Source organism: Exiguobacterium sp. s138 (genome assembly GCF_018618775.1).
Lineage (GTDB): Bacteria > Bacillota > Bacilli > Exiguobacteriales > Exiguobacteriaceae > Exiguobacterium_A > Exiguobacterium_A artemiae.
This window is the reverse complement of record NZ_JACSMW010000001.1, coordinates 489,200-711,982: the sequence shown is the minus strand read 5'-3', so window position 1 is coordinate 711,982 and position 222,783 is coordinate 489,200. Positions and strand designations below refer to the sequence as shown.

Here is a 222,783-nt window from a genome sequence, read left to right as displayed (position 1 = left end):
GAGCCAGGCGTAATAACCACTGCGGCTCACTTCAGCGAGCGTACATAGATCCGTCACGAACCGCCTAGATGATTGTTTCCGTAAGACAATATTGATTGCCTGATAGCGCTCAGATGCGGTTAGTTTCGGTGCTTCGCCTCTCTTTCGAGAGCATCGAGCTTTTTTAGTAATTCGTTCTCCGCTGTGAGGTACTTAATTCGTGCTTCAGCTTTCGCAAGGCGTCGTTCGACGGAATCGTCTTTTTTCGGTCGACCTCCAAGATTTGATTTTCCACGTCGCTCATTCAAGAGTCCTTCTTCTCCATAAATGCGATAGGTCTTCCTCCATCGTTTCAACGCTTCGTTCGTTGTTCGCTTACCAATCATGTCCAGGTCAAAGCCGCTTTCCTCAAAGATTTGAATCGGCCGCTTACCAGCTAAATTCTCACGTACAGCGTGAATCTTAAATTCTCCTTTGTATTGAATCGTACGATCTGATACCGAGGCTACGTGAAGATTCGCTTCAAGTTGCCTGATTTGATCTGGATTGAAGGTGCGTCTGTTCATGAATAGTTCTCCCGTCTAAATTGAATAGGTACAGTATATCGATTTCTTTAAACACAAAAAACCCCGAATGGGGTCTTTTATCAAGTGTCCACCATTCAGGGTTCAGTTCACCGTCGAGAAGCCGGCAACGACCATTTTCGGTAAAATTTCATCTTCAATGATCTGGACCTCATCTTCCGTCTCTCCAATATTTTTTGCTGCTTGCTGACTGAGAATCAATGTACCGGGAAAACCATATAGTGACGTCAAATCGATTGCAATCGCCATCGGGTACGAGTAACCGAGGAACTTCCCGGCAAGCATCGAAAATAGGACAATCCCGAGCACACCGAGAATGAAGGCAATCAACAGTGGCACAAACAGTTCGACGAGGTCCGCAAATGAGGTCGTAGCGAGCGGTCCGAAGATGATCAACAAAATCACGAGCATCATCAAACCGTACGCGTCAATTCCGTTTAAGACGTTTGGTTTCAAGACACCGGTCGCCCGTAAGGCAATCCCGAGTAATAAGGCAATGACAAACGTATTCAGCCATCCGTTCGTTAAACCGCTGAGAAACGACGAGACGATGACGACGACACCGACGACGAACAACGTGCCGGCCGTCGTCTGGAACGGCTCCGGCGAAATCGTCTGTTTCTCGGATGTTTCGGCCTGGTCGATGGCTGCTTTTCGTGTAATGCTGCCATCACGGACTCCGTCGCGGATCCGCAACGCTTCCTTGCGCAGAATGACCGACGTCAGTGGAAAACCGATCAACCCTTGCAAGGCGGCAATCAAGACCGGAAAGACGGCGACCGAGATCAATCCGGCATTCAACGCTTGTTCCTGAACGATGATGACGAAAATCGTTCCGCCCCTTTACTATTTGTCGCAATGACGGTCGGACATTTGATGACAAAATGAGAATTTTAACGATGAATTATATAAGGAGAGTTTTATTATCCTTTCTAGTGTAAAAAATGATCGTCATCACCTTTACAATTTGGGAAATTGGCAAAGAGGAAAATAGAGGTACCCGGTCTAATTTCAAAACCGGACATACAAGAGTTACCCAATTATTCTGACGATTAAAACAATGTTAAATTTTTACATCATTATTCTATTTTTTAAAAGTTAGTCATGAGTAAGTAAAGTGCTGTTTAAATAAAAGGAGATATACTTCAAAAATTTGAAGTATATCTCCTAAGTAGAACCATTATTAATATTTAGACAGATGACTTCTCTTGTGTACCTCTTTCATCTGACGGTTTTTTAATAACCATTCATGGAAAAAGTATTCGACTACTGCTGTAACTAGACCAGTATACAGACCAGCAAGAGCAATGGATTTGGTATATTCCCCTTGTACTGTCCCTGTAAAAAACCACGTTAGTAGAAAAACAAGCCCAAAATCCGCACTTGTAGCTATAAGATTTCCAGCTTTTCGTAAAATGACATAATCATCAAGTAGATAGGCAATAATTCCAATTGCGAGTGCCATCCAAACAGAGTGATACCATTCTATATCAAAACCTACCGTTAAAATGAGCAAAAATATAATTAACAGTGCCGGCAACTTAACCATCAATGCCTTGCCATGACTCCAATTCATATTGCCACCCCCATTTCAATCAAATCATCATATAATGCGAATGAGCCGGTTTTTTTTCCGGCTCATTTCTTTTAGTTATAAAAATCTCCGTTACCTCTCAATATTTCATATGCCACAAAAAACTTAATAATTAATTGTTGGATTGATTTTTCTGACCGCCTTTTTGTCCGATCTCTTCAAAGTGTTCTCGATCATGATTTTCAGCGTTTGCTTGACCACCTTTTTGTCCGATCTCTTCAAAGTGTTCTCGATCATGATTTTCAGCGTTTGCTTGACCACCTTTTTGTCCTGCTTCTTCACGACTCATTTTGTTATTGTCCGCCATGATTGAATTCCTCCTTTAAATTTTTAATGATCGTACATGTTCTATGTACCCCATACATATACTTTCAATACATGTTTAAGTGTTACAGATTTTTTACAATTTTATAAATACCCTCTTTCACGAAAATCTCTTTAAACATTTTTCCTGATTTTTATCTTTTTAAACAATTTCCCCACCGTAAAAAAGAAAAAAATTAATCGTTCAAGAATTTAGCTAAAAAACTTTTTTTATATTTTAAGTAATTAGATTTTGATTACTTACGCGTTAACAAAATCCTATTACTCTCTTTCTTTTTTCGCGAATTAATAATTAATATCTGAAAGGAATCAGATTTCGTACAAATTTTTAATAACATGTGTAAAATAAGTATGTTTTCTGATACGATATTATAAATTGTTTCAATTTATTTACTAGTCACTAATTTAATTTTTAGGAAGAGGTAATCATGAAGTCGATTTCAAAAAGTTTAAATCGGAAGTTTTTAGGTTTGATGCTGTTAAACTTTTTAATATTTTTAACTGTTACTACAATCACTTCTTTTTTATCGATTAAACAGATTGAAAAAAATCATGCGGTGTTATCAGAATATACCGAACAAAAAGTAGAAGCCCGACACTTGTGGACCCAATTACAACAAATGAACATAAATATTCAAGCTTCAATGTTAGATAAAAAAATCGACACTCAGAAGTTAAATCAAAAATTAGATAAAATCAACCATCAACTAGAACTATTTTCTCGTAAAAACACTTCTCAACGTTCGCAATCGTTTATTGATTCTGCACGACAGCTTTCGTCCCATTATGCCCTAGTACTGATTCCTCTCGCGAAGCTCTATACAGAAGAAAATAACGATACCGAAGGGCTAGAAACTATTTTACAGGATAGAAATATCCCTTATACGGTTCGGAATATCGGAAATGACCAATCGACGTTTGCAATCGATACTCGTTTTTTTTTAGAAAATACGAACAAATCGGTTGAATCTTATTTTCAAAGCATACACAACCAGGAAAAGCAGGACCAAAAACGTTTAGAAACCAAAACACGCATGGCATTATGGGGCTCCTTTGCTTTATTAGTCGTTATTTTTGCTATTTTAAATGGTTGGACGTTTAAATTGATTGATCGTTTAAGAACAGATCTCGTACGTCTCATCCGTCAAACTAAAAATCCATATACACTCACTTCGGTTCCCTTATTGAATAGACAGGATGAACTTGGTTCACTTGGAAATGCATTGCAACAAATGATGGCGATGTTATCTTTTCAGCAATCCCAAACGAATCAAATAAATGACAGGCTCATTGCTAGTAATCAAGAACTTCAGCAAATTTTAGCTGATAAAAACCGATCACAAGAACAATTACAGTTTCAAAATGAATTTGCTCGAAGATTATTAAAATATGATGCACCGAACTGCATTCATGGACTTGTTGAGGATATCGCGCATCACCTCCAAATAGAGGAAGTTGCCTTAACATTGTTGATGCCGCAACACGAACTTATCGCATTTCGGTCGACTGCCGAACGGCTTATTCCCGAAAAAATCCGGATTGATTTAGAGAAGCAAGCAGAACAGTTTCAATCACCTCAAGTCTGGATGCATCAGCAGCGAAAAATTTGGGCAATTCCTCTGCTAGATTCTAAAGAAACTGTTCCATTTGCTGTTTTCACGTATATTGAACCGCTTAGTATGGATGCTCAGACGATTTTTGCACTCTCAAATATCTTGTCACTTGGTGTCTTACGTGTACAGAATATGCGGAAATTAAATGAAGATAAGTTGAAGACGCAACGCATTTTAAATAGTTTACGTGAGGCAATTATCTATGTGGACTTATCGGCCGGGCAGCTCATTCACAACAGGGCACTTTCCAACCTTTTTCCGGAACTCTCTGATTTACCAGAAGATACTCAAGAATTAGCATCCATTACGAAAGTGATGGAACGTCTCATTGTAGACCATCAAGCTCTTTCACTGTATATGGATGAGGTAAGGCGTCACCTTGAAGTCGGGCTTCCGATTGCCACACAAGATTTTGAAATCAGACAGAATCGATACGTTCGGCTTTATACGGAGATACTAGACGACCAACGAGGTCTCATTTTTGTATTCCGAGAACGCACAGCGGAAGTTGAGACCATTCAAAAGGAGAAATCGTTCATTTCGATGATTTCACATGAATTACGGACTCCTTTAGCTTCAATCGAAGGATTCAGTGAATTGATGATTCACCGAAAACTGCCTCCTGATAAACAATTAAAATATTTAAAAACTGTCAAAACCGAAGCCCAACGGTTGGGACATCTTGTATCTGAATTTCTTGATTACCAACGAATGAGTCATCAGAAAGAAAAATATCATTTTGAGCCATTTGATCTTTCAAACTTAGTGGTGGAAATTGTTGATTGGATGAACATTTCTGTTCCTTCTCACCAAATTATATTTGATACGAAACATACGAAGTGTAAAATCCTCGCCGACGAAGACAAAATCCGTCGGCTGTTGATCAATCTAATAAATAATGCAGTCAAGTATTCTCCCGACAATCCGCGGATTGACGTTTTGCTGGATTGTAGTCCGGAAGAAGTTGTTGTAACAATCAGTGATAATGGTCTAGGCATTCCCAAAAAAGATATTCCGCACCTGTTTGATTCGTATTACCGGGTGGATCATCAGGAGCATAAAAAAATACAAGGTACAGGACTTGGTCTGCTGATTTGTAAGGAAATTGTTGATGCTCATGGTGGTCAGATTTCTGTTTCCTCAGAAGTAAACAAAGGAAGCGATTTTTTAATTCGCTTACCTTTGAAACACACTCAATAAAAGCGCCATTTCTGGATCAATCAATTTATTTTCGAAGAACATAATCAATTAGGAAGTGAAAATGAATGGAAAAAGAGTTGGATCGTATCGTCAGTTGTATGAATCAAGATTATCAATATCAGCGGATTTCATTTTCCGGGTTAGTTTTAAAAAAAACAAGTCCGAGCATCCTGTTGATACAAGATCATATCAAGCGAGAGATCAATGAGCCGTTGTATCAATATCCGGATTTTGTCTCTGAAATCGAAAATGTGTTGCGGCGGTGTTTCATTGATGTTCGGGGTAAGATGGAATCGGAAGAGCCAACTGAAATTTTTATTTCAAAGGCACAACTGTATTCCCCTTATCACTATTTAGTGACATTTCTTTAAAATCGTCGAACTGGAGTTTGAAAACAGACGTGAACGTCAAATTATATATTATTTATCACTTTAAATAATCGAAGGAGAGTTTTCTGATGCTACAGTATTTTTCTGGTACTTTTGAATGTGCAAGAAGCCGTTTTATCGAAGATTCTCATTATTTTTTGAAATCAAGTTACCCTGAAATAGATCATTCCATTTTCCGTCAAACGGCAGACACTCAGTCAGATTTGATTCATGCAAAACGAGAAGGCAATCAAACTTTGCTAGTATTGAGTAGTGGCTTACATGGAATCGAAGGGTATACAGGTAGCGCCATGCAACTACGTTTTCTTGAATATTATTTGTCACATCTTGATACAGGTACAGTTGATCTGTTGCTGCTTCATGGCATCAATGCATATGGCATGAAGCACCATCGGAAAGAATCAGACAAAAACATTAATTTTAATCGAAATGCCATAGAAGACTGGACAGACGCCGATTTATCGAATCCTGAATTCAAAAAAAGTTCTGATCTATTTGTTCCAAGAAGCGTCACAGGTAGCAAATTAGAGTATTTTCCGTTTCTGTTTAAGACAATTAAACACCTTGTACAGTTAGGTCCTAAGCGGTTTATGAAAGGTGCCACATTAGGCCAGTTTGAATTTCCGGCAGGCTTTTATTACGGAGGACCAGCACCGGATCCTTATTTCCATCAAATTCTTACCCAACTGACAAATCGATTTTCAGCCTATACGCACATCTTGTTTCTAGATTGTCATACCGGATTTGGTCATCAAGCTGAAGTACAGTTGGTCATGTCGTCTGAAGATCCGATGCACTCAAAAGATGTAAAAAAAATATTCCACTACCCGATTGTAGAAAACCCGAGAGAACAACAATTTTACAAAATTGAAGGAGAATGGCTCAATTGGATGTATCGTTACACAAAACAACAGAACCTTGGATTCATGGGGTTTACTGTAGAATGTGGAACCGTCGGAAAAGGACCGATCGGGCTTTTACGCTCCTTAAAAGCAACGATCGATGAAAGTCGTCTCTTTGCCGGGCGAGCCGAGTGTGCACCTGCCATCCGAAAACGATTTGATGAACTCTATATTCCTTCAAGTAAACAATGGCGAAAACAAGTTTTAAAAGAAGCTGATCTTATCTTTGAACAGATGGTACAATTTATTAATGATCCTTCAAATCACACTTTGATGAAGTAAAATCTTAGCTCTGATTAAAATATGAAAAAAAATAGAGACGATTATCTTTCAATGATCGTCCCTATTTCACCCTTAAAATTACTTTTATATAGTAATGCTATCTTATAAATCAAGTAAATCAAGTAAATCAAGTAAACAAGCGTTATAATCAGTTTCCCTTTGAAGGTTCGAATGTTTTTGCTTCGTTCTCGATATACGTTTTTATGAAAAAACCTTCTGTTTCTGACCACTCCGCATATAAAATTTTTGATGTATCTTCGTAGCCCTCTTTTTTCAGCTCCTCATATAACCAGGCAATGGATTTTCCAACATGATAAAGAATATTCTTATTAATTTTCCCTTCATCTATAAATAAATAGTTGAGAGTTGAATCTTTTACGCTAATATCAATCATGTCGGCAGTAACAGTATCAGTCCTGGCATACTTTTTTAAACTAATTGCTCCCCCTGGCTCCAAATATAAATCTTTTACATCACGTAATGAGAAAGCTCCCTTTTGACGCAACATAATTCGAAGTTGCTCCATTTCAATATGATTTCGATTTAGTTCATCCAAATTCAACTTTCCATCTTTCATTAAAATCGAAGCTTCACCTTTAAAAAAAATTCGGACTTTATCGTATTTACGGGAAAAGAACTCTATTAAAAATAACATAACGCTCCATATAGAGATTGCAAATAAAAGTTCTAATGGTGAAATCGTCTCATCATAAATACTTTCTTCCAGGATTCCGCCCAACACAACCGAATGGATAAAATCGAACGGAGTAAGTTGCGAAATTGTTTTCTTACCCATAATTCGGGTCACTAATAATAATGCAAACAAACCACAGATTAACTTACTTCCAATCTCTATATAAGTCATTTTCCGCTCTCCTTTAATCTTTTTAAGGGATCTTTTCACTCTATTACTTTTGGATTTGCTTAAGTCTTCCTAAATTTAAATGCTACCTTTTGAACTACTCGGCACTAAAGTACCGAGATTCCTGAGTTATCCGACCTAACGGTCGAAAATTGATCAGGCTAACCCCGTCGTCACGCCGATTGAAGAAGCTAAGATGCGTTTTGCTTCTTGTTTGAGATTCAGTCCTGCCTTCACATCATGGTCGTGGTGTGAACGCAACTCGGGCATGTCCATTCACGCAAATCAAGATGTTTCAAGTCTTTGTGTTGATGTCTGCAACTGGAGGAAAGTTTGACTGGGAGCAAAGGTTTTGCCGACTTTCACGACGGTCTTCCCGTACCATTCTGCCTTGTACTCCACCATGCGGAAGAACGCAGACCAACTGACTTCAGAGATGGACTTTCTTTGGAACAAGAGACATAAGATAAGCCTTTCCTTGTCGCCTTGTAGCTTTCCTCCCGCTTCGCCAAAAAGTGGTTGAAGATGAATCGTGAACACCCGATTGTCTTTGCGATCAGGATTTCCTGCTCTTTATTTGGGTAGATGCGAAATTTGTACGCTTTATGTTTTTTCACCTTGATTTCCACCTCCTTTCGATATGTAGGTAGTCTATACAAAAAAACAAAAAAAGATGTCAAAATGTAGCGTATACCCAAACGGATTAATTTTTCGAAAGATCGAGTGAAAGCGATTGAGTCGTATCAGAAAGAAACATAAATTTCATCCTTTGCTGGAGCAGTTTATGAGTTGATCCGCAAGAGATTGGAGATGTCGAACAGTAGGGACGACTAAAGCAGCCATCCCTTTCTCGAAGCCGATTCATCTCACGACTGAAGTCATAAGTGTTCTCGGCTATTTCATAAATTCTTTTTTAGTATAAGAAGAGGTTTTTTATAGGTATTGAAGATACTTATCGGATCGTGTAAATAACGATGATTGATAGCTCATAAAGATGGGTATTTTATTCATGTATAAAAATTATACCTTTATAAAAATTATACCTTATTCATTATTAAAGGAGGAGTTACTTATGAAAAAAGTGCTTTTAATCGTCTTACTCGTATTGCTTGTATCAGGTCTTGCTGCTGGTGTTTTGTACATGCAAGACAAAGCCAATTCTGACCAAAATCAGGACGGGCGCAAAGTCGTTGAATTCTGGTCGTTTTGGGGATCCGAAACACGTCGTCCCATTATCGAGAAGATGATTGATGATTACAACGCATCCCAAAATGAAGTGCGGGTCAAGCATACGTTCATCCCCTTTGGGGATATTTGGACGAAAGAATTAGCAGCCGTCGCTTCTAAAAATAAAAATGCAATTCCTGATGTCGTCGTAGGTGATATTAACGCCATTCAATTACGGGCGAAGAAACAACAAATTGAACCACTCAATCCATTGTTAGATGTCAAAAAACTTAAAAGTACAACTCATCAAGAGGCTTGGAAAGCCGTGACTACTGAAGATACGTTATATGCAGCTCCATTCACGCTTGATACCCGAATCTTGTTTTATAACAAAAAGATGCTCCGTGCAGCAGGTTTCATGACACCGCCTAAAACGTGGTCAGACTTAGAGAAGATGAATGAAAAAATCACTAAAACTAGTGGTTCGTCCTTTGAACAAGTAGGTTTCCACCCTCTGTTCGGTGTAGGAGCTGATGTTTGGCTAATCAATACAGATGGTCGTAATTATTTAGACAATGGAAAAGTGACCATCAATACACCAGAAGATCAAGCGGCCTTAGAATGGATCAATCGATTTAATCAAAAAATGGGACGAAAAAAAATTGATGTTTTTAAAGCGGAATTCGGAGAACAACAAGCTAATCCCTTCCTCTCACAAAAAGTGGCTATGTATGCAGATGTGCCCACATTTTATACTCAGATTCGGGATTATGCGCCATCACTGGACTTTGGAGTAGTTCCCTTACCGGAAAGAAAAAAAGGAAGTGGTCACTATAGTTGGAGCGGAGGATTTGCGCTCGAAATCCCAAAAGGTGCTAAACATCCAAAAGAAGCGGCGAAATTCATCGCTTATATGACGAGTAAGGAAGCTCAAATGTACTGGGCAGAAAAAAATTATGATCAAGTGGCAAACACCGTAGCAGCACATGCAGTCGTGAACCGACTAGAAGGTGATGCGCAGGATGTCTATCAAGTAGCTGAGACTGCCATGAAGACGACGCTTCTGACTCCGACACCTGTTGAGGTCCCTGATCTTGTGAATTTAGTTAATCCAGAAATCGAAAAAGCAGTCTTAGGAAAATCTTCACCTAAACAAGCTTTACAAAATGCTCAAGAGAAAGTAGAGCAGTCAATGGCAGGTAAAAAAGAATGAAATCCACTTCCTCTTTAAAAAAACAAGATGCCTGGCAAGGATACCTGTTTATCCTGCCATGGCTTGCTGGATTTTTACTATTAACTGCGGGTCCTTTACTTTTCTCCTTGTATGCCAGTTTTACGAATTACGACATGACGTCTCAAATGAGCTTTGTCGGGCTATTCAACTTCAAGCAAATGTTTTTCCAGGATAGTTTATTTTGGGTTTCGTTATTCAATACATTATTTTTCGTTGCCTTCAGTGTTCCCTTGACGACAATAGGAGCGATGTTGCTTGCCATCCTGTTGAACCAAGGAATTCCGGGTCAGCGGGTATTCCGGACAATTTTTTACTTACCTGCTGTTCTCTCCGGGGTAGGTGTCTATTTATTATGGATGCAACTCCTTTCTCCTGCTTCTGGTCTTGTGAATACTTTACTTGGTTACGTAGGAATTGCCGGTCCTGCTTGGTTATCCGATCCTGAATGGACGAAGCCGGCCTTAGTTTTAATGAAAATGTGGTCTGTTGGTGGTAGTATGCTTTTCTATCTGGCCGCCTTACAAAATGTACCCCGGACATTGTATGAAGTTGGTTCCTTGGAAGGGGCGAATGCCTGGCATCGTTTTCGCTACATCACTTTCCCGCTGATCACACCCGTCGTCTTTTTTGACTTAATTACCAGCTTTATCGGAGCATTCCAAATCTTTTCCGAAGCGTATGTGATGAGCGAAGGAGGTAAAGGAGGACCCGTGAACTCGTTACTCTTTTATAATCTGCGCATTTGGCAACAGGCTTTTGAGTCTTATAATATGGGGTATGCGATGGCGATGTCGTGGTTCTTGTTTATCATTATTTTGCTGTTGACTCTCTTTAATTTCAAATGGGCACGTCGATGGGTGCATTATGAAGGTGAACAGCGATGAACAAACAAACCATACGAGGTGGAATCGTGTTTGTCTTTTTATGTATCGTTAGTCTCATCATCTTACTTCCTTTAGGATGGATGGTTTCAACCGCTCTGAAACCAATGGAAGAAATTTTAAGATATCCTCCTACCTTCTTTCCGGAAAATTGGAGATTTGATAATATTCTGGCGACTTGGAAGGCGGCTCCATTCGGTCTCTATTTAGTCAATACGTTATTTTTAACGGTTGTTTCTGTTCTGGCAAGTGTTTTGATTAATGCTTTTGTTGCGTACGGATTTGCCAAGATAAACTTTCCAGGTCGATCATTTTGGTTCATTGCTTTACTCGCTACGATGATGATTCCAGGGTTCGTCACGCTCATCCCGCAATATATTTTATTTTCCAAATTAGGTTGGCTCAATACGTATTATCCACTTATTGTTCCTTATTTTTTAGGAAGTGCATTCTTCATATTTCTTTTGCGCCAATTCTATTTACGAATTCCAAATGAAATGATTGAAGCGGCAAGAATCGATGGGGCAGGACATTTTTACATCTGGTGGCACATCATGCTACCCTTATCAAAACCGGCTTTAGCGACAGTGGCTATTTTTTCTTTTAATGGAGCATGGAATGATTTTTTAGGACCACTTTTATACTTGAATGACGAGACACGCTATACACTTCAGTTAGGGCTTCAAGTTTTTAAAAGTGAAGCGTCTACTCAATGGAATCTATTGATGACAGGATCTTTGTTTGCCCTTCTGCCCGTCATTCTGCTGTTCTTCTTTTTTCAACGCTATTTCATTCAAGGAATGGATTTATCGAGTGGTGACAAAGGATAACAAAAACAACCAAAAAACCACTTTCCTGCCTTCAAAAATCAGGGAAGTGGCTTTTTGTGATTCTCCTAAAAGTATGCTCCGCACGATAACCTACTCTCTCCACTTTTAATCCAACATCAGGATAAATAATTTGGTTTTCGGGGAAAGAACACATATGTCATCCATTAGTAGGAGGAGATTACCTTGTCCGGATTGATTTCCAATCGTTCCTTTCGTATCGGTCTGTTCATCCTGCTTGTACTTGGCATCATCTATATGGCACGACAGGTCGACTTTCTCTTTTATCCGTTACTCGTCCTGTTTACGACCATCTTCACCCCGTTCATCATCGCCGGAATTTTATTTTACCTCTCCGTTGGTTTCGTCGATTCACTCGAACGTCATCTCCGGTCGCGCAAACTGGCGATTTTTATCGTCCTGCTTTTGTTGTTTGCCTTTGTCATTTTGTTTCTCTTGACCTTATTCCCGCTGATCACGAAACAGCTTTTTGCCTTCATCAGTGCCGTCCCCGGTTTTGCTGAACGTCTGTACACACAATCCCTGTCGCTTTATGCCAAATACGGGACGTCGATTCCGTCACTCGAGAGCCAGTTTTCATCGGTCGAAAGTTCGATGAAAAGCGCGACTGCACTCCTCGGGAACGTCTTTTCCTCGATTGCCGGTTCCGTACTTTGGCTGATTCAGTTGATTGCCTCGACCGTTTTCACGTTGTTCATCGCCCTTTTTTTATATGTCTTCATGTTGGTCGACGGAAAAAAATTACCGAACGCGCTCGTCCAGTTCATCCCGATCAGTTACCGCAAGGAAGCCCTGCTGATTTTAAAAGACATGAACGGGACGATCCGCTCCTATGTCCGGGCGCAATTGATCGTCTGTACATTCGTCGGAAGTCTCGCGACACTTGTCCTGTGGTGGCTCGATGTCCCGTATTTCTTACCGCTTGGTCTGTTCATCTTCGCGACGAATATCATCCCGTACCTCGGACCGTTCCTCGGTGCTGCGCCGGCTGTCTTGATCGGCTTCTTGGATGAACCGATCAAAGGATTGTATGTCATCATCGGCATCACGATCGTCCAGCAACTGGATGCCAATGTCATCTCCCCGGCTCGTTCAGGGAAAATCCTTGAAGGTGCATCCGATTACGATTACGGTCGTCCTGCTCGTCGCCGGGCAACTGGCGGGAATTCTCGGTATGTTGCTGGCCGTCCCGTTTTATGCCGTCGCGAAGGTGACGGTGCTCAACATCATTAAGCTCGCGCAACTCCGGAAAATGGCGTTACGGACGGACAAACCAGTTCCGGATCGTGTCCCGGAAGATCCAACCTAACAAGCAAGACAGGATCAGTAGTCCCGGTAACAAGATGACACCGCCATGAGTTGCCCACCATGTCGAAAAGCGGCTCAACAGGCCGTAGGTGCCGAGCCGGTTGACGAGAATCGTCCACAGCAACGCATAGACGCCGGTTCCGGCTAACGTCACGAGCACGTAGGGGCGAAACGGATAGGCGAGCAGTCCTGCCATATAATGAATCGGACGCCGGACACCCGGCAGGAAAAACGACATAGCAATGGCGACCGTTCCTTTCTCCTGCAGAATCACTTCGGCTTTCGCGAGATGTTTATTGGTCAATAACTTTCGAAAGAAGGGAAGTTCGCGAAAAATACGGGGAATGCCGTAAAACAGATTAAAACACACGAAACAGGCGGACCAGACGGATAAAAAAATCAGGATAAGTGCTTGATCCTGGCGTAACCAGCTGCTGATTTGGCGGATGACCAACAAATCATCCGAAATCGGGATGAACAAGATACTCGAGATGAACCGGATCCATTCCGAAAACATGCTGTCTCCCCTCCCCTCCCATCGAAGTCATTCTTTCTGAAAACGAGGTGTTCGTATTGATGGACTATACCCTAATCTTGCCGGTTTTGCTCTATGTTGTCCTGTTTGCCAACGTCGCTGCGGCAATCGCCATCCTGTTTTTCGAACGGCGTGACGTCAGTGCAACCTGGGCCTGGCTGATGATTCTCTTTTTCTTACCCATCATCGGCTTTTTGATTTACTTATTGTTTGGCCGGTCATTGAAACAAGAAACGTTTTATCATGTCCCGGAAGCACGCCGGTTGGCGCGCGAAGAAGAGCTTGTGGCGCAAGCAAACGACGAAGTTCCCCGCGAAGCAACGCTTTACCCGTACCGTAAGTTGATTCAAGCGAACCGTACGTCAGGAGCCCTATTGACAGAAGCAAGCGATGTCCGGACGCTGTTCGACGGTCATCAAAAATTCGATACGTTACTCGCTGACATACAGAGTGCCCAAGTCGAAATCAATATTCAATACTTCATTTTAAAGCGCGATCTGCTCGGCGACCGGTTGTTAAATACTCTCTTCGAACAGGCCAAACGCGGCGTCAAAGTCCGGATTCTTTACGACGCGGTCGGTTCCTGGAAACTAAAAGCGAAGGACTTCGCGGCGTTCAAACAAGACGGCGGTGAAGTCCGCTCCTTCTTCTCTTCGCCGCTCGGCATCTTCAACTTGCGGATCAACAACCGGAATCACCGGAAACTTTGTACGATTGACCGGCAAATCGGTTACATCGGCGGTTTTAACGTCGGCTCGGAATATCTTGGAGAAGACGAACAGTTCGGCTACTGGCGTGATACCCATCTCCGGGTCCTCGGCCCTGTCGTCGAGGAACTCGAATTTCATTTTGAACAGGACTGGGACGCGGCAAGCAACGAACGGACCGATTGGTCGACGGCCCCGATTCCACCGATTGAAGTGACGACGGAACGGGTACAGGTTCAAATCGTGACGTCCGGACCGACCTCGGAAACGGAATACTTGAAAAACATGCTAATTCAGATGATCCATTCAGCAGAAAAATCGATTTATATCCAGTCTCCCTACTTTATTCCCGATGCCAGTTTCATGGATGCCTGCCGGATTTCCTTAGCGTCCGGTGTCTCCCTCAAAATCATGATTCCTAACCAGCCGGATCATCCGTTTGTTTACTGGGCGACATATGCGGCAGTCGGCGAATTGATTCAACACGGGGCTGAAGTCTATACGTATGAGATCGGCTTCATGCATGCGAAGACGATTGTCGTCGACGGGAAAATCGCATCGGTCGGGACGACGAACATCGACGCCCGGAGTTTCCGGTTGAACTTCGAAATGAATGCGATTTTGTACGATACGACGATTGCGGAAGAGCTGGAGTTGCTCTTTTTGTCCGACGTTGCCGACAGTGCCTTGCTGACCCGGGAAAAATACGCTGCCCGTCCGCGGATGATCCACTTTAAGGAAAGTATTTCGCGTCTGTTGTCACCGATTTTGTGACGTTACGAGTAGCTGCAATCGTTTAAATCATAAATTAGCTCATTTTCATGTAAACATGTTCATTTTAATTGTTTTTGACTATGTTTAACTGTTTTAAATCCATATTAATTAGTTCATTTTTGAATAAACATACTCATTTCATCCTAAAATGAGTATGTTTATTCTTTTTGAACACGTTTAAATACGTTATAGTTTAATTAAACATATTCATTTCTTTAATAAATGAATATGTTTAGCTATTAATGAGTCTATTAATGAAAGAGGCGCTACATGTGAGAAACTATACGTATCGTTATTTAAATACCATTGCACTACCGATGGAAACAGTCCGCTTGATCAGCCGGATCAATGAATATAAAGGAAAACAAGATTTATATAAACAACAGGCTCCTCAAATTCTCGATACGTTACGAGACGTAGCTGTCATTCAGTCGACAAAAGCATCGAACGCGATTGAGGGAATTGTCGTTACAGAAAGCCGCCTCCATACCATCATGTCGAAATCAGCCGATCCCGCCGACCGTTCTGAGGCGGAAATTGCCGGTTACCGAGATGTTTTGAATTTAATTCATGCTTCAGCACGAGATATCCCGATCAATGCGAACGTATTATTACAACTTCACAAGGAGCTTTATAAATTCGTTCCCGTCGAGGGTGGACGATGGAAGAATGTCGATAACGAAATCAGTGAATCCTTTCCTGACGGGACACGACGAACACGTTTCGTTCCGGTGCCGGCATTCGAGACTCCTGCCTCAGTCCAGGCATTATGCGATAGTTTGCGTGAGCGACGACAACAAGAAGATGTCGATCCACTTATCTTGACGAGCCTCTTTGTACTCGATTTCTTGTCGATTCATCCATTCAATGATGGAAATGGTCGGATATCACGCTTATTAACACTATTACTACTTTACCAGGAAGGTTTCGAGGTTGGACGGTACATTAGTCTGGAAAAGATCGTCGAGTCGCGTAAAGAAGATTATTATGAATCGCTTCGACTATCCTCTATCCACTGGCATCAGAATCAGCAAGATCCTTTCCCGTGGGTAAACTACCTGTTGAGCACAATCCTTGCCGCGTATAAGGAACTCGAGGATCGGGTCGGACTGATTACGACCGGCAATCAAAATAAGGCGGGACGAATTCGTCAATTTGTCGAAAGCCGAATCACACCGTTTACGAAAGCGGATGTCCGTAATGCCTGTCCGGATGTCAGCGAAGCCACCATCAATCGGCTTCTGCGTGAACTTCGGGATGAGGGACTCATAAAACCGTCAGGACGTGGACGAGGAGCAAAATGGATCAAAAGATAACCTTGATCTTACCACTCGTCCTAGGATTCTAAAAATGAAAAAGCATCGAGTACACGTGACAATCCCGAATACCTGATGCTTTTCATTTTTTTAGGTATTAGATTCAGAGGTGTTCTTCCTTATACTATAACCCTCCCCTGACTGCCCACGCCTGATGTGTATGAAACAATTCATTCACTGATTGAAGTGGCTGCCAGACTAGACGATGATCCAGTTCACGGGAAACTTGAATCTGCTTTAGCAATCGTATCTCAAAAAAGGATGCATCATTCAGGATCGCTTCTCCGCTTGGTGCCATTAGATACTGTTCGGCACGGCCGATCAACGCATCAATTTGAATCGTAAACCTGGTCTCTTCGAGTAGCTCTCTGTGGAGTGCTTGCTCCGGTGTTTCTCCTCGCTCGACTCCCCCACCCGGCAACAAAAGATTGTTCCATTTAGTCTCGACGGTTAAAAATGTCTGCTGTCGTTGATCGTATGCGATGCCATAGACACTTTGCTTATACTGGTAGTGTCGTCCCTTCAGTTTCACACCAAAAGTCGGTTTCTCCTGTTCAGAATCCATCATCAGTCATCTCCTTTATAGTCTCCCGTCAATTTCCCTCCGTCGTCATAGCGACCAAACAGTCGCCGTTGCGCCGTATAGTTCAAAAACTTGGTCAGACGTTTTTCATACTCCGCGCTGTCTCGCTTGCAGTCCTGGATATAACTGATCCTGACACGGATGTAGAGCTCCGGCAACGTCCGGAAAAATTGATAGGTGTCCGGATCTTTTTTCAGTTCCATGATGATGATGTGATCAATTTCAAACGGTACTGTCAAGTCAGGTGTCACCTTTATCCCTTGTTCTCGCATCTTTCCGAGTGCCATCAGTCGACGAACCCGTTCTTTATTCAGTTCGGTCCAGTGACTGTTTGTCCGACGCGGTGTAAATCGCTGAAGCAGACGGTCCCCGTCCTTCTTTTTAATCCCGTCAACCCAACCAAAACAAAGTGCTTCTTCGACGGTTTCGATATAATCCAACTGATATTTTTCTGCATCTTTTTTATCAAATACGAGCCAAACTTCGGTCTCTGTCAGATGATGGTTTTCCAGCCAACTCCGCCATTGCCCGATATGTTCGACGTACAATTGTGTCGTGATCTCCACTGGTCTCACCTCAGTTCAATCAAATCGTTTCCAGTGACCTTCTGAGATCACTTTCACTACGCCATCAACAACCTGAATCGCCGTTTGATCATCAATTGCATAGGACGGTCCTCTGAGATCAGCCGCCCATTTGACGGCTTCGTCCAATGTATTTTCCGGTAACAGTTCGTGATCCAGATGGGGGGAAATCGAAAAATCAACCAATCCAAGGGTTTCATCCGACGTTGTATGAGGCGGTGTCCACTCCACGAACGCTTGACCAATCCTTGGTGTCAGCACCATACTGCCGGCACTCAATCCGACGTAGACTGCTTTTAGCGAAGGCAATCGGTCGGCAAGTCCCGACTTTTTCATCCAGTAGTTTAAAAATAAGGGATCACCGCCATTTACCAACAAAACATCGGCCTGTTCGACAAGCGGCACCCAGAGTGATTCATCCAGACTCGGTAGTGCCGTCAATTCGAGAACACCCACCGACTGAAATCCTAATTCACACATCGGAGTGGAACCCGTTCCTGTGATGAACGAGTATGCGTGGTACGGTCCTTCTTTCATTCCGTAGAATGCTGTAGGAATGCAGAGGGCATGTGCTTCCTCAATCGGTTTTCCGAGTAAGTCGACGAGTGCACGACGTTGACTGTCATTTTGAATGCCGCCTGAAGTCAGCAATAATTTCATAAGAACCCTTCTTTCTGCTTAAAATATCGAACCATGCTGTGATTTTGTATATATCTCCATTTTCAAAAGATTTCCCTGCCGGTCATCCAGCCCCTTTCAGCCGTGCGGGTCATGTGTGCAAGAACTTTGGCAGCCGTTACCTACATTATGCTCCTCTTGATTCGCGTACGACAAACAACTTAAGTTTTTAAAAGTATTTGCTTTTTAAACCTCTGCTTGCTACACTCAATCCGAGTACTTATTAAAATATTTTAAGAAGTAAACAGGAGGTGCCTCATGGCCGGTATGAACACGGACTTATTAACCCAGTTGCGGCAAGCCCTCTTATTCGAGCGGCTTCAGACGATTCCGGAACTGAGCCGGACGCTCTCGACGAGTTTCCCGACAGTCAAAAAACATTTGGATATTCTAATCGAGAACGGTGAGGTCGCCGAAGAGGATTCGGATGTATCGAGCGGCGGACGTCCGGCTAAACGCTATCGTTCCCGGGCCGATCACACTCACGGATTGGCGCTGTATCTCGAACTCGATGCCATCGGTTACCGGATCTTCGACGCTGTCGGCACATTACTGACGAACGGAACGGAATCCGTTCCCCGTCAGCAACCGCACGTTCAAGCTCTCGTCCGCCTGATTCACCGGTTGCTTGCGCAAGATCCACGCATCACTTGTTTAAGTATCGGGGTGGCGGCGTCGGTCGAAAACGGGCAAGTCTTTTTCGCACCGGATTATCCGTCTTTGCAACAGGTCGATCTGAAACAGACGCTTGAATCCGAGTTCCATTTGCCGGTCGTCGTCGAAAACGATATGAATGCCGCCGTCATCGGCTTTCACGAAACCTATCAGCAGCGGCAACAGTCCCTGATTTATTTGTACTTAGGAAAAAACGGACCCGGTTCCGGGATTTTGATCAACGGACAACTCGTCCGCGGCAGCAGTCACTTTGCCGGTGAGATTTCCCTTGTCCCGCAGTATGACAAGGCGACGTTCGGACAACGGATCGCCGAACGAAGCGACGTCCTGAACGCAGATACGATCGATGGGATCAGCCGGTTGACGACGACATTCGCCGCGACACTGAATCCGCACCAGTTGATTTTTAACAATACGGAAGTGACTGCGTCGGATTTGGAACAAATCCGGACAACGACAGCCCGGTATATGCCGGAAGCCCATATTCCCCGGCTCGTCCGGAGTAATTGGGAAACCGATTATCTGAACGGCTTGACACGTCTCGGATTACAACTTCAGACAGAACAACCAATAAAGGGGACATCAACATGAGTGGAGTCTGGTTACTCAGCATCATCTATCTTGCCTTCATCAGTTTAGGATTACCGGACTCCTTACTCGGCGTCGCCTGGCCCGTCATGCGGACAGAGTTCGGGGCGAATCTCGAAGTCGCCGGCTGGCTGTTCATGACGATTGCCGGCGGAACGATCATCTCGAGTCTTTTCAGCGGCAAAATTCTCAACCGGTTTGAGACGAGTCATGTCACCGCCTTTTGTGCCGCAGTCACGGCTGGCAGCCTGCTCGGATTTTATTTTGCCCCTTCGTTACTGTGGCTGTTTCTGCTTGCGGTTCCCCTTGGTCTCGGTGCCGGCGTCGTCGACGCGGCACTCAATCATTTTGTCGCGACCCGTTACAAAGCACACCATATGAACTGGCTTCACTGCTTTTGGGGCGTTGGCGCTACGGCCGGACCGTTGATTATGGCAGCGATGATGAGCGAATCGGGCGACTGGCGCAGCGGATATCTGACTGTCGCACTGGTCCAGTTCGGTCTTGCCTTGCTGCTCGTCTTAAGCGTTCCGCTTTGGAAACAGGCACCGGTCGCAATTGCAGCACCGCCTGAAGAACTGTCCTTACACGGAACACAGGCGAAGCGTTTGACCGGTCTCCCGTTCGCGCTCGCCTCGTTTGTCCTCTATTGCGGTGCTGAAGCATTGATCGGTTTATGGGGCAGCAGTTATCTCGTCCAGGTCAAATCTTTTTCCGTCGAAACAGCGGCCACCTGGATTTCCGTCTATTACGGCAGCATCACCGTCGGCCGGTTTTTGAGCGGCTTTTTATCGCTCCGGATGACGAACCGCCAGTTGATTCGGTTGGGGCAAGGGACGGCTCTGCTCGGCAGTCTGCTGTTCTTCCTGCCTCTCGACGGTTTGATGCTGACCGGATTTATCCTGATCGGACTCGGACTCGCGCCGATTTATCCGGCCATGTTACATGAGACGCCGGTCCGGTTCGGCCAGGACGCGGCGAAACGGCTGATGGGGGTTCAGATGGCCTTCGCCTACAGCGGCAGTACGTTTTTGCCGCCGTTGTTCGGTGTTCTCGCCTCGTTCCTGACGTTACAGCTGTTCCCGGTGACAGGTTTCCTGATGATTCTGTTCCTGTTGCTCTGTTCCGAACGGCTGAACCGTGTCCTTGCGAAACGGGCATTGTCCCGCGCTTCCTAAATCATTCAAAAAGGAGTCTGCTCTCATGAAGATTGAACATATCGCCGTTTGGGTCAAGGATCTCGAACGGATGAAACACTTTTACGAAACGTATCTCGAGGCGCAGGCCAATGCGTTGTACCATAATCCGCTCAAAGGATTTTCGTCCTACTTTCTCCACTTTAAGTCAGGCGCCCGGCTTGAGTTGATGCACCGGACGGATATCGATCACGATGCGCCGCGCGACCGGTTCGGTTACGCCCACATTGCCTTTTCGCTCGGCAGCCGGTTCGCTGTCGATCAGCTGACGGCACGGCTCGAGGAGGACGGCTATAACCGAATCGACGGTCCGCGTCTGACAGGCGACGGCTACTATGAAAGCGTCTTTCTTGATCCGGAAGGACTGACGATCGAACTGACCGTCTGACACTAATTCAAAAACACCATGCTGTTTCGTACGCTTCCGGTCAAGGAGACGTCGAACTTCATGGTGTTTTCTTTTGCATGTGTCCGGCCAATCATTCTGTAAACAGTTTGTACCTGTTTTTTCCTGATGATTTTGCTTCGTATAACGCGATATCCGCTTGGCGGAGCAGCGTTTTCAGACTGCTGTCAGCGTCTTTGTAGGCGACGATTCCGATGCTGGTCGACAGTTCATATGTGTCCCACGTACTCAACCGGACAAGAATTTCATCTGCTTGATCGATCAATGCTTGCTGAGAATCAAAGTGCGTAAACCGAATGACAAATTCGTCTCCGCCCAAGCGGACGGCATAGGCTTCTTTTTGTCCTGCAATCAGTGACTTCAATCGTCTTGCGACCTCCTGCAGAACAGCGTCCCCGGCATCGTGTCCGTACACATCGTTGACGTTTTTGAAACCGTCCAAATCAAGGAAGAACAAGGCCCCTTCCGTCTGCGGATGCTGGTCAAATTGATGCGTCAAATACCGTCGATTGTACAGATCCGTCAACATGTCACGCCAGGCAAACCGCTCGAGTTCCAGATAATACGAAAACAGACGGACGATCCGTTGCAGTAACTCGATACTCTTGCTCTCGAACAAACTGACTTCATCATTGATGGCGCACAATGTACCGAACTTTTCTCCGTTCGCAAGCGAAATCGGAATCCCTAAATAGGACTGAACATTCGCCCCTTCCAGTACTTCCCTCATGCCGTCGAGACTGCGGTCTTTTGTGACATCTTCGTATATAAGCGGTTGTTTCGTTTGAAAATCGATTCGTTGGCAGAGCGAGTAATTCAAATCAATGACCATTCCTTCTGTGACCGGCATCCGGGTCTGCTCTTCGGACAGTTTAATGATCAATTGCTCGGTTTCATTGATAGCTGATAAATAAAACAGCTGTTCCGGCAGAATCTCTTTTGCAAGATCCAGTAAATCATCTGCCAAATCATCAAATTTCGTGTACATTTTCAGTTCTTCAAAGTGTATGTTCATTCAGCACCTCGACACGTCATAGTTTTTAAACACTTCGTCTGAGTTTTTTTATAGACAGCATCTGCTAATCTATTTCATTTTACCATATATCGGATATTGATTTGCCGTTCAACTCAAAAAACACCGCCTTGTCGCACAGTCTCTCAACAGAGAGCCGGGTACAAGGCAGTGTGTTTGGTCGCATTCACGCGCGGTTTTTCCGCAGCAGATACAAGAAGTACGGTACACCGATGATCGCTGTGATCAATCCGGCCGGAATTTCAAGCGGCGGATGAATCCCGCGCCCGATCGCATCGGCGACGACCAACAGTCCGCCGCCGACGAGGACGGCCATCGGAATCAACAGGTGGTGCCGGTGACCGATCAAACGTCGGGCCATATGCGGGGCAACGAGTCCGAGGAACCCGATTGATCCGACCATCGCGACGGCGACACCAGCGAGAGCAACAGCAAGCGCGAGAAAGACATACCGGGTTCGTTTCATCCGTAACCCGAGACCGATCGCCGCGTCTTCACTGAGTGACAGAATATCGAGTTGCCGGTGTCCGGACCAGATGGCGAGTCCGAGAATCAGAAAGACCGGCGCCAGGACATACACTTCAGTCCAGCCTTTGCCGAACAGACTGCCGGCAAGCCAAACGAGTGAATCATTCGTCTGGAGCGGAAACTTGATCAACAGATATTCCGTTCCCGACGCACAAATCGCACTGACGGCGATGCCGAGCAAAGCAAAGGAACTGTGTTGCAGCTTGCCGTGATCGGCAAGTAACATCAGGGCAATCATCACGAGTGCCGCTCCGCCCATCGCTGCAAGCGGCGTCAAAACGAGCGGACCGTCTGGAAGTAACGCAATTGTCAAAACGGCAAACAAGGCCGCTCCGTTCGTCACGCCGATGACGTCCGGGGAGACGAGCGGATTCCGGATGATCGCTTGCAACAAAACACCAGATAGGGCAAAACAACCGCCGGCGAGTAACGCGAGAAGTGTCCGCGGCAACCGGTAGTTCCAGACGATGAAGGCACTTCCATCTCCTTGCAAGGCTGCGACGATTTCACCCGGTTTCAAGTAGACGGAACCGACGCCGAGCAACAGAAAACTGAGCACAGTGACAAGGAGCGACATGAGGACGAGACCAAGCCATGGTTGTTGACGGAGTCTGTTCATTTACGCCACCCATTTCGTCTGACGTTTCGCTAAATACAAGAAGAACGGCGCCCCGAGTAATGCCGTCACGATCCCGACCGGTGATTCATAGGGATAAGCGATGAACCGGGCGAGGACATCGGCAGACGTCAGCAACAGTCCGCCGCATAACGCGGACACCGGCAGGACATACCGGTAATCCTCCCCGACCAGGCGCCGGACGATGTGCGGGACCATCAGACCGATGAAGCCGATGGCTCCGGCGACGGCAACCGTCACACCGGCCAGCAAGACAACAGCGACGGCTGCCAGCATCCGGATCCGGGTGATGTTTTGCCCCAGTCCGACGGCGACGTCCTGACCGAGTTGGAAAATCGCCAGCGATTTGGCCAGGCTGAAGGCTAAGATCAAGCCGATGATCGACCACGGCACAATCAACCGGACTTCAAGCCAGCCGCTGTCACTGATCGATCCGGATAACCAGTACAAGACATTCGTGATCCGGTCATTGAACAAAATCAACCCTTTCGTCAAAGACGTCAGCAACAAGTGGATCGCCATCCCGACGAGGGCCAGTTTCAGACTCGTCATACCGCGGACGGACGCAAACGAAAAGACGAGCACCCCGCCGATCATTGCACCGAGAAAGGCGAAGTAGACGAGATTGGCCGTCCCGAGCGCCGGGAACAGCAGTAACGCGAGAACCACGAACAGCGAGGCTCCGGCGTTAACACCAAACACCTGCGGCGAGGCGAGCGGATTCCGGGTGACTGCCTGCATCAATGCTCCGGCGACGGCTAGGTTTGCCCCGAGTATCAGTCCCAGTACTAATCGTGGTAATCGAAGTGTCGTCAGGACCAGTGTTTCTTTTGACAGATTGCCGGATGTCCATTCCCGGATGGCTTCGAGCGGCCGGATCGTCGTCACGCCGAGAAACAGACTGAGATAGGAGCCGAGTCCAATCAGCACAATAAGTAGAACGAGCAAACGGATCAATCGTGTTTTCCGAATCATCAACGGCTTCCCCTTTCATCAACAAAAGCCAGATTGCTCTGGCTCGTGTCGTCGTTTATGATTTTTTCGGATACAGCAGTTGAATCGCTTCGTCGACGATTTGTTCCGCTGCGTCCAGTCCGCGGTAACGGGTCCACAAGTCACGATTGACTTCGTAGACTTCACCTTTTTTCACAGCCGTGATCTGATTCCAGAGCGGATTCTTTTTCCACTCGTTGAGCAGTTTCGGGTCGGCTTCCGCCATGAAGATGACGTCCGGATCCCATTTGACAATCTGCTCCAGCGTAATCGTCACGGTTGGTTCTACTGTTTTCGTGATGGCATTATCGATGCCGAGTTTTTCAAGCAGTTCCCCGTCAAACGATGTCTCTCCGTGTGCCGTCAATGAATCGGACCGGAAGACACCGACCATGATTTTGCGTTGATCGTCCGGATCGACTTTTTGTTTGGCAACTGCGAGCCGCTTGTCATGCAGTTTCAGACGTTGCTCCATCTTATCGGTCTGTCCGACGGCTTCCGCGATGCTCTTGAACGATGCGATGTTTTCCTGATAGGTCGCGTTCCGGCTTTTTAAGATGATCGTCGGTGCGATTTGTTGCAGTTGTTTGTAAATGCCTTTATGCCGGTTGAAATCTCCGATGATCAAGTCCGGTTTCAGTGAACTGATGACTTCGAGATTCGGTTGCTGGCGTGTCCCGACTTCCGTAAAGGAAATCTTCTTACCGAGCAGCCCCGATACATCATCCTTGTTTTCCTGTGCGATGCCGACCGGTTCAATGCCCAGTTCGTCGAGGGCATCGACGAACGAGAACTCAAGAGCCACGATCCGTTTCGGATGGTCCGGTACGTTCGTTGTTCCTGCTTCATGCGTGACAGCGTGCGTCTTTTTCGTCGTCTCTTCTTTCGCTTGTCCGGCACATGCCGCAAGCATCAGACAACTCATTACAATAAGCGCTAATGCGCCGGTCATTCGTTTTCGTAACATGAGGAGCCTCCTTCTTCATCCGGAATGAGAATCATTCTTAATTAATCCTGTTTCAGCATAACAAAGTTCATCACGAAACAAAAGACCAAATCTTATTTTCAGATAACATGTATCCTGTCATGAACGGGAATATGCGATAATGGAATCATCGATTAAAGGAGGAATTGTCTTGTCTACATTTATTAAAGACGTAGCCGGCCGGATCCATTATCCGCTCGGTCATGCGTTAACGTTTGCCGATTTACCGGCGCTGCTTGAAGCCTTTGCCTATCACCTGCCGTTTGATAATGCAGCGGTTCTTGAAAAAGAGTCGGTTCCGTTTGACCAGAACCGACTACGACAGACCTTCATCGAACGTCAGGCGGGCGGTGTCTGTTATGATCTCAACCATTTGCTGTACGAAGTGTTACGAATCAAAGGGTTTGACGTTTCACTTCTCAAGGCGACCGTCTTCGATCAGGAAAATGACGTCTGGTCCGCGACCGGTCCGACCCACGTCGCCGTCCTGCTGTCGCACCAGGAGCAGACGTATCTCGTCGATACGGGATTCGGTGTCAATCTCGCCCTACGCCCGATTCCTCTGACCGGAGAAACAATCACATCACCGAGCGGCAACTACCGGATTGCCCCGAACGGCGCCGGTTATCAGCTGGAGATGTTACGGACCGGTCAGGATGACGAGTTTGTCATCGGGTACCATTTCTACACGCAACAGACGATCGAACCGGCTGCTCTATCCGACATGGAACAGATCATCCAGGAGCATCAGGCTTCCCCCTTCAACAAACGTAGTCTGCTCGCCATCCGTAAGGCCGATGGACACCGTATTCTGACACGACAGGCGTTGACGACCTGGACCGATGGCAAGAAAACGATTCAACCGGTCACATCCGACGACCAGTACGCGGCCTTTAAACACGACTTCTTTTAAGGAGATGAGGAGACTTGTATCGTTATACCCTCTGTTTGATTCGCAAGAACGATCAGTGGTTGCTGCTGAACCGGCAAAAACAACCGGCAATGGGGATGTGGAACGGGGTCGGCGGTAAAATCGAACCCGGCGAGTCCCCGGCAGAATCCGTCATCCGGGAAACGTTTGAAGAAACCGGTCTTACTCTGACCGCTGTCCAGTTTTCGGGCACGATTCTCCTGCAGGCGGACGAGACGGTCGGAATTTATTTGTTCCTTGCCGAACTGCCGTCTGATCAGTTCCTCGTGACACCGCTCGCGACCCAGGAAGGTATTCTCGACTGGAAACAGCTTGACTGGATTCTTCATCCGGACAATACCGGCGTCATCAGTAATCTGAAGGCTTACCTGCCGCACGTCTTGAAACAGACGACACCACAGCTCCATACGTTGCACTATGACGGGCACCGGCTGCTTGAGCACCATATTTCTGAACTGGAACAAATCATCCACTAAAAAAAGACATCCGTTTGCCTGCTGCTGACCGAAATCAACAGTGCAAACGGATGTCTTTTAAGTTTCAGTTAAAACCAAGCAGTTCCAAACCGGTCACGATCAATCCGACCATTACGATTCCGGGTAACAAGTTCGCGACCCGGATTTTGGTGATGCCGGCTAGATTCAAGCCGATGGCTAAAATCATCACACCGCCGGTCGCCGTCATCTCAACGATGAACTGCTGGAGGATGGCGTCCGGAACAAATTGCGTAATCGCCACTGCGCTGAGAGCAATTGCCCCTTGATAAACGAGGACCGGAATCGCCGAAAAGATGACGCCGATCCCGAGAGTCGAGCTGAGGACAAGTGCCGTGAAGCCGTCAATCAGTCCTTTTGTATAGAGGACGTCATGGTCCTGACGTAAACCGCCGTCGAGCGCCCCGAGTACTCCCATTGCTCCGATGACGAAAATCAACGTGGCTGTGACGAAACCTTCTGCGATATTCGATGGATGACCCCGTCCGATTTTTAGTTCAAGCCATTCGCCGACTCGGTTCAGCTTTTCATCAATTCGTAACCATTCACCGATTGCCCCGCCTAAGACGAGACTGCCGATGACGATCAGGAAGTTCTCACTCTTCAGCCCCATCTGAACACCAAGCACGACGACAGCGAGTCCGATTGCCTGGACAACTGTTTCCTTCGTCCGTTCGGGAATTTTATGAAACAGCAGACCGAGTAATGTACCGATGACGATTAATCCTGTATTGACAAGCGTGCCGGTTAAGACCATCCTGTATCCTCTTCTCTAAGTAATCATATTTACATGTGGTATTTGAAATAATTATATATCCGGTACTTCTTTTGACTGGGCTTGCTTTAAACTGTGAATCGTCATTCCGAGCATGACAAGCAGCATCCCGAACAAGGCAAGACCGGTCGGAAAGACAGCGTGTAAAAACAGCATCTCCCCGAGGACGGTGAACAGGATTTCAAACGACTGTGTCGCTTCGACGGCTGCGAGACGGACCGGTTCCGTCCGGACGAGTGTCGTCGCGTAAAAGAACAGTGATGTCGCGATGACGCCGGAGAACAAGGCGACCAGTCCCGACTGACCGACTTGTCCCGCGGACGGTAAGCCGACTTGCCTGTAGGCAATCGCGGATAACACGAGCCAAAACGGCAGACTGGCCACCGTCATTCCGAGAATCCGGTCAAAGACATCAAGTTCGTCCCCGTACCGTTCCATCATCTTCCGGTTGCCGAGCGGATACGCGATCGCGGCACAGATGACCGGAAGGACACCGAGCAGCAGCGCCGAAACAGATACCCCTTCCGCGACCGATAATTGCATCAGGCAGACACCAGCGACGATTAACAGCGAATAACGGAGCGACGCCCACGGAATCGTCTGTTTGAACAGCGGCGCGAGCAACGGTCCGGCAAGAATCGTCACCTGCCAGGTCCCTGCAATCAGCCAGCCCGGTGAATAGTCGGCGGCAAGACAAATCCCGCTGTAAAAAATCCCAAAGCCGATCGTCCCGTATGTCAGCCAAAAGTACGGTGCTTCCCGAAGTGCCGACCAGACACGACCGAGCCGGCGCCGGTAGGCGACAATCACGACGAGCAGCGGCAACATCAGATAAAACCGTAAGGCGGCGCTGTAGATCCAGTGTCCCCCGCTCCCTTGCATCGATTGATTCAGGATGAAGGTGACGGCAAAAAACATCGCCGCCAAAATCCCGATTATGATGGGTCGCATGGCGTGTCCTCCTCTAAAGAAGCAATCAGATGGCGCCCGAGACCGTTCCAGTTGTGTTCCGTCGCACGGACAAGGTCTTCAATCCTGCCGTTTTGACAGGCTTCGATGATCGTTCGATGATCCGTGACCGAGTCATGCCCGTGACGGCTGAACTGGGCATACTCGAGCCGGCGGATCAGCGGTGTCAAGCGGTTTAACGTGTCCGCTAGTTGCCCGTTTTGACTCCGTTCGAGAAACAGCCCGTGGAAAGCGTCATCGAGTTGCAACGCTGACGCGGCGTCCCCGCGGTTGATTGCTTCCTGAAACATTTGATTGAGTTCGATTAAACAGGTGATATCCGCTTCCGATAAAGGAAACGCGAGACGTGCCGCGAGCGCATGCAGTGTCGCGACGATCGGAAACGTCTGTCTTGCCTGCGTCACGTCAAGCATCGTCACATTCGTCCGTGATCCCCGTTTCGCGACGACAAGTCCCTCCTCCTCCAGTTTTTTCAACGCTTCTCGAACCGGTGTCCGGCTGACGCCGAATGCTTCCGCTAGCTCCTGGTCGTTCAGTTTTTGACCCGGAGCAAGCGCTAAGGTGATGATTTGCTGTTGCAGTCGTTGATACACTTCTTCACTTAAGGAAGTTCGTTGAATCGGTTGAGTTTTCATACAACTAATATATTACATATCAATTAAGAATGTACAGATTTTTCCTGTTGATGTGAGGAAAGATTGTTTGAAGTGCTGTTACAGGAATTAAACCACCTTGAAGTCATCGCTTATTTAATTTACAATTATTTGGTAGATCATCTTGATAAATGGAGGGTTACTCGATGTCCAGTCTCGGATTATTTCTAATCATTATCTTCTCAATCGCCATCTGGATGACCGTTTCCAAAGAAACCACAAAGGATTCTGAGGAAATCAGTCGTCCGAAAATGTTGACGTTGCTGACTGCAGGATCGATTTCGACCATCATCCTCGTCATGACACTCGTTCAGTCTCTCAATATCTTCTGACCTTTAAACAGTTGATCACGCTTTAAGAAACGGGGCATATCCTATGAATATGAAATCCTTTCTTGTCGGCTTCATCCTGATTTACCTGTTGCTCAGTCTTCCCGCCTTTTTCGGAATCGGGTATGTCATCGACTGGGTACCGGAAGCGACGCTCGGTCAGAAGTTTAACGGGTATGTCATGGAAGGACTGAAAAACCAGTTTCTGCTGAAAAGCTTATGTGCCGTGATTGCAAGTATCGTCCTGAGTCTTCTGCTGTCTAACCGTAAAGTAGGAACACGTATGTAATGCCACAAAAAGACGTCCCGCTCAAACAGAGCAGGACGTTTTTTTGCTGTATCTCTTCATCAGGACCCGTGTCGCTCAAGAAGCCTGTTGTTTCTCGACTGTCGTCTCTTTCCGGAACAAGCCGAGGTAGACCAGTCCGAGGCCGAGACAAACGATCAGTCCGATGTAGACACTCATCATAAACGGCGCGAGGATTGCTCCGAGAATGATCGTCGAGCGGGACAACAGATCGGCACCGGCATGTGACGTTCCGGCAAAGGCCGAGTAGGCGCCGCGTTGGTCGGCCGGCATCATGTTGGCTTTTTCCGCGTTCAGCGTCGGGGAATAGAGCAGCTCCCCGATCGTCGCGATGAAGATGAATGTCAATAACAGTGTCAGCGAGTTGGCACTCGTCACCGTCGCGTAACCGATGATGTAAAGGGCCAGTCCGCCGACGAGCGCCTGTTTATTCGTAAAGCGGTTTGAGAACCGTTGAATGAAGAACGTCAGACAGACGACAAGAATCGTATTTTCGATATTAATCAGACTGAGCATCCGGACCCCGTTGACGGTCAGATCACCAATCGTGACTGTATCGAATTCGTCCGCCAAGCGGACGGCAACATAACTCCCCATCGAAAACTCGGCCGCAAGAATACACATTGAGCCGAAGACGACTTTAACGAACGGCCGGTCACGCCAGGCAATCTGATAACTTTTTCCGAGATCCAAAAATACATTCCGGAGCGGTTGTTTCTGCCAGACGTGTTTCGACTCGTCGAGCAAAAAATGATAAGCGACCGGTAACAGCAAGGACGTACACGTCAGGAGACTGAATAAGAACAACCGGTTGCTGACGTAAAGCCAACCGCCAAGCGCCGTCCCGAGGGCGATCGACAGATTGATCAGCCAGTAATCAATCGCATAGACCGCCCGCCGGTTTTCCGGCGTCGTCGCATCGATGATGATTGCACTCATCGCCGGCCGACCGATATTGCTTGTCACCGTGAAGACGGCATATGCAATCGTGAACAGTAACATCTGATCCATGGCGAGACAAATCGTCATGACTAAAAACATCAAGCCGGTTGCCGTCGTCGCCAGGACGAGCAACCGTTTCCGCGGGAAGCGGTCGGCGAGATAACCGCCGATCAAGCCGATCAGGAAGCTGATAACCACTGTCCCGATCAAAAAGATGCCGGCAAATACTTTGTTGTAGGCTTGGACGAACAGCAATGCCATGAACGGCATGATGGCGAACGAAATCGTCCGGTTGATGAATGATGTAACCAGTCTGACTTTAATTGGTTGAGGCATTTCTTTCCATTCCATGTTGTCACCTTCCATTCTCTACCTGTATGATAAACAAGACAAGTACATAAAAAAATGGACATCGTCAGAAAAAGATGTCCCCTTTTAGAACGGAGGAATGAGATGGACGCCTATCTGTTCACGTTATGGAAAACCTGCCGGGAAGGTTCATATTCGATTGCCGAACTGGCCGACAACATCCATTTAAGCCCCAAACAAACGAAACGGTATTTAACGCGCTGGCAGGAAGACGGTTGGCTTGCGTATACGAGCGGCCGGGGCCGCGGCCATTTGACACGGCTCGTCTGGCTCCGTCATGTCGAACGCGAATATGCGAAACAGATGCTCGAACGGATTGAACACGAGTCGGTCGACGCGGTGACGGAAGAACTGAGCTGGGACTGGTCACCGGCACAAACGGGACGGTTCATGCGAAAGCTTGAGCAAAAGTTCGGCTATACACAGGAATCGTCCGATGCGCTGCTGATTCCCCGCCGACGTCCTTTTTTGACGACCGATCCGCTCGAAGCGGCCGATATTCACAGTGCCCATCTCGTCCAAAACGTTTTCAGCCGATTGTTTGCGATTGACGCAGACGGCAAACTGCAAGGTGAATTGGCGCACCATTATGCCTGGAACGGTCCCGTCCTGTCGCTCTATTTACGAAAAGATGTCCGCTTCCATGACGGATCGCTGCTGACGAGCAAGGATGTCACGAAAAGTCTCCGGAAACTGGTCGCTTATCCGGCGTATGCCCGGTCGTACCGGCATGTCGAGCATATTCAATCCAACGGACCGTACCAGGTCGATATCACACTCGATCAGCGCCGCCATTCGCTGCTGCCGAAACTGGCGACGATCCATACGAGCATCGGCAAGGACAACGTCGGGACAGGACCGTTCCAGCTGACGCAAAACGACCCGAAAAAGACGATTTTGTCCGCTTTTCCGAACTTTTACGGTATCCGCGCCCTGCTTGACCGGATTGAGTTCATTCAAATGCCGGACGCCTATGACCCGGTCTACCGGACATCACGGTCGGATTCCGGTCAAACGGATACGATCTCGACTCAATCCGGGTTCGGACTCGTCTTTTTGAATCCGCGTCCCGGCGGCCCGTTCGAGCGACCGGAAGCACGGCACTATATTCACCGGTTGATTGCGGCGATCCGTCCGGCGATCCAGTCACTCAATGAACGGGGTTTTCCGAACGACCGCGGGTTTCTCGAACAGTTCAGTTTCGTCCATCCGCTTCCGGAGGGTCCAACCGTTTTGTTTACGCAACCGCTCCGGATCAAGCTGACCGACTTCACGGACAAGGTGACCCGCTGGTTATGCGAGACGTTTGACGCGCACGGGATTCCTTATGAGTTCGTACCGATCGGTTTTAAAGCAAGCATCACCGATTTCCATGCCTTTGAGACGATTGATCTCGCCGTTCACGCGGAAGTCTTTGAACGGAACTTACCAGTCGCCTTTCATCAGTTTTTAACGAATGATTTTTCCCCGCCGGCGAAGATGTTCCGGCAGATGCCGGAGATGAACAAATGGATTGACCGGTACGACGAGACGCCTTTTGAAGACTGGATGAGACTGCACCAGACGGTCGAACGATATTTGATCGACTCGTCTTACTTCATCCCGCTCTATGATGACACCCGGATCATCCCGTTTCCGATTGAATTACAAAATATCACGATTGATTCGTTCGGCTACTTCGATTTCTCAAAACTGTGGATTTCTTCTTAACCTCCGGTATTCTCCGGAGGTTTTTTGTCGGTTGCTTGACAAAATGATGGCAGTCTTGTGACGAATATCACGTACTGTTTTAAATCTAGTATTTTATTTATTGCATTAAAAACAGATGTGACGGATACTGAAATCGAACCTGATCCGATCACCCATTATCCAAAAAGGAAGTGTACTTATGTTAACTCCATCTGCGATCACCATCATCAAATCAACCGTCCCGGTGCTTGCCGAACATGGTCACAGCATCACACGTGTCTTCTATCAGCGCCTGTTTGAAAATCATCCGGAAATGAAACATATCTTTAATCAATCGAACCAAAAAAATGACCGTCAGTCGCAGGCGCTTGCGACAGCCGTCTATGCTGCCGCCGCTTACATCGATCAGCTTGAGACGTTGAAACCGACGTTACTGCCGGTCCTTCACAAACACCGCAGCCTGCAGATCAAACCGTACATGTACGACATCGTCGGAACGGAACTGATCGGTGCGATTCAAGATGTCCTCAAAGACGCAGCGACACCGGACATCATCGACGCCTGGACAGCCGGCTACGGGGAAATCGCCAAGCTGTTCATCTCGCTCGAAGCGGAACTGTATCAACAGGATGAACAGGCAACGGACTTTGAAGGGTATCAACCGTTCGTTATCGAAACGATGACGACTGAATCAAGCGACATCAAAGCGTTTACGTTACGTCCGGCAGACGGACGACCACTTGCTCCGTACCAAACCGGTCAATACGTCACAGTCCGCCTGCAGGCACCAGACGGCTTATGGCAAAATCGCCAATACAGTCTGACGACAGTCGCCAACGGCACATCGTACACGATCGGTGTCAAACAGGACGGGTCTGTCTCACGTCAGCTGCACGGTCTGTCCGTCGGTGAAAAGGTCCTGCTCAGTGCACCGGCCGGTTCGTTTACATTAACGGACGCTTCGACGCCATTTGTCGGTCTCGCCGGCGGAATCGGTTTGACTCCCCTCCTCGCGATGACCGAAGCGGCCCTTGCGGTTGGTCGTAAAACGACGTTATACGTCGCCGTCCAGGACGATCTCGACCGCCCGTTCGCCGAACAATTGGCCCGGTTTGAAGAACAGGGAGCAACGATCATCCTCTATGCGGAACGTAATGCATTGCCGGGTACAACACCGGGACGCTTGTCGGTGGATGATGTAACGAACATTGACCGGGCGGCCGACACGTATGTGTGCGGACCGGAAGCGATGATTCAGTTCGTCCGCCGCTACTTTAGCGGTCAGGCGGACAAATTGCACTTTGAAGTGTTCGGACCAAGTCTGGCACTCGAAGCACCGACCGCCGTTTCTTAATGCCTCTCTATTGTTGACGACAAAAAAACGGACGAGACTGAACCCTTGAGAAAAGGGTAGTCTCGTCCGTTTTTTCATCATAACAATCGACTCTACGGTAATATGTACGTTGTTATTTTTCAAGCTCCGGTGTCATCCGTCGCCATAAGACATTCAACATGACCGTCATTCCACCGATCGGAATCAAAAACATCAACGCAAGCATCGCCATTCCATCCATCTTTTGCATTCTCCTCTGTAAGCGTTTTTTTAAGTATAACCCCCCCCGTTTCTCCTGCCCTCCGCCTGAAGGCCGATTTGTCATCCGACCTCGTCCCGTCGCACTTCCGTCGCCGGTGATTTACGCTGAAGTCGTAGGATCAGCAGGATCAACAGACCGCTTCCGGAAAAGAACAGAAACACGGTATCGATCGCAAACACGGTCGTCAAATAGGCCGACAATCCGAAGAACAACGCCGAACTGAAGGTTGAAGCAGCGACCATCGCCGAACGGATCCGTCCGAGCAAGGCATCCGGTGTCGTCTGTTGCAACAGCGTCGAAAATGGAATTCCGAACAGACTGAGCGCCATCCCAAGCAACAACATCCCGCTGAAGGCAAACGGCAGAGATGTCGTCAGTCCGATCAGCAGGGTAAAACCGCCCTGCAAGACCATCGACAGATAAAACATCTGCATCAGATCAATCCGGTTCGCAAGTCGCGCATACAACAGCGACATGCCGATCCCGCCGATGACGAGGGCCAGTTCGAGCAGCGAAAACGTATTCGCTCCACCCCGGATGACGTCTTTTGCAAACGGCGCGAGTAACGCGTTGACCGGTGTAATCATCCAGTTGGCGAGGATACCGAAGACGAGAATCCGGATCAAGCGGCTGTCCCGCGTTAAATAAGTAAATCCTTCCCGTAAGTCTGTCCAATAGGTCATTTCCGGCTTGGCTGCCGCTTCCGGCTCGGACCGTAACGGGAACAACAGGAACCAGGCGATCAGGTGGACGACGGCTTCCATTCCTAAAATCACCGTAATCGAAAATCCACTGATTAATAAACCACCCGCCAATAGTCCGGCCAACGTCCCGACCCGGTCGAGCGTACTCAAATAGGCATTGGCAACCGGCAACTGCTCGGACGCGACGATCCGGGTGACGACTTTAAACGCCGTATTGCCACCGATGACCTGCAACAGCGTCTGAGCCGCAAGCAGACTCAGCAACGGCAGAAGGACTGCCTCCGTTTGCGTCAGGAGATACCAGACGGCACCAAGCAGTAAAAACCGGATCAACACGGTCGCTTTCAGCAGACGGACCGGCTCGATCCGGTCAATCCACGGTCCGACCAGACTCGAACTGATGAAACGGATGACAAACACGGCACCGATGACTAACGAGACGGCTGCCGGCGACAGCAGTCCGGCACACGTCCAGTAGATCGCGATATAGGAGATGCTCGCTCCGACAGTTGCAATCAGGTCAGAGACATAAAAATAACGAAACAGGCGGTTCATTCCAACTTCTCCTCTCACAAGCGGGTTCTCTCCCCCGACATTTTCTCTTTCATCAGTTTACACTTTTTTACATAACCGAGATAGAAGCATTTCCATTTTTTACAGAACGTGTTTTTTCCGACATCTGTTCGTCATATTCGGCGGATCTTGTTATCGACTTCTCATCGGACTGTAACGCAGAAGTCGTCCGAAGTCCTCTATACTGAACACAGAAGGAAGTGAAGAGCCAATGAGAATGCATACACGTACAGTCACCCATCATGAATCGACGGATCATCCATCGGAAACACGGCTCGGCTATTACTTTTTATTAATCGTCTTGCCGCTTGGTTTGGCGCATCTTGCGCAGTCGCTGATTCCATCAGTCGATTCCCATCAATCGTTTTTATTATCCCTATTAACGGTCGGCGCAATCAGTCTGTTTTCGATTCTCGGACGCCGGACCGACGGCAGTGCTAAAACTACCTTTTTCAGCTACGCGCTGTTTTTAGTCGTCAGTTTAACGTCGACCTTTGTCATGCCGCTGATTTAAGATGAACTACATACCGTTTCATCTGCTCAGACACAAAAAAAGCCAGTTTCCGCAATGCGGAAGCTGGCTTTTGATCTTTTACTTATTCGCACCGACATACGTAAAGAGTGGTCCGCGCAGTTCAAACGAATAATCTTCCGCGTTGACGATACCAACGATTTGATCGCTGTCGAGCAGTTGATCGAGGAACGTCGCCATCTCTGCCGCCGTATGGTACTTGGCGACGTTTTTGCTGTAATCAAATCCAGCTTCCCCGCGTGACCGGTCGGCGAATTCCGTTTCCGTTGCCGCCGGTGCGAGAACTTTCGCCTGCAGTTTCGCCCCGGAATTTTTCAATTCTTGCGCGAGTCCTTCCGTATAGGCGCTGACATAAAACTTCGTCGCGCAGTACGTGACCGCGTTCGGGACGATCCGATAGCCGCCGCCGGATGAGACGTTCAGGACCGTCGTGCCTTCGACGTCATGATAATCGTGGACATAGCGGCTCGTTAAGACCGTCAAAGCTTCGATGTTCAGCCGGAGCATCTTCTCGACTTTCGGGACTGACACATCTTTGACATTGTCGAAATCACCGAATCCGGCATTGTTGATCCATGTCTCGATATCGAGATCTTTCAACGAGTCATACAGTTCGTGGACGTTGGCCGATTCCGTTAAATCAACGGACCGCAGAATGACATCACTGTCCGGTGCCAGGGCTTTGACTTCATCGCGTAATTTTTCCAGTTCATCCGTCCGGCGGGCGACGAGAACCAGTGATTTTCCTTTTTTCGCAAGCACTTTCGCTGTTTCGTAACCGATACCGGAGCTGGCTCCTGTAATGACCGTGTATTTCATGAACAATTCCCCATTTCTGTTTGGTATAGTGAAAGTCTACAAGTTAGAGTCAACTCTAAGTCAAGCAGGAGAGGTGCGATTAAGATGTATACGATTTCAGAAATCAGCCGATTAACCGAAACAACGGCCCATACGATTCGCTATTACGAAAAAGAAGGACTGTTATTCCCGACCCGCACAAAAAGCGGCGTCCGGCGTTATGATGAAACCCAACTGACGTGGCTCCGCTTCGTCCTTCGGCTCCGGGCGACGCATATGCCGATCGACCAGATCCGGGAATATGTCGAACTGTTCCTCGCATCGTCCGAGACGCACGACACGTCGCTTGAGCGGCTCCGTCTCCTCGAAGCACACCAGCAAAACGTGCGTGCTCAGCTCGCGGAACTCATCCGGACGGAACAGATGATTACGGACAAAATTTCCGTTTACCAACAGCTTCATCCGGCGGTCAGAGAAACGTTTTAAGAAAAGGCTTGCCGGAGCCGGTCAAATCCGGCATCGCGTGTTTGCGGATCCAGCTCTCCGTAAGCATCACCGACACTGATTTCTGTTGAACAATACCCGTCTTTGTCGACGAGATAACCTACGAACCCGAGCCCCGTCTCTTCCTGGACCTGCTCGAGTTTCGGGGAAACGTCCGCCGCCAGTCCGTCAAAATGGAGGTGGAACATGTTCGAGACCGGAATTTCTGGTGTCGTACGGACGCCCGGTAAGGCATTGAACTGCTCGGCCAGTTGTTTTGCCTGCTCATAGTACTGCCCCATCCGGTCCTTTCGCAGTTCGTAATAATAATCGGCCGAAACGATGTATGGATACAAACTGATTAGGTCGCCGCCGTACCGCCGCTTCCAAATCCGCGCCGTCTGACAGAACGCTGCCGGACCTGCGAGAATCGCGCCGGCAATCCCGCCGAGTCCTTTATAAAACGAGATATAGACACTGTCGAATAAGCCGGCAATCTCAGCTGCTGTCTTTTCATAATACGGTAACATCTCAAACAGCCGTGCGCCGTCGAGGTGCAGCCGGATTCCCCGTTCGCGGCAATACCGGCTGATTGTTTCGAGTTCACTGAAAGCCGGAGCGACTCCGCCGATTTCCCGTTGCGGCAACTCAAGCAACAGACAGGCGATGTCCGGTAACGCCTTAATTTCGTCGAGCGTCATCAGACGGTCTGCTGCGCCGACCAGAATCGTTTCGATCGGGTGCAACTCCTTCAGTCCGTCCTGCTCATGGATTTCAAGATGACAAAGCGGATGGTAAGCGACGGTCCGGTTGTCCTTCTCGTCCGACCAGATCCGTAACGCCACCTGTTGCGCCATCGTACCGCTCGGGAAAAAGACAGCATCGTCCATGCCCAGTATATCCGCAAATTTTTGTTCGAACGGTTCGATGATTGAACCCGTCCCGTATTGATCACTCGCCGTCTCGTCTGCCACTTCTAAAAAAGCGGTTTTTAAGATCCCGACATTCCGTTTTCCGTGCCCGCTGATCTGACCGGTTGTTTGTTGAAAACTTGTGCGTAAGCGATTCATCTCGTAACCTCCATTTTTTTAGGAAATAATGACTATTTTTTGAAAAAAAATAAAACGATGCCGTACCGTATTTGCTATACTCAGTTCAGACTCATGCAACCGCCGTTTTGACGGTATGAAAGAGGTGATCCCGTGCAGACTTCGTTCCGATTGAAAATCGGTTTGTTTCTTTCCAGTGTTTTATTGATTCTGTTTGTACTCCAATCGTTCATCCCCCGTTTTCTGACATCGTTCGTTTCTCTTTTCGACAGTCGGACGACAGGCTCCTGTACGACACGTTGTGGTGACACATCTAATATGTCGCTTCCATCGGATTCGCTTGTCATTGACTTCGAGCCGCTTGCCGAGACCGTCGCGCCGGAACCGGACCCGCTGTTACTGCGGACCGGATTTGATTCCGCCGTCGTCGCGCCTCCATATCCGTTCATCTTTATTTTCCTTGTGATCGTGTCGATCGGATTACTTATTTATTACATAAAAATCGTTCGTAAGACCCGCTTCAAGCCGCTTCTCTTCACACCAAGCCGCGTCGAAGTAATCCGCTACGAACACCATGAACTGCCGGCTGAAGACATTCGCCAACATATGCTGCTGTTTAACCGCCGCCTTCCGCAACCGATGCAACGGCGGGAACAGGAGACGATGACCGAATGGTTCGAACGGATCCATTTTCCGTCGCCAGTCAATCCGCATTACTTAGAAGTCCGTTACGGCGGGCACGTTTCGATTCCGGTCCACCAACTGACGTTTTTCAAACAGACGACGGAAGACTTTTTACGCCGTGCCGGCTCGATGATCATTTGATCCAGCAGTGCCTGATTCCAGATCAGACACTCCTGAATCAAGTGATTTTTTTAATGTTCGTAAAAGTATTCCCTATTCCGCCAGTATTCGGTCCTTTTTCAGGCAGAAACTGATATTTCTCAAGAAAATTGGGTAATAAAGACTATATAGCTAACTAACATCTTATAATTTTTTGAACTGTTTCTGAAAGAGAGCGAGGCGAAACGAGATGATTACAGCACAAGAAGCGTACTTCATAAAAAATGGTCTAAATGAACAGTTTGAAGACCCTCGAATCGACTGCGACTTTTCCATTTTCTCGCTCGAACCGTTTCAACTCTTGTTACATGTACATGATGAAGAGCTTGATGAATTGAGTACGGAAACCCGGTATGTCCTGAGCCGAAAGATTAGGTCCCAACTGCATCAACTGGACGCGAAAGTCGGCGGTACGCCGGTCAAGACGGTTTTTGTCATTTCTGCACCGTTGATTTCCGAACGGTCCTATTGCGTGATTTTGCAATGATTCGAACGCCCATTTATGAATTAAAAAAGCTCTGATCCCATCTCGAAATGGAATCAGAGCTTTTTTTGGAAAATCAACTGGCTTCATGGCTTGAAATTCGATTGCGTCCACTCGATTTTGCCCGATACAGGGCCTGATCAGCGAGGACGATCAAATCACCTTCCGTCAACGTTGTGCTCGGCCGGACAACGGCCAGTCCGATGCTGACACTGAGCTGGCAAAGCGGTTCGTACGCTTTATGTTCAATCTTCATCCGAAGAATTTCACTGCGGATCCGTTCCGCGACATGTGTGATCTGTTCGACGTGTTCCGTCAAGATGACCGCAAATTCTTCCCCGCCGTACCGGGAGACATGCCCGAACTCGCCCGCTTGTTTCTTTAATGTCCCGGCGACTTTCTGCAGACACCAGTCACCTTTCAAGTGACCGTACGTATCGTTGTACAGCTTAAATTCATCGACATCGATCAAAATCAACCCAACGTCCGTCTGCTGTTCACGGGCAGCCGTGAAGGAGGCTTCCAAATGTTCGTCGAACGCCCGCCGGTTCGGAATCGCGGTCAAGGCATCATGCAACGAGCGGTGAATCAATGCCTGCTGGCTGCGTTCAAGCCGGAAGGTCTGCAGGAATGCCATCAGCAGCAAGACGGCCACGCTGACAACAATGACGATGACCCACTTGGCAGACGCCGACGCCTGTTTGGAACGATCGGTTGCTTCCTGGATGATTTTGTCGATGTCTTGATTGATTTTTGCATTGATCGGTCGGAACTGATTGACGTAGTCCATGCCGCTGTAGCGTTTCAGTGTTGCCCGTTCGATTTGATTACTCTGGATCCATTGAATCTGCTGTTCATAAAAGCCATCCGTCCGCAAAATTAACGGAATTGCTTCTTCTGCCAGCAACTGTTTGAGAATCGGATGGCGTTGATCGAGCATCTTCAATGTGGCGATCGTCTCTTTCAGTTCGGCATTCGTATTTTTGAATTGTTGGAACGTCTGATCATTTTGATCGAGTAAGTAACTGCGGACCGTCAACTCTTGATCCAGCAATAATGGGAACAGTTGCGAAGCGGCATTTGAAATCGGAATCGCTTCCGTCATGATCCGGTCGTTCTCTTGTTCAATTTTCAGGAATGCATTGTAACTCCAGATACTGGTAAACATCAATGAAAACAATGCAAGTAACAGGTAAAATTGCAACGTCGATAATTTCAAGTTCAGTCTGACCTCTTTCTTTTCCGTCGACAGTGGTCATACCATGCTGACGATACGGGACGCTACCTTATTATCGGTATCTTGGGATCAAACCATTAGCGCTCTACTCAAAATATTGCCCGTTGTTTACACATTTCAAACAAATTACCAATTGACATGGCACATTCATCCTGATTTTTCCTGTCCGTTTCGTTGAACCGAAAGTTTCCTTTCCGTTAAGACGCGTTGCGCGTGTTGCGCCGCCTCGGTCAGATTGTTATTTTTCCACCAGGCATAGATCAGACTTCCTGCACCTAAAAGTGCCGTCAAAGCGGTTTCGATCTGATTCGTCTCAAACGGTAACGGTGTATAACCGGAGGCGAGTAATGTTAAATTCACGAAACTGTAGAGCGGGACGAGCAGTCGGATCAAGGCAATCGACCGTTCCTTCATCGGCGGACTCCAAACAGTTGACGCCACGTGACCGGACCAACGACACCGTCTTCTGCTAACCGGTGCTGCCGTTGAAACTGTTCGATGAATTGTGTCAACTTCCAATCAAACTGACCGGTCAACGGCAAGCGGAGCCTTTTTTGGATCAGCCGGATCAGCGTCCGGTCCATCCGCTTCGCCCCGGCGTAAAGGGGTTGCCCGGGATACCGGGGACCGAGCAACGGCTTTGCTTGTCCGTTGACGGCATCATAGAGTTGAAAATGCGGATAATCCGGAAAGCTGTTCCAGTCCCCGCCCCACTGCATCTGGTAACGTTTCATCGCAGCGACGATCCGGTTCAACCGTGGATCGGGCGGTGCCGGAAATTCAGCCCGTTTGCCGCCGTCCGCATAGACAAACAGATCGACGGCCACCCCGAAGTTATGGTTCGATTTCCCTCCTTTGGCATAGGTGACGATTTTCCCGGGACGGGTCCGGCCGATCGCATACAAGTCGTCCTGTTCCTGTTTTGTCCGAAAGCCTTGCGCGATGCCGATCGGCAATCCTTCTGCCGCCAGTTCCGTAATGACCGCACGTGTAATCGCAGCGACGTCCGGATCCATCTCCTTCGTCAGTTTCCGGTCGGCCCGTGTGAGTAACCAGTCAAGTGATGGTGTCATGATATCCTCCTTCATCCGATTAGTTCCGCCAACAAGGCTGCGAGTTCGCCTTGATCGGGAACAGTTTCTTCAAAACGTTTTTTTTGATCCGCCTCTGCCTGTTGCTGTTGTTTGCGTTCCCGTTCGACCCAGTCCGGTAATGGACCGTGTCCTTTTCGGCGGGATGAACGCGCAACAGCGGTCCGGCGGCGTCTTTCATGCCTGTCGATTTGTTCCTGTGTCAACAGATTCCGCTGTTTTAGGCTCTCGATAATGACGGTGACATAATTAAAGTTTCGGACGTTCGCCGCTGATGCTTGCTCGATGGCATGATGCAGGACGGCGGGACTCGTCTCCTGTAATAACGCAGCGAGTCGCCGGCGGATCGATGGTGTGACCCGGCCGATTTCTGTCTCAAAATGGGTGATGATCTCCGTGACTCCGTCTTGCGGTGGTGGTTCTTTTTTTAAAGACGGTTTCTTAACCCCTTTTTCTTCGGAGGCGACAGGCGCCTGCCCGGTGTTCGTCTCTTGACCGGGGACCTGTCGGGAAGCGTCCGGCGACACGGCCCGGATCCGGTAGCCGTTTGACGTTTGTCCCCCGTGCCGGTCGAACCGCTCGACCTTTTCAATCCATCCTTTTTCAACAAGGGCCTGAAGACAGTTTTTGACTGTCGTCTTGCCGCACGGAACAGCGTCCGCGAGCGTCTGATGCGACGGAAACGCGAGCCCGTCCCGCCCGGCATAACTTTGCAGCAGCAGGTAGACCATTTTTTCATGGACGGAAGAAAAAACGGCTCCGTCGCGTAACAGTTGATGTTCGACACGTAAGTAAGGTTGCATGCATCTGTCCTCCTTTAAGTTCAGGAGGAATTTCCTCCTTTCTATCCAGAAATAACAGGAAGACGGACCCGGTTGTTCGGAAATTTTTAGACGACAAACAGACCCGATGCACGCGGAATCGACGGTTCCGGATACATCGGGTCTGAAATTCAGAGAAAACGGAGATACACATACGGCAGCACACCGGCAAGCAGGATGCTGAACACCGTCATACCGGTTGTAATGAGAATTGCCTTTGCCATCGACAGCTGTTGTTTTCGATAAGCGGTCAGGACGGCTTTGACAATCGTCCCGAGCATTAAGCCACTTAAGAGAAATGAACCGATCAGGAGAATCAGTATTTCCATACCGGTCACCCTTTCCTTTTTTTAGTCATTCGATAATCTTTCCTTGACGCCCCGCTCAAGCTTGCTAGACTGGACAAGAGAACGCTTACACCACAAAAAAGGAGTTTTTATGATGTCACGCCAACACGCCCTGCTTGAACGCCTCGACCGAATCGGCCAACAATTGGAACAAACAAACGATGCCTGGTTATTGCTCGGACTCGGTTCCGCCGGTCGGGAACTCGAACGGCTCGATCGTTATTCCGATCTCGATTTTTTTGTCATTACGAAACCGGGGCAAAAACAGCGGTTCCTCGACCGTCTCGACTGGCTCGAATCCGTTCATCCGCTCAGCTTTGTCTTTCAAAATACCGTCGACGGGTTTAAGTTGTTGTTCGCGGACGGGATTTACGGCGAGTGTGCGATTTTCGAACTCGATGAGATGCCGGACATCGCCTTTTCCCCCGGACGGATTGTCTGGCAGGATCCGACATTCCCTGGCGTCGACTTGACGGTTTCAAAACAAACACCTCCACCGATCCGGCGCGATACACTCGACTTCGCACTGAACGAAGCCTTGACGAATCTTTACGTCGGTTTGTGCCGCTATGCCCGCGGGGAACGGTTGTCCGGTCTTCAGCTTGTCGAACAGCATGCGTTTTCAAACTTGTTGTCGATTCTGCATTTAATCGAGCCGGAAGTCGTCTACTATCCCGATGCCTACGGCAATGAACGCCGGGCCGAGCAACGGTTCCCGGAAGCCGAACAACGATTTGCCGCTGTCCTGCAAGGCTATGCCCGGGTGCCTGAATCGGCGCTTGCACTGCTTGACTGGCTCGAGCAGATTCAGCCGGTCAATCCGGCGATGGCGGCTGAAATTCGGAAGCTGGCTGCAGAATGTCAGAGGAAAAACGACTGACGTTGCAGAGCAGCACTCGTTTCATGACAATCGGTTTGCTCGACTGTGTTGTGGCAATCGGTCAAGCCAGCATGTCAAAAATCCATCAAACGGAAACGCCTGTCGTTGAATCTTGTCCTGCAGACGATGAAGTATCCGTTCCGCTCCTTCGATGATATCTTCCGGATACTGGTATACCCGCTGGTTTTCCAAAAATTCATCCTCGTCGACAACCGTCCATTCACAGGCTTTATTCCGGATGAGATCCAGATCGAGGTCAACGAACCGGAGACCGATTGCTGTCCGTTCTGCCGGCAGACAGATGTTGCAGTAATACCGCTCACCATCCGGTTCGAGATCGAGATTGACGGTATACCCGTCCAGCAAAACGTAGTATTCAAGCGACGGTGTCTCACAGATAAACGTCTGTCTCCGCGTGTGATGGACTAAGGAGCGTCCTAGTTGTCCGTAGACGAGTACATACCGGTCGGTTTCCGCCAACAAAGTCGTTTCCCAATCACAGTGAAGCGATCCGTCATATTTAACAGCTTGAATCAAGAGTACCAATTTCCCCACCTCTTCATGTCTCCAGTTCAATCCAAAATGACATTTTTTCCTTCCTTCGTTAACTGAGCCAAGGAATCCTTCATTTGTTGAATCATTTCGTCCGAATGCCGCTCCCAAACGCCGAGCTCGGCGACGACGAGAAGCGGATCCTTCGACCGGTAAGAACGGGTCGGATTGCCGGGAAAACGCTGATCTGTCAAATTTGGATCATTTTCGAACGCCCCGAGCGGTTCGACGAGATAAATCCGTTCCTGGCCATCGCCTTTGGCAAGCTCGGCTCCCCATTTCGCAGCTTCAAGCGTTGCCGTAAAATAGATATAATTCGACCGTTTCTCCTGATAGTTGGACAGGTGATTGCTCTGTAACTGTCCACCGACTTGCAAGACGGCCTTTGTTCCGTGCAGAAACGGTCCCCGGTCGAGTACTTCGTTTTGTTCCGTCATGTCGATCGCCTTCCTTCTCTTTGTGATTATCTGTAGTATAAGCGGACAGCTGTCGCAAAAACAGACTGTTTCGATCGACCGAAGCACGGTATAATTCTAGTAGAGAAGACTGCTATTTCAATTGCAACGGACAGTTCAACTTTCTTCCGGATTGACAACTTTTGTCAAAATGGTATCGTAAAAGTATCACGTTCAAGGATGTGGAAAATCATATTCATCGTCGAGCTGCTCATCAACGCCTGCATCGCGTTTACCGGGTTTTACATCGTTTCAAAAATCATCCACTCCAACCGATTTTCATCCTATATCGCGAAGTCGCTGATCATTGGTCTTGCGACCGGATTGCTCGGGGTAATCCTGATGTTCAAAGGCATCCAGGTCAATGAGTCGTTACGGATGGATTTACGTCATTTACCGCTTGTCCTGCTCGCTTTTTACGGCAGCCGCTTCCCGCTTGTCATCGCCACGTTGATCATCGCCGGTTCCCGGTTTTTGTTTGGCGTGACCCCGCAAGCGTTTATTGCGTTCATCGCCATCATTGCCATCAGTACCGGGATGATTTGGATTCATCGCCAACTCCTGAATCGACCGTTTCGTCAGAATCTCGCCCTCAACGTCTGGGCGCTGTTGATGATTACGTTCGCCGTTCTGATTAATTTAGGTTTTAACGATGCCTCACTTCGTTTGTTACTTGCGACCTGGACGATTGGTCTTGCCGTCGGTGTTCTTTCAAGTCTGTTGACACTTGATTTCCAGACACTGAACCGCCAAGTCGAACTGTATAAGCAGTCGGCGGAGCGTGATCATCTGACCGGATTATACAACCGGCGGGTCTGGGACAGCCGGACAGCCGGGCTGGAACAGGAAGGACGTGTCTACAATGTGCTCGCGCTCGACATCGACCACTTTAAGCGTGTCAACGATACATACGGTCACGGGAACGGGGATCTCGTGTTGCAACAGTTCGCGAATATCCTGATGGAGGAAACGCGTCCCCACGATATCACGGCGCGGATCGGCGGAGAGGAGTTCATGATTCTGGTCTATGACCTGACTCCGTCCAAAGTCATCAAAGTCGCGAACCGGATTCGGGAACGAATTGCGAATGAACGGTTCCAACTGGACGGATTTCCTGTCATCACCGTCACGGCCTCGATCGGAATCGCACACGGGAAACATGTTCACATCCAGCACATGAATGGACTGGCGGACGAAGCCTTATATACGGCGAAACAGCAAGGAAGAAATCGGGCGATCCTGTTTAATCAGCTCGATCAGCAGGACGTTGCCGTATCGCACACTTCAACGGAAACAACTACTTAATGACATATCATCGGAGGTTTTACTTATGTATGAACCGAAACGGGAATTCATCACGACTTCGGAAACAATTCTTTTTGTCAGCAGCCTATTCATGTGGTTGTATATCGTTCGCTTTTTCGGGACGATCGATTCCGCATGGTGGATTTTGCCACTACTGTGCTTCCTGCTCTTTTTACATTCCTTCATCGGCAGACGAGTCGATTTGAGTTTTAACTGGGCAGAGGAAGAAGAAGCACGAAAGTCTGAACAAAAATAAAACGAATCCAATAACAAACAGCCCGGCTTCTCCGCTTGTTTAGGAGGAAGACCGGGCTGTTGTTCGTTCTGTGCTCTAAATGACGTTCTCTAGTTAAGGGCATTTCACTTCTCACAACAATCGAATCCTGGGAACCTTTCCCTTTTTCAGGACGTAAAAAAGGATATCGCACTTTCAGGGGGAGATCATATGTATGAATATCAATATATCCAAATTGACTTTAAACGATTGTCCGGAAATCCAATAGAAGATTCCGGGAAGTCATCAATCAACAGGCGGCAAAAGGTTGACGGTTCGTTCAGCTTGTCGCTCCGGATTTCGTGAAGTCCGGCGTCGTTATCGGAACGTATTATGAACTCATTTTTGAACGTCCGTCTTCTTCCAGCCGTAACAGATGAGTACTTGTCCTGTCCAGTATACAAGACACGCGGGATGAAAATGACACTTCCTTACAATTTTGTACGTTTTATTTACAATTTCAATCTTCTATACTGAATGTATGCTTAACGTATTTAGAAGGAGTAATGTTCCCTATGAAATTTCCCAAATGGCTCCTTTACCTCGGCGCACTCCCGACGTTCGTTTTTGCCTTTTACGCCATTACGAACCCAGCCTTCCGGACTCAAATCGCAGAGTCGTTTCCGCTTGCGGCACCTGTCCTCGCTGTCATTTTCACCGTGTTTGTCGCCTTCTGGACCTTGTTCTTTATCTTAACGAACGGGCTTCGCCGGCATCTCGACTTAATCCTACTATCTGCGCTGTTGCTGATTTGTTTTCTGTTAACGAGTTTGTTTGCGACACTCGATTACTTCCTCACCTAATGGATTGATCCCAGCCATCTTCCGGATGGCTTTTTCCATTTTCTTCTTGATTTTCATTCAGCTGTCCCTTAACATCAATTGTAATCATTTTCTATATATTCAAAAAACATTCAGAAGGAGTGATGGCGTATGCGCGGAACATGGAAACATCCTGCCCTCTTGTTATCAAGCGTCGGCATCTCCAATCTCGGAGCGTGGGTGTACTTCATTGCCCTGAATTTGATTGTCCTCGCCCGGACGAATTCAGCATTCGCCGTTTCGATTCTCTACATGCTCGTCCCGATCGCCGCCCTGTTATCAAGTTTTTGGTCCGGCACGGTCATCGACCGCGTCGATAAGCGGAATCTGATGGTGGCGCTTGACTTGGCACGGGCTGTCTTAATTGCCGTCCTGCCATGGATTGACTCGTTATTGCTTTTGTACACGCTGGTCTTTTTCATCAATATCGGCAGTTCACTGTTCGAATCGGCTTCCTTGATTTATATGACGAAACTCGTTTCAAAAACCAACCGTCAACGGTTTAATGCCTTAAAAAATTTTATCCAATCGTGTGGCTTCATTCTCGGACCGACGATTGCCGGTCTGTTGTTCCTCGTCGGATCGCCGACACTTGCCATCTATCTGAATGCAGGTGCGCTGGCCGTTTCGGCAATGATTCTGTTTTCCCTGCCGGACATCGAACAAAAGGCAACGATTACCGGTTCCGAACGGCTCAGTTTCCGGATGATCGTCTCGGACTGGAAAGAAACGTTGCATTATGCGCACAAACACCGCTATATCACGCTCGTGTATACCCTGTTCTGCGTCATGACGATTTTCATGTCCGGTCTCGATTCACTGGAAGCGACGTTCGCGACACGCGTTCTTGATTTTTCGGAGAGTATGTACGGTTTCCTCGTCAGTATCGCCGGACTCGGCATCATTGCCGGCTCCATCATTAATGCAACGTGCACGAAATGGCTCAGCCTGCCGTTCCTGATTGGTTTCGGCTCGGTTGCGACACCGGTCGGCTACTTAATTTTTGCGACGGCGACGGATTTCAGTCTCGCCGCAGTCGGTTTTTTCCTGCTGACGTTTGCCTTGTCGTTTGCAAACACCGGTTTTCTGTCGTTTCATCAAAACAACGTTCCGGTCTCGATCATGGGGCGGTTCTCCGGTGTCATCAACGTCGCCGAGTCGATTCTCATTATCGGACTGACGTTATCGATTGGTCTGCTTGCCGAAACATTGTCGATCCGCTCGACCTATATCGTCTTTTCGCTTGGTTTCCTGGCGCTTGGTTTGATGACGTTACCAATCGTCTTTCAACGTTCCAAACAGGATTTGTATACAATGACGGTCGAGGACGAATCAAAGGTTTCTTAATAAAGCAGCAGGGACAACTTGGATTCTACTCCTTGTCGTCCCTGTTTTCAGGTTTCGAACGTGCTAGTATTAAGAAAAATGGATGATCCGCTAAAGGAGGGGTTCCGATGACAGAAATCGATTGTCTGCTGTATCTGCATGATGAACTGGACCGGTATACCGAAGACGAGTTGCATCATATCTCGCAACCGGGCGTCTGGTCGCTCGGTCAAATGTATGATCATATTTTACTTGTCGCCCATGAATATATCGATGAAGTTGAAATCTGCGCTTCGCTGACGACCGATACGGCGGACGGTAAAACACCGTTCGGCGAAGAATTATTCCGTCAACAGGCATTCCCACCGATCAAAATCAGACTGCCGGACGAGATGAACGCTCCGCCGGACAATACCGACAGCCGTGACCGCCTGAAACAGCGTTTGCTTGAGCTCGTTCAACGGCTGGACGACTGGTCAGTCCGCCTGGAGCAGATTAATCCGGCAGCCAAAACAAAACACGGCGGTTTCGGTTATCTGAATGCACAGGAATGGATTCAACTAGTCGGCATGCATACACGGCATCATTTCCGGCAGAAAACAGAATTGGAACAACTCCTTTTATATTGAGGTTGGATTTCTCGGTTTCGAAGAACGGCAAAATTTCGACCGCATAACACTTTGACATATTGATTTATTTACAGCGTCTTCGTCATGATCCAATCCACCTGTTCATCTTCTCCCATAAAGAAAGAGTGTGCTCCTGTCTTTACAAAACCAAAACGTTGATAAAAGCGAATCGCATGATGATTTTCTTCCCACACCCCTAACCAGACTTGCTCCATCCCCTGTGCTTGAGCAACCTCGAATGTTTTCTCCAGCAACTGCTTTCCAAGACCTGTCCCCTGATATGCTGAACGAATGTAAATTCGTTCAAGTTCCAAGGTTTTGCCTTCCATCAGCTCCGTTTGAGCGTCTCCGATGTTCAGCTTTAAATAACCGGCAATTTCCTCATTACTTTTGATGAAAAAGAAAAATGAATTCGGATGTTCAAGCTCACGTGTCAATTTTTTAAGATTATAGGATTCGTTGAGATAATCCTCTAGATGCTGCGGATCATTTTGGGAACCAAACGTCTCCGAAAAAGTTTCTATGCTAACCGCTTGTAATGTTCTGACATCCTTGACGTCGCAGCGGACAAACTCAATTGTTTCTTTCATCCTGTTCACTCCTTCAGATAATGTCGAGTTCCACCTTTTTTGACAAAGTCCCATTCCCGCTCGATATTTTCACGGACGCGCTCCGTCAACTGGTGTAACTGCGTCTGTTCCTCTTCGCTCAGACCAGCTAAAGCAACCCCTTTAGAATAAGCGTGTTCCTGCAGAATCACCGGACACGTTGCCTGCCCTTTTGCAGTTGCATACAGTTTTTTGATTTTTTTGTTCACGATATCTGGTCGTTTTTCGATGAATCCGGCTTTTTCTAATTTTTGAATCGATCGGGCGGCTGTCGTCCGGTCCACGAGAATCAGTTCCGCCAGTTTTTCTTGAATGATTCCTGGATTTTCACAAATCCGGACAAGATAAATGTATTGTCCTTTTGTCAGTTCCAGCTCTTTGAATTCAACATTACTGATGGAATCAAGTGCCCGCGCAATCATTCCGATTTCACGTAATAGTTCTCCCATGGCGCCTCCTTTTTATGTTCACTCATAACATGCTATGAACTTATTATATTATTTTTTGTTGCAAATACAACAAAAATTCTTTACGTTTGTATGTTTTTGTTAAAACACCCTGTTATCCAATTGACAAAAAGTGTATATTTAAACCATCTATTCGTTTAAAGGAGGATTTACTTCGCCCGTGAAATTCTTTAGATCCCCCCGGACGCCTGAATTATCATGGATTCCGGAGCCAAACTGGCAAACCGTCTGTAATGAACGCTCCATCGACATTCAACAGCATCCGAACGAACAGATCGTCGGACTGGCTTACAATAATCAACAGCAGGTCGTTCAAGTAACACGTAACATCCATGCACCGCTGTTCAGTTATTACGTGACGTTACTGGAAAATCGCCGCACCAACAAAACCGTTTTATCCAAACGGTCGCATATGACGATTCAACATCTGTCGACACGACTGCATGGCTCAAGTAAATTTGCCGAGTTCAGCTTGCTCGACATCCATGTCCGCGAAGAAGGACTTGGCGAACGTGGTTTACTGCTCGAATCGTTAATTCATGATATTCAACATAAATATACCCATTACCGCGTCAGTGGAGACTTTACCGCCATTTCTTACGGTGGACGCGTCTCTGCCGAATGCTTTACCCGTTACGGCTTTACGATTGAACAGGATCGGTTGATTTTGAAAAATTTTCATGACCGACTGTTCGTCAGCTAATCAGTGCTCAGGAGGTACTTCGTTTGAAATTAAACACTCGGAAATGGTTGACCAATATCGTCCACCTGCTTGGATTCTGTTTGATGATCACAGCTTATCTCGATTTATGGAAACGCCCGAAGACACGCGGACCGAAATGGATCTGGGCTACCTTGATTTTCCTCGTCAACTATCTCGGTCCAACTGGTTATCTTGTTTGGGGACGCCATGTTCCGCCGGCAAAAATCACTTCAACCACTCACTAAAAAGCTTCGTCCGTCCACCTGCTTATCAGGTCAGACGAACGAAGCTTTTTTGTCAGGCACAAGTGATAGGAGATCACCCGATTCTGTGTTAATTTGAATATATGAAACCGCTTGATTTAAAACCGGCGTTTCTTATTATTTTACCGTACACACGGTGACAGAAAAGAGGGATCTGATGACTTCACACCTGTCTACTCCATCCTACCGTCATTGGCAGGCCATTCAAAAACTGCATCACCGCTATATGAAGGAAGTCAACGCTGTCCTGAAGGATTGGGGCTTATCGAAATCGCAGTTCGATATGCTGGATACATTATACCGGGAACAAAGCGCGACACAAAAATCACTCGAGACGACACTTGAACTGTCGAGCGGAGCCATCTCCCAAACCTTAAAAAAATTGTTTGACCTTCATCTCATCACCCGTAAACGGATCGACCGGGAAAAACGGCTGGTCCTGACACCGTCAGGCGAGACGATCGTCGAGGAATCCGCTCCTGTCGTCGAAGTCATTCACGAACAGTACTTCAAACAGTTTACAATGGACGAGCATGAATCATTCGACCGTCTGCTCCATAAGATGCAAAACAATCACATCTAATCAGGAAGGAGCTGTTCTGATGATTCTCAGACATTTTACACACCGCCGCTTTTTACCGGCCATCGTCGCCCGCGGCGGACTTTCCGTCCAGGATACAGGCGGAGATTACTTACAATTCGAATTCGATCCTCCAAGTGACCGGCTGTTACAGACGATACATAACAGCCGTTCCTCGAATGAACTACCATGGGACGAGACCGATACTGTTGCGCTTGACTTCGATTTCGTCAAGATGCAGGCAGCTGACATCGAAGTCCTCGAGCAGGTAAAAGATACTACGTGGAACGTCAAACCCGATTCGAATGTCGGTCCTTCACGATTCGTCAAAAGCTTTTTATCGCTCGGTTACTTGACGGAAGAATCAAGAGAACAGCTGTCCGAATATTACTAAAGAACAGGTCGCTTGACCTGTTCTTTTTTTGTCGTCAACTGCGCCGATTGTAAATAAACAGCATCACCGGGAACGTCATTACCTGAATGAACAGCACACACAACAAAGCTGACATGATGTCGTCTACGACTTTCCACTGCACGAGTGTCAGCATTACAAAAACGTAAACGATACTCAGGACATACGACAGTTGACCGCTTTTCATTTTAATTTTTTCCTGCCGTTCGTCATACGTCTCAGCAGGCGGGAAAACCAAATCGACCGCCAGTTGACTGATTCCGACCAACATAAGAATGATACTGTACGGACTGGGTCCGTCGAACAGCGTCAGATAACCGCCGTATATCAGTAGAACGGAGAACAGTAAACGATTGATCATCGGCATATGTTTCATCAGGCATCATCTCCTTTTTCTTTCGCATCGGGTATAAAAATCGCTTCAATCGAACAATCAAACAACGCAGCGATTGAAAAAGCCAGTTCGAGTGATGGATTATAACGCTCTTTTTCAATTGAAATGACGGTCTGTCTTGATACACCAAGTGCTTCTGCAAGTTGCCCCTGCGACCACTGACGGGCTTCCCGTACCGCCTTCATTTTGTTTTTCATCCCAGTCACCTCTCAATTCCAATAGTAGGTAATTCACATCCAGGTGTCAAGTTTCCTTTACAATCAGAATAAAAAAAACCTCCTGCCGAATGGAAGGAGAGTTTATTTTCGAATCGTCCGGTGCCGCGGATGGATGGCGAGAACGGCCTGACGGATTGCCTGAACGTGCTCGTCCGTCGCTTCCGAAAACGACCAGAGCGTCGGGTATTCACCGACCAGCTGACCTTGATCGAGAATCACGAACCGGTCACTCAGCGTCTGCGCCGCCTGGACATCGTGTGTGATGAAGACATAGGCGAGACCGAGCGTCGCTTTTAACTCCCGTAACAAGTCGAGAATCAGCGCTTTATTGACCATGTCGAGACTGCTGACGGCTTCATCGAGGATAATCAGCTTCGGATTCGTCGCGATCGCCCGGGCGATACAGATCCGTTGCAACTGACCGCCGCTGAACTGATGAGGGTACTTCGTTAAATCCGTTGCGGATAAACCGACCTGTGTCATCAGTCCGCCTAACCGTTCGTCTAATGCATCGGGTGACAACCCGAGGAAATTCGTCAACGGTTCGGCGATGATCTGTCCCGCCGTCAGCTTCGGATTGACGGCCGCAAACGAATCCTGAAAGACGACCTGGATGTCTTTCCGGAAATCCTTTGACGCCGCGTCGTAAATGTCTTGTCCGTTAAACAGTACCCGTCCTGCTTTCGGACGCTCGAGTCCGAGTAAAATCCGTCCGAGAGTACTTTTTCCGGCACCGCTGCGACCGAGTAAACCAAGACACGTTCCGGCTTCAAGCGTCAGTGAAACGTCCTGCAAGACCGTCTGCTCCGCCTGGCGCGCCAAAAACCGTTGATTGCCGTAGCGGTGGGAGACGTGCTCCAGCTGCAACAGGCTCATGCCTTCATCCCTCCTGCCTGAATTCCGTGTTGTGTCAACAGTTGCCGGGTATACGGGTGACTCGGCTGGTCGAACAGGTCAAAGACATCCGCCTGTTCGACGATTTCGCCGTCCCGCATGACGAGGACATGATCCGCCATCTCAGCGATAACACTTAAGTCGTGCGAAATTAAGAGAATCGCCGTGTCATAGGTAGCACGGACTTTCTCGAGATAATACAGGACGAGCTTTTGATTGTAGACGTCAAGCGCCGTCGTCGGTTCGTCGGCAATCAGGACATGCGGCCGCAGACAGACCGCGAGTGCAATCATGACCCGTTGCAGCATGCCGCCACTCAGTTCAAACGGATAGGCTTTTAAAATCCGGTCCGGCTGTTCAAGATTGACTTCAAGCAGCGCTTCAATCGCCCGCTCTTTCGCTTCACGTTTACTGCACCGGTCGTGCGTCCGGATCGTCTCCATTAATTGATGACCAATTGTATAGACCGGTGTGAAGGCACTCATCGGATTTTGCATGATGAAGGCAATCTGCCCGCCGCGGACACGCCGGAGCGCGCGGTCGGACAATGTCATCACGTCCGTCCCTTCCAGTACAATCCGTCCAGACTGACGGATGACCTTTTCGTCGAGCAGACGCAGGAGAGCCAGACTCGTCACTGTCTTACCGCAACCGCTCTCCCCGACCAGACCGACAATTTGTCCGGCTGCCAGTGAAAAAGAAATATCACGGACGAGCGGCTGACCGTTCGTCGTTTCGATCGTCAAGTGTTCGACGGATAATACAGGTTTCATCCGAGTCTCTCCTTTCATTTCGTTTGTTTGGTCACTCCGAACCGTTCCGATAACGATTCCCCGAGCAGATTAAAGCTCGCAATGACGAGCATGATCAGCAGACCGGGATAAATCATCAGTTCCGGATTCGTCCGGATATATGATTTACCTTCGTGAATCATCGCTCCCCATTCGGCTCCCGGCGATTGAACACCGAGACCGAGGAACGACATCGCCGAGATATCCATGATCGCCCAGCCCATCTCAAGTGTCCCGATGACAAGCAGCGGGGGCAGAATGTTCGGCAACAGATGCGTCCGGAAGATTTTCCAGTGCGAGGAGCCGTTGACACGCGCCGCGGCAATGAAGTTTTTTTCCTTCAGCGTCATGATCAACCCCCGGAACATCCGGGCGTAGTAAACCCATTGGACGAGCATCAAAGCGACGATGACCTGTTTCAGTCCCGGTCCGAAAATTCCGACGAGACCAAGAACAAGAATCAGACTCGGGAATGCCATCACGCCGTCACAAAACCGCATCAGCAGTTGGTCGACCCAGCCGCCGATGTAGCCGGCCAGCGTCCCGACCAATAAACCGATCAACAGTGACGAGGCAAAAATCAGGACGGCAAATCCGAGCGACACCCGGGCACCGTACAACAGACGCGACAACGTACAGCGTCCGAGATGATCGGTTCCGAACGGATACGTCCAGGACGGCTCCTGCAATTTGACCGCCAGATTGACGAGATACGGATCATGAGGGGCAAGCCACGGTGCAGCCAGAGCCGCGAGAAACAACAGCCCTAAAAATACGGAACAGCCGATCAAAATCAGCCGTTGATTCGACAGGCGGTCAAGCAGACTCGGTCGTCCAAGCGGAACATTCATCGTCTGTTCCCTCCTTTCCGGGCAATCCGTGGATCGATTGCCAGTTGCAATAAATCAACGAGCAGACTGCTACCGATAAACAGCAAGGCCGCGAGGAAGACGTAGCCTTGAATGATCGGCATGTCGCGGTCAAAGATGGCTTCAATAAAATAACGGCCGAATCCCGGCCACGAGAATACCGTCTCGACGATGATCGTCCCCGTCAACAGCTTCCCGAGGTTCATCCCGAGTCCGGTCAACATCGGCGGAATCGCGACCCGCAAGACGTGTTTTCCTAAAATGATCGTTTCCCGGATGCCGCGTGTCCGGGCAAACAGGACGTACGGTTCGCGCATCGTCTCGATGACGCTCGTCCGTAACAGCCGCGTATACAGCGCAATCAGCGGCAACGCGAGCGTAATCGCCGGCAAGATGACGTGACTCGGACTGCCGATCCCGCCGACCGGTAATAAATCAAGCTGGACGGAAAAAAAGAAAATCAGCAGGTAGCCGAGCCAAAATGACGGAATCGACGCCCCGATGAAGGCGATCCCCCGGCTCAAATGGTCAAAAAAACCATTCTTTCGAACTCCCGCGAGAAAGCCGAGCGGGATACTGACGAAAATTGCGAGCAACAGACTCGACAGCGCCAGCTGGACGGTCGCCGGCAAACGGAGCAACACTTCGTCGAGGACCGGTTTCCCGGAAACGTACGATGTTCCGAAATCAAAACTGGCCAGCCGGACGACGGTCGTCACGTACTGGGTCAAAAACGACTGATCGAGTCCGAACTCTGCCCGCTTTTGTGCGAGCACCTCTTCCGTCGGTTGGATGTGGGCGGCAGACAGATACGCTTCCGCCGGATCAACCGGTGACAAATGAATCATCACCGTCAGTAATAAAATAGCGAGGAGCAGGATCGGAATGACCGACCCGACCCGTTTCAGAATATAGACGCCCATTCCGTACACCTCCTGTTACTTGATGCCGATTTGGGCGAACGGACTTTCATCCCGGTTCGCGGCAAATTTAAAGTTCGTGACACCGTTTTGATAAATCGCCATCTTTTTCAAATACGAGATTGGAACGAGTGCACCTTGATCCTGGAGCGACGGCAGAATGTCAGCATACATCTTCTGACGTTTCGTTTCATCCGTCGTTTTAAGGACATCTTTCATTTCCTGTAACAGTTGATCCTTGTTCGGATAAGCGGAAATCGCTTCTTTGAACCCAAATCCGTCCGTCCCGATGATGTTGACGAATGTATGCGGATCGTACGGTGCCCCGAAGTTACTGTACATGTTGATATCGAATTTATTGTCTTTGAAGCGCTGGACTTGATCCGGCAGCTCGACACCAACAATTTTCAAGTCGACGCCGATAGTCGCCCACTCTGACTGTAACGTCTCCGCCATCGCTTTTTGAACAAGTTCCGCGGCATCATACATCATTTCAATCTGTAACGGTTGTCCGTCTTTTTCACGGATCTTTTTGCCCTTCGGCAGTTTCCAGCCGGCTTCGTCCAGCAACGACTTCGCTTTTGCGACATCAAAGTCCCGTTTCTCGACGTTCAGGTTCGATGTGTACGGCAGGTTCGGCGGCAGGATGAAGTCAGCCGGTGCCTCAAGACCGGACGTGATGCCTTCTACGAGTGTCTTCTTATCAAAGCCGTATTGCAGTGCCTGACGGACGCGTTCGTCCGCAAGCTGTTTTTTCTTCGTGTTCATGATCAGAAGGCGCGTCGCAACCGGTTCTGACATCGTCGTCTTGTAGGATTTCGTTTCTTTCAGTTGATTGTAGGCGTCGACACTGATTGCCCCTTCGCCGAAAATCAAATCGATGTCGCCTTTTTCAAAAGCGAGTACGCGGCTTTCAGCATCCGGAATGATGTCGACCTTGATTTTCTTCACTTTCGGCTTCGGTCCCCAGTAGTTTTTGTTGACCTTAAACGTCGCGTATTGATCCGCTTTGTACTCGTCGAGCACCCAAGGGCCGGTTCCGACTTCTTGTTCGACGCCTTTTGACGTATCGCCGTTTTTCGGGAAACCGGCTTCGCCGAGGAAGCGGACCGGGCGGACGACCGCCAATTCCTGAATCGTCGGATAGTACGCTTCCGACAACGTCATCCGGAACGTCTGCTTGTCGACCGCTTCCGTTTTGTCGATTTTCGAGATAAAGCCAAGCCAGCTATGTAAGGCTTTGTTTTTGAGGACGGCGTCAAAGTTCTTTTTGACGATCGTCGCATCAAACATCGAGCCGTCCGAGAACTTGACATCGTCACGCAATTTAAAGGTATATGTTTTTCCGTCTTTAGAGATGTCCCATGATTTCGCGAGGAACGGCTCGAGCTTTCCGCCTTCTGCGTAATGGACAAGCGGCTCATAGACCATCGACTGAGCGAACAGTTGCGACGGGTTGTAGACATGCGGATTCATCTCGCCGATGTCACGCGGCCATGCCATCGTTAACGTATCTTGATTTGATTTATTGTCAGCACCTTCGTTCGGATTCGAACAACCGAACAGCAGTGTCGTAATCGAGAGGATGGAAACAGCTTGAATGATGTATTTCTTACGGCGTGAAACGTTCATAGTGGACAGGACTCCCATTCTTATTGATAATCATTTTCAATTGTAAGAGTCGGTACTAAGAATTGTCAATGGATAATCGGTGAAAGTGTTGATTTTGCTGTGTTTTAAGACGTTTTAATCTGATCATTCATAAAAGAAAGCACTCATCAAATGGAATGAGTGCTGAACGGTTCGGATTCTTTTCATTTGGTCCGGTAATCAAACGCCAATACTTCGACGTCACACCCTTGCCCTTCAAGATTCGGACTGCAGGCGTACGGTCCGACTTTCCAGTCTCCTTGCGCATGCAGATGAGCAATTCGTAACTGCTCCTTCGTCTCACCATCGACGAAGTAAAGTTCAACGTCCTGTTGGTTGCAGACGAGTTCAAATATCAACGGCTGATTAAAGACCGTATTATCGATATCACGCGATGACCAATCGGAATAACCGAATGAGGTGACGACGGCTCCGAGATGCGATTTCCCGTCCGGAATGAATTCCGCTGAAACTTTTAGCCAGTTGTCCTCGTTTAAATAAAGTAGGATGCCTGCCTGATCATATGTTTTTTGCGGATACAGCTTCACTTCGATTCGGCAGGAAAAAGCCGGTGCTGGAATCGGTTTTAACAAGGCATGCCCCGTCATCCGGTTGAATCCGTAATACGTGTTGCGCCAGAAATCGGTATCGCCATTTGTTGTAAATTTTAATTGTTGTTGGTTGTCAATTTCAGTTGGTTGGTTGAGCCATTGATAATCTTGCCACATGTGGATTCCTCCTGATTTTTATATTGTTTAATTATCACTCTATTTAAATAGAATGATACATATTAAAAGAGATCATCGAAACAATGTTCTGTTTCGATGATCTCTTTTCTATAAAAAACTGCTAGATGTTCTTATTAACTAAATATCGATACAACCCAACTAATCAGGATTCCAACTAATGCAAAGTCTGAATCACCAAATGTCGTACCTTCAAATCCTAGATTTCCTAGTAACGGTAATAAGAATGCCGGTAAGAAGCTTATTAAAATACCATTAGCAAACGAACCAAGGATCGCTCCTCTTCTTCCGCCTGTAGCATTTCCAAATACACCGGCAGCTGCACCTGTGAAGAAATGTGGTACTAGACCAGGTACAATGATCGCTAATCCCATGAGTGGCAGGAAGAACATAGAGATCAGTCCTGCTACGAAACTCGCTAAGAACCCGATAATGACGGCGTTTGGAGCAAACGGAAAGACCGTAGGACAGTCTAGCGCCGGCTTGGCGTTAGGAACAAGCTTATCAGCAATTCCTTTGAAGGCAGGAACAATTTCAGAAATCAACATCCGTACACCCGCCAGTACTATGTATACACCCGCGGCAAAAGTAATGGCCTGAATAATGGAGAACACGATATAGTTCGAACCGTTTGATAATTCTTTTTCAATAAACGATGGTCCTGCAAATAAAGCGACTACGATGAAAAGTAAAGTCATCGTTAGAGAAACCGCCACTGAAGTATCTCGCAAAAATCCAAGTTGTTTCGGCACTTTAATCTGTTCCGTAGAATGTTCTTTGTTTCCTGCATATTTTCCAATAGTTCCCGAAATGAAGTAACCGAGTGAACCGAAGTGACCTACTGCAAAATCATCCGTACCGGTAATTTGACGAACATACGGTTGAATAAGTGCAGGGAATAAAACCATACATAGCCCTAACAAGATTGAACCTATGAGAACCAACATAAATCCTGATAAGCCCGATACAGAGAGTATGGCAGCAAGCAAACTTGCCATAAATAAAGTATGATGACCGGTTAAAAAAATATACTTAAATGGTGTAAATCGAGCAAGTACGATATTCATGACCATACCAAATACCATGATCATGGCTGTCTCTACACCGAATGCATCTTGCGCTACCGCAACAATGGCTTCGTTATTTGGAATAATCCCACGAATACTGAAGGCTTGATCAAACATTTTACTGAAGATTTCAAGTGCAGCAATGATTACGCCGGCGCCTGCTCCAATGATGATGAACCCCATGATTGTTTTTAATGTTCCTGAGACCACAGTAGCAACATCTTTTTTCTGAAGCAACAATCCAATCAGGGCAAAAATACCAAGTAAGATTGCCGGCGTCCCTAAAATGTCACGCATGATTAAATCAAGCAATGTCAGTCCTCCTTTCTGATTAACCTTGTTACAGACGTGTACTTAATTGATTCTTAATGTCTTCAATATTCATTACATTTTCAAGTGCCACAATATCTCTTGTTCCATTATCTAATGTAATAATGATATCTTTTGCTCCTAAATAAATATCAGCTGGTTCCGATTGAGCTGTAGACAAATCCGTATGGGAAACATCTGCTTCTTTACCCATCTGTTCCAATGCTTTTTTAACGTTTAATTCCATGATAAAACTTGATCCTAACCCATTTCCGCAAACTACTAAAATTTTCTTCATCATTTATTCCTCCTCTGAGTATGTAGCAATTATTGTTAATATTTCCTCGACCGATGTCGCATCTAATAAACGTGATACATCAGTTGAATTTCCTAATAAATTCGTCAGCTGACTTAATGCCTTGAGATGTGTCGTTTGATCTATCGCTGCTAGTACGAAAAAGAGCCTAACTTCTTTTTCTTTAGGAAATTCAACAGCCTTTTCTAACTTCAACACACTCATACCCAGCTCGATGACACCATCTTCCGGTCGCGCATGCGGTATCGCAACATCTGGCATCAAAACGATATACGGACCATGTTCTTCCACATTTCTTATCATGGTTTCAATATAAGTGTTTTTGATCGATCCATCTTCCAGCAATGGTTTTGCCGCTAATTCAATTGCTGCTTCCCATGATTCAATCCCTTGTTGTAATTGAATCTTATTTTCGGTAATCAATTCATTTAACACGGGTTGTCCCCCTTGTAACGGTTTCTCTTGTTTTGGAAACAATAGATTCCCCAACTGCTGACGAAGCACCGTTTCACTTTGAATCGTCGCATGCTGCTTGATAAGTGCAATTAAATCTTCTACTTGAACAGTTGGATCTTGTTTATGGCTCAAGTAACGTTGTTCAACAGTTCGCTTCAATGTAATCTGCTCTAATCGAGTTGGTAAAGTTGGAACAAGCATTACATCTGTCCTTTGATGAACTACAGGATCTAGCGGAACCGTTGTAAAAATCAAATCCACCAGTTCCGAATAGTTCTCCACTTCACTCTGAGAAATCGGTGGAAGAAATATGATTTCCGGAAATTGATTTTTTAAAATGTAGTCCAACATATGCGATACGCTGATACCACTTGGACAAACAACAATTGCTTTTAACTTCTGATCCAAATGCTCCCCTTGTTGATTAAGATGAGTCGCAAAGTGCAAGGTGTAGTACATGACTTCAATATCCGGTATCGGTTGATTCATCCACTTCCGGAATGGTTCTAACGCCCGCGATACCAAGACGTTTAATACCTGGTGTTCTTGTGTGACATAGCGTTTAAGCTCCGAAGAAGATTCAAGACCGGAATACAGTCGTTGAATTGTCGCTTTCGAGTGCAGGACGAGTTTTTCGCATAGAGCCTCTTTTTCAATAATGAATGTGCAGGAAATCGTTTCAAAGTAGTGAATGACTTCCCGCATTACAGATGACAAGTGTGCATGAATGTCTTGCCTGATTTCCTCTTCGACTTTCGGACCACTTTGAATCAGTAGATCAAGTGTATCCACAAAAACATCATCCGTATCTTCATCAAAATAAGCATGTAAAATCGGATCCACTTCTTTTTTAAACAATGGCTCCGAGTCTGGAAGAACTTCTTTCATCGTAAGTTTTCTGCCAATCATTAAAAAATAGGCAAGTTTCTCCCGATGTTCCTCCACAAATCTAATTTGTTGGTACGATTCATATTCTTCGATTTGTTTTCTAGCTGATTTCAGCTCCTCAAACCATTCATCTAAAATCGTATTCATCAAATTATTCTTCGTAGATAATTTAACCAATCTCTCAATTGCCCGATACAAATAAAGATAAATGGTCTGCATATGACCGTAAAAATGATAACCTTCTTTACGCGAATAATTGAGGGTGACACCAAATTTTGCGGCGTCTTTCCTTACGGCATTCAGACTCTCTTGTACGGTAAATTTCGAGACTTCTAATAATTGCTGATAATGAACAGCAGATAAAAATTCCTTTTCAACCATCGTATAAAAAATAATGAGTAGCTCACGTTCTTCTTCTGACAAAATCATCTCAGTTTGTTCTAGTCGTTCTAAAACACCTTGAGTCGAAGACAACTTTAAATTCGATCCAGAGATTTGAATCGGCGGGAACTGATGATATATCAGCCATTCTTGAATTCGATCAATTTCGTATTCGAGTGTTCGTTTTGAGTACGGAAGTATTGTTTGTAAAAATTGATGATGAACTTCTACTTCATGAATCATTATGTGAAGTATTCTTTTGCTTTTTTCATTCAATAACATAAGTAGTGACCTCCTACACACCTAGTATAAAACGAGTTCAACACTTTTTTGTAAGCGTTTACGATTGATATTTGTAAGACATCTTCACAAAAAACTGTTTTTACTCTTCCAATACAAAAAACACTCAATCATTGAATGAGTGTTTTTTGTACGATGAATCTTATTTTTCATTAGTTTACGGTTCGTCCGTAAACTGTTCAAACTCCATGTGTTCAGGTGCACGAAAATCATTGTCGTCATAACGTGGTTCCTTTAAGGCATAACCTACGTAGAAGGCCGTATACTCTCCATTTTTTTCTCGGACATTAAAAGCATACGATGCCCGGCGATCATCGTGGAACGTCACATCGTAGCCGTACCCATACTTCGAGAAATGACTTTGTATCTGATACTCGTCTTTTTTCAGCCCGTATTGCTGTTCTAATCTGTCTTCCAAGTACAACTGACGCAGGATTTTCTGATGATAGGTATACAAAAAAAATGAAATCAACACCAACAATATCGCAAGTAAGACAATCCGCCCGATCCGCCACTTGCCGTTCACTTTCCAAAAATGTGTCATCCGTGCTCCTTCCCTCTTATCTTCACGTATGATACGGTACGGATAAGGAAGATATTGTTAATGAAAGTTCCTACTCTTACGAAAGAAGTGATTCACTTGAAAAAACATCTTTTGAGCCTCTGCTTCCCGGTCGTCTTTTTAATCGTTCCGTTCTGGACCGATCAACTGTCGCCCCTCCTGCAGGCACTCTTTTTCCTGATGTTGTTCATCTCGATTTGTCTGTCATTACATACGGCTTGGACGTTACTCAGCCCACGCATTCCGAACTGGACGGCGCGTGTCAACCGGCTTCATCCGGCGCTCGGGATCCTGCTTGGTCTCATCCTCCTGGCAGGATTCGGTTATCTGTTCTTTACCGTGTTTTCCCTCGTCACGTTCGGCATTATCCAAAGTATCCTGACGATTGTCCTGATGTATATCGGCCTGGCGATCTTCGTCTTCCTCCTCAGCTGTTTCGTCGAAGGGATTACCCGTCAATCCAAAGACTCGCTCTTTCAGCCCGTCTTGATTTTTGTCTCGGTCTCTTATGTCGTCTTGACGACGTTCGGGATTTTACAACTCATCGCCTGACCCTTAACCCGTCACAGGACGGGTTTATTTTTCGTGATGCAACATCCCGTCTGCATCAAGCCGGACGTGCAAATTCCCGTCCAGTTCAAGCACAAGCGGGCTGGTAATGGCCGGTTTCGGTGAGAACAACCACGTCCGGTCTTCTCGTCCGAGCAACAGATGGGTGCCGTCTTCCGACGCGCCGAGGAAATTCAGGAAGTCGACGTTGATCGGCTGATGGTACCGGTGAAAGACACCAAGTTCGGCGAATTGTGCACCGACACTGGCGACATCCGGTGTCGTGACGTTCATTTCACCAATATCGAGAATATCTCTCACGGTAAACTTTTCAAGCGACTTGTCCGGATTGACATCATGGCGGGCAATCAATTCGACGACATTTTCGTCCGTATCATAAAAATAGACGGAATGGGCATTAATGTTCTCAAAAAAGATTTCGTCTTCGCCGTCCTCGTTCAGTAACGGGACACGATGCCGCAACCAGTCCTTCGCTAGTCTGAAGGCATCTCCGGGCACGTTAAACGCAAAGTGATATTGTTTCGGTTGCTGTGTCGTGTCGAGCTCAAACCGAAGCTGACTCGTCCCGATTTGCACCGTAAATGCGGTCGCTGTCTCCTCGACGAGCGGAAAACCGAGTGTCTCCGTGTAAAAGTCCTGCATCGGTTTGACATCATTCGTCCAAAGTGTCGCTGCTGTAATTCTCATCGTCTATTTCCTCCATTTCATTTCAATCCATTTGCTAGTTTTAGTATACAATAATTGATGTATAATACTGGTTAAAAAGTAAGTACATACCTATTTTGAAATGGAGGCAGAAAAATGAAACGATATACCATTGCATGCGGCGGCATTTCAACACAAATTACCGAATGGGGTGAACCGGACCGACCGGTCATTTTTTGCCTGCACGGCCTCGGCGGAACAAGCCTCAGCTTCATCGAACTGGCGGACGCCTTACAAGATACGTACCGGATTGTCTCGATTGATGCCCCGGGTCACGGAAAAACCGACCCGTTTCCGGACGAACGCGACTATCAATTTGCCCGTTTTTCCAATTGGCTGAACCAGCTGTTTGACCAGATCGATGTCCAGGACTTTTATTTCCTGTCCCATTCCTGGGGCAGCTTCATCGCTCTTTATTATCAAAAAGAACAGCCGGACCGGGTCCGCGGCTCGATTTTGATTGACGGCGGATATCAGAGCAAACGGTTACGCGGCACCCCGCTCGAGCAGGAATCCGCCTTTTACGACACCGGTTTCGAAGAATCTGTTGCAACGTGGGAAGAGTTCCGCGACGTCGCCGTCTACGGTCCTAAAATGCGCCGGTCGCCACTGCTTGATCTGGCCGGTAAGGATTTTGTCCGGATGCAGGACGGCCGGTACTACTGGCATACGCGCGCGAAGACGGCACGGTCGATTCTAACAGCGATGTATCAGGATGAGATTCTCGATTTCCTCGATGACGTTCCGGGTGACAACCTCGTGTTGCTCCGGGCGACGTTACCCGTTTCCGATGAACCGTTCCGTCAAGAAGCGATCGCCTTGTGGCAGGAGAAAACCGGCGGTACCGTCATCTCTGTTCCATCGACTTCCCACATCACGCATTGGGACGATCCGGCATTTGTACTGCAGGTGATTCAGAAACACTGGACCAGAACGCTTGCCGTTGACGAAAGACAGCAGATTTAATTACGTAAAGGAATGAAGTCATTTGAAAAAAAAATCTTTGTTTTGGCTGATCAGTTGTTTCCTGACGATCGGTGTCGCTGTTTGGTTTAATCCCAACACCGTTTCGGTCGATACAGCATCTCAAAAACTGCCGAAGCCGCGTTATTCGTCCATCGGCGATTACCTGGCCGCTCTAAACGGTGATCAGTTTAAGCGGACACCGCTGCATATTCATGTCCAAGACGACCAGACCATCGACCTGCAGATGAAACTGAAACTGTCGAAGGCATTGCTGGAAAGATTCAAACAGACGGCCCATCCGCCGACGTTCAGTTTTGCCGCCAATTTAAATCAGGACGTTCTCAGTCCGTATGTGAAACGTAAACAGCCCGCACACGTGACGGTCGATTTTACTTCTATTTCAAACAGGACGATTGTAATTAAGCAACGGTTGTCTTTAAAGTCAGCGTTGACGCCCTATCAGAAAAAACAGTTTCTTGATGCCGGAAACTATCAATTTTTATTTTTAAATGAACACGATGCCGCTGCCGGCATTGTGCTTGATTTGGATCTGTCGACATGGGACTCCAGATGATCTCTACTATTAAAAACGACTCCCGGACGTCCGGGAGTCGTTTGCTTTGTCTATTCCTTGATTAAGCGATATTGTCGATGAACCGCCGGACTTCTTTCCGTGATTTTAACACGACAATTGTCTTCGTCGCTGTCACTTGTGCGAGTCTTGCTTGAATGCCCGGCCGCTGTTCAACCGGATAACGCCACACCCACTTCAAAAAAGCAACATCGATTTTTTCCGGACGCCCGGCTGCCATATCCGGTCGTGCCTGATGCCGGTACCGGATTGACCGTTTCAGAATCCGGTAGACACAGGTCGTTCGCGGCAAATCAAGAAAGATGATCGTATCCGCTGCGTTGAGCCGAATATCCATCGTCCCGCCGTAATTTCCGTCGATGATCCAGTCATCCCGGCTGATCAAGTCCGTTTGAATCTGTTGTTGTTCTGCGCGCGGTACTGCCTGCCAGTCCGCCCGCCACAATAAGCTGTCGAGGTGGTGGACACGGATTCCGAGCCGTTGACCGAGTTGTCTCGCAAGCGTCGACTTACCCGATCCGCCGGAGCCGATCAACATAATCTTTTTCATTCTGTTTCCGCCCTTTCTTTCCTTACACGTCATTTACCGGCTCGTCTTCTTGCGCGTATCGTTCCATATAAACAGAAAGCAATTCGTTTATTTGAAACGCCAGTACGTTACCACCGTTAACGGAAAGTCTGAAAAATGGTGTCGTATAATGCTCAGCCGTCTGATGATGTTCTAAAAATCCATCAATTGCTTCCATGAACATATTTAAATCAGCAAAAGCGTCCACCGAATAGGTGTCTCCATTTTTCAATTTCAAAAAGAGCTGTTTCTTCACACTATCTCTCCTTCTCTATGTAAATCATTTTTTTATTATTTATGATTCAATTACTGAGAATTGATAGCGACTTCCGCATTGATGCACTCCAGTCGAAACCGTCCGCCGGGACCAATTTGTTGTAGCAACGGTCGGTCAACTTCAATCACGCGTCCGATGACATTGACCCGTTCGTCGGCCGTAAGATCCCGTTTTGTGATTTGCAGCTCCCCGGCATACCGGCCGTAACGCAGATTATCGATCGTAATCGATCCAACAGGTCGGTCGGCTAAAGCCGCGGGTTCAAGGAGTCCGTTGCCCGGTCGACTGTAAGTCCGTGACTCGACCGAGCGGATGACATCGCGTGCCGGATCCATCCGGTTTGTCTGGACGCTTTCTAACAGCGGATTGTCTTGTCCCGTTGCCCGGAGAACAATGATCCCCTCCTGATAGACCGCAAATTGACGCATCGAGCTGTCCGACAAGCCGGGGTCCCCGACCAGTATCCGGTCGACGGATACTTCAAGCTCCAGATAACAGGCAAATGGTGATTGTCCACGATGATCTTCGAGCGTCGGTAACGTCTCGTAAAGCGGACCGCGCAGTTGTCCGTCACCCGGGATGAAGGCCTGAACACGGATTCCTTGTCCGTGAAGCCACCGGTTTTTATCGTTGAACCAGTCACGATCCAGTCCTGTTTCCGGTCGCGGATAAAAGTTGTGCCACGCCTCGACCTGCTCAAGCACAAGTCCCTCCGCTTTCATCGCGTCGAGTTCTTCTGCCGTCAGCGTACTGGCGTTTAAGGCGACCATCATCTGTTTTGATAAATCCGCGACCTGTTTCGGTGTCATGCCGTAGTCGACCCGCAGTCCGGTCACTCCCCATTCGGTTAAGGTATCGGCATCCTCCCACGTCTTGCCGAGCGCGGCAAGGGAAGTCGGGGCGATATCCGCGACGAGTTCCATCTCGAGTTCTCGTGCCAATTGTCCTAAAGTTCTCAATCGCTCTGTATATAACGCCGGATCATCTTCCGGGATATGTAATGAAGTAAAGATCGAGGTAAAGCCGATTGCCCGCATCTGTCGGATGCTGTCTTTCGCCTCATCTGTCAGTGGTTCACTCAAATAAACGGCAAGTCCTTTCATCTGTTTCACTCCTTCTTGTCAGCGTAGTGTTCAAAAACCGTCAATTGTTACTAAAATTCCAATATAAGAAATTTTTAGGAGTCTATTCCTGAACTATGATACCATTAAAGCACGTTACATAAGGGGGAAATGAAATGAAACGCATCTTAATCCCGTTCCTGTCGGTCGCCTGTCTCGTGCTGATGTGGAACGGCTACAGCCAACATGCCGATTCGAAGACGGACCTGTTCCACTATAAGCATTCCGTTGTCGGCAATAACAGTGCCGTCACAAATATCGTCAAGGAACTGGCCCATCACCAGGAATTACGGCAGATTGCCCTGCAAACGAAACAAACACCGTATGGCATGCATTTGACTTACAAGGACATCGAGACAGAAAACATCGAACAGGAAATCAAAGAAACGGTTCTGTTTAATGCCACCTACCTGTTTGTCCTCGTCGATAATGTCGAGCGGATCACCTTTACGTTTCCGGACTACAAGTATACCGTGACACGGGATCAACTCGACCACTGGTACGGTCAACCTCTCAGTACGATCAAACAAGAACAGGAAGTAAAACAGCTGCTCCAACACCAGTTGAAGTCGGAAACCAAGATCAACCAGTTTTTTGCCGACTGATCCTGAACATGATTTGATTCGAAAAAAGATGGAACATCACTGCGACGTGATGTTCCATCTTTTTGTTGTGTGCGGTTCTTGTGCCGACGTTAAATTCCGTCTGCCATTTCTTCCTTGAATCCAAACCAGAAGGTAAACAGGAAGCCGAAGACGTACGAGATGACAAGCCCGCCGATATACGTCAGGTACATCCCGTTATCGATCAACGGTGTCAACGACAGACCGGACACACCGACCCCAAGCGCCGCTGTCTTCATCGTCGCCTGGAAGGCCCCGCCGACTGCCGCTCCCATACAGGCTGTCAGGAAGGGACGACCGAGCGGTAACGTGACCCCGTACAACAACGGTTCGCCGATTCCGAGGAAACCGACCGGAATCGCACCCTTGATGATGTTGCGCAATCGTTGATTGCGTGTCTTGACGAAAATCGCCAGTGCGGCACCGACTTGTCCGGCTCCCGCCATCGCAAGGATCGGCAAGAGGGCCGTATTGCCGACGGTGTTGAGCAGTTCGAGATGAATCGGTGTCAAACCGTGATGCAGTCCGACCATGACGAGCGGCAGGAAGAATCCGGCGAGGACGGCACCGGCGAGTGGTCCGCCGACTTCGAGAATCACGTTGATTGCTTTCATGATCCCGTCAGACAGGACACCGGCGACCGGCATGATGGCATAAAGTGCTGTAAATCCGACGATCAGGACCGTCAAGAGTGGGGTAAAGATGATATCAATCGAGACCGGCATGAACCGGCGGATGTGTTTTTCGAGATATGTCATCAACCAGGCAGCAAAGATAACCCCAAACAACCCTCCCCGACCGACGACAAGCGGTTCGCCGTAAATAATTATATCGACAAGTAACGGATTAAATAAAATCCCCCCGGCAATCGCCCCGAGGACCGGCGTGCCGCCGAATTCCTTCGCCGTATTCCAACCGACGAGAATCGCTAAGTAGGCAAAGACGGTGCTGCCGATCAGTAATAAAATCTGCATCCACGTTTCCGTCGCATCGACTCCGGCGTTTTTCGCAAAGTTCGCTGCTCCGTTAATGATTCCCGACGCGACCAGTCCCGGAATGAGCGGGATGAAGATATTTCCTAAGCGCCGTAAAAAGCGTTTGAACGGTGATTTTTGTTTGTCCTTCACTTTTTGCCGTTCGATGGCGGCCCGTTCCTCAAACGTCAGGTTCTCATCGACCGACTCTTCCCCGATGGCAAGCCCCGTTTTCCGGCTCAAATGATCCGCGACCCGGTTGACCGTTCCCGGCCCAACGACGATTTGCAGTGTCTCGTCATCGATGACACCCATGACGCCGTCCAGTTGTTTGAGTGCTTGGATATCCGCTTTTGTCGGATCCTTCAGCGCCAACCGGACGCGTGTCATACAGTGGGCCAGCTGGCGGAGATTATCTTTTCCGCCGACGTGTTCCAGTATCCCTTCCGCCAACACTTCTTCCTTCTTCATCTGAATCCCCCTTAGAGCGCGTCGCGGACGAATCCGTGCGCACGTTGTAATCGTTCGACTGCCTCAGGATACGAAACGTCCGCTAAAATCATGACGATCGCCGTCTTAACGTGACCATTCGCTGATGTGAAATAACGCGCGGCCGTCTCAAGATCGACCCCTGTCGCTTCCACGATCATCCGTTTGGCCCGGACTTCAAGCTTTTCATTCGTCGATTGGACATCGACCATCAGGTTTTGATAAACTTTCCCGACGCCGATCATCGCTGCCGTCGAAATCATGTTCAGGACGAGCTTTTGTGCCGTTCCGGCTTTGAGCCGGGTCGAACCGGTCAAGACTTCCGGACCGGTCTCGACTTCAATCCGGAGATCGGCGTGCTGGCTGATGATAGCTTCTTTGTTGCAGGACAATGCTGCTGTCGCCGCGCCGATTTCACGGGCGTAATCGAGACCGCCAATGACGTAAGGGGTCCGGCCGCTCGCCGCGATGCCGATGACGGTATCGTTTGCGTTTACTTTGAGCGCCCGTAAATCTTCAATGGCCAATGTCTTGCTGTCTTCCGCCCCTTCAACGGCCTTGATGAGCGCCCGCTCGCCTCCGGCAATCAAACCGACGACCATCTTTGGCGAGACACCAAACGTCGGCACACATTCTGCCGCGTCGAGCACACCGAGGCGACCGCTCGTTCCGGCTCCGATGTAAATCAGCCGTCCGCCCGCTTGAAATGATTGAATGACTTGTGCGACGACCTGTTTGATGACCGGGATTTCCTGTCGAATCACACCGGCAACCGACTGATCCTCCTCGTTCATCACTGTCAAGATCTCCTCGACCGTCATATCGTCAAGCTCCATCGTTCGTTGATTCCGGCGTTCTGTCGCCAATTTCTCTAACATGATTTTCATCCTCTCTCCACAGCTCCTTTTTATCCTGAGCACAACGAAACATTAATTCATAAATAAATTTATTAAATAGAAATAAAATTGCAAAAGAAGTCAATAGGGAAAGCCCAACCGCGTCGATTGGACTCCCTCAAACGAGCCTGTTACTTATTCCAATTGCGGAATCCGTCCCCGAACTCCCGGTACAAATCGGTTTGGAACGTACCGTCCTTAAACTTCGGCACATCGACCGGCAATTTCCCTTGTGGTACGAATTCACCAAAAATGGCGCGGATTCCTGCCGGTAAATTCGGTCCGGCTGATTTTGTGTTTCCTGCTTCCGAATCCGGTCCGTTCGGATCGCCTTTGAAGCCGTAAACGAGTAATTGGGCGTCAGCATCCGGTTGGACGGCGACGTCATACGGATTCCGCAGACTGAGCAGGACGGATTTTTTACCCGTTCGGTTTGCCTGACGGAAGACTTCAGCCGGCACATAATGATCCGCGGAGGAGGCTCCGAGCTTCGCACTATTATTGACGTTTGAGCCGACAATCAGATAGTCTGCTTGATTTATTTTCTCCTGAAGCGCCGGATTTTGATCGAGATGCGGCGTCGATGCTGAATATTGTTCCGTCAGCACGTTCACCTGTTTCAGATTACCGGCATTTTTCTCAAGCGACCGGATCGTCTTGACCATGCTGTCCGTCTGATCTTTTGTCGGTGACAGGACAAGGACCGTCTCCCCTTTTTTCGGTTTGAACGGTAATGTCTTCCGGTCATTTTTGACGAGCGTGACTGCCGCTTCCGTCATCTGCCGCTCAAGCGCCTTGTGCTCGGGACTGCCGACGACCGACTTCGCCTCGACCAGTTTTTCCTCAAGCGTCACATTCGAAGTTGCTTCACTCCAAATACCGCGTTTCGCTTTGAGTGTCAGAATCCGTTCAACCGAACGATTGATGTCCGCTTCCGAAAGTTGCCCGCTTTCAACCGCTTCGATCACGTCGTCAAAAATCGACTCCAGTTTCGTCACGTCGTTCGCAGATCTTAAAATCGTCGGCATCAACGCGATATCGACACCGGCTTTAAACGTTTTGATGACGGCTTCCGACTCCGTAAAGTTGTCGGCAATCGCCTGCATGTTCAACGCATCGGTGACGACAAGTCCCTGATAGCCGAGCTCTTCCCGTAAGACACCGGTAATGACGTCATCCGACAACGTCGCCGGTAGCGGGAATGTTCCTTGTGTGGACTCGACGACCTCATCCTCGATCTGCGGCATCCCGATATGTCCTGTCATCACCATATCGATGCCTTCCGCCACTGCCCGCTTGAACGGAATCAGTTCGAGCTGTTTCAGTTCGGCCAGTGATTTATCGACGACCGGTAAGCCGTAATGCGAGTCGACTGCCGTATCGCCGTGTCCCGGGAAGTGTTTCGCTGTCGCAACGACCCCTTGTTCCTGGATACCGCGCGTCATCGCCGAGCCCAGTTCCCCAACCAGGTTCGGATCACTTGAAAACGAACGGACCCCGATGACGGGATTGCCCGGATTGTTGTTGACGTCCAGGACCGGACCAAAGTTGACGTTGATGCCGAGTGCATGCAGTTCGGAGCCGATAATTCCGCCTGCCGCTTCCGCATAAGCCGGACTGCGGGTCGCCCCGAGTGCCATGTTGCCCGGTAAGTTCGTTCCCGTACCGAGTCGTGTGACGATTCCGCCTTCCTGGTCAATCGTGACGAACAATGGAATGTCGTTGCTTGGATCCTGCTCGACGACTTCCTGCAAATCATGGACCAGTTTCGTCGTCTGTTCTGTCTCGCTAACATTTTCCGCAAACAGGATGACTCCGCCTAAATCAAACCGGTCGATAACCCGTCCGACTTCCGGTGCCAGTTGCGTATGATTGACCCCGTCCCATAACCGGAAATCCGGCATGATCATTTGTCCTATCTTCTGCTCAAGTGTCATCTGATCCAGTTGCGCGTCGACCCGTTCCGTAACGGATGGTGTCGTTTCCGCCGCGACCGGTTGCATTGGCAGCGACGCGGCGAGTAGCGCCGTCGTCAATCCGAGTGTTGCCGTCCAGTTGAGTTTCTGTCCCATATGCTCAGCTCCCCTTTTGTTTTGACCCTGCATGATTGCTACTTCCCCGTGTTCCCCGTTAGTATAACAAGCCCGACATTCAGAAACAATGTTTTATTTGAAAGCGTAAACATTTTGAAATAAAATTTCTTTATTATTTTTATTTATTTTGTGTGATGATGACTCCTGTATAATGAATAGAACATCATTCCCTGCAAGGAGACACCTATCCCATGAAAAAATTCCGTGGCAAACGCCGCTACTTTCGACAACTTCATGCCGAACAACACTTATCGGCCCATGCCTTAGATTTCAGTTCCGACAGCTGGTTTGATTTTTGGCACATTCATCTTGATTTTCATGGCCGCGGAAATGGTCACCTCAAAATTCGAAAAGCACATGTCCGGGCACTGTTTCAGCTGATGGATGAGCTCGATGCCGCACTCAAAGAGTGGGCACAACCGTATCAGCTTTGGATCGAACTGTCCCGGCTGGATGCAGGATTGGACGCCGTTTTTATCCATACAAACAATCCAAACGACAATAATTTTCCGTTTACCAATCCAACTTTAACGGAACCGATGGGAAGGTTACCGGACTATTTGCAAACCATCGATGGTTTGGAACAATATCAAATCCGGTTGTCTAAACGAATCACTTATGATGCGTTCGACGACGATCCGGAAGAAATCATGGATCACATCCTTGTCATCGAACGAGGGGACCGAAAGCATCCGCTTTGATTACGTCAAAACGGACGGTCCGAGAGGGACCGCCCGTTGCTGATTATTACTTTCTCAGACGACTAAAAGACCGCATCACCCGGATGCGGCCTTTTAGTTCATCGCGATTCAGGAAGATACGGCTTCCCGTCTCGTCACTTCACTTCATATAATCAAAAATCTTCTTCGGACCGCCGAGGCGTAAATCGGCGATGATATGCTGGGCATCCAAAATCTTTCCGACCGGGAAATCGGCCAGCGGTGCCATGACATGCTGGAACAATTCCAAACGGGCCGGTCCGCGGTAGGCTTCCTTGACCTGAATATCCGTGATTTGACTGCGCGTCAATTCAGAGATGATCAGTTCCCCTTCGTAGCCGCGGTGTTGCTTCAGCATGAATTGCGGTGTCCCGATGATCGCTTTCGCCTCTTCTTCCTTGACCGGATAGTATTTGTAGCCCATCGTCGCCTGGGCGACACGAAGCGAATGATAATCGAGGGTTCCGACTAAGACATCGTTATCCAAATAGAGTTTGGGCGAACCGTATTTTTTCGGGAACGAGGCAACTTCACGCCCGGAAGCGATGGCCGCTTGGTTATTGACGTACATCGACAGGTAGAACTCCCCGACTTCCCCGTTGTACCGGACCGGGATGACATGACCGCATTCCAGATACGATCCGAGTCCCGTACTGTCCGGCATATTGATGACTTCGAACTTGATTTGATTGCCGATCAACTCAAGCGGTTCCGGTACAACGGCTCGCAGTTGTTCGAGATCCGTTTCATAAACGATATTCAAATATTCACGGTTCCGGAAGAAAATATCGACCGCCGGAAAGACCGGCGCGTTGACCGGTGTCGCGACGATATTCTGGACATCCTCTTTTTTCATCTGATCATCTCCCTTATTTGACTGCGAGAAGTGCCTTGAACTGCTCGACACTCTGTTCAAAATCGGTCACTTCCTGTTTGTCCTGTGCATTTCGGACGAGTGCTTGAATCATTGAATTGACCGGTGTCTGAATGCCATACGTTTCCCCATACATCGTGACAACACCGTTAATGTAATCAATTTCCGTCGGCTGATGTTTCCGTAAGTCCTGCAACATGCTCGCTTCAAGATTCCGCGAGCTGTTCATCAGTTGCGGCAGTTCAATCATCTTTTGTTCGATGTCATCAAGTTCGCTGTAGACCGTCAAATCCGCTTCTCCCATCCGGGCAAATTCAATCCCGTGCGCATGACCGACATCAAGGACTTCCTTCATCGCATAAATCGCGGCCCGCAACAGGACCGGATGGTCAAGCACGTCGCCATACGTCCCGTTACACGCAGCAGACAATCCGCTGAACGCACTGTTAATGATCAGTTTCGACCATTTCGTGCCGGGCAGGTTATCGGAAATCTCCGTTCCGCCGATCATATCCAGGACTTCTTTTAACTGAACAATCCGGTCTGTCGTCGCCCCGTCAAGTTCACCGATTTGTAAGGCATATTTTTTAAAGAACGAGTAGTCTGTTGTCAGGCGGGATTGTCCCGGTCCGACATACGTCGCCCCGAACTCCACGGATCCGGCGATAATCTGGTCGCTCGGAATATGCTGACGGATGATTTCCTCCGGCACTCCGTTTTGCAAGGAAACGAGGATGCCGTCTTCTTTTAAAATGGCTTTGACGGCCGGTAAGACTTGCGGATTGTAGAGCTGTTTCGTCAGCAATAACACGATATCATACGTTTTAGTAATCTCTTCCGGCAGAAATGCCGTGACGCGTTGCGTGATATCGGGTCCGACGACGTGTGCCCCTTTCGTGTTCAGTGCCGTTACATGTTCTTTGTTCGTATCAATCAAGTCAACGACAGGATATGTTTCACTCAAATACGCACCCATGATGGTACCGAGTGATCCTGCTCCATAAATTGCGATATTCATTTCCATCACCTCTGCACTCAGCATATACCGGTTTCCGCATAAACAAAAATATATAATGATGTATACTACTATAAACGATTACTTATAGGAGGTGTAAGAGGTGGAATTGCTTCATTTACATTATTTCAGAACCGTCACAGAAGAACTGAATTTTACTCATGCCGCGAAACGTCTGTTCATCAGTCAGCCGGCACTCAGCATGACGATCAAAAAACTCGAACGGGAATTGGATACCGAATTATTTAACCGGAACGGTCGGACGATCACCTTGACGAATCAGGGACGGATCCTGTTGCAGTCCGTCGAAAAAATCGAAAATGAACTCGAACTCGTCAAAGAACGGCTGTCGCATTCGGAACAGGACGTGACGATCAGCCTCGCCAGTTCACACGGCCGCTTCATTCAGATCCTACTGGCGGAATTTTTGGTTAACCCGTCAGCGACGCTGTTCAATACAGAGATTTTGTCGAACCGTGAAATCCTGTCGCAACTTTTGACCGATGAAATCCATTTCTCGATCAGCTTTATGGAAATCAAACATCCCGAAGTCACGAGTGAACCGGTCATCGAAGAAGAGATTGTGCTGACCTATCCCGGTCATTACACGGAGCAGGACGTTATGCGTGTGCTCTATGACAACGAAACGGCAAAATCGTTCCTGTTCCCGTCACATAATAAGGATTACAACAGTTTCATCAAATTAAAGATGACGGAATTCAGTTTATACGCGGATTCGATTCGTTACATTGATGACGTTTCCCTGCAGGTCGCCCTGCGTCAGCAACGGCATTTCAGCTTCGTTCCCGTTTCCGTCTGCCGTGAACTGAAGCTTCCGTTCGTCGCCAAGGATAACCTGACAATCGTCTCAAACATCTATTTATCACGCTTAAGCCGTGGCCTGACCGAAGAACAGCAGACGGTTTATGATGCCATCAAACAGTTCTTCCTCCGCGAAGCCGCTTCCTTCGTTAAATAACGGATCCCAGAAAAAAACGACCGTCCTGACGGCAGGCGGTCGTTTTGCTGTGCAGTATGATAGTTCGCTTTAAGAAGATACAACTTCCTCACCGGTTAAATCGATGTGCCCTTCACCCCAGGCACACATCGCATCTAAAATCGGGCGCAACGACCAACCGTAATCCGATAACGAATAGATGACTTTCGGCGGAACCTGTTCGTAGACCGTCCGGATGATGACACCGTCCTGTTCGAGTTCACGCAGTTGTTGCGTCAACATTTTTTGCGTGATGTTCGGCATCAGCTTTTTCAATTCGCTTGTCCGGCGTTCGCCTTTAATGAGATGACACATGATGACGACTTTCCATTTGCCTCCGATGACTTGTAGCGTCGCTTCGACCGGAATATTGTAGGCCATGCTGATTCTTCCTTTCGTTACGAAGTACGGTGGGACAGGTACTTTTTAGTGCCTATCGCACTTGAAAGTGCGTACTTCTCAAGTAGATTTGATGGGTTTATGATAACAACTGTCAACGGAAAGTACAAGCCACCTTCGTCCATTGCTTTAATTGGTGATGGTAGGGTACTTTTTAGTGCCTATCGCACTTAAAAGTACGTACTTCCATAAAAAACAATGCCGCTCTATGATGGGATCACGCAGAAGTGTCCCTGTTTGAAAAACGATCCGGGCCCGGTCGTTCGGAGCATGGTTGCACTATCTCCCTTTAGCTCATTTATCCAGGAGGAATTATCATGAATCAATTAAACCCGCGTGCTGAACAGGAACAGGTCCCGCAAAACGGCCGCTTCGCCCTGCTCGCACTTGCTATCAGCGCCTTTGGTATCGGAACAACGGAATTTGTCCCGGTCGGTCTGCTTGCTGCGATCGCCGGTGACTTAAATATCGGCATCACTCTGGCCGGACTGATCATTTCCGGTTACGCAATCGGTGTCGCCATCGGTGCACCGATCTTGACTGCCCTGACGAACCGGATGAACCGGAAAACATTACTGATGGCGTTGATGGTCGTCTTTATCGCCGGAAATCTCGTATCAGCCATCGCACCCACTTTCGAACTGTTGATCGTCGCCCGGTTCATCACCGCGTTTTCGCACGGTGTCTTCTTCTCGATTGGCGCAACGATCGCCGTTCAGCTCGTACCGGAACATAAAAAAGCCAGTGCCATCGCTTTGATGTTCACCGGTCTGACGGTTGCGACCGTAACCGGCGTCCCGCTCGGCACATTCATCGGTCAATCATTCGGCTGGCGTGCGACGTTCTTTGCTGTCGCCGCACTCGGTGTCATCGCCATCATCGCAAGTTTTTTCCTGATTCCAAAAGACTTGAAACAATCACTGCCGGCGAAGTTTTCCGATATGTTTAAACTGTTGACGAACGGACGCCTGATGCTCGGTTTCCTGATTACCGCCCTCGGGTACGGTGGAACGTTCGTCGCCTTCACCTACTTGACGCCGATCATGCAGGAGCTCACTCACATCAGCCCGAGCCTGATCAGTATCATCCTGCTTGTCTACGGCATTGCTGTCGCCATTGGCAACACCGTCGGCGGAAAACTCGCCAACGGAAATCCGATCAAAGCGTTGTTTTACATGTTCATTTTGCACGCGATCGTCATGATTGCCCTGTCGTTCATGATTCCGTTTAAAGTCGCCGGGATCATCGGGATTATCTTGATGGGACTGCTTGCTTTCATGAATGTTCCGGGTCTGCAACTGTATATCGTCCAGTTGGCAGAAAAATACGTCCCGGCAGCGGTCGATGTTGCGTCCGCGTTGAACATCTCCGCCTTTAATATCGGGATTGCACTTGGAGCAACAATCGGCGGACTCGTCGCCGATACGATCGGTCTTGTCCACACACCGTGGGTCGGTGGCATCATGGTCATTCTGGCCGTCATCTTGACTGCCGTCTCCCGTCGTCTGGAACGTCTGTAATATGACGTCTGATTAACTAGGAGCCATCGAAAGATCAAAACATTTTCCGAGCACCTTCTCGAAAACATGCCGGTGATTTGAACTGATCTCCCTTCAGCCCTCTAACGGATTGCCCTGTCTTTTTACGGAAACTTTTTCCGATAGAAGACAGGGCATTTTTGTGCACCCGCTTGCCTTAGCCCCGCCACTTCTTTCGAATCCACAAATCGATCGATCGCACATCCAAATAAAAAAGCAGCACACTTATCTCTTTACTTTGAGTTCTTATGAACTTATAATCAAAATATGAAAAGCACACCACTTAAAAGGAGGAAGCGCTGTTGACACTATTGATTGTATTTTTAGCGATCGTCTTCATCATGCTCGCACTGGACCTTGGCGTATTTCACAGGAAAGCTCATGAGGTCTCGCTCCGCGAAGCCTGGACGTGGACGTTCGTCTGGATCGGACTCGCCGTCGCCTTTGGCGGTTGGTTGTTCTACGCGCAAGGCAGCGACGCTGCAATTGAATACACGAGCGTTTATTTCATCGAAAAGGCACTTGCGATTGATAACGTCTTCGTCTTCTCACTCGTCTTTGCGTACTTTGCGATTCCGTTGAAGTACCAGCACAAAGTCTTGTTCTGGGGAATTCTCGGTGCCATTCTCTTCCGCGTCATCTTCATCGTCGCCGGAGTATCGCTTCTTGAGAACTTCGCATGGGTGTACTACATCTTCGGGGCATTCCTTGTCTACACGGGTTACATGATGTTTAAGAACATCGGTCAGGAAACGTCGCTTGAAGAAAACAAAACGATCCGTTGGCTGGAGAAACGCTTGCCAATCACACAAGACATCTCGTCCGGTAAATTTACACAGCGAATCAACGGTAAATTGTTCTTTACACCACTGTTAATCGCGTTGATCTTCATCGAAGTCTCGGATATCGTCTTCGCCGTCGACTCGGTCGCAGCAAGCTTCGCCTACTCGCGTGATCCGTTCATCATCTTCTACGCGAACATCATGGCAATCCTTGGACTCCGCAGTCTCTACTTCGTCCTCGCGAACCTGATTGACCGCTTCTACTACCTGAAACACGGTCTCAGCTTCATGCTTGTCTTTATCGGAGCGAAGATGATTTTCAGCGATGTCTACAAAATGCCGATTTGGATGTCGCTCGGGACAATCGTCCTTGTCATCCTGATCAGTGTCATTTACAGCTTTAAAAAGACAAAAACACAAAAGTAACTTCAGTTAACCGCAGACAAGGAGGGAATCACATGATTCTCTCCTTGTTTTCCGTTCAATCCATGACGGCAAAAAAAGATGAAAGACATCTCTTCTTACGGGATGCCTTTCATCTTTTTCATGATCTCATCAACGCAAATCAGCTGTTGACGACTTGTTCAGTTGGTTCTTCCGCCATGATTGGCCGATTGATTGACAGTTGTTCGCCGTCTTTTAACCGTTTTTTAAATTCAGCTGTCGCTGTAAACAGTACATCCGTTGAAGAGTTGAGTCCTGTTTCAAACGAGTCTTGTAAGACACTGATGATAAATCCGACAGCGATGACTTGCATCGCGATCTCATTCGGAATTCCGAATAGGCTGCAGGCAAGCGGGATCAACAGGAGTGATCCACCGGCGACACCGGAAGCACCACAGGCACAGACAGCAGCCAGGACACTTAAGATGATGGCAGTCGGAAGATCGACCGGGATGTTAAGCGTATTGACCGCAGCAAGCGTTAAGACCGAAATCGTAACGGCTGCTCCCGCCATGTTGACGGTCGCGCCAAGCGGAATCGAAATCGCATACGTCTCTTTATCGAGACCAAGTTTTTTACACAGTTCCATGTTAACCGGAATATTGGCAGCCGAACTCCGTGTGAAGAAGGCTGTAATTCCGCTCTCACGGATACATTTAAAGACGAGCGGATACGGATTTTGACGAACGTTGATGAAAACGATCAGTGGATTGACGACAAGCGCTACAAATAGCATCGTCCCGATCAACAGCACAAGCAGTTGACCATAGTTGAGCAGCGATCCGAGACCGTTTTTTGTAATCGACTCAATGACAATCCCCATGATTCCGAGTGGTGCGAGTTTAATGATCCAACCGACCATCTTCGCGATCGCATCCGAGAAATTAGAAATGAACGTTTTCGTTGAATCGGAAGCATTTTTCAATGCTAATCCAAGCACGATGGCCCACGTTAAGATCCCAATGTAATTGCCTTGGACTAACGCATTGACCGGATTGTCCACCATATTCAAGACGAGTGTCCGGATGACTTCAATCGCATTCCCCGGCGCAGCTAATTTCTCCGTACTCTCCGTCAGCGCGATGTTGACAGGGAACAGGAAACTGAATACGACAGCAACGGCTCCCGCCAAGAACGTCCCGAGGAGATACAGGAAGACAATCGACTTCATGTTCGTCTGTTGTCCCTTTTTATGCTGGACGATTGCTGCCATGACCAGGAAGAATACTAAAACCGGCGCAACGGCCTTCAGCGCGGAAACAAACAGTGTTCCAAAGATGGTGATGGACTGGGCAGCTTCAGGAATCGATACAGCTAAAATAATACCAATAATCAAACCGACTGCAATTTGCTTCACTAAACTGATTTGGTTCCACATCTTCAAAACTTTCATACGTTCCCCTCCAGGTTCAAAACGAATAAGTTATTTAGAATTTGAAAAATAACGATTCTCTCTCCTATCCAAAAGACAGATAGTTTACTCGTTTACTTTTCTAAAAATTCTCTCAGTTTGTTGTGTTCTATTTTTACATAAATCCGGTGAAATAAAAACTAGTTTTTTGCAAGAAATAGGATTCATTCAAGACTAAGTGTTAAAAGAATAGGTATGCAATCGATTGCATCATTAAGAACAAGAAGTACGTTTCAAGGAACTTTCTCTTACGAAATAGAATCAAAAAAGAATTATTCTAGGTACAATCAAAACTGATCGATTTTAACGAAATACAAAAAGACGATTCCTCATTCAATACAGGAATCGTCTTCTTTAATTATGACAAATTGTACTTACTTTTCTTTTCGATTTAACGCATCTCTATAGACGCGTTCCCTCGTACGCTCTCCAATTGCTAAAATACTAACAATCCCTTCGATCTCTTGCTGAATTTCCTGATCATCCGATATTTTTATAATCGTTAATTGCTCGTCACGAATCGTGTAAACGAGACGAAGATTCAATGATTTGTACTTTAGCTTATAACAACCAGTCAATGGAGCACGTAGCGGCTCACCGTGTTTTTTTGGATCAACTGCTAATTTCTCCTGTACATCCCGCTGAATAATTCGAATGATTTGTCGATCAAGCTTTTTAAGTTCTTTAACAGCTTTAGGATGAAAATTAACTTTATACACAAGCATTCCACACTTTCAACATTGATTTTTAGTCAATGCTCAGAGAAGCAAATACGTCGTCAGCATCAATGAATGTTTCCGGCGAATTTTCCGCATCTCGTAGACGAGAAAGAAGCTCAAATTCTTCAATTAAAGCTGCTTGTTTGATAATCATCTCGCTCATTTCTTCGAATTGATGAAAACCTACAACGACCGTATCAATTTCTCCTTGCGCATTAGTGACGAAGAGTGGCACCTCTTGTGCTTTTTCTCTTGTCTGTTTGAAAGAACGTGAGACAGCAGTCGTTGAGATAATTTGATCCGCAGTAAGCGTCACAACCGACCGTTCTTTTGATTTCGAAATCATATAAAACTCCTCCTCAATCCCACTCTGCTCTTCACCTTGTTACAGTAATCTCAGTTTTCATAGATAGGCACCATGCCATTGAAACGTTTAGATGGATGAGTGAAAAGCACGTGGATAGTTTTAAATATGATATAGTAGACAATTTCTTTGCTTTAATAACTATATACATCGTATCACACGTTTTAAAAAACGTATAGGTAAACGTTTTAAAAGACGTATCAAAATACGTTTATAGATTTAACTTTTATCAACAACCACATTTCCTTCTTTGTCTAATAAGGGCGTCATCCCACTGAGACCAAGACCGCTTGTCATTATATAATTCACACCGGTCTCTGTATCGACGATGATTTTAATGATTCCTCCGCTCAGATGTTGTTTGGACTTTACGGTAAACCGTTTTTTCATTCCGCGTACACTCCTTGCTTCATTTTTTAATCAAGACATCTATTTTCCCGGGAACTTCGAGCTTATCAATGTTCAAACGTTGTATCTCTAACGTCATCTTTAAATCCTTCTCTTCTCCGACCCAACAAAATAGCGCTTAAAGTAAAACAATAACAGCATCCGAAAAGGATGCTGCGCATTGTAAACCAATTCTGTTATTACTTCTTCGTCATGTAGACTTCAATGATCTTTGTGTATAACGCATCCAATCGGGCATTCTCTTGTACCAGGATCGTTTCTTTTGTATTCACAAACAGTTGATTCGCTTCTTCAAATTTACTGGCGTAAACCAGCAATCTGATTGCACCTCGTTTGTCTCCGACAATTTCCGATGAGTCTTCACGAGCATACAGAAGCCGATCATATACTTGATCCATGATTTCGATTTTCTCGTCTGCACTAAAGTTATTGGCATCCAGATAAGCTTTCAAACGATTGGCGTAGTCCTTATAGTCGAGAACCATTAAGCCTTTTGTAATCGATCCGTACTGACCTTCAAATAACTTGATCTGCTTATTTTCATAGTCAACAATCACTTTATAGAGAGCCTGTCCTTCTTTGGTCAACACCTTTTCCGCCTTCGTCAAACGAATGGTTTCTTTTTTCAAAGCATCAATCCGCTTGTCCGCAGCCTTTCTTTCCTTCTGCGTGTTCACTTCTTTAATCAGCTTTTTCAAGGCTTCCGCTTCTTTTCGTGCCTTCTTACGGTCCGTCATATACTGTTTTGATTTTTTGTTATACGCTTCCACTTTGGCGCGGTACACAGAATCCGTGATGTAATCCGGTACTTTGATTCCGCCCAGATTCCCCAAATGGAAGAGTGTGCTGCCGTACGATGCTACGACTTTCGTTTGTTTGGCGCGATACTTTTTGTAGTCGAATTTTTTCTTCGCGACTTGAGTCGTCTTGGTCGAAGCGTCCGCTATATTGCTGTTTACTCCGACTCCCGTCAATACAAGAGCCGTTACAAGCGTACTCGCCATTGCTTTACGAACTGTTACCTTTTTCATACATTCACGTCCTTTTTTTATGTGGATTGTACTTTAGTCATTTTCAATTCCAAGGAAATAAGTAAATATATTCCATACCTTCAGTTTATCATGTCCGGATGCCGTTGTTGAACAAAATTCATGTAGATTACCGCTTTATTTTCTCTTCCGGTATGAGAAGAAAAATACCTAAGCAAATCAAGATTCCGAACAGGACATAATCCGTTGTCGGTAGTCCTCCTCCCCAGGCAAGATCCCCGTCTTTCGTAACAATCATTGATCCCACAGCCGCAATCGTCTCCGTCATTTTATTGAGCTGGATGATCAGCAGACTAAACAAAACCGTCTGGACGATAATCAAGACCCCAATCCATTTCTTCACGTCGATTTCCTCCTGCTCAAGTTTGTAATAAGGCTACGATTTCCGGATAACGATGTTTGACGGCAAAGTCGAGTGCCGTTCTCCCTTCCGTGTCTGGATGCTGTCGGTCTGCACCATGCTCCAATAATAATTTGGTGATTTCGGTCAAACCGTACTGACTCGCAAGCATCAACGGGGTATTGTTCTCATTGAACGGATTTTCGATTTCAATATCGGCTCCTGCTGCCAGTAATGCCTGTACCGCTTTGATATGCCCTTCCCCGGTGGCCAGATGGAGTGGTGCAAAGCCGTTCATTTCCATCCGATTGACATCGGCTCCCGCTTCCACCAGCATACGAATTTTCTTTGTCTTTCCTTCTTGAGCCGCATAATGCAGCGGCGTATGCCCTTCTCCACTATCTGTCTGCCAATCCACACGTGTCCGGTCTTCCAGTAATCGTCGAAGAACCCGTTTGTTCCCGGAACGGACAGCGATAAAATGCAGTGCCGTATAGCCGTCCCCGTCAAAATCAAGGGCAGCACCGCGGTCAATCAGCTGAATCGCGATTTCACCCTGCTTTTCATACAAGGCGAGATGCAACGGTGTCAGACCATCCTTATCGCGTTGGTTGATATCCGCCCCATGATCAAGCAACAGCGTGACGATTTCGTCATATCCTTCCTCGACTGCCCAGTGCAGTGCGGAAGATCCTTCTTCATCGAGCGCATTCAAATCATCTCCGCGCGCGATACATGTCTTCACCTTTTTGATATTTCCGAAAAAAGCATAATCTTGAATTGATTTTTTAGCCATGTCGTCTCTCCTTTTTTCAACTATGGTCAAGTCAAATGATGTCGTGACGTATAGAAAAAGAAGAAAACGATTTTACTCGTTTTCTTCTTTTCGATTAGTCGGATCATTAAGCGTTCTAATCTGACTTCGAGCCTCTTGACTGTACCGACAAGATACAACATACCGACATGGAGCAACATACTCGATTTTGCTCTCGGTTCTCTCAGACGCACGATGTGTTTCACTAATAATTAAATCGCCCGTCGTCTCATATCGAGAGCATGGACAGTTGTGTAGCAGTATGGGTGACCCAGGTGTATTGATTCACGCTTAACTCCTTTACGTGTTAAAAGTTCGTTTGTTTTTTACGTTTAACCAGCAAGAGAACAATCAGAAGAAGAGCCTCAAGAATCAGAAAGATACCACCAAAGAAATAAACGACCAGAACCTGACTGACTCCATCAATCGCGACTTCAAAAAACCACATTAGGGAGATGACGAGTGTATAGATGAAGTTGACAAGTGTTCCTCTGAACAGACTTTCTTTTAAGCTTTTCGTGTTCCGAGCTTGACTAGTGATGACAACGATCGCTCCTATTGCCCAGATGATCAACAAAAGCTCAAAGACAAAATCAGAATTCCGTTGTACGTCCATGACATCGCTCCCTTTTTCGATAGACTGATTCAGTTCATGAATCGTGCCGATTAATGTGCTACATATAATTCACAGGATTGTTACACCCACCAGTCTTCCGAAAGTTGAATGCATGGGATTTTCAGTTTCACTCTTCGAAATCCGGATATTCTGTTATTTTCCGTCTACTGACACGTTTACCTTGTCCGATTTGATCCGTTTTTTTCAAATGGTGCTGCACGACAAGTAACACCAACATGACTGCTGATAAAACAGATAAAGTGGCGTAATATGGCTGTACTTCCCGCTCCAGTTCAAAAGCGGACAAAACCTGCAAGACCATCAACGCACCAAACATTCCGTGAAAGTATCGCCGGAAAATTTTGGGCAGACCGGCTTGACGAAAAGTTTCATACCAGACGTACAGTCCTAAACCGAATGCAAAATTATTAAGCCTCTCGTAAGGAAGGACGAACAGGAGCACCCCGAGTCCAAGGAACAGCCATGCCAAACGAATAGCCGGATCAAAAAAGGCCGGATCAAGCGATGATTCTTCCGATGCTTCGATGACGTGCACTGCCTGTTCTGCCTCTGTCAGCGGTCGAAAGCCGAGTGCTTCTTTTTCTTCGGCCAACTGACGCATCCGCTGTTTCATACCGACATAAAACGGAAATCGTTCTGTCGTGATCTCTCCTTCGTTCGTTTGGCCATTCGCCTGCTCTTGGATGGAGACCTGATAAAGCGTCCGCCCCACCCGGTAACAGACCCAGTAATCGACGGTTTGACTAATCTCTCGTTTTAACTGAATCAGTGATTCTTGTTTATCCTTCATGCGGCGTGATCTCCTTCGTCGTCAGTTCCTTCAATTGTTGCGTCGTGTACAGTAAGAGGATGAATCCTGCGATGAGGCAGACGGTTCCGTTGGCAGAAAGATTAAATGGTTTTAAATAATCTTTTGATGAACCGGCCAATATGAAAAAGAATATGCCTCCTGACCAACGATAAAAGCGGGCACGGGCTGTTTTTCCTTCGACATAGATCGGATAAAAGAAAGATAAGAACACAAGCGGAATATATCCCGGGATTGGTAACAGACCGGTTAATGTCGATACTCCGCACAGCATGAGCAAGAGAGCACTCAGGAGACGCAGTTTGATGTTGCGCCGATCTGCGCGGTAGTCCATCGCCTCAGATTGAGAAAAAGGTGCTTTCAAGTACCCCTCCTCCATCTTTTGACGCATCCATTCTTTTTTCTGACGATAGGCGGCAAATGTATTTTTAAAAGGCATTCGAACAGTCGCCGTCTCTTCGTTAACTTCAATCATGTCGTCACTATCCGGGGCCGGTTCTTTCCGGGCAACGCCTTCCCTGACGAATAACGTGCGTCCTTCTTGGTGATAGACGACATGATAGACTTCATCGTCAATTTGCTTTAATAATTGCACCATGCTGGTAGCTCCCTTTACATCGCTGTATATATAATTTTTTTAAGACTGCATCCCACACCTTCAGTCGTGTGTGATGAATGATGCCCGCCTCCTATTTCTTCTCTTTTCCTTACCAAACTGCGTTGACACCATACAGTAAAAGCACCCCTCCTGCTAAGCAGAAATAACCGTATTGTCTGACGGATAATGAACTAAAGAGGATGACACCAATCGATAAGAGAAGACTGAGCAAAAATGAATCGACATGATCGACCCCGTCTCCATGCCCGGATAACGGCGTTTTGTTTGCATGCTTACATCGGATGAAGTACGTTCCTAACATCAACAAAAAGAGTCCGGCAGCAAGACCGATGAATGGTAAGATCACGAACGGTTCCTCCAAGATATGTATTCATTTTCATTAGATAGTAAATTTTTTATAAAAATATTATACTACTTATAAATACGATATTTCCCTTTATTAAGTTTCAAAAATGAAAAAAATCCCAAATCGAATGTTTAGAGATCGTAATCAAGAAACGTAATTCTCCCAATCGGATATCGACAAGATGTTTAGAAATACCACATACAGAAAAAGCCGACATCGCTGATTGGATGTGGGCTTCGTTTGATTATCGTGAGTTTTAATGGATTGACCGTATTTTTCTTGATCGCAACAATTAATTATGAAGTTTTAAAACCTCTTATACGAAAGGCTTACAATTGAAGTCTACTAATTTATTCGTGTCGAATAATAGATTTTCGAATTGATCCGCTCGATGCTGTTCGATATATTTTTTTCGAATTTAAATATTTTCACGGGAATACGACTATAAGTACAGAAAAACAAACAATGGTGATTAAAATCATCCCAAAGGTCATAGCTAGGTTAAACGTCCAATAGGGTATTGATTGATTCTTATAAACATCCAGTCTCTTGATCGGCAAGATAAATATTAACCAAATGGTAATCATAAAAAAAGCAGTTGAACTACCTCCACCTACACTTCGCTTAGAGGTGAAGGATTCCTGAGTTATCCGACCTAACGGTCGGAACCTGATCAGGCTAACCCCGTCGTCCCGACGGTTGAAGAAGCTAAGATACGTTCAGCTTCTCGTTTGAGATTCAATCCTGCGTTCACATCCCGGTCGTGGTGGATCCCGCAACTCGGGCATGTCCATTCACGCAAGCCTAGATGTTTCACATCCTTGTGTTGATGACCGCAACTCGAGCAGAGTTGACTTGATGCGAAGGTCTTGCCGACCTTCACGACGGTTTTCCCATACCAGCCCGCCTTGTATTCGAGCATACGGAAGAACTCCGACCAGCTGACGTCCGAGATGGCCTTACTCAATTTGCGGTTCTTCTGCATGTTCTTCACCTGCAAGTTCTCGATGCCGATAACGTCGTGGTTTTGGACGATCTCGGTCGATACCTTGTGCAGAAAGTCAGTGCGCTTGTTGGCAATCTTCTCGTGGATGCGGGCGACCTTCTGCTTCTGGTAGTTCTTCGACTCGGAAAGCTTCACTTTCTTGGCCAGGGCGATGCGTTGACGGCGGGAGAGCTTACGCTGTTCGCGCACCAGTTTCTTTTCAAGCGAACGGAAGTAACGGTCGTTTTGGTAGACCGTGCCGTCCGACAGGATGGCGAAGTTCTTGAGTCCGACGTCGACGCCGACGGATGAACCGGTCTTCGGCAGTTCATGGATCTCCTGTTCGACGAGCAGGGAGACAAAGTATTTTCCTGAAGCGTTTCGTCGGATAGTGGCGTTCAATATACGGCCTGTGACCTGTTTCGAATGGGCGAAACGAACCCATTTCAGCTTGGGAAGTTTGATCTTCTTGCACACAATCGAGACTTCAGGAAGTTGATTTTCGCCTTGGATATTGGTCTTGTACGATTGGACGGGATGGCGCTTGGACTTGAAACGAGGGCGTTCATTCTGTTTCTTGAAGAAGCGATCAAACGCATCGGCAAGATGTTTGACGCTGATCTGAACAGATGTACTATCGACTTCTTTCAACCAGTCGAATTTCTGCTTCAACGAAGGAATTTCTTTGGAACAAGAGCCGTAGGACAGTCCTTTTCCAGTGGTCTTGTACGTTTCCTCCCACTTCGCCAAGAAGTGGTTAAAGATGAAACGCGAACATCCAATCGTCTTCGCAATCAGGGTTTCCTGCTCTTTTGTGGGGTAGATTCTGAATTTGTAGGACTTGTGCTTCAACACCATGTTTCACCTCCTTCAAAGGGAATATACCCGAAAGGCAGGCTGGCGATAAGATACGTTTATCCGAAACTAACTCATCGATTGAAAATCTTATGATAATCCACATTCCTATGTTAATCACAAATGCTGCGATGAAAAATCTCATTAATATTGATTGATTCATATTGTCTCCTTAGTTGTATTGATCGTTGATTAATCACCCCAAAAACAAATCAACGCGTTCTGGTATACAGTCGCGATACACATTCGCTTAAGCAATTCTAAAAATTGATGTAGTTCCATTATTAACTCATTTGATTGATGAATCATCCAAGGTTCATTTGGATAATAATGTGCCTGATTCACTAACCATGCTTCCTTCGGCGTACAATACCGTTGAATGAGTAGTTCACAAATTCCGATCAGCTCGTTCACTTCCCTTGCTAAAAACAATCGATCCGCATAGGAATCTAGGTGAATCAGCAAATCACAACGATCAGAAACGCTGGAGAAGTCTTGAATCAAAAAAATGTGGACACGAATCGGGTAACGGAGAATATCTTTTTCTTCTGGAACTTCTTTTAAGCTCGTACTGATACCAAACATATTTTCGTCTCTCCTTTCTTTAAGGTTTGCCTGTTTTACTTTTCCTTACTCATAGTAATCGATGCCGTCACCTTCAGGCAGTAACGCTTTCACCTTGTCCTCTGTATCAAAACAGGCTTCATTCGAAAACAGATAATAGCCCATGAAATCGTGTTCGATCGTGATGAAAGACATTTCTACTGTTGTATGAACAACAGGAATGATACGTTCTTTTTTGAAAAACCATCCTTTAACCATTCTCAGCTCAAACGTCAGGAGATTCGTAAACGAGAGGAAGTAAAAATCGTTTGCAGCAGCATACCAGTACGTTTCGTCCAACAGAAGTTCTAGTTCGCTGGCATCGTTCACTTGAACACTGTAATAAGGTCTGCGCTTATCCGGTGAAAACTTCGTGTAAGACAATTTTTCCCGCTGAAAAAACAACTCTATATCCTCATCTGTAAACCCGCCACCAAACGTCACGAAGATTGGGAATCGATTCAGACGTATCAAAAAATGCTTTAATACATCGTTCGAATCAGCTTGGTAGTCTCTTTTCTCATCATTCGGGATGCACCCCATCGAGTAGATTGATTTGATGTGTTCTGGTTCATCGGTGTCTAGATAGCGTTCCTTGATCACTTTTTTATGATCGGTATGCTCCTCGAGATAGATATATAGCATAAGTCTTCCTCCATGTATCCTGCTTGTTCCATTCACTAAACGAAACTTCCCTATGCATCGTGGTCCAGTTATTTACGCATGTTGAATATCGTCTATATTTCCAAAGTGCGCGATCTTTCCATTGGTACAGAAATGATCGAGCATACCAAACCGTCCATTTACATCACGTGTCATAATAAAGTTATACGGCATGCACAACATGAACTCTGTCATGAAGTTCTCGAGCGTTCGTCGAGAGGGCTTTGAGTAATTCGTTTGCAGGAATCCAGAAGTAATTTCTTTTCGGTTCAGCAAATGCAACAAACGATCTTCGAAGACGCCTTGCCAATTCGTATCGGTTAATGTCATCGCATGAATCGAGTCCTCATCATTTAAAACGCCACGGCCGCAAAAAACGACCTCAACCGGGAACGTCGCATACGGTAAGACAGCATCAAAAAAGTTTTCGTACTCCGTACCCGACTCGCTTAGTTCCTCATAGAAGACACCATACATCGAGACACTATTGTTAGTAACGCAAACGATTTCCTGCCCGTGTTTCCGAATGCTTAGAATCGTCTTCGACTCGACTGACATCCCTATCTGTTCGATTTCAAGTTGATTTAGAAATGTCTTAAGTTGCGAAGTATCTGTCATAATGACATGCGACAAGGCCGTCCAGTCCGACAAATCGTAGGTATTGCGGTTTTGTTTCACCGGACGTTCCAGCAATTTGACTTCAAAAGGATAGTTATGCTGAGTCACTTGAATTCGGACGAGCTCTTGCCAATCGTCATGCGGTAACAGTTCCCGGTAGACATCAATCCATTCACCACTCTGAAATTCCACTTTTGCTCCTCCTAAAACTTGGCTTACCTCATTCCTTAGTACGTTGCAAACCCAAAACCCCGTTCACCAATTGCAGCGTTCGTGGATTATCTTTGTGATTTTTCTATCAAATCAATCCCACCGACAGGTCACGCTTTCGTCTACTTCAAGCCGTAGATGAATCAAAGTATTTGCGTTCAGACCTGAGAGAGTTAGAGAGCGAGTCCCTCCACCGGCATAGGACAATTCGAAAACGACACCTGTCCTCTCTTTTAGTAAAAAGAATGTCCAGTGAAGGTCGTATTCACGCTCATACAAAAGATCCCACAATGGTTCATTAAAAGCCGTTTCGTTTACCGCATACAATTTCATGAAATCATTTTCGCCCAACAGTTGAAGCGCAGCGAACACTTTCTCGTTTGGAATTCGCGGTTTTTGAATGATCAAGGAATAACCTTCCGCCAGCTTCTCGAGCAGTTTCGTTTTACTGTCCGGGATATCCTCTTCCACCACGGTTGAGGGCAGGTCATTGATTTTCAACGGGAGACCAAATTCATATTCAAACGGGTCTTCAAATTTCAAAAGTTCTGCATGGGAATACGTCGTCTTCATCGATATAGTCCTCTCTAACATCCGTTGTGCTTAAGATTTCTCGTAGGCATATTAAAAAATCTCACCTTCTACTTAAATGGTTACTTCAATAAGCTTAGGCCAGACGCTTTCAATCGCTGATATTCAATTATTCGAAGTCCGCTTCAAAATCCTATTTCCTCAGTTTCCCTTCTCCGTTAGACTAGACGATACTTTTTGACAGAGGTATCCGACGATATGATCATGAGTCGTCCGTTCCTCCAAGTCATCGTTTTCAACCAATTCGTCAATCGCTTCCGAAATGACGTTCCACAGTTCCGTATTCTTGTATGGATCGTAAGGAGTTTTCATTGCTTATTCTCTCCCTGCTTTTCTTGTCGTTCCCGCCACTCCATGAACCCTTCCGTCTCCTCTTTTAAAAAGCGCAACCAAAGTTCATACGTCCGGGCGTGTTCCCGCCATTCCTCCATGAACTCGGTCTTTTGAACCGAATCATCGAGTTGATCCATCAATAAACGGGTTTCCTGCAGCGTCTCCGCATCGTCCTCCGTCTCACTTAAATACAAATCTTCATTGAGATGATGGAAGGCGTACCACAGCCAATTCAACAGATGACGAATCATCGTCTCGATTGCCAGTTGTTCCTGCCGACCACCGCGGTCAATCGCCGTCTGTAGATACTCAAGACGGTTGTCTTCTTCAAAAGAGAAGATCCCAAACCACCGATACGGTCGTACGTCTTCCGGCAAATCATTCATCCATTGTTTCAGGACAGGTTTTAATAACCGCTCATTCAAAGGATGAATCAGCAGTTCATGCACATCTTCTTCTCGTTCACATGCGGTCAGCAACCAGTCCGCGAACTGCCGTTGCCGCTGAATGTCCCATCCAAGTGCTTCCGCTATGAATTTTTTCATCTGCTGTAAAAACACGTTTCACAATCCCTGTTGTTTCGCAAGATAAGCGGAACGTAATGATGAGAAGTCTGAACTCTCTTTTTCTTGCAACAACTGCTTTAAAAATGTTGTCGGCATGCCTGACCCTCCCGTTCTTGTCAGCTTACGTGTTAAAACGTTTTTTGCTTTTATTCATGTAGGCCCATAGGAACATGCCCGTTACGAGTAACAGACCGGCGTCCAGATATTTTATGTCCGGTGCCTGTCTGTAACTGATGTTAATCAGGAAATAACTGATAAAGCACATCGTTTTGACCCAAAACGGCAGCATTTTTCCGCTCGTCGACATGATGAGGAAGGGTACTGCAAGGATGACCATCACGTACGGAGATAAAGTCCAGGGTGTTACGAGCGGAATCAATCCCACTCCGAAAAGTACATACGCAAACCATGTCGCCCTCTTGTGAAACGTCAACTGTTCTTCTTGACTCGGCACGGGATCCGGTGTGATTTCCTGTTGATACCCGTCTGCCTGCTTCTCGGCAATCAGTTCCTTCACGCGACGTCGGGCTTGAAAACGAAACGTAAACCGTTCTTCCGTTTTTTCATCGATATCTTCATCAAGCATCCATGGTTCATTGACTCCAAAAAATGCCTGAACCGTCCGGCCGTCGCGATAAATAGTCCAGAAATATATCAAGTTGCCGATTTGCTTTCTAAGTATGATCATCAGGATATTTCATCTTCCCTTCACGAACTCTATTTTGCTGGATAAATCGGTTGATCCAATCTGAAATCATACACCTCGGTCCAGATGTTTAAGCGGGTGTCATTAATAATGACAACGTCCCGTCGCCATTTCACACTTACCTCTCTACACGGATATTCCCAGTAAACACGCCGCTGTTCTTTTGTTTTTTGATCTTCCATGATGCCGAGCATCGCAAATCCCGTCGTCGCCCCGCCGCTCGAACAGTAAAACCGTAACGTATACCGCTCGTCCGGAGAAGTGACCGTCTTGTATAGATCGCCTCGCGGTACGTATTTGATATCTACGGCGAATAATAAAATGTAGATTTGCCAGGCCAAATATCCCGCCAGCAGTATGCCAAGTAGACTGGCGATGATTCTAAATTTTTTCCACACATTAATTTCCTCTTTCCTTGCTTATTACCATGACGCACTGATCCCGTATAGCAGAAGAAAGCCGCCTACCATCAACAGAATGGAGATGATCAACATTTTTTTCTTCAATATGAACAGCTCCTATTTAATGTCTATGTATGACTTCTATCATATGTCATCCTAAAACTGTTCCGAACAACACCACAACCAAGGCCATCGTCAGCGACCAGACGATTGTTTTCCTATTGCTTCCTTCAATTCGTACATACCAGAGCGGAAAGATATTCATGACTAACAAGCCAAAGGACCGGTATAGCTTTTCCTCTGCAGCATCCCACCCAAGCAATGCGGTTACACCTACTAAAACTAGCAATAAAACGTTTAGACTGATACTGATCGTCCGAATACGACTTCCCGGTTGCAACCGATCAAACAGAAAGGCCGCGACCGTTCCGATACAGGTAGCTATACACAGATAATACAAAACGTGCTCCACTCTCATTCCTCCATTTTCAGTTTCAACCTTCTTTTACGTGTACCAGGATTAATCGGTTTCGTCATCTAGTAACCAGTCATCATTAATTTGCGAAATGACGGTCCCTTTCGGAAACCGGGTCATCAGGTGTTCGATTGGTATATAGCTTTCATCGTTTGACAGCAGGTAAAAACCGTTGCAATCGTGGGCAATCTTAAAACAGGTCATGTTTGGATGCATGGTCAGCACACCAATCGGGCGAATCAGTTTCAATCGCCACCATTTTGTCTCCCCCAACTTAAATGACAGGTTATCTGAGTACGAGACGGTATATAACAGATTTTCCGATGCCAGCCAGTAGGTTTTGTTCAGGACAAGACGCAGTTCTTCCGCATTTTGAACAGTAATCGTATAACAGGGATGGTATTCCTTATAACGGACTTTCACCTCTCCGCCTCGAAACTGTGTATCTAAATCCAACACGACATACGAAAGCTTATTTTGCTTGAAGAACGCGTAATGTTCTTCATGTAACCCGTACTCATCCACAATACTGACATAGAGTGGAAACACCTGTTGATGGATTAAGAATTCGAGTATAAACTCTTTGTTTTCATCTTTGTTCTCCTCACCCCATCATCGTATCGTTCTATTCTTTTCAGCATAACGAATCTGGCTTAGGCTTTCCATTTTTTCTAGTATCCAGTATGCATTTTGATATACTAAAAGAAGAACTGACATATGAAAGGATGAATTATATGTGGAAACCACTGTTGTTTTTTTCTGTTTGGCTCAGCCTCAGCGTACCATTACAGTTGATTGCAGTCTTTACCATCTTCCAACCGCTTCTCGCTGTTGATAAGAGTGGCATCATCATGCTCGGTCTCCTCTTGCTTAGTACGATTGCAAATGTGTATCTTGTCACACGTGTCTGGAAATGGATCGAAGACAAACTGTACAAACGAAAGACTTTCATGTGAAAAACGCAGAGCCTCTTGTTCACGGAAGAACAAAGTATCTGCGTTTTTTCGTTCTCATCACATAAGGGATCTGACGGGATATTTGACACGTGTCGTTGCACCGCTCGCCATGTCTTTGATGTCAAAGAACCCGTTTTGAAGCTCGCTTTCGCCGAGGACGATGACTTCCGGAATCTGTTCCCGGTTGGCCCGCTCCATCGCTTTATTGACCTTTTTCCCGGATAGTTCCACTTCGACGCGGCGCCCTGATTTTCTTAAACGGACGGCCAGTTTCATTGCTTCCGGAATCGTGCCGACCGGAATGATATACAGATCTGTCGTCGCACGTTTCCCGACGCGCCCCGACTGTTCAAAAGCATACAAGATGACGTCCAAACCAAACGAGATGCCGACGGTCGAAAACGTCTGTCCGGATTTCAGTAATCCTCCGATTGCATTGTCATAACGGCCTCCGCTGCCGATGCTCGAGCGTATGGTCTCGTCCTCCAAGAAAATTTCGTAAATCGTCCCCGTGTAGATTTCAAGACCACGTGCAAGGAACGGATTAAACCGGCACGTGTCTACGATGTCCAGCCGCACCAGATAAGATGACAACTCTTCGAGTTCCGCCAAGCCCTGTTGCAAATCGGGATTTTCCTGCTCGAGTCCTTTAAAGTACTCAATCGTCCATTCTGATTTTGATTCAATAAACGACCGGATGTCTACAAGACAATTCTCGGCCAAATCCAGTTCAACCAACTCACGCATCATCGCTTCAACAGAAACTTTCTCCATCTTATCGAGCACGAGCAGCACACGATTCATCTTCTCTTCCGGCACTCCAAACTGTTGCAACAATCCGTATAGCAGTTTTCGGTTGTTGAACTGGATCTCGACCGGAAGTTCGAGTTTCCGGAATGCTTCGATTGCCATCATCATCAGTTCCGCCTCTACCGCCTGTGATTCCACACCGACGATGTCGACGTCACACTGGGTAAATTCCCGGTACCGCCCGGCTTTGATCGGCCCGTCCCGAAAGACTTTCCCGATTTCATAGCGTTTGAACGGCATTGTTAGCGACGGATTCATGGCGACGACTTTCGCGAACGGAATCGTTAAATCGTAGCACAACGCCAGGTCCCGCTCCCCGCGGTCCGTCAACCGGTACATTTCCTGCAAAATTTCCGCTCCACCGGCATATTTGGATGCAATCAATTCCGTGTAATTCAAAATCGGAGTTTCGAGCGGACGACATCCGTAAGCTGTGAATGTATCCTCGAGCGTCCGTCGGATGGTCCGTTTCGCATCTTCCTGATCCGGCAGGTAATCCTGTGTTCCCTTTACATTTTGATAGTCCATTTTCCGCATGACATTCTCTCCTTTTTTTGAAAAATAAAAAACCGCATAAAACTAAGCTGCCTGTCCGCTTAGTTATACGATTCACGATGAATAGCCTTCCTATTTAGATATTCAAAATATCCATAGCAAGACTACTCGGTATGATGATGTACATGTGTGACGACCGTTGACGGCATTCGCATATGATCCCCTCCTGTGTATTGGGCTAATCATACGAATACAATGGATAATTGTCAATTAATTACTTTTTATAAATGAGATTTACGTTTCTCGCTTCACATACACTGTCAGATAGACGTTATCGTGCTCTTCAAATAAATCGACCTTAAACGGGATGTCGGGATAGCGGGCATTCAGACTCATTTGCCATTGGGCCTGCAAGCCTTCTGAAAAATGATCAAAGACGGACTCCCACTCATCGTCATCAAACTGATCAAGTTGCATGTCACGGGTGCTGAAAAAGTCGTACGGTTCGTACAAATTAATCAGCTTTTCAATCGACGTTAAATCGTCTCCGAGTTCTTCTTTCCATGTTTTATAGGAACTATGCGAAGCCCCATCCTTTAAAAAATAACAGCCGTCCTTTTCAATCATCTCAGGATTAAAAAAACGTAAAAAGGCCAGCGCATCGAGCGAACTGAAACTGAAGTTCATGTAGCTCCACCAATCAAATGTCGGATTCGTTTCTTTGATTTTCATATATTCTTTATTTAATTCTTCCGGGAACATTGTCTCCTCCTTGAGGTTATGTCGTTTTGGTTAGTATGGTTTCTCTGGCATGTTTCTTTATGTTTATAAAAAACGAATGTTGCAAGTTTTAATGCCAGGCTGATGATTGTATTCATCGAGACAACTCAGCAACGACTCCGCTTCTTTCGGCAGCTTTCGTTGGAGCGCTGAAAAGCCGATCCAAATGATTTCGTCCGGTAAACCGGCGCCTTCCGGGTCGGTGATGAGATCCCAAAATGCATCCCAGTTTTCCCCATGATGTGAAGGGAAGTTTAGTTTCTGTTTTAACAGCCGGTGCAGCTCGCTTGCTGACTGAACCGTGGTGACGTCTATTTCAATGCTCTTCATGAGCTCTCTCCTTCCGGCTACTTTCTTTACAGAGACAGAACTTGTGAACGTGTCTCGTATCGCGTTGCCGCTTTATAATTGATACGTTGCAATGAACTCGAGCAAAATCGGATGTTCCGGCGGATTGATTTTGTCCGATAAGTCGTCTAAACGGAAGAACCGTAAGTCCGCGACTTCTTTATCGTCCTGTACCAATGTCCCCTGATAGTCGCGGCAGATATAGGCCGAGATGACATTGTAGACCTCATCCCCGTGCGGATATTTATAGTAAAAGTCGTTGCCGGAGTAGACGTTGAATAACTCAAGCCGATTTGCCGTCAGTCCGGTTTCTTCAAACAGTTCACGGGCCGCTGCCTGCTCCAGCGTTTCACCCGGATCGAGTGCTCCGCCGGCAAGTCCCCAACAGTGATTATCGCGGCGCAGTTGTAATAACACTTCCTTTTGTTCATTCAGGACGATGACACAAGCGCCGGGTACGACGAGCGGACGTGTGCCGACCAATTTTCGGAGTTCCATGATATAGTTCATTATTTTGTTCCTGCTTTCTATTTTATATCGTACAAATTCCATGTAGAGACGGTGCTATAACAACCTTGAAGCTTCTGAACGAATGCCAACTTTCTCCTTCTATTTTACCATCATCTGGTTTTACAATAATCCAAATGTTAAAATGATGGAAATACATTTCGAACGTCGTTATCTCCATTTTTTAAGGACAGGAGTCGAAGGATGTGATTGACCACGATACACAAATCAGAGTTCTCCTGTACGGCAATCCGTATCAGTTTGCCTGCGACACACTGAATGTCTCTGACATGCGGAATCATTCCTACGCGGATGTGTTTACGGTCACGGAAACCGACGTCCTCGCTTATACCAAAAAATACGGGTTCCCCGACTCACCGGCCATCAACCGGCTGACGGACGGATTTTATTACTATGAGGAGCAAGGGACCTGGTATACCTTTTTCCGTGAACGCGGGAACACGTTTGATGCGCAACAGTTTTCGGATACACAAACGGCAAAAAACTACATCGTCTCGATGCTGTTGAAGCTAACGATGACCGGCTTGTATTAAATAGTTAGAAAGAAGGGATTACTTTGACGACACTTGCATTTCCTGTACTGACGACAACCAGGCTGACCTTACGCGAAGTCACGCCGCTTGATGCTCCAAGTCTGCTGACGTATCTTGCTGACGAACGCGTCGTCACACAAATGGGACTCGATCCGTTCCAAACGGAAGCCGATGCGTTGGATGAAATCAACTGGTATCACTCCATCCGAACAGAACAGACCGGTCTCCGTTGGGGCATCACCGAACATGCGACTTCTGACATCATCGGCAGTTGCGGTTTCCTGAACCGTTCTTCCCGGCATCAGCGGGCGGAACTCGGCTTTGAACTGAGTCCTGCTCACTGGGGCAAAGGACTGGCACAAGAAGCCGTTCGGGCCGTACTCGCTCACGGTTTTAATGAATGGGACCTAAACCGGATCGAAGCGCTTGTTCTGCCGGACAATACAGCCTCTCAACGGTTGCTCGAACGGCTTGGTTTTCAGCGGGAAGGACTGTTGCGTCAATACGAGAAGACACGCGGTCAGTTCGATGATCTATATATGTATTCCTTGTTGAAGCCAGAATGGCAGGACGGCTCAGTCCATAATAAAAACACCCTATAAAAGTTGGATTTTTATGTCCAACTTTTATAGGGCAGTTCATATAATGGCGATGTATTTTTGCGTTTATCCGCGCGGCGGGAACGGATCATTGCCGTATGAATCTTTATCGCGAATCTGACCTTCCTTATTATGAATGATCAGCTCAACCTGTTGATCCTTCGCAATCTTCCGTCCTGCTGCGATGGCTTCTTTTTGTGTCGGAAACCGTTCCGTTGCTTTTGATGCCCCTTCCGCAATGACCTGATAGCCGCCATCCGGATGAGGTGTTACATGCTGATTCGCCATGCGTTCACTTCCTTTTTGAGTGGATCGTTTTAGTTTGCTTCTATATTCGATACCCTTAACCTGAAATCTTCATTCATCCGGAGACGTTCTTGAACGCATTAGGAAAGTACATAATAATCACCAAGACAGGAGCACTTTATGAAACTAAACGATTATTTCCACACTCACTTTGACAATTCAGATATTTTGGAAGAGTCTTTTGCGGAGCGTCCATTGACACTCAGTCTCGATTTGCAAAAGGAACTGTATCAGATTCAACCGGATTCCGACGAACTGAATATGGAATATTTCGATAAGGTCTATCAAAAATCACTCACTTTATTTGAAGATCTGTTTCATGAAAACGACCGTTTGTACCTCATTGTACGTGTCCGAAAAGAACTACATTCTCCTCCGGCGAAAAGTACAGAGATCTTTGAGCGCTATCTCAAAAATAACAAGAATCGATACGCGCTTGAGTTTGAAAAAAAGGAGGTTCGTGATGAGGAGGAAGTCATTTACCAATACGCCCGCTTGTTGCCGAGCAGAAAGTCCCTTCGTTATAAAAAATTGCTTCAAGCAATCTGTAATCAGGACTTTCCCGAGTTGTATCCCCGCTTCAAATCGAGACAGACATACTATCCTGAGATTTTTTTCGTGAACCCAGACAAAGACATCATTCTGTATATTTTTGACGATCGGGGCTGCTTTATTGTAATAAAGGATGAAACTTCATTTGAGTTTTTGAAAGAAAAGTACACATCTGATTTATCTGAAGGATATGTATTTTTAAATGAAAAGTCAGACTAACCGATTGAGACAGTATGCTTGTTGGAATATAAAACAACCAGTTTTCATAATTGACTATCAACAGAATTATTTAATATCGCTAAACGAAAAAATCCGGTGTCCCCCTTTTAAAGGGGACCACCGGACATAACACACTTATCTTACATTTGTTTGTTTCTTCGCTCATATCCCATGACCCAGCCGTGTAACATCATTCCGATGATGCCCGATAATATCATGACGAGTCCGACAAGCGTCAAAGCAATTTTTAAAAATGGTTCCATTTCCGTATCCGATAAGAAGCGCATCAATGCGATACCTGCTATCGTCAGCATCAGTAAACCCGAAAAGTTTTTAACCATTGACTTCACTCCTACAAAATCACATTTACTCAGCTGATTTTTCAGCTTCTAGTGCTGCTCGTTTTTGCGCTTCCTGTTTAAAATCCTCATTCCACCAACCGCCAATCAGGAACGTACATCCCACAATCAATGCGATAACCGGAAAGTACATCAAATGATATTCTTCGAGTGCCTCTCCATCAAACTTGGATGACAGCTCGATGTAGGCACTGAACAGTTGAACGATAAAGAACAAGAAAAAGCTGACAATCAATGCCCAAGTGCCATAACGATAATTTGGATTCTTCAACATATGCGTTCCTCCTGGATTGAATTATTTTAATCTGATTTCTGTATCGCCGCCTTCACTTTCACCGATATCGTCACGAACGATGTAGTCAATGTCATATACACCCGCCGGAATGACACCGGCTTTGACTTTTTTCTTCAGTGTCACCGTGGTATGCGGTTGTACTTCTTTCGACAACCGTTTCGGCTCCACCTCTTCGTACGAGTCATAGACGACTTTTTGCGAATCGTGCTTTCGGATCTTAACGTTGAGCAGATGACCGGCCCGGGAGGCGACTTTCACCGGATAATCGCCGGTATTGGTCAGTTTGTACTCAAATACAAACCCGTCTTTAACACTTCCTGTGTAACCCGTTTCGATTGTTTGACTGCTCGGTTTCGTATCGAGGGACATACATCCGGCTAAACTGAATAATAATGGGATGATCAGTAGTTTTTTCATTTCCATTTCTCCTTTTCGCATGCGTTTCAAAAGAGTGGATGAAATGAAGGTGCTCCTTGAACGTAATGCTTGGCTTATTCCCAGCCCGGTAACGGACGGGGTAATTGGTCCGCAAAGGCGCGGTAGCCGTCGTATCTTAATCCTTGTCGTTGTAGGTTTTCGTTTCGGACTAAAGGGTCTCCTGATTGATCTTCGTTCGTCTGTAACAAATGTTCTCTTTGGAACAATTGAATCGACGAAAAATGATATTGTTCATAAGACAAATGATCGCGGACGGATTGGATGACTTTCTCAAACCCCCGGCCTTCGTTATAACGCATTCCTAATTTCTCCTGTTCGAACTTGCCCTCATAAATCGAAATCGTGAAATATGAATCGTTTTTCGAAATCGGGTATTCAATTTCGACGCGAACCGAATCGACAAACCGGATTGAGATTGGGGGATTAACCTTCTCTTCCGGAGTATCTTCTTCGACGAAATAATCATCCTTTTCAATGCTGAAGTCCTTGAACTCCCAAAACACGTCTCCTTGGGCGATGATCGAGTACTCGAGGAACGTTCCGAAATTTTGACCGATTGGATCGGCGTCCTCGGTCGATAATTCATGGAAGACCCAATACATATATGGTGTATCCTCTGTTTTTGCAAACTCACGGTTAATCAACAGATAACCCTCATTGATTTCCCCAATTACCCAGTAATGATCGAAGTCCTCATGAATCAATTCATATTCGATTGCCTCATTCGTCGCTTCAATCACCCGCTCCAAGGAATGCAATACCAGCCCCAAACCATCATCAAGAATAAACAGATCCGCTCCGTCATGCAGTTCAAGGAACGTTTGGTATTCACTCGGTAATTTTTGATTGAATTCAGCTTCAAATGCCGCAAGTGATGCTGCCGTCACCGGTTCCGGAAGATTGAATTTTGCCTGCCCGACTTCATTGTACTTCCGTTGAATGAACGTTGATCCATGACTGATTTTCTGCTGAAGCCCACCGAGTACTGCTGCGATTTGATTCATATCATTCTCTCCCTGTCATGCTTTTTCCCAGCCCGGTAACGGACGCGGTAAGGCGTTCACAAAGGCTTGATACCCGTCATACTGCATGATTTGGGTTTGCGGATGTTCGACGCGTTTCGTGATCTGTTCACCGGATGCATCTTCACTTTCCCAAAGCGGTGCTTCTTTCTGAAATACTGTGATTTCTGTAAAATGGAACCGTAGTTCTTTCAAAGTACTCACAAGAGAACGATGCACCTGTTTCATCGTATCGTAGTCAGATCTCCACCATAAATCAGGTTTTCCATTTTCATATGTATAGAAAGAAACAATAAACCCTCCCCGGCGGTAAATCGGATACTCAATTTCAATCCGGACCCGTTCCTCGGATGCAATCGGTACGCCCGCCTGCACGTCCTCCGTTTCTTCTTCGACATAGTAATCATCTTCCCGGACATCAAAGCTGTTGAACTCCCAGTACATATCGCCTTGGGCGATCATCGACCGTTCCAGAAACGTCCCGAAATTTTGACCGATGGCATCGGTGTCTTCAGTGGATCCTTCATGATACTTCCAGTACATATAAGGGGTATCTTCTGTTTTTGCATGATCCGTATGAATCAGCAGGTATCCTTCGTTTATCTCGCCGATGATCCAGTAATGATCATAGTCTTCATCAATCAGACCGTCTTCCTTGGCTTCGATCGTCTTTTCGATTACTTCTTCGAGTGGATGTAGGACCAGTCCCTCGTCGCCCAGCATAAATAGTTTTGCGCCGTCATGCAGTTCGAGAAATGTCTGGTATTCGCTCGGTAACGGTTGCTTGAACTCGGCTTGAAAAGCTTGAAGTGTCTCCGGTTTGACCGGTTTCGGCAGATAGAACGTGGCCTGACCGATTGAATTGTAACTGCGTTGAATAAACGTCGATCCATGGCTGATTTTTTGTTTCAGTCCGTCGAGGACAACTGCGATTTGATTCATTGGATCCACCCTCTTATTTTTATATATATGAGCCACCTGGCCTCATATTCCTTTATTCTACCATTTTACCAATAATTTGGGTGAACTCAACTTCCTCTTTCTGTGGTATTCTTTTTCTAATCAAAAATGATCTTTAAACAACATCTATGTCTATTAATCCGGAGGTGAACCATGCACAAACAGTCTTCGATGCTGCTGATTTTACTAGCGGCAATGCTTTGGGGAACAACCGGAACGTCGCAAGCCTTTGCGCCGGAAACGGCCCACCCGATTGCGATCGGCGCCGTTCGTTTGGCGGTCGGCGGCTTCTTTTTACTCAGTCTCGTTTTATTGACCGGAAAGTTGACGCTGAAAGATTGGCCGCTGCCCACGATTTTCCTCGCTGCCCTCAGCATGGCCGCCTATCAGCCGTTGTTCTTTTCCGCTGTCCTCATGACCGGAGTCGCCGTCGGAACGGTCGTCGCGATCGGCAGTGCGCCGATTTTTTCCGGAGTGATTGAATGGCTTGTCTTAAGAAATCGACCGGGTACCATTTGGTGGCTGTCGACATTGCTTTCGATTGCCGGTTGTTTACTGTTGGTCATGAATCAGGCATCCGTTTCAGTCGATCCGTTCGGGATCGTGCTCGCACTCGGTGCCGGAATGTCCTTTGCCGTCTACACGTTTGTCAGCCGGGACTTAGTGAAAACTCACCCTCCGCTATCCGTCGTCGCGGTCGTCTTTACACTCAGCGCTCTCTTATTATCACCACTGTTATTCCTGTTTGATCTGTCATGGGTCTTCAGCCTGCGCGGTGCCGGAATCAGTCTCCACCTTGGTGTCCTCGCAACCGGTCTCGCCTATCTGTTGTTTGCCCGCGGTCTTGCGCACGTCTCGTCTTCGACGGCCGTCACACTGTCGCTTGGTGAACCGTTGACCGCTGCCTTGCTCGGCGTGTTTGTCCTCGGGGAAACGCTCAGTCTGTTGTCGTGGGTCGGCATTGTATTTTTATTTTGCGGTATCGGGTTGCTCGTCTGGTCGTCGCGTTCGATCCGGCAGCCGAACATTCCCGAACTCGCCAAGGAAAAACATTCTTAAGGAGGGAATCCGTTATGCACATCACATTCGAAAAGCTGTTGTACCGGGAAGACTATCAGATTGCGCTCGACCACTTTGTCATGGATGAAAAAAACGGTGATCGATTAGCCTTTTATTTCCGCGGCCATACGGACGAAATCATGGTACTCATCGGTGACTATTCCTGCAATTATTTTGAACTGTTGTTTGAAGCAGATTGCGTCCTGCTCCGATCGTCGGATTTACATGAACTGGATGACGGACTGGAGTTCAGTCCGGTTCCGCTCACCCTGTATCAAGACTCGGCACTTCTGACCTTTGCGACGGCCTGGATGGGCTTGAAGCGGGACCCGTCGCGAGACTGGACGCACTATGCCATCCGGGCATTTGAACAGGACTTTCATGTCCTGTCCCCGCGTCCACCGGTCTTTACGGATCTTGGTCATAAGATGAGTGATTTTACGGTCAGACATTCTTTTAATCTGCCGAAAGAGAATTAATATAAAAAAAGCCCTACCTCGCCAAAGGTAGGGTGATGCGACTCGTCCCGCCCGACGGCTTGCGCCGGACGGGACGTAATTCAATTATACATAGCGCTCCAGTGTTTTTTCAATCGTCTGAATCGAATCGACCGGCGCAAACCGTTTGACGACCCGTCCTTTTCGATCGACAAGAAACTTCGTGAAATTCCATTTGATTTTTGACGATAACAGACCACCCTGCTGTTGCTTCAAATACGTATACAACTGATGTTCCGTCGGTCCGTTTACGTCAATCTTCTGAAACATCGGGAATGTCACACCGTAATTCAACTGACAAAACTGCATCGTTTCCTGCTGATTGGCAAACTCCTGATTGTTGAATTGGTCACACGGGAATCCGAGCACTTTGACACCTTGATCCGCATACTTGTCATGCAACTGTTGCAGGTCTCCGAGTTGCTTTACGAGCCCGCACTTACTTACCAGATGTGTTCTTCCCGGTCGCTCAGCTTAATGACAAACGGCATGATCAACAGAAAAAACAGACTGATGTATCCGAGTGACAGATAATGTTGGGTATCTTTTGATAGATACTGTTTCTTTCCGCAGTTCGGACAGGCCTTGCCATGGTTTGCAATACTGACTGCAAGCACATCCTTCGTCTTCCACTTATAACCACAATTCGTGCATCGTACCATCTCATCATCCCCTTTCCTCTTTTTACCTGTTTTTTTGAACAAAGGTTTCATGAATACGATGATTGCTTGAGAAAATTCAATCAGCGAAATTAACTATTCTCCTTTAAATAGCTTCAAGCATCATTAACCCCCTTAATTTTCATGGTATAATTTTACATATGAAATTCTGAACTTTATCTTCATCAATCAACGAGAACATTCATCAGTCTAACGAATTCGAAATGGAGGTCATTCCCTTTGAAAAAAGTAATCGCTCCTTTACTTTGCATCCCGTTCCTGCTGTTAGCAGCCTGTACAGACGAAACAGAAAAAACAGTGACGCACTCCGAAAGTAAAAAATTTAAACCGGAAACCGTAAAGATCGGCGAGGATGGTGAATTAAACATCGTGCCGCTTTATTCTCCCTATCAAACTTATTTGAAAGCATCGCTTAAAGCCGATACTTCAGAAACGGATACAAAAAATTACGCAGAATACGTCCTTCGTTACATAGATAAGATTGGAGAGAAGGAAAACTTTGATCCGGCCACCCTAGAGACTTTCTTTATGTTGAAGGCGACAGCTTACGAGCAGGATCTGCTGAACCAAACGAATGAATTGATGAAACAGCATGACGAAATCAAAGATATCATTACAAAAAACTATATCGCTTCCTATGAAGCGCTCCCTAAAAAGAAAGCTACGATTTTCATCGCACCGTCCAATCCGGAATTTTGGTCAATGACAGATCCTTTAGCCGGAGTGTCCGGAGCAGCTTTTCAAGACTCGATTATCATTCAACTGAATCCAAACTTCGATAAAGAAGTTTTGGCCTATACGATCGCGCATGAATATCATCATCTGGTTTTAAATGATACACCCGAGTTAAGCAGAATTGACACATCCCTTGATTCGGTCATCTTCGAAGGAAAAGCAGATGCCTTTGCCGATCAGATCGTCACGGACGTCTCGCCTCCTTGGAATATACCGATGGATGATACGACCAAAAAACATGTGGCGCGTCTGATTCGAAACGGCGAAGCCACTTATCAGGATGTTGCCATCGGGAACGAACAAAAAGATATCCCGATTTGGAGCAGGTACTCTTTAGGACGTGATATCTTAAGTCATCATTTGAAGATCAATCCTGATCTTTCCATCAAAAAATGGACGTATGAAGAGAATCACGCTATTTTGAACGGGTATAAATATCAAAAGCTCCTTGAATGAAAAGATTGTTGACACAGAAGAATACCACTTACGAAGGAGGACAGTTTCACATGCGTAAATTTTTATTAATCGGCTCCGTGATGATCATCATTGCTTTTTTCGTTCAATTTGAGCCTTTCCGTGATGAACCACCCGATCCCCGTGTCGAGATACAGGGAAAAAGTATTCCAACGGTCCAAGGGACATTTTGCTGGAGTGGTATGTTTAGTGGCCAATGCGTCGATAAAATCTATGTAGACGGTTTGCACATGACTGAAAAAAGTAAACCGGTCACCGTCATGCCGAACGAGAAAATCCAGATTTCCTTCGATCCAGAACCTGATACGATCAAAATCCTTCGATTTAATAAGGAGACCGGTAAGCGGGTTACATTAAAAAATAATCAACTCGTAACACCGAAAGAAGCCGGCACATATGCCTATGAACTTCAAGCAAGATGGTCCGAGAATGGTGACGGTCAGTTTGCTTTCTTAATCAAAGTAGATTGAAGGAAGAACAAATAAACCTCGTGTCTGTACTAACATCTGAATATGTATTACAATGTATTACAAAGGAGATGATAAGTATGAGTACGATTTCTGTTCGACTCGATGATCAGGATACGCGACTGATCAAAGAATATGCGAAAGCAAAAAACATCACGATTTCTACACTTGTTCGCGATGCCGTCCTCGATCGAATTGAAGACGAGATTGATTTACAACTCTATCATGATTCCATGGCAGCACACCGCAAAAAATCAGAAGCAATCTCGTTTGACGATATGATGAAGGAACTTGATTTAGAATGACAACATATACAGTGGAGTTTGAGCGTGGAGCTCAAAAGTCCCTTAAGAAGATGGATCCTCAACAATCGCGGATCATCATGTCCTGGATCAAGAAGAACCTGGTCGGGACGGATGATCCGCGTCGTCATGGAAAGGGACTTATCTCGAATCGTTCGGGTGAATGGCGGTATCGCATTGGCGACTATCGTCTGATTGCTGACATCCAAGATGACAAAGTCTTGATCTTGATTCTTGAGATCGGACATCGTCGAGATATCTATAAATAAGGGAGTTAAGACTCACGAATGAGGAAACATATTCGTTTCTCTTTTTAACGACCGTTTTTGCAAACATAACTTAAACATTATTTATACGTATGATGAAAAGGAGCAACGTGCCTTCACCTCTAACAGAGAAGGAATTTTGCTCCTTTTAAGGTGTTACTTAGTCTACGCTGTTCAGATTCCCATACCATTTCTTCTATCCTAAACTGTCTTCTATCAGTTAGCTATTACCGGTACACCGTCCTCTTCTCGATTCATAATACAAAAATCCGTAGTTTTAGAGGATTACAGGCAAAGACATTTAAGCTGCCCCTTCCTCAGTTGGAAATTTTATGTAAAAATGTATAATAATATAATAAATCAAACAGGATGTGATTGGATGCAAAAAACATTACTCTACCTTTCGATACTGAACAGTGTTTACCTCGTAATTAACTCATTCACGTATTCCGACAGTTTCCTTAACGCCCCGCTCGGCTTAACAACACTGTTCGCTGTCGTTTTGATGGTTCTTAATGACAGAGCAAAGAAAACGGGACGCTCGTTCTTTACAAAAACAACGGATACCCTCAGTTTCATTAACATTTTAATCGGGCTTTCGCTGATTGTCTTGATCTAGGAGTAGAGTCTATTTATGACGATTTTCATGTACATCTTTTATTTACTCATCTGGGGTCTTAATTTCATTACCGTCAAGATTCAAGGGACGCCGGTCAGCCTGGAGCTATCATTGACCTACCGTTTAATCCTGACTGCTGTGTTGTTCAGTCTTCTGGCATGGTTCATGAAACCGGTCGGAAAACCTCTGAAACAGGATATTCCGTATATCCTGGTGTTCGGGATCTGTAATTTTGCACTCAGCTATCTCTGTCTCTATTACGCGACGATGCTTAGTTCAGCCGCAATCGTCACGTTGATTTTTTCACTGAAAGTGATCCTGACACCCGTTGCCTTGCGAATCTTTTTAAAAGAACAGCTCCATCTCCGCATCCTGTTTGGCGGCCTGCTCGGTGTGCTGGGTGTTTTGATTTTACTGTATCCGACTCTATCCGACATACATCCGAATGATATGAAAGGAATTTTACTTGCCCTGCTTGGTACTGGCATTACAGCAATCGGCGACGCCAGTTCCGCACGAAATGGGAAGCAGAAAGTAAATCCGGTGTATGCCAATGCCATCGGCTTCACGGCAGGAGGTATTTTGCTCGGATCCGTCTTATGGTTTCAGGGGCAGACCGTTAGTGTCCCGCCATCCGTTTCTTACTTGTCCGCGCTTCTTTACCTCACGCTGCTCGCATCGTTTGGCGCCTGGTTCTTTTACCTGAAGTTGGTCGAGAGCATCGGTGGTGCCAAAAGCGGCTACATGGTAGCTCTGTTTCCGGCAATTGGAGGAGTCGCTTCCGTCCTGATCGGTGAATCAAATTTATCGATTTACTTAGTGTTCGGTTGCTTGTTCAGTTGTACCGGTGCCGCTGTTGCGTTAGGTATCGGAACTTCTCTTCGAAAGCGGTTGTCGAGTAAACGGCCGTCGATGAATGCCGATTTGAAATAATCAGACGTCACCTGTTTCCGGCTGTCCGTCGGAAACAGGTTTTTTCATTCGTCGATGATTTCCCGGTCTTGAAAGGGATGCTCCGTAAAGTTCGCAACAAAATCAAAACCAGCTGCATCGTGAAAAATCATTAGATAGTAGATATCCTTCGATGGAATTGAAAAATCGAATTCAAATAACAACCAGTCCTCCGGAACATTGATAATCGAAACGTCTTTTTCCGTCGTGATCAAAACATTTTGCCCGTTATACGCATCAAAATAAGCTAGCGGAAGAAGCTGTTCGATTTCTTCGAGTGAACGTATTTCAAGGAGATGATGATACCGTCCTCTTGATAACTTGGTCGTTTCCCCTACTTTTGGAAGGCAAATCTCTGAACCACCACTAAAAGAATGCACATAGAGCGGATACCGTTTCAGTCCCAAAACGAAGTGTTTCAGAAGAGAAAACTTCCCATCTTGATATTGATCTGCTCCAGGAAATACAGGCTCATAATCTGTATCATCAAAAAAAGCATAGAATTGCGTGTCTCCTTGAAATGTGGTTTTCCATTTAAACGTATCGTCTAATCCTCCTAATACTCGGTACAAAATCATCGACTCGACTCCCTCGTTGTCCGTCACAATTAACTACTGTTCCGTATTCATTTCATGACTCCTGTATAAAGACGCATTTTGACGAATTTGTAACTTCCGCCGTTCGTTTCCTGTTGAAACCGTTCAACCGGTTCAAAACCGCTTTTCGCATACAGCCGTATGGCCCGTTCGTTAAAGGTTGCGACGGCTAATTCGATGTAGCGCGGTTGATACTTTTGAATCGCAAAGGCGAGACCACTTTTCAAGAACGCTGGACCGTTTCCCTGCCCCGTCAAATCCGGTCGCATCCCGAGTGCCAGTTCAATACTGTTCTGTTCCGGTTCAAATACAAAAAATCCGATCAGTTGTGTTTCATCCATCGCCGCGTAATAATGTTCCGTCCGTTGATCGGGATTAAGAAATTCTGCCAAGTCATCCGAATCATTCGGCATATCATAAAAAGCAAAATCATCTTCGTATGTCCAGTCATAGGCAATCTCTTCCGCCTGGTGTTGCGTCAACGGTAAATAAGTATAGGTCATCATCCATTCTCCTTTTTTAAACCATTCATCGGTCAATCATGATTTGTTTTTCCTCGTTTCCAGTAAGACCGGTGTCAGATTCAATCCAATCGACACCATCGTCAAAACCCAAAAGGCGCGCTCCATTCCAGGTATCACGTCTGCAAGCGCCGCCCAGTCTTCCGCTTCGACCCAGCTCGCCAGTTGGCTGTATTCTGCGCACAGTGTTAGTGCCGTGAGCGATAAACCGGCAGCCATTGCGAATTTATAGTCTTTCCCGATGAAGTACAAAATCAGATTCACCGCCGTTGCGAGAATCGCGAGTATCCCAAACAGTAACCACATTCTTTTACCTCCTGTCTTCCGTTAATCTATTTTTCGGCAACTGATGAAGGGTTCCCTGTTTAAAAGAACTATTCAGCTGCACACACTTTATTTTTTACAATTTTTACTATTAAATTGGTAAACTGAAAGAAAATGTAGAAACACATCATTACGCTTCGTTTTAAGAGAGGAGAACGCATGAGAAAAAAATTGGGTTGGATATCCGTCGGACTGTTCATCTTCAGTATTGCTCAAATGTATCTATTACCGGTCAACGGATTTTGGGGAAGCATATTTTTAGTAGGCGGTTTATTAGCCTCACTAGTGACTGCTCTGTTCAGCACAAGAGGCGTCGGAAAAGTGATTGCACTCATTCTGTTATCAGGTGTTGTGATTTTTTTCGTTTACGGTGTATTTGTCATGATCGGATTCGGATGATAAACTAAAAAACCGCTCAGATCGAGCGGTTTTTTAAGGAACAAGGACTTACTTGAAATCCTCGATTCGCAGGCGTTCCAGTTCTTTTTCCTGATTTCTTTTGAACATCTCTCGCCCCTCCATCCACTCTGCCATCAGACAAAACAACCCGATGCCCATAACCAGTAATTGAGCCTTTACGCTCACGGTATCCACAGTCAAGTACCGCCACGCCATAGTCGCTACGAAAATCACCGGTATCACGGCACCGAGGTACACCTTCTTTTGACTCGATAACGCATAGTGAATCAAAAGCATGACTGTGAAAAATATTACTTTCAGAAAAAAGTCCATTTGGTTGTCCTCCTGTTTTTTAATATTTTCTTCTATCATCAGCTGATATGAATAACTTACCATACCGGTATAAATGTCGAACTGAATACTTCTTATAATTACAAAAATGTTATTAAATGTATTTATTTTCTTTCGTCATATTTTTAATCGTGAAGTCCATACAAAAAGACCGTTCAACTTTCTGAACGGTCTTTTGCTCTTAATCTAAATCTAAGAAAAAAATTATTGTTCAACTGATTTTAGCCCGCAAAAATGGACTTGACCTTCAAATCAAAAAACTAGTAATCACTCAAAACCTATTAGCGTCAAAATCGATTGACCACAGCAATCGTAATTATTAAAATATCTTAAGTATAAAAATAATTAAAAATTAAAATTTAAAAAGTAGCACAATAACTGGTTAGACATTGTCTTAATAATGTCCTAATCAAATTTTTAGGAATTAATAAAAAAATAATAAATAAATAATTTGTGTAACTATCAACCTGATTGGGAGTTAAAATACATATTTCCATATACAAAAAATTCCACAACAAAGAACATTTCAATGAAACAACTAAACGACTTGAGTCCAATAAAAATTTAGAACACAAGCCGCTTATGTTAATATTAATTATTTAATGCTACTACTTTATAGTGAAGAGTCCATTTCCAAGTTATATCTCGAAAATCACTTTCATCTTTAATCAGAAAAAATCATCACATTTAGATAAATACAATTATTTCTTAAAAAGAATCATTTCGGAATCAAAATCAAAATATTCTTTTAACGTTATTATAGAAAAATATGCTTCTTCTTCTGAGATTTCTCTCTCTTCCATCTTCCTATTAACTTCATTGACGTACTTAGATAATTCATCGTTTAAAGGTATTTCAATAATTACTTTTTCAATAACCTTGTTGAATGAGGTTTTTTTTACTATTAAATTAGATTCTTTAACAATCACATGATAATAAAAAGGAATTTTCGGAAAATTAATATAGTTTGCTACACTTAATGTAATTAATATCACACTTGAAATGAGTTGAATTACGTGAGTAAATATTGTGATTATATCTTTACTTGAAAGTTCCGCAAAATTTGATGCGAATGAAACGTTAAATAACGATACTGCTAGAGAATAACTTATTGAATTAATAAAATCAGATATATTTATTTTCATAGATAAGCAATTAATATAACTATTTGTAAGATAAATAATAGAACATAGTGAAACGATTTCAACTAAACTTTTTATTGCCAGCGAAATTCGTTCTCCACCTGTTAATAAGCTATTATATTTTTCACTTTTCATGTCAACATAAAAAGCTCTACATATTTCACTAGATCTTAAAATTAATCTGATTAGAGTTCCTAAGATAATTAAGTGCAAGAAATAAATAAAATAATCACTATAATTTACATCTATATAAAATAAAAATAAATATGTAATTAACAATAACGATAATCCAATTAATAAGTTATTTAAATTTCTATGAATTATATTTTCTTTTCTCCCAGTCATCATTTCTTCTTTAAAAACCTTATGATTTTTTGCAAAAAAATTTAAAATGTCTTTCTCTTCTTTAGGAAGTCTATGAGAGTCTTGATTATTTAATACTTTGTTTAAGAAAATACTATAGTCCGAGCTAAATTTAAGAGATAAGTTTTGAGAGGAATTATTAGAGTCTTTATAAATATAAACTCTATCTTCATCTTTTAAAATTATATCTATTAACTCACTTTTATCAAAAGATATATTAGAGTTGGATAACTCATAGATTTTTTTTAAAATTATTGTATTTTCACTATTAATTTTCGATCGATCAGCTGCAAAAAATTCCATAAAAATAATTTTAGAAACTAAATCATATTTTTTTTTGAATTTTAGTTTGAAAAATTCTTTAAATCCAACTCTTTTTTTATTAATAAAATACTTATGAATTATATTAATTATTAGTTTGATAAACAATAATGTAAATAGAATAAGCGGAGTAAAGAAAACAATTAACTCGATAATTAGGTATTCAAGTGACGTAATTGCTACAAGTGCTAATACAAATAGGGATGCTGTAATTATGTATAGAAACTCAATCATATAATTAATTTGTATTTTATTTATTTTAAGACTCATTAGATATTTTTTTATTTTCAAGCCTATACTTTTTCTATCGTTGTTTTTACTAAAATTGTTTTTTAGTATTTTTCTTATAGGTGAACATATCATAAATAAATAAATACATATTGTTATCGTGATTAATATTAATTTCACAAAAGATGTGATTGAACTAAAAATTGTTAAGCTAACCAAAAAACTAAATATAAAAAGTAATACTTTAGCATTCAGAATTAATTTATTAATATACATTACTAGTGGATTCTTGTTTTGAATTGAATATACATATCCATCTGAACGAGCAACAATTTTAGTTAAAATTATAAATATTAAAGAAAACACTATTGTAAGAAAATTAAATTGTTTAATATTAAAAACCAAATCATAATTTTCATTTTTAAAAACGAAAATTATATATAAACAAAAAAGTATCCATGTGTAGAAAATAAATAAGTTACCTAATATAGCCGTATAGTTATATCTCGTCAAATTAAATGTCCATTTCAATAAACTTCACCACTTTCGATATAATGAAAATACTATTCTATAATTATTATAGAATAGTATTTATGATTATTATGCCTGCGGTCTTTTCCGACGGAGACCATAATACTGATAAAACTGAACTTCGATATTACCATTGTAAAGCTTACGGCGTTTCGTCGCCGGGCGGCCGAATGCTTTTTCGAACTCGACGTATGACGTGATCATATAGACACTGTAATACGGGAATTCTTTGAAGGCATTGCCGATCTTCCGGTACAACTGGTGAACTTCACGGGCGTCCTCGAGACGTTCTCCGTACGGCGGGTTCCCGATGATGACACCGAAGTCTTCCTTCGGCTTGAAGTCCGCTGCATCACGTTGCATGACGTTGATTGCATCCCGGACATCTGCGAGCTCGGCGTTTTGTTTCGCGAGCTTGACCATTTCCGGATCCGTATCGTTGGCATAGATTTTGAGCGGCTTGTCCCACTCGGCTTTGTCGTTTGCTTCCTTGATTGCATCGAACCAGGCTTTTTTCGGAATACATGCCCATTCCTGCGATGCGAATTCACGGTTGATGCCCGGTGCGATATTCCGGCCAATCATGGCGGCTTCGATCGCCAGTGTTCCGGATCCCGTAAAGACATCGTAGAGCGGCATGTCCGGCTTCCAGTTCGTCAGCATCAGCATCGCCGCTGCCATCGTTTCTTTCAGCGGTGCTGCCGAGTGGAACTCGCGGTAACCGCGTTTATGCAGGGCGTCGCCTGACGTATCGATCGTCAGCGTCGCGATGTCTTTTAAAAGCGCAACTTCGATCGGGAAGCTGGCTCCCGTTTTCGGTAACCACTCGTCGCCCATGTTGTAAGCTTCCTGCATGTGCGAGACGATCGCTTTTTCCGTGATCTTCTGACAGTCCCGGATTGAGAACAGTTTTGATTTGACCGAGCGTCCGTTGACGACGTAGTTCGCTTCCCACGGTAACAGTTCGCTCCATGGAAGGTCTTTGACCTGATCAAATAATTTTTCGAATGATGTCGCTTTGAATTCGGCGACGACGAGTTTGACGCGGTCTGCTGTCCGTAACCAGAGGTTGAGACGGGGAATGTCCTCGAGCTCACAATCGATATAGACTTTTCCGTCCTCGACCGTACACTCATATCCTAAATCGCGGACTTCCTTGGCGACGAGGGATTCGATCCCCATTGCCGCCGTCGCGATGACTAAACGTTTTGCCATGATTGTTCACGCTCCTACCTGTTTCTAGAATTTCCAAAATCATTTCAATAAAAAAAGAGCCCAGTTGGACCTGGACTCTCGTTCAAAGTAAAAATAACAGCCTATGTGGTCCTGTAAGCCATGTTCTGTTCCCTAGTGTTGCAAACGGTTTGACCCTCACACGCGGGCGACAATCATCTATCTCCGTATTTACATACGCTCTCCTTCGCGTTCAGTTCCGCTCCGGAAATTCCCCTACCAAATTTGGGTTTCTCGCTCGTGGGGTTTACCTCGTTCCACCCTTACTGTTTCCAGTAAGGCTCCGTCACTGTGGCACTTTCAAGAAGTTTCGGCCATATCCGAAGACTTAGGCGTTCCTTCTGCCGTCAGCACGACGCTGCCTACACTTATCTTTTCGTGTAGCACGATCACTACAACCATCGCAGGTTGTGCGAGCATGGACTTTCCTCAAAGCACCGGAGTGCCCCGCAATTGTCCGAACCAACATAGTCACTGCTTAACAGTGTAGCGCACACGAGCGTTTCTAGCAAGAGGTATTTCTCGTTTAATGGGCGGAAAAGTTGCAATTCTTCCTGATTTTACGGTATAGTACAATGGTTCAGAAAGGGGCATATACCATGAAAAAACGACGCTCTGGTACGAACCAGCGTACCGTACGGAAGTTGACGTTCTTGATCGAGATTGATGAAATCAAGGCCCTTCATCTCCGGAACGGCATTTTTGCCTTTTACCGCAAGGGTGAACTCATCCATGCGTTCGAGCCATTTAATGTAAAACAACCTGATTCATTTTCGAAACGGAGTTACCATTTTGACCAGCATGACATCTTACTGATGAATGAACGGTTCCCGCAACAGATTCCGCTGTACGATGAAGCGATGACGTTACGGTCGTGGGCGAATCAAGTCGAATACGGTCTGTATCAGCTGATCGATTCAGGACGCCTGTCTTTCATCCATGAAGACGATACCGGGTACAAAATGGAAGCAACGATTCAATGGACCGGCGAAGCGCTAGACGTTCCGACGCCCATCTATAAAAAAGGAAAAGACCCAAAGTAAATACTTTGAGTCCTTAACGAGCTGTCTCCCCTCAGGTGAGACGGCTTTTTTTTGTTGTTATTTGACGGTGATGACCCGCTCCGTCACGCGTGTATGACGTCCGCTCGCTGTCGCAAAGACAAGTTTATACGTCCCTGCTTCTTTTAAGGCGTACGTATACTTGTGCGTGCCGTTGCGCAAATAGTCGTTCGTAAACGTCTTGACGATTTTACCGTCCTTGTACAGACGGGTCAGCGTTTTCGCGTTCGAATACTCGTCAAAGTAAAGCGCGAACGGCTGATTCGGCTTTAAGACGGACGGGACGGACACTTTCGAGACCGGTGCCGGAATCGTTGCGAGCATCCCGGCGTTCAGACGGCCTGTCCCGTAATGGAGCGACGTATCGCCCGTCTTTTTCGCTGCTGCTGCATACAGCTTGCTGCGAAGCGTACTGTTCGTAATGAACGGATTCTTCGATTTCGCCAGGGCAATGACGCCGCTGACGATCGGTGTTGCCATCGATGTGCCGTCGAGATACCCGTACTTGTTGCCGACCATCGTCGAATAAACGCCTTCTCCGGGTGCCATGATGTTCAGCCCTCTGCCGTAGTTCGAGAAGGTCGAGGCACGACCGAGCGTTCCGACCGACCCGACGGCAATGACCGAGTTCATCGACGCGGGGAATAACAGCTTATTACGCCCGTCATTCCCGGCCGCACTGACGACGACGATGTTTTTCGCTTCCGCCTTTTTAATCGCGGCTTCCATGTACGGATCGTATTCGTATTGACCGAGCGACAGATTGATCACGTCGGCGCCTTGAGAAATGGCATACAATACGCCGTCCCCGATATCGATTGAACTGGCGAAGTCCCCGTCAAAGACGTCCGCACCAATCAGTTTGACGCCGGACGCGACCCCGACCGTTCCTCTTCCGTCTTCCGCCGCCGCGACGATTCCCGCGACATGCGTCCCGTGATCGTCCGGTTTCCGGATGCCGGAAATCGTCGTCGTCTTATAGATGACGTTTTTGAACTCGGAGTGATTGACATCAATTGCATCATCAATGACCGCCACACGAACATCGGATTTACCGCGACTGTACTTCCAGTAAGTAGGAATACGCGATTGATCGAGATATGTCTGTTGCAATTGTGCGGAATCCGTCGCCTTTTCAACGACACTGACCGGAATCAGGTCGGCGTCGACATCTTCTTTGTCGACATGCGGCAACGGTTCGACGAGTGAGAACCCGTCCTGCTTCAACTCCCGGACTTCCTGCAGACCTTGTTCTGCAAGCCACGTTTGTTTTTGTTGCTCGTTAAATGTTGGATCATACTGCACATATTGAGAATTAGCGAACGCAGAAGTAGGTAACCCTACGACGACAGCAAATGTGAGTAGTGCAAGTTTCTTTTTCAATGTGGACCCTGCCCTTCTCTTTTGACACGCCGATTCTATTGATGTGCTGATCCAAACAGACTAAAAAAATGGCATCGTCCCATCGGATTCTTCGCTGACTTCAAATGGAATGATTTTTCCGATCGTGACATAGGAGTAATAGCGGACGAGAACGGCACGCCAACGTTTGGCATCAATCCCGGTCAAATCTTCTCCGAGCGGTGATCCGTCAAACGTCTCGAACTGTTGGCAGAAGAATGCTTCCTCTGCCTCGTTCCACGTCACGGCTTCTCCGATAAAACCGGTGGAAAACCGTACAAAATCAGCAATCGACGGACCGATGACTTCGGACGGCAACCGTTCGCTCATCCGACCAACCAGTTCATATCGATCCCGTTCCGCCTGCTCGGCCTCTTCGAGTGAGTGGCACAATAAGACTTCCCGGTTGATTTCAACCAAAACGACATAATCACCTTGCGGCAAATTGACGTGTATCATCCCTACACCCCTTGAATTAAATTCATGCAGTATCTAGATGTCACTTTCTATGGGTTAATTTATAATGTCCATTTTCGATCAAACATCAATTCTATCGGTTCGTTATCCTTTGACTTTAACATACGAACCCGTGTCGTATCAATTTGATCAAGTAAATCCGCTTCTGCGAGTGAACGGATGACCGGTGCGTCCGACTGCTCAATCCGGGACCGGAACGGTGTCAGTAAATCCTGCTGACCGCTCGCAAGCGCGTACCACGCGAGGCGGGCAAACGGTTCATCCTTCGCTGTCTCGAGCGCGTAACTTTTAAAAATGTCTGGTAAGTAACTGGAAAATTGATCAAGTGCGTCAATTCGTTCTGCAAGATCAAGTACCGTCAACCAACTCGGCAACGATAATAACGATTCACTTGACCACCAATCGATTAAATCAATATGTTCTTTAAACAACTGTTGTGCTTCATTGCGGTCGATGAAATGGTGCATCGTCTGAATCAATTCGTTCCAGGCAATCGACCAGTATTCTTCCGACGGATTGGCGGAAATGAAGAATTGACGATAGACCGTCAACAGTTCCGAGACTTCCTGGAGCTGCTCTACTTCGAGCCGCTGATTTAACCGGCTAACTGCTTTTGTGAAATAACTCGGTTCTAATGTCAACGCCATATAGAGTAATTTCGGGACATCTTTTAATTCTCCTTGATCGACCGTCTCAAATAATTCCTGAATCCATTCTGGTTGTGGGTTTGTCATACACTTTTCTCCTCTGCATAGTAAATGTATTTACTATACCCGAAAAAGAATTAATGTAATCCTTTTCCTTATAAAGCCCCGATTCGCTGCGCCGTCTCTTCACTGCATAAGACGATCAGCGTCGTATTCGGTGGAATCGGTTCGTTCAGGCGCCGGTTCAAATCGAGCCGTTTGCCGTCCGATAAAATCGTCACCCCGTCTTCGAGCAGGACGTGGAACGCGTCCCGAAACGTTTGCCACTCCGGTTTCGCCGGAATCGAAAACATGCCGTCCCCGTCCTTCGTCAACAGGTTCGTCACGACTTTTGAGACGCCGGGATGATACGCGGCAAGAATCGCCATCCGGGCGACCGTCTCGTCGCCGAGCAGCACTTCATCGACTTTGACCTGTTCAAAGCTGTCGAGGTGTTCCTCAAGCATCATCTCGACGATCGTATAGATGTTTGGATTCGCCCGTTCGATGCTCGCGGCAATCAACAATGTCCGGCCGTCGGCAAGTGCCGGCGGAATCGAATGATCGGCGAGAATGATCGCCCGGGTCGCTTTTTTGATGTTCGCCCGCTGTAAGGTCGCGTCAAGCGCCGGATCACCGCTGACATAATGGAACCGCGGATGACTGAACGGTTCCCGCTCAAGATCGTCAATCAGGATGACGTCCGTCGTTTCTAGCAACTCGTCGATGACGTGTTTGGAACGCCGGCTGTAGCCGAATACTAACGTATGTCCCGTCTCTTTCACTTGCAATAACCCTCTTTCCTTTTGATTGCGAATCAGTTGGACACCATCGACGAGTTTCGAAATCAACCCGCCGACGATCCCAATCCCGAAGATGAAGACGAAAATCGTCATGAACCGTCCGAAATCCGTATTCGGGAAAAAGTCCCCGTACCCGACCGTCACGACCGTCGTCATCGTCCAGTAGACAGCCCGGAAGTACGTTCCAAACGTCTCCGGTTCCGCCAGATACATGATCAGGGCGACACCGAACACAAATAAAAACGATGCATAGGCGAGCGTCCGCATCTTTAAAAAGGACATCCGTCGTAAAAATCGTAACCAGACCATACTTTTTTTTCACCCTTTCCGAACATTTGCTGTTTTCGTCCTGTCAATAAGGGCGAAGGAGGTGATACACATGACACAAGCTGAGGAAATCAAAACCAGTTTAGTCGTCGTCTTCGAACGAAACGACAAGGTGACACCAAACGGGGACGCTGTTCTCGCCCGTCGCCGCTTTAACGGTCTGCGGTCGGATCTCGAACCGCAAGTCGTCGCATCGATCGGTCAAGCCATCGGCAACATGCTTGCCGGCTCGTACACACACACGGAAATCAGCCGTGACTTCGCTTTACTTAACGCTTAACTCATTTTACTACGTACATTAAAGGAGGAATTGGATGGAACACACGATTGTTTTGACATTCGATACGTTACTTAAAAAACCGTACCGCTTACGTCTCGCGGGAGCGAAACCCGACACGTCGGTCGCGGAAATCAAGGCGCTCGGGCAACTAATGGTCGACCACGATCCGTTTCACGACGGGCTCGTCAAGTTGAGTCAGGCCGAGCTGCAAAACAGTTCGGAATCGGCTTACGTCATTTAAGCCGAAAAACTTCTTCCGTCATCATCACCAATAAAGGTGATGGTGACTTTTTTTTGGTATACTAGAAACATCAAGCAACTGGAAAGGAAGTCAATTTATGGCCAAACGCCCTCTTACGCCCCGCGAATGTGAACTCGTCGTCAGCAGCCTCTACGTGATGGAGCTGATTCCATTCGAAGGCATCATGGAACGACTCGAATCGATCACATTACGCGACATCATCGGACCGGTCGCAGCCGGCGAGATGTCCCGGGATCAGGCTGCCGACGCCCTCGATCAATACATCAAAGTGCGCCGCCGCCGGTTCCGTAACGTCCCTCCGGAACATCTTTGGTCACTCGACGACCGAATGGAACAGGAAGCGTTACGGATGATTCGTAAACGTGCGCCGTTGACGGCCGGTGAAAAACTGCAACCGAAAGCGATCCCGTTTGAAATGGGGGATACGGTTGAAATGACGGTGACGGAAGTCCAGGAACGTAACGGAAAAGTCAACGTCATCGGCAAGGTCGGCCAAGTGACGGCGAAACTGCCCGTCGCCAACCGGCAAGCGGTCAAAAGCAGTAAGACGATGTCCGCCTGGATCACCGGAATCGAAAAGAAACCGGCCTTGATCCACCTGTCGACGTCCGACTACGGGAAACACGAACCGTCCGCTGACGTCAAAGAAGCTTATGTTACGGCCATCGCTTCGCTTCGCCAGTACTTCGAGACGATGACGGTCCCGTCGACGGAAGAAGTCGATCTCGCGAAGTCACTCTTCCAACGGATGATCCGCCGTGATCAAAACGACTGGTTCACCGTCTACGTCGCAATGGGTCGTCCGCAACTCGATCACGTCCGGCGCTGGGTCAAAGTCATCCAGATGCTTGGTAAATCGTTACGCGGTGACGAGGAAGCAACACGTTTGCTCGCCTCGCAGGAAGACCGGTTCTTCAAGGATGCCTTGCTCCGGGCATGTCGGGCGGCTGAAAAAAGCTTCTCGAACCCTATGTAAGGCATTCGACTACGAGGAAGTCTTTTCCTCGTTTGTTTTAAAATCATTTTTCAATGACGGTCCCCCATCTGGTTCGGCGATGAAGGGGATCGTTTTGCTGTTCACAGAAAAAAAGACCGCCGGCGTCGGCCGGCGGTCTAACGAATTATGCGATATCAACTGTTGATTCTAATGCCCGGCAGGTCCGGCGCACGGTCGGAAGGAAATCCGTCCGTTTGGCGACTCCGCCTTCAATCAAAAAGTGCTGGACGCCTTTCGTGCGTTGAATGGCCGTCAAGACAGTGACCAGTTCGACGAACCAGTTCGAGATCAGTTCGACGACCTGTTCATCAAATGCTGCTGCTCCATACACATCATACCCGTTCTCGCAGAGATGGTTCGGGAAACGTTCCTTGAACCGAAAAATCAGTGTAGCCGTTGTCGGAATGTAAAAGTGATCGAAGATGATCCGTTGTTCTTGATCTGTTTCTTTCTCCGTCAGTCCATCCATCATCAACTTCGGTTGACTCCCGATATCCAGAGTCCAACTTGTTTTCTTTCGTTCGCCAGTGGAAGTGATCGTTCGCATGGTTTCGTCCATCTCCTTTGATGTGTAAGCGTTTACCTCTTCATTTTACAAGCCAATCGACGATTCCTGCAACCGTCAAAATCTTAAAAATGAACGATGACTTCATCTGACATTCAGTCTATCAAATTTCGCTTGTTTTGACGATGTCAGTAATTAACAACCTCATTCCCATTTAGCTGTCTTTTAAATCCACTCTGCTCTTGTTTCATGTTAAAAACCGGACACGATCCATCAATCTTTGAAGAAGGTGTGACCGCTCTCACCGTTGCACGGGAACAGACTTTGCAAAAAAACTATTAGCGCCTTGCGAAATATGATACCATTCAGTGGAATCACAGAAAGAGGAGAGAACAATATGCGAAAAGTTTTTCGATTAAGCATCTTGTTCGTACTGATCGTCCTCATCGGTAGTAGCATCATCTACTGGCAAAACCGGGAACGCGTCCAAAATGAGCTGTATCGTACCTATTATGGACAGTACGGTGTCCCAGCCGAGAATATCGACATCTACGAACAAGCCGGTGACCGCTACGAGGTCGATTGGAAGTTACTTGCCGCAATCCATCGCGTCGAGACCATCTTCTCAAAATCGTCCGCGATGCAGTCTTCCGTCGGCGCACTCGGCCCTTTCCAGTTCATGCCGAAAACATGGGTCGGTTGGGGATATGAAGGCGGAACGTCACTTGGCGACATCGAGCATGACGGAATTGACTTAACCGATCCAGAAGCCATCAAACAATACGGTGGACTGGGTGTCGATGCAAACGGAGACGGCAAAGCCGATCCGACGGATTTGACGGACAGCGCGCATACGGCCGCAAAGTACCTCAATCAGCACGACGTCACGAAAAATTCTGACCGAGGAACGCTTGAATCTGCCCTGTTTGAATACAATCGCAGTGAACAGTATGTCATTGACGTCCTCAACCAATACGATGCCTATCAACAAAAAATCGAATTGATTGATGCGAACGATCTCGATTTCAAGAAACAGACACTTGCCCAACTCCTTCGCATCAGCTTACGTTTGACCAACTAAAAGGAGGCACTACCATGACACAACCCGATCGTTCGTCATTGACGATTGAGGAATCGTCAATCCGCGTCCAGACGACGTTTGACGAAGCAAAAACAAAACGTTATCTCCGGAGCTACATCTTTGATGATGTGACGGACGGCGCGCACGTAGCCGCCCTAATTTACACACCGCGGACGACGGATGCCTTTTTATCCGGCACGACAACGCAGCGTGCGTATAATTTGATGAAGAAGCACATTGAAGATCCAATCAAACAATACGATATCATCAGTCTGATGCCGGACCTGCTGGTCAGTGAAGACTTGCCGTTCGCCCAAGCCAGTTTTGACGACATCAATTACGAATTCGTCGAACAGACGTTACGCCGGGTCAAGGAAACGAACGGTGTCGTCTTGTGTGGTTGGGGTTCACCCGGCCGACTGATGCACCATTTGCCGGCTTACGAAAAGCTGTTTGACCAGTATGCCGACATTCTGTATTGTTCCGGTATCACTTCAAAAGGTGAACCGAACCATCTCCGGCTGACCGTCGATGACAGTCCGATGATTACGTATCCGGATATGAAGCTGAAAGCGAAGAAATTAAAACGTAAATGATCGTACTAAAGGTGTTCTTTCCGCAGGTTGCGGAAGAACACCTTTTTAACTTCTTTTATCTCACAATTGGAAACGAATCTTCCCATTATTCTCCCCTTTACAAATTAACAGGACGTAAACGAACAGCTCAGTCATCTATACAAAAAAGAAGCGATGGACGTGTCCACCGCTTCTTTTGAATGTTCGGAGATCTCCCTCGTCTTCATCCGACTCCTGCAGAGAAAAGCGGATGAAAAGAGAGTGAGAGCTTGCGGCACCTTACTTTGTTGTTAGAACAACATGATTTCAAGCAGACAGTCGACCAAATCTTTCTCAAGATCCAGCGCCTGCAACTGATGCATCATATTGACCGGATCCAGTCGCTGTGACAGCAAACGGTACAAGCGGTCTTTCAAGTCGTAACCGATCTCCGCCTGGTCGAGGAACGTATAGAGCCGCTCCATCCGGTTATCGTTCGTCGACATGTCGACCTGGAGCGACAGGACTTGTGTCTCTCCGATTTCGCCGAGTTCAACGGACAACGATTGGGTCTTATGGTCATAACGGCTCGGCAACACTTCTCCGTCCCGGGAGACGTGTCCTTCGTTGACACCACGCAGAATCAGTGTCACTTCGCGTTTTTCCGGCAACAGTTCCCGTTTACCGAACGGCGTTGCAATCGTCAACGTCCGGGCCGCCCAGTCGAGTTCAAATGCCGTCTCGACATTCTCCCCGTCCCGGTGTGCGACACCGACATTGTCATCTTCAAACAACGTGAACTGGTTCGAGGCGCCCGGGAAAACAAGCAGTTCGAGATGCTCCGGATTGTGGAGCGCGTTCGAACGCTCGAGGTGTTGACCGAGCGGAATGATGGCTCCGGCTTTCGCAAGGACCCCTTGATCCTCGAGCTTACGGAACAGACGCATCTGTTTTCCGCCCGTGTACCGGTGACCGGTGAAGAAATCAAACCAGTCCCCTTCCGGCAACCAGGCCGTTGTCGCTGCGACGTGCAGCTTCGGATTCATCGGCTCGACGATCGGTGTGACCATCAGTTCCGTTCCGAAATAATATTGGTTCGGCACGGCATACGCCAGCTCGTCTTCCGGATGTTCATAGTACATCGGCGAGACAAGCGGCAGGCCGTCAAAGTGATTGCGGGCGTTCATCGTATAGATGTACGGGACGAGCTGATGACGAAGTCGTAAATACTTCTTCATCACCTGTTCCGACTCAACCGAGTAACGCCACGGCTCTTTCCCGTTGAAGATACTCATCGTGCTGTGGAGACGCATGATCGGGCTGAAGACGCCGTACTGGAGCCAACGCGTCGACAGTTCGTCGTCCTTCTCCCCACGCTGGTGACCGCCGATATCATGACTCCACCAGCCGTAGCCGATGTTTGAGGCCGTCGCCGTGAAGTACGGCTGGAACTTGAGCGATGCCCAGGAAATCAACGTATCGCCCGAGAAACCGACCGGATAACGGTGACTGCCGGGTCCGGCATACCGCGAGAAGATCAACGGACGGTTGCCGTCCCGCGCGATATCGAGCGCATGGTAATGATTGAGCATCCAGAGCGGATCAAGCCCCTTCATCTTCGAGTTCGCCCCCTGTTGCCAGTCGATCCACCAGAAGTCGACACCATCCTCTTCGTGCGGATGATGGAGTTTCGTGAAGTAATGTTCAATGAAGTCGCGGTCCGAGAAGTCAAAAGGAATCCGGTCTTCCGTATCCGGGTCGACACCCAACGCAACGGCCATTGCTTCATAAGACTCTTCAAAACCACGGACCCCGTCCGCCGGGTGAAGGTTGAGCGTCACCATCCGGTCGTCGGCTTTCAGCCACTGCAGGAAGCCTTTCGGATCCGGGAACAGATCACGGTTCCACGTATAGCCCGTCCAGCCGCTGCCGTATTTCTCCGGAATATCCGTCACATGCCAGTCCATGTCGATGACGCTGACTGAGAATGGAACATCCTCCGCCTTGAAGCGGGTCATCAAATCTTTGTATTCTTTTTCGTTGTACCGCCAGTACCGGCTCCACCAGTTCCCGAGCACTTGCCGCGGCAACATCGGTGTCGGACCGGTCAGACGGTAAAAGTCTTTTAAGGCTTGTTTATAATCATGGCCATAACCAAAGTAATAGATGTCCTGCGCCCCTTCCTGACGCGGTTCGACGAAGTGGTCTTCCGTCAGGACGAATGACGCCGAGTCATCGATTGCCGCGTAGCCTTGGCGGGAGATGATTCCTTCTTCGAGCGGAATCTCACCGTCGGCATGGTCAAGCGTCCGCGCCGTCCCCTTAAGAGTCCGGAGGGGTCCGCCGAACGTGTAGCGGCTGTAATACGTACTGAAGTTTCCAAGGACGTCGATGTAGAGGGTGTTCGACGCAAAAGGTCCTTTCGTATAATGCAAATGGACGTGTTCCGTGATGATTTGCAGTTCCGTCTCGTCCTCGACAATTCGATACGAGGGGACCGGAAAATCGCGGTTCCAGACGGTTTGGGTCGGACGATCTTCAAATCGACCGTCTGCTGCGTACTCGAGTCGAATCAGACGACTGGTGAGAACGGTGAAGCGGTAAGTGTCTCCTTGAACAATCGCTTCCGGTCGTGCCAATGGTTTCATGTCTCGGGTATAGAAATGGGATTCGTCAATTGTGCGCATACGGGATCAGGACGCGAACGTCCTTGTCACTTCCTTCCAAAAATGAATGTGCAACCGATTACACTAATAGTGTATAAGAGTTGTTGTTCCCGTTTCAAGTGACAGTTAATCAAAAAACGCACCAGTCCTTTGAAAATCAAGGACGGTACGCTTGTGATCATAACAATGGTGAAATCAAACGGGAGAACGATTCAAAAATCCGGAACCGCATCGGCCGTTTGACATAATCCGCCGAGGACAACTGAATCGAGACGTCGAAATCATCGATGAAATCGCGTTCGAGCCGGGCCGCACTCTCGGAATCATACATAAAGGCCATCAGTTCGTAGTTCAAAACGAAGCTCCGGATATCCATGTTCGCCGTTCCGACGACGGCAATCTTTCCATCGACGAGGAACAGTTTGGCATGGATGAAGTGCCGGTTATACGTATAAATTTTGACTCCATCTTTTAACAAAGGTCCGAAATAGGACCGGGTTCCATAGTAGGAGGTAAAACTGTCTCCCTTACCCGGTGTCAGAATCCGGACGTCCAGTCCGGCACGGGCCGCAAGACGGAGCAGTGTCATCGTCTCGTTATCCGGAATCAGATACGGCGTCGAAATCCAGATCGAGCGCTGGGCCGAGATGATGGCGGCAATCAACGCGTTCCGGATCGCCGGATCTTTTGACGTCGGTCCACTCGTCACGATCTGGACCGCGCCGTCGGTCTCGACATCGTGTTTCGGGAAGTATTGATCGATTGCCCCTTCGCCGGCAAACGTCTCCCACGTATCACTGCCTTCTAAATGGGCATAGAGCCAATCGTCGAGGAACGTTGCCTGCAGTTCCTTGACGGCCCGTCCTTCGAGCCGAAGGTGGGTATCGCGCCAAAAGCCGAACTTCTTACTTTTACCGTCATACTCGTCGCCGACGTTCAGTCCACCGGTAAAACCGATTTTGCCATCGACGACAACGATTTTCCGGTGATTGCGGAAGTTCGCCGTAAAGATGAACAACGGACTGGAGATGGGATCATAGGCGGCAATCTTTGCCCCGGCTTCCCGGAGCGGTTTTAAAAATCCTTCGCCGAGCATGTAACTGCCAAGACCGTCAAACATGAACCGGACTTCGACTCCGTCGTTCAACCGGTCAATCAATGCTTCGCGGATCGCCTGCCCGGTCTCGTCGTTCCGGTAAATGTAATACTGGATGTGAACATGATGCTTGGCAGAGCGGATCATCCGGAGAATTTCCGGGAACGTCTCGTTGCCGTTCGTCAGGATTTGACTGGCTGTATGGACGTCGACCCCACCGCCACCAAAGTTGCGGATCGTATTGGCAAGCTTCAGGTGGTTCGGCGGCAACTCACTGACCGCGAGCGACCGGACGGGACGGATTGCCTGTTTCAGCAACATCCGTTCATCGTGCGACCGCCGGTTCCGGCGACGGCGGCGCGGATTGCGCCCGAACATCATCCAGATGATGACACCGAGAATCGGTAAGAAGATCAAAACTAAAAACCAGGCAATCGTCGACTCCGCCGTCCGGTTTTCGATGAAGATGATCATGATGACGGCCAAGGGTACGACGGTCGCGGAAATCGTCAAAACATAAAACAGGTAGCCCAATTGGTATAGTCCCCAAATGATTCCGCCTGCGACTAAAAACACGAGCGCGAACTGTAAAATCCGATTGCGCACTAGACTTCCTCCTCTGTAACGTACTCTGTTCTTCTAATTCCCTGTCTTCTCTAAAAATATAGCAAAAAAAGAAACCACAGATGTGATTTCTTGAAAAGTTGACCTATTTTGAAAAATTCAGATCGTATAGCTCGCGTCCCGGAATCGGATCACTCAGGCTGACCCAATCCGTTTCGTCCTCTTGAACGAGGCAGGTGTCGAACTCCGCTTCAAGCGTTACCTGATCGAAACCAATCCCGATCAAGACCAACTCCGTCCGGCGATCCGCGACTGACTCGAAGCGTCCGGCGTATTCCATATTCGACGCATATCCCGCCTGATGGAACAGCAAGGCGATTTCCGGGCGCGTCGCAAGGTAGACAAAACCCTTCGCGCGAACGATTTCTTCCGGCCAGGCCTCAATCAGTGCCATCAACCGTTCGGGATGAAACGGGACATCGCGCTTGTAGACGAACGAGCTGATCCCGTATTCTTCCGTTTCCGGGACATGTTCCTCCGCGTTCAGCTCACGGATCCAGCCGGCACTTGCTGCCGCCTGTTCGAAGTCAAACAGATCAACGTCAAGAATCTCAGCCGGATCGACTTGCCCGTGGGTCGTCTCGATCAGTTTGGCAATCGGATTGAGCGCCTTTAAGTAGCTTGTGACATCATGTTTTTCCGACTCGGTCAACCGGTCGATCTTGTTCAGCAAAATGATATCCGCGAACTCGACCTGATCGACGAGGAGATCGACGACTTCCCGGACATCCGTCTCGTCGACCGCTTGTTGCCGCTCAATCAACGATTCACCGGACTCAAAGTCTTTCAGGAAACGATAGCCGTCGATGACCGTCACCATCGCATTGATTTTCGTCGTCTCCGTCAAATCGATCTGACTGTCTTCGTCCAGGTATGTAAACGTCTGGGCGACCGGAATCGGTTCCGAGATCCCGCTTGATTCGATGACGATGCCGTCGATATCGCCCTGATCAACGAGGCGTCGGACTTCGAGCAGTAAATCGTCCCGCAGCGTACAGCAGATGCAACCGTTCGATAGCGTCACGAATGATTCTTCCGTCCGTGAAAAGCCGCCTTGTTCAATCAAAACGGCATCGATATTGACTTCACTCATATCGTTGACGATGATAGCAAGCTTGCGTCCTTGCCGGTTGTTCAACAGATGATTTAATACAGTTGTCTTGCCGGCACCCAGGTAGCCGGACAAGACGGTGATCGGAATCGGGTTCATACACAGTCTCCTTTTTAAATCGGAATCATTACGTTTTAAATAGTAATCGTTCCGGTTTAGCCTGTCAACTGCTGTTTTACAATATGAAAAAATTCCCGCTTCCATGACAATCCTCAAGGCGTCATGGAAACGGGATCCAGGAATCAGACTTATTTAAAAAAGGCGTTGCGGATCAAGCGGACGATTGTTGTCGCGGCCTCTTCCGAAAAACCAGCAATCGTGTAATGATTCGTATTTGGAATGACGTGAAATTCCGCGTCCGGCAAACTCGCAGCAAACCGTTCATGCGCCGCATTGATCCGCTTCGTCAGTTCCGGGTTCAGCCAGTTCTCGGGCATTCCACCGGCCCAGTCCGATGCGGATAACACGAGGACCGGCGGCGTGATATGCTCGACGACTTCCAAGACATGCTGGTTATTCGCTTCGACTGCCTGCCACTCATCCAGCGTCCCCCGCCAGTGGTTTTTCCGTGCCATGTTCCGCCACATCGGAATGCGGTCGGCTTCCGGCAGACTCGTAAACATACGCGCGCCGAGATCATCCGGAATCAGCCAGGCGAGTGGCCGGACATGACTTAAAACATACAAAAAACGGTTCCATTCCTCCTGCGTCCGTTCGTACCAGTTCGGCAATTCGGCATCAACTTCCGGATGCGACGGGTCGAGCAGAACGATTCCTGCCGTCTCGTCCGGACGGCGGTGTCCGAGTTCAAGCGAGATGTAGGCACCGAGGGAATGCCCGATGAAGACGAACGGTCCTTTAATCCCAAGCAATGCGAGGACCCGTTCCAGTTCGTCCGCTTGTTGCGTAAACAGGCGTTTCGTTTTACCACGGGTCGACTTGCCGTACCCGAGCCGGGAGTATTCAAAGACCCGTCCCTGTTTCAGAAGTTCCCCGCGGAGCCAGCCCCATTGGTAATGACTCGACATCATTCCATGATCAAGAATGAATGTCACATTGCCCGTCCCTGTCAAACGTGTATCAAAGCGACCGTCTGCTGTATCGACAATCCGTTCCATTATAAATCCTCTCCTATTCAAACAAATCCAGCTTGATGTCATACCCAAGCAGGTTCAAGTAATCAAATAACTGTGACCGGTGGTGGTACAAATGGACAGCTGCTTCCAGCAGCCAACCGGTCGTGCTGTCGGTGACGCCCCAGTAGGTCGTCTCCGTCGAAAAATCGGCCATAAGCCGATCTTGATAATACTGCCACGACTGGTCCAGCCGGTCGACAAGTTGCTCCGGCAGCACCGGAACGGCATAGAACTGTGCCATCTCGTCCGCTGTCGCCCCTGTTGCAATCCGCAGATCGGCTTCGAGCAACACAGCGAGATGAACCGCCACTTCATAGACGGACCGTTTGCCGGAAATCGGACGTTTGTCCCAATCCTCCGGCTGAATCAACCGGATCAGCTCGCGTGTCGTCCGGACGCCGACACCAACATGCCGGTCAAGTGCCTGTTGCCAGTCAGTCATGCGACCACCAGGCCAGTGCCCGCAGCTCCATTGCTTTGACGAAGCTGTCCTTGCCGGCAATGTAGGCGCTGATGTCTTCCGGATACCGGTTCGCCAGTCGCTCTTTGATTGTACTGTATGCTTCGACTTCCTGCGGGTGTTCCCGCAAGTAATCCCGAAAGACGACGTGACGCATGATTTCCGGATTACCGTCCGCATAAAGATGAATGTGATGCGTCCGCGCGTCTCCGCCTTTCCGGTAATAACGGCGCCCGGGCATCCCGAACTCGCCCTTCGCTTCATAGCCGATTTGTTCCATCGCCGCGTCAAACGCTTCAATCCCGTCGAGTGAATCGACGACCGGCAGAATATCGAGAATCGGTTTTGCCGATAGTCCCGGGACCGCTGTACTGCCGATGTGATGAACCGCCAGCAGACGGTCGCCGAAAATCTTCTCCAACTGCTCTTTTGCCTCTTGAAACGCCTCCGGCCACGACGCTTGATATGGTGTGACGATGACTTGCCGCATGGTGCCCTCTCCCCTCGTATGTAGTATGCCAGTTTTTTCGTCAAAACCAAAACGACTCCTCAGACGAGAAGCCGTTTTCCTGCATTATTTTTTCGTGATGAAGTAACGGGACTGATCGAGACGGTCCGATGCTGTATAGATGTTCATCTTGTATGAACCTGTCGCAAGACCAGTCCGCATCTTCAGGACGTAGTTGCCGTGGTTATCCGCAACGTCTTGCGCAATCAGCTTGTAACCGCTGCTTGTTTTTTCGAACAGGCGGACGATTTGACGTTTTTCGACTTTGCCCGTTAAAGTCTTTTTACCTGCCCATTTTTTGACCGGGTACGTGTTTTTGATCGTGAACGACGCTTTTTTCGTAATCTTGTTTGAGATATCCGTCGATTTGACCGTGTACGTCCCTGTCATTAAACCGTTTTTGACCGGAATCTTGAAGCCGCTTGCCGTCGTCTTCGCTTTCGCGATTTTCGTCGAGCCTTTATACAGCGTGACATCAAGCCCTTCCGTTGCTTTTCCTGTTAAGACCGTCGAACCGTAGACGGCTGATTTCTTGTCGATGGCCGGTGTCGCAACGACGCCTGTCCCGACTGTTACTGTCGTTTCTTTTTTCATGAAACCGAGTTCCGAGACGACTGTCAACTTGTCACGCAGTTTGACCGGACGGACCGTCACGGCATACTTGCCGGTTTCGTCGGCTGTCGCCGTACCGAGTACCGTCGTACCGCGTTTGACTGTGACTTTTGCTCCGGCGACGGCTGTTCCTGTGACGAGTTTCGCTCCCGGTTTGACAGCGCTGACGCTGACGTTAAAGTCTTTCATCGGGACGTCGAGTTTAAACTTCAGGAACGTACCGGTCTCACCGGCGCGTTTAACGCCCGTGTTCGTGATGCCTTCGTAACGTTTCGTGTAGTCCGCTGCGGCTTCGGCTGAATCAAAATCAACCGTGATCGGTTTGCTTGCGACGAGTGACCAGTTGTTGTCCGCTTGATAATCAACCGGTTGTTTTGCTTTGATGAAGTCCGAGATGACGTTGCGTGTTTCGTAAGCCGATTTGTAGACGATTTTCTTTCCTTGACCAAGGCCCGGGAAAGTCGCACTGCCGGCACGATAGTTGTTCGTTGCGACGAGGAACTCCTGATCGTCCTTGATTTCCTTGCCTTGGTACTTGATGTTTTGAACGCGGCTTGCGTCTTCATTGACGACCACACCGTTAAAGTCAAACTTCGCCGGTTTCGTGATGTCGATATCGTATGTCAAACCGTCCAAAATATCGAAGTTGTAGCTGCGGAACTCTTTGTTCAGCAAATCCGTCTTTGCATCCGTCACTTCATTGAATTGACCGGCTGACATCTCGAGCCAGTTTTTGATGTCGGCTCCTGTCACTTTGACGACTTCGAGTGTGTTCGGATAAACATACAGATCGGCGACGTTTTTCAACGCGATCGGACCTTTTTTGATCAACGTGTAGTCTGACGCGTTCACTTGATTGCGGCCGCCGGTTTTAAACGGTGCACCGGCAGACAAGAGCGGTAAGTCTTTATATTGGGCAAGATCGGCATTTTCTTTGAGTTGTTTCTCGACATACCATTTTTGTGCGTTCGTGACGAACTGGACGGAATCGTCATCCTGAACGAGTGCAAAGAAGCTTTGGATATCATCATTGATTGTTCCGACTTGCTGGCGGATGTAGGCGAGTGTGCCTTCGTGTGCTTTTTCGATTAATTTGACGGCACCGGCATCTGCCGCCGTGTCTTTCGTGACGTCTGCCAGTTTTGAGCCGGCTGTATCGACGACCCATTTCTCACCGTCCTGCTTCAATTGCAAATCAATCACGCCGACGTTTTTCCCTTGTGTGTTGGCCATGACAACCGGTTTGCCGTTGATGAGACCGTTTGCTGCGTCGACGTTCGGTAAGTTATTGAACGCTGATGTCTTGTCCGGGAATTTTCCGTGCTGGTGACCGGTCATCAAGACATCGATGTCCGCGATTTTTGTCAACGCGTACCCGACGTTTTCATCGCCGTCTTTTTGATCCGCTGTATCCCCGATTCCTGTATGGGCAAGTGCGACGACGACGTCTGCACCGGCGTCTTTTAATTTTTTCGCTGTAGCTTTAGCGACCGGAACGATATCTTCCGCTGTCACTTTTCCTGTCAGGTTGCCGGCATCCCACGCCATGATTTGTGGTGTGACGACCCCGAAGACACCGACTTTGACCGTTTTCATCTGACCGTTTTGGTCTTTGACTTGACGTTCGATGATTTGATAATCCTTCCCGTCCGTGTTGAACTCGGAAACGATCGGTTTTTTCGTAACGGCATCGAGCACATTCGAGTTCACGAACTTGATTTCGCCGCTTGATGCTTTCATCGCTGACTTCAGGAAGTCGAGTCCGAAGTTAAACTCGTGGTTCCCGAGTGTCACGGCGTCATAACCGATGTATTCCATCAGTTCGTACATCGGGTGTTTCCCTTTGTTGCCTTTGTCGTACTGATTTTTGACGTAATCGCCAAACGGTGTCCCTTGTAACGTATCCCCGTTATCGAATACGAAGCTGTTGGCTTCGCCGACGACGTTTTGTTCCTGTTTGATGACGGTCGCAGCTTTGACAAGACCAATCGTCTCATCTTGCGCATCCTTGAAGTAATCGTAGTTCATCGAGTTTGTATGTAAATCAGTGGTCTCTAAAAAACGAAGTTTGACGACGCTGTTGTCGGCGGCGAGTGTCTTAACTTGAATGACGGGCGCAAGCATCGGTGCGATCAACGTGCTGGCCATGACGATTTTCGTGATTTGTTTCATCTGATTTCCCCCTAAGTATAAATGACTGCTCAACTAATTTAACACGCTTTCATTGTAGCTTATAGCTTCTTTGAATAGGTCGGACATCCGTCTTATTTAACCTGCTTAACTAATTCCAAATACTGGCTTAATAATCTTCAAATGAACTTTACATGCCAAAGAAAAAGCGCCGGTCTGCCCTTTCAGGCCAACCGGCGTCCTCGACTATACAGTTGGTTTTCGTTTGATGACAAATCCGATCAATCCGGCAATCAATGCCATCCCCGCAGCATAGAGCGGTGTCAGTCCGGTCGGTTGCTGTGAAAATTGCAGTAACGCTTCATTGCGCCAGGCAACGGTAAAGTCTGCCGTCGTCGCTTGTGCGACAAGGAAACTTATGACTCCGACGAGAACCGCAAAAACAATCGGATCAAGGACGCTCTTGAAGGACCGGATACCAGCGAGCAGATACAGAATAAACGGAATCAGAATCAAGATCCAGTACGCACTTTCCGAGTTGACCGGCTCCGGCGTGACTCCGGCCGATTCGGCATCAAGCGCTTGAATCGTCTGCCGGGCGATACCGTAATCAATCGGTTCAAGATTTAACCGGGTATCGGATAAATCAGGACGTTCGCCGCCGAGAATCGTCAACAGTTGTTCCGTCACCCGATCGGTGTCGACTTCTGCCAAAACGTCTTCAATCGATTGATTTAATTGACCGGTTGAAGTTTCCCCGTTCAGCATCGTCACCGGTACATCGACGTCCGCACCGAGTACATTCGCCTTATAGGTGATCTGTCCACCATGCAACAAATCATACATCCCGCCGCTGCCGGCATCAAGACTGGCGACGGTCAAAGCTGTCCGAAGGGCCGAATCCCCGTCATACTGCGTTTCATCCGTCACGACGAGATACAGCTGAAGACAGCTCGCAAACATTAAGACAAGCAAGCTTCCCCGGGCGGCTGCCGACAACCCGGACAACCCTTGCGGATACAAGGCCAGATAACTTAATGCAATCACGATGCCGAGCGCAAGCAACCCTTGGGTCAACACACCGTCCTGGAACGATAAAAAGGGAATCGAATCACTGCGCTGAACGAGCATGAACCAGCCAATCCACGCCGTTATCAAAAAACTGACGGACCGGACTGTCCAGCCGAGCCGGTTGGCTTTGATCCGCATCATTAAAAAGAGAATAAAAACAAAAACGATACCAAATACCGACAGCAACAAGGAACCATACGTCACGTCGAACGTCAGCGGTGATAGAACCTGGTTCAAATCGATTCCGAAGATAGACAGGACATCACCGGCCGAACTGGCACCAATTACTTGGTTGATGATTGCTTCCCGGACGGCAGCCGGCATCGTTACGTCGAGTCCGCCGATAAACAGCAGCATCAAGGTGACCGTCACGTCACTGCTTCCCCAGGTAACGTCCGCGTCCTGCATTTGCGCGACGAGTGACTGATAATCACTGGAAGACTCGATTTGTCCGGTTACGACTGTCATCAGGCCATATAACACGGCAAAGAAAATGAGACCAAACCCGATCCCGAACACGAAATCCATAATCGAGAAACGCCTGTTGCGCCGCTCTTGTCGTTGCTCCATCGTCAATCCCTCCTTTTCCTTTGTTTGATTATTCCTGTTCTATGCCGTTCAGAAACGCCAACCGCCTAATTTCAATGACTTCTAGTCGTTTCTGTACGATATACTCTAATTATAACCAAATCTGTATGGAAGAGGGATTTTGCTTTTACGAGGAGGAACGACGTGACGACAAACGCAAATCAAATACTCTTTGAGAACATCATCAAGCAATCAAAAATTGGTCAACTGCTTACGAAACCGACAGTACTGTCCGGTGGTCTCCTGCATCAGATGAATCAAATTCAGACAACGACCGGGACATATGCGGTGAAGTTGCTGAATCCATCCATCCTTTCTCGTCCGACCGCACGACAAAACTTCATCGACTCGGAACGGATTGTCAACGCTTTAGCAGGCAAAGTCTCCGCTCTGCCTGCCTTGACGATTGATGGATCTGCCTTGCAACAAATCGGTACACACTATTACCTTGTCTTCCCGTGGGTGGACGGTTCGATCTTGCCGATTAACCAAGTCACACCGAGCCACGCTGAACTGATCGGCGAACAGTTGGCGCAGATCCACGCTGCGGACCTGTCCTCGCTGACGATTCAACAAACCCCTGCATCACCAGAGTCTCCGCTTCCATGGGACACATTCGCAGAAAAAATCCGTCAGCAAGGACTCACAGTGCTAGAACCTTACTTGTCGGATTTAAGACGAATCAAGCGTTGGGACAACGAAGCGTCTTCTGCCCTAAAACAATGGCGAGGAACATCGGTCCTCAGTCACCGCGATTTGGATGCCAAAAACGTGTTATGGAAGTGCGGTGCACCGGTTCTCATCGACTGGGAATCGGCCGGTCCGATTCATCCGATGCACGATTTTTTAGAAACAGTCCTCTATTGGTCGCTCGATGAGCAAAATCGTGTGCGACGAAATCATTTCGAGGCATTCGTCAAAGGGTATCGTTCGGCAGGCGGTCGACTTGACTACCCTCTTGAGCCCGCTCTGTCTGCTGGATATGCGAGTAAACTCGGATGGCTTGCCTATAGTCTGTCCAAAGCTCTTCACCTTGAACCCGTAACTGAAAAGGAGCAACAAGTTGCCGTTCAACAGGTGCACGAGACGTTAAAAGCACTCAAAGACTACGAAGCGCTGTGTCCGGTGATTAAAATGTGGTGGCATGACAGTCAACAGAACACGACGAGTACTTTTCAGTAAGGAACTGGATTTAAATGCCAATCGATTACACTTACCTCACGACACTGATTAAAATGAATCAATTCGGCAAGGCAAAAATCTTATTTGAGACGTATGACATCGATGAAATCAGTGATGAATTCATCGGGGACGCCTTTGATCACGAGACAGACATTTTGTATCAGTTCGTCTGTTATCTGATTGAACAAAAAGAAACAGTCAAACTGCACGAGTTAGCGTTTGGTCTATTGATCCATCCTTTTTGTCATTATGACCGCGCCTACTACCGAGCGTATGACCATGTTCAGCGAATAGTTGCCCTGACCCATCGTCAAGACGTCACTTTCCTGGAGTATTTGTTATTTTTAGCGGAAGTGCCCGATCAAGTCACACCAAAACAGGAAGCCCTCGCTGTGGCGAATGAAATCTTACGGATGGAACCAAAGAATCGAGTCGCAAAAGACTTTTTGAAGGGGATGAACTAAAGACATGTATCAGGCAGGGATGGAAACATTACTTCAATTACAGGCCCGCTTAGAAAACGGTCAGCTCGAAGTGCAAAAGGAAGAAGGATACGTCGAGGTCGAGTCGTTCACCTTCCACTCAGGCGCCAGCCCCGAAGAATTGGCTCGACTCCCAAAAGACACACCAAAAGAAATCGTACATTTTTTAAGTATTCACAATGGTGCTCGTCTTTATTTCACGCCGGACGGCGGTGGAGGTTTCGAGTTGTTTTCGATTGATGATATTTTGACGTACCTCCCGATTTGGGAATGTCCACCGGGCTTTATCCCGATTGGTGCCGGACCTGACGGCGAATGGCTCGTTTGCGAATCGATCAGTGAAGGTGGCAATCGGATCTGGACCGGTGAATTCCTGACGTACGAAGATTCTGATTTCGAACGACTCCCGTTCTCCTTCGATAAGTGGCTTGATTATCTGATTGTTTCGCAAGGGACGATGTATTGGAACTGGTTTCGTTGATACTGGTTAACGATTCAAATTTGTTTTGGTAATACGCGGTTTAAAGAGAAGGAATAGCAGGTTCCCCGCAAACTTTCGCAGCAACTGTTGAACTACCTCCACCTACGCTTTGCTTAGAGGTGGAGGATTCCTGAGTTATCCGACCTACCGGTCGAAACCTTATCAGGCTAGCCCCGTCGTCCCGACGGTTGAAGAAGCCAAGATTCGTTCAGCCTCTCGTTTAAGATTCAGTCCTGCGTTCACATCCCGGTCGTGGTGGATGCCGCAATTCGGACATGTCCATTCACGCAAGCCAAGATGCTTCACGTCTTTGTGTTGATGGCCGCAACTCGAGCACAGTTGACTGGAAGCAAAGGTCTTGCCGACTTTCACGACGGTCTTCCCGTACCATTCCGCCTTGTACTCCAGCATGTGGAAGAACGCCGACCAGCTGACGTCCGAGATGGCCTTGCTCAACTTGCGGTTCTTCTGCATGTTCTTCACCTGCAAGGTCTCGATGCCGATGACGTCGTGGTTTTTGACGATTTCGTTCGATACCTTGTGCAGGAAGTCTGTTCGCTTGTTGGCGATCTTCTCATGGATACGGGCAACCTTTCGCTTCTGCTTCTGATAGTTCCTCGCCTCGGAAAGCGTGACTTTCTTGTTCAAAGCGATGCGTTGACGGCGGGAGAGCTTGCGCTGTTCGCGCGCCAGTTTCTTCTCGAGCTTACGGAAGTAACGGTCGTTCTTATAGATCGTGCCGTCCGACAGGATGGCGAAGTTCTTGAGTCCGACGTCGACGCCGACAGATGAACCGGTCTTCGGCAGCTCGTTGATCTCCTGCTCGACGAGCAGGGAAACGAAGTGTTTTCCTGACGCGTTACCTCGGATTGTGGCGTTCAAGATACGGCCTGTGACCTGTTTCGAATGGGCGAAACGAACCCATTTCAGCTTCGGAAGTTTGAGCTTGTTGCATCCAATCGAGACTTCAGGAAGCTGGTTTTTGCCTTGGATGTTGGTCTTGTACGACTGGACGGGATGGCGCTTGGACTTGAATCGAGGGCGTTTATTCTGCTTCTTGAAGAAGCGGTCAAACGCATCAGCAAGATGTTTGACGCTGATCTGAACAGATGTACTATCGACTTCCTTCAACCAGTCGAACTCCTGCTTCAACAAAGGAATTTCTTTAGAACAAGAACCGTAGGACAGTCCTTTTCCAGTGGTCTTGTACATTTTCTCCCACTTCGCCAAGAAGTGGTTAAAAACGAAGCGCGAACACCCGATTGTCTTCGCAATCAGGATTTCCTGCTCTTTTGTGGGGTAGATTCTGAATTTGTAGGCCTTGTGCTTCAACACCATTTTTCACCTCCTTCAAGGGGAATATACCCGAAAGGCAGGCCAGCGATTCATCTCCCACTTTCACTTCGTTTAGAAGTGGGAGTATTCTCGCCTAATTTTGATAAAAATCAAGAAAAAGTTGATACTTGATAACAGCACAAATTCTTTTGTCCATAAAGACCGTTTCTCTATCTGTTTCAAAATGAGTGCCTCCAAAAATTACGGCAACTCCAGTTAAACTTAAAACACAAACCGCTCGCCATCTTCCGGCACGATGAGTTGAGAAGAAAAGTGATGTTCAACGGCAAACGTTCTTAAATTTGTCCGAGACAATGCCCAGTGATTCACAGCTTCCATATGGACGGAAAGAATCCGTGCGGTTGGTGCGGCCTCGTGGACAGCTAAGACGTCTTCCGCTCCCATCACCAGTGAGCCACCTTCCACAAACTGGTTGTCGCCTGCGTTGACGACGATGACTTCCGGTTGATGCTGCTTGATCACTTTCTCCACTTCTTCATACCAGACCGTGTCGCCAGCGATATATACGGTTTTTTCATCTTCATGTTTAAAGACGACTCCGCATACCGAACCGGCGATTTCCAAAATGGGTCCTCTGCCGTGCTCGCCTTTTGTTTGAATCAACTGAATTCCTTCAAAAACGGTATCTTCTTGTAAGACTTTGACGTTTTGGAATCCGCTGTTTCTAATTTCTTGGGCATCCTGTTCATTCTGAGTGAACAAAGGAATGTCTTTTGATAGTACTTCTTTTGCCACATCGTCCCAATGATCGAGGTGCAAATGTGTGACAATGACAGCATCTGCCTCGATAATAGAGTCGAGTGAAACCGGCAATTCGTTTAACGGATTTTTTTGATCTTGTCGTGCCGAATTTGGAAATGCCGGATATGCTCCCTTGTCTGCTAAAAACGGGTCAATCAAAAATGTTTTACCGGCATAGTCCAGTTTTAACGTTGCATTGCGGATATGTTGGATGTTCATGTATACCACTCCTTTTCGTTGTTAGGAGCCTAGTATATAATTTGAACGTCATCCCGATACAGAGCTTACTGAAGGTATTTTTGCCGTTTTACTTTACTTATGAAGGGATTTGAAATCGTGTTGGATCAAACGGACTTACAAATCATCAACGAGCTGTCACAAAACAGCCGGATCACGATGAAAGAATTGGGTCAAAAAATTCACTTAAGTGGACCCGCAACATCGGCCCGGGTTTTAAAATTAGAGGATCAAGGCATCATCGAAGGGTATACGATTCTTGTTAACCCTTTAAAGATGGGCTATACGATTCATGCGATGATTAGTATCTATACGAAAGATACCCATCACCAGCCGTATCTCTCGTTTCTCAAAAAACATCCATTATATGTTCTGAATAATTATAAAATCAGCGGGGACAGTTGTTATCTATTGGAGTGTCGTTTTCCATCGAACAAGGAACTGGATTCGTTTTTAACTGAATTAAATGAGCATGTGAATTATCAGTTATCGATCGTGATTAACAAATGAGTAAACTTTACTTCACGATTATGAACACACGAAAGCCTTGCCTCCGTTAACCGGAAGCAAGGCTCTTTTCAATTGCCATGGTATTTTTTTCTCTCTATTTAAATACCTTCGTACGCAAATTCCATGATTTGACGGAGTTCCGTCACAAGCGGCATTTTCGGATTCGCTGTTGTACATTGATCCTCAAACGCGTCGACTGCCATCTTGTCGAGTTTCGCTTCAAAGTCGGCTTTTTTGATTCCTTGGGCTTTGAACGACATCTTGATGTTGAGGCGTTGTCCGAGTTCACTGACAGCTTGGATGAATGATTCGACACCTTGTTCTGTCGTCGCTGCCGGCAGACCGAGGTAACGGGCGATTTCCGCATACCGTTCATCCGCGATAAACGACTCGTATTTCGGGAAAGCAGCCAGTTTCGTTGGTTTTGTTGCATTGTAACGGATGACGTGTGGCATCAGAATCGCATTTGTCCGACCGTGTGGTGTGTGGAACTCCCCACCGATTTTGTGCGCGATTGAGTGGTTGATGCCGAGGAAGGCATTCGCAAACGCCATTCCGGCCATCGTTGACGCATTGTGGACTTTTTCGCGTGCTTCGGCGTCTGAACCGTTATCGTAAGCGCGTGGCAAGTACTCAAAAATCATCTTGATTGCTTTTAATGCCAATCCATCCGTGTAGTCGTTCGCAAGGACAGAGACGAACGCTTCCGTCGCGTGGGTCAGGACATCCATCCCTGTATCGGCCGTGATAGAGGCAGGCACCGTCATGACGAACTCCGGATCAACGATCGCAACGTCTGGTGTCAACGCATAGTCAGCAATCGGATACTTAACGTTTTTCTCTTTATCGGTGATGACAGTGAACGGTGTGACTTCTGATCCCGTACCGGATGTCGTCGGAATGGCGACGAACTTCGCTTTATTACCGAGTTCCGGGAATTTATAGGCCCGTTTCCGGATATCCATGAATTTTTGACGGAGGTTCGAGAACGTTTCGTTTGGCTGCTCGTAGAACAACCACATCCCTTTCGCAGCATCCATCGCCGATCCGCCACCGAGGGCGATGATCAGGTCCGGTTTAAAGTCACGCATCGCCTGGGCACCGACTTGAACGGTCGTCACGGATGGATCCGGTTCGACTTGGTCAAAGATCCGGTAGCTGACGCCTGCAGGCAAGTTACGGATGACTTTGTCGGCATAACCGAACTCAACCATCGATTGATCGGTGACGATCAATGCTCGTGAGACATTTTGAATCGATTTCAAGTATTGAACCGAGTTTTTCTCAAAGAAAATCTTTTCCGGTACTTTGAACCACTGCATGTTCACGCGTCGTCTCGCCACCTTTTTGACATTGAGTAGATGTTTCGCCGTTACGTTTTCTGAGACCGAGTTTTTCCCGTATGATCCGCAACCGAGTGTGAGTGACGGTGTCAATTCATTGTAGAGATCGCCGATTCCGCCGTGTGCTGACGGACTGTTGACGAGAATCCGGCAGGCTTTCATCCGGAGACCAAACGCTGTCATCAACTCATCATCTGTTGTGTGAATAACCGCCGTATGACCGAGTCCGCCGATTTCAAGCATCCGTTCCGCGACATGGAAGGCGTCATTCGTTGACGCAACGCTGTACGCACCGAGAACCGGACTTAGTTTTTCGTGTGATAACGGTTCTTCCGCTCCGACTTTTTCGAGTTCCGCGACGAGCATGACGGTGTTGCCCGGAACATCGATGCCGGCTTTTGCTGCAATCCATGTCGCAGGTTTTCCGACGATATCCGCATTGACGGCACATGTATCGGTTTTGATGACGAGTGCTTCGAGACGTTTTTTCTCATCCGGTGTACAGAAGTAACAACCGAGTGCTTCCATCTCTGCCCGGACTTCCGCATAAATCTCTTGATCGACGATGACGGCTTGCTCGGACGCACAAATCATTCCGTTATCAAATGTTTTCGAGAGGACCAAATCACTGACGGCGCGTTTGATTTTAGCGGTTTTTTCGATGTAACACGGTACGTTCCCCGGTCCGACACCAAGCGCCGGTTTTCCGGTCGAGTAAGCGGATTTGACCATGCCGGCTCCGCCTGTCGCAAGGACCATCGCGATGTCCGTGTGGTTCATCAAAACTTTTGTTGCTTCGAGGGACGGTTGTTCGACCCACTGGATACAATCTTTTGGTGCACCCGCTTTGACGGCCGCATCGCGTAATGTTTTCGCTGCTTCGAGGGAACAGTTTTGTGCTGATGGATGGAAGGCGAACACAATCGGGTTACGCGTCTTGATCGCGATCAACGCTTTGAACATCGTCGTTGACGTCGGATTCGTCACCGGTGTGACGCCACAGACGACACCGACCGGTTCCGCGATGTACGTGATACCGTTTTGGACGTCTTCTTCTAAAATCCCGACCGTTTTTTCATTCCGGAGACTATTGTAGATGTATTCTGTTGCGAACATGTTTTTGATCATTTTATCTTCAAAGACACCGCGTCCTGTCTCTTCAACCGCGAGACGCGCCAGTTCGACGTGACGTTCAAGACCGGCGAGCGCCATGTCCCGCACGATCGTATCGATTTTCGTTTGATCAAATGTCAGTAATTCTTGAAGTGCCGTTTGACCTTTCGCGACGATTTGATTGATTGCTTGTTCGACAGGTGAGACATCTTGTTTGATTTTTTCTTTGACAGCCATGTTAGGTTTCCTCCCTATTTTGGAACGAATCTGAGTCTGCAATTCCCTATTAGATGTTAGGAATGCCAAGCTGATTTTCAATAGTTTGTGCTTTCCTTCACAAATCAATCATACCGCCTTTTGTTACATTTGTGCATGGCTATCCTGTGAACTATTTCACATGAATGAGAGCGTTTTCATCGAAATGACCTGTTCTGACATAACGGTCCGTCTTTTCGATCACTCGCTGTGATAACTGTCACAGCAATCTATGAATCTGCTTGTCTGACCAATCGTTCATCGTGTACGCTAGGAATAGTTCCATCATTCATTTGTCTTAAAGGAGGAAGTTTCATGTCAGTCGTTAATCAAATGCTTGCGTTTAATCAACAGTTCGTCGAAGAGAAACAATACGAACCATTCATCTCGGATAAGTTCCCGGATAAGAAGGTTGTGATTCTGACCTGTATGGATGCACGTTTGACGGAGCTCCTTCCCCACGCACTTGGTCTGAAAAACGGTGATGCGAAAATCATCAAAAATGCCGGAGCCGTCCTGTCCCATCCATTCGGATCTGTCATGCGGTCAATTCTCGTCGCCCTCTACGCCCTCGGTGCGGAAGAAGTCATTGTCATCGGACATCATGACTGCGGCATGAGCACGATTGACCCGGCGAAGATGATCGCCGAGATGCAGGATCGTGGCATCAATGAACAGGTTCTGCACACGCTGGATGCTTCCGGCGTCGATTTGAAGCAATGGTTACGCGGCTTCACATCGGTCGAAGAAAATGTCAGCCACTCGGTCGGACTGATCAAAAACCATCCATTGTTGCCACCGGGCACGGAAGTCCACGGACTTGTCATCGATCCGGGAACAGGTAAACTCGACCAAGTCGATTGCTGAATCACGTTTTAATGAAGAAGAAAGGTATGGCCAACCTCAATTTGACGTCGGTCATACCTTTTTTGTGTTTTTTTCTTGACAGTCAAAAGATCGGTCTGTATGATACTTTAGTATAGTACAGTGATACCAAAAGAAAGTGTGGTTTTAGTTCATGTTTAATGCAGTCATTATTGCCGTTGCTCTATTATTTCTTTTAGCCATCTTCCGGGTCCATATCGTCCTCGCGATGGTTCTCAGTGCCGTCGCCGGCGGACTGATCGGCGGTCTCGGCATCAACAAGACGATCGCGACGTTTGCTGAAGGACTTGGCGCCGGGGCCGAAATCGCCCTCAGTTATGCCTTACTCGGTGCGTTTGCTGTCGCCTTGTCGAAAACCGGACTTCCGGATGCGTTGGCACATGCTCTGATCAAACGTTCAAAAGGATCCGCTGACGCGGCGTCAGTCAAGAAGTTAAAAGGCTTTATCGTCTTTGCAATCTTGTTACTCGCGATCAGCTCACAAAACGTCTTGCCGATTCACATCGCCTTCATCCCGATCATCATTCCACCGCTCCTCGGTCTGTTTAATGAGATGAAGATTGACCGTCGCCTGATTGCCATCGTCATGACGTTTGGTCTCGTCACACCGTACATGTTCCTGCCGGTCGGCTTCGGGGATATCTACTTGAACCAGATCCTTTTGCCGAACATTTCGAAAAACGGAATGGACACGGCTGGTGCTTCCGTCATTCAGGCAATGGCGATTCCGGCACTCGGAATGCTCGTTGGTCTGTTGATTGGTCTTTACGTTTACCGGAAACCACGGGAATACGAAATGAGGAACATCGCACCGGACGACTATGAGATTCCCGTCATCACGAAAACAAAATTGTTCCTCAGCGGACTCGTCGTCCTCGCGACACTCGCTGTCCAGCTGACGACCGAATCGATGATTTTTGCTGCGACAACAGGTCTCGTCCTGTTTCTCCTTCTTCGTCTCGTCCGCTTCAGTGAAGCAGACGATGTCATCACCCGAGGTATGCGAATGATGTCGTTCATCGGATTCGTCATGATTTCAGCGAATGGATTTTCGAACGTCCTCCGGAAAACCGGTGACATCGATCCGCTCGTTGAGAATTCAAAAGCCTTGATGGGCGATTCCCAACTCGTTGCCGCTTTCGTCATGCTATTGATCGGACTGCTCGTCACAATGGGGATCGGCTCGAGTTTCTCGACGGTTCCTGTCATCGCTGCGATTTTCGTCCCGCTTTGTGTCCAGTACGGATTCAGTCTGGAAGCGACGATTGCTATCATCGGGACGGCCGGTGCCCTTGGCGACGCCGGAAGCCCGGCATCCGATTCGACGCTCGGTCCAACAAGTGGACTGAACGCTGACGGACAGCATGATCACATGCGGGAAACCGTCATCCCGACATTCCTGCACTACAATCTGCCGCTGCTCGTTTTCGGAACGATTGCCGCGATGGTGTTATAAAAAGTATGTTTTCAGGAACCAATGCCATAATCGGTATTGGTTCTTTTTTTGAATCATTTTGCTTCATTAAACGGGCTGTACCTTCTACTTAAAGATGCTTAGTAAATATTTGCTTCGTCAGATTAAAGATTTTTTCTTTCATTTTCCGGCTTTCTTCTCTAATATAAAGGAATGAAGTGAAGCTGAAGGAGTGTTCGATGTGTTATCTCAAGTTGTTAATAACGTTTTATTATACCTCGCTGATCTAGGGTATTTCGGTATTGCCTTAGGATTGATGATTGAGATCATTCCGAGCGAAATCGTCTTGTCTTACGGTGGATTCATGATTTCCCAAGGAACGATCGGTTGGCCGCTTGCCGTTGTTGCTGCTGTCATCGGCGGTTTGTTTTCGCAATTATTTTTATACTGGTTTGCCCGTTACGGCGGTCGACCATTGATTTTAAAATACGGAAAGTACCTGCTGATTACGGAACACCATCTCGATCTCGCAGAACGCTGGTTCCTGAAATACGGACAAGGCGTCATTTTCGGAGCCCGCTTCATTCCGGTCGTCCGTCATGCGATTTCGATTCCAGCCGGTCTTGCAAAAATGGATCAGACGAAATTCTCATTCTACACTGTCCTCGCCATCATTCCCTGGTCGATTCTTTTCCTCTACCTCGGTGAGACGCTCGGAACGAACTGGCGCTCGATTAAAGAAGTGGCCGCACCTTATACGAACGGTGTCCTGATTGCTGCTGTCGTTATGATTCTCTTATATGTCTTCCTGAAAAAGCGTCAACGTACAACCTAATTCAAGTTTTGCAGTCTGTCCCCGCGGCAGACTGTTTTTAAAAAGGAGCGACTTATCTTGGATACTTCCAACACATTAAAAATTCACCTCGACCGCGTTACGGCGTCTCAAGTTACCGGTAAACACATTGCCACGGGATTGACGATTTCAGGACAAATCATGATGATTGAAGAAATTTATGATACAAAACGACATCGGAACGTACTGCATGTCCATCGTCTGCATGACCAATGGCGGACAACGACGATCATCGCTCAGGCCGAAACAGATTTCAGTTATGTCGACTCATTTTCTGACGGACGGATTCTCCTTGTCGCTTCACGATGCGACGATGATATCGACGGTTTGTGGCTGCCGAATGCTTTTATTTACGATTCAGCGGGACATCTCCTCGATAGTTTTTGTCTTGATGACGGGATTCAAAACGTCCATATTGATGAAAAAAACCAAATTTGGGTCAGTTACTTCGATGAGGGCGTCTTTGCCGATGCCGTGACCAATTCGGTTGGTTCCTTTGGATTAGTAGTCTTCGATGAATTTGGACAAGCCGTTTTTAAGAACAAGGATTATCCGATTGATGACTGTTATGCGCTGAACGTCTGTGCGTCGGACGATGCCTGGTTCTTTTATCATCCGGATTACCGGGTCGTCCACTTTCATCAAGGAAACAGTACAAGCTATCAAGTCCCGCGTCGGCATTTTTCAGATTTCGTCGTCCAAGGCGGGTATTTGATTTCAACGGACAATGAACATACGTATTTGCTAAAGCGGGAAGGCGATAGGTATGTCGAGATGGCACGGATTTTATTCGAGTCGGAAAAAGGCTCTCCGCTGCAAGGAACCATCAAAATGCGCCAAAACCGAATCGTCCTCTCTACGGATACCCGTCTTTATGCGGGAACGTTTACAGATTTCATTCCAAAATGACAAGTTGCCGAATCCCTTCATTTTGAAGGGGTTCGGCTTTTTTTCATTTCTTTTCATTTATATTAGGAAAAACGAAAATGTTTTCAGAAAAAGCTTTCAATTCTCTTTTTTAAGATAGTATACTCATGGTTATAGTGTTTCGGACTTGTCTGACAAGTTCAAGAGTAATCATTTTTTGGTACATGGGGGTACTTATGGAATCGAACTTAAAGCGGGAATTAACAGCACGACAAGTACAAATGATTGCCTTAGGGGGGACCATCGGCGTCGGCCTATTTCTTGGATCGTCAAGTACGATTGCCTGGACCGGTCCATCTGTCATTCTTGCCTACATGTTGGCAGGGGCCTTCATCTTTTTAATCATGCGCGCCTTAGGTGAGATGGTCTACACCCATCCACACACCGGATCGTATGCAAAGTTCGCGAATGATTACATTCATCCGGCAGCCGGCTTCATGACGGCGAGCAGCAACATTTTCAACTGGGTCATTGTCGGGATGAGTGAAGTCATTGCCGTCGGGACCTACATGCGGTTTTGGTGGCCGGATCTACCGACCTGGATTCCGGGTGTCGTCGTCATCGTCATCCTGACGCTTGCGAACCTCGCCTCGGTCAAAATGTTTGGTGAACTCGAATTTTGGTTTGCCTCCGTCAAAGTTATCACAATCATCCTGATGATCATCGCCGGTCTCGGCATCATCCTGTTTGGTTTCGGAAACGACGGGACGCCGATCGGCTTCTCGAACCTGTGGTCACACGGCGGCTTCTTCACGAACGGCGTCAGCGGCTTCTTCTTCGCCCTCTCGATTGTCTTCGCGTCTTATATCGGCGTTGAACTAATCGGTGTGACAGCCGGGGAGACGAAGGATCCGGAAACGAACATCACCCGTGCCATCAACGGCGTCATCTGGCGGATCCTGATTTTCTACGTTGGAGCAATTTTCATCATCGTCACCGTCTATCCATGGGATCAGCTGGCAGATCTCGGCAGCCCGTTTGTTGCGACGTTTGCTAAAGTCGGGATTACAGCCGCAGCAGCCGTCATCAATGTCGTCGTCATCACGGCTGCGATGTCCGGTTGTAACTCCGGCATCTTCAGCTCGAGCCGGATGATTTATACGCTCGCGGAAAAAGGACAGATGCCGTCGCTTTTCCTGAAGGTCAACAAAAACGGGATTCCACTCTACACGGTCCTTGCCGTGTCAGCCGGTATCTTTGTCGGAATCATCCTCGACATCGTCCTGCCATTGTTTCTCGGCAAAGACACGAATATCTTCGTCTATGTCTACAGTGCGTCGGTCTTACCGGGAATGGTACCGTGGTTCGCGATTTTGATCAGCCACATCCAGTACCGGAAAATCGAAGCCAACCGGATTGCCGATCACCCGTTTAAGATGCCCGGCGCACCGTATACGAACTACATCACGATTGTGATGCTGCTGATCGTCCTCGTCGGAATGTTGTTCAATGATGAGACCCGCGTCTCGATTCTGATCGGACTCGTTTTCCTGATTCTCTCCGGTATCTATTATGTAGTACGCACACCTAAGTCGTCTTAAAACAACGCTGTCCCCGGCTAAAAAAGTCGGAGATAGCGTTTTGTCATTTCTTCAAGGCACCCCTTGCGTTGAGTGCCGCAAATACGACCATCGCAATACTCAAAACGGTAGCGACGATGACACCCTGTGTATAAACACTCCAATCAATCGTCTCGCGTAGCAGGACGCCCGCATCCCTTCCATGATATAAGTCGTCGGATTGAGCGTCGCGGCTACCTTTAACCATTCCGCTTCAATCAATTCTTTCGGGACAAACGTCGTCGATAAGAAAATCAACGGAAAGAACAGTAATGTCCCGGCTTGTGCCGCCTGGGCGTTCCGAGTTTTCAGAGCAACACCGACGGAATAACCGGCAAAGGCAAGACCGAAGCCGAGAGCGAGGATAATCGTCAGGAAAAAGCCGCTGATCCCCGCCGGAATCGATAGACCAAGTAGAAAGCCCATTCCGAAAATCAATAACGTCTGAACGAATAATTGCAACATCCCGGCAAGCATCGGACCGAGAACGATCGCCGTTCGTGAGACCGGTGTCAACAGCAAACGGGCAAAATAACCGCTCTCAATATCTTTGACGAGTGCCTGCCCCGCTCCCCCGGCTCCTCCGACGGCACCGGAGACGATTGAGACCGGCAGGATGAAGTTAAAATAGTCGACGCCGCCGAACTGGGGCAGACTGGAGATGCCGGACAGCCCGCTCGTGTAGACGAGCAGGAAAAAAACGCTGATGATCAAGTTCGGGATGAACGAAAACGGATTCCGTAAGGTCACGAGCAGGCTGCGTTTCGTCAATATCAAAGTTTCCCGCCACATATCAGCTCTCCTCCTTATAGGCCTGACCCGTCAGTTGAATGAAGACATCATCCAGCGACGGCTGTTTGACAACAAGCGAACGGGCCGTCAAGTGCTGTTCATCGAGATAGCGGACGACCTGCTTCAGCGTCTCTGTCCCCTCGGCAATCAGCTACCCGTCATTGATGATGGCGATCCGGTCTGCCAGCTGATCGGCTTCTTCCAAGTACTGTGTCGTCAAAAAAATCGTCGTTCCGTATTCTTCATTCAGACGCCGAACTTCCGTCCAGATTTGCTGACGGCTTGCTGGATCCAGTCCGGTTGTCGGTTCGTCGAGAAACAAAACGGTCGGCTGATGGACAAGTGTCAATGCGAGATCCAGCCGGCGTTTCATCCCGCCGGAATACGTGCCGGCGCGGCGTTTCCCGTCTGCCGATAATCCAACGAGTTCAAGCAGTTCAACGGCCCGTTCGACGGCTTTGTCCTTTGAAAATCCAAACAGTTTCCCTTGCAGCACCAGTAACTCTTCACCTGTCAAATCATTATCGATACCGGTTTCCTGCAGGGCGACACCGATTTGCAACCGGACATCCTTTTGATTTCGTTGAATGTCGTACTGGTTGATCGTTGCACTGCCGGACGAGACGGCAATCAATGTCGTCAGCATTTGAACCGTCGTCGATTTACCGGCACCGTTCGGTCCCAAAAAGGCAAAAATCTCTCCTTTGTCGACATGAAAGGAAATCTGATCAACGACTTTTTTCCCGTTATATTCCTTCGTCAACCGGTCTACTTCAATCATGCTCATCCGTCCTTTCGTTAGTCAGACAATCGTTCAGTCACTTCCTTATCTTTACCCACTTTTTAGCTGATTGCACAAAAAGGGACAAACCCAAAATTGGATTTGCCCATCGGTTGCTCTATTTAGATGACATCCTGTCCAACTGAAGCCACACACCACTTTTCTTTTAAGGCTCGAATCCGTTCCTGTCCTTCATAGGAATTCATCCATAGATTCATCACGTCCAGAACTTCCGTCTGCCGGTCCTGGATCAGATAACTTTTTTCGGCCGGAATCCACTTTTCAGTGATTTTCGGAGCCCCTAGCCGCGTATCCAGCGACGCATAATAAATCGCTTCAACCGTATCCGTGATCATGACATCGACTTCGCCGGTCGCGACAGCTGCCGGGATAGCCAAATTATCGGCATACATGACGATATGGGCTTGATCAAACGTCTGCCGGACGAATTGTTCGTTCGTTCCTCCTGGGTTTAAGCCGATTGTCACGTCCGGTCGATTGATTGCCTCGATTGACGTCAGCAGGTCGAGATCCGTTGTCCGGACGAGCGGTGTCTTTTGAAACGACAAGTAACTTTTCGTGAAGTCGCCGACGATTTCGCGTTCGATGTTTTTCGTGACGCCGCCGACGACCATATGAAATTTCCCGGCACGTAGATCACGGGTCAGTGTTCCCCATGTCGTCGGGACGAATTCGACTTCGAGTCCGGCGACTTCCGCAAACGAGCAGATGACATCAATGTCGAACCCTTCATATTGGTTGGTCTGACGGTTCAGGTACGTAAACGGTTTATAATCTCCGGTCGTTCCGACGACAATCTTTTTTGTTGTGAAGACATTTTGTTTACCGACGCTGAATGAACCCGTCGCATTCTTTAATCGTGTCGCTATCATAAGACCGGAAAGCAACAGACTTCCTCCAAGTGCCAATTCTCGTTTATTCACTCTGTCCGCTTCCTCTCTCTGTCTGACGCTGTGTTTTTGTATAATACTCAAAACAGTATCATATTGTTCTAACGGTTCCAACAATTTTTTGATTATTTCGTCAAAAAGAGGCAATGTTCTTTCATCAAGTCCTCTTGATTGCAGGATACACTTACTTTCTTCCATACTGACAGAGAACGAATCAACGAATGGGAGGAATGGAAGATGAGTAACGTATTCATTATTGGAGCAAACGGAAAAGTCGGTCGTCAGGTGGCGAAACAATTAAGCGGATCGAGTCACGACGTCCGCGTCGGATTACGTTCAAAGGAACAGTATGCCGATTTTGAATCTCTCGGGGCAACACCGGTCGCTCTCGATTTAGAGCACGGTGTCGCATCGATTCAAGATGCAATCCAAGGCAGTGACATCGTCATCTTTACAGCCGGATCCGGCGGTCACACCGGCGCGGATAAAACCATTTTGATTGATCTTGACGGAGCGGCAAAAGCAGTTGCGGCAGCAGAAGGAATTCAAGCGAGCCAGTTCATCATGGTCAGCGCCTTAAATGCCGACTCGCCGGAAACGTGGTCCGACAGCATGAAACCGTATTACGTCGCGAAACATTACGCGGATCGTCTGTTGCGTGAAAGTTCACTTGCCTATACGATTCTGCGTCCGGGCGGTTTGAAAGATGAGGCGGGTACAGGTGCGGTCACAACAGATCCGACTTCAACGGACGAAACAACGATTGCCCGGGAAGACGTCGCCCGCGTCGTCGTCGCCTCGATCGGTCAACAGTCGGCGTACCACCAAACGATTCCGTTGCTAACGGGTGACACAGCGATTGCTGAATTGTTTGCTTAACTAAAAAACGAGCTGATCCGATTGGATTAGCTCGTTTTTTTGTTTCAGGAAGCCTGTTTGACCTCGACAACATGTGCCTGTTCCCGGCGAACCGCTGTCAAAATCAGTGTGACGATAAGTGTCACGAGCAGCATAACCACCAGTCGTAAGAGGTAGGTCGAGATATCACCGTCAAAATACAGCAACCGGGTCAAACCGCCGACGGCATTCGGAACCGGCAGATAATGACCAATCGTTTGGTAAAACGGGGCCAGCATCGAAGACGGAACGATATTTCCCGCCGTCATTAACTGAAACGGAATCAAAGCAACGTTCACAAGCGGTGCAATCGGACCAAAAATCGTGAAGTTCATCTGCGTGACGCTGATACACGTTGCTGTCAGCAACAGTTGGAACGCCCATACTTTCAAGAAGGATGTCTCGATCTCGGCAAAGGCAAACGCAAGCGATACCATGACGAGCGGAACAACCAGCAGGACGATTCCGTGCAACAGTTGTTTACTCCAAAAGAGTGACCATTTTGAAAAACGTTTTTGGAGAATTTGTGTCACGAGATTAAATTGAATTCCCATCGTCATGACAGCAATATAAATCACGAAGCCCAGTAACAACGGCAACATCGACATCGAGAAATCGGACACTTCATGCTCGATGATGATGTCCGAACGAATAGCCGGCTGACCGTTTACCCCTTGCGAGATTTCAGCTGTCGCCTGTTTCAGAATACCGTTCGCGAACTCGGCATTTGCCTGATTGACGTGAAACGTCATCTGTTTTTGACCGGTCAAATCGGCAGCAAGCACCATCTCGATGTTTCCGGCATCGAGTTGTTTCAGACCTTCCGTTTCGGACGAAACGGCTTTGACGGTAAACGGACTATCCGCTTTGAGGTTTTGATATAGTCCTTCCGTCGTCGCATCTTTGACGACAGCGACCCGTAACTGATCCAACCGGTCCGTCGCGCCGTGGTAACCGGTCATCCAGACGACAAGGAACAAGACCGGAACAATCAAGGCAAACATTAACCCGACTTTTGTTTGTGTAATCGACCATACTTCTTTAAAACTCTTCATGTAATCCGCTCTCCTTTTATATATGCATTACTTATAATAGCATGTGCAACTATCAGTTCAAAAAGAGAAACCACTTACGTCACATTTTTGTAAATGGTCTCGAGTGTCTTGATGAATTGTTTAATCTCTTTTTTCGACAGACCGGAAAACGCCTGCTGCTGCAGTTCATCGAGTGTCGGTTCGAGCAGATGAATCGTTTGGATACCTTCTTTCGTCGTCAACAAAATGAAGGCTCTCCGGTCTCTCGGATCCGCCGAACGAATGACAAGCCCTTTCTTGACCAGCTTGTCGAGGATTTTTCCCACTGTCGTCTGATCCCGCTCGGTCGTCAACGCCAACTGTTTTTGCGAGATGCCTTCCTGCTTATGCAGCTCACTCAACACTGAAAATTGTTCCGGTGTCAGGCCATGTTGTTCCATCCGTTTCGTGGCAGCCCGTTTAAAGGAAAGATAGCTGCGTGACAATTGCATACCAAGTGACCAATCCGCTTCTTTCATTAAGACTCCCCACTTTCGGCATAATAGTTGCACTACTTATTAATTGAACTTATTTACTATATGCCGGAATCGGTGGATTGTCAAATAGATGTCTGATTTTCTCTCTTTTTATCGTTATAGACAGCATTGCGGTCTTTCAATCGGGTCATTGCAGCCATCACTTTATCGAAGTCCGACAAATCATTCGGGTGATTCGGTGTCGTTAAGATGTGCGCGACTCGGCGATACATGATTTTTTCCTCGTATCCCATTAACACGTAGATCGCCCGATGAAAGTTTTCATTTTCCTCCCAGTCGACATCCCCGTAGACAACCCGGTAATAGGCGCCTTCACTATGTTGCGGAGCAGGAATATCAATGTAATCAATCGGCTTTTTATGAATGGCCATGTTTCCACTTCCTTCTGATTGTTTAATTTAAGACGTAAACGATTTAACCGATTCGATATGCGCATCCTTCACTTCTTGTTTAACTTGGGATTGTTGCTTGAGTTGCTCATAGACCGCATCGACCTGTGCTGGTGTCAAACGATCGACAGTCGCCAGTTTCTTGATGGCCCGCCGTAAGTCATTCCGTTTGATGACATGGACGTGACTTGAGTCCACCGTAATTTTTTTAAGTTCACAACGTTCACCGAAGACGATGACCGACTGGAATACGTCTTCTACGACCATCGCCTCCAAAAATCGTTCCATGCTCTTCAGGTGTTGTTCATTTTGTTTGATCGGATTGTAAAACTTTTGTTTATAGCGGTTTTTAAACATCTGAGTCCACTGCTGGTCCGCTTCTTTTCCAAAAATCCAGCCGCTGTAATTTTTCGACTCGAGCACGTAAATGCCACTCTCGTGGATAAACGTCACGTCGATTTCCGTCAGACCTTTGCCGCGTGCTTTTGGCAGATAGGTATTCATGACGAATTTCCCGTATCCGCCGACTTTTTCAAGTTGCCGGGTCGTTAAATATTCTCCCCAGATCCCTTTGTCACGGACGGCCTTCAGAAACCGTTCTTGTGTAACCTGCTTGTATGTACTCTTCTCAAACGACCGCCGGCGGAAATAAAATAAACTGCCGAGCGTGACGACAAACCCGACAAACAGGATACTCCCTGAAAGAAGTAATATCGGAATCAACGCAGCTAACAAATCTTCCACACTTTTCATTCCTTTCTTTTTCAAACCCTTAATTTTCCACTATTTCAGAATAAACGGTATTCTTTTCAATTTCCACTAATTGTTATATCATTTTTAGTATGATACGGTAAACAAAAGGAGGCTTCTTTCATATGGACTCATTTTTATCGATTTGGTTGCCTTTGATCCTCTTGATCATGTTCTGGCAATCCGTATCTCAACAACTGGCAAAGCAACGGGTCATGCAACAACAGCTCCTGCGCGAAATGACCCGGATTCAGGAACACCTCGGGATGACGGATGCAGCAAGCAGTCATACCTTACTCAATGAACAAATCAAGCAGCTTCTTGCTGATTATCAGACAGTCGAAGCCGTTAAACTCGTCCGGGAAACGCTTGGTTATCCGTTACTGGAAGCGAAACAATATGTCGATGCGTTCAAAGATACCTCGTCCGAGAATCGTTAAATGAACAACAGGCAAGTCCTCCGTTATTTCGGAAGGCTTGCCTGTTGGCATGTTCAACGGACTTGTTCCAGCAATCCTACATGATTACTGTACATTTCAGTTTTTCGAACGTGATCCTTATATATAAAATGGCTTGCACCATTTTCAGTCAGCGTTAGTCTGATTCAAATTTCTGAATCAATTGATCGATCTGGCGAACAAACGGCAGGATATCTTTCTCATCCGTCATAATTCGGTGTAGTACTTCTTTTCCTTCAATATACAAATAAGCATAATGACGATTTGAGTTTGTCTCTTTCGTCAAGCAAGCGGTTAAAAGATGATTCGAATGATGTAGTGTATGTGCAGCTAAATGAATCAATTCCTTCGTTAACACTTCCCTTGCTTCATCCGTCGCCTCTTCCTCGAACAAACGGACAAGGGGTTCTAACAATTGAGCTTTGGTTGTAGAACGCAACTGTGCGTATCGAATCTCAACCGTTATGTTTTCAGGCTGTTCTTTTTTCTCTACAAGAAATAAGGGAGGTCTGATTATGGTCTTGATAAAGGATGTGAATGTGTCAATGGTGATCTCAGACATTCTGGAAACTCCTTTCTGACAGAATTCAAGTTATGATTATTCCGGATGAGGACATGCAACGAAAGAAACCATTTTAGTTCCCTATTTTCATCCAAAATTAAGTATAACATTTACCAGTTTTATTAGGGAATTTTATCTTCTGTTCATGACAAAAAAACACGTTACAGAATATTACCAATCTGCCACGTGTTTTAAACTCTTTTTTTACACACCGTCAATCCGTTTGAATCAAATCTTGCAGTGAGTATGCCTTGAGTGCTTCCGAAAATTGAAAAAATGCATCATCAAACGCTTCTTTCATATTTCCCAGATTTTCATCTTCATGGACGGCTGGAATACTTTCAAGATAAGAGACCTTTTCAAAAAGCTGTACGATTTCACCCAACGTGATGTCCAACGGATCTTTCGCCAACTTAAAACCTCCGTTACGTCCCTGATAGGATGTGATGAGTCCGAATCGGCTTAGTGCATGAACAATTTTCATTAAATGATTTTTCGAAATATCATAATAATCGGCTACTTCTTGAATTTGAACGAGTCGAGTCGGGTGAAGAGTCGTATACAATAGCACTCGAATCGCATAATCCGTCGATCGAGTCATTTTCATTATTTCCACCTACTTTATTCTCTATATCACCTATAGTACAAAAAAAACGACATAAGATATAGTTTTAAGTGTTATGAAATGTATCTATTTTTTTGCTGAAATACGTTTCCTTTAAACATGTACAGGAAATACTTAATATATAAAGAACGATTATAGGAAGGAGTTCACGCATATGAAATTTTTTAGTGGTTCGGACTTTTTAGTATTTATCAAAAGACAATTCTCTGAAGAACGCTACCGGGTCGATCCGACGTATTTAACTGCTAATTCAGCTAAAATTTCCGTTTTCCGTCGCGAATTTTCTGAAGAGCGGATCATGGATATCGAATATCTGCTGATTTTACCGACACTAGAAAAACGAATTTTCATTCGCGGCATTCGGCATCCATCCAATTATCAATTTTTTCTAGAGAGTTTTGAGCCTCTTGATGAATTAATTGGATCCATTCATCACTTAATAGAATAAAGTCCAGACTAATCGTCTGTATACTACCATCAAAAATTTAATAGAAGTTCCATTGATGAAACGGGTCAAAACCTCTCCCATAACATGTATAATCATAGTATGTTATTCACACAGCGATCATCAGGGACACGAACTACGTATCTCCGTTGTCCGCTGTAGAAAGAGGTCATGATGAAATGGATATTCAGTAAAATTACCCGGACCTTTTCAGGACTGCTACTATTAAATTTTATGATTTTAGTGTGCGTGACGATGGGTGCCTATTCCTATTCCATTCAGCAACTAGAAGAGAATAATGTCATGCTGTTGCGTTTGACCAATCAAAAAACTGCTGCACGTGAGATTTGGAATGATTTGCAGGAGACGAATATTGAGATTCAGGAAGCCTTATTAAAGGAAACACCGGCTTCTCTCGGACTGTCGAATGACTTAAAGCGGACAAAGCAGGATCTTGAACATTTGGCGCATACTTACCCTTCCGCAGAAACAGATTCTTACTCAAAAACGGCAATGATTTTAATACAGTACTACGAAAAAATATTGATTCCATTGACGGAAAATCGACAGTCCGCCAACCGATATACCGATTTTACCGCCATGCGACGGATGTTAAAGGATGCGTCCTTCGTCATCCCGTTGCAATCGACTATGAGCGGGACAGAACGTTCTTCACTCGATACCATGTATTTTTTTTCGACGACCCGACAAGCAGCGGATCAATATATCAACTCTATTCATATACTGGAAAAAAGAGCACAGCAGACACTTGCCCATCAGATGCGAGCGACCCTTTGGAAAACGTTGACAGTTCTTGTTGCTGTCTTTTTCCTTTTAAACAGCTGGACGTTCCGATTCATGCAACGGTTGACAAATGATCTCGTTCGTCTGGTCAAGCAAACAAAAAATCCATATGCTTATTCTTCGATGCCTCTGATCAAACGACAGGATGAAATCGGCGTCCTCGCCAAAGCCATGCAGAACATGATGACGATGCTTGCGTTTCAACAATCCGAAACAGATCGTGCCAATCAGCAATTATCAAGCCGGAACCGTGAACTTTCTGACAGCCTGTCGGAAAAAAACAAAACGGAAATCAAGCTACAACTTCAGACGGATCTTGCCCGTCACTTATTGGAATACGAGACGTTTCACTGCACGCAAGATTTGCTACGGGATGTGGCCCGATCATTCGGCTTACCGGAGTTGAAGCTGACTCTGGTTTCGAGGCAAGAAGAAGTCATTTACCGGCAAAATCCTTTGTCTGAAGGCAGCATCCCCCGGCTGGCGCAGCCTGTCAGAGAGGATCAATACCTTGTTGAACGGATTATTCCATTGCTGAATTCGCGTGAAGCTGAACCGTTTGCCTTGTTGACATTCACTGACCCAACGGCAGAAGTATATGAAAAGCTTTCGGCAGTCAGCGATATTCTGTCACTCGGGATTTTGCGAATCGAGCATATGCGGGCACTGAAAGAAGATAAACAGCACGTCCAACGGATTTTGGACAGCCTTCGAGAAGCCGTCATGTACGTCAATTTTCCCGATTCACGATTGATTCACAACGGGACGTTGGTCACTATGTTCCCCGAATTACGAGACCTGCCAGATACTTTGCATGATTTTGAATCCATCATGGCCATCCTTCGCCGGGTCTTTACTGAAAAAGAGGCCTTTACCGACTATATGAAACAATTAAAAATTCATTTAGCGAACGGCCATGCCATGGACGCCCAAGATTTCGAAGTCAGCAGGAATCGTCACGTCCGTCTGTATACGGAATTTCTGCCGGACAGCAAAGGTATCATCTTTGTCTTAAGTGAACGGACGGCTGAAGTCGAAGCGGTACAAAAGGAGCATGCCTTCATTTCAATGATTTCACATGAACTCCGGACGCCCCTAGCCTCGATTGAAGGATTCAGTGAGCTGATGATTCACCGCAACGTCTCCGGTGAAAAACAATTGAAATATTTAAAAACTGTCCGCAGTGAAGCCCAACGCTTAGGTAAGCTTGTCACCGCTTTCTTGGACTATCAACGCTTGAGTCACCAAAAGGAAGTCTATTCGTTTGAATCCTTTGACATAGCAGCTTTGGTACAGGAAGTAGCCGACTGGATGAATGTCTCCAACACCTCCCATCAGGTCCTGTTTGATTCGGCTCATACGACCTGTACGATTGAAGCGGACCGTGGAAAAATACGTCAACTGCTGACGAACCTTTTGGGTAATGCAATCAAATACTCGCCGTCGAGTCCGAAGATCGAGGTCCTGCTCGACTGCAGTGAGGAAGAGGTTGTCCTGACAATCAGCGATAACGGACTCGGCATTCCGAAACAAGACCTACCGTATTTGTTCGAGTCCTTTTACCGCGTGGAGCGCAACGACCATAAGCGGATTCAAGGAACCGGACTCGGGCTGATGATTTGTAAGGAAATCGTCGAAGCTCATTCCGGACAAATTTCTGTTTCATCCGAACTGGATGTCGGAACGGATTTCCTAGTCCGGCTGCCGATGGTGCAACGGACCAAAGACGGAAAACCATAAATTGATTTAAAGACAGAGGAAGTGAATACGTATGGATTATGAGTTAGATCGTATCATTTATTACTTGAACCGAGATTTTCGCAATCATCTCGGATCATTCTCAGGCACGATTTTGAAAGATACCTCGCCGGCCATTATCTTAATTGAGGATCATGTCCGGCGGCATTTAGCGTATGCCTTATATCAATATCCGGAATTCGTCTCTGAAATCGAAGAGACGATTTTCCGGTGTCTCATCGATGTCCGGGGGGAAAAAGAATCGGAAGATCCAACGGAAATCTTTATTGCTAAAGCCCAGTTATATTCTCCCTATCATTACCTCATCACATTTTTATAAGGAGTGGACTGCAGTATGAAAATAACCGGAACCGCCTTGTTAATCGTTGATATCATCAATAAAATGGATTTTGAAGGCGCAGAAAATCTGCTTGCTGAGACACGCCCCATATTGAAGTCTTTGATCGACCTTAAACATATATGTAAAGAACATGATATACCGGTCATTTATGTAAATGACAATTTTAGTTTATGGCAAGAAAACGTTGATCAGGTTGTCGAAGAGTGCCGCGGCGGGCTCGCCGATGTCTTCGTTCAAGCATTGCATCCGCAAGAAGATGATTATTTCATCATCAAGCCGAAACATTCCGGTTTTTACGGGACACAGTTGGATATTCTCTTAAAGCATCTCAATATCTCACGCCTGATCATTACGGGCATCACGACCGACATGTGTATCCTGTTTACGGCAAACGACGCTTATATGCGGGAATACGAAATCTGGGTGCCAAAAGACTGTACCGCAGCCGAGACGCAAGATGCGAAAGAGCACGCATTGGAAATTCTCCACACGACATTATCCATTGATTGTTCCAACAGCAGTGACGTATCGTTCGACTAAAAGGAGGACAGCATCATGTTGCAATACTTTTCAGGAACATGTGAGACGGCACGAAAACGACTCCTCGAAACCGCACTGCATCATTTGCCGACAAAATACCCGTCCATTTCACACCTGCCGATCAACCAGGCACAAAATGCCAGCTGCGACTTGATTCATGCGAAACGTGAGGGAAATCATGCGTTGCTCATTCTCAGCAGCGGTCTGCATGGAATCGAAGGGTTTACGGGGAGCGCGATGCAATTGCGATTTTTAGAAGAACATCTCGCCCGGCTTAACAGCAGCGAAGTCGATCTTTTATTCATTCACGCTATGAATGTAGACACCATGGACCATCACACTTATGCACCGTTTCGTGGTGTTTTCATCCCGAAGGCGGGCTCCGGTAGTCGATTCGGACACTTCCCGTTTTCGTTCCAAACAGTAAGCCGGTTACTTCCAATCGGTCCCGGTCGTTTGTTCAAAAGCGCCACAACCGTACCAGTTCCTCAACCGATAAGTATTCATTTTGACGGACAGCCGCCTGACCCGTATATTCATGACGTCCTTTCTGCAGTTTCCTACCTCATCACTCCCTACTCGCACGTTTTGTTTCTTGACTGTCACACGGGTCACGGCCTCCAGACAGAAGTTCAACTGGTCCTGCCTTCCGCTGATTGCCGCACACCGGATCATTTAAAAGAATTCACCCGTTATCCGATTGTCGAACATCCACTTTATCTCTTTGAAGGTGAATGGTTGAACTCACTGTATCAGTGGACGCATGAAAAGCAGATTGGTTTCCTTGGACTGATCATCGAATGCGGAACAGCTAAAGACTCATCCGGTTTTCGACTGCCTCTGCAAGCGATCTTTACCGAAAACCGGCTTTGGCGTCAGCATGTCATGAACGAAACGGATTTGCTCTTTTCGCATATGGTGGAATTAATGAATGATCCGTTGAACTATCCGTTGCTCAAGCGGAATCTGACTTGGTCGTCCTCCTGATAACTGCCTGCATCACCGGTCCAAATCATTTTCTAAAACATTACATTTTGATGACAATCCTTCCCCTTTGGTTTTCGTTTTTCTTAAACAGGTATATATATCATGTACGTTTTATATATGTTTTTAATCTGAGGGAGGAATGAATCATTTTCAGACACCAAAAGGAATTACAGTTCGAAGTTAAGGTCGACCGGCCGGATCCGAAACTTGCACGGGCTGTCCAGGAAGTATTAGGCGGACAATTTGGGGAAATGACCGTCATGATGCAGTATCTGTTCCAAGGATTCAACTGTCGGGGAAATGAAAAGTACAAGGATATGCTGATGGATATCGGCACGGAAGAAATCGGTCACGTCGAAATGTTATGTTCTTTAATTTCGCAATTGCTCGACGGTGCTTCACCCGACGACCAAGCTGAGGCGGCCAAGGATCCTGCCATCGCCGCAATTCTCGGTGGAATGAATCCGCAACACCTTCTTGTCAGTGGACTCGGCGGACTTCCTTCCAATTCAAACGGGGTGCCGTGGAACGGTTCCTACATTGTCGCGAGTGGTAATCTCTTGGCGGATATGCGATCCAACCTCCATGCGGAATCGCAGGGGCGACTTCAGGTCGCACGTCTCTATCACATGACGAACGATGAAGCAGTCCGGACAACACTCCGGAAAATGCTGGCCCGCGACCGGTATCATCAATATCAATGGATGGCAGCCATTGAAGAGCTGGAAGAGAAAAACGGCATCGTCGTCCCGGCCACGTTTGCACCGGAAGATGAAATGGAAGCCCAGCCGCATGCTTATGAATTTTGGGACTTGTCGGAAGGAACGGCTTCAAAAGAAGGACGCTGGGCGCAAGGAAGCGCGCAGGATGGAACCGGTGAATTCGTGTATCTCGAAAATCCGGCACCGCAGGGTCAAATTCCAAATCCTGAAGTTCCGGCACACAATCTGCACCATGATTTGAATGAACCGCCGCAAAAACGAGGCGTCGCGGATACAGTCAAACGCATTCTAAAGGACAAGGAGTGAGACAGGATGGCGAAACAACTGGCGTTGCACGAGACGTTGGAAATCCATGAAATTATGACGATGAAGCAATCCTGTCTTGTCAAATCTTATGCACTTAGCCCGCTCGTCAAAGATAAAAAGTTAAAAAAACTGATTGAACAGGACATCAAAGAATCAGAACGTGCACTAAAAGAGCTACAACCTTTATTCCATTGATTCCACCAGACGAACGACCGGAGGTGCTTTTTGTGACCATTCAAAAACAGATGAACCGTGCCAGCAAGAAAAGAGACGAACTGATCGCCATCGACCATCTCGTCAGTGCCAAATCACTCGTCCGCGCCTATGCCGTGGCCGTTACGGAAGCTGCTTCTCCCGATGTCAGAAAAATCCTGACGAAGCAGTTGAATCATGCCATTCAGACACATGCTGATATTGCGACTTACATGATTGAAAATGATATGTACCTGGCATACGATTTAAAAAAGCAGTTGAAGCATGATGAAGAAAAGATGAACCTGATTCAGGAATTGGTTCAGAGCAAGTAAACATTTCCCTCTCTTCGGTCGAGAAGAGAGGGTTTCGTAACTTCCGCCTATTATGGGAAGCGAAAGGGATTAAAAGACTGATCGGAGGACGCCGTTATGCTATCCGTTAAAAACATTACAGTCAAGCAACTTGGTCAAGATTTACATCTTTCGTGGCAAGCGGATTCTCCCGTTCAGCTTCTCCGTGACGGTGAGATCCTCAGTGATGGCGCGGCACACGAATTCATCGATACGACGCTTGCTCCCCTCTCTCCCGTGCAATATGAACTGCGGACCAATCACGTCCGTATCACAATCGATACAGCCGTTGTCGCCGATGAGGGAACATTGTTTTGGAATCAAAAATCCACCGTCATCATCCGTTCAGACCAGGAATTACTTTTGGTATGGGGGGCTATCCCGGATGTCGAATCCTACAGTATCTTCCGAGATGGAAAACGCTTGGGCGATACGGATAATCATACGTGGTACGAAGCATCATCGCAAGACGAGTCTGCCCGTTACGAAATCCGTGCCCTCCGACCATCGTCTCGTCAGAATGTACCACTCTCCTCCGTCATGGAGGGAGCGTTTAAACTTTTGAATCATTTAAAACACGAACCAGATCGGGAACGGGAGTTTGAATCGTTTATTCTTTATATCCTTCTCCATCCGTTTGTATCTGAGCCCCTTGCACCGAATAAAGAACCCGAAGCCGTCCGCGCACGACTGCGAATCATGACGTTTATTGCTCCACCGATTTTAAAAAATCCGAATCTGCTTTCTCCTCATATTTATTTTGAGGGCGATGACCGGACCTTTGATCCCCATGCGACGGAATACCGGACGTTGACTGAGATTGCCATGACAGGCTTACAGGATGTTCCTCATGTTCACCTTGCTAAGCAGGCCAATCCGACACGTTCTCTGACCTCGACGGGACGCCTACGGAGTGAAGACGTAGCATCGACACGGAAGGTTTATCTGGAAGATATTGAAAAGGACCGAGACTTTCTCCAGTTTACGACCCGGCATTCAGTCGGCAATCCGTTGGTGATCGCTCCCGACATCAACTATACGGTCCATACCGCGTATGGTCACGGAAGATGGCGGTTGTGCGGAACTCATCTTCGTTCCCCTCACCATGAAATTTATCTGCAAACAGAATCCTGTGCTTTTCAGCCGATTCATCAAACACATGACCTCGGTCTCAGTTTTTTAGCTGACCCTTTACCGAGCTGCCATTGGCTGTTCATGGAGGCCAGATGATATTCATTACCTCATCAAAAAAGCCAGACGATGAACATCGTCTGGCTTTTTTGATGAAACATATGCCGAACCCGTATCAGTCATGGAATCGGGCGCGTGTTTCTTTAGAAGGAAGCATACATTGTTGCTTTTCTCCGAACCATTCATGCCGGTGTTTCGCGACAATATCATACACAAAATCTCTTCCGACACGCGGTAAGAAGCGGAAAAACGAAGCGAATGGCCATGCGCCGTTTAAGTGTCTGGTAATCCGTAGCGCTGCATCCGATTTGATATAAGGAACTCCCTGCTCGATAACCACAACACTGTTTAAATCAGATGGTAAACGATGTTTTTGAATGAGTTCCTGTCCAGTCGCGCCCTGCAATGAAGCAAAATCATAGTACCCTTGATCCCGTTTCAGGATAAACTGCACACTGGCATCACACAAATTGCATTCCCCATCAAATAAAATGATTGGCTTCACGTTTGTGTCCTCCCTCTATCAATGATTTCCTTTTTTCTAGTTTAGCTCAAATCCATAAAGCAAACCTGTATTTCGCTTCTTATTGCTATCGATGATCAATCCATACCATTTTTATACATGTTTTAGAGACGATCAATGCTGTCTCATCCATCGCGTATCTAGGCTCTGAACGAATGCTTTTAAATCATCCTGCGTCCGGATAAGAGTCTGACAGGTCACCTGCTCATTCTGAATCAATTTGATTCGAACAGGCGGTTCGTTGATCAAGCTGAACGCAAAAAGCAAGGTCGAATGTTTTTGTGTATAGACGGCAACCGCCAGCAATTCCTCATGTAGTCGTTCTCTCACTTCTTCACTTGTATGCATATGTAAGAGATGGATGGTTTCATGAAGAAGGGACGATTTCATACGTTCTGACACGTCCAAATACCGGACTTCAAGGTGAACTTCATGATTTCTTCCCCGCCGCGTCGTAAGGAAAAACGGAGGGTGAATTAATTTTTGAATAAAACGAATGATGCGTTCAATGCTTATCTCAGACATCAAAAACCTCTTTTCTAACCTCGATACCAAATGTTCGAAGATTTTTCTTTTGTTGCGCCAAGATCCAGACAAAACCTTAAACATATAATAATATCGTATGTTTAATTCCAAAGAAACCTGATTTGCTTAGCCTTTTTTAGTTTAACATATTTCGTCTTTTCAGACCGAATCCGAAGCCATAAAAAAAACGAAAAGCGGTCCACTTTTTCTTTTGATAAAAAGAAGACCGTGCTTATTCGTTTCATCCAATCTGCACTTTTGTTAAATCTTCTAATGTGTACGCTTGCAAAGCATTTGAAAATAATAAAAAAGCATTATCAAAAGCTTGCCGCGTATTTCGAAGCGATTCTTTCTCGTGTGTTGGCAATACTTCTTTCAAATACGAAACTTCTTCAAATAAAGCCACCACTTGACCCAGCGTGATTTCATTCGGTGCTTTGGCTAACTTAAATCCCCCATTCCGTCCCTGATAAGACGTAATTAACCCGAACTTACTCAATGAATGGACAATTTTCATCAAATGATTTTTGGAAATGGCGTAATGATCCGCTACTTCTTGGATTTGAACAAGCCGGTTGGGATTCAAAGTGGCATAGAGCAGAACGCGAATTGCATAATCCGTCGACCGTGTCATTTTCATTCTTTTCACCTTCTTGAGTTCTTGCTGTTCTAATCAAACAATTACATGAGATTATGTTTATGTTGTTAGCGTGCACTTGCACATAATATAATCAAATATAAAATATTTTCTTGGATTTTACAATCGAATTGAGGGTTTCCGGTTCTACCTTTTTTATCCGAATGCATTTATGTGCTTCCTCCATCAAAAAAAGACATTGCGTTTTCGCAATGTCTTTTCGTAATAATCAGTCCCGTGCTGCCAAACGGTACAGCAGATCAAGCAACTCGATGTAGAGCCAGATGATCGTGACGATTAATCCGAACGCGGCCACCCACTCCATCGATTTCGGCGCACGGGCCTGGACTTGTTGCGAGATGAAATCAAAGTCCATCACGAGCGACAGTGAGGCGACGATGACGATGACAAACTGAATGCCGATCGCAAGCGGCGAACTGCCGGTCATGAACGGCAGATCGACACCAAACAACGCGAGCAACAAGTTGACGCCGTACAAGACGAGGATCGAAAGAATCGCTGCCGTGACAGCCGAACGGAATCGTTGTGTCACTTTGATCATGCCGGTCGTATAGACGAACCACATCGCAAACGAGACGACGAATGTCGCGAGGACCGCCTTACCGACGAGTCCCGGGTACATACTTTCGAACATCAACGAAATCGCTCCGACGGCGACCCCTTCGACGATTGCATAGACCGGTGAGAGCACGGGTGCCGTTCGTGGTTTAAACGTGATGATCAGCGCGAGAATCAATCCGAGGACGACTCCGCCAATCAAAGCCGGTACTAAAAATTGCGGATTCGCGGCTAAGAAGAACCATGTTCCACCGGCTGCTGCCGTGACAAGGGCGAGCAACAGGAAAATCTTACTCATCGTCCCTGCCTTCGTCATCGGCCGTTCACCGGCACGTGCCGTTTCAAAACCACGGCGTAAGGCCGGATTCACTTTAAATCGTGTTGCCATCTTGCGTTCACTCCTTCTATTTTTTCTATTTCTTACTACGGTTGTTTTCCGGAAAAGTTTCAGCTTAACCAACTATTTAAGGCATTCAGCTGCAGCATGACGACCGGGATCGATGCTTTCGCTGAGACAAGGTGCGACGTCGCCTGTCCGACTTTACCTGTCGTGACGAACGGTTCGTCCATAATTCCTTCGCCGATCGGTCCAAAAGGATCACTGTCGATGATCCGGTGCTGATAACGAATGAAGATTTCTTCATCTCCTTGAAGCATCTTACATCCCGATTCCTCGAGCGGCCGGTCGACTCCGTATTCGGCGTAATGCCAGACGGTCGTCGAATCCCACGGTGAACCGAGATGCAGAATCTGTCCGTCCGCTTCGATGAACTTTTCAAGCGGTGAACCAGGACCAAATCCATTTTCAATCGTATGTCCGGCAACGAATTCCGATGCCTCGTTTCCCCACGCCGTGACTGACCACATCGGGTGGGCACTGCGTTTGACGCCCGGGAACGTCCGGAACAGTTCCGGTACCTTGCCGATACTCCGGGTTGGTGTCTTCGCCGGGTCGTATGCCGGCATTTGCTGACGGATTGTCTCCCACCAGTCTTCCGGAACGGCAGGACGGCTCCAGTTTTTCGGATCCGAATTATCCGTACTCTGTGCCGCCATCATGATCAGACCGTCCGGCGTGATGACTTCCTGCAACGCTTCGATCAGCGCTTGTGCTCCGCCGGGAATCCAGCCGATCTGTTTCATCGCGCTGTGGACGAACACTTTCATACCCGGCGTCACACCGAGTTGTTTCAAATCGGTGATCAGTTTTGATTTCGTGACCATTTGTCTTGTTTCCATTTCGCACCCCTCACTCGACGACAAGACGAATCGTCGATCCTGTTTTGCCTTGCGTCACTTCAATTTTCGCATCGACCCGTGACTTCAGTTCCTGAACGTGACTGATGATTCCGACCATCCGGCCGCTTGCCTGAATCGAAAGCAGTGTCTCGATCGCCTGCTCGAGCGATTCCGGATCAAGCGTACCGAATCCTTCATCGATGAACATCGTCTCAAGCGATACACCTCCGCTCGCTTCCTGCACGACTTCCGACAGACCGAGTGCCAAGGCGAGTGAGGCCTTAAAGCTTTCCCCGCCGGACAACGTCTTGACGTGACGAGTCTGCGACGTATAGGCATCAAAAACGTTTAAATCAAGACCGTATTTCTTCAAGCCTTTACCGGCTTCCGTCTTCCGTTCGAGCAGGAAGCGTCCGGACGTCATCCCGTGCAAGTGACGGTTCGCCGCCTGCAGGATTTCGTCAAAGTAGGCGGTCTGGACATACGTTTCAAACGTCATCCGTTGCGCGTTCTCTCCGACACCGACCCGGGCCAGCTCACCGAGGATACCGTACCGTGCATCCTCCGCTTCGATTTGTTGCTGAAGACTCGACCAGGCATCGACCAGTTGTTTGATGTGCAACTGTTCTTTCTCAACGCCAATCCGGTAATCCGTCGCTGTCGCCAGTTCCGCTTCCGCTTGTCTGACGAGCGGACGAAGAGCCGTCAGATCCGGACGATCCTGTTGCTGAATCAGTTGTCGGATCCGCCCAAGACCACTTTCGACATCCTGCCGTTTTCGCCGGTCGGCTTCGAGTCGCTCCGCTAACCCTTCCATCATCTGTCGTGTCAGACGGGCCTGCTCGAATTGTTCGACTGTCTCGAAGCGTTCTTCCTGTAAACTCCGTTCAAACACGCGTTTGACTTCCGTCTGCTTGGATGTATGGGTCGCCAATTCTTCTTCGATATGCTCGAGGCGTCCACTTCGTGCCGCGACTTCTTGATCGAGCCGTTGTTTTTGATTCTGACTTGCTGTCCGTGCCGCTTCAAACTCCGCCAATCGTTTTGTCAGTGTCTGCTGTTCGATTTCCAACTCACGACGTGACGCCTCATCCGGATTTCGGTTCAGCATGCCTTCAAGCCGAGCGAGCTCCAGCAACAGTTTCGACTGCTGATTCGTCTCCTCTTCGATTTGCCGGTCTGCCTGTTCCAATTCCGTCTCGATTGTCCGGAGCTGTTGCTCCAGTTGCTGTTTTCGTTCCTGTTGTTGCTGTAATCGATTTTCTTGCCCTTTCAAGTCGTTGATTTCAGAACGAATCGCGGTCACATCGGTCGGAACCGGTTGTCCGTCCGCAAGTGTCGCGAGTTCCTGTTCGAGTTGCCGTTTCCGTTCCGCGACTGTCCGGTACGTCGCCTGTAACTCCTGGTGCGCCGATTGTGCGGTTAAGTAGGACTGATGCAACGCTTCGACATCGAGCGCTTCCATTTTGACAGCAAGTTGCGGATGCGTTGCACTACCGCAGACCGGACATGCTTCCCCGTCATGCAGATGTGCCGCAAGTTCCGCTGCCAGTTGACGGCGTTCATTCTGCCGGCCAGCCGTGTACGTTTTTTCGGCCTGTTCTTTCTCCGCTTTCACGCGTGTCCCCTGCTCGATCAGCTGCAGTCGTTCGGCTTCATTCCGTTGCCACTCTAAGTGTTTCTGTTCGATGGATTGCAGGACGAAGCGGCGTTCCTGTAAGGACAGACGGATGCTCGAATCGTCGATCATCATCGAAATCTCTGCCTGCAGCTGTGTCCGTTCACTGCGCTGACGAGTCCGTTGTTCACGTAATGCGTCCGGATTCAGCTTAGCAACGGCACGCCGTAAGTCTTCTTGTTGACGCACCAATTGTTCTTGATCCTTCAGCCGTTGCAGCTCTTCCGTGATTTGCTCCAGGCGCCGTGACGCCTCGCGTATTTCCGGTTCCTGCATCGTCAATTGCTCAACGGTCCGGTTGACCTGGTCGAGTTGCTGTTGCAGGTGCTTGAGTTCGGACAGGACGGTTTGTTTCGTCCCGGTCAATTGCCGGACCGATTGTTCCTCCGACTGAAACGTTTCGTACACCCCTTGGATGGCTGCTGCCCGGGAAGCCGCGTCATATTGTTCTTTCTGGCGTATTGTTTCCGGCAACGTCAAGGCGAGCTGTTGTTCGAGATGTAACAATTGATCGTACTCGGTAAATGTCTGCTCGAGGTGCTCCGCCTGGCGCAGCCGCTCCGTCAACTGTTCGACCGTTTGACGTCCTGTCTGTTCCACCGTTTTCGCCTGTTCAATTTTTTCATCAAGTGCTACAAGCAATGTATCTGTCTGGTGACGGATTGTCGTTTCCGTCGCTTCCGACCAGTTGAGGTCGAGCGGTAATTCTTCGAGCTTCGCAAGCTGCTTCGTTTTCGTTTCTTTGATCGCCGCAGCAAGATCTAGCGCTTTCCGGTGCAGCCGTTGCTGAAACTCCCCATAATGTTCCGTCTTGAACAACTGCTTGAGGATCTGCAGCTTATCTTTTGACTCCGCCATCAACAGTTCGCGGAACTTATTTTGCGGGAGCAGCAGGATTTGCGAAAACTGTTTGTGGTCGAGTTGCAACAGTTCCTGCACCTGCTGACGGATTTCCGGAATTTTTAGCGCAAGCGGTTTCCAGCTCGTCCCATCATGCCGGGCGAGTTCCGCCTCATGTCCGTAATCCGTTTTATTGACCGGATGCGGCTGACTCGGTTGCCGGATAATCCGGTAGCGTTCGCCTTTTAACAGAAATTCGAGTTCGACTTCCGTCTTGTGTTCCGGTTTCGCGAAATGACTGCGCAAATCGCTCATTTCCCGTTCCCCGCCTGACGTCTCGCCGTACAATGCAAACGTCAATGCATCAAAAATCGTCGTTTTTCCGGCGCCGGTATTCCCGGAGATGACGAACATCGTCCGTCCGCCGAGTGCGCGAAAATCAATCGTCTGTTCGTCGGCAAACGGTCCGAACGCACGTAGGGTTAATCGTTCTGGACGCATGCAGCTTCCTCCTCTAAGACGGTCTGCATCGCATCCGTCGGTTGTTTTTCCCGTACCGCTTCATAAAATTCCCGGAACAGATCCGTTAGCGTCGCCGCCTGCACCTGATCGCGTGATGCCTGGACCGCCCGGGTACTTTCGCGTGTGAATCCGGTCCGTTCGAGGTGAAGAATATTCGGATACAGCTTCTTTAATTTCCCCATCGGATCAATCAAGGCTTCGGCATCCGTCAGGTTGATTTTAATGTAATCGTCCGTCGCTTGTGTTTCGACGAAGACCGGATTCGTCAGTTCGGCAAGACTGCCTGTCAGTTCACGCAAATCGCGCTTGGCCGTCAACGGTTCGAAGCGACGGTCAAACGTCCCGTTTTCGTTCAGTGTCAAAATATCGACGCCTTTGACATGACTGGCTTCCGAAAACGAATATTTCAATAACGAACCGCTGTACCGGATTGTCTCCGACTTGATCGCAAGTGGATTATGCAAATGTCCGAGCGCCGTATAGGTGAACGGAGCAAACGCACTGGCGCTGACCTGTCCCGCTGTCCCGACCGACAATTGGCGTTCGGAATCGGTCTCAAGCCCGCCGATGACAAAGGCATGCCCAACGAGGACACTTGGTCCATCGATGTCCAGCGTTCCGATGATTTTTCGCATCGCGTCATCATGCGTCCGGATTGTTTCATCCTGATAGACATAGCGGACGGTCGCCGGATCTGCGAACGGCACCGGATAAAAACGGACGCCGTTGATCTGAACCGGTTCGATCGCCTCCGTCAATTTACCTGCCAGGTGAAGACCCGCCCGTTGTAATAACGGTGTACCGAAACTCAGCCGTTCCGCTGAATCATGGTTGCCGCTGATCGCGACGACCGGAATCTTCCGTTCCAGAACAATGTCGGCTAACACCGTATCAAGCAGTTCGACCGCTTCCGTCGGCGGGACGGCACGGTCATACAGATCACCGGCAATGATGACCGCGTCCGGCTGTTCCCGGTCAAGCAATTGTAGAAATTCCTGGAGAACAGCCCGCTGATTGTCGAGCATCGATTCGCCATGAACGATTTTTCCTAAATGCCAATCGGCAGTATGAATCCATTTCATCTCTCATCACGCTCACTTTTCCTCTATAATATCCTTATTTTAGCATGACTTGAATGGTTCTGACGATGATCTGACCGATTCCAAACCAAGTAAAACCCATTGCTTGACCGATAGTCTCCCGGTCAAGCAATGGGTTTTATGATGCATCATGTTTTAAAGGTCAGTCCACGTTCACCAAGCAACTGTTTTAACTTCGGTATCGAAGAAGGTCCGATTCCGTGCCACTGCAGAATATCATGTTCATGATACATCGCTAACAATTCCAATGATGTCACGCCGTGTTCACTCAGGGCCCGTTGTGCCGGCTTTGCGAGAAGCTCAAAAGGATTCGCCTCAGGTTTGTCTGAATTCATTATAGCTTCCTCCTGACAATAGACAAAAACCGCCTTCCTGTTTAGCTGGAAGGCGGTTTTTCGGACGGCTTAATTGTCATCTTCAGTGGGTGTGGCGCTTTTGACGAAATCGTTTGACCGACGTGAAGATGGACACTGATCCTCCGATGATTGCCCCGACGACAATCCCGGTCGTAAATTTTCCTCCGGGATTCTTCGCAGAACCTGGTTCAATTGCTGTTATATGTTCTTCCTGCTTCTGCTCGAATAACTGTTGGAGAGGGGAGGATGTAGGCTCGACTTCGACAATCCGGTCAACTTCCTGTTGACGGTCTTCCCGGCGTTCGACGCTGCAAGGTGACAGATAGAACGGATTCAGGTTCGTCCGATACCGGTCTGGATTCCAATTCGCTTGCTGAACGACTTCAGCTGCATGGTCTGTCCGCTTCGTCTGATCCAATGACTGGATCGATTGATCGAATTCTTGTTTCATCGTAATCACTCCTCTTCACATTCAATTTCACCAAAAATCTCCGACTTAAGTCTGAAGTCTTATTTACCTCTTTTTTAAACATCTAAAACATGTATTCAAAAAAATGTTTTATTTTTTTGTGAACGTCCCTTCGAAATAGGTCTCGTAAATCTGTTTCGCTTGCACAAGATCCGCTTCGCCGTGAAGCAGGATCCGCCCATCGGCAAAGGCGGTAATCCGATGTTGTTCCGTCTCGAACATCAACAGATACGGATTGCGTAGACAGCTGATCCCGCGGCCGCTCATCTCCTGTTCAAGCCGGATTAAATCACGGGTCCCTTCCCCGCGGATTTGAACGATATCCCGGCCGCATAATGTCACGAAGTGAAGTGGCGGAGCATTGAGATACGGATAGACCGGGTTATCGCCGCAGGACGGACAAGAAGATTGTTTTAAGGACACAACATTGATTTGGCTCTGTTGATTGTTCCAGACATCAAATGACAGCACCGTCTGCCGTAATGCAGCTTCAGCTCCGGTCAAGTATTTTAATGCTTCCGTCACTTGATGCGCCGCAACCAGCTGGACGACCGGACTGATGACGCCTGACGTATCACATGTCTCCTGCTGTTTCGGCAAATGATTGAGCAAACAATGCAGACAAGGGGTCTGTCCCGGACGAATCGTATAGGTCATGCCATAACTGCCGACACATGCACCGTAAATCCAAGGAATCCGAAATTTTGCCGCAACATCATTCATCAGCATCCGAATAACGAAGTTATCGGTCCCATCCACAAGCAAATCTGCTTGTCCGACAAGCCGTGTAATATTCATTGCCGTCACATCTTCGACAATCGCCTCGATCGTCACCGTCGAATTGACGGCACCGAGCCGGCGTTTCGCCGCAACCGCCTTTGGCAAATGGTTCCTGACATCCTGTTCCGTATAGAGTTGTTGCCGTTGTAAATTGCTCCACTCGACGTAATCCCGGTCGATCAGAGTCACTCGTCCGATTCCTGCCCGGACAAGCTGTTCCGCACTCGCTGTCCCGAGTGCACCGAGACCGATGATGACGACGTGCCGCTGTCCCAGTTGATCCTGCCCTTCCTGTCCGATTGGACGAAAGCGGATTTGTCGGCTATACCGGTCCATCATGGGCGGCTGATCCCGGTCGTCGGACTGCTCGCCGTCGCATACCGTTTTTTCTCAATCCGTCCTGCTTCAAAACCGAGTCGTCCCGCTTCAACCGCAAGCTTCATTGCACGTGCCATCTTGACCGGGTCTTTCGCATGCGCGACGGCTGAATTCAACAGGACACCATCAGCTCCGAGCTCCATCGCGTACGCCGCGTCAGCCGGTGAACCGATGCCGGCGTCGACGATGACCGGCACTGACATTTGTTCGATGATGAAGCTGAGCGCGAGCGGATTTAAGATGCCTTGTCCGGAACCGATGGGTGACGCGGCCGGCATAATCGCATGACAGCCGAGTTCTTCGAGCCGACGGGCGAGCAACAGATCATCTGACGTATACGGCAAGACGATGAAGCCATCCTTGATTAATTCCTCTGCTGCTCGTAATGTTTCAATCGGATCCGGCAGCAGTGTCTTGTCACAACCGATTACCTCGACCTTGACCATATCGCACATCCCTGAGGCCCGGGCAAGCCGGGCAAGCCGGACCGCTTCCTCCGCCGTCTTCGCACCCGCAGTGTTCGGTAACAGATCATAGCGGCTTAAGTCGAGTGCCGCGAGTGGATTCGTCTGTTCCTTCGCAAAAACATCGAGTCGCCGGACGGAAAACGTTAAAATATTTGTTTCCGATGCTTCGACCGCTTGTTGTTGCTTCTCATTATCCGGATATTTTCCTGTCCCGAGTAACAATCGTGATGCAAATTTTTTTCCGCCAATTTCTAACATGTTATCCGCCTCCTACAAAATGAACGATTTCAATGACATCTCCGGACGTAACGTCCGTATCCGGATAGCTCGACCGGTCGATGATTTGATGATTTTGTTCGATGATGACGACCTGTCCCTGAATCTCCAGTTTTTCTAACAAGTCGTGTAACGTCTTGATTTCCTCTGTCAAAGCATAGTTTTTTCCATTCAATCGGATAGTCATCTGCTTTCCTCCTGTCGTCGTCTGTTAAAACCATCCAGTGCCACTCTTGGCATTTGCCCCATGAGACAATCGGCTAACACATTGGCCGTCGCCGGTGCCAGTAAGATGCCATGCCGGTGGTGCCCGGTCGCGACGAACAATCCGTCGATACCATCCACCGATCCGAGATACGGCAGACCGTCCCCGGTTTGCGGTCGAACACCGGACCAAGCCTCCACGAACACGGCCTCTGCAAGTGGCGGATAGAGCTTAATCGCTGCATTCAATAACAAACGAATACTGTTCAGACTGACGGTCGTTGATTCATCACTAACCCGTTCCGTCGCCCCGATGATGATCCGTCCGTCTGCTTTCGGGACTAAATAGACCGCATCACCAAACAGCGTCCGATTGAGTTGTCCGGTCGTCAGCCGGACAGACAGACACTCGCCCTTGACCGGAAGTGTGTTAATCGTCACTCCGACCGTCTGTAACAATTCTTCCGATCCGCGACCACCGGCGACAATAATTTGTCTGCCCACCCGCAGCCCCCGGTTAGTCTCGGCGCCGGTCACCGTTTGTCCGTCCCGTACGAGACGTGCTACGACCGTTGCCTCTTCGATTCCCCCGCCCCGTCGTTCGATCGCACTGCGTAATGCTTGTGCAAACAACCGCGGATCAACCTGTCCGACCGAATCAAACGTCCGCCAGTGATGTGCCTGTTGCATATGAAACGGTTGTTCCAGATACCCGCTTCCGAGACCGGTCTCGTCAAACAATTGTTGCACGAATTCCGGATACAGCTTCCGGCTCAGCCGGGCCAGTTCATGTAACGGTGCCAGCAATTCTTCATCTGTCGCGAGCATTCCCGCTGCTGCTTGCGTCGCTCCCTGACCGACAGTTGACTGTTCAAGCAAATGAACGGTTTTCCCGCGCTGCAGGAGCTCATAGCCGAGCGTTAAACCAATGATACCGGCTCCGATGATTAAAACATCCGGGCGTGTCATCGTTGCATCACCGCCTGGAACCGGTTGGCTGCTTCGACCGGAGACGCCTGACCGAGAATGCCCGACAAGACGGCCCCGCCTGCGCAGCCGGTCGCCAGGATATCCGGCAGATTGTCCGGTGTAATGCCACCAATTGCAATGACAGGAATCGATGTCCAGTCGACAACTTGTTTCAAGGCGTCGAGTCCCCGGGGCGGTACACCCGGTTTTGATCCTGTCTCAAAAATATGGCCGTACAGGACGTAATCAGCACCGGCTTGTTCCGCCGCTATCGCTTCCGTTAACGAGTGAACCGATTGACCGATCACCAATTCCGGAAAACGGTGCCGGACGAGGTCGACCGGAATGCTGCGTGTTGTCAGCTGAACTCCGGTGCCGGTGACGACTGCCACGTCCAGCCGGTCATGGACAATTAATTGCTCTGTCTTTACGCCTCGTCGCACGAGTGTTTCGATGCACACGACCAGTTCCTTCGCTGACCATAACGGCTCCCGCAAATGAATCCGGTCGACGGATAGTGCGAGTTCCGGTAACAGCTGTTCGAGTATGTCCGGACGCTGCTTGCCGGTTGTCATCAGATGTAACTGGCTCATCATTTCCCCCTTTCCACACGAAAAAGGACCACCCCATGAACTGATGGAGTGGTCCTACAAAAAAGGGCGACAGCCGTCGCATCCTCTATGAATGATCGGAATCCACTTCCCTCCGCTAGTACGAACTAGATCAGGTTCAAAGGGTCCGGATACTTCCGTCTCAGTCTGCTGCGAGACTCCCCTAGTGTAGATATTGATTTGTGTGGTACGCCTGTAGTTTACCACGGGTAGTCCGATTTGTTCTACCCTTGATTAGTGTCGCATGTCCGATTCGACCGCTTTGACCTGCTCGATTAGCTGTTCATACGCGTCGACGCGTTTCGTTTCCGACAAGTCATACGTTTGTTTTAAGCGTAATACCCGCATGACTTTCTGATCAAGGTCTGCTCTCGACAATTTACCTTGTTTGATCCGTGTCATGATTTCCTTGTGAACGGACGCGTATGCGCCGGGCGATGAGAACATCGCCATATCCGCACCATTTTCGAGGGCAAGACTTGCCGCCTGGGCAAGTCCGTACCGTTCTGTGATGGCTCCCATGACCAAATCGTCCGTGATGATGACACCGTCAAACTTCAGCTCATCCCGTAACACCCCGGTCATGACGGGTTTCGACAACGAAGACGGACGGGTTTTGTCGAGTGCCGGAAACAGGATATGCGCGACCATGACCATCTCGGCCCCTTCCTGAATCGCCCGTTTGAACGGGACCAGCTCCGTCTGCTCGAGTTCCGCTTTCGTCGCATCGACCCGCGGCAGACCGACATGGGAATCGACGGTCGTGTCGCCGTGTCCCGGAAAATGTTTGACGACCGGCACGACGTCTTCTTCTTTCATGCCCTGCATCAACGGGACACCAAGCCGGGCGACCTGTTGCGGATCCGCACTGAGCGATCGGTCACCGATGATCGGATTCGCCGGATTGCTGTTGACGTCAAGGACGGGAGCGAAGTCCATATTAAAGCCGTAAAAACGGGAAATCGAACCAAGTGTCTGTCCGACTTCCTTCATCAATGCCGGATCATTTTTTTGACCGAACGACAGACTCGGTGATAATTTGAGCTGTGCGTCCGGGACCCGACTGACGCGTCCGCCCTCTTCGTCAAAGCCGAGAAACGCTTTTGCATCAGCCGGTTGGGCTTCAGCAATCGCTGCCGTAAAGGTTTTCAGTTGATCGGTCGACGTGATGTTGCCGCCGAGTAACAGCACACCACCGAGTGCATGATCCTGCAACAGCGTTCGGTCGGCTTGTGTCAAAGCTGTTCCCGTCACACCGATATACAGCAACTGATCGACTTTTTCCGCCGTCGACATGTTCGAGACGGTTTCTTTAAGTTGTTTCTCTGCCCGCTCAGCAGCAGAAGGTCGATCCGGCTGCGGCGGCTTTGTTTTCTTCGCCGGCTTCGGTTGCGGTTCGACCGGTTGTGCCGGCTCGTCAGCACAACCGGCGAGGAGGACACTTGCCAACAGAACAGGAACCATCCGTTTCAAATCGGTTCCTCGTTCCGGACGCCGTTGATCGAGTAATAGACTTCAATTTCTGCGTTCAGCGATTGTGAGACCGAGCAGTATTTGTCTTTTGATAAGGCAATCGCCCGGCGGACTTTATCGTCCGGTAAATCACCTTCAAGCCGGTAATGAATTGAAATCGTCGTGAAACGCCGGGGATGATCATCCGCCCGTTCGCCTTCGATATCCATTTCAAATGACGTCAGCGTCAAACGCATCTTTTCTAAAATTGAGACGATATCGATGCCTGTACAACCGGCGACGGCGTGAAGAAGGAGCTCTGTCGGCCGGGGTGCTTGATTGTCTCCGCCGTTTTCTGGCGCGGCATCCATCGCTAAGTGATGTCCGGATTCGGTCTCCCCGCTAAAACCCATCTTGTGATTCCAAGTGACTGTTGCTTGCATCAAGATCACGTCCTTTTCTGATTTAAGTGATGTTTCCTACTCTGTTAGTATACCCGAATCTGTGACAGGTGAAATTGACTGTCTATTCACAATAATGCTTCTTTTTCTGTGTCAGGCAAATCCGGTTTCCGCCCTTGTTAAATCATGCTATTCTGATAAACGATAGTTTTTTTGCGCACAGGCGCCAGAAGTGGGGAATTATTTATGTCATCATCATCATCGACTCGTTTGAGTCAAGCCGACTGGCTGTTAATCGCGACGTTATCCATGTTGACGTTTGTCCTTGGAACAAGCGAATTCGTCATCGTCGGTATTTTATCTGAAATTGCGGACGGTCTGAACATCACGATTGCAAAAGCCGGGACACTCGTCTCCGCCTTTGCGATCGCCTTCGCCATCGGAACACCGATTACGATGTCCTTGACCGGACACCTCGAACGGCGGAAGTTAATGCTCAGTCTGATTTTCGTCTGGATCATTTTGAATATCTGCAGCGGGATCGCACCGAATTATGAACTGTTGCTGTTGTCACGAATCGTGACGGCTGTTCTGACGGGTGTCCTGATTTCACTGGCAATGGTCGTCGCAAGCGACAGTGTGCCGATCGCGAAACGCGGCGTCGCTGTCTCCTTCATCTTCGGTGGATTCACGATGGCAAACGTCCTCGGTGTGCCGATTGGCACATTCATCGGACAACATGCCGGTTACTCTGCCACGTTTTGGCTGACGAGCAGTCTTGGTGTCGTCGCTCTGCTTGCTGTTTTGAAAGTCGTTCCAGTCCAGCAATCGGAATCATCCGGTTCGATCCGCGAACAGCTCAGTTTACTCGCCAATCCACGGATCATGATCGCCTTTTTCATTCCCTCATTCGGATTCGGTGCGACATACGTCGTCTATACGTATCTCGTGCCCGTGCTTGAGTTGGAACTGAAATTGCCGTCAGCCTGGATCAGTCCGATTTTACTCGCTTACGGTGTCGTCTCGATCTTCAGTAACATCTTGGCCGGTAAAATCGCCAGTCGGAATCCGATCGGCCGTCTCCGGTTCGTCTTCATCGTTCAGGCGATCGTCCTCGCTGCTCTCTACGTGACGACAGCGTCGGTATCGCTTGGCCTGATCAACATTGCCTTGATGTCCTTGATGTCGATTTTATTGACGACGTCGACGCAAATTTATCTGATCGACCTGGCAGAAAAGTTTAATCCGGAAGCGAAAGGGCTTGCTGCTTCCCTGATGCCGGTCGCAAGCAACGTCGGGATTGCCTTCGGTTCCGCACTCGGCGGACTCGTGTATGCAAACGGTCCGATCATGAACATCGCCCTTGTCGGTGGTGCCGTTGCTATACTCGCAGCTGCGTTGACGGCGGTCAGTCACCGGCTCGATCAACATTCATAAAAAAAGCGTCTGTTTCCATGGTGTCCTCTCGTGAGGCACACGGAACGGGCGTCTTTTTGTAGCGGAGACTCAGACCGAACCTTACAACACTGTTAGGTGAACGTATCTAATTTGTTGCTTTATTTTCCAATCGGCATGGTACGGTAAAGTCAGTTGTTCATCCCACTTACGAAAAAGGAGATTTTACTATGAAATCGTATTATGCCCTTCCATTAACAGCCCTCTTACTGACAGCGACGGTTAGTCCGGTCACGACATTTGCTGCAACACCGACTAAAGGCGAGACAGCGAAACCATTATCAGAAAAAGCACTTGCAAAAAAGAAAGCGGCGATTACGAAACTCGCGACGTCTTTGATCGGAACACCATATAAAGAAGGCGGGACGACAACAAAAGGCTTTGACGCATCCGGCTTCACACAATACGTTTATCAAAAAAGCGGTCTGACACTCGAGCGGACAATTGCGAAACAAGCCGCTATGCCGCTGAAGACGGTCACATTCAAAAAAGCCGTCCCGGGCGATCTGTTGTTCGTCCAGGCGAAAAAGGCGAAATCACCGAACTTCGTCGGAATCTACACCGGGAAAAACAAGTTTGTTGCCGTGACGACGAAAAAGGTTGAATCGCAGGACCTGACATGGAGTTACTACACGAAACAGGACATCATCATCAAATCGTATCAGTGAAACAAAAAACGCAATCTGAAACTCTTGAAGAGTTCCGGATTGCGTTTTTTTGGAGTTATTAAAGTTGTTCGTTAGTTCAAGACAAGTTCATTGAGTGTAGTTTCTGCTCGTTTTAATTTGTCCTTGATGTTTCCCTCATACAAGACGCGGTTTGATATTGCGTCGACGACAAGGACATTGATAACACCGTCACCAGTTCGATTCGCCGTGTAAATCAAATCATCTTTCAGCTCGGTATACTCACCTAATCCAGACTCATCTAATACTAACGGGATACCTATCTTATATTTTGTCGATTTCTTCGATGCCAGATCATAAACTGCCCATATTAAATCTTTTGGTTCGCGTTCAAGTAGGATCAGTTTTGTTCCATCCGCACTCAGTTCGGTTTGGTTAGCACCAACCGACTTTAATCCTTTTAAAAGTTGAGATGTTTTTCCGTCGCTCATATATACTTTTTCTATTGTCTCATCTGATCCTTCTACACCTTCCGACGTATAATAAACAATCGTTTCATCATGGATTCCTAGAAGATAGAACTCATCTTTAGAGGTAAATGGTAAATTGATTTTTCGAATCGTTTCGTTTTTTAAATCAATTTTGTATAACAATGTTTTTGATTCGGATTCATAATCTCGCGCAATAACATACATACTGTTTCCAATCCGTTTATACGGATAAAGCTCGGTTTTTCCTAGCTTCCTAGCTTCAGCAGGTGCCGGAAATATTTTTTTGACGACACGCTGCTTGCCGTCTTCCCAGTACTGCAGCTCCCATTTGTCATTGTCTGGCGCACCCGTCGCATATGAAATTCCATCCTGTTCCAGCGTAATGACGTAATCGTTACGCATAAAGCGTCGGAAATCGTTCGGTGCATTTTTTTCATCAAATGGGCTTTCAAACAAACCGCTAACTAGACTATCCTCCGTCTTTTGGACACGACCGTCTAATCCAACTTTATAATCCATTTTTTTTAACCCTTGATCATGAAGTTCTGCATGAACGGAACGGACAGCCTGCTGTTTCGGGTCGCCTTTGACCGTCTCAACGATAAAGTCCGATTCATCAATCGATTGAATAAATATGGTATAGATACCTATCGTCAAGAAGCTGACAACAGCCAGTATAAGTACAAATTTAAATTTTCGCATGACGTCCTCCTCAGACCGAAATTTTCCATTTTAATAAGCGCAGGCTTTTCCAAATCGTATAAATAAAATAGAGAACAAAAATCGCTATCATGATTGCAGATATTTCCTGTGACAAAAAGATATCGAGCGTTTCAATGACGTACATACCGCCCATCATGATGACGACAATAGCAATGACTTCAAGGACGATAAACAACAGTCCTTTTGCTTTGCGATACGACCGTTCCAGCAGTACGAGCATAAACAAAAAGCTGACCGTAAACAGGGCAAGCGTTACAATGACGAGTACATCTGACAGATTCATCGTATACAACTGTTTTAAAGTCCGTGACAATCCAAGAGCAGAAGTTGCACGGTAATCGTCTTTAATCAGCCAGTTGAAGATCACATAGCTGAGCTGGATGACCACCCACTGCAAGCCGATAAAGCTGATGATGACAAGAGCCAAAGCTGTCCATTTAGCAAAAAAGATTTTGGCCCGGCTGCCCGGTAAAAGCAGTAAACGGTATATGTACTTGGACTCTCCGAGCCAGTCCCGGTACCAGATCTGAACGGCATACAGCAAGACAAGAGCTACCCCGATCAGGATGATATAGCTGAAATACGAGCTGGCCTGTTCAAACGATAACTTTTCAATCGTTCGGATTGCTTCCGATTCGCTTACTTTCGCGTAGCTCATATAATCCTGCACCTGACGTTCATGATAGATGACCCGTCCGACGACGGTCAGGATTTCGATACTCGCCATCGCAAGGATGACGGAGACAATGATTTTCCAGCTTCGTTTCAACTCTTCGTTCGTTAACATCAGGTATTGTTTCATCGTTGATAGACCTCCCGCATCCGGTCCTGGACCGATTTTCCGTATACTTCGCGCATCTCTTCCGTATCATGTTCATCAATGATCCGGCCGTCCTGTAAAAAGACGACCCGGTCAATCAAATGTTCGATTTCAATGATTTCGTGTGTCGTCATCAGGATGCCACGTCCTTCCATGTAATGACTCGAAAAAATCCAGGCAATCTGTTCTTTCGTAAATAAATCAATTCCGGCGAACGGTTCGTCAAGCAACAGGTACGGACGGTCGAGTGCAAAACCAAGCACTAAACTGAACTTCGCCTGATTTCCTTTTGACAGTTCTAAAATCTTGTCGGTCGTCAATAGCTTGAACAAGCCCATCAATTCTTCCGCGACCTTCGGATTCCAGTCCGGATAATAGTCACTCATATAAAGCAGGGCATCACCAATCGTCATGTAACCGGGCATCGTTTGTAGATCTGGAACAAAGGCGATTTTTTCACGTGTGACTTCTTCGTCGACGAGGACGGTTCCGGCATCGACCGGGACAAGTCCCATGATCGCTTTTAAGATTGTTGATTTACCTTCGCCATTTAAACCGATCAGGCAAGTGATGCTGTCCGGACGCACCGAAAAGGAGACACCTTCAAGAATCGGTTTTTTACGACCGTATCGTTTTTTCAAGCCATGGACTTCAAGCATCGATCTTCCTCCGTTCCGTTGATTGATACATCGTCTCGACTTTCGTGACGACTTCACCGAGCGGAATCTGAATTGCCTGGACCGCCTCGATGAACTGGGCGACTGCTTCATCCAGCATCTCCGTCCGAACTTTTTTGACTACTTCCTGATCCATCGTGATTTTACTTGGGACGTTCCGTTCTGTCGTGATCAAGTGTTGTTCCTCCATTTCCTTATAGGCTTTCTGTGCTGTATTTGGATTGATTCCAAGCTGCGCAGCGATTTCACGGCGTGATGGAATTTCCTGCCCGCATTTCAGTTCTTCCGTCGCGATTTGTTCCTTGAACCATCGGACGACTTGAAGATACACCGGGCTTCTTTGGTCAAATTGCATCGTGGTCTTGACCTCCCTTTCCCGTTTACTGTATTAAAACAGTAATACACTTTCTCTCTGTATCATACGCGTAGTACAGTTGACTGTCAATCCATTTCCAAAAAATATTTCCCCCCCTAATTCATAGGGATAGAATTAGATGGCAGATATAGTGCCTGTAACTTTTTTTGCTGCTTCATTTACTTAAAACATTTGCATTTTTAAAATATTTTAAGTCCACGATTAAATTTCTCATATCAATACTCTTTTGAAGGTTGCGCAAACAGAAAGAGAGAAAGTGCACTTTGATCAGCACCTTCTCTCTTTCCTTACACTATTTCGTTCAGTATATTTTTCAAATAATCCATGTTTTCAACGACACTAACGTCTTCTTTAAAACGCTTAATGGTATGACTAAAATTTTTTTTATTCGCAATTTTCGTAACTCCTGAACACACATTTAATATACAGTTGAGTTTTTTAGAATTTCCACCAATGAAGTAGTGGGACATATATTTTTTGTCTTCCGAAGCAATGATCACCACTGTTGCAAAATCCAATACATCCTCCACATATTCCTCTGTTATTAGTTTGTCTGAAGAACATGCCGCTTCAAATTCATAACTGCTGAAAAATGCTATGTTGCCGTTTAATACATCTAATACGGATTTTCTATAAATGCAATACACGCCGCAAATCGTATCAGACGAAGGTAAGAATGGGTCCTCCATCACTCTCGCAATTTTTTCGTCGTTTTTATCGACGGAAATGGCATGAAAACGTTCCACCATCATTTGATCTATAAACGCTATATTTTTCGCACCGAATTCTTGCGGAGAATATTTATCCAAGCTGTTGTCAACCTTTCCTATAGTTTATAAAATCAACGCTGATGCCATTAATGAAAAGCATACTAAAATACCGCACTCATGACGGAGGCGGTATTTTGAATTCATTTAACTTATTTTTGATATTCAAGAATTGTTTGTTGCATTGGAATACCTGACATCGGAACCGTTCGCTCAATGAACAAATATCGTTTCCCGTTTACTAAAAAGCGGCGGTTCCCTAAGTATTCGACCAATTTCCCGTCTTGCTTCAGCTTCTGCTCGATTGCTTTCACGTGCTCATCTAGTGTATAGAACCGATCATCAAAAGTCATCGAGATGTTTTTCTTCCGAAATCCTAACAGATAACTGAAGAAAAACCAAAACATTCCGCCTGCAGCAAGTAACCCTAAAACAACGTCCATATGAACCTCCCCTTTCGTATAGTTAGACTACGCATCCAGAAAGGGCTTGGTTCCCATTTATAAGAATAATAAAATAAAATTATCCATATAAAGAAAATCATTGGTCTATTCATAACCTAACCATCGCACCAGTCACTGGTTCCGTATTCATCGGGAACAGCAACAGATTGACGAATCAGTTAGTGCAGTCCGAAAGCAACTACATTCACCCGGTTTTCCCACATCTATGTTTGCATTCAGTGTTGAATTACGGTCAATCATTTCGCGCCCGCGACTTTGTCCGGCGATTTTAAGAAACTTTTGACTATTTATATCCGGTCCCGGACACACAAAGTACATCACCTGCCCAATCGAGTTTCTTCACTTCGTATTCTTTTTTGATACAGTATTAATTTGGATGGTTTCCGCTTTCGTGACGACTTCTCCAAGCGGTAGTTGTGTCACTTGAATCATCTTAATAAGTTGAGCGGACACTTTTTCCGGTCATATTACGACGAAAAAACACCTTCCTGTTTAGATAAGGAAGGTGTCACAAGATTTTTATTGACGATCCCAAAAACGAGCTTGGGCAATTCCCTTGATGAAGTGCCCGACATGATCCGAGTCGTCTTCAACAATTTCAAAAACACCGGGTTGGTCGCGTTTAACACGGCATTTTTCAAGTGCTTGTTTGTCATGCACATGAAGTGCAAGGGGTTTGTAATGTTTATAAGTGTTTTCAATAAATTCAAGGACCGTATCCTCAATTTCAGATGCCGTGCTGACTAAAAAGGCAGCATCAAACAAACTGGAATCCACCGTATCATACGTTTCCTTGATTTTTAAACTCCCGATGGTCTGAGCGCGCTTCGCGACGAGACTGTAATTGATACCTTGGCTGGCGAATTGTTCCACCCAGGATGTGACTTGATTCGCTTCAATGTCTCCGGCAAGCAATATAGCGACACTCCGGGTATCGGGTTTCCGGATCGTGTCTGCCATACTCAGAGCCTCGGAACGACGATCGGACTGGACACCGAGATCCTCCGTCGGTGGTTCAATGCCAATGTTCGCTGCCACAACCGTCGCCAACTTATGATCGATACGGTTCAACAAATCGACGGCATTGACTTTCACGAGATCGGCTTCACACTTACCGAGTTCAAAACTGCATGCTTCTTGAATATGCTGTTTTTCCACTTCAGTCATACTGTTATAAAAAAGTTTCGCTTGCGAATAAAAATCAAGGAAACTCTCACTCCGTCCCCGGACTTTATGTCCATCGACCTTTTCCTGATAATGTTCAAAGCCGCCCTGTTCAACCGGTACCGGCGCAGGCTGATTATCGTTAAGAGCATTTTTATGATAACTTGTCTGTCCCCGGTCGATGTTCATCTGATGCATGCCGTCCCGTTGGTTATTGTGGAACGGACAAACCGGTTTGTTGATCGGGATTTGATGGAAGTTTGGTCCGCCAAGACGCGAAAGCTGCGTGTCGGTATAGGAAAACAAACGGCCTTGCAGAAGCGGATCATTTGAAAAATCAATTCCCGGTACGATGTGTCCAGGATGGAATGCCACTTGTTCAGTTTCGGCAAAAAAATTATCGACGTTGCGATTAAGTGTCATCTTTCCGACAAGGCGAACCGGAATGTCTTCTTCCGGCCATAACTTCGTAGGATCCAGGATATCAAAATCAAACTTGAATTCATCCTCTTCTGCAATCAGCTGTAAACCGAGTTCCCATTCCGGGAAGTCCCCTTTATTGATTGCCTCGTACAAATCAACCCGGTGGAAATCCCCGTTTTTCCCGAGTGCTTTTTGTGCTTCGTCCCAAACGAGCGAATGTACACCCAATTTCGGTTTCCAGTGAAACTTTACGAAATGGGCTTTTCCCTCAGCATTGACGAGACGGAATGTATGCACCCCAAATCCTTCCATCATCCGCAAGCTGCGCGGAATGCCACGGTCACTCATCGCCCACATCACCATGTGTGCTGTTTCGTGATTTTGCCCGACAAAATCCCAAAATGTATCGTGGGCACTCGCGCCTTGTGGGACTTCTGTATGCGGTTCCGGTTTGACCGCGTGGACGAGGTCGGGAAATTTAATGGCATCCTGGATGAAGAAAACCGGGATATTATTCCCTACAAGATCATAGTTTCCTTCATCCGTATAAAATTTCGTTGCAAAACCACGGACATCGCGAACCGTATCACCGGACCCACGTGATCCTTGGACCGTAGAGAAACGAACAAAAACAGGTGTTGTTTTTGAAGGATCCTTTAAAAAGTCGGCTTTCGTCAGTTCATTAAGCGATTCATATACCTGAAATTCGCCGTGGGCACCGACACCCCGTGCATGGACGATCCGTTCCGGGATGCGTTCATGATCAAAATGCGTCATCTTTTCTCTGAAATGGAAGTCTTCCATCAAGGTCGGTCCCCGTAATCCCGCTTTCAGCGAAAATTCGTCCTCCGCAATTTTCAACCCTTGGTTTGTCGTCAACCCCGCCTTTTTCGTATGATCAATTTGATGCGCCTTCAACTGTTCTTCTTTTTTGTTTCCCATATCTGTACCTCCCCGTAAGTACTGAACCGTTCCACGCTACCTTGTCTCAAATGCCAGCCAACGTGTTCCGTTTGGTTTAATAAGGCGTCGGATCCTCTTGCGGTGTATCCGGAATTTCCGTTGGTTCCGGGAACGTGTCCGGCTCCGGTTGACGGATCGGATCTTCCTGCGGCGTCTCCGGAATTTCTGACGGAGGTGTCGTCGGAATTTCGTCCGGTTGTTGATTCGGTTCGTGTTCTGGAACTTCATTCGGATTTTTCTTCATGATTATTTCCTCCTTATGATGTGATGAAATCGCCGCCGTTGATATGAATCGTCTGACCGGTGACGTAACTTGAGTCGCGTGACGCCAGATAAACGTATGCCGGTGCGTTTTCAGACGGTTGTCCGCGTCGTTTCATCGGTGTGTCTTCCCCGTGTGCTTCGACTTTTTCTTTTGAGAACGTCGCTGGGATGAGCGGCGTCCAAATCGGTCCGGGTGCGACCGCGTTGACACGGATTCCTTTTTCAATCAGGTTTGATGCCAGCGAACGGGTCAACGTCGTGATCGCCCCTTTGGTCGCCGAGTAATCGATTAGTGATGGTGCCCCGCGATACGCCGTGACGGACGATGTATTGATGATTGAATCTTCCTTGTTCAAATGCGGTAACGCAGCCTGCGTCAGATAGAACATCGAAAAGAGATTCGTTTCGAACGTCTCTTTTAACTGATCTGGTGTAATCGCCAAGAAATCGTCTTGTGGGAACTGTTTTCCGGCATTGTTGACCAGGATATTCAATTGACCAAATTCTTGAATAACCTGATCAATGATCGGTTGGGCATTCTCCGGTTGACTGACATCTTTCGCAAATGCCAACGCTTTGACACCGTACCCTTCAATCAGCTGTTTTGTTTTTTCCGCATCCTGTCCTTCATTCAAGTAAACGATGGCGACATTTGCGCCCTCTTTGGCATAAGCAATCGCGACGGCACGCCCAATGCCGCTGTCTCCGCCCGTTATCAACGCCACTTTGCCTTTCAACTTACCTGATCCGACGTATTCCGGGTCGTCGTACACCGGTTCAGGATGCATTTCCGCTTCGATTCCCGGTTGCTGATCCTGTGTTTGTCCCCGTGCTTGTTGATGCATCTGCTCCAATTCTTCTTCGCGCATATGACCCAACCCCTTTTCACTATTTAATGACTACCTTCATTAACATTCCCTTGCCATATATCAATAAACGTCTAACGAAAAAAAAACGATAAAAATTATCGTTTTTTTTAGTTCGTTTCTTCTATATGAGGAGAAGAAACGTAACACAGTCATTCTTCATTTGAAAATAATGGCGACCATTCACCAGACTGAATCATTTTCATCAATTTTTCAGGATACAGCTTCACTGTCTCTAATTGTTCGATTGGAACATATCGATAAATCAATTCTTCGCCTTCCACTCCGAAAAATTCTTCGGTCGTGACCGCCATATCACCCAAAATAGTTACTTCATAATAAAAGCCGACTTCATGAAAAGATACGTCTTCATATGTAAAAAAGTTTTCATGAACGGATAAAAAGCGTGTGACCTCGGCCTTTAATCCGAGTTCTTCTTTGATTTCCCGGACGATAGCCGCCTCCCCGTTCTCCATCAATTGAATCCTTCCGCCCGGCAATGCCCAAAACTCATCCCGGACATTCCGATGAATCAACAGATGTCCGTCTTTGATAATGACTGCCGCTGCCCGGTGGTTAAAGCGTTGTTGCCCTACTGTAAACTTGATATCCATCTTCATCTTCTCCTCCAATTCGCTATCGACCCATACTTTATCACATTTTCACATATTCCGGATTATGTCATAAAACTCATACCCTGTAATAAAATTTTCCCTGGTATGACGGTATTTCAGAATCATTCCTATCGATATATTACAATACATATTAATTACCTATATTTAAGCAATCAAACTGAAATATTATTTTCAAAACACTCGATGCTATACTCGGTTTATCAAATTCACTACTTCGACGCAGTATTCATATACAGCCTACAACTTATAGACAGATGCGATCTGTCACAACTCATCGACCGTCAATTGTTTTCACATCAGGAGGAACTACTACATGAAACGTATTTTAACAACCGTCACGATGAGCGCACTCGTCGTTTCAGGATTTGCTAGCACGGGTACAGGTAAGGTCGAGGCTGCAAGCTCTTCTTCTTACAAAGTCAAAGTCATGGCCGATGGATTACGTGTCCGGACCGGTCCTTCCACAAAATATAAAATCGTCGGCGGTGTCAATGCCGGAAAAACTTTTAAATACTATGGTAAAAAAGGCAAGTGGACAAAAATTTCGTACGGCGGTAAAAAACGGTACGTCTATTCCAGTTATGTAAAACGATACAGCATCGGGAAAAAGGCAACAGCCAAAAAAGCTTCCCACTCGACAGGTTTCCTCCGTCCGACAAGCGGACGCATTTCTCAAGGATACGGAAAAGCGAGCGGCCGCTACGGATATACGTTCCATAACGGCATCGACATCGCAGCAGCCACAGGGAAAACGGTCCGTGCGACTGCTTCCGGCAGAGTCATTAAATCAGGCTATCAAGGCGCCTACGGCAACTATGTCATGATGAAACATAAAGTGAACGGTTCAACCTACACAAGTGTTTATGCTCATCTCAGCAAACGTTCCGTCTACACCGGTCAATCAGTCGCAAAAGGCTCAAAAATCGGAAATGTCGGCAGCACCGGAAACTCAACCGGTTCACACCTTCACTTCGAACTGCACCGCGGCGGTTACATTTACAGCGGAACTTCAGCCGTCAACACGATCAATCCGCTCAACGTCTTATAATCATTTCGGACAGCCGTTTTCGGTTGTCCGTTTTTTTAAACCTTTTTGAAAATAAGTCCTCTGAAATAAATTCATTCTAATTATTGGAAAATTCATCATAACATACTGATTGTTCTGATTTCCTGACACTTTTTAAAAATCGTTGTCTAATCAATAAAAATCTGACTTTTACAGAAAAATCAATAAGAATTAAAATTCCTAAATTAAGGTAAAATAGATTTTCTGTTCTCTATAATATAAAATATCGAAACATTATAGAAATAATATTGTAATATTTAAACATTTTTACTAATGGTACACTCATCTAAGAAATCATAGAACAACCTTACATATTGCTCCACCCACATACGGATTCAGTCCGACAGATTCAAAGGAGGATTTACTGATTTGAAAAAATTACTTACTACGCTGACGGTATCCGCTATCGCCGTCGCCGGTTTCTCGACATATGCCGTACCAAAAGCAGATGCGGCAACGTTTTATAAGGTCAAAGTCATGAACGACGGATTACGGGCACGGACCGGTCCTGCTACAACATACGGGATCATCACCGGTCTTGATAAAGGCGATACATACAAATACTTAGGCCGGACCGGAAATTGGACAAAAATTATGTACGGATCACGTAAAGTCTACGTCTCTTCTACATATGTCAAAAAGTACTCTGTCACGACATCATATAAAATCAAAATCATGGTCGATAATCTCCGCGTCAGAAGCAGTTCGTCCACAAGCAGTTCTCAGGTCGGGATCGTCAACAGCGGACAAACCTTCCGTTACCTCGGTCGGACGGGAGACTGGATTAAATTCTTATATAATGGCAACAAACGATTTGTCCATGCCGATTATGTTAAAAAATATACGGTCACGAGCTTAACCAATTCGGGTGGGGCAACCAAAGCCTCAAACGATTTCATCACGCCGACCAGTGGACCGATCACGCAAGGATATGGTCAAGCAAGCGGTGTCTACGGCTATACGTTCCATAACGGAATCGATTACGGTGCCCCGAAAGGCACACCGGTTTATGCAACGGCAGCCGGGAAAGTCATCACTTCTCAATTAAAAGGTGCGTACGGCAATTATGTCATGGTCAAGCATTCGATTGACGGCGCTTCCTTCACGAGTCTCTATGCCCACATGAACAGCCGATCGGTCTCAGTCGGACAATCGGTCTCAAAAGGACAGCTTCTCGGTACGGTCGGTCAAACAGGAAATGCGTTCGGAACGCATCTTCATTTTGAACTGCATCGCGGAACATACGTCTACAGTGCGACATCGGCGGCAAGCAGCGTCAATCCCTTGAACTACTTATAACGATTTGATCACTCCCTCATTTCTTATGAAGTGAGGGGGTGTTTGTCTCTACAGATATTCCATACATCGATTTAAGGCTCGGGCAGTTGCGTTTCAATCTCTTCCATCCGTGGGAAATGAACCATACGTCGATTGACCACAGACGTTTTGTATTTTATAATTCAAACAGACATTTGAATGTAACAGGAGGGACCGTTATGGCACATGACCATGATCACCATCATCATCATCATCACACGGATAATAAAAAAGTTTTACTTCTGTCATTCGTTATCATCACGCTGTTTATGATCGTCGAGGTGATTGGCGGATTTTGGACGAACAGTCTCGCTTTGTTATCGGACGCCGGACATATGCTGAGTGACTCGATTTCACTTGCGATTGCGCTCGCTGCCTTTCACTTCTCAAACCAGAAACCGGATGCGAATAAGACGTTCGGCTCAAAGCGGTTCGAAATTCTCGCGGCGATCTTTAACGGTGTTGCCCTGATCGGCATTTCGCTTTATATCTTTGTCGAAGCCGTCCAGCGGTTTGTTGATCCTCCGGCTGTCGCAACGACCGGGATGTTAATCATCAGTACACTCGGGCTTCTTGTGAACTTACTCGTTGCCTGGATCATGACGCGCGGCGGCGGACATGAAGACAATCTGAACATGCGCGGTGCGTACCTGCATGTCTTAAGTGACATGCTCGGATCCATCGGCGCCATCATTGCCGCCCTGTTGATCCTGTTCTTCGGCTGGGGAATTGCGGATCCGCTCGCCAGTATCATCGTCGCAATTCTCGTTCTGCGCAGCGGCTATTACGTGACGAAGGCCGCGGTCCATGTCCTGATGGAAGGCACACCGAGCGATGTCGATATCGAACAGGTCGTCTCGACCATTCAGACGAATGAAGCAATTCTCGGTCTGCACGATCTTCACATTTGGTCGATTACGAGCGGTTACAATGCGTTATCCTGCCACGTCGTCGTGAAAGACGACATGACGGTCCGTGAATCGGAGTCGATCCGGGAACAACTGGACCATGACTTAAAACATGTCGGTATCACCCATGCCACGATTCAGGTCGAGACCGCTCAGCACGAGCATGAGAATCAGCTGTACTGTCATGGGGAACAGAAGCATGTGCATTAACAAGAACCGTTCTTAAACCAAAAAGGCGATTTCCCTTCAATCGGGAGAATCGCCTTTTTGCTTATCATTCGTGCCACGTTTCGTCAGTTCTTTACTTTCGCCTGATAGGCTTTTGAATAACGGTCGGCGGCAATGATGGCATCCGCCACTTCATCCGCCGTCACATCAAAGCCGCTGTGAATCGTCTCACCTTCTGCAGTCGCTGCCTCACCGACTTTTAAGATATCTTCACGTGAAGCATCTTTCAGTTTGACGTCTTCCAGCGTGACCGGCAGTCCGAGATCCATATAGAATGCAATGTACCGTTCGATTTCTTCCTGCGGGTGTTCTTCGAGCGCTAACTGGACGAGCGTCCCGAACGCGACCTTTTCCCCGTGCGTCAAATGGTGGATGTCTCCGTCAAGTGCTGTGAATCCGTTATGAATGGCGTGCGCTGCTGCCAGTCCTCCACTTTCAAAACCAAGACCGCTCAGCAACGTATTGGCTTCGACGACGGCTTCAAGGGCCGGTGTGACGACCTTTGCCTGGACTGATTCATACGCAAGTCGTCCGTGTTCAAAAAGGACTTCCTCACAGCGTTTCGCAATCGCTTCTGCCGCAATCGTCGGCCGTCCTCCGGCCATCGTCGTTCCACCGAAGGCAATGACACTCCGGACTTCGACCCATGTCGCCAGTGCATCGGCAATCCCCGAGGCAAAGAACCGCGCCGGTGCTTCCGAGATCAATTTTGTATCGACCAAAACAAGATCCGGATTTTTGTTATAAAAACGGTAACTCTCAAAGATTCCCTCATCCGAATAGATGACGGACAGTGCACTTGTCGGCGCATCGGTCGAAGCGATCGTCGGTACGATGACGACCGGCAGATGGAACTCGTCCGAAACGGCTTTTGCCGTATCAAGCGTCTTCCCGCCCCCGACCCCCATGACGAATTTCACGCCGGCATCCTTGGCTTGTGCGGCAATCCGTTCGACCTCATGTTTTGAGGCTTCACCGCTGAAATCTGCTTTTTCAATTTTGATTCCTTCTGCTGAAAATGAAGCATGGACACGTTCCTCGACGATTTTCCAAACGACATCATCGGCGATCACTAGGGCCACGTCTCCAATCGGACTCACATATGTACCGAGCCGATCAATGACATTTTTCCCTTGGACATACTTCGCCGGACTAATGAAAACACGTTCTGACATGTTCAACATCCTTTCTTTCTTCAACGACAGTCTCAACAATGGCTTACATTTTAAGCCATTCCTTTTCGGTCTGTTCGTTAAACGCAAAAAACCGTTTCGATTCGAAATCGAAACGGCTTCTTTCCAGACCAACTGAATTTAAGCAACCCGTGACTGTTCCGTCCGGTATGCTTTTTTCCGACCGAACAATCCGCCGAGGACAGCCCCGATAATCGCCGGAACGACCCAACCGAGTCCGACGGAAAAGAACGGCAACACGTTTTCAAAGACACGCAAGACCGGTTCGACCGGTGCTTTCGCCACCTTCAGTCCGTCAAACAGACTGACGGCAAAGGTCATCCACATCGCCCCTTGATAGACAGCCGGTTTTCCTTTAAAGACGTTATGTAAGAACGTCAGGAAAATCAGACAGATCGCTAACGGATACAGTGTCAACAGAACCGGTTTGGAGATTGCGATCAACTGTGTCAGTCCGATATTGGCGACAAGTGCACTGAAGATCGACAGACCAATCGTCCATTTGACATACGAAATCCGCGGCAACAACAGTGAGAAGAACGACGCACAGGCGGTAATCAGTCCGACACTCGTCGTCAGACACGCGACCGTGATCATCAATCCAAGTAAAATCGAACCGTATGAGCCGAAGTAATAATCGGACACCGCCGACAGAATTTCCGCTCCGTTCGTCAATGGACCGATTTTTGAGATGCTCGATGCGCCCATGAAGGCAAGCGCTGAATACGTGACGGCCAGTAAACTTGCTGCAATCAAAGCGGCTTTCGAACAAATGACGAGCAATTGTTTTTTCGACGTGACCCCTTGGTCTTTAATCGCCGAAATGATGATGATTCCGAACACAAACGCTCCGAGGGCATCAAGCGTCAAATAGCCTTCCTGGAAGCCGTTAAAAAAGGCATTGTGCTGATATGTCGTCAAAGGATTCTGAAAACTTCCGATCGGTTTAATCACGGCAACGAGAATCAATAAGCCGATAAACGTGATCTTAATCGGTGTCAGGATTTTGCCGACGACATCGACGATTTTTGTCGGATTCAATGATAACAGACACGCGACCGTATAAAACAGAATCGAAAAAATCAGTAATGGTGTCGACGATGCCCCTTCTCCGAAGAAAGGTTTGATACCAATCTCGTACGAAACGGTTCCGGCACGCGGAATCGCAAAAAACGGACCGATTGCCAAGTACAAGATGATCGCAAAGACAAGACCAAAGATCGGATGGACCCGTGACGCCATCGCCCGTAAGTCCGGTTCACCGGAATAAGCAAATGCCAAGATGGCAAGCAACGGCAACCCGACGCCTGTGACCAGGAATCCGGCGTTGGCAATCCAGACGTTCTCACCTGCCATTTGTCCGAGCATCGGTGGAAAAATCAAATTTCCGGCCCCGAAAAACAAGGCAAACAGCATCATACCGATGACGACGATAAAGGATGTTGGAACTGTTTTAGACATAAGAAACCTCCACTATTAAATTACGACCTGATTCGTTGACTCGAGCAAAATCAGGTACTTCGTCCGAAAGGATAACATAGGTTTGTGACCTCATGCTAGGAGTTTATCTGGTGAATATTCTGAAAATTTAGCTGAAAACGTTCTCGTATCCTTCAATAGCGAAATATTGCCATTTTGGGGTTGTTCTTTTGTAATCGGTAACATAAGTTCATCTGACTAGGAGGAAATCATGAAACTTTTACCAATTACTTTACGTATGGATAATTATGGTTTTTTAGACAAAGGAGGAACCTGGATGAAACGACTTTTACTTGCCGCTACCTTGACCAGTCTGCTTGCAGGCTGTACCGATGCGCCGGAAGCTGAAAAGGCCGAACCGCAGAAATTGACCTTCAAACAAGATCATCAGACGATTCAAATCATTCCGCTGTACGATGCCTATCAGTCGTATGTCGATGCGACATTAAAAGAGCCGACCGAGAATGGGGCCCTGTTCGAGAAACATGTGTTGGCTACGAAACACAAATGGATCGAAAAAGAAAAACTGACAGATACATATACAGACCGGCGGATTTTAGATATCCCGACCGACAATGCAGAAGAGCTGAACAAAACGATTGTCTACTTGAAAAAACATCAGGATGCCATTCAGCAACAGATTAAAAAAAGTCTTCAGACTTCGATTGATGCATTGCCTCGAACCGATAAGCTGACGGTCTTTGTCGCACCTTACAATGTCCATAATCCGGCCGAGATAAAGCGCCATGGCGGAGTCACCGGTTTTGCCTCAGGAACTGATATGTTCACGCTCTACCTGGCTAAAGGTTTTTCAACAGATACACTTGCCAATGCTGTCGCCCATGAGTACCACCATACCGTTGCTTTTAAAAGCAACACGCACGACTCGATGTTCAATGGCATCATGTTAGAAGGTGAAGCCGACATGTTTGCTGCACAGGTTTATCCAAAAGGGAAATCGGAAGCGACAGAACCGTTACTCGATCATACGCTCGAAAATCTGTTGACACAGATCAACAACTATAACGTCGATGCATACGATTTACGATACGGCAACTATGACAAAGACATCCCGCCACTTGCCCAATATACGCTCGGCTATATGATCATGACGGACTTCCTTCAGAAAAATCCGGATCTTCCCGTCGCCAAATGGACCGAGATGCCGACAACTGATATTTTGGAGAAAACCGGTTATGCGAAGAAGTTGACCATCCGTTAAACAACATTCCAATAAACTGATGACAAAAACCACGGATCGCGTGTGTCTAAAGCAGACAGGCGAGCCGTGGTTTTGATTTTTTCATCTGAACACTCATTTAAAGGCCGGAATCGCCGTTTCGTCATAATTGTCTTCGAGGAATTTTTTGACTTTCGGACTTGTCATTGCTTTCGCAAGCTTCTGAATCGCTTCTGAATCCTGATTGTCCTTCCGGGCAACAAGCGTGATCGCAAAGTCATTTTCGACGCCTTCCGTGACAAGGGCATCTTTCTTCGGAGTCAGACCGAGCGGTGAAGCATAGGCCGGCGTCATGATGACCGCATCCGCATCATCATAAAGGCGGGCGAGCATCAGCAAATCCACTTCCTTAAATTTAAAGTCGCGTTTGTTTTCTGTGATGTCTTTCATCGTGTAGTACGGACCGGTTTTCTTTTTCAACTTGATCGCATCATGCTGTGCGAGCAGAGCGAGCGACCGGTCGATGTTCGAGACGTCATTTGCGACGGCAATGACAGCGCCTTTTGGCAACTGGTCCATCTTTTTGTAGTCTTTTGAGTACAGACCATAGTTTGCGAAGTAAATCGGCTTGATTGGTACCAGATTGGCTTTGTTGTTGCGGTTGAACTCTTCCATGTACGGTACGTGCTGGAAGAAGTTCGCATCAACTTCCTTCGCTGCGAGGGCACTGTTCGGTTGCACGTTGTCACTGAGAACAACGACTTCCAGGTTAATGCCTTCTTTTTTCAGTTCCGGTTTAACGAGGTCGAGAATTTCCGTCATCGGTTTGATCAGTGACGCGACTTTTAATGTCTCGGTTTTTGACGCCGATTCCTGTTCGTCTTTTTTCTCGGCGTTGCCGCATCCGGCTAACGCCAATACAACAACACTGAGTACTGCCATGATTTTTTTCATCTTGAATTCCTACTTTCAGTTAACGTTTATCGAGCAAGCGTGCTGCGGTCGTCCCGGCAAACTGAATCAGTTGCACCAGGATGACCATAATCAAAATCATATAGAGCATTAATTCCGTCTGAAATTGTTGGTAGCCGTACCGGACGGCAAAGTCACCGATGCCTCCGCCCCCGACAACCCCCATGATCGTCGAATAGGAAATGAAGCTGACGATTGACGTCGTCAGACCCAGCACAAGGCCGGACCGGGCTTCAACGAATAAAAACTTCAGGACGACTTCGCGTGTCGAAGCTCCCATCGAGACGGCCGCCTCGATGACACCTTTCGGCACTTCAAGCAACGACTGTTCGACGAGCCGTGAATAATGGGCGATTGCAATGACCGCAAGCGGGACGGTCGCTGCTGCTGTTCCGATCGCCGTCCCGATGATGAGCCGTGTAAACGGAATCAGGAAGACGACGAGCAATAAAAACGGAAACGACCGGATTGTATTGACAAATAAATTCAGAATCGAAAAGACGAACTGGTTCGACAGCAACTGTCCTTTACGTGACAGATAAAGCCAGGTCCCGAGCGGTAAACCGAGAAGAAGAGCCGCGAGAATCGAGATTCCGACCATCACGAACGTTTGTCCGATCGCCAGTCTGATTTCCGCCGCATATTCGAGCACGATGTCAGGCATGTGGATCCCTCCGCTCTGTCAATTGGGTCAGGAACCAACCGGCATCACTTGTAATTTCCGTGATTCCCGCCGGCTCGGTCGCAATCGTCGTTTCAATCTGCCCGTCTGCCATGATCGTGACCCGGTTGCAGATGCTCTGAATCACGTTCATCTCATGGCTGACGAGGACGATCGTCACGCCGAGCGTCTGATTGATATTCTGCAGGACACGTAAGATTTCTGACGTCGTACTCGGATCAAGTGAAGACGTCGGCTCATCACACAGCAAAACGCGCGGGCGGTTCGCAAGCGCCCGGGCAATCGCAACACGCTGCTTTTGTCCTCCGCTCAGTTCGGACGGATACTTTCGGGCAAAGGACTCCAGTCCGACAAATCGGAGACACTCCTCAATCCGGTTTGTCCGCTCGCGCTTTTTGACACCGGACAGTTCAAGCGAAACGGCGATGTTTTGTTCGACCGTCTTGTTTCCGACGAGATTAAAGTCCTGAAAAATCATGCCGATATTTTGACGGGTCTGCCGCAGCTGTCGGTTCGACAGATTCGTTAAATCCATCCCGTCAAATTCGATTCGACCGGTATCCGGTCGTTCGAGCAGATTCATCAGCCGGAGTAACGTCGATTTCCCGGCACCGCTCGCACCGATGATGCCATGAATCTCGCCCTGTTCAATCGAGAGGGCGACGGACTGGATGACCGGTTGTCCGGAAAAAGCTTTACTGACATTCTGTAATGAAATCATCTGACACCCTCCCTTACAACGTGTTTCATTTTACCGCAAGCTGTCTCTTTTTGTCATGTCGTTTGCTTCTTTTCTTTCCCGCGTCATTTTATTAATTAAGTAAACCATTTTAACAACAAAAATCTGAACCGAAGTCCAGATTTTGATGAAGCGATTTTAATTACTCTTCGTACTTCTTGACGATCGTCGCAATTCCTTGACCGCCGCCGATGCAGAGTGTCGCCAGACCATGGCTTTCGCCGGTCCGCAACATCTCATGAATCAGGGTAACCATGATCCGTGTTCCGCTCGCGCCGATCGGGTGACCGAGGGCAATTGCTCCGCCGTTACGGTTTAGCTTCGCCGGATCAAACCGGAGTTCCGCATCCACGGCAAGTGATTGCGCCGCAAACGCTTCGTTCGCCTCGATGACGTCGATGGCGTCCAGTTCAAGACCGGCTTTATGCAACGCCTGGCTGACCGCTTTGACGGGACCGATCCCCATGATGCTCGGATCGACACCGGACGTACCGTTCGCAACGATCTCGACGAGTGGTGTCAGCCCGAGTTCTTTTGCCTTTCGCGCCGACATGACGACGACTGCTGCCGCTCCGTCATTGATGCCGGATGCATTACCGGCTGTCACTGTACCGCCTTTTTTGAAGGCCGGACGCAAGCGGGCAAGTGATTCCGCTGTCGTTCCGGCACGCGGGAACTCATCTTCCACAAACATAATTGGATCGCCTTTACGCTGCGGAATTTCGACCGGTGTGATTTCCGTCTGGAACCGGTTTGCTTCGATGGCCTGTCCGGCTTTTTGTTGACTGGCTGCTGCAAACTGATCCTGTGCTTCGCGGGAAATCGTGTACTGCTCGGCCAGGTTTTCTGCCGTAATGCCCATATGATAATCGTTAAAAGCACACTCTAAACCGTCTTTGATGATCGTATCGACCAACGGCTGGTCTCCCATCCGTAAGCCGGTCCGGGCACCGCTTAACACGTACGGTGCCTGACTCATGTTTTCCATCCCGCCGGCGACGATGATGTCGGCCTCACCGGATTTGATCGCTTGGAAAGCAAGATGAATTGCCTTCAGCCCGGAACCGCAGACTTTGTTGATCGTCATGGCCGGAACCGTTTCCGGCAGTCCGGCGAGGAGACTTGACTGACGGGCCGGGTTTTGTCCGAGTCCTGCCTGCAGGACATTACCCATAATGACTTCCTCGACGAGATCTGGTGCCACATTTGCTTGTTCAAGTGCTGCCCGGATAACCGTTGCTCCAAGCTTCGTTGCCGGAACGTCCTTTAGACTGCCGTTAAAACTGCCGATTGCCGTTCGTGTCGCACTGACGATGACGACTTGCTCACTCATGCTGATTTCCCCCTTATTGAATCGTATAACCGCCGTCTAAGACGTTGGCCTGACCCGTAATCCCTTTTGCTTTACGGCTCGCAAGGAATAGCGCATAATCCGCGATTTCCTCGACTTCAAGCAACCGTTTTTGCGGAACGAGCGGATAGATGACATCTTCGAGGACTTTTTCCAGTTCGACCTGGCGCGTCTTCGAAAGATCCGCCATCTGATTGCGGACGAGAGGTGTATCGACGTAACCCGGGCATAACGCGTTGACGGTGATGCCGTGTTCGGCCCCTTCGAGTGCCGCGACTTTCGTCAGACCGAGCAGACCGTGTTTGGCCGAGTTATAGGCCGCTTTTCCGGCAAAGCCGATCAAGCCGTTAATCGATGCCATGTTGATGATCCGGCCGTATCCTTGCTCCTTCATGAGTGGAAACGCATGTTTAATCGCCATGAACGGAGCCGTCAGCATGATTTTAATCATCAGTTCGAACTTCTCTGTCGGGAAGTCTTCGATTGGTGAGACGTGCTGTAAACCGGCATTGTTGATCAGGACATCAAGTCGACCGTACCGCTTGATCGTCTCGGCAAAAACCGACTGAACCTGTGCTTCATCCGTCACGTTCAGCGTCAGTCCGATGACATCATGTCCCGCTTCCTGTAACGACTTCGCTGCTGTTTCAGCTGCTTCCGTGTTGACGTCCGTAATGACGACCTTTGCTCCTGCCTCTGCGAAGGCTTTTGAGATTTCCAGTCCGATCCCGCTTCCTGCTCCCGTCACGAGGACGATATCTCCGTTGACCATCTGACTCACTCCCCTATGCTGATGCGTTCAAGTTCCGGACTGACGGTAAAGGCTGCTTCCGTCACGTTGCGGATGTCTTCGACGGTCAATCCGTCTAATGTCTCAATCAAGACCATCCCGGTTTCCGTGAAATCAAAGACGGCTTTGTCCGTGATCAACCGGTTGACGACTTGACTGCCGGTTAATGGTAACGTACAACGTGTCTTAACCTTTGACTCGCCGTATTTATTGACGTGTTCCATGATGATGACGACCCGTTTCGCGCCGTTGACGAGATCCATTGCCCCGCCCATTCCCTTGACCATCTTGCCGGGAATCATCCAGTTTGCGAGGTCCCCGTTTTCGGCGACTTCCATTCCGCCAAGAATCGCGAGATCAATGTGACCGCCGCGGATCATCGCAAACGATTCGGCACTGTCGAAATAGGACGCGCCTTTTTGTGCCGTAACCGTCTCTTTGCCGGCATTGATTTCGTCGGCGTCGACTTCATGTTCGAGCGGATACGGTCCAATCCCGAGCAACCCGTTTTCCGATTGCAGCATGACATGCCGATCATCCGGAATCGCATTGGCAATCAGTGTCGGAATCCCGATTCCGAGATTGACGTACATGCCGTCCTCGATTTCCTGCAGCGCGCGGTTGATAATGATTTCTCTTGACGTTACCATAGTGTCTCCCCCTTATGCTTCCCGGACTGTCCGGCGTTCGATGCGTTTTTCGTAGTCCGTCCCGACGATGATGCGCTGGACGTAAACGGCCGGTGTATGGATCTCGTTCGGATCGAGTTCACCTACTTCGACCAGTTCCTCGACTTCGACAATCGTCACTTTCCCGGCTGTCGCGACAAGCGGATTAAAGTTCCGTGATGTCTTCCGGAAGACGAGATTACCGAGCTTGTCCGCTTTCCAGGCTTTGACGAGCGCAAAGTCTCCGATGATTCCTTCTTCGAGCAGATAGGTTTTCCCGTCGAACTCTTTTTGTTCCTTGCCTTCCGCGATCGGTGTTCCGACACCGGTCGGCGTGTAAAAGCCGGGGATTCCCGCTCCACCGGCCCGGATTCGTTCGGCCAGTGTCCCCTGCGGTACGAGATCGACTTCAATCTCACCGCTTAAGTACTGTTGCTCAAACGTCTTGTTTTCTCCGACGTACGACGAGACCATTTTTTTAATCTGGCGTGATTGCAATAAGATACCGAGCCCGAAGTCATCGACACCACAGTTGTTGCTGACGACCGTTAAATCCTTGACCCCTTGTTCCTGCAGAGCCGCAATCGATTTTTCCGGAATCCCGCATAAACCGAATCCGCCGACGACGAGTGTCGCCCCGTCAAAAATATCAGCTGTCGCTTCTGTAAATGAATCGTAGATTTTCCCCTGTTGCATCGTTCATTTCCCCCTTTTTTTTAAACCCACTCACTTAATACAGACCTGTCAAATTGTACAGTCCGATCATCAGGAAGACCGTCACTGTCTTTAAAACCGTAATCATAAAGATGTCACGGTACGACTGACGGTGCGTCAAGCCGGTGACGGCAAGCAACGTGATGACGGCTCCGTTATGCGGTAACGTATCCATGCCGCCGGACGCCATCGAGATGACCCGGTGCATGACTTCCGGTGGGACGCCGCCAGACGTAATCGCTTGTGTATATTTATCCGACATCGCACTGAGCGCGATGCCCATTCCGCCGGACGCAGAACCGGTCACCCCGGCAAGGGCCGTCGTCGTGACCGCGCCGTTGACGAGCGGATCGGTGAACGTCGATGAAATCCCGTTCGAGACCGTCTTGAAGCCCGGTAAGGCGGCGATGACGCCGCCGAATCCGTACTCGGCACCCGTATTCATGACGGCGAGTAAGGCACCGCCGATGCTGAGGTTCAGTCCGGCCTGGAAATTCGTCCGGACTTTTTTGAAGTCATACAGCATCGCGGAAATGATTCCGATGATCAAGGCCATTTGGACGGACCAGATGGCAAGGACGGCCGGCGTCTCGATTTTCCCGAACGCTTCGAGACCAATTGCTGCGAAATCAAATCCTTCCGGATACCATGCCGGAATTGCGAGCGTAAAGTATTTGTTCATGACAGCGACTAAAATCAACGGCACAAAGGCCAGGACTTGGCGGTAAACCGGTTGTTGTGCCGTCTCGAGCGTCAGTTCCGGTTCATTTTTCAATTCCATCTGCGGCGCACTGCTCGCTGCCGTCGCTTCAAAGCCGGCGTAGCCTTCCCCTTCTTGATGGGCTTTCCGTTTACGGGATTCAAGATAGAACATCCCGACCGTCAGGATGATCAAGCCGCCGATTGATCCCATGATTGGTGCCGCATAGATATCTGTTTTAAAGAATGTCGTCGGAATGACGTTCTGGATTTGCGGTGTCCCCGGCAAGGCGTCCATCGTAAACGTAAATGCACCGAGGGCAATCGTTCCCGGAATCAATCGTTTTGGGATATTCGCTTCGCGGAACAGGTTTGCTGCGAACGGATAGACGGCGAAGACGACGACGAACAGGCTGACACCGCTGTACGTCAAGATCGCGCCGAGCAACACGATGGCGAGAATCGCCCGTTTCGCTCCGATCATCCGAATGATCGACTTCGCGATCGATTCAGCGATTCCTGACATTTCGACGACTTTCCCGAAAATGGCTCCGAGTAAGAAGACTGGGAAGTAGGCTTTAATGAAGCCGACCATTTTTTCCATGAAGATGTTCGAGAAGAACGGTAAGACCCAATCCGGGTTCGTCAGTAAGACGGCGAACAAAGCACAGATCGGAGCAAATAAGATGACTGAAAAACCACGGTACGCTACGAACATTAATAAAGATAAGGCAAGAAGAATGATAATCAGTTCCATGGTGAATCCCCTTTAAATTTTAGTAAGCGCTTTCAATTGCTTCTTCATCATTTAACAATTGAATACATGAATGGTCAATCAAAAACCTTAAACCTATAAGTACAGCTTATAGGTTCTATAACTTCACATTATAGACACATTTTCTTTTTGATGTCTTTTTCGGAAATCTTTTCGGCAGATGAAGGACTATTTGATGTCAATAGCGTATTCTAACGGTAGAATGATTTGTTATACGAAAGCAAGGTGCCTGAATTTGAAAACCATTCTTTATGATCTTCTCCATAACCTGACTTTATTGATGAGCGGTTTTTATCTCCTTGGAAAACTGTCACCTCATCCGATTACCGTCGACTCCAAACGCTCGGTCCGCATTTTGTACGGAATCAGTTTGAGTCTTTTATCCTGGATGCTGATGCAACTGACGATTGAGCCCGTTCCCGGTGTTTTAGTCGATCTGCGGCACATTCCTGTCATCGTTGCCGCTTATTTTGCCGGTCCGTTACCGACGGCGATCGTGACGATCGTCATCATCCTCTACCGCTTCAGCATCAGCCTGAACAGTTCAGCTTATGCCGCGGCACTGTTCATCACCTTGATTGCTGTCGGGACGTCGCTGCTCGTCAAGTGGTTGCCGATCTATTCCAAGCGAACCTTTACGCTTGTCACGGTGTACGCGACTGTCCTGCACGGGATCGTCTTGATATATGTCTTAGCTGATTCTAAACTCATCATGGACATACTTAGCGTCGTCCTCCCTGCTTCATTCATCAGCAGTTGGCTTGCGCTCGTCATCACTCGTGATATCCGCTTGACAAAGCAGTCGATGCGAACATGGCAACAAACGGCGCAACGTGATTTTTTGACCGGCTTACATAATTTCCGTGCTTTTACGGACCATTTTGACGATTTAAAGCAACAAACGATTTTACAGCAACATGAAGTGGCCTTGATAACGGTTGATATCGATCACTTCAAACATGTTAATGATACGTTCGGTCATGAAGCCGGCGACGAGGTCCTGCGTCAATTCGCCTCCCGTTTGCGGGACGGAGTGACGGATGCCGGGTTCATCTCCCGCAATGGCGGCGAGGAGTTTTCCGTTCTCGTCGAACAGTTGACGGATGTAAAAGTTCTGGCGTTGGCGGAACAGTTGCGGGAACGGATTGCGACGTCTCCGTTTCAATTGTCGAATGGGACGCAACTGCCGTTGACAGCTTCGTTCGGAGTCGCACATTTCCCGAAATCAACATCACAGATTCAGCAACTTGTGACGGATGCGGACGTCGCACTTTATCATTCCAAACAAAATGGGCGCAACCGGGTGACACTTTTTACACGTGAACTCGAAGTCGCTGTGACTCATCCTGTCGATTAGGGATGGACGAATCCGGAAAAATCGGCTACGTTTGATGATGAGGAAGGTGATTCATCATGAAATTAACAAAAGGACCTTACATTATCATCGGTCTGCTGCTCGGACTGCTCTTCGGCTTCATCGGAGATAATTTTTACCTGTATGTCTCCGCCGGGATTTTAGTCGGAGCGATGCTCGAAGGGTACGTTGCCTGGCAACAACGAAAAGAACGAAACAAATCCAATCATTCCTAAGGAGGAATTAAGATGGGCTTCAGTGAACTGTTCGTCTCAACACTTGCGTATATCGGAGTGGCTACACTTTTACTTGCCATCGGCGTCGTCCTGTTTGAAGTGACGACCAAATCAAAAGAGATGGAGCTGATCCGTCAAGGAAAAAAAGCAGCCGTTTATGCATTCGGCGGACGCATCCTTGGTCTTGCGATCGTCCTCTACTCCAGTATCACGAACTCAATCAGCATCCTCGATATGGTCTTATGGGGTGCACTCGCCATCGTCTTCCAAATCGTCCTGTTCTATTTGGCAGACTTGATCATCCCGCGAATCAGTATGACAAAAGAAATCGATGCCAATAATGAAGCTGTCGGTTTATTATTACTGTTTCTGTCGATTTCGATTGGTCTGATCATCGCCGGATCTCTTACATACTAAAAAAAAGCGCCAACAATCCGCTCTTGGATTGTCGGCGCTTTTCATTTTTCCAAATCTTCCAGTTCTTTTCGCGAACGCGGATAACCGTTCGCCTGCCACTCCGCCCGGTAAATCGAATCGAGTTTTGTCAATCCGACTTCATCCGGATCTTTATCGGCATCTGGACTTGAGTCCTGATCCAAGTGCGTCAAATACTCTTTTAACGGATCCGAAGTTCGTTTGTCCTTGTTTTTCAACAAGAGAAGACCGGCTCCAGCCAGCATACTTGCTCCGAACACATACCGTTTTCGTAACCGCATCGCTTTCCCTTCTTTCTTTTAAAACACGAACTAGACAAGTCCGCCTCCATCGCGTAAATCAGGATGTGCCAGCCGTTTGACTTGTCCTTGTTCAACTGTCAGGACATGGTCCGGTTGCCGCTCAAAATAACCGGTTTCAATCACGCCGGTCAAATTTTTCAGTTCTTTGGCAAAATGATGGACGTCTTGGACCTGCTTGAGGTCGACATCCAAAATCAGATGTCCGCCGTCCGTCACAAACGGTTTCCCGTCCTGTTCCCGCAATACCGCGTCGACATGTTTGTCCTGCAAAAAACGTTCGACATACGGTCTCGCAAACGCATCGATTTCGACCGGTAAGGGGCCGGTCAGGTGATGGACGAACTTCGAGGCGTCCGCTAAGTAGAGCACTTCCCGGCTCATCAGCGCGACGACTTTTTCCCGAAACAAGGCACCACCGCCACCCTTCAGAACGCGGAACTGCTGATCGATTTGATCGATTCCGTCAATGATCAGATCAATCCGGGTCGCTTCTTCAAGTGACAGAAGCGGAATGTTCAACCGGTTGGCTTGTTCCACTGTCTCATCTGACGTCGCTACCCCTTGCACCTGTCCACCGGCTTCGATCCATTTGCCTAAGACCTCGATAAAACTCCGCGTCGTCGAGCCTGTCCCAAGACCCAGCACCATTCCGTTCTTGACATACTTGACGGCAGCTTCCGCCAGCATCGTTTTCTCCTGTTCATACATCGGCACCCCTCCTTCGTTAGTTATCTATTCCCGATTGCTTCCGACTTCAATCGACGAGTCTGACCGTCTCTTGTAAGTACATTTCAATCGCCGACAGGAGCGGTTCAAGTGCCTGTTGCCAAAAACTGATTGAGCCCGGTTCGCCGTCTATATACTGCTCAATCAGCTCTTCGATTGTCGCCTGTCCCGATGCGCGTAACAACGGTTCTAATTGTCCGGTGAACGCCTCATTTGATTGCTTGACCGCCGTATACAAGTGATTGCTCAGCAAGTAACCGACCGTGTAGGGAATATTGTAGAACGGCTTTTCCGTATCATAGAAATGACCGACAAAAATCCATTTATATGGATCCGGTTCCGCCAGTACACCGCCGTAAAAGCGGGCATCCTCCTCCCGCATCAGTTCAGTAATCCGGTCGCTTGAAACCGGCCCCTGCCGTCGCTCCGAATAAAAACGTTGTTCAAACCGGAACATGTTCGGAATGGTTGCGACGTATTTTAATCCTTCGCTGATTTTAATTTCCAGCATAGCCAGTTTCTCTTCGCCCGCCGATTGTTCGATGACGGCGTCAAGGACCAGGTTTTCCATGAATGTCGAAGCCGTCTCTGCACTGCTCGTTCCTTTTATCTGATCAAGAAACGGTAACTCGTGCAACAGCGAATTATGATAAGCATGACCCAGTTCATGAGCAAGCGTGACGACATCCGGATACGCTTCGCGGTACGTCATGAAGATCCGGCTTTCTTTAGCGACCGGGAACGAGGCACAGAAGCCGCCTTCTGCTTTAGACGGCCGGTTTTCCGCATCAATCCAGCCTTTTTCAAATACTTCTTTCGTAAAGACTGCTAATCGCGGATGCAACCGGTCAAATTGATGCAGAATGATCGATTGCGCCTCGTCATAGGAAACATGATCGTGCGAGGTAAAGGTATTCGCCTCTAAATCATGCCATGCCGGTTCCGTGACATGTGCCAGACGCAATTTCCGTTCGTAATAGGACTGGAACAGCGAACGATTTTGATCTATCGCTGCAAGCATCGCTTCAATTGTCGTCCGTTGCATCCGGTTTTGTTCACACAGTTCCGTTAACGGATCCTCCCATCCGCGTTTTGTGTAAACTTGCAATCGAAAACCGGCTATCCGGTTCAAAATCATCGCAAAGTCTTCTCGTTCAGCAGCACACGTCTTTGCGAAAGCTGTCGCTGCCGCTTGCCGGTAATTGCGTGTTGCCCCATGAAAAACCTGATGCAGGGCGTGTCCGATTGTGACCTTTTCTTCATCAAGCGGAATCCGTAAACCGGTCAAACGCTGTTCATACAACTGTTCCCATCCGGAAAAACCGTCGATTGCCAGTGCTTGAATCATTTGTTCCTGCTCAGCCGATAGACGCCGTTCCATGATGGCACGGCGTTCTGTCAGATAATAAGACGGCGTTTCAGATTGGAGAATTGTCCACTCTGCTTCAGACAGCTTCGATAACCGTTCCTCAAAGACCGTTTCACTTGTCCGGAGACTTGCTTGCAGCGTCTCGGTCTGCTCAAGCAGCCTTCCCACTTCATGACGCGAAACATCTTCCGCGTACAGGCAATACACAAAATCACTCAGTTCTTCAACGTGGCTTTTGATTCGCTCAAGATGCGGCAAATAAAAAGACACCGGAGGTTGGCCGGTTTGAAGCTGATCCAGTTCCTGTCGTAACCTGTCAATCGTCTGTTTCACGTCCTCAGTCGAATACAGTTTTTCAAGCTGCCAGCGGGATTGCGTAATCGACATCACTTTTCCTCCTTTAATTAATCCTGTCCTTTCGTTTCCTTCGGCTTCCCTTCCCGGGAAACCTGCCAATGAAATACTTTGCTAACAAAAAACATCCTTCCGCTAAAGAAAGGATGTTTGGTTACACTCATTAAATGACAAAGAAGTAGACACAGAGGAAATGTGCCAAGCTGCCGAGCAGGACGAACACATGGAAAATCTCGTGAAAACCGAGGTGCTTGAACGAAAGAGCACGCGGCTTTAATCCATAGATGATACCGCCGATCGTGTAGAAAATTCCACCGAGGAACAATAGACCGATTCCGACCGGCGACAGGACTGCTGCGAGCGGTGTGATCGCAAAGACCATGATCCATCCCATTCCGATGTAAAGCGTCGTCGACAACCAGCGCGGACTGTTGAACCAGACGAGCTTAAAGGTGATCCCAAAGACAGCAATCAGCATGACGATGCTGAACAGGACCCAACCGGTCGGTCCGTTCAGACTGATCAGGCAAAACGGGGCGTAGGACCCGGCAATCAGCAGATAAATCATCGAATGATCGAGACGTCTCCACGTCGCAATCGCCCGGTCACTGGCCAGTACCATATGATACGTCGCCGAGACAGCATATAAGGCAATCATGCTGACACCAAAGATAATTGCCGCGACAATCGCTAGTCCGGCTCCCCGCTCCAGTGCTGCTTTGATGACCAGTGCGAGCAGTCCGACGAAAGCCAAAACAGCTCCACCCAGATGTGTCAGACCATTGATGGGTTCTCTCATATACGTTTTCATAATTTCCCTCCGTTGTTATGTAGTTTTTAATACTACATGGCGTTATATGAACATTCTATCATACACTAGAGAAATAGGAAGCCATTCCGCACTATTTTTTTTGGAGGTATTTTCATGACACAGCCAGATCAACCGACACCATCGTTCGACCGCCAGTTGGAATTAACGGATATCCCGAACATCGACCTCTACATGGATCAGGTCATCCAGTTGTTCGAACGGACCTTTCAGGAGACGACGCGGACGGAAGGCGAAACCATCTTAACGAAAACGATGATTAACAATTATGCCAAGAAAAAACTGTTTTTCCCGGTCACAAACAAAAAGTATACAAAAAATCATTTGATCCTGATCAGCCTGATTTATCAACTGAAAGGAACGTTTTCAATCAATGACATCAAAACGATTTTGACGGACTTGAATACCGGTGTTACGGAACAAACAATTGATTTGGAAGACTTTTATCAAACGTATCTCGATGCGACAGCGGTCAATCAGACCTTGTTCGAGGAGCAGCAGCCTCCGACGGATGACTTGGATCATCTCGAACAGTTACAACTGATTTTATCGCTCGCCCATATGAGCAACTTGTACCGCCGGGCAGCTGAACGATTGATTGACCGATTAGAAAAGTAACCGTCTTTCTTTTATGTGTCATGGTAAAATAGGGAAAAAAGGATGAGGTGCAGGAGATGGAACTCGAACAACGTTTTTTACAACGTTTAGATGAAACAGGACATTATTTCGTCACTTACCAGGATGGTGTTTTAATCGAACTTGCTTTTGATGCTGTCGTCGGCCGACATCCCGCACCTTTTCCGGAGTTGGAGAAGACGGCTCGGTTTTTGGAAGAGCATCTCCGCTCCCATCAGACACAAGCGTTGTTGCTTGCTTCAAAAATTCAGGCTTATGATGCAGAACCGGCTGAACGGATTGCCCCGATGATGTCGATTTATAGTTTTTTTGCAACACACCGGCTCGTCCATCCGCTCAATGCTTATTCGACCGCTTTATTGATCAGCCGTTTACAGCCGACGGATGTCCAACTTGAGCGGACCGTCTCGTTATACCGCCTTTGCAAAACCTCACACCGGTTCATCGTCTCGCCCCTGCTGATCTCGTTTCTGTTTTTAAACAGTTTACACCGGGGCGAGTTATCAACAATCCATGATCAGATCGAAGCGCTGTATGACATGTTGAAAAAGCGATTCGGGCGGTCTCAGCAAACGTATGTCACGGCACTCTTATTTGCCTTATTACCGGACGAGGACCACCACCTTTATCTTAATCAGCTCGTCCAGTCCCGGAACGCTTACCGCAAACACGGGATTCCACTGTCGTTTCATGCGTTGCTTGCGCTACTCGGTCAACCGGAAGTACATCGCGCGGCACTTGAACAGATATCAGACCGTTTGCGGCAAAACCCCCACTTCAAATACCGGAAGGATTTAATTTTCCTGACGGCGGTCCGGCTCTATCTTGCGGATCATCCGACGTTGCACCAATTGTTTACTCCGTACAGCCCGGCTGACTGGACGAATTCGACTGATTTCATCCCCGTTTTCCTGTTCCCGGTCGACTTGACGGATACGTCCCATGCGACAGACGGCGGAATGGCGGACGGCGGATTTGACGGTGGCGATGGTGGCGGCGGCGGTGGCGATTGAACTCGCTCATCCACTGCCTGTTTCCGTATAAGATTTTCTAAAAAAACAAAATGGGGCGGACTCAAAAAAGAATCACTCGTTCTTTCACGCCCTTTCCTCAGGCGAGACACAATCCAGTTTCCCTGCCTCATTTAGGCAGGAAATCTGGTCTTGTTTGTCTCTGACAGCGCAAAAATGCGCTTTTTCCTGTAGGACTTGCGTGAAGCGAGTGATTCTTTTTTTACGAGATCAGGGTGGCAGATTATCATTCCGCCACCCTGATCTTTGTAGAGAGTGACTTTTAAGTCAGACCCATTTGTATAAAAGCCGGCACAAGTGCCCGATTATTTTTGTTGATCGTCTGCATCAGACGGTGTCACATCGCCGTCTTCATCAGCTTCGTGAGACAAATCAGGTGCTTCGTCAGATGATGGTTCAGAATCCGGTTGATCTGTTGATTCCGAATCCGCTGACTTCTTGTCTTGATTGTCGGACTGCGGCTCTTTTTCGTGGTGCTCGGATTTTGAATCCGACTCATTTTGTGCTGCTGTATCGGATTGATCACGACCTGCGATATCGTCGTTCGTCATACGATTGCCCGATGTAATCGGATCCGTTTCTTTTTCGTGTTGCTCTGACATAGTAACATCCCCCTTGAATCATGATGATTAAAGTATTCCCTTACGAGAGACGGTTAAACATCCTGGGTATGCGTGATCTTTGCAAAATCGGCAATCAAGTTCGTGATTGGTTGCGGATGATGCAGATAATGTCCTTGTACATACAGTGGATTTCCCACCGCAACGATGTGCTGGAACTGAGCACTTGTTTCGACTTCCTGAATGACAAGCGAAATTCCAAGTGCCTGTGTCAACGAATACACGGACTGGACCATCGACTGTTCGAGCTGGTTTTGAACGAGACGCCGTGTAAAGATCGGATCCAGCTTAACCGATTGGACCGGTAAACGGAGTAAGGAATTGAGTGAAGCATAATGACTCCCGAAATGATCGACACTCAGACGATAACCTGCCCGGCGTAACATTTCCAGACGTTCGATGACTTTCCGTTTCCCGATTTGCAAAACTTCTTCCCGGATTTCAAGCACAATCCGCTCTTTCTTGAACGACGCACCGTTTGCGAACTCTAACAGATCGGCAAGCATCGCATCCGATTTGAATTGACTGGCGGAGAGATTAATCGAAATTATCACGGGACGCCCCAATTCTGTCTCCAGCCGGAGACTGTCCGAGATCGCCTGGGCAATCGTAAAGTGACCGATTTGACTAAACTTCCCTGTCCGTTCCGCAATCGGAATGAAATCGGCCGGGCTGACGAATCCGAGTACCGGATGATTCCAGCGAAGCAGTGCTTCGACGGCAACCGTCTGGCCCAGTTTGGCGTTAAAAATCCGTTGGTAATACAATTCGAACTGCCCGCGCTCTAACGCTTGCTCCAATTCCTGTTCCAATACACGGTTAAACGGATGTTGTTCGACCTCGCGTTGCTGATCGACAAATGAAATACCCGCTTTTCCGTCCAGTTTGACCTGTTGCATCAGGGCTTCTGCTGCATAGACCTGTGTCTGGCGGTTCATGTGGTCGCCCGTTAACAGACTGACACCTGACGAAGCCGTCAAACGAATCGGTTCGTCCGCAAGATTTTTAATCGGCTCCTCAATCGCCTGAATGATGGATTCAGCGAATGTCCGGCCTTGATCCGTAAAATCCGCTTGTTCCAGAGGGGCAAGAACAATGAACTCGTTCCCCTCCATCCGTCCGACGACGTGTTCCGGAATCGAGACATATTTTAAGCGTGACGCAATTTCCTGAAGCACCTGATTTCCAATCCGGTATCCGTACTTCGCATTGATCGCATGAAAGTTATCGAGATTGAGGACCATCAAAAAGGTCGGCTGGCTCAAGACACTCGAAATCAATCGGTTCATGTATCGTTCGTTATAGACATCTGTCAATGCATCTTTGATCACATAGGTCTCGACGCTGATTGATTTACTGATGATGTTCGCGTAATTTTCAATCATCTCTAATTCGCTTTTACTGAATTCGTACGGTTGATCATCAAAAGCACACAACGTCCCGATTTTTTCGTTGTTGGCATTTTTAATCGCGACACCAAGAAAACTGCCGTTTCCCAGTGTTTGGGTGACCGGATGATGACTTGTCATCGGATTCGCCAATAATTCATTGATTTGAATCTTACCGTCTGTTTCATCGATGACGAGTTTACAGAGGACATGTTGGAAGATGTGTGTCGTTCCCTCTTCAATCAGTTCCTTTCCCTGATTGATCGCCTTGACGATAAAGTTACTGTTTGAGTCATTTAATGCGAAAAACAGTGTATTGACGCCGATTTTTTCACTCAATTGATTTAAGATATCTTCGACAAGCGGGTGTAAGGCTTCATATCGCATCTGCGAGTTATCCACGGTCCGTCCCTCCTTTCTTCGTTAGTCCTCTGTCATTTCAGTCGAAAATTGAAGCGTAAACGTACTGCCTTTTCCTTCTTCTGACTGCACGGCAATCGACCCGCCGTGATCCATGACAATCATCCGGCAAATCGCTAAACCAAGACCGGTTCCGCCAATTTTCCGCGTGTCCGAGTTATCAGCCCGGTAAAATTTATCAAATACAAACGGGAGTGCTTTTTCCGGAATTCCGATTCCTTCATCTTCAATCGTCAAGACCATCTGTGATCCCTTCATGTGACCCCGGACTTGAATCGTTCCTCCGTCCGGTGAATATTTGATAGCATTCATGATCAAGTTCGTGAAGAGCTGTTTCATCTTCTCTTCGCTCGCCGTCATCTGATAATCGCCCGCTTCAAACAGGACCCGAATCCGGTGTTTACTGCTCGCAAGCTCGAACATCGGTCGCATCTCATATACCAATCGTTTAAGGTCCAACCGTTTTTTGACGATGCCTTGTGAGACATCCTCACCTTTTTGGATTTCTAAAATATCATCAATCAGCTCTGCCAGACGAACGGTCTCGGAATGGATCGTCTCGAGGTATTTTTTTTGACGCGGACCATCGAGTGAACGACGCATCAACAGTTCCGTAAAGCCCATAATCGACGAGAGCGGTGTTCTTAATTCATGCGAAACAATCGAGACGAACTCCGACTGTTTCAAATCCAGTTCTTTTTCTTTCGTGACATCCCGCAAGACGAGCATCATTCCCCACTCGACATTGGCGATGGCGATTCGTTCGGCATAGGCACTCAGCAACAGATTCCCACGAAAAGCCGATAGTTCAATCGTCTCTCCGGGAATCTCCCCGTTCATTAATTGACCGATATAGTCATGCAGCGCATCGGGCTGATCGACGTGTTCGAATAAGGAAGTCGCCCGTTCGTACGCATGGCGGAAGCCTTGAGATTGACTGACGAGCTTTGGCGGGAACATGTTCAACAATGCCTGATTGGCATAAATCTGTTCCCCGCTGCTTTCGATATATAAGACCGCTTCCCGAATCGAATCGAGTAATTGGTACGTTTTGATTTTTTCATGCTCCATTTGATGGAACAACAGGTGACGTTCCAGCGTCATTCCGAGTTTGCGTGACAAATCCAAAATATCCCCGACCTGTTCCAAGTTGAACTGCTCGAATGGATGTTTGAGATAGATGACACCGACGACACCGCCATTGCTTGGTGACTGGACAGGAATCGCCGATTCATACATCATCTCTGCTAGAGGGAGCTGAACCGATTTTCGCATGACAAAAGCACGGCGTAACACAGAATATTGATCCAAATCTTTTTCGATCAATTCAATGTCTTCCACCCCTTGCGTCACAAGGTGACTCAATTGTTCACGGCGATATAACAGGATGGCCCCCGCCTCAAGATTGATGAGTTTCAGCAACTTAACGAGTAATGTCTCACACGCTGACTCGACGCTTTGGGTTGCCAATGCTTCCATGATTTCGTTGCGGTGTTTCAATTTATGTTCCACTTCCGCCAAGTCCTGTGTCAGTTGACCGATCCGTTGACGGTCGGTCGTCTGTAACGTCTTGACGGGAAATGGACTGGTCTTCAGACGATACGGTCTCGTCTTCTTTTCCGGACGATATCGTACGATTTTTTTCAATGGGCTTCCTCCTTCCGATTCATGCATTCATGTTTAAAATTATAACACGAGATTTTAATTTTTCGTCTCGTATTTGACTTAAGAACGCGCGGTCGTTTCCGCTAATAAACGTTTAAATGCCTGTTCGAATGCAACATCTTCCTGCCGCGTCCGTTTTTTGGGTCCCTTCGTCCGTCCACCTGCCCGCCGGATTTCTTGACCGACATGTCGTGTATGTAGAAGAAAATCTATGTTTTCGTTTGTAAAAATCCGACCATTCTGATCAACGGCTCGTCCATTGCGTGCGAGGGCGAGGGCAGCCAGACCGTAATCCTGGGTTACGACGATGTCTCCCGGCGCCATCCGGTTGACGATGGCAAAGTCGACGGCGTCCGCTCCTTGACCAATCGTAATCGTCGTCGCCCCTTCCCGGTTAAACTGATGTGCTGTATCACAGACTAAAAAAACCTCGTATCCTTTGCTCAATCGAATCGTCAAATCGACGACCGGACAGCCGTCTGCATCGATCCATATTTTCATGTCACGTCACTCCTTCTGTTACTTCGCTTTCATTAAGTGTCCGTGACGACCGGAATCACTGTCAAGTCCAGCACTCGAAGTTGACCGTAACTGCCATAGAACCGACAATAGAAAGGAAAGGATGTGCCGAATTGAAACCTGCAACATTTACCTCATTTTTATCCTTACTGAAGAAAAGCGAACCACCGGTCGGACTGCTGTCAGCTGCCGTGACGGTTTCAATCATTCAGGCACTCGCTGCTTTGATGATTCCCTGGTTTTTGAAATCCCTGATCGACAACTTCTCCATCGATCAGGTCACACCGGGCTTGGTCGCCCTCTTCATCACGGTCTTCATCGTCCAGATGATCAGCAATGCTTTTTCCATCTACTGGCTGCAAGTCGCCGGGCAACGGATCGTCGCCAACTTGCGGACGATGTTGTGGAAACACTTGCTAGCTTTACCCATTCCGTTCTATGACGAAACGAAGTCAGGCGAACTCGTCTCACGTCTCAACAACGATGCGACGACCTTACAACAATTATTATCGGAGCAACTCGTTCGTCTGTTGACCTCAATCGTCTCGATTGTCGGTGCGATTACGATTTTATTTTTCCTCGACTGGCAAATGACGCTCGTCATGGTCATCGCCGTCCCGTTGACATTATTGATCATCATTCCGCTCGTTCGGAAACTGCATCAGATTTCACGGGAGACGCAAAAAGAGCTCGCCGGCTTATCGGGATTTTTTGCAGAGATGCTCGGTGAAGTCCGCTTGGTCAAATCACAGGCGACAGAAACCTATGAAATGGAACGCGGAAAAACGCGGATTGAACATCTGTTTGGCTTCGGTGTCAAAGAAGGGAAGATTCAGGCAATCTTACTGCCCGTTTTCAACGTCGCCCTGACCTCGATGTTAATCGTCATCATCAGTTTCGGTGCTTACCGCGTCTCGACGAATCAGATTACGGCGGGTGAACTCGTCGCCTTTTCGTTATATCTGTTTCAAATCATGACGCCGCTCGTGACGATGACCGAGTTCGTCTCGAAATTACAAAAAGCGCGCGGGGCAACGGAACGGATTTCGGAACTGCTCGAAGAACGACCGGAACAGGACGGTACCCGACAGGTTAAGCGTCCGTTCGCAGCCGTTCACTTTAATCATTTGTCGTTCGGCTATGACGACACGACACTGTTGCACGACGTCACCTTCTCCCTGCCGCGTGGTCAAACCACGGCAATCGTCGGTCCGAGCGGCTCCGGTAAATCGACCTTGTTCGCTCTGCTCGAACGCTTTTATCTGCCGACGAACGGTCAAATCGAGCTCGGTCCGCATGCAATTGATCAGTTTGAACTGGCCAGCTGGCGTAATGCGATCGGTTATGTCGCCCAGGACTCACCCGTCTTGTCGGGAACAATCCGCGACAATCTGTTATACGGCTTGACGCAAGATGTCACGGAACAACAAATCCGCGACGCCGCCGAGATGGCGAATGCCGATGAATTCATTTCTTCATTTACGCTCGGATATGACACGGAAATCGGCGAACGCGGTGTTAAACTGTCCGGCGGTCAACGGCAACGGATTGCGATTGCCCGCGCCCTCCTGCGGGATCCGGAATTGTTATTGCTCGACGAAGCAACTTCGAGCCTTGACTCGGAATCGGAACGGGTCGTCCAGGAAGCGCTCGAACGCCTGATGGAAGGACGGACGACATTCGTCATTGCCCATCGCTTAGCGACGGTCCGTCACGCCGATCAAATCGTCGTCCTCGAACAGGGACGTGTTTCCGGCATCGGGACACATGATACCCTCGTTGAGACAAATGTTTTGTATAATAAACTCGTAACGCAACAATTCATCGGTCAAACCGAAACGACCAGGGGGAGTAATACATGACAAAAACAATTGGTTTCATCGGACTCGGCGTCATGGGACAAGGCATGGTCCGCAACTTGTTAAAAGCCGGTTTTTCCGTCAAAGGCTACAACCGGACGAAAGAAAAAGGCTTGCCGCTCGAACAGGACGGGGCCATCATCGTCGATACGATTCAGGAAGCTGTCTCGGATGCCGACGTCGTCATCTCGATCGTCGGCTATCCGCAGGACGTCGAACAGATTTACTTGGCGGACGACGGGATTTTAGCCTCCGCTCAACCGGGGACAATCGTCATCGACATGACGACATCGAGTCCGGCGCTCGCGATCCGGATTGCCGAGCAGGCTGCTCAAAACGGCATCACTGCTCTTGATGCACCGGTCACGGGCGGCGATCTCGGAGCGAAAAACGGGACGCTTGCGATTCTCGCAGGCGGTGACGAAGACGCATTCAATACGGTCAAACCGATATTTGATGCGATGGGGAAATCCATCGCCCGCTTCGGAGGTCCGGGACAAGGACAATCGGCCAAACTCGCCAATCAGATTGCGATTGCCGGATCGATGATCGGGACAGCCGAGATGTTGCTGTTCGTCACGAAATCGGGAATCGATCCGACACAGTTCGTCGAGACGATCAAAAGCGGCTCTGCCGGCAGCTGGTCTCTTGAAAACCTGATTCCGCGTGTCATCGCGGAAAACTATTCACCAGGCTTCTTCGTCAAACATTTCATCAAAGACATGAACCTGGCACTCGAACGGGCCGAGGAAATGGGGATTGCGACACCGGGACTTGCACTCGTCAAAGATTTATACGACGAGCTGGCAGCATCCGGTCATGCCGAATCCGGTACACAGGCTCTCTACCTGTTGTTAAAAGAGAAAACACCGTCGCATTAAAAGTACGACAAAAACGAGTCTGACGCTTCCGCACAGGAGGGAAGTCAGACTCGTTTTTTTATGCTGAACGCGTTGCTGTCTGTTGTTCTTTTTTTAATTGTTCATAGAAGTGCGCCATCGTCGTATCAAAATACGGTGTCAGCAAAACAACTCCGACGGTACTGAGCAGCGCAAGAATCCCCCAGAGGATGAAACTGAGATAAAGTTTCGCAAGGCGCCATTTATGTCCATGCATCATCCGGCGGCTTTCACCAAGGACCTGGATAAACGACAGATCCGGTCGGTCGACCAATAAAAACGGCACCAATCGGTACATCAGGTAAAAGTAGATTGCCGGGAGGATCAAAAAAGAACCGATGTAAACGAGTAACGTTACCAGTGTATAGGCTGCCATCGTCTTCAGGTAGAAACGGATCGACGCAAACCCTTCAAATAACGTCCCGATACCGGCTGATTCTCCGCGGACGAATCGTAAGTAGGCAATTGTCCGTCCAAGCGTGACGGGTGACAGCACAATCGTCACGACGATGTTCAAGGCGACGAACCGTAACATACTGTCGAGATTATCCTGGTCAAACGACATCCGGCTGGCAGCCAGCGCAAAGATGACGAAATAGATGATCGAGATGCTGAGCGCTGTCAGCCACTTCCCTTTTAACGTCGCAAGTGCTGCCTGTTTGTACTGTAAATTTGTCATAATGAACTCCTTTATCTTTCAACATTCCTGTTTTAGTGTACCGTAGTCTGCTTTGAAAAAATAGCAATCATCCCCTCACAAGTCTGAAGATGTGACGATTTTTGGACAGCTGTAATAATTGGATTTAATTCTCTTCTTTAAAAAGCGACGCAACCGAAACCACTTTTTCTTCACTCGCTTTCCTCAGACGAGACACAAGCCAGTTTCCCTGCCATTATGGTCAGGGAAGCGGGTCTTGTTTGTCTCTGACAGCGCAATGGAAATTGCGCTTTTTCCTGTAGGAGTCTCGTGAATGAAGTGGTTTCTTCAAAATAAAAAAAGAGGAACAGATTCAAATCTGCCCTCTTTTCTCATAAGGTTAACTGTTACGCCAACGAATAACTTTGATTAACGTGCCAGCAATTGTTTTAACGCTTTGACCTTCTCCGGATCGACTTGACCGTCGACGAGGACAGCGGATCCGACATGTAACTCGGTTGCGTTCGTTGCATTAAGTAATTCTTCCGCCCGCTCGACTGTGATACCGGAACCCGGCAAGACAATCAGGTCAGGGTGCTGTTCGATTAGTTCGGCGATGACAGCTTGACCTTCCAGTGCCGTCGGTTGTGCCCCGGACGTCAAAATCCGGTCGACTTCCGGAAAATCAGCCAGGACTTCCGCAGCTTCCAGGATGTCCCGACTGCTGTCGATCGCCCTGTGGAACGTTAGCGACAAGTCGCCTTTATGTTTAATAATCCGTCCGAGGAATCCTTCATCGACACGACCGTCCGGTGTCAAGGATCCGACGACGATGCCCGCTGCTCCGAGTTCCCGAATCAAATCAATGTCCGTGATGATCGTTTCCTGATCGGCTTTCGAATAGACAAACGATTTACTGTGCGGTCGCACGAGGACGTGGACCGGAATCTCGACCGAAGACAAGACCTGCCGGATCAATCCGTAACTCGGCGTCAATCCGCCTTCTGATAAGGCCGAGACGAGTTCCAGCCGGTCGGCTCCCGCCCGCTCGGCGGCTGTTGCTTCTTCTACTGTTGCTGCAATGATTTCTAACATGATACATCCCTCCCGCCCTAGTGTATCATGAGACGACGGTCCAATTCACCCGTTCATTAAACAGCTTCATCTCCCAAGACGGCGGATAGGTCGAGGGACTGAGAACGATTTTAGCGCGGCGGAATTCCGCGACCTTATATTTCCGGTTGCCCTCGAATTCGTCACACGCCAAAAAGGCATAGACATCCTTTGTCCGACCGATGATGGCTTTTTGAATCAACGACGACTCGATGTCATCACTGACGAATCCCCGCTCGATCTCGGCTCCGTCGAACGTCAAAAAAGACGCATCAAACGCATAGGCATCAAGCGCCTGCAAGACTTCGACCCCAACCGTCTGTCCATATGAATCGACGGTTCCGCCGAGTAATCGTATTTCGCCGTGGAACGGTCCCGTTTCCCGGCACTGTTCGAGATGACTGGCAATCGACAACGAGTTCGTGACAATCGTTGCGCTGCCGCTCAAGTACGGTAACAGATGTTCGACCGGCTCCCCTTTGCCTAAAAAGATGCAGGAGTAGTCCGCCAGCCAACCTTTCGCATAACGCGCCAACCGACGGGACAATTGATCGGTCCGTCTTGAAATCGGCGATTCTTGTTTGCCGCCTTGGTAGATTGCTCCCCCGTAAACCCGCTTCAGTTGTCGTTCCCGCTCGAGTTCCTCGAGATAACGCCGGACAGTCTCCCCGGAGACATCCAGACGGTCAATCAAATCCTTCGTCATGACTTTTCCTTCTTCTTCGAGCCATTGCATGATTTGTGATTTTCGTTCCTCTCCTAATAACGACACATGAACTACTCCCTTCACAGACAAGTACTACTTCTAGTGTAGCGAACGTCTGTAAAGGTCTTGTAAATCCGGTGTAAAAAAACGTGTAATTCCTATGAAATGTTGTTGAATTCGTTTATTTTTCAGATTAACAAGATATTCACAAAAAAAAACGGATCCTCCTGTCCTTCCTTTACAGAAGAACAACAGCATCCGGTTGAAATCAATCGGTGTCTTTTTTATCTTTCGCAAACATACCAATCTTTGATTCCGTCCCTTGACGGATCCGGCTGATATTTTCACGGTGTTTAAAGATGACGAACAGCGCAAGAATCGTAAAGAACGTCGGGACGATCCAGTCCTGCTCGACGATACCGATCGTGATGGCAGCCACGATACCGATGCTTGCTGAGACGATTGAGCTGAGTGAAACCATCCGGCTCAGTCGTAACGTCGTCAAAAAGGAAATCAACAGCACCAGGAACAGAATCGGGCTCGTCACGAGCAGCATCCCGCCGGACGTCGCGACGGCCTTTCCGCCTTTGAACCTGGCAAAGACCGGATAAATGTGTCCGACGACGGCCGCTAGACCCGCAAACAGCGGATGCAGTTCGGAAGCAAGCAGAATCGGCACAAGACTGGCGACTGCCCCTTTGCCGAGATCACCAATCAAGACGATGATCCCCGCTTTTTTTCCTAGGACCCGGAACGTGTTCGTCGTCCCGAGATTCCCGCTGCCGTGCTGCCGAATATCAATGCCGTGTCCCCATTTTCCGACAAGCAGAGCAAACGGAATCGAGCCGAGTAAATAGCCTAAAATTAAAATCCCGATGATTTCAATCATGGTCAACCTCCAACGTATTAGTGACCGACCTTCATATATTCTTCGAGAGTCTGCCCATTATTTTTAATTTGTGTGGCTGGACCGACACCAACATACCGGATGTGCCATGGCTCATACGTGTACCCAGTCCGCGACTGGAACCCACGGTCGTACCGGACGATGAATCCATACTTCGCTGCGTTGTTCGCAATCCATTTTCCTTCTTTTGTATCTCCGAGTTCTGCCGTCAATCCATTCCCGACGCTCGGTGCCGAGATATCAAACACAAGTCCGGTCTGGTGCTCACTGTGACCAGGACGGGCCGAATATT

255 protein-coding genes, 1 other RNA gene, 7 pseudogenes and 1 riboswitch (1 of these 264 running past the window's edge) are annotated in these 222,783 nt (G+C 47.5%); of the genes and pseudogenes, 94 read left to right on the top strand and 169 right to left on the bottom strand.

The genetic code is table 11. The features are described 5' to 3' along the window. Positions 1–119 precede the first annotated feature (119 nt). From KNP91_RS03765 to KNP91_RS03750, 4 genes and pseudogenes are all read right to left on the bottom strand, one after another. A complete protein-coding gene (locus KNP91_RS03765) occupies positions 120–545 on the bottom strand; it encodes an HTH domain-containing protein (RefSeq protein ID WP_131504528.1) in 426 nt (141 codons plus the stop codon). Positions 546–647: 102 nt separating this feature from the next. After that, a complete protein-coding gene (locus tag KNP91_RS03760) occupies positions 648–1,364 on the bottom strand; it encodes a 2-hydroxycarboxylate transporter family protein (RefSeq protein ID WP_214848746.1) in 717 nt (238 codons plus the stop codon). A gap of 382 nt (positions 1,365–1,746) precedes the next feature. Next, the gene (locus KNP91_RS03755; protein ID WP_214848744.1) at positions 1,747–2,139 is read right to left on the bottom strand and encodes a DUF2512 family protein; all 393 of its coding nucleotides are present in this window, start codon (positions 2,137–2,139) and stop codon (positions 1,747–1,749) included. A gap of 133 nt (positions 2,140–2,272) precedes the next feature. Beyond that, a pseudogene (locus tag KNP91_RS03750) lies at positions 2,273–2,464 on the bottom strand (glucose starvation-inducible protein B); the annotation flags it as partial. Positions 2,465–2,909: 445 nt separating this feature from the next. Between KNP91_RS03750 and KNP91_RS03745 the strand changes: the two are divergent. The 3 genes from KNP91_RS03745 to KNP91_RS03735 all read left to right on the top strand — a co-directional run bounded on the left by KNP91_RS03745 (position 2,910) and on the right by KNP91_RS03735 (position 6,867). After that, positions 2,910–5,294, top strand: a complete 2,385-nt coding sequence (locus tag KNP91_RS03745) for a sensor histidine kinase (protein WP_214848741.1) — start codon at positions 2,910–2,912, stop codon at positions 5,292–5,294. A gap of 65 nt (positions 5,295–5,359) precedes the next feature. After that, complete coding sequence (locus tag KNP91_RS03740) at positions 5,360–5,665, top strand: hypothetical protein (protein WP_214764887.1); 306 nt, start codon at positions 5,360–5,362, stop codon at positions 5,663–5,665. A gap of 86 nt (positions 5,666–5,751) precedes the next feature. Next, on the top strand, positions 5,752–6,867 hold the full coding sequence (locus KNP91_RS03735) for a M14 family metallopeptidase (protein WP_214848738.1): 1,116 nt from the start codon (positions 5,752–5,754) through the stop codon (positions 6,865–6,867). A gap of 148 nt (positions 6,868–7,015) precedes the next feature. Here KNP91_RS03735 and KNP91_RS03730 read toward each other — a convergent pair whose 3' ends face one another. The 3 genes and pseudogenes from KNP91_RS03730 to KNP91_RS15675 all read right to left on the bottom strand — a co-directional run. After that, entirely contained in the window at positions 7,016–7,732 is a 717-nt protein-coding gene (locus KNP91_RS03730; protein ID WP_214764889.1) for a DUF421 domain-containing protein, read from the bottom strand. 153 nt (positions 7,733–7,885) lie between these two features. Further along, positions 7,886–8,173 (bottom strand): annotated as a pseudogene (locus KNP91_RS15680) (zinc ribbon domain-containing protein); the annotation flags it as partial. Next, a pseudogene (locus KNP91_RS15675) lies at positions 8,158–8,352 on the bottom strand (helix-turn-helix domain-containing protein); the annotation flags it as partial. The pseudogenes KNP91_RS15675 and KNP91_RS15680, both read right to left, overlap by 16 nt. Before the next feature lie 449 nt (positions 8,353–8,801). Here KNP91_RS15675 and KNP91_RS03720 point away from each other — a divergent pair. From KNP91_RS03720 to KNP91_RS15670, 5 genes and pseudogenes are all read left to right on the top strand, one after another. Next, entirely contained in the window at positions 8,802–10,109 is a 1,308-nt protein-coding gene (locus KNP91_RS03720; RefSeq protein WP_214764890.1) for an ABC transporter substrate-binding protein, read from the top strand. Continuing rightward, positions 10,106–11,014: a carbohydrate ABC transporter permease gene (locus tag KNP91_RS03715; RefSeq protein WP_214764891.1), complete on the top strand. Its 909-nt coding sequence runs from the start codon at positions 10,106–10,108 to the stop codon at positions 11,012–11,014. The genes KNP91_RS03720 and KNP91_RS03715 overlap by 4 nt, the downstream gene beginning before the upstream one ends. Beyond that, on the top strand, positions 11,011–11,841 hold the full coding sequence (locus KNP91_RS03710) for a carbohydrate ABC transporter permease (RefSeq protein WP_214764892.1): 831 nt from the start codon (positions 11,011–11,013) through the stop codon (positions 11,839–11,841). Before KNP91_RS03715 ends, KNP91_RS03710 begins: the two co-directional genes overlap by 4 nt. 255 nt (positions 11,842–12,096) lie before the next feature. Next, positions 12,097–12,900 (top strand): annotated as a pseudogene (locus KNP91_RS03705) (AI-2E family transporter); the annotation flags it as partial. After that, positions 12,869–13,168 carry an AI-2E family transporter gene (locus tag KNP91_RS15670; RefSeq protein ID WP_312846455.1) on the top strand — a complete coding sequence of 100 codons (300 nt, stop codon included), beginning with the start codon at positions 12,869–12,871 and terminating at the stop codon, positions 13,166–13,168. The pseudogene KNP91_RS03705 and the gene KNP91_RS15670, both read left to right, overlap by 32 nt. Here the strand turns inward: KNP91_RS15670 and KNP91_RS03700 are convergent. Next, positions 13,118–13,684 (bottom strand): DedA family protein, encoded by a 567-nt coding sequence (locus KNP91_RS03700; RefSeq protein ID WP_214848736.1) that lies wholly within the window; start codon positions 13,682–13,684, stop codon positions 13,118–13,120. The two genes, KNP91_RS15670 and KNP91_RS03700, sit on opposite strands and share 51 nt — an antisense overlap. Positions 13,685–13,743: 59 nt before the next feature. Here KNP91_RS03700 and cls point away from each other — a divergent pair, with 59 nt between their 5' ends. Continuing rightward, positions 13,744–15,183, top strand: a complete 1,440-nt coding sequence (gene cls, locus KNP91_RS03695) for a cardiolipin synthase (protein WP_214848735.1) — start codon at positions 13,744–13,746, stop codon at positions 15,181–15,183. Between the two features lie 272 nt (positions 15,184–15,455). Beyond that, positions 15,456–16,499, top strand: a complete 1,044-nt coding sequence (locus KNP91_RS03690; RefSeq protein WP_353048709.1) for a Fic family protein — start codon at positions 15,456–15,458, stop codon at positions 16,497–16,499. Positions 16,500–16,623: 124 nt separating this feature from the next. Here KNP91_RS03690 and KNP91_RS03685 read toward each other — a convergent pair whose 3' ends face one another. From KNP91_RS03685 to KNP91_RS03675, 3 genes are read right to left on the bottom strand one after another with little or no spacing between them, the layout of a single operon-like run. Then, the gene (locus tag KNP91_RS03685) at positions 16,624–17,067 is read right to left on the bottom strand and encodes an NUDIX domain-containing protein (protein WP_214764896.1); all 444 of its coding nucleotides are present in this window, start codon (positions 17,065–17,067) and stop codon (positions 16,624–16,626) included. Then, on the bottom strand, positions 17,067–17,648 hold the full coding sequence (locus KNP91_RS03680; protein WP_214764897.1) for a YdeI/OmpD-associated family protein: 582 nt from the start codon (positions 17,646–17,648) through the stop codon (positions 17,067–17,069). Before KNP91_RS03680 ends, KNP91_RS03685 begins: the two co-directional genes overlap by 1 nt. 15 nt (positions 17,649–17,663) lie before the next feature. Then, entirely contained in the window at positions 17,664–18,326 is a 663-nt protein-coding gene (locus KNP91_RS03675; RefSeq protein WP_214848730.1) for a Type 1 glutamine amidotransferase-like domain-containing protein, read from the bottom strand. Between the two features lie 276 nt (positions 18,327–18,602). On the opposite strand from KNP91_RS03675, the gene KNP91_RS03670 reads away from it, so the two are divergent. Genes KNP91_RS03670 through KNP91_RS03660 form a run of 3 tightly spaced genes read left to right on the top strand, consistent with a single transcriptional unit; the run spans position 18,603 to position 21,191 of the window. Then, positions 18,603–19,610, top strand: coding sequence for an ROK family transcriptional regulator (locus tag KNP91_RS03670; RefSeq protein WP_214764899.1), 1,008 nt, complete (start codon positions 18,603–18,605; stop codon positions 19,608–19,610). Next, entirely contained in the window at positions 19,607–20,785 is a 1,179-nt protein-coding gene (locus KNP91_RS03665; protein WP_214848728.1) for an MFS transporter, read from the top strand. The genes KNP91_RS03670 and KNP91_RS03665 overlap by 4 nt, the downstream gene beginning before the upstream one ends. 25 nt (positions 20,786–20,810) lie before the next feature. Then, the gene (locus tag KNP91_RS03660) at positions 20,811–21,191 is read left to right on the top strand and encodes a VOC family protein (protein ID WP_012370293.1); all 381 of its coding nucleotides are present in this window, start codon (positions 20,811–20,813) and stop codon (positions 21,189–21,191) included. Positions 21,192–21,282: 91 nt separating this feature from the next. On the opposite strand, the gene KNP91_RS03655 is transcribed toward KNP91_RS03660, so the two are convergent. The 4 genes from KNP91_RS03655 to KNP91_RS03640 all read right to left on the bottom strand — a co-directional run bounded on the left by KNP91_RS03655 (position 21,283) and on the right by KNP91_RS03640 (position 25,367). Beyond that, complete coding sequence (locus KNP91_RS03655; RefSeq protein ID WP_214848725.1) at positions 21,283–22,224, bottom strand: sensor domain-containing protein; 942 nt, start codon at positions 22,222–22,224, stop codon at positions 21,283–21,285. 184 nt (positions 22,225–22,408) lie between these two features. After that, a complete protein-coding gene (locus KNP91_RS03650) occupies positions 22,409–23,389 on the bottom strand; it encodes a FecCD family ABC transporter permease (protein ID WP_214764902.1) in 981 nt (326 codons plus the stop codon). Continuing rightward, positions 23,390–24,382 carry a FecCD family ABC transporter permease gene (locus KNP91_RS03645; protein ID WP_214848721.1) on the bottom strand — a complete coding sequence of 331 codons (993 nt, stop codon included), beginning with the start codon at positions 24,380–24,382 and terminating at the stop codon, positions 23,390–23,392. A gap of 55 nt (positions 24,383–24,437) precedes the next feature. Continuing rightward, entirely contained in the window at positions 24,438–25,367 is a 930-nt protein-coding gene (locus tag KNP91_RS03640; protein ID WP_214848718.1) for an ABC transporter substrate-binding protein, read from the bottom strand. A gap of 169 nt (positions 25,368–25,536) precedes the next feature. Between KNP91_RS03640 and KNP91_RS03635 the strand changes: the two genes are divergently transcribed. Together KNP91_RS03635 and KNP91_RS03630 are read left to right on the top strand one after the other, a co-directional pair. Continuing rightward, positions 25,537–26,298 carry an arylamine N-acetyltransferase family protein gene (locus tag KNP91_RS03635; protein WP_251135854.1) on the top strand — a complete coding sequence of 254 codons (762 nt, stop codon included), beginning with the start codon at positions 25,537–25,539 and terminating at the stop codon, positions 26,296–26,298. Between the two features lie 14 nt (positions 26,299–26,312). Further along, positions 26,313–26,792 carry an NUDIX hydrolase gene (locus KNP91_RS03630; RefSeq protein ID WP_214848712.1) on the top strand — a complete coding sequence of 160 codons (480 nt, stop codon included), beginning with the start codon at positions 26,313–26,315 and terminating at the stop codon, positions 26,790–26,792. A 64-nt stretch (positions 26,793–26,856) separates the two neighbouring features. On the opposite strand, the gene KNP91_RS03625 is transcribed toward KNP91_RS03630, so the two are convergent. The 3 genes from KNP91_RS03625 to KNP91_RS03615 are packed head-to-tail and all read right to left on the bottom strand — an operon-like array spanning position 26,857 to position 29,189. Beyond that, positions 26,857–27,567, bottom strand: a complete 711-nt coding sequence (locus tag KNP91_RS03625; protein ID WP_188004255.1) for a DUF554 domain-containing protein — start codon at positions 27,565–27,567, stop codon at positions 26,857–26,859. Positions 27,568–27,618: 51 nt separating this feature from the next. Continuing rightward, positions 27,619–28,536, bottom strand: coding sequence for a DMT family transporter (locus KNP91_RS03620; protein ID WP_214848709.1), 918 nt, complete (start codon positions 28,534–28,536; stop codon positions 27,619–27,621). Continuing rightward, the gene (locus KNP91_RS03615) at positions 28,521–29,189 is read right to left on the bottom strand and encodes a GntR family transcriptional regulator (RefSeq protein ID WP_214848707.1); all 669 of its coding nucleotides are present in this window, start codon (positions 29,187–29,189) and stop codon (positions 28,521–28,523) included. Before KNP91_RS03615 ends, KNP91_RS03620 begins: the two co-directional genes overlap by 16 nt. Positions 29,190–29,353: 164 nt before the next feature. Here KNP91_RS03615 and KNP91_RS03610 point away from each other — a divergent pair, with 164 nt between their 5' ends. Continuing rightward, a complete protein-coding gene (locus KNP91_RS03610) occupies positions 29,354–29,539 on the top strand; it encodes a hypothetical protein (RefSeq protein WP_214848705.1) in 186 nt (61 codons plus the stop codon). Positions 29,540–29,582: 43 nt separating this feature from the next. Beyond that, positions 29,583–29,825 carry a hypothetical protein gene (locus KNP91_RS03605; protein WP_214848704.1) on the top strand — a complete coding sequence of 81 codons (243 nt, stop codon included), beginning with the start codon at positions 29,583–29,585 and terminating at the stop codon, positions 29,823–29,825. A 75-nt stretch (positions 29,826–29,900) separates the two neighbouring features. On the opposite strand, the gene KNP91_RS03600 is transcribed toward KNP91_RS03605, so the two are convergent. Further along, positions 29,901–31,136, bottom strand: a complete 1,236-nt coding sequence (locus tag KNP91_RS03600) for an MDR family MFS transporter (protein WP_214848703.1) — start codon at positions 31,134–31,136, stop codon at positions 29,901–29,903. A gap of 102 nt (positions 31,137–31,238) precedes the next feature. On the opposite strand from KNP91_RS03600, the gene KNP91_RS03595 reads away from it, so the two are divergent. Together KNP91_RS03595 and KNP91_RS03590 are read left to right on the top strand one after the other, a co-directional pair. Next, on the top strand, positions 31,239–32,864 hold the full coding sequence (locus tag KNP91_RS03595) for an ABC transporter substrate-binding protein (protein ID WP_214848701.1): 1,626 nt from the start codon (positions 31,239–31,241) through the stop codon (positions 32,862–32,864). A gap of 178 nt (positions 32,865–33,042) precedes the next feature. After that, a complete protein-coding gene (locus KNP91_RS03590; RefSeq protein WP_214848699.1) occupies positions 33,043–34,197 on the top strand; it encodes a globin domain-containing protein in 1,155 nt (384 codons plus the stop codon). A 300-nt stretch (positions 34,198–34,497) separates the two neighbouring features. Here the strand turns inward: KNP91_RS03590 and KNP91_RS03585 are convergent, their stop codons facing one another. Continuing rightward, positions 34,498–35,697 carry an MFS transporter gene (locus KNP91_RS03585; RefSeq protein ID WP_214848697.1) on the bottom strand — a complete coding sequence of 400 codons (1,200 nt, stop codon included), beginning with the start codon at positions 35,695–35,697 and terminating at the stop codon, positions 34,498–34,500. A gap of 235 nt (positions 35,698–35,932) precedes the next feature. Between KNP91_RS03585 and KNP91_RS03580 the strand changes: the two genes are divergently transcribed. Continuing rightward, positions 35,933–36,229 carry a hypothetical protein gene (locus KNP91_RS03580; protein ID WP_251135853.1) on the top strand — a complete coding sequence of 99 codons (297 nt, stop codon included), beginning with the start codon at positions 35,933–35,935 and terminating at the stop codon, positions 36,227–36,229. Positions 36,230–36,307: 78 nt separating this feature from the next. Here the strand turns inward: KNP91_RS03580 and KNP91_RS03575 are convergent, their stop codons facing one another. Continuing rightward, on the bottom strand, positions 36,308–37,066 hold the full coding sequence (locus KNP91_RS03575) for an SDR family NAD(P)-dependent oxidoreductase (protein WP_214848694.1): 759 nt from the start codon (positions 37,064–37,066) through the stop codon (positions 36,308–36,310). A gap of 84 nt (positions 37,067–37,150) precedes the next feature. Here KNP91_RS03575 and KNP91_RS03570 point away from each other — a divergent pair, with 84 nt between their 5' ends. Then, the gene (locus tag KNP91_RS03570) at positions 37,151–37,531 is read left to right on the top strand and encodes a MerR family transcriptional regulator (RefSeq protein ID WP_214848693.1); all 381 of its coding nucleotides are present in this window, start codon (positions 37,151–37,153) and stop codon (positions 37,529–37,531) included. On the opposite strand, the gene KNP91_RS03565 is transcribed toward KNP91_RS03570, so the two are convergent. Beyond that, positions 37,528–38,598, bottom strand: a complete 1,071-nt coding sequence (locus KNP91_RS03565; RefSeq protein WP_214848692.1) for a threonine aldolase family protein — start codon at positions 38,596–38,598, stop codon at positions 37,528–37,530. The two genes, KNP91_RS03570 and KNP91_RS03565, sit on opposite strands and share 4 nt — an antisense overlap. Positions 38,599–38,730: 132 nt before the next feature. Between KNP91_RS03565 and KNP91_RS03560 the strand changes: the two genes are divergently transcribed. Next, positions 38,731–39,402 carry a hypothetical protein gene (locus tag KNP91_RS03560; protein ID WP_214764920.1) on the top strand — a complete coding sequence of 224 codons (672 nt, stop codon included), beginning with the start codon at positions 38,731–38,733 and terminating at the stop codon, positions 39,400–39,402. A 208-nt stretch (positions 39,403–39,610) separates the two neighbouring features. Then, entirely contained in the window at positions 39,611–39,907 is a 297-nt protein-coding gene (locus KNP91_RS03555) for a hypothetical protein (RefSeq protein ID WP_012370268.1), read from the top strand. A gap of 73 nt (positions 39,908–39,980) precedes the next feature. On the opposite strand, the gene KNP91_RS03550 is transcribed toward KNP91_RS03555, so the two are convergent. The 5 genes from KNP91_RS03550 to KNP91_RS03530 all read right to left on the bottom strand — a co-directional run bounded on the left by KNP91_RS03550 (position 39,981) and on the right by KNP91_RS03530 (position 43,382). Then, positions 39,981–41,123, bottom strand: a complete 1,143-nt coding sequence (locus tag KNP91_RS03550; RefSeq protein WP_214848691.1) for a GGDEF domain-containing protein — start codon at positions 41,121–41,123, stop codon at positions 39,981–39,983. A gap of 165 nt (positions 41,124–41,288) precedes the next feature. Next, a complete protein-coding gene (locus tag KNP91_RS03545) occupies positions 41,289–41,555 on the bottom strand; it encodes an SPP1 phage holin family protein (RefSeq protein WP_214764922.1) in 267 nt (88 codons plus the stop codon). Continuing rightward, entirely contained in the window at positions 41,552–42,214 is a 663-nt protein-coding gene (locus tag KNP91_RS03540; protein WP_214848690.1) for a M15 family metallopeptidase, read from the bottom strand. Before KNP91_RS03540 ends, KNP91_RS03545 begins: the two co-directional genes overlap by 4 nt. An 11-nt stretch (positions 42,215–42,225) precedes the next feature. Continuing rightward, a complete protein-coding gene (locus KNP91_RS03535; RefSeq protein ID WP_214848687.1) occupies positions 42,226–43,035 on the bottom strand; it encodes a helix-turn-helix domain-containing protein in 810 nt (269 codons plus the stop codon). A gap of 149 nt (positions 43,036–43,184) precedes the next feature. Further along, positions 43,185–43,382 (bottom strand): hypothetical protein, encoded by a 198-nt coding sequence (locus tag KNP91_RS03530; RefSeq protein ID WP_214848683.1) that lies wholly within the window; start codon positions 43,380–43,382, stop codon positions 43,185–43,187. A 112-nt stretch (positions 43,383–43,494) separates the two neighbouring features. Between KNP91_RS03530 and KNP91_RS03525 the strand changes: the two genes are divergently transcribed. Further along, positions 43,495–44,280 (top strand): hypothetical protein, encoded by a 786-nt coding sequence (locus KNP91_RS03525; RefSeq protein WP_353048708.1) that lies wholly within the window; start codon positions 43,495–43,497, stop codon positions 44,278–44,280. 21 nt (positions 44,281–44,301) lie between these two features. Here KNP91_RS03525 and KNP91_RS03520 read toward each other — a convergent pair whose 3' ends face one another. Continuing rightward, entirely contained in the window at positions 44,302–44,835 is a 534-nt protein-coding gene (locus tag KNP91_RS03520; protein WP_214848677.1) for a DUF402 domain-containing protein, read from the bottom strand. Positions 44,836–44,852: 17 nt separating this feature from the next. Beyond that, positions 44,853–45,269: an NAD(+)--rifampin ADP-ribosyltransferase gene (arr, locus tag KNP91_RS03515; RefSeq protein ID WP_214764928.1), complete on the bottom strand. Its 417-nt coding sequence runs from the start codon at positions 45,267–45,269 to the stop codon at positions 44,853–44,855. A 198-nt stretch (positions 45,270–45,467) separates the two neighbouring features. Here arr and KNP91_RS03510 point away from each other — a divergent pair, with 198 nt between their 5' ends. The 6 genes from KNP91_RS03510 (at position 45,468) to KNP91_RS03485 (ending at position 49,642) form a co-directional block, all read left to right on the top strand. Then, positions 45,468–46,592, top strand: a complete 1,125-nt coding sequence (locus KNP91_RS03510; RefSeq protein WP_214848676.1) for a diguanylate cyclase — start codon at positions 45,468–45,470, stop codon at positions 46,590–46,592. A 25-nt stretch (positions 46,593–46,617) separates the two neighbouring features. Further along, entirely contained in the window at positions 46,618–46,848 is a 231-nt protein-coding gene (locus tag KNP91_RS03505; RefSeq protein ID WP_214764930.1) for a hypothetical protein, read from the top strand. Between the two features lie 189 nt (positions 46,849–47,037). Next, a complete protein-coding gene (locus KNP91_RS15770) occupies positions 47,038–47,172 on the top strand; it encodes a hypothetical protein (protein ID WP_261966502.1) in 135 nt (44 codons plus the stop codon). A gap of 209 nt (positions 47,173–47,381) precedes the next feature. Next, complete coding sequence (locus tag KNP91_RS03495; RefSeq protein WP_214764931.1) at positions 47,382–47,669, top strand: hypothetical protein; 288 nt, start codon at positions 47,382–47,384, stop codon at positions 47,667–47,669. A gap of 129 nt (positions 47,670–47,798) precedes the next feature. Then, positions 47,799–49,034 (top strand): MFS transporter, encoded by a 1,236-nt coding sequence (locus tag KNP91_RS03490; RefSeq protein ID WP_214764932.1) that lies wholly within the window; start codon positions 47,799–47,801, stop codon positions 49,032–49,034. A 107-nt stretch (positions 49,035–49,141) separates the two neighbouring features. Continuing rightward, positions 49,142–49,642, top strand: a complete 501-nt coding sequence (locus KNP91_RS03485) for a DinB family protein (RefSeq protein ID WP_214764933.1) — start codon at positions 49,142–49,144, stop codon at positions 49,640–49,642. Between the two features lie 68 nt (positions 49,643–49,710). On the opposite strand, the gene KNP91_RS03480 is transcribed toward KNP91_RS03485, so the two are convergent. Both KNP91_RS03480 and KNP91_RS03475 read right to left on the bottom strand, forming a co-directional pair. Then, positions 49,711–50,232 (bottom strand): GNAT family N-acetyltransferase, encoded by a 522-nt coding sequence (locus tag KNP91_RS03480; protein WP_214848675.1) that lies wholly within the window; start codon positions 50,230–50,232, stop codon positions 49,711–49,713. 5 nt (positions 50,233–50,237) lie between these two features. Next, on the bottom strand, positions 50,238–50,699 hold the full coding sequence (locus KNP91_RS03475; protein ID WP_214848674.1) for a MarR family winged helix-turn-helix transcriptional regulator: 462 nt from the start codon (positions 50,697–50,699) through the stop codon (positions 50,238–50,240). A 178-nt stretch (positions 50,700–50,877) separates the two neighbouring features. Here KNP91_RS03475 and KNP91_RS03470 point away from each other — a divergent pair, with 178 nt between their 5' ends. The 4 genes from KNP91_RS03470 to KNP91_RS03455 all read left to right on the top strand — a co-directional run bounded on the left by KNP91_RS03470 (position 50,878) and on the right by KNP91_RS03455 (position 52,657). Continuing rightward, positions 50,878–51,420 (top strand): hypothetical protein, encoded by a 543-nt coding sequence (locus tag KNP91_RS03470; RefSeq protein WP_214848673.1) that lies wholly within the window; start codon positions 50,878–50,880, stop codon positions 51,418–51,420. 23 nt (positions 51,421–51,443) lie between these two features. Further along, positions 51,444–51,665, top strand: coding sequence for a PLD nuclease N-terminal domain-containing protein (locus KNP91_RS03465; RefSeq protein ID WP_251135852.1), 222 nt, complete (start codon positions 51,444–51,446; stop codon positions 51,663–51,665). Positions 51,666–51,840: 175 nt separating this feature from the next. Beyond that, on the top strand, positions 51,841–52,266 hold the full coding sequence (locus tag KNP91_RS03460) for a MarR family winged helix-turn-helix transcriptional regulator (RefSeq protein ID WP_012370246.1): 426 nt from the start codon (positions 51,841–51,843) through the stop codon (positions 52,264–52,266). Between the two features lie 19 nt (positions 52,267–52,285). Next, entirely contained in the window at positions 52,286–52,657 is a 372-nt protein-coding gene (locus KNP91_RS03455) for a hypothetical protein (protein ID WP_214764937.1), read from the top strand. Between the two features lie 34 nt (positions 52,658–52,691). Here KNP91_RS03455 and KNP91_RS03450 read toward each other — a convergent pair whose 3' ends face one another. The 12 genes from KNP91_RS03450 to KNP91_RS03395 form a co-directional block, all read right to left on the bottom strand. Beyond that, the gene (locus KNP91_RS03450) at positions 52,692–53,051 is read right to left on the bottom strand and encodes a hypothetical protein (protein WP_214764938.1); all 360 of its coding nucleotides are present in this window, start codon (positions 53,049–53,051) and stop codon (positions 52,692–52,694) included. Further along, positions 53,051–53,266, bottom strand: coding sequence for a helix-turn-helix transcriptional regulator (locus tag KNP91_RS03445; RefSeq protein WP_214764939.1), 216 nt, complete (start codon positions 53,264–53,266; stop codon positions 53,051–53,053). Before KNP91_RS03445 ends, KNP91_RS03450 begins: the two co-directional genes overlap by 1 nt. 102 nt (positions 53,267–53,368) lie before the next feature. Beyond that, positions 53,369–54,163: an ATP-binding cassette domain-containing protein gene (locus KNP91_RS03440; protein ID WP_214848671.1), complete on the bottom strand. Its 795-nt coding sequence runs from the start codon at positions 54,161–54,163 to the stop codon at positions 53,369–53,371. Next, positions 54,160–54,954: an ABC transporter ATP-binding protein gene (locus KNP91_RS03435; RefSeq protein ID WP_214848669.1), complete on the bottom strand. Its 795-nt coding sequence runs from the start codon at positions 54,952–54,954 to the stop codon at positions 54,160–54,162. Before KNP91_RS03435 ends, KNP91_RS03440 begins: the two co-directional genes overlap by 4 nt. Positions 54,955–54,968: 14 nt before the next feature. After that, a complete protein-coding gene (gene nikC / locus KNP91_RS03430) occupies positions 54,969–55,823 on the bottom strand; it encodes a nickel ABC transporter permease subunit NikC (protein WP_214764942.1) in 855 nt (284 codons plus the stop codon). Next, positions 55,820–56,764 carry an ABC transporter permease gene (locus KNP91_RS03425; protein WP_214764943.1) on the bottom strand — a complete coding sequence of 315 codons (945 nt, stop codon included), beginning with the start codon at positions 56,762–56,764 and terminating at the stop codon, positions 55,820–55,822. Before KNP91_RS03425 ends, nikC begins: the two co-directional genes overlap by 4 nt. Positions 56,765–56,779: 15 nt before the next feature. Further along, positions 56,780–58,393: a nickel ABC transporter substrate-binding protein gene (nikA, locus tag KNP91_RS03420; protein WP_214848667.1), complete on the bottom strand. Its 1,614-nt coding sequence runs from the start codon at positions 58,391–58,393 to the stop codon at positions 56,780–56,782. Positions 58,394–58,575: 182 nt separating this feature from the next. Continuing rightward, positions 58,576–59,139, bottom strand: a complete 564-nt coding sequence (locus KNP91_RS03415; protein ID WP_214848665.1) for a DUF1349 domain-containing protein — start codon at positions 59,137–59,139, stop codon at positions 58,576–58,578. 134 nt (positions 59,140–59,273) lie between these two features. Beyond that, entirely contained in the window at positions 59,274–60,536 is a 1,263-nt protein-coding gene (locus KNP91_RS03410) for a PTS ascorbate transporter subunit IIC (RefSeq protein ID WP_214848663.1), read from the bottom strand. A gap of 28 nt (positions 60,537–60,564) precedes the next feature. Then, entirely contained in the window at positions 60,565–60,831 is a 267-nt protein-coding gene (locus KNP91_RS03405) for a PTS sugar transporter subunit IIB (protein WP_214848661.1), read from the bottom strand. 3 nt (positions 60,832–60,834) lie between these two features. Then, positions 60,835–62,856 (bottom strand): BglG family transcription antiterminator, encoded by a 2,022-nt coding sequence (locus KNP91_RS03400; protein ID WP_214848658.1) that lies wholly within the window; start codon positions 62,854–62,856, stop codon positions 60,835–60,837. A 175-nt stretch (positions 62,857–63,031) separates the two neighbouring features. Next, positions 63,032–63,418 (bottom strand): hypothetical protein, encoded by a 387-nt coding sequence (locus KNP91_RS03395; protein ID WP_214848654.1) that lies wholly within the window; start codon positions 63,416–63,418, stop codon positions 63,032–63,034. Between the two features lie 60 nt (positions 63,419–63,478). Between KNP91_RS03395 and KNP91_RS03390 the strand changes: the two genes are divergently transcribed. Beyond that, the gene (locus KNP91_RS03390) at positions 63,479–63,988 is read left to right on the top strand and encodes a hypothetical protein (protein WP_214848652.1); all 510 of its coding nucleotides are present in this window, start codon (positions 63,479–63,481) and stop codon (positions 63,986–63,988) included. 24 nt (positions 63,989–64,012) lie between these two features. Here KNP91_RS03390 and KNP91_RS03385 read toward each other — a convergent pair whose 3' ends face one another. Further along, positions 64,013–64,693 carry a VOC family protein gene (locus tag KNP91_RS03385; RefSeq protein ID WP_214848650.1) on the bottom strand — a complete coding sequence of 227 codons (681 nt, stop codon included), beginning with the start codon at positions 64,691–64,693 and terminating at the stop codon, positions 64,013–64,015. 114 nt (positions 64,694–64,807) lie between these two features. On the opposite strand from KNP91_RS03385, the gene KNP91_RS03380 reads away from it, so the two are divergent. Then, entirely contained in the window at positions 64,808–65,677 is an 870-nt protein-coding gene (locus KNP91_RS03380) for an alpha/beta hydrolase (RefSeq protein ID WP_214848648.1), read from the top strand. Positions 65,678–65,699: 22 nt separating this feature from the next. After that, positions 65,700–66,251 (top strand): hypothetical protein, encoded by a 552-nt coding sequence (locus KNP91_RS03375; RefSeq protein ID WP_214848646.1) that lies wholly within the window; start codon positions 65,700–65,702, stop codon positions 66,249–66,251. 61 nt (positions 66,252–66,312) lie between these two features. On the opposite strand, the gene KNP91_RS03370 is transcribed toward KNP91_RS03375, so the two are convergent. Genes KNP91_RS03370 through KNP91_RS03360 form a run of 3 tightly spaced genes read right to left on the bottom strand, consistent with a single transcriptional unit; the run spans position 66,313 to position 68,217 of the window. Continuing rightward, on the bottom strand, positions 66,313–66,819 hold the full coding sequence (locus KNP91_RS03370) for a DNA topology modulation protein (protein WP_214848644.1): 507 nt from the start codon (positions 66,817–66,819) through the stop codon (positions 66,313–66,315). Positions 66,820–66,841: 22 nt separating this feature from the next. Beyond that, complete coding sequence (locus tag KNP91_RS03365) at positions 66,842–67,093, bottom strand: hypothetical protein (protein ID WP_214848641.1); 252 nt, start codon at positions 67,091–67,093, stop codon at positions 66,842–66,844. 50 nt (positions 67,094–67,143) lie between these two features. Continuing rightward, positions 67,144–68,217, bottom strand: coding sequence for a DUF871 domain-containing protein (locus tag KNP91_RS03360; protein WP_214848639.1), 1,074 nt, complete (start codon positions 68,215–68,217; stop codon positions 67,144–67,146). A 134-nt stretch (positions 68,218–68,351) separates the two neighbouring features. Here KNP91_RS03360 and KNP91_RS03355 point away from each other — a divergent pair, with 134 nt between their 5' ends. Further along, entirely contained in the window at positions 68,352–68,840 is a 489-nt protein-coding gene (locus KNP91_RS03355; protein WP_214764950.1) for a DUF4825 domain-containing protein, read from the top strand. A gap of 89 nt (positions 68,841–68,929) precedes the next feature. Here KNP91_RS03355 and KNP91_RS03350 read toward each other — a convergent pair whose 3' ends face one another. From KNP91_RS03350 to KNP91_RS03340, 3 genes are all read right to left on the bottom strand, one after another. Further along, a complete protein-coding gene (locus KNP91_RS03350) occupies positions 68,930–70,303 on the bottom strand; it encodes a PTS transporter subunit EIIC (protein WP_214848637.1) in 1,374 nt (457 codons plus the stop codon). A gap of 11 nt (positions 70,304–70,314) precedes the next feature. Further along, the gene (murQ, locus tag KNP91_RS03345; protein WP_285801087.1) at positions 70,315–71,208 is read right to left on the bottom strand and encodes an N-acetylmuramic acid 6-phosphate etherase; all 894 of its coding nucleotides are present in this window, start codon (positions 71,206–71,208) and stop codon (positions 70,315–70,317) included. A gap of 140 nt (positions 71,209–71,348) precedes the next feature. Next, positions 71,349–73,289, bottom strand: a complete 1,941-nt coding sequence (locus tag KNP91_RS03340) for a glycoside hydrolase family 3 protein (RefSeq protein WP_214764953.1) — start codon at positions 73,287–73,289, stop codon at positions 71,349–71,351. 212 nt (positions 73,290–73,501) lie between these two features. Between KNP91_RS03340 and KNP91_RS03335 the strand changes: the two genes are divergently transcribed. Further along, positions 73,502–74,011, top strand: coding sequence for a hypothetical protein (locus tag KNP91_RS03335; RefSeq protein ID WP_214848633.1), 510 nt, complete (start codon positions 73,502–73,504; stop codon positions 74,009–74,011). 139 nt (positions 74,012–74,150) lie between these two features. On the opposite strand, the gene KNP91_RS03330 is transcribed toward KNP91_RS03335, so the two are convergent. Together KNP91_RS03330 and KNP91_RS03325 are read right to left on the bottom strand one after the other, a co-directional pair. Further along, on the bottom strand, positions 74,151–74,885 hold the full coding sequence (locus KNP91_RS03330) for an acetoacetate decarboxylase (RefSeq protein WP_214848632.1): 735 nt from the start codon (positions 74,883–74,885) through the stop codon (positions 74,151–74,153). Between the two features lie 13 nt (positions 74,886–74,898). Then, positions 74,899–75,921 carry a ketopantoate reductase family protein gene (locus KNP91_RS03325; protein WP_214848629.1) on the bottom strand — a complete coding sequence of 341 codons (1,023 nt, stop codon included), beginning with the start codon at positions 75,919–75,921 and terminating at the stop codon, positions 74,899–74,901. 100 nt (positions 75,922–76,021) lie between these two features. Between KNP91_RS03325 and KNP91_RS03320 the strand changes: the two genes are divergently transcribed. Then, a complete protein-coding gene (locus tag KNP91_RS03320) occupies positions 76,022–76,897 on the top strand; it encodes a LysR family transcriptional regulator (RefSeq protein WP_214848628.1) in 876 nt (291 codons plus the stop codon). Between the two features lie 69 nt (positions 76,898–76,966). On the opposite strand, the gene KNP91_RS03315 is transcribed toward KNP91_RS03320, so the two are convergent. Further along, positions 76,967–77,296: a winged helix-turn-helix transcriptional regulator gene (locus KNP91_RS03315; RefSeq protein WP_012370213.1), complete on the bottom strand. Its 330-nt coding sequence runs from the start codon at positions 77,294–77,296 to the stop codon at positions 76,967–76,969. Between the two features lie 335 nt (positions 77,297–77,631). Between KNP91_RS03315 and KNP91_RS03310 the strand changes: the two genes are divergently transcribed. Further along, a complete protein-coding gene (locus KNP91_RS03310) occupies positions 77,632–78,834 on the top strand; it encodes an MFS transporter (RefSeq protein WP_214848627.1) in 1,203 nt (400 codons plus the stop codon). A 320-nt stretch (positions 78,835–79,154) separates the two neighbouring features. Next, positions 79,155–80,060: a TerC family protein gene (locus KNP91_RS03305; protein WP_214848626.1), complete on the top strand. Its 906-nt coding sequence runs from the start codon at positions 79,155–79,157 to the stop codon at positions 80,058–80,060. Positions 80,061–80,199: 139 nt separating this feature from the next. Here KNP91_RS03305 and sstT read toward each other — a convergent pair whose 3' ends face one another. The 22 genes from sstT to KNP91_RS03195 form a co-directional block, all read right to left on the bottom strand. Further along, entirely contained in the window at positions 80,200–81,471 is a 1,272-nt protein-coding gene (sstT, locus tag KNP91_RS03300) for a serine/threonine transporter SstT (RefSeq protein WP_214848625.1), read from the bottom strand. A gap of 392 nt (positions 81,472–81,863) precedes the next feature. Further along, complete coding sequence (locus tag KNP91_RS03295) at positions 81,864–82,208, bottom strand: type II toxin-antitoxin system RelE family toxin (protein ID WP_214848623.1); 345 nt, start codon at positions 82,206–82,208, stop codon at positions 81,864–81,866. Between the two features lie 28 nt (positions 82,209–82,236). Further along, a complete protein-coding gene (locus KNP91_RS03290; RefSeq protein ID WP_131504002.1) occupies positions 82,237–82,554 on the bottom strand; it encodes a hypothetical protein in 318 nt (105 codons plus the stop codon). 237 nt (positions 82,555–82,791) lie between these two features. Next, positions 82,792–82,962, bottom strand: coding sequence for a DUF6440 family protein (locus KNP91_RS03285; RefSeq protein WP_214848620.1), 171 nt, complete (start codon positions 82,960–82,962; stop codon positions 82,792–82,794). Between the two features lie 197 nt (positions 82,963–83,159). Beyond that, entirely contained in the window at positions 83,160–84,011 is an 852-nt protein-coding gene (locus tag KNP91_RS03280; RefSeq protein WP_214848618.1) for a hypothetical protein, read from the bottom strand. Positions 84,012–84,138: 127 nt separating this feature from the next. Then, positions 84,139–84,372, bottom strand: coding sequence for a hypothetical protein (locus KNP91_RS03275; RefSeq protein WP_251135895.1), 234 nt, complete (start codon positions 84,370–84,372; stop codon positions 84,139–84,141). Positions 84,373–84,388: 16 nt separating this feature from the next. Continuing rightward, positions 84,389–85,165: an ankyrin repeat domain-containing protein gene (locus tag KNP91_RS03270; protein ID WP_214848614.1), complete on the bottom strand. Its 777-nt coding sequence runs from the start codon at positions 85,163–85,165 to the stop codon at positions 84,389–84,391. Between the two features lie 325 nt (positions 85,166–85,490). After that, positions 85,491–85,799 (bottom strand): hypothetical protein, encoded by a 309-nt coding sequence (locus tag KNP91_RS03265; protein WP_214848611.1) that lies wholly within the window; start codon positions 85,797–85,799, stop codon positions 85,491–85,493. Positions 85,800–85,926: 127 nt separating this feature from the next. Next, positions 85,927–86,610 carry a hypothetical protein gene (locus KNP91_RS03260; RefSeq protein WP_214848610.1) on the bottom strand — a complete coding sequence of 228 codons (684 nt, stop codon included), beginning with the start codon at positions 86,608–86,610 and terminating at the stop codon, positions 85,927–85,929. Then, positions 86,600–87,226, bottom strand: a complete 627-nt coding sequence (locus KNP91_RS03255) for a hypothetical protein (protein ID WP_214848608.1) — start codon at positions 87,224–87,226, stop codon at positions 86,600–86,602. The genes KNP91_RS03260 and KNP91_RS03255 overlap by 11 nt, the downstream gene beginning before the upstream one ends. Before the next feature lie 109 nt (positions 87,227–87,335). Then, entirely contained in the window at positions 87,336–87,593 is a 258-nt protein-coding gene (locus tag KNP91_RS03250) for a hypothetical protein (protein ID WP_014970230.1), read from the bottom strand. A 673-nt stretch (positions 87,594–88,266) separates the two neighbouring features. Further along, positions 88,267–89,433 (bottom strand): IS200/IS605 family element RNA-guided endonuclease TnpB, encoded by a 1,167-nt coding sequence (gene tnpB / locus KNP91_RS03245; protein WP_214848764.1) that lies wholly within the window; start codon positions 89,431–89,433, stop codon positions 88,267–88,269. A gap of 192 nt (positions 89,434–89,625) precedes the next feature. Further along, complete coding sequence (locus KNP91_RS03240; protein WP_214848606.1) at positions 89,626–90,018, bottom strand: hypothetical protein; 393 nt, start codon at positions 90,016–90,018, stop codon at positions 89,626–89,628. Between the two features lie 45 nt (positions 90,019–90,063). Beyond that, positions 90,064–90,681, bottom strand: a complete 618-nt coding sequence (locus tag KNP91_RS03235) for a hypothetical protein (protein ID WP_214848605.1) — start codon at positions 90,679–90,681, stop codon at positions 90,064–90,066. Between the two features lie 72 nt (positions 90,682–90,753). Continuing rightward, the gene (locus KNP91_RS03230; RefSeq protein ID WP_214848604.1) at positions 90,754–91,509 is read right to left on the bottom strand and encodes a hypothetical protein; all 756 of its coding nucleotides are present in this window, start codon (positions 91,507–91,509) and stop codon (positions 90,754–90,756) included. Between the two features lie 111 nt (positions 91,510–91,620). Further along, positions 91,621–92,100: a hypothetical protein gene (locus tag KNP91_RS03225; RefSeq protein WP_214848603.1), complete on the bottom strand. Its 480-nt coding sequence runs from the start codon at positions 92,098–92,100 to the stop codon at positions 91,621–91,623. Positions 92,101–92,259: 159 nt separating this feature from the next. After that, positions 92,260–92,430, bottom strand: a complete 171-nt coding sequence (locus tag KNP91_RS03220) for a hypothetical protein (protein WP_214848601.1) — start codon at positions 92,428–92,430, stop codon at positions 92,260–92,262. Continuing rightward, positions 92,427–93,011, bottom strand: coding sequence for a hypothetical protein (locus KNP91_RS03215; protein WP_214848599.1), 585 nt, complete (start codon positions 93,009–93,011; stop codon positions 92,427–92,429). Before KNP91_RS03215 ends, KNP91_RS03220 begins: the two co-directional genes overlap by 4 nt. A gap of 127 nt (positions 93,012–93,138) precedes the next feature. Continuing rightward, the gene (locus tag KNP91_RS03210) at positions 93,139–93,705 is read right to left on the bottom strand and encodes a hypothetical protein (RefSeq protein ID WP_214848598.1); all 567 of its coding nucleotides are present in this window, start codon (positions 93,703–93,705) and stop codon (positions 93,139–93,141) included. A 29-nt stretch (positions 93,706–93,734) separates the two neighbouring features. Further along, on the bottom strand, positions 93,735–94,121 hold the full coding sequence (locus KNP91_RS03205) for a DUF5412 family protein (protein WP_353048707.1): 387 nt from the start codon (positions 94,119–94,121) through the stop codon (positions 93,735–93,737). 154 nt (positions 94,122–94,275) lie between these two features. Further along, positions 94,276–94,596, bottom strand: a complete 321-nt coding sequence (locus KNP91_RS03200; protein ID WP_214848596.1) for a hypothetical protein — start codon at positions 94,594–94,596, stop codon at positions 94,276–94,278. Positions 94,597–94,644: 48 nt separating this feature from the next. Further along, positions 94,645–95,022: a hypothetical protein gene (locus KNP91_RS03195; RefSeq protein ID WP_251135849.1), complete on the bottom strand. Its 378-nt coding sequence runs from the start codon at positions 95,020–95,022 to the stop codon at positions 94,645–94,647. Between the two features lie 311 nt (positions 95,023–95,333). Between KNP91_RS03195 and KNP91_RS03190 the strand changes: the two genes are divergently transcribed. Beyond that, positions 95,334–95,555: a hypothetical protein gene (locus KNP91_RS03190; protein ID WP_214848593.1), complete on the top strand. Its 222-nt coding sequence runs from the start codon at positions 95,334–95,336 to the stop codon at positions 95,553–95,555. Between the two features lie 57 nt (positions 95,556–95,612). On the opposite strand, the gene KNP91_RS03185 is transcribed toward KNP91_RS03190, so the two are convergent. From KNP91_RS03185 to KNP91_RS03170, 4 genes are all read right to left on the bottom strand, one after another. Next, positions 95,613–96,902, bottom strand: coding sequence for a histidine--tRNA ligase (locus KNP91_RS03185; RefSeq protein ID WP_285801086.1), 1,290 nt, complete (start codon positions 96,900–96,902; stop codon positions 95,613–95,615). A gap of 252 nt (positions 96,903–97,154) precedes the next feature. After that, the gene (locus KNP91_RS03180; protein ID WP_214848590.1) at positions 97,155–97,622 is read right to left on the bottom strand and encodes a hypothetical protein; all 468 of its coding nucleotides are present in this window, start codon (positions 97,620–97,622) and stop codon (positions 97,155–97,157) included. A gap of 63 nt (positions 97,623–97,685) precedes the next feature. Continuing rightward, positions 97,686–97,970, bottom strand: coding sequence for a barstar family protein (locus KNP91_RS03175; RefSeq protein WP_251135848.1), 285 nt, complete (start codon positions 97,968–97,970; stop codon positions 97,686–97,688). A gap of 72 nt (positions 97,971–98,042) precedes the next feature. Beyond that, complete coding sequence (locus tag KNP91_RS03170) at positions 98,043–98,498, bottom strand: NUDIX hydrolase (protein ID WP_214848587.1); 456 nt, start codon at positions 98,496–98,498, stop codon at positions 98,043–98,045. A 203-nt stretch (positions 98,499–98,701) separates the two neighbouring features. Here KNP91_RS03170 and KNP91_RS03165 point away from each other — a divergent pair, with 203 nt between their 5' ends. Then, a complete protein-coding gene (locus tag KNP91_RS03165) occupies positions 98,702–99,049 on the top strand; it encodes a hypothetical protein (protein ID WP_214848584.1) in 348 nt (115 codons plus the stop codon). A gap of 23 nt (positions 99,050–99,072) precedes the next feature. Further along, complete coding sequence (locus KNP91_RS03160; RefSeq protein WP_214764968.1) at positions 99,073–99,651, top strand: GNAT family N-acetyltransferase; 579 nt, start codon at positions 99,073–99,075, stop codon at positions 99,649–99,651. Between the two features lie 63 nt (positions 99,652–99,714). On the opposite strand, the gene KNP91_RS03155 is transcribed toward KNP91_RS03160, so the two are convergent. Further along, positions 99,715–99,936, bottom strand: coding sequence for a DUF2188 domain-containing protein (locus KNP91_RS03155; protein WP_214764969.1), 222 nt, complete (start codon positions 99,934–99,936; stop codon positions 99,715–99,717). A 138-nt stretch (positions 99,937–100,074) separates the two neighbouring features. On the opposite strand from KNP91_RS03155, the gene KNP91_RS03150 reads away from it, so the two are divergent. Next, positions 100,075–100,725, top strand: coding sequence for a DUF3885 domain-containing protein (locus KNP91_RS03150; RefSeq protein ID WP_214764970.1), 651 nt, complete (start codon positions 100,075–100,077; stop codon positions 100,723–100,725). Positions 100,726–100,865: 140 nt separating this feature from the next. Here the strand turns inward: KNP91_RS03150 and KNP91_RS03145 are convergent, their stop codons facing one another. The 5 genes from KNP91_RS03145 to KNP91_RS03125 form a co-directional block, all read right to left on the bottom strand. Further along, positions 100,866–101,066, bottom strand: a complete 201-nt coding sequence (locus tag KNP91_RS03145; RefSeq protein ID WP_214848581.1) for a hypothetical protein — start codon at positions 101,064–101,066, stop codon at positions 100,866–100,868. Positions 101,067–101,091: 25 nt separating this feature from the next. After that, complete coding sequence (locus tag KNP91_RS03140) at positions 101,092–101,358, bottom strand: hypothetical protein (protein ID WP_214848579.1); 267 nt, start codon at positions 101,356–101,358, stop codon at positions 101,092–101,094. 21 nt (positions 101,359–101,379) lie between these two features. Continuing rightward, on the bottom strand, positions 101,380–101,796 hold the full coding sequence (locus KNP91_RS03135; RefSeq protein ID WP_214848576.1) for a hypothetical protein: 417 nt from the start codon (positions 101,794–101,796) through the stop codon (positions 101,380–101,382). 74 nt (positions 101,797–101,870) lie between these two features. Beyond that, positions 101,871–102,821: an SMI1/KNR4 family protein gene (locus KNP91_RS03130; RefSeq protein ID WP_214848574.1), complete on the bottom strand. Its 951-nt coding sequence runs from the start codon at positions 102,819–102,821 to the stop codon at positions 101,871–101,873. Between the two features lie 15 nt (positions 102,822–102,836). After that, a complete protein-coding gene (locus tag KNP91_RS03125) occupies positions 102,837–103,781 on the bottom strand; it encodes an SMI1/KNR4 family protein (protein WP_214848572.1) in 945 nt (314 codons plus the stop codon). Between the two features lie 171 nt (positions 103,782–103,952). On the opposite strand from KNP91_RS03125, the gene KNP91_RS03120 reads away from it, so the two are divergent. Both KNP91_RS03120 and KNP91_RS03115 read left to right on the top strand, forming a co-directional pair. After that, positions 103,953–104,858 carry an EamA family transporter gene (locus tag KNP91_RS03120; RefSeq protein WP_214848570.1) on the top strand — a complete coding sequence of 302 codons (906 nt, stop codon included), beginning with the start codon at positions 103,953–103,955 and terminating at the stop codon, positions 104,856–104,858. A 14-nt stretch (positions 104,859–104,872) separates the two neighbouring features. Beyond that, positions 104,873–105,337, top strand: a complete 465-nt coding sequence (locus KNP91_RS03115) for a hypothetical protein (protein WP_131972947.1) — start codon at positions 104,873–104,875, stop codon at positions 105,335–105,337. Between the two features lie 84 nt (positions 105,338–105,421). On the opposite strand, the pseudogene KNP91_RS03110 reads toward KNP91_RS03115, so the two are convergent. Together KNP91_RS03110 and KNP91_RS03105 are read right to left on the bottom strand one after the other, a co-directional pair. Continuing rightward, a pseudogene (locus tag KNP91_RS03110) lies at positions 105,422–105,799 on the bottom strand (glutathione peroxidase); the annotation flags it as partial. Continuing rightward, positions 105,799–106,017 carry a hypothetical protein gene (locus tag KNP91_RS03105; protein ID WP_214848568.1) on the bottom strand — a complete coding sequence of 73 codons (219 nt, stop codon included), beginning with the start codon at positions 106,015–106,017 and terminating at the stop codon, positions 105,799–105,801. The pseudogene KNP91_RS03110 and the gene KNP91_RS03105, both read right to left, overlap by 1 nt. Positions 106,018–106,254: 237 nt before the next feature. Here KNP91_RS03105 and KNP91_RS03100 point away from each other — a divergent pair, with 237 nt between their 5' ends. The 6 genes from KNP91_RS03100 (at position 106,255) to KNP91_RS03075 (ending at position 109,831) form a co-directional block, all read left to right on the top strand. Then, complete coding sequence (locus KNP91_RS03100; protein WP_214848566.1) at positions 106,255–107,226, top strand: DUF2268 domain-containing putative Zn-dependent protease; 972 nt, start codon at positions 106,255–106,257, stop codon at positions 107,224–107,226. A gap of 50 nt (positions 107,227–107,276) precedes the next feature. Beyond that, on the top strand, positions 107,277–107,714 hold the full coding sequence (locus KNP91_RS03095) for a hypothetical protein (RefSeq protein ID WP_214848563.1): 438 nt from the start codon (positions 107,277–107,279) through the stop codon (positions 107,712–107,714). A 77-nt stretch (positions 107,715–107,791) separates the two neighbouring features. Continuing rightward, entirely contained in the window at positions 107,792–108,016 is a 225-nt protein-coding gene (gene relB, locus KNP91_RS03090) for a type II toxin-antitoxin system RelB family antitoxin (protein ID WP_026829710.1), read from the top strand. Beyond that, the gene (locus tag KNP91_RS03085) at positions 108,013–108,282 is read left to right on the top strand and encodes a type II toxin-antitoxin system RelE family toxin (RefSeq protein WP_012370160.1); all 270 of its coding nucleotides are present in this window, start codon (positions 108,013–108,015) and stop codon (positions 108,280–108,282) included. Before relB ends, KNP91_RS03085 begins: the two co-directional genes overlap by 4 nt. A 376-nt stretch (positions 108,283–108,658) precedes the next feature. Further along, positions 108,659–108,898, top strand: coding sequence for a hypothetical protein (locus KNP91_RS03080; protein ID WP_214848560.1), 240 nt, complete (start codon positions 108,659–108,661; stop codon positions 108,896–108,898). A gap of 15 nt (positions 108,899–108,913) precedes the next feature. Beyond that, the gene (locus tag KNP91_RS03075) at positions 108,914–109,831 is read left to right on the top strand and encodes a DMT family transporter (RefSeq protein WP_214848557.1); all 918 of its coding nucleotides are present in this window, start codon (positions 108,914–108,916) and stop codon (positions 109,829–109,831) included. A 44-nt stretch (positions 109,832–109,875) separates the two neighbouring features. On the opposite strand, the gene KNP91_RS03070 is transcribed toward KNP91_RS03075, so the two are convergent. The 3 genes from KNP91_RS03070 to KNP91_RS03060 are packed head-to-tail and all read right to left on the bottom strand — an operon-like array spanning position 109,876 to position 111,272. Further along, on the bottom strand, positions 109,876–110,427 hold the full coding sequence (locus KNP91_RS03070; RefSeq protein ID WP_214848554.1) for a hypothetical protein: 552 nt from the start codon (positions 110,425–110,427) through the stop codon (positions 109,876–109,878). Positions 110,428–110,474: 47 nt separating this feature from the next. Further along, a complete protein-coding gene (locus KNP91_RS03065; protein WP_214848551.1) occupies positions 110,475–110,948 on the bottom strand; it encodes a GNAT family N-acetyltransferase in 474 nt (157 codons plus the stop codon). A gap of 36 nt (positions 110,949–110,984) precedes the next feature. Continuing rightward, entirely contained in the window at positions 110,985–111,272 is a 288-nt protein-coding gene (locus KNP91_RS03060; protein WP_214848548.1) for a hypothetical protein, read from the bottom strand. Between the two features lie 177 nt (positions 111,273–111,449). Between KNP91_RS03060 and KNP91_RS03055 the strand changes: the two genes are divergently transcribed. Then, positions 111,450–111,689, top strand: coding sequence for a hypothetical protein (locus tag KNP91_RS03055; protein WP_214848545.1), 240 nt, complete (start codon positions 111,450–111,452; stop codon positions 111,687–111,689). Between the two features lie 48 nt (positions 111,690–111,737). Here KNP91_RS03055 and KNP91_RS03050 read toward each other — a convergent pair whose 3' ends face one another. The 4 genes from KNP91_RS03050 to rnpB all read right to left on the bottom strand — a co-directional run bounded on the left by KNP91_RS03050 (position 111,738) and on the right by rnpB (position 116,323). Then, entirely contained in the window at positions 111,738–112,022 is a 285-nt protein-coding gene (locus tag KNP91_RS03050; RefSeq protein ID WP_214848543.1) for a hypothetical protein, read from the bottom strand. A 719-nt stretch (positions 112,023–112,741) separates the two neighbouring features. Then, on the bottom strand, positions 112,742–114,625 hold the full coding sequence (locus KNP91_RS03045) for a hypothetical protein (protein ID WP_214848541.1): 1,884 nt from the start codon (positions 114,623–114,625) through the stop codon (positions 112,742–112,744). Between the two features lie 69 nt (positions 114,626–114,694). Further along, positions 114,695–115,840 carry a THUMP domain-containing class I SAM-dependent RNA methyltransferase gene (locus KNP91_RS03040; protein WP_214848539.1) on the bottom strand — a complete coding sequence of 382 codons (1,146 nt, stop codon included), beginning with the start codon at positions 115,838–115,840 and terminating at the stop codon, positions 114,695–114,697. A gap of 109 nt (positions 115,841–115,949) precedes the next feature. Next, positions 115,950–116,323, bottom strand: an RNA gene (gene rnpB, locus KNP91_RS03035) — RNase P RNA component class B. Positions 116,324–116,457: 134 nt separating this feature from the next. Here rnpB and KNP91_RS03030 point away from each other — a divergent pair. Continuing rightward, positions 116,458–116,901, top strand: a complete 444-nt coding sequence (locus KNP91_RS03030; protein WP_251135847.1) for a hypothetical protein — start codon at positions 116,458–116,460, stop codon at positions 116,899–116,901. A 57-nt stretch (positions 116,902–116,958) separates the two neighbouring features. On the opposite strand, the gene KNP91_RS03025 is transcribed toward KNP91_RS03030, so the two are convergent. From KNP91_RS03025 to KNP91_RS03010, 4 genes are all read right to left on the bottom strand, one after another. Then, positions 116,959–118,302, bottom strand: coding sequence for a S8 family peptidase (locus KNP91_RS03025; RefSeq protein ID WP_214848537.1), 1,344 nt, complete (start codon positions 118,300–118,302; stop codon positions 116,959–116,961). A 60-nt stretch (positions 118,303–118,362) separates the two neighbouring features. Further along, positions 118,363–118,779 (bottom strand): hypothetical protein, encoded by a 417-nt coding sequence (locus KNP91_RS03020; protein ID WP_214848535.1) that lies wholly within the window; start codon positions 118,777–118,779, stop codon positions 118,363–118,365. 59 nt (positions 118,780–118,838) lie between these two features. After that, positions 118,839–119,531, bottom strand: coding sequence for a hypothetical protein (locus tag KNP91_RS03015; protein ID WP_214848533.1), 693 nt, complete (start codon positions 119,529–119,531; stop codon positions 118,839–118,841). A 68-nt stretch (positions 119,532–119,599) separates the two neighbouring features. Then, complete coding sequence (locus KNP91_RS03010; RefSeq protein WP_251135846.1) at positions 119,600–120,595, bottom strand: potassium channel family protein; 996 nt, start codon at positions 120,593–120,595, stop codon at positions 119,600–119,602. Positions 120,596–120,665: 70 nt separating this feature from the next. Here KNP91_RS03010 and KNP91_RS03005 point away from each other — a divergent pair, with 70 nt between their 5' ends. The 3 genes from KNP91_RS03005 to KNP91_RS02995 all read left to right on the top strand — a co-directional run bounded on the left by KNP91_RS03005 (position 120,666) and on the right by KNP91_RS02995 (position 122,131). Then, positions 120,666–120,893 carry a DUF1659 domain-containing protein gene (locus KNP91_RS03005; RefSeq protein WP_114596060.1) on the top strand — a complete coding sequence of 76 codons (228 nt, stop codon included), beginning with the start codon at positions 120,666–120,668 and terminating at the stop codon, positions 120,891–120,893. Between the two features lie 34 nt (positions 120,894–120,927). Further along, complete coding sequence (locus KNP91_RS03000) at positions 120,928–121,134, top strand: DUF2922 family protein (RefSeq protein ID WP_214848531.1); 207 nt, start codon at positions 120,928–120,930, stop codon at positions 121,132–121,134. Between the two features lie 97 nt (positions 121,135–121,231). Continuing rightward, positions 121,232–122,131: a hypothetical protein gene (locus KNP91_RS02995; protein WP_214848529.1), complete on the top strand. Its 900-nt coding sequence runs from the start codon at positions 121,232–121,234 to the stop codon at positions 122,129–122,131. A gap of 145 nt (positions 122,132–122,276) precedes the next feature. Here the strand turns inward: KNP91_RS02995 and KNP91_RS02990 are convergent, their stop codons facing one another. After that, positions 122,277–122,699: a hypothetical protein gene (locus KNP91_RS02990; RefSeq protein ID WP_214765002.1), complete on the bottom strand. Its 423-nt coding sequence runs from the start codon at positions 122,697–122,699 to the stop codon at positions 122,277–122,279. A 355-nt stretch (positions 122,700–123,054) separates the two neighbouring features. Between KNP91_RS02990 and KNP91_RS02985 the strand changes: the two genes are divergently transcribed. Then, on the top strand, positions 123,055–123,738 hold the full coding sequence (locus tag KNP91_RS02985) for a lytic transglycosylase domain-containing protein (RefSeq protein ID WP_214765003.1): 684 nt from the start codon (positions 123,055–123,057) through the stop codon (positions 123,736–123,738). 14 nt (positions 123,739–123,752) lie between these two features. Next, on the top strand, positions 123,753–124,334 hold the full coding sequence (locus tag KNP91_RS02980; RefSeq protein ID WP_114596065.1) for a DUF1643 domain-containing protein: 582 nt from the start codon (positions 123,753–123,755) through the stop codon (positions 124,332–124,334). 269 nt (positions 124,335–124,603) lie between these two features. Here the strand turns inward: KNP91_RS02980 and KNP91_RS02975 are convergent, their stop codons facing one another. The 8 genes from KNP91_RS02975 to KNP91_RS02940 all read right to left on the bottom strand — a co-directional run bounded on the left by KNP91_RS02975 (position 124,604) and on the right by KNP91_RS02940 (position 136,276). After that, the gene (locus KNP91_RS02975) at positions 124,604–126,979 is read right to left on the bottom strand and encodes a glycoside hydrolase family 31 protein (RefSeq protein WP_214848527.1); all 2,376 of its coding nucleotides are present in this window, start codon (positions 126,977–126,979) and stop codon (positions 124,604–124,606) included. 157 nt (positions 126,980–127,136) lie between these two features. Next, positions 127,137–128,660 (bottom strand): cardiolipin synthase, encoded by a 1,524-nt coding sequence (locus KNP91_RS02970; RefSeq protein WP_214848525.1) that lies wholly within the window; start codon positions 128,658–128,660, stop codon positions 127,137–127,139. A 103-nt stretch (positions 128,661–128,763) separates the two neighbouring features. After that, positions 128,764–129,888 carry a GTP-binding protein gene (locus KNP91_RS02965; RefSeq protein ID WP_214848522.1) on the bottom strand — a complete coding sequence of 375 codons (1,125 nt, stop codon included), beginning with the start codon at positions 129,886–129,888 and terminating at the stop codon, positions 128,764–128,766. Between the two features lie 149 nt (positions 129,889–130,037). Next, the gene (locus KNP91_RS02960) at positions 130,038–130,907 is read right to left on the bottom strand and encodes an alpha/beta fold hydrolase (protein WP_214848519.1); all 870 of its coding nucleotides are present in this window, start codon (positions 130,905–130,907) and stop codon (positions 130,038–130,040) included. Positions 130,908–130,920: 13 nt separating this feature from the next. Next, positions 130,921–131,367, bottom strand: a complete 447-nt coding sequence (locus KNP91_RS02955; protein ID WP_214848516.1) for a DinB family protein — start codon at positions 131,365–131,367, stop codon at positions 130,921–130,923. Then, positions 131,360–131,875 (bottom strand): GrpB family protein, encoded by a 516-nt coding sequence (locus KNP91_RS02950; RefSeq protein ID WP_214848513.1) that lies wholly within the window; start codon positions 131,873–131,875, stop codon positions 131,360–131,362. Before KNP91_RS02950 ends, KNP91_RS02955 begins: the two co-directional genes overlap by 8 nt. A gap of 84 nt (positions 131,876–131,959) precedes the next feature. After that, entirely contained in the window at positions 131,960–134,677 is a 2,718-nt protein-coding gene (locus tag KNP91_RS02945) for a bifunctional 2',3'-cyclic-nucleotide 2'-phosphodiesterase/3'-nucleotidase (protein WP_214848511.1), read from the bottom strand. Between the two features lie 204 nt (positions 134,678–134,881). Next, complete coding sequence (locus KNP91_RS02940; protein ID WP_214848508.1) at positions 134,882–136,276, bottom strand: hypothetical protein; 1,395 nt, start codon at positions 136,274–136,276, stop codon at positions 134,882–134,884. Between the two features lie 162 nt (positions 136,277–136,438). Between KNP91_RS02940 and KNP91_RS02935 the strand changes: the two genes are divergently transcribed. Genes KNP91_RS02935 through KNP91_RS02925 form a run of 3 tightly spaced genes read left to right on the top strand, consistent with a single transcriptional unit; the run spans position 136,439 to position 138,439 of the window. Next, on the top strand, positions 136,439–137,476 hold the full coding sequence (locus KNP91_RS02935) for a phosphotransferase (RefSeq protein ID WP_214848505.1): 1,038 nt from the start codon (positions 136,439–136,441) through the stop codon (positions 137,474–137,476). Between the two features lie 14 nt (positions 137,477–137,490). Next, a complete protein-coding gene (locus KNP91_RS02930; RefSeq protein ID WP_214848502.1) occupies positions 137,491–137,940 on the top strand; it encodes a hypothetical protein in 450 nt (149 codons plus the stop codon). A 4-nt stretch (positions 137,941–137,944) separates the two neighbouring features. Beyond that, entirely contained in the window at positions 137,945–138,439 is a 495-nt protein-coding gene (locus KNP91_RS02925; protein WP_214848499.1) for an SMI1/KNR4 family protein, read from the top strand. 162 nt (positions 138,440–138,601) lie between these two features. Here the strand turns inward: KNP91_RS02925 and tnpB (KNP91_RS02920) are convergent, their stop codons facing one another. Together tnpB (KNP91_RS02920) and KNP91_RS02915 are read right to left on the bottom strand one after the other, a co-directional pair. Beyond that, complete coding sequence (gene tnpB / locus KNP91_RS02920) at positions 138,602–139,774, bottom strand: IS200/IS605 family element RNA-guided endonuclease TnpB (RefSeq protein WP_214848754.1); 1,173 nt, start codon at positions 139,772–139,774, stop codon at positions 138,602–138,604. Between the two features lie 222 nt (positions 139,775–139,996). Beyond that, positions 139,997–140,755, bottom strand: coding sequence for an MBL fold metallo-hydrolase (locus KNP91_RS02915; protein WP_214848496.1), 759 nt, complete (start codon positions 140,753–140,755; stop codon positions 139,997–139,999). A 117-nt stretch (positions 140,756–140,872) separates the two neighbouring features. Between KNP91_RS02915 and KNP91_RS02910 the strand changes: the two genes are divergently transcribed. Continuing rightward, positions 140,873–141,283, top strand: coding sequence for an Lrp/AsnC family transcriptional regulator (locus KNP91_RS02910; RefSeq protein ID WP_131502861.1), 411 nt, complete (start codon positions 140,873–140,875; stop codon positions 141,281–141,283). Between the two features lie 98 nt (positions 141,284–141,381). On the opposite strand, the gene adhE is transcribed toward KNP91_RS02910, so the two are convergent. Further along, positions 141,382–143,976 (bottom strand): bifunctional acetaldehyde-CoA/alcohol dehydrogenase, encoded by a 2,595-nt coding sequence (adhE, locus tag KNP91_RS02905; protein ID WP_214848493.1) that lies wholly within the window; start codon positions 143,974–143,976, stop codon positions 141,382–141,384. A 333-nt stretch (positions 143,977–144,309) separates the two neighbouring features. Here adhE and KNP91_RS02900 point away from each other — a divergent pair, with 333 nt between their 5' ends. From KNP91_RS02900 to KNP91_RS02880, 5 genes are all read left to right on the top strand, one after another. Next, on the top strand, positions 144,310–144,861 hold the full coding sequence (locus tag KNP91_RS02900) for a beta-class carbonic anhydrase (protein ID WP_026828619.1): 552 nt from the start codon (positions 144,310–144,312) through the stop codon (positions 144,859–144,861). 151 nt (positions 144,862–145,012) lie between these two features. Then, the gene (locus tag KNP91_RS02895) at positions 145,013–146,335 is read left to right on the top strand and encodes a Na+/H+ antiporter family protein (RefSeq protein ID WP_026828620.1); all 1,323 of its coding nucleotides are present in this window, start codon (positions 145,013–145,015) and stop codon (positions 146,333–146,335) included. Between the two features lie 199 nt (positions 146,336–146,534). Beyond that, positions 146,535–147,128: an undecaprenyl phosphate transporter UptA gene (uptA, locus tag KNP91_RS02890; RefSeq protein ID WP_131502864.1), complete on the top strand. Its 594-nt coding sequence runs from the start codon at positions 146,535–146,537 to the stop codon at positions 147,126–147,128. Between the two features lie 57 nt (positions 147,129–147,185). Further along, positions 147,186–148,055, top strand: coding sequence for a hypothetical protein (locus KNP91_RS02885; RefSeq protein WP_131502865.1), 870 nt, complete (start codon positions 147,186–147,188; stop codon positions 148,053–148,055). Positions 148,056–148,249: 194 nt separating this feature from the next. Then, entirely contained in the window at positions 148,250–149,614 is a 1,365-nt protein-coding gene (locus KNP91_RS02880) for an amino acid permease (protein WP_214765017.1), read from the top strand. Between the two features lie 99 nt (positions 149,615–149,713). Here the strand turns inward: KNP91_RS02880 and KNP91_RS02875 are convergent, their stop codons facing one another. The 3 genes from KNP91_RS02875 to KNP91_RS02865 form a co-directional block, all read right to left on the bottom strand. Continuing rightward, positions 149,714–150,424 (bottom strand): ABC transporter permease, encoded by a 711-nt coding sequence (locus KNP91_RS02875; protein ID WP_251135842.1) that lies wholly within the window; start codon positions 150,422–150,424, stop codon positions 149,714–149,716. A 151-nt stretch (positions 150,425–150,575) separates the two neighbouring features. Continuing rightward, complete coding sequence (locus KNP91_RS02870) at positions 150,576–151,205, bottom strand: ABC transporter ATP-binding protein (protein WP_251135841.1); 630 nt, start codon at positions 151,203–151,205, stop codon at positions 150,576–150,578. 122 nt (positions 151,206–151,327) lie between these two features. Beyond that, complete coding sequence (locus tag KNP91_RS02865; protein ID WP_214765019.1) at positions 151,328–152,149, bottom strand: transporter substrate-binding domain-containing protein; 822 nt, start codon at positions 152,147–152,149, stop codon at positions 151,328–151,330. Between the two features lie 204 nt (positions 152,150–152,353). Here KNP91_RS02865 and KNP91_RS02860 point away from each other — a divergent pair, with 204 nt between their 5' ends. Beyond that, positions 152,354–152,995 carry an SDR family oxidoreductase gene (locus tag KNP91_RS02860; protein WP_214848490.1) on the top strand — a complete coding sequence of 214 codons (642 nt, stop codon included), beginning with the start codon at positions 152,354–152,356 and terminating at the stop codon, positions 152,993–152,995. 44 nt (positions 152,996–153,039) lie between these two features. Here the strand turns inward: KNP91_RS02860 and KNP91_RS02855 are convergent, their stop codons facing one another. The 4 genes from KNP91_RS02855 to KNP91_RS02840 all read right to left on the bottom strand — a co-directional run bounded on the left by KNP91_RS02855 (position 153,040) and on the right by KNP91_RS02840 (position 155,725). Then, entirely contained in the window at positions 153,040–154,068 is a 1,029-nt protein-coding gene (locus tag KNP91_RS02855) for a YhgE/Pip domain-containing protein (RefSeq protein ID WP_214848487.1), read from the bottom strand. Positions 154,069–154,142: 74 nt separating this feature from the next. Continuing rightward, positions 154,143–154,565 carry a MarR family winged helix-turn-helix transcriptional regulator gene (locus KNP91_RS02850; RefSeq protein WP_214848484.1) on the bottom strand — a complete coding sequence of 141 codons (423 nt, stop codon included), beginning with the start codon at positions 154,563–154,565 and terminating at the stop codon, positions 154,143–154,145. Positions 154,566–154,645: 80 nt separating this feature from the next. Then, entirely contained in the window at positions 154,646–154,954 is a 309-nt protein-coding gene (locus KNP91_RS02845; protein WP_214765021.1) for a hypothetical protein, read from the bottom strand. 27 nt (positions 154,955–154,981) lie between these two features. Then, positions 154,982–155,725, bottom strand: coding sequence for a nuclease-related domain-containing protein (locus tag KNP91_RS02840; RefSeq protein ID WP_251135883.1), 744 nt, complete (start codon positions 155,723–155,725; stop codon positions 154,982–154,984). 122 nt (positions 155,726–155,847) lie between these two features. On the opposite strand from KNP91_RS02840, the gene KNP91_RS02835 reads away from it, so the two are divergent. Further along, entirely contained in the window at positions 155,848–156,162 is a 315-nt protein-coding gene (locus tag KNP91_RS02835) for a hypothetical protein (protein WP_012370120.1), read from the top strand. Between the two features lie 154 nt (positions 156,163–156,316). On the opposite strand, the gene KNP91_RS02830 is transcribed toward KNP91_RS02835, so the two are convergent. Continuing rightward, the gene (locus KNP91_RS02830) at positions 156,317–156,742 is read right to left on the bottom strand and encodes a hypothetical protein (protein ID WP_131973009.1); all 426 of its coding nucleotides are present in this window, start codon (positions 156,740–156,742) and stop codon (positions 156,317–156,319) included. 214 nt (positions 156,743–156,956) lie between these two features. Continuing rightward, positions 156,957–157,349, bottom strand: coding sequence for an RrF2 family transcriptional regulator (locus KNP91_RS02825; protein WP_131973010.1), 393 nt, complete (start codon positions 157,347–157,349; stop codon positions 156,957–156,959). A 172-nt stretch (positions 157,350–157,521) separates the two neighbouring features. Here KNP91_RS02825 and KNP91_RS02820 point away from each other — a divergent pair, with 172 nt between their 5' ends. The 9 genes from KNP91_RS02820 (at position 157,522) to KNP91_RS02780 (ending at position 165,044) form a co-directional block, all read left to right on the top strand. Next, positions 157,522–157,815 (top strand): hypothetical protein, encoded by a 294-nt coding sequence (locus KNP91_RS02820; RefSeq protein ID WP_214765023.1) that lies wholly within the window; start codon positions 157,522–157,524, stop codon positions 157,813–157,815. Between the two features lie 168 nt (positions 157,816–157,983). Further along, positions 157,984–160,356, top strand: a complete 2,373-nt coding sequence (locus KNP91_RS02815; protein WP_214848478.1) for a sensor histidine kinase — start codon at positions 157,984–157,986, stop codon at positions 160,354–160,356. A gap of 31 nt (positions 160,357–160,387) precedes the next feature. After that, a complete protein-coding gene (locus KNP91_RS02810) occupies positions 160,388–160,693 on the top strand; it encodes a hypothetical protein (RefSeq protein WP_131973013.1) in 306 nt (101 codons plus the stop codon). Positions 160,694–160,708: 15 nt separating this feature from the next. Then, positions 160,709–161,254 carry a cysteine hydrolase family protein gene (locus KNP91_RS02805; protein ID WP_214848476.1) on the top strand — a complete coding sequence of 182 codons (546 nt, stop codon included), beginning with the start codon at positions 160,709–160,711 and terminating at the stop codon, positions 161,252–161,254. A gap of 15 nt (positions 161,255–161,269) precedes the next feature. Further along, positions 161,270–162,241, top strand: a complete 972-nt coding sequence (locus tag KNP91_RS02800) for a DUF2817 domain-containing protein (RefSeq protein ID WP_214765026.1) — start codon at positions 161,270–161,272, stop codon at positions 162,239–162,241. Between the two features lie 146 nt (positions 162,242–162,387). Then, complete coding sequence (locus KNP91_RS02795) at positions 162,388–163,269, top strand: manganese catalase (RefSeq protein WP_188005379.1); 882 nt, start codon at positions 162,388–162,390, stop codon at positions 163,267–163,269. 6 nt (positions 163,270–163,275) lie between these two features. Next, complete coding sequence (locus KNP91_RS02790) at positions 163,276–163,464, top strand: spore coat protein (protein WP_214848473.1); 189 nt, start codon at positions 163,276–163,278, stop codon at positions 163,462–163,464. Positions 163,465–163,496: 32 nt separating this feature from the next. Continuing rightward, positions 163,497–163,796, top strand: a complete 300-nt coding sequence (locus KNP91_RS02785) for a spore coat protein (RefSeq protein WP_255508434.1) — start codon at positions 163,497–163,499, stop codon at positions 163,794–163,796. Positions 163,797–163,892: 96 nt separating this feature from the next. Continuing rightward, a complete protein-coding gene (locus KNP91_RS02780) occupies positions 163,893–165,044 on the top strand; it encodes a DUF3238 domain-containing protein (RefSeq protein ID WP_214848471.1) in 1,152 nt (383 codons plus the stop codon). 76 nt (positions 165,045–165,120) lie between these two features. Here KNP91_RS02780 and KNP91_RS02775 read toward each other — a convergent pair whose 3' ends face one another. From KNP91_RS02775 to KNP91_RS02700, 16 genes are all read right to left on the bottom strand, one after another. Beyond that, positions 165,121–165,510 carry a thiol-disulfide oxidoreductase DCC family protein gene (locus KNP91_RS02775; protein WP_131973019.1) on the bottom strand — a complete coding sequence of 130 codons (390 nt, stop codon included), beginning with the start codon at positions 165,508–165,510 and terminating at the stop codon, positions 165,121–165,123. Positions 165,511–165,642: 132 nt separating this feature from the next. After that, the gene (locus KNP91_RS02770; RefSeq protein WP_214848470.1) at positions 165,643–166,053 is read right to left on the bottom strand and encodes a hypothetical protein; all 411 of its coding nucleotides are present in this window, start codon (positions 166,051–166,053) and stop codon (positions 165,643–165,645) included. A gap of 241 nt (positions 166,054–166,294) precedes the next feature. After that, complete coding sequence (locus KNP91_RS02765; protein WP_214765029.1) at positions 166,295–166,693, bottom strand: RrF2 family transcriptional regulator; 399 nt, start codon at positions 166,691–166,693, stop codon at positions 166,295–166,297. A 226-nt stretch (positions 166,694–166,919) separates the two neighbouring features. Beyond that, the gene (locus KNP91_RS02760) at positions 166,920–167,657 is read right to left on the bottom strand and encodes a Bax inhibitor-1/YccA family protein (protein ID WP_131973022.1); all 738 of its coding nucleotides are present in this window, start codon (positions 167,655–167,657) and stop codon (positions 166,920–166,922) included. 59 nt (positions 167,658–167,716) lie between these two features. Continuing rightward, positions 167,717–168,508: an AAC(3) family N-acetyltransferase gene (locus KNP91_RS02755; protein ID WP_214765030.1), complete on the bottom strand. Its 792-nt coding sequence runs from the start codon at positions 168,506–168,508 to the stop codon at positions 167,717–167,719. 10 nt (positions 168,509–168,518) lie between these two features. Beyond that, positions 168,519–171,527 carry an AAA family ATPase gene (locus KNP91_RS02750; RefSeq protein WP_214765031.1) on the bottom strand — a complete coding sequence of 1,003 codons (3,009 nt, stop codon included), beginning with the start codon at positions 171,525–171,527 and terminating at the stop codon, positions 168,519–168,521. Next, positions 171,509–172,630, bottom strand: coding sequence for an exonuclease SbcCD subunit D (locus KNP91_RS02745; protein ID WP_214765032.1), 1,122 nt, complete (start codon positions 172,628–172,630; stop codon positions 171,509–171,511). The genes KNP91_RS02750 and KNP91_RS02745 overlap by 19 nt, the downstream gene beginning before the upstream one ends. A gap of 146 nt (positions 172,631–172,776) precedes the next feature. Next, a complete protein-coding gene (locus tag KNP91_RS02740) occupies positions 172,777–172,983 on the bottom strand; it encodes a helix-hairpin-helix domain-containing protein (protein WP_131973025.1) in 207 nt (68 codons plus the stop codon). Positions 172,984–173,065: 82 nt separating this feature from the next. Then, positions 173,066–173,455 carry a hypothetical protein gene (locus tag KNP91_RS02735; RefSeq protein WP_214848469.1) on the bottom strand — a complete coding sequence of 130 codons (390 nt, stop codon included), beginning with the start codon at positions 173,453–173,455 and terminating at the stop codon, positions 173,066–173,068. A 108-nt stretch (positions 173,456–173,563) separates the two neighbouring features. Next, positions 173,564–174,592 (bottom strand): ThiF family adenylyltransferase, encoded by a 1,029-nt coding sequence (locus KNP91_RS02730; RefSeq protein WP_214848468.1) that lies wholly within the window; start codon positions 174,590–174,592, stop codon positions 173,564–173,566. Next, the gene (locus KNP91_RS02725; protein WP_214848467.1) at positions 174,589–175,356 is read right to left on the bottom strand and encodes a thiazole synthase; all 768 of its coding nucleotides are present in this window, start codon (positions 175,354–175,356) and stop codon (positions 174,589–174,591) included. The genes KNP91_RS02730 and KNP91_RS02725 overlap by 4 nt, the downstream gene beginning before the upstream one ends. A 1-nt stretch (position 175,357) precedes the next feature. Beyond that, positions 175,358–175,561 carry a sulfur carrier protein ThiS gene (gene thiS / locus KNP91_RS02720; RefSeq protein ID WP_131973029.1) on the bottom strand — a complete coding sequence of 68 codons (204 nt, stop codon included), beginning with the start codon at positions 175,559–175,561 and terminating at the stop codon, positions 175,358–175,360. Beyond that, positions 175,558–176,547 carry an NAD(P)/FAD-dependent oxidoreductase gene (locus KNP91_RS02715; protein ID WP_214848466.1) on the bottom strand — a complete coding sequence of 330 codons (990 nt, stop codon included), beginning with the start codon at positions 176,545–176,547 and terminating at the stop codon, positions 175,558–175,560. The genes thiS and KNP91_RS02715 overlap by 4 nt, the downstream gene beginning before the upstream one ends. Further along, positions 176,544–177,140 (bottom strand): thiamine phosphate synthase, encoded by a 597-nt coding sequence (locus KNP91_RS02710; protein ID WP_214848464.1) that lies wholly within the window; start codon positions 177,138–177,140, stop codon positions 176,544–176,546. Before KNP91_RS02710 ends, KNP91_RS02715 begins: the two co-directional genes overlap by 4 nt. Positions 177,141–177,230: 90 nt before the next feature. Further along, positions 177,231–177,333: riboswitch (TPP riboswitch) on the bottom strand. A gap of 59 nt (positions 177,334–177,392) precedes the next feature. Then, positions 177,393–178,622, bottom strand: coding sequence for a beta-N-acetylhexosaminidase (gene nagZ / locus KNP91_RS02705; RefSeq protein WP_251135881.1), 1,230 nt, complete (start codon positions 178,620–178,622; stop codon positions 177,393–177,395). 5 nt (positions 178,623–178,627) lie between these two features. Continuing rightward, positions 178,628–179,053 carry an OsmC family protein gene (locus KNP91_RS02700; RefSeq protein ID WP_214765044.1) on the bottom strand — a complete coding sequence of 142 codons (426 nt, stop codon included), beginning with the start codon at positions 179,051–179,053 and terminating at the stop codon, positions 178,628–178,630. Positions 179,054–179,257: 204 nt separating this feature from the next. Here KNP91_RS02700 and KNP91_RS02695 point away from each other — a divergent pair, with 204 nt between their 5' ends. Both KNP91_RS02695 and KNP91_RS02690 read left to right on the top strand, forming a co-directional pair. After that, the gene (locus tag KNP91_RS02695; RefSeq protein ID WP_214765046.1) at positions 179,258–180,448 is read left to right on the top strand and encodes an MFS transporter; all 1,191 of its coding nucleotides are present in this window, start codon (positions 179,258–179,260) and stop codon (positions 180,446–180,448) included. 188 nt (positions 180,449–180,636) lie between these two features. Continuing rightward, the gene (locus KNP91_RS02690; protein WP_214765047.1) at positions 180,637–181,134 is read left to right on the top strand and encodes a C40 family peptidase; all 498 of its coding nucleotides are present in this window, start codon (positions 180,637–180,639) and stop codon (positions 181,132–181,134) included. Positions 181,135–181,205: 71 nt separating this feature from the next. On the opposite strand, the gene KNP91_RS02685 is transcribed toward KNP91_RS02690, so the two are convergent. The 10 genes from KNP91_RS02685 to KNP91_RS02640 all read right to left on the bottom strand — a co-directional run bounded on the left by KNP91_RS02685 (position 181,206) and on the right by KNP91_RS02640 (position 189,704). Next, complete coding sequence (locus tag KNP91_RS02685; protein WP_214765049.1) at positions 181,206–182,285, bottom strand: hypothetical protein; 1,080 nt, start codon at positions 182,283–182,285, stop codon at positions 181,206–181,208. Between the two features lie 10 nt (positions 182,286–182,295). Next, on the bottom strand, positions 182,296–183,108 hold the full coding sequence (locus KNP91_RS02680; RefSeq protein ID WP_214765051.1) for a hypothetical protein: 813 nt from the start codon (positions 183,106–183,108) through the stop codon (positions 182,296–182,298). Next, positions 183,105–183,785: an ATP-binding cassette domain-containing protein gene (locus KNP91_RS02675; RefSeq protein WP_214765053.1), complete on the bottom strand. Its 681-nt coding sequence runs from the start codon at positions 183,783–183,785 to the stop codon at positions 183,105–183,107. The genes KNP91_RS02680 and KNP91_RS02675 overlap by 4 nt, the downstream gene beginning before the upstream one ends. Next, a complete protein-coding gene (locus KNP91_RS02670; RefSeq protein ID WP_214765055.1) occupies positions 183,778–184,158 on the bottom strand; it encodes a GntR family transcriptional regulator in 381 nt (126 codons plus the stop codon). The genes KNP91_RS02675 and KNP91_RS02670 overlap by 8 nt, the downstream gene beginning before the upstream one ends. A 308-nt stretch (positions 184,159–184,466) precedes the next feature. Continuing rightward, entirely contained in the window at positions 184,467–184,988 is a 522-nt protein-coding gene (locus tag KNP91_RS02665) for a hypothetical protein (protein ID WP_214848462.1), read from the bottom strand. 110 nt (positions 184,989–185,098) lie between these two features. Then, positions 185,099–185,389 carry a hypothetical protein gene (locus KNP91_RS02660; RefSeq protein WP_214765058.1) on the bottom strand — a complete coding sequence of 97 codons (291 nt, stop codon included), beginning with the start codon at positions 185,387–185,389 and terminating at the stop codon, positions 185,099–185,101. 540 nt (positions 185,390–185,929) lie between these two features. Beyond that, complete coding sequence (locus KNP91_RS02655) at positions 185,930–187,939, bottom strand: catalase (protein ID WP_214765060.1); 2,010 nt, start codon at positions 187,937–187,939, stop codon at positions 185,930–185,932. A 76-nt stretch (positions 187,940–188,015) separates the two neighbouring features. Next, complete coding sequence (locus KNP91_RS02650) at positions 188,016–188,204, bottom strand: hypothetical protein (RefSeq protein ID WP_028106573.1); 189 nt, start codon at positions 188,202–188,204, stop codon at positions 188,016–188,018. Positions 188,205–188,217: 13 nt separating this feature from the next. After that, positions 188,218–189,093: an SDR family oxidoreductase gene (locus KNP91_RS02645; protein WP_214765062.1), complete on the bottom strand. Its 876-nt coding sequence runs from the start codon at positions 189,091–189,093 to the stop codon at positions 188,218–188,220. A gap of 149 nt (positions 189,094–189,242) precedes the next feature. Beyond that, positions 189,243–189,704: an NUDIX hydrolase gene (locus KNP91_RS02640; RefSeq protein WP_251135840.1), complete on the bottom strand. Its 462-nt coding sequence runs from the start codon at positions 189,702–189,704 to the stop codon at positions 189,243–189,245. A gap of 334 nt (positions 189,705–190,038) precedes the next feature. Between KNP91_RS02640 and KNP91_RS02635 the strand changes: the two genes are divergently transcribed. From KNP91_RS02635 to KNP91_RS02625, 3 genes are all read left to right on the top strand, one after another. Beyond that, positions 190,039–190,773, top strand: coding sequence for a peptidoglycan DD-metalloendopeptidase family protein (locus tag KNP91_RS02635; protein ID WP_214848461.1), 735 nt, complete (start codon positions 190,039–190,041; stop codon positions 190,771–190,773). Between the two features lie 387 nt (positions 190,774–191,160). Further along, a complete protein-coding gene (locus tag KNP91_RS02630; RefSeq protein WP_214765066.1) occupies positions 191,161–192,090 on the top strand; it encodes a peptidoglycan DD-metalloendopeptidase family protein in 930 nt (309 codons plus the stop codon). A 197-nt stretch (positions 192,091–192,287) separates the two neighbouring features. Further along, entirely contained in the window at positions 192,288–193,226 is a 939-nt protein-coding gene (locus KNP91_RS02625) for a cation diffusion facilitator family transporter (protein WP_214765068.1), read from the top strand. A gap of 83 nt (positions 193,227–193,309) precedes the next feature. Here the strand turns inward: KNP91_RS02625 and KNP91_RS02620 are convergent, their stop codons facing one another. Next, the gene (locus KNP91_RS02620; RefSeq protein ID WP_214765070.1) at positions 193,310–194,419 is read right to left on the bottom strand and encodes a glycerol dehydrogenase; all 1,110 of its coding nucleotides are present in this window, start codon (positions 194,417–194,419) and stop codon (positions 193,310–193,312) included. Between the two features lie 138 nt (positions 194,420–194,557). Then, on the bottom strand, positions 194,558–195,898 hold the full coding sequence (gene brnQ / locus KNP91_RS02615; protein WP_214765072.1) for a branched-chain amino acid transport system II carrier protein: 1,341 nt from the start codon (positions 195,896–195,898) through the stop codon (positions 194,558–194,560). Between the two features lie 295 nt (positions 195,899–196,193). Between brnQ and KNP91_RS02610 the strand changes: the two genes are divergently transcribed. Next, on the top strand, positions 196,194–197,138 hold the full coding sequence (locus KNP91_RS02610; protein WP_214848460.1) for a DUF2268 domain-containing putative Zn-dependent protease: 945 nt from the start codon (positions 196,194–196,196) through the stop codon (positions 197,136–197,138). Positions 197,139–197,231: 93 nt separating this feature from the next. Here KNP91_RS02610 and KNP91_RS02605 read toward each other — a convergent pair whose 3' ends face one another. The 9 genes and pseudogenes from KNP91_RS02605 to KNP91_RS15890 all read right to left on the bottom strand — a co-directional run. Further along, entirely contained in the window at positions 197,232–198,050 is an 819-nt protein-coding gene (locus tag KNP91_RS02605) for a MetQ/NlpA family ABC transporter substrate-binding protein (RefSeq protein WP_012370078.1), read from the bottom strand. A gap of 19 nt (positions 198,051–198,069) precedes the next feature. Then, positions 198,070–198,732 carry a methionine ABC transporter permease gene (locus KNP91_RS02600; RefSeq protein ID WP_214765076.1) on the bottom strand — a complete coding sequence of 221 codons (663 nt, stop codon included), beginning with the start codon at positions 198,730–198,732 and terminating at the stop codon, positions 198,070–198,072. Continuing rightward, complete coding sequence (locus KNP91_RS02595) at positions 198,725–199,471, bottom strand: methionine ABC transporter ATP-binding protein (protein WP_214765083.1); 747 nt, start codon at positions 199,469–199,471, stop codon at positions 198,725–198,727. Before KNP91_RS02595 ends, KNP91_RS02600 begins: the two co-directional genes overlap by 8 nt. A 160-nt stretch (positions 199,472–199,631) precedes the next feature. Further along, positions 199,632–200,822, bottom strand: coding sequence for an acetyl-CoA C-acetyltransferase (locus KNP91_RS02590; RefSeq protein ID WP_214848459.1), 1,191 nt, complete (start codon positions 200,820–200,822; stop codon positions 199,632–199,634). A 13-nt stretch (positions 200,823–200,835) separates the two neighbouring features. Continuing rightward, positions 200,836–201,612: a 3-hydroxybutyrate dehydrogenase gene (locus tag KNP91_RS02585; protein ID WP_214765087.1), complete on the bottom strand. Its 777-nt coding sequence runs from the start codon at positions 201,610–201,612 to the stop codon at positions 200,836–200,838. Positions 201,613–201,617: 5 nt separating this feature from the next. Next, positions 201,618–202,280 carry a 3-oxoacid CoA-transferase subunit B gene (locus KNP91_RS02580; RefSeq protein ID WP_214765089.1) on the bottom strand — a complete coding sequence of 221 codons (663 nt, stop codon included), beginning with the start codon at positions 202,278–202,280 and terminating at the stop codon, positions 201,618–201,620. Positions 202,281–202,292: 12 nt separating this feature from the next. Beyond that, positions 202,293–202,994, bottom strand: a complete 702-nt coding sequence (locus tag KNP91_RS02575) for a CoA transferase subunit A (RefSeq protein ID WP_214848458.1) — start codon at positions 202,992–202,994, stop codon at positions 202,293–202,295. 34 nt (positions 202,995–203,028) lie between these two features. Continuing rightward, a pseudogene (locus tag KNP91_RS15895) lies at positions 203,029–203,736 on the bottom strand (GntP family permease); the annotation flags it as partial. Between the two features lie 86 nt (positions 203,737–203,822). Further along, positions 203,823–204,468 (bottom strand): annotated as a pseudogene (locus KNP91_RS15890) (GntP family permease); the annotation flags it as partial. A gap of 253 nt (positions 204,469–204,721) precedes the next feature. On the opposite strand from KNP91_RS15890, the gene KNP91_RS02565 reads away from it, so the two are divergent. The 3 genes from KNP91_RS02565 to KNP91_RS02555 are packed head-to-tail and all read left to right on the top strand — an operon-like array spanning position 204,722 to position 206,493. After that, positions 204,722–205,843, top strand: a complete 1,122-nt coding sequence (locus tag KNP91_RS02565) for a GGDEF domain-containing protein (RefSeq protein WP_214848457.1) — start codon at positions 204,722–204,724, stop codon at positions 205,841–205,843. 56 nt (positions 205,844–205,899) lie between these two features. Then, a complete protein-coding gene (locus tag KNP91_RS02560) occupies positions 205,900–206,076 on the top strand; it encodes a hypothetical protein (protein WP_165871658.1) in 177 nt (58 codons plus the stop codon). A gap of 12 nt (positions 206,077–206,088) precedes the next feature. Next, positions 206,089–206,493 (top strand): DUF350 domain-containing protein, encoded by a 405-nt coding sequence (locus KNP91_RS02555; RefSeq protein ID WP_214848454.1) that lies wholly within the window; start codon positions 206,089–206,091, stop codon positions 206,491–206,493. Between the two features lie 41 nt (positions 206,494–206,534). On the opposite strand, the gene KNP91_RS02550 is transcribed toward KNP91_RS02555, so the two are convergent. From KNP91_RS02550 to trhA, 4 genes are all read right to left on the bottom strand, one after another. Beyond that, entirely contained in the window at positions 206,535–206,792 is a 258-nt protein-coding gene (locus tag KNP91_RS02550) for a hypothetical protein (RefSeq protein WP_114596135.1), read from the bottom strand. A 30-nt stretch (positions 206,793–206,822) separates the two neighbouring features. Next, positions 206,823–207,521 carry a ribose-5-phosphate isomerase RpiA gene (gene rpiA, locus KNP91_RS02545; RefSeq protein WP_114596136.1) on the bottom strand — a complete coding sequence of 233 codons (699 nt, stop codon included), beginning with the start codon at positions 207,519–207,521 and terminating at the stop codon, positions 206,823–206,825. 46 nt (positions 207,522–207,567) lie between these two features. Beyond that, entirely contained in the window at positions 207,568–209,295 is a 1,728-nt protein-coding gene (locus tag KNP91_RS02540; protein WP_214848452.1) for a M3 family oligoendopeptidase, read from the bottom strand. 130 nt (positions 209,296–209,425) lie between these two features. Beyond that, the gene (gene trhA, locus KNP91_RS02535; RefSeq protein WP_214765112.1) at positions 209,426–210,073 is read right to left on the bottom strand and encodes a PAQR family membrane homeostasis protein TrhA; all 648 of its coding nucleotides are present in this window, start codon (positions 210,071–210,073) and stop codon (positions 209,426–209,428) included. 114 nt (positions 210,074–210,187) lie between these two features. On the opposite strand from trhA, the gene KNP91_RS02530 reads away from it, so the two are divergent. Both KNP91_RS02530 and KNP91_RS02525 read left to right on the top strand, forming a co-directional pair. Continuing rightward, positions 210,188–210,709, top strand: coding sequence for a DUF1836 domain-containing protein (locus KNP91_RS02530; RefSeq protein ID WP_214765115.1), 522 nt, complete (start codon positions 210,188–210,190; stop codon positions 210,707–210,709). Positions 210,710–210,765: 56 nt separating this feature from the next. Then, the gene (locus tag KNP91_RS02525; protein ID WP_214765117.1) at positions 210,766–211,740 is read left to right on the top strand and encodes a DUF4003 family protein; all 975 of its coding nucleotides are present in this window, start codon (positions 210,766–210,768) and stop codon (positions 211,738–211,740) included. Between the two features lie 323 nt (positions 211,741–212,063). Here the strand turns inward: KNP91_RS02525 and KNP91_RS02520 are convergent, their stop codons facing one another. The 4 genes from KNP91_RS02520 to KNP91_RS02505 all read right to left on the bottom strand — a co-directional run bounded on the left by KNP91_RS02520 (position 212,064) and on the right by KNP91_RS02505 (position 216,352). Continuing rightward, positions 212,064–212,360 (bottom strand): hypothetical protein, encoded by a 297-nt coding sequence (locus tag KNP91_RS02520; protein WP_114596141.1) that lies wholly within the window; start codon positions 212,358–212,360, stop codon positions 212,064–212,066. 53 nt (positions 212,361–212,413) lie between these two features. Next, entirely contained in the window at positions 212,414–214,168 is a 1,755-nt protein-coding gene (locus tag KNP91_RS02515; RefSeq protein ID WP_353048706.1) for a putative bifunctional diguanylate cyclase/phosphodiesterase, read from the bottom strand. A gap of 21 nt (positions 214,169–214,189) precedes the next feature. Beyond that, positions 214,190–215,833: a sensor histidine kinase gene (locus KNP91_RS02510; RefSeq protein WP_251135839.1), complete on the bottom strand. Its 1,644-nt coding sequence runs from the start codon at positions 215,831–215,833 to the stop codon at positions 214,190–214,192. Between the two features lie 78 nt (positions 215,834–215,911). Further along, complete coding sequence (locus KNP91_RS02505) at positions 215,912–216,352, bottom strand: YaiI/YqxD family protein (protein WP_114596142.1); 441 nt, start codon at positions 216,350–216,352, stop codon at positions 215,912–215,914. A gap of 131 nt (positions 216,353–216,483) precedes the next feature. Between KNP91_RS02505 and KNP91_RS02500 the strand changes: the two genes are divergently transcribed. Next, positions 216,484–218,232, top strand: a complete 1,749-nt coding sequence (locus KNP91_RS02500) for an ABC transporter ATP-binding protein (RefSeq protein WP_214848450.1) — start codon at positions 216,484–216,486, stop codon at positions 218,230–218,232. After that, complete coding sequence (locus KNP91_RS02495; protein WP_114596144.1) at positions 218,229–219,110, top strand: NAD(P)-dependent oxidoreductase; 882 nt, start codon at positions 218,229–218,231, stop codon at positions 219,108–219,110. The genes KNP91_RS02500 and KNP91_RS02495 overlap by 4 nt, the downstream gene beginning before the upstream one ends. Positions 219,111–219,168: 58 nt before the next feature. Here KNP91_RS02495 and KNP91_RS02490 read toward each other — a convergent pair whose 3' ends face one another. The 5 genes from KNP91_RS02490 to KNP91_RS02470 all read right to left on the bottom strand — a co-directional run. Beyond that, positions 219,169–219,807, bottom strand: a complete 639-nt coding sequence (locus tag KNP91_RS02490) for a DUF975 family protein (RefSeq protein WP_114596145.1) — start codon at positions 219,805–219,807, stop codon at positions 219,169–219,171. Between the two features lie 387 nt (positions 219,808–220,194). Beyond that, positions 220,195–220,860, bottom strand: coding sequence for a copper homeostasis protein CutC (locus KNP91_RS02485; RefSeq protein WP_214848447.1), 666 nt, complete (start codon positions 220,858–220,860; stop codon positions 220,195–220,197). A gap of 25 nt (positions 220,861–220,885) precedes the next feature. After that, positions 220,886–221,650, bottom strand: a complete 765-nt coding sequence (locus KNP91_RS02480; RefSeq protein WP_012370050.1) for a DeoR/GlpR family DNA-binding transcription regulator — start codon at positions 221,648–221,650, stop codon at positions 220,886–220,888. A gap of 202 nt (positions 221,651–221,852) precedes the next feature. Then, positions 221,853–222,473 (bottom strand): glycerol-3-phosphate 1-O-acyltransferase PlsY, encoded by a 621-nt coding sequence (gene plsY, locus KNP91_RS02475; RefSeq protein WP_012370049.1) that lies wholly within the window; start codon positions 222,471–222,473, stop codon positions 221,853–221,855. A 17-nt stretch (positions 222,474–222,490) separates the two neighbouring features. Then, positions 222,491–222,783, bottom strand: partial view of a M15 family metallopeptidase gene (locus tag KNP91_RS02470; RefSeq protein WP_214848443.1) — the end only. The gene runs 748 nt beyond the window's last position; 293 of the gene's 1,041 nt are visible here — the last part of the coding sequence; its start codon lies off the right edge, out of view; the stop codon is at positions 222,491–222,493.

Coding starts and splice junctions, on each gene's coding strand:
- KNP91_RS03765 (WP_131504528.1), bottom strand. CDS start 545: ATGAACAGACGCACCTTCAATCCAGATCAAATCAGGCAACTTGAAGCG.
- KNP91_RS03755 (WP_214848744.1), bottom strand. CDS start 2,139: ATGAATTGGAGTCATGGCAAGGCATTGATGGTTAAGTTGCCGGCACTG.
- KNP91_RS03745 (WP_214848741.1), top strand. CDS start 2,910: ATGAAGTCGATTTCAAAAAGTTTAAATCGGAAGTTTTTAGGTTTGATG.
- KNP91_RS03740 (WP_214764887.1), top strand. CDS start 5,360: ATGGAAAAAGAGTTGGATCGTATCGTCAGTTGTATGAATCAAGATTAT.
- KNP91_RS03735 (WP_214848738.1), top strand. CDS start 5,752: ATGCTACAGTATTTTTCTGGTACTTTTGAATGTGCAAGAAGCCGTTTT.
- KNP91_RS03730 (WP_214764889.1), bottom strand. CDS start 7,732: ATGACTTATATAGAGATTGGAAGTAAGTTAATCTGTGGTTTGTTTGCA.
- KNP91_RS03720 (WP_214764890.1), top strand. CDS start 8,802: ATGAAAAAAGTGCTTTTAATCGTCTTACTCGTATTGCTTGTATCAGGT.
- KNP91_RS03715 (WP_214764891.1), top strand. CDS start 10,106: ATGAAATCCACTTCCTCTTTAAAAAAACAAGATGCCTGGCAAGGATAC.
- KNP91_RS03710 (WP_214764892.1), top strand. CDS start 11,011: ATGAACAAACAAACCATACGAGGTGGAATCGTGTTTGTCTTTTTATGT.
- KNP91_RS15670 (WP_312846455.1), top strand. CDS start 12,869: ATGAACCGATCAAAGGATTGTATGTCATCATCGGCATCACGATCGTCC.
- KNP91_RS03700 (WP_214848736.1), bottom strand. CDS start 13,684: ATGTTTTCGGAATGGATCCGGTTCATCTCGAGTATCTTGTTCATCCCG.
- cls (WP_214848735.1), top strand. CDS start 13,744: ATGGACTATACCCTAATCTTGCCGGTTTTGCTCTATGTTGTCCTGTTT.
- KNP91_RS03685 (WP_214764896.1), bottom strand. CDS start 17,067: ATGATGGATTCTGAACAGGAGAAACCGACTTTTGGTGTGAAACTGAAG.
- KNP91_RS03675 (WP_214848730.1), bottom strand. CDS start 18,326: ATGAAATTATTGCTGACTTCAGGCGGCATTCAAAATGACAGTCAACGT.
- KNP91_RS03670 (WP_214764899.1), top strand. CDS start 18,603: ATGGCCGGTATGAACACGGACTTATTAACCCAGTTGCGGCAAGCCCTC.
- KNP91_RS03665 (WP_214848728.1), top strand. CDS start 19,607: ATGAGTGGAGTCTGGTTACTCAGCATCATCTATCTTGCCTTCATCAGT.
- KNP91_RS03660 (WP_012370293.1), top strand. CDS start 20,811: ATGAAGATTGAACATATCGCCGTTTGGGTCAAGGATCTCGAACGGATG.
- KNP91_RS03655 (WP_214848725.1), bottom strand. CDS start 22,224: ATGAACATACACTTTGAAGAACTGAAAATGTACACGAAATTTGATGAT.
- KNP91_RS03650 (WP_214764902.1), bottom strand. CDS start 23,389: ATGAACAGACTCCGTCAACAACCATGGCTTGGTCTCGTCCTCATGTCG.
- KNP91_RS03645 (WP_214848721.1), bottom strand. CDS start 24,382: ATGATTCGGAAAACACGATTGATCCGTTTGCTCGTTCTACTTATTGTG.
- KNP91_RS03640 (WP_214848718.1), bottom strand. CDS start 25,367: ATGTTACGAAAACGAATGACCGGCGCATTAGCGCTTATTGTAATGAGT.
- KNP91_RS03625 (WP_188004255.1), bottom strand. CDS start 27,567: ATGGTCTTAACCGGCACGCTTGTCAATACAGGATTAATCGTCATCGGT.
- KNP91_RS03620 (WP_214848709.1), bottom strand. CDS start 28,536: ATGCGACCCATCATAATCGGGATTTTGGCGGCGATGTTTTTTGCCGTC.
- KNP91_RS03615 (WP_214848707.1), bottom strand. CDS start 29,189: ATGAAAACTCAACCGATTCAACGAACTTCCTTAAGTGAAGAAGTGTAT.
- KNP91_RS03610 (WP_214848705.1), top strand. CDS start 29,354: ATGTCCAGTCTCGGATTATTTCTAATCATTATCTTCTCAATCGCCATC.
- KNP91_RS03605 (WP_214848704.1), top strand. CDS start 29,583: ATGAATATGAAATCCTTTCTTGTCGGCTTCATCCTGATTTACCTGTTG.
- KNP91_RS03600 (WP_214848703.1), bottom strand. CDS start 31,136: ATGGAATGGAAAGAAATGCCTCAACCAATTAAAGTCAGACTGGTTACA.
- KNP91_RS03595 (WP_214848701.1), top strand. CDS start 31,239: ATGGACGCCTATCTGTTCACGTTATGGAAAACCTGCCGGGAAGGTTCA.
- KNP91_RS03590 (WP_214848699.1), top strand. CDS start 33,043: ATGTTAACTCCATCTGCGATCACCATCATCAAATCAACCGTCCCGGTG.
- KNP91_RS03585 (WP_214848697.1), bottom strand. CDS start 35,697: ATGAACCGCCTGTTTCGTTATTTTTATGTCTCTGACCTGATTGCAACT.
- KNP91_RS03580 (WP_251135853.1), top strand. CDS start 35,933: ATGCATACACGTACAGTCACCCATCATGAATCGACGGATCATCCATCG.
- KNP91_RS03575 (WP_214848694.1), bottom strand. CDS start 37,066: ATGAAATACACGGTCATTACAGGAGCCAGCTCCGGTATCGGTTACGAA.
- KNP91_RS03570 (WP_214848693.1), top strand. CDS start 37,151: ATGTATACGATTTCAGAAATCAGCCGATTAACCGAAACAACGGCCCAT.
- KNP91_RS03565 (WP_214848692.1), bottom strand. CDS start 38,598: ATGAATCGCTTACGCACAAGTTTTCAACAAACAACCGGTCAGATCAGC.
- KNP91_RS03555 (WP_012370268.1), top strand. CDS start 39,611: ATGATTACAGCACAAGAAGCGTACTTCATAAAAAATGGTCTAAATGAA.
- KNP91_RS03545 (WP_214764922.1), bottom strand. CDS start 41,555: ATGAAGGAACGGTCGATTGCCTTGATCCGACTGCTCGTCCCGCTCTAC.
- KNP91_RS03540 (WP_214848690.1), bottom strand. CDS start 42,214: ATGACACCATCACTTGACTGGTTACTCACACGGGCCGACCGGAAACTG.
- KNP91_RS03535 (WP_214848687.1), bottom strand. CDS start 43,035: ATGCAACCTTACTTACGTGTCGAACATCAACTGTTACGCGACGGAGCC.
- KNP91_RS03530 (WP_214848683.1), bottom strand. CDS start 43,382: ATGGAAATACTGATTCTCCTGATCGGTTCATTTCTCTTAAGTGGCTTA.
- KNP91_RS03525 (WP_353048708.1), top strand. CDS start 43,495: ATGTCACGCCAACACGCCCTGCTTGAACGCCTCGACCGAATCGGCCAA.
- arr (WP_214764928.1), bottom strand. CDS start 45,269: ATGACGGAACAAAACGAAGTACTCGACCGGGGACCGTTTCTGCACGGA.
- KNP91_RS03510 (WP_214848676.1), top strand. CDS start 45,468: ATGTGGAAAATCATATTCATCGTCGAGCTGCTCATCAACGCCTGCATC.
- KNP91_RS03505 (WP_214764930.1), top strand. CDS start 46,618: ATGTATGAACCGAAACGGGAATTCATCACGACTTCGGAAACAATTCTT.
- KNP91_RS15770 (WP_261966502.1), top strand. CDS start 47,038: ATGTATGAATATCAATATATCCAAATTGACTTTAAACGATTGTCCGGA.
- KNP91_RS03495 (WP_214764931.1), top strand. CDS start 47,382: ATGAAATTTCCCAAATGGCTCCTTTACCTCGGCGCACTCCCGACGTTC.
- KNP91_RS03490 (WP_214764932.1), top strand. CDS start 47,799: ATGCGCGGAACATGGAAACATCCTGCCCTCTTGTTATCAAGCGTCGGC.
- KNP91_RS03485 (WP_214764933.1), top strand. CDS start 49,142: ATGACAGAAATCGATTGTCTGCTGTATCTGCATGATGAACTGGACCGG.
- KNP91_RS03480 (WP_214848675.1), bottom strand. CDS start 50,232: ATGAAAGAAACAATTGAGTTTGTCCGCTGCGACGTCAAGGATGTCAGA.
- KNP91_RS03475 (WP_214848674.1), bottom strand. CDS start 50,699: ATGGGAGAACTATTACGTGAAATCGGAATGATTGCGCGGGCACTTGAT.
- KNP91_RS03460 (WP_012370246.1), top strand. CDS start 51,841: ATGACTTCACACCTGTCTACTCCATCCTACCGTCATTGGCAGGCCATT.
- KNP91_RS03455 (WP_214764937.1), top strand. CDS start 52,286: ATGATTCTCAGACATTTTACACACCGCCGCTTTTTACCGGCCATCGTC.
- KNP91_RS03450 (WP_214764938.1), bottom strand. CDS start 53,051: ATGAAACATATGCCGATGATCAATCGTTTACTGTTCTCCGTTCTACTG.
- KNP91_RS03445 (WP_214764939.1), bottom strand. CDS start 53,266: ATGAAAAACAAAATGAAGGCGGTACGGGAAGCCCGTCAGTGGTCGCAG.
- KNP91_RS03440 (WP_214848671.1), bottom strand. CDS start 54,163: ATGAGCCTGTTGCAGCTGGAGCACGTCTCCCACCGCTACGGCAATCAA.
- KNP91_RS03435 (WP_214848669.1), bottom strand. CDS start 54,954: ATGAAACCTGTATTATCCGTCGAACACTTGACGATCGAAACGACGAAC.
- nikC (WP_214764942.1), bottom strand. CDS start 55,823: ATGAATGTTCCGCTTGGACGACCGAGTCTGCTTGACCGCCTGTCGAAT.
- KNP91_RS03425 (WP_214764943.1), bottom strand. CDS start 56,764: ATGGGCGTCTATATTCTGAAACGGGTCGGGTCGGTCATTCCGATCCTG.
- nikA (WP_214848667.1), bottom strand. CDS start 58,393: ATGAACGTTTCACGCCGTAAGAAATACATCATTCAAGCTGTTTCCATC.
- KNP91_RS03415 (WP_214848665.1), bottom strand. CDS start 59,139: ATGTGGCAAGATTATCAATGGCTCAACCAACCAACTGAAATTGACAAC.
- KNP91_RS03405 (WP_214848661.1), bottom strand. CDS start 60,831: ATGAAGAAAATTTTAGTAGTTTGCGGAAATGGGTTAGGATCAAGTTTT.
- KNP91_RS03400 (WP_214848658.1), bottom strand. CDS start 62,856: ATGTTATTGAATGAAAAAAGCAAAAGAATACTTCACATAATGATTCAT.
- KNP91_RS03395 (WP_214848654.1), bottom strand. CDS start 63,418: ATGACACATTTTTGGAAAGTGAACGGCAAGTGGCGGATCGGGCGGATT.
- KNP91_RS03390 (WP_214848652.1), top strand. CDS start 63,479: ATGAAAGTTCCTACTCTTACGAAAGAAGTGATTCACTTGAAAAAACAT.
- KNP91_RS03385 (WP_214848650.1), bottom strand. CDS start 64,693: ATGAGAATTACAGCAGCGACACTTTGGACGAATGATGTCAAACCGATG.
- KNP91_RS03380 (WP_214848648.1), top strand. CDS start 64,808: ATGAAACGATATACCATTGCATGCGGCGGCATTTCAACACAAATTACC.
- KNP91_RS03370 (WP_214848644.1), bottom strand. CDS start 66,819: ATGAAAAAGATTATGTTGATCGGCTCCGGCGGATCGGGTAAGTCGACG.
- KNP91_RS03360 (WP_214848639.1), bottom strand. CDS start 68,217: ATGAAAGGACTTGCCGTTTATTTGAGTGAACCACTGACAGATGAGGCG.
- KNP91_RS03355 (WP_214764950.1), top strand. CDS start 68,352: ATGAAACGCATCTTAATCCCGTTCCTGTCGGTCGCCTGTCTCGTGCTG.
- KNP91_RS03350 (WP_214848637.1), bottom strand. CDS start 70,303: ATGAAGAAGGAAGAAGTGTTGGCGGAAGGGATACTGGAACACGTCGGC.
- murQ (WP_285801087.1), bottom strand. CDS start 71,208: ATGAAAATCATGTTAGAGAAATTGGCGACAGAACGCCGGAATCAACGA.
- KNP91_RS03340 (WP_214764953.1), bottom strand. CDS start 73,289: ATGGGACAGAAACTCAACTGGACGGCAACACTCGGATTGACGACGGCG.
- KNP91_RS03335 (WP_214848633.1), top strand. CDS start 73,502: ATGAAAAAATTCCGTGGCAAACGCCGCTACTTTCGACAACTTCATGCC.
- KNP91_RS03330 (WP_214848632.1), bottom strand. CDS start 74,885: ATGAAAAAAGAGGATGTCCAGAATATCGTCGCGACACCGGTCAACGCG.
- KNP91_RS03325 (WP_214848629.1), bottom strand. CDS start 75,921: ATGAATATCGCAATTTATGGAGCAGGATCACTCGGTACCATCATGGGT.
- KNP91_RS03315 (WP_012370213.1), bottom strand. CDS start 77,296: ATGGCCTACAATATTCCGGTCGAAGCGACGCTACAAGTCATCGGAGGC.
- KNP91_RS03310 (WP_214848627.1), top strand. CDS start 77,632: ATGAATCAATTAAACCCGCGTGCTGAACAGGAACAGGTCCCGCAAAAC.
- sstT (WP_214848625.1), bottom strand. CDS start 81,471: ATGAAAGTTTTGAAGATGTGGAACCAAATCAGTTTAGTGAAGCAAATT.
- KNP91_RS03290 (WP_131504002.1), bottom strand. CDS start 82,554: ATGATTTCGAAATCAAAAGAACGGTCGGTTGTGACGCTTACTGCGGAT.
- KNP91_RS03285 (WP_214848620.1), bottom strand. CDS start 82,962: ATGAAAAAACGGTTTACCGTAAAGTCCAAACAACATCTGAGCGGAGGA.
- KNP91_RS03280 (WP_214848618.1), bottom strand. CDS start 84,011: ATGAAAAAGGTAACAGTTCGTAAAGCAATGGCGAGTACGCTTGTAACG.
- KNP91_RS03270 (WP_214848614.1), bottom strand. CDS start 85,165: ATGGCTAAAAAATCAATTCAAGATTATGCTTTTTTCGGAAATATCAAA.
- KNP91_RS03265 (WP_214848611.1), bottom strand. CDS start 85,799: ATGGACGTACAACGGAATTCTGATTTTGTCTTTGAGCTTTTGTTGATC.
- KNP91_RS03260 (WP_214848610.1), bottom strand. CDS start 86,610: ATGAAGGATAAACAAGAATCACTGATTCAGTTAAAACGAGAGATTAGT.
- KNP91_RS03255 (WP_214848608.1), bottom strand. CDS start 87,226: ATGGTGCAATTATTAAAGCAAATTGACGATGAAGTCTATCATGTCGTC.
- KNP91_RS03240 (WP_214848606.1), bottom strand. CDS start 90,018: ATGTTTGGTATCAGTACGAGCTTAAAAGAAGTTCCAGAAGAAAAAGAT.
- KNP91_RS03235 (WP_214848605.1), bottom strand. CDS start 90,681: ATGCTATATATCTATCTCGAGGAGCATACCGATCATAAAAAAGTGATC.
- KNP91_RS03225 (WP_214848603.1), bottom strand. CDS start 92,100: ATGAAGACGACGTATTCCCATGCAGAACTTTTGAAATTTGAAGACCCG.
- KNP91_RS03220 (WP_214848601.1), bottom strand. CDS start 92,430: ATGAAAACTCCTTACGATCCATACAAGAATACGGAACTGTGGAACGTC.
- KNP91_RS03210 (WP_214848598.1), bottom strand. CDS start 93,705: ATGATCATACTTAGAAAGCAAATCGGCAACTTGATATATTTCTGGACT.
- KNP91_RS03190 (WP_214848593.1), top strand. CDS start 95,334: ATGTGGAAACCACTGTTGTTTTTTTCTGTTTGGCTCAGCCTCAGCGTA.
- KNP91_RS03185 (WP_285801086.1), bottom strand. CDS start 96,902: ATGCGGAAAATGGACTATCAAAATGTAAAGGGAACACAGGATTACCTG.
- KNP91_RS03180 (WP_214848590.1), bottom strand. CDS start 97,622: ATGTTCCCGGAAGAATTAAATAAAGAATATATGAAAATCAAAGAAACG.
- KNP91_RS03175 (WP_251135848.1), bottom strand. CDS start 97,970: ATGAAGAGCATTGAAATAGACGTCACCACGGTTCAGTCAGCAAGCGAG.
- KNP91_RS03170 (WP_214848587.1), bottom strand. CDS start 98,498: ATGAACTATATCATGGAACTCCGAAAATTGGTCGGCACACGTCCGCTC.
- KNP91_RS03155 (WP_214764969.1), bottom strand. CDS start 99,936: ATGGCGAATCAGCATGTAACACCTCATCCGGATGGCGGCTATCAGGTC.
- KNP91_RS03150 (WP_214764970.1), top strand. CDS start 100,075: ATGAAACTAAACGATTATTTCCACACTCACTTTGACAATTCAGATATT.
- KNP91_RS03145 (WP_214848581.1), bottom strand. CDS start 101,066: ATGGTTAAAAACTTTTCGGGTTTACTGATGCTGACGATAGCAGGTATC.
- KNP91_RS03140 (WP_214848579.1), bottom strand. CDS start 101,358: ATGTTGAAGAATCCAAATTATCGTTATGGCACTTGGGCATTGATTGTC.
- KNP91_RS03135 (WP_214848576.1), bottom strand. CDS start 101,796: ATGAAAAAACTACTGATCATCCCATTATTATTCAGTTTAGCCGGATGT.
- KNP91_RS03130 (WP_214848574.1), bottom strand. CDS start 102,821: ATGAATCAAATCGCAGCAGTACTCGGTGGGCTTCAGCAGAAAATCAGT.
- KNP91_RS03125 (WP_214848572.1), bottom strand. CDS start 103,781: ATGAATCAAATCGCAGTTGTCCTCGACGGACTGAAACAAAAAATCAGC.
- KNP91_RS03120 (WP_214848570.1), top strand. CDS start 103,953: ATGCACAAACAGTCTTCGATGCTGCTGATTTTACTAGCGGCAATGCTT.
- KNP91_RS03115 (WP_131972947.1), top strand. CDS start 104,873: ATGCACATCACATTCGAAAAGCTGTTGTACCGGGAAGACTATCAGATT.
- KNP91_RS03105 (WP_214848568.1), bottom strand. CDS start 106,017: ATGGTACGATGCACGAATTGTGGTTATAAGTGGAAGACGAAGGATGTG.
- KNP91_RS03095 (WP_214848563.1), top strand. CDS start 107,277: ATGCGTAAATTTTTATTAATCGGCTCCGTGATGATCATCATTGCTTTT.
- relB (WP_026829710.1), top strand. CDS start 107,792: ATGAGTACGATTTCTGTTCGACTCGATGATCAGGATACGCGACTGATC.
- KNP91_RS03085 (WP_012370160.1), top strand. CDS start 108,013: ATGACAACATATACAGTGGAGTTTGAGCGTGGAGCTCAAAAGTCCCTT.
- KNP91_RS03080 (WP_214848560.1), top strand. CDS start 108,659: ATGCAAAAAACATTACTCTACCTTTCGATACTGAACAGTGTTTACCTC.
- KNP91_RS03075 (WP_214848557.1), top strand. CDS start 108,914: ATGACGATTTTCATGTACATCTTTTATTTACTCATCTGGGGTCTTAAT.
- KNP91_RS03070 (WP_214848554.1), bottom strand. CDS start 110,427: ATGATTTTGTACCGAGTATTAGGAGGATTAGACGATACGTTTAAATGG.
- KNP91_RS03065 (WP_214848551.1), bottom strand. CDS start 110,948: ATGACCTATACTTATTTACCGTTGACGCAACACCAGGCGGAAGAGATT.
- KNP91_RS03060 (WP_214848548.1), bottom strand. CDS start 111,272: ATGTGGTTACTGTTTGGGATACTCGCGATTCTCGCAACGGCGGTGAAT.
- KNP91_RS03055 (WP_214848545.1), top strand. CDS start 111,450: ATGAGAAAAAAATTGGGTTGGATATCCGTCGGACTGTTCATCTTCAGT.
- KNP91_RS03050 (WP_214848543.1), bottom strand. CDS start 112,022: ATGGACTTTTTTCTGAAAGTAATATTTTTCACAGTCATGCTTTTGATT.
- KNP91_RS03040 (WP_214848539.1), bottom strand. CDS start 115,840: ATGGCAAAACGTTTAGTCATCGCGACGGCGGCAATGGGGATCGAATCC.
- KNP91_RS03030 (WP_251135847.1), top strand. CDS start 116,458: ATGAAAAAACGACGCTCTGGTACGAACCAGCGTACCGTACGGAAGTTG.
- KNP91_RS03020 (WP_214848535.1), bottom strand. CDS start 118,779: ATGATACACGTCAATTTGCCGCAAGGTGATTATGTCGTTTTGGTTGAA.
- KNP91_RS03015 (WP_214848533.1), bottom strand. CDS start 119,531: ATGACAAACCCACAACCAGAATGGATTCAGGAATTATTTGAGACGGTC.
- KNP91_RS03010 (WP_251135846.1), bottom strand. CDS start 120,595: ATGGTCTGGTTACGATTTTTACGACGGATGTCCTTTTTAAAGATGCGG.
- KNP91_RS03005 (WP_114596060.1), top strand. CDS start 120,666: ATGACACAAGCTGAGGAAATCAAAACCAGTTTAGTCGTCGTCTTCGAA.
- KNP91_RS03000 (WP_214848531.1), top strand. CDS start 120,928: ATGGAACACACGATTGTTTTGACATTCGATACGTTACTTAAAAAACCG.
- KNP91_RS02995 (WP_214848529.1), top strand. CDS start 121,232: ATGGCCAAACGCCCTCTTACGCCCCGCGAATGTGAACTCGTCGTCAGC.
- KNP91_RS02990 (WP_214765002.1), bottom strand. CDS start 122,699: ATGCGAACGATCACTTCCACTGGCGAACGAAAGAAAACAAGTTGGACT.
- KNP91_RS02985 (WP_214765003.1), top strand. CDS start 123,055: ATGCGAAAAGTTTTTCGATTAAGCATCTTGTTCGTACTGATCGTCCTC.
- KNP91_RS02980 (WP_114596065.1), top strand. CDS start 123,753: ATGACACAACCCGATCGTTCGTCATTGACGATTGAGGAATCGTCAATC.
- KNP91_RS02975 (WP_214848527.1), bottom strand. CDS start 126,979: ATGCGCACAATTGACGAATCCCATTTCTATACCCGAGACATGAAACCA.
- KNP91_RS02965 (WP_214848522.1), bottom strand. CDS start 129,888: ATGAACCCGATTCCGATCACCGTCTTGTCCGGCTACCTGGGTGCCGGC.
- KNP91_RS02960 (WP_214848519.1), bottom strand. CDS start 130,907: ATGGAACGGATTGTCGATACAGCAGACGGTCGCTTTGATACACGTTTG.
- KNP91_RS02955 (WP_214848516.1), bottom strand. CDS start 131,367: ATGACTGACTGGCAACAGGCACTTGACCGGCATGTTGGTGTCGGCGTC.
- KNP91_RS02950 (WP_214848513.1), bottom strand. CDS start 131,875: ATGCGGCAAGTCATCGTCACACCATATCAAGCGTCGTGGCCGGAGGCG.
- KNP91_RS02945 (WP_214848511.1), bottom strand. CDS start 134,677: ATGAAACAAATCACGAAAATCGTCATGGCCAGCACGTTGATCGCACCG.
- KNP91_RS02940 (WP_214848508.1), bottom strand. CDS start 136,276: ATGGAGCAACGACAAGAGCGGCGCAACAGGCGTTTCTCGATTATGGAT.
- KNP91_RS02930 (WP_214848502.1), top strand. CDS start 137,491: ATGCCAATCGATTACACTTACCTCACGACACTGATTAAAATGAATCAA.
- KNP91_RS02925 (WP_214848499.1), top strand. CDS start 137,945: ATGTATCAGGCAGGGATGGAAACATTACTTCAATTACAGGCCCGCTTA.
- KNP91_RS02915 (WP_214848496.1), bottom strand. CDS start 140,755: ATGAACATCCAACATATCCGCAATGCAACGTTAAAACTGGACTATGCC.
- adhE (WP_214848493.1), bottom strand. CDS start 143,976: ATGGCTGTCAAAGAAAAAATCAAACAAGATGTCTCACCTGTCGAACAA.
- KNP91_RS02900 (WP_026828619.1), top strand. CDS start 144,310: ATGTCAGTCGTTAATCAAATGCTTGCGTTTAATCAACAGTTCGTCGAA.
- KNP91_RS02895 (WP_026828620.1), top strand. CDS start 145,013: ATGTTTAATGCAGTCATTATTGCCGTTGCTCTATTATTTCTTTTAGCC.
- KNP91_RS02880 (WP_214765017.1), top strand. CDS start 148,250: ATGGAATCGAACTTAAAGCGGGAATTAACAGCACGACAAGTACAAATG.
- KNP91_RS02875 (WP_251135842.1), bottom strand. CDS start 150,424: ATGTGGCGGGAAACTTTGATATTGACGAAACGCAGCCTGCTCGTGACC.
- KNP91_RS02870 (WP_251135841.1), bottom strand. CDS start 151,205: ATGATTGAAGTAGACCGGTTGACGAAGGAATATAACGGGAAAAAAGTC.
- KNP91_RS02860 (WP_214848490.1), top strand. CDS start 152,354: ATGAGTAACGTATTCATTATTGGAGCAAACGGAAAAGTCGGTCGTCAG.
- KNP91_RS02855 (WP_214848487.1), bottom strand. CDS start 154,068: ATGAAGAGTTTTAAAGAAGTATGGTCGATTACACAAACAAAAGTCGGG.
- KNP91_RS02850 (WP_214848484.1), bottom strand. CDS start 154,565: ATGAAAGAAGCGGATTGGTCACTTGGTATGCAATTGTCACGCAGCTAT.
- KNP91_RS02845 (WP_214765021.1), bottom strand. CDS start 154,954: ATGGCCATTCATAAAAAGCCGATTGATTACATTGATATTCCTGCTCCG.
- KNP91_RS02840 (WP_251135883.1), bottom strand. CDS start 155,725: ATGAAAAGTGTGGAAGATTTGTTAGCTGCGTTGATTCCGATATTACTT.
- KNP91_RS02835 (WP_012370120.1), top strand. CDS start 155,848: ATGGACTCATTTTTATCGATTTGGTTGCCTTTGATCCTCTTGATCATG.
- KNP91_RS02830 (WP_131973009.1), bottom strand. CDS start 156,742: ATGTCTGAGATCACCATTGACACATTCACATCCTTTATCAAGACCATA.
- KNP91_RS02825 (WP_131973010.1), bottom strand. CDS start 157,349: ATGAAAATGACTCGATCGACGGATTATGCGATTCGAGTGCTATTGTAT.
- KNP91_RS02820 (WP_214765023.1), top strand. CDS start 157,522: ATGAAATTTTTTAGTGGTTCGGACTTTTTAGTATTTATCAAAAGACAA.
- KNP91_RS02815 (WP_214848478.1), top strand. CDS start 157,984: ATGATGAAATGGATATTCAGTAAAATTACCCGGACCTTTTCAGGACTG.
- KNP91_RS02810 (WP_131973013.1), top strand. CDS start 160,388: ATGGATTATGAGTTAGATCGTATCATTTATTACTTGAACCGAGATTTT.
- KNP91_RS02805 (WP_214848476.1), top strand. CDS start 160,709: ATGAAAATAACCGGAACCGCCTTGTTAATCGTTGATATCATCAATAAA.
- KNP91_RS02800 (WP_214765026.1), top strand. CDS start 161,270: ATGTTGCAATACTTTTCAGGAACATGTGAGACGGCACGAAAACGACTC.
- KNP91_RS02790 (WP_214848473.1), top strand. CDS start 163,276: ATGGCGAAACAACTGGCGTTGCACGAGACGTTGGAAATCCATGAAATT.
- KNP91_RS02780 (WP_214848471.1), top strand. CDS start 163,893: ATGCTATCCGTTAAAAACATTACAGTCAAGCAACTTGGTCAAGATTTA.
- KNP91_RS02770 (WP_214848470.1), bottom strand. CDS start 166,053: ATGTCTGAGATAAGCATTGAACGCATCATTCGTTTTATTCAAAAATTA.
- KNP91_RS02765 (WP_214765029.1), bottom strand. CDS start 166,693: ATGAAAATGACACGGTCGACGGATTATGCAATTCGCGTTCTGCTCTAT.
- KNP91_RS02760 (WP_131973022.1), bottom strand. CDS start 167,657: ATGGCAACACGATTTAAAGTGAATCCGGCCTTACGCCGTGGTTTTGAA.
- KNP91_RS02755 (WP_214765030.1), bottom strand. CDS start 168,508: ATGGAAACAAGACAAATGGTCACGAAATCAAAACTGATCACCGATTTG.
- KNP91_RS02750 (WP_214765031.1), bottom strand. CDS start 171,527: ATGCGTCCAGAACGATTAACCCTACGTGCGTTCGGACCGTTTGCCGAC.
- KNP91_RS02745 (WP_214765032.1), bottom strand. CDS start 172,630: ATGAAATGGATTCATACTGCCGATTGGCATTTAGGAAAAATCGTTCAT.
- KNP91_RS02740 (WP_131973025.1), bottom strand. CDS start 172,983: ATGAATTCAGACAAACCTGAGGCGAATCCTTTTGAGCTTCTCGCAAAG.
- KNP91_RS02735 (WP_214848469.1), bottom strand. CDS start 173,455: ATGAAACAAGAATTCGATCAATCGATCCAGTCATTGGATCAGACGAAG.
- KNP91_RS02730 (WP_214848468.1), bottom strand. CDS start 174,592: ATGATGGACCGGTATAGCCGACAAATCCGCTTTCGTCCAATCGGACAG.
- KNP91_RS02725 (WP_214848467.1), bottom strand. CDS start 175,356: ATGTTAGAAATTGGCGGAAAAAAATTTGCATCACGATTGTTACTCGGG.
- thiS (WP_131973029.1), bottom strand. CDS start 175,561: ATGACTATCCGATTGAATGGAAAAAACTATGCTTTGACAGAGGAAATC.
- KNP91_RS02715 (WP_214848466.1), bottom strand. CDS start 176,547: ATGACACGCCCGGATGTTTTAATCATCGGAGCCGGTATCATTGGTTTA.
- KNP91_RS02710 (WP_214848464.1), bottom strand. CDS start 177,140: ATGAGCCAGTTACATCTGATGACAACCGGCAAGCAGCGTCCGGACATA.
- nagZ (WP_251135881.1), bottom strand. CDS start 178,622: ATGGTTCCTGTTCTGTTGGCAAGTGTCCTCCTCGCCGGTTGTGCTGAC.
- KNP91_RS02700 (WP_214765044.1), bottom strand. CDS start 179,053: ATGCAAGCAACAGTCACTTGGAATCACAAGATGGGTTTTAGCGGGGAG.
- KNP91_RS02695 (WP_214765046.1), top strand. CDS start 179,258: ATGTCATCATCATCATCGACTCGTTTGAGTCAAGCCGACTGGCTGTTA.
- KNP91_RS02690 (WP_214765047.1), top strand. CDS start 180,637: ATGAAATCGTATTATGCCCTTCCATTAACAGCCCTCTTACTGACAGCG.
- KNP91_RS02685 (WP_214765049.1), bottom strand. CDS start 182,285: ATGCGAAAATTTAAATTTGTACTTATACTGGCTGTTGTCAGCTTCTTG.
- KNP91_RS02680 (WP_214765051.1), bottom strand. CDS start 183,108: ATGAAACAATACCTGATGTTAACGAACGAAGAGTTGAAACGAAGCTGG.
- KNP91_RS02675 (WP_214765053.1), bottom strand. CDS start 183,785: ATGCTTGAAGTCCATGGCTTGAAAAAACGATACGGTCGTAAAAAACCG.
- KNP91_RS02670 (WP_214765055.1), bottom strand. CDS start 184,158: ATGCAATTTGACCAAAGAAGCCCGGTGTATCTTCAAGTCGTCCGATGG.
- KNP91_RS02660 (WP_214765058.1), bottom strand. CDS start 185,389: ATGGACGTTGTTTTAGGGTTACTTGCTGCAGGCGGAATGTTTTGGTTT.
- KNP91_RS02655 (WP_214765060.1), bottom strand. CDS start 187,939: ATGGGAAACAAAAAAGAAGAACAGTTGAAGGCGCATCAAATTGATCAT.
- KNP91_RS02650 (WP_028106573.1), bottom strand. CDS start 188,204: ATGAAGAAAAATCCGAATGAAGTTCCAGAACACGAACCGAATCAACAA.
- KNP91_RS02645 (WP_214765062.1), bottom strand. CDS start 189,093: ATGCGCGAAGAAGAATTGGAGCAGATGCATCAACAAGCACGGGGACAA.
- KNP91_RS02640 (WP_251135840.1), bottom strand. CDS start 189,704: ATGGATATCAAGTTTACAGTAGGGCAACAACGCTTTAACCACCGGGCA.
- KNP91_RS02635 (WP_214848461.1), top strand. CDS start 190,039: ATGAAACGTATTTTAACAACCGTCACGATGAGCGCACTCGTCGTTTCA.
- KNP91_RS02625 (WP_214765068.1), top strand. CDS start 192,288: ATGGCACATGACCATGATCACCATCATCATCATCATCACACGGATAAT.
- KNP91_RS02620 (WP_214765070.1), bottom strand. CDS start 194,419: ATGTCAGAACGTGTTTTCATTAGTCCGGCGAAGTATGTCCAAGGGAAA.
- brnQ (WP_214765072.1), bottom strand. CDS start 195,898: ATGTCTAAAACAGTTCCAACATCCTTTATCGTCGTCATCGGTATGATG.
- KNP91_RS02610 (WP_214848460.1), top strand. CDS start 196,194: ATGAAACGACTTTTACTTGCCGCTACCTTGACCAGTCTGCTTGCAGGC.
- KNP91_RS02605 (WP_012370078.1), bottom strand. CDS start 198,050: ATGAAAAAAATCATGGCAGTACTCAGTGTTGTTGTATTGGCGTTAGCC.
- KNP91_RS02600 (WP_214765076.1), bottom strand. CDS start 198,732: ATGCCTGACATCGTGCTCGAATATGCGGCGGAAATCAGACTGGCGATC.
- KNP91_RS02595 (WP_214765083.1), bottom strand. CDS start 199,471: ATGATTTCATTACAGAATGTCAGTAAAGCTTTTTCCGGACAACCGGTC.
- KNP91_RS02590 (WP_214848459.1), bottom strand. CDS start 200,822: ATGAGTGAGCAAGTCGTCATCGTCAGTGCGACACGAACGGCAATCGGC.
- KNP91_RS02585 (WP_214765087.1), bottom strand. CDS start 201,612: ATGGTCAACGGAGATATCGTCCTCGTGACGGGAGCAGGAAGCGGGATC.
- KNP91_RS02580 (WP_214765089.1), bottom strand. CDS start 202,280: ATGGTAACGTCAAGAGAAATCATTATCAACCGCGCGCTGCAGGAAATC.
- KNP91_RS02575 (WP_214848458.1), bottom strand. CDS start 202,994: ATGCAACAGGGGAAAATCTACGATTCATTTACAGAAGCGACAGCTGAT.
- KNP91_RS02560 (WP_165871658.1), top strand. CDS start 205,900: ATGAAATTAACAAAAGGACCTTACATTATCATCGGTCTGCTGCTCGGA.
- KNP91_RS02555 (WP_214848454.1), top strand. CDS start 206,089: ATGGGCTTCAGTGAACTGTTCGTCTCAACACTTGCGTATATCGGAGTG.
- KNP91_RS02550 (WP_114596135.1), bottom strand. CDS start 206,792: ATGCGGTTACGAAAACGGTATGTGTTCGGAGCAAGTATGCTGGCTGGA.
- rpiA (WP_114596136.1), bottom strand. CDS start 207,521: ATGTATGAACAGGAGAAAACGATGCTGGCGGAAGCTGCCGTCAAGTAT.
- KNP91_RS02540 (WP_214848452.1), bottom strand. CDS start 209,295: ATGTCGATTACGCAATCCCGCTGGCAGCTTGAAAAACTGTATTCGACT.
- trhA (WP_214765112.1), bottom strand. CDS start 210,073: ATGAAAACGTATATGAGAGAACCCATCAATGGTCTGACACATCTGGGT.
- KNP91_RS02530 (WP_214765115.1), top strand. CDS start 210,188: ATGACACAGCCAGATCAACCGACACCATCGTTCGACCGCCAGTTGGAA.
- KNP91_RS02525 (WP_214765117.1), top strand. CDS start 210,766: ATGGAACTCGAACAACGTTTTTTACAACGTTTAGATGAAACAGGACAT.
- KNP91_RS02520 (WP_114596141.1), bottom strand. CDS start 212,360: ATGTCAGAGCAACACGAAAAAGAAACGGATCCGATTACATCGGGCAAT.
- KNP91_RS02505 (WP_114596142.1), bottom strand. CDS start 216,352: ATGAAAATATGGATCGATGCAGACGGCTGTCCGGTCGTCGATTTGACG.
- KNP91_RS02495 (WP_114596144.1), top strand. CDS start 218,229: ATGACAAAAACAATTGGTTTCATCGGACTCGGCGTCATGGGACAAGGC.
- KNP91_RS02490 (WP_114596145.1), bottom strand. CDS start 219,807: ATGACAAATTTACAGTACAAACAGGCAGCACTTGCGACGTTAAAAGGG.
- KNP91_RS02485 (WP_214848447.1), bottom strand. CDS start 220,860: ATGTTAGAAATCATTGCAGCAACAGTAGAAGAAGCAACAGCCGCCGAG.
- plsY (WP_012370049.1), bottom strand. CDS start 222,473: ATGATTGAAATCATCGGGATTTTAATTTTAGGCTATTTACTCGGCTCG.